Source organism: Neptuniibacter marinus (assembly GCF_965223595.1).
GTDB classification, from domain to species: domain Bacteria; phylum Pseudomonadota; class Gammaproteobacteria; order Pseudomonadales; family Balneatricaceae; genus Neptuniibacter; species Neptuniibacter marinus.
Window position 1 is genome coordinate 807,402 of sequence record NZ_OZ245004.1, and the last position, 230,686, is coordinate 1,038,087.

209 protein-coding genes and 1 other RNA gene (1 of these 210 running past the window's edge) are annotated in these 230,686 nt (G+C 42.7%); 136 read left to right on the forward strand and 74 right to left on the reverse strand.

Features of this window, described 5'->3' with window-relative positions:
- On the forward strand, positions 1–319 hold the 3' portion of the coding sequence (gene rplI / locus ACOQOE_RS03735; RefSeq protein ID WP_067865342.1) for a 50S ribosomal protein L9. Its footprint begins 128 nt before the window's first position; only the last 319 of its 447 coding nucleotides appear in the window; its start codon lies off the left edge, out of view; the stop codon is at positions 317–319.
- Positions 320–410: 91 nt separating this feature from the next.
- Entirely contained in the window at positions 411–1,805 is a 1,395-nt protein-coding gene (gene dnaB / locus ACOQOE_RS03740) for a replicative DNA helicase (RefSeq protein WP_156473675.1), read from the forward strand.
- Positions 1,806–1,882: 77 nt separating this feature from the next.
- Here dnaB and ACOQOE_RS03745 read toward each other — a convergent pair whose 3' ends face one another.
- Both ACOQOE_RS03745 and bioA read right to left on the reverse strand, forming a co-directional pair.
- Positions 1,883–2,314 (reverse strand): acyl-CoA thioesterase, encoded by a 432-nt coding sequence (locus ACOQOE_RS03745; RefSeq protein WP_067865349.1) that lies wholly within the window; start codon positions 2,312–2,314, stop codon positions 1,883–1,885.
- A gap of 5 nt (positions 2,315–2,319) precedes the next feature.
- Positions 2,320–3,606 carry an adenosylmethionine--8-amino-7-oxononanoate transaminase gene (gene bioA / locus ACOQOE_RS03750; protein WP_420554919.1) on the reverse strand — a complete coding sequence of 429 codons (1,287 nt, stop codon included), beginning with the start codon at positions 3,604–3,606 and terminating at the stop codon, positions 2,320–2,322.
- 305 nt (positions 3,607–3,911) lie between these two features.
- Between bioA and ACOQOE_RS03755 the strand changes: the two genes are divergently transcribed.
- From ACOQOE_RS03755 to ACOQOE_RS03770, 4 genes are all read left to right on the forward strand, one after another.
- Positions 3,912–4,310 (forward strand): hypothetical protein, encoded by a 399-nt coding sequence (locus ACOQOE_RS03755; protein ID WP_420554920.1) that lies wholly within the window; start codon positions 3,912–3,914, stop codon positions 4,308–4,310.
- A gap of 77 nt (positions 4,311–4,387) precedes the next feature.
- A complete protein-coding gene (locus tag ACOQOE_RS03760) occupies positions 4,388–5,239 on the forward strand; it encodes a DUF692 domain-containing protein (protein WP_420554921.1) in 852 nt (283 codons plus the stop codon).
- Entirely contained in the window at positions 5,220–6,017 is a 798-nt protein-coding gene (locus ACOQOE_RS03765; RefSeq protein WP_067865359.1) for a DNA-binding domain-containing protein, read from the forward strand. The genes ACOQOE_RS03760 and ACOQOE_RS03765 overlap by 20 nt, the downstream gene beginning before the upstream one ends.
- Positions 6,018–6,055: 38 nt before the next feature.
- The gene (locus ACOQOE_RS03770) at positions 6,056–6,673 is read left to right on the forward strand and encodes a DoxX family protein (RefSeq protein WP_197468027.1); all 618 of its coding nucleotides are present in this window, start codon (positions 6,056–6,058) and stop codon (positions 6,671–6,673) included.
- A gap of 55 nt (positions 6,674–6,728) precedes the next feature.
- Here ACOQOE_RS03770 and ACOQOE_RS03775 read toward each other — a convergent pair whose 3' ends face one another.
- The 5 genes from ACOQOE_RS03775 to ACOQOE_RS03795 form a co-directional block, all read right to left on the reverse strand.
- A complete protein-coding gene (locus ACOQOE_RS03775) occupies positions 6,729–6,899 on the reverse strand; it encodes a hypothetical protein (protein ID WP_156473710.1) in 171 nt (56 codons plus the stop codon).
- Between the two features lie 127 nt (positions 6,900–7,026).
- Positions 7,027–7,395 (reverse strand): hypothetical protein, encoded by a 369-nt coding sequence (locus tag ACOQOE_RS03780; RefSeq protein WP_067867672.1) that lies wholly within the window; start codon positions 7,393–7,395, stop codon positions 7,027–7,029.
- Positions 7,396–7,455: 60 nt separating this feature from the next.
- Positions 7,456–8,175, reverse strand: a complete 720-nt coding sequence (gene tsaA / locus ACOQOE_RS03785) for a tRNA (N6-threonylcarbamoyladenosine(37)-N6)-methyltransferase TrmO (RefSeq protein ID WP_420554922.1) — start codon at positions 8,173–8,175, stop codon at positions 7,456–7,458.
- Positions 8,176–8,190: 15 nt separating this feature from the next.
- Positions 8,191–9,816, reverse strand: a complete 1,626-nt coding sequence (locus ACOQOE_RS03790; RefSeq protein ID WP_420554923.1) for a Na/Pi cotransporter family protein — start codon at positions 9,814–9,816, stop codon at positions 8,191–8,193.
- Positions 9,817–9,908: 92 nt separating this feature from the next.
- Complete coding sequence (locus tag ACOQOE_RS03795) at positions 9,909–10,598, reverse strand: ComF family protein (protein WP_075107966.1); 690 nt, start codon at positions 10,596–10,598, stop codon at positions 9,909–9,911.
- 113 nt (positions 10,599–10,711) lie between these two features.
- On the opposite strand from ACOQOE_RS03795, the gene bioB reads away from it, so the two are divergent.
- The 7 genes from bioB (at position 10,712) to ACOQOE_RS03830 (ending at position 16,577) form a co-directional block, all read left to right on the forward strand.
- Complete coding sequence (gene bioB / locus ACOQOE_RS03800; protein ID WP_067867681.1) at positions 10,712–11,755, forward strand: biotin synthase BioB; 1,044 nt, start codon at positions 10,712–10,714, stop codon at positions 11,753–11,755.
- A gap of 81 nt (positions 11,756–11,836) precedes the next feature.
- A complete protein-coding gene (bioF, locus tag ACOQOE_RS03805; RefSeq protein ID WP_420554924.1) occupies positions 11,837–12,991 on the forward strand; it encodes an 8-amino-7-oxononanoate synthase in 1,155 nt (384 codons plus the stop codon).
- A complete protein-coding gene (bioH, locus tag ACOQOE_RS03810) occupies positions 12,991–13,758 on the forward strand; it encodes a pimeloyl-ACP methyl ester esterase BioH (RefSeq protein ID WP_420554925.1) in 768 nt (255 codons plus the stop codon). Before bioF ends, bioH begins: the two co-directional genes overlap by 1 nt.
- A gap of 5 nt (positions 13,759–13,763) precedes the next feature.
- Complete coding sequence (gene bioC / locus ACOQOE_RS03815; protein WP_067867826.1) at positions 13,764–14,573, forward strand: malonyl-ACP O-methyltransferase BioC; 810 nt, start codon at positions 13,764–13,766, stop codon at positions 14,571–14,573.
- On the forward strand, positions 14,574–15,263 hold the full coding sequence (bioD, locus tag ACOQOE_RS03820) for a dethiobiotin synthase (RefSeq protein WP_067867691.1): 690 nt from the start codon (positions 14,574–14,576) through the stop codon (positions 15,261–15,263).
- Positions 15,264–15,344: 81 nt separating this feature from the next.
- Entirely contained in the window at positions 15,345–15,596 is a 252-nt protein-coding gene (locus tag ACOQOE_RS03825) for a hypothetical protein (RefSeq protein WP_067867694.1), read from the forward strand.
- Positions 15,597–15,674: 78 nt separating this feature from the next.
- Entirely contained in the window at positions 15,675–16,577 is a 903-nt protein-coding gene (locus tag ACOQOE_RS03830; RefSeq protein WP_067867697.1) for a putative metalloprotease CJM1_0395 family protein, read from the forward strand.
- Positions 16,578–16,686: 109 nt separating this feature from the next.
- On the opposite strand, the gene ACOQOE_RS03835 is transcribed toward ACOQOE_RS03830, so the two are convergent.
- The 4 genes from ACOQOE_RS03835 to xseA form a co-directional block, all read right to left on the reverse strand.
- On the reverse strand, positions 16,687–17,457 hold the full coding sequence (locus tag ACOQOE_RS03835) for an alpha/beta fold hydrolase (protein WP_067867700.1): 771 nt from the start codon (positions 17,455–17,457) through the stop codon (positions 16,687–16,689).
- 56 nt (positions 17,458–17,513) lie between these two features.
- The gene (locus ACOQOE_RS03840) at positions 17,514–18,140 is read right to left on the reverse strand and encodes an FKBP-type peptidyl-prolyl cis-trans isomerase (protein WP_420554926.1); all 627 of its coding nucleotides are present in this window, start codon (positions 18,138–18,140) and stop codon (positions 17,514–17,516) included.
- Positions 18,141–18,209: 69 nt separating this feature from the next.
- Positions 18,210–19,043: a peptidoglycan DD-metalloendopeptidase family protein gene (locus ACOQOE_RS03845; protein ID WP_420554927.1), complete on the reverse strand. Its 834-nt coding sequence runs from the start codon at positions 19,041–19,043 to the stop codon at positions 18,210–18,212.
- 5 nt (positions 19,044–19,048) lie between these two features.
- Positions 19,049–20,407 carry an exodeoxyribonuclease VII large subunit gene (gene xseA / locus ACOQOE_RS03850; RefSeq protein WP_067867707.1) on the reverse strand — a complete coding sequence of 453 codons (1,359 nt, stop codon included), beginning with the start codon at positions 20,405–20,407 and terminating at the stop codon, positions 19,049–19,051.
- 228 nt (positions 20,408–20,635) lie between these two features.
- On the opposite strand from xseA, the gene guaB reads away from it, so the two are divergent.
- From guaB to ACOQOE_RS03875, 5 genes are all read left to right on the forward strand, one after another.
- Positions 20,636–22,105 (forward strand): IMP dehydrogenase, encoded by a 1,470-nt coding sequence (guaB, locus tag ACOQOE_RS03855; protein ID WP_067867710.1) that lies wholly within the window; start codon positions 20,636–20,638, stop codon positions 22,103–22,105.
- Positions 22,106–22,199: 94 nt separating this feature from the next.
- Positions 22,200–23,780: a glutamine-hydrolyzing GMP synthase gene (guaA, locus tag ACOQOE_RS03860; protein ID WP_067867832.1), complete on the forward strand. Its 1,581-nt coding sequence runs from the start codon at positions 22,200–22,202 to the stop codon at positions 23,778–23,780.
- A 1,022-nt stretch (positions 23,781–24,802) separates the two neighbouring features.
- Positions 24,803–25,786 (forward strand): TAXI family TRAP transporter solute-binding subunit, encoded by a 984-nt coding sequence (locus ACOQOE_RS03865; RefSeq protein WP_067867715.1) that lies wholly within the window; start codon positions 24,803–24,805, stop codon positions 25,784–25,786.
- 159 nt (positions 25,787–25,945) lie between these two features.
- Positions 25,946–28,573, forward strand: coding sequence for a TRAP transporter permease (locus ACOQOE_RS03870; protein WP_067867719.1), 2,628 nt, complete (start codon positions 25,946–25,948; stop codon positions 28,571–28,573).
- 71 nt (positions 28,574–28,644) lie between these two features.
- On the forward strand, positions 28,645–29,073 hold the full coding sequence (locus ACOQOE_RS03875) for a universal stress protein (RefSeq protein WP_067867722.1): 429 nt from the start codon (positions 28,645–28,647) through the stop codon (positions 29,071–29,073).
- 374 nt (positions 29,074–29,447) lie between these two features.
- On the opposite strand, the gene ACOQOE_RS03880 is transcribed toward ACOQOE_RS03875, so the two are convergent.
- Together ACOQOE_RS03880 and ACOQOE_RS03885 are read right to left on the reverse strand one after the other, a co-directional pair.
- Positions 29,448–30,326: an MBL fold metallo-hydrolase gene (locus ACOQOE_RS03880; RefSeq protein WP_420554928.1), complete on the reverse strand. Its 879-nt coding sequence runs from the start codon at positions 30,324–30,326 to the stop codon at positions 29,448–29,450.
- A 76-nt stretch (positions 30,327–30,402) separates the two neighbouring features.
- Entirely contained in the window at positions 30,403–30,762 is a 360-nt protein-coding gene (locus tag ACOQOE_RS03885; RefSeq protein WP_420554929.1) for a hypothetical protein, read from the reverse strand.
- Positions 30,763–31,160: 398 nt separating this feature from the next.
- On the opposite strand from ACOQOE_RS03885, the gene tadA reads away from it, so the two are divergent.
- Positions 31,161–31,661, forward strand: a complete 501-nt coding sequence (gene tadA / locus ACOQOE_RS03890) for a tRNA adenosine(34) deaminase TadA (protein ID WP_067867728.1) — start codon at positions 31,161–31,163, stop codon at positions 31,659–31,661.
- A 2-nt stretch (positions 31,662–31,663) separates the two neighbouring features.
- Here the strand turns inward: tadA and mltF are convergent, their stop codons facing one another.
- Positions 31,664–33,142: a membrane-bound lytic murein transglycosylase MltF gene (gene mltF, locus ACOQOE_RS03895; RefSeq protein ID WP_067867731.1), complete on the reverse strand. Its 1,479-nt coding sequence runs from the start codon at positions 33,140–33,142 to the stop codon at positions 31,664–31,666.
- Between the two features lie 108 nt (positions 33,143–33,250).
- Between mltF and purL the strand changes: the two genes are divergently transcribed.
- Positions 33,251–37,153: a phosphoribosylformylglycinamidine synthase gene (purL, locus tag ACOQOE_RS03900; RefSeq protein WP_420554930.1), complete on the forward strand. Its 3,903-nt coding sequence runs from the start codon at positions 33,251–33,253 to the stop codon at positions 37,151–37,153.
- A 78-nt stretch (positions 37,154–37,231) separates the two neighbouring features.
- Here the strand turns inward: purL and ACOQOE_RS03905 are convergent, their stop codons facing one another.
- The 4 genes from ACOQOE_RS03905 to ACOQOE_RS03920 all read right to left on the reverse strand — a co-directional run bounded on the left by ACOQOE_RS03905 (position 37,232) and on the right by ACOQOE_RS03920 (position 39,462).
- Positions 37,232–37,666 (reverse strand): DsrE family protein, encoded by a 435-nt coding sequence (locus ACOQOE_RS03905; protein WP_067867737.1) that lies wholly within the window; start codon positions 37,664–37,666, stop codon positions 37,232–37,234.
- An 83-nt stretch (positions 37,667–37,749) separates the two neighbouring features.
- On the reverse strand, positions 37,750–38,355 hold the full coding sequence (locus ACOQOE_RS03910) for an OmpA family protein (RefSeq protein ID WP_067867740.1): 606 nt from the start codon (positions 38,353–38,355) through the stop codon (positions 37,750–37,752).
- Between the two features lie 242 nt (positions 38,356–38,597).
- Positions 38,598–38,897, reverse strand: coding sequence for a YciI family protein (locus ACOQOE_RS03915; RefSeq protein ID WP_067867744.1), 300 nt, complete (start codon positions 38,895–38,897; stop codon positions 38,598–38,600).
- A gap of 10 nt (positions 38,898–38,907) precedes the next feature.
- Positions 38,908–39,462: a septation protein A gene (locus tag ACOQOE_RS03920; RefSeq protein ID WP_420554931.1), complete on the reverse strand. Its 555-nt coding sequence runs from the start codon at positions 39,460–39,462 to the stop codon at positions 38,908–38,910.
- 71 nt (positions 39,463–39,533) lie between these two features.
- Between ACOQOE_RS03920 and ACOQOE_RS03925 the strand changes: the two genes are divergently transcribed.
- From ACOQOE_RS03925 to ACOQOE_RS03950, 6 genes are all read left to right on the forward strand, one after another.
- Complete coding sequence (locus ACOQOE_RS03925) at positions 39,534–40,370, forward strand: PHP domain-containing protein (protein ID WP_420554932.1); 837 nt, start codon at positions 39,534–39,536, stop codon at positions 40,368–40,370.
- 82 nt (positions 40,371–40,452) lie between these two features.
- A complete protein-coding gene (locus ACOQOE_RS03930; RefSeq protein WP_420554933.1) occupies positions 40,453–41,073 on the forward strand; it encodes an L-threonylcarbamoyladenylate synthase in 621 nt (206 codons plus the stop codon).
- 83 nt (positions 41,074–41,156) lie between these two features.
- Complete coding sequence (locus tag ACOQOE_RS03935) at positions 41,157–41,549, forward strand: H-NS family nucleoid-associated regulatory protein (protein WP_067867760.1); 393 nt, start codon at positions 41,157–41,159, stop codon at positions 41,547–41,549.
- A 163-nt stretch (positions 41,550–41,712) separates the two neighbouring features.
- Positions 41,713–42,543: a 23S rRNA pseudouridine(2605) synthase RluB gene (rluB, locus tag ACOQOE_RS03940; protein ID WP_420554934.1), complete on the forward strand. Its 831-nt coding sequence runs from the start codon at positions 41,713–41,715 to the stop codon at positions 42,541–42,543.
- 86 nt (positions 42,544–42,629) lie between these two features.
- On the forward strand, positions 42,630–43,139 hold the full coding sequence (locus ACOQOE_RS03945; RefSeq protein ID WP_420554209.1) for a helix-turn-helix domain-containing protein: 510 nt from the start codon (positions 42,630–42,632) through the stop codon (positions 43,137–43,139).
- Positions 43,139–43,981: an IS3 family transposase gene (locus tag ACOQOE_RS03950; protein ID WP_420555454.1), complete on the forward strand. Its 843-nt coding sequence runs from the start codon at positions 43,139–43,141 to the stop codon at positions 43,979–43,981. The genes ACOQOE_RS03945 and ACOQOE_RS03950 overlap by 1 nt, the downstream gene beginning before the upstream one ends.
- 62 nt (positions 43,982–44,043) lie before the next feature.
- On the opposite strand, the gene ACOQOE_RS03955 is transcribed toward ACOQOE_RS03950, so the two are convergent.
- From ACOQOE_RS03955 to ubiG, 3 genes are read right to left on the reverse strand one after another with little or no spacing between them, the layout of a single operon-like run.
- Positions 44,044–44,784, reverse strand: coding sequence for a YciK family oxidoreductase (locus ACOQOE_RS03955; protein WP_067867766.1), 741 nt, complete (start codon positions 44,782–44,784; stop codon positions 44,044–44,046).
- Positions 44,785–44,800: 16 nt separating this feature from the next.
- A complete protein-coding gene (locus ACOQOE_RS03960; protein WP_067867768.1) occupies positions 44,801–45,484 on the reverse strand; it encodes an HAD-IA family hydrolase in 684 nt (227 codons plus the stop codon).
- A gap of 15 nt (positions 45,485–45,499) precedes the next feature.
- Positions 45,500–46,225 (reverse strand): bifunctional 2-polyprenyl-6-hydroxyphenol methylase/3-demethylubiquinol 3-O-methyltransferase UbiG, encoded by a 726-nt coding sequence (ubiG, locus tag ACOQOE_RS03965; RefSeq protein ID WP_420554935.1) that lies wholly within the window; start codon positions 46,223–46,225, stop codon positions 45,500–45,502.
- Between the two features lie 205 nt (positions 46,226–46,430).
- On the opposite strand from ubiG, the gene gyrA reads away from it, so the two are divergent.
- From gyrA to ACOQOE_RS04025, 12 genes are all read left to right on the forward strand, one after another.
- Positions 46,431–49,058 (forward strand): DNA gyrase subunit A, encoded by a 2,628-nt coding sequence (gene gyrA, locus ACOQOE_RS03970; protein WP_067867774.1) that lies wholly within the window; start codon positions 46,431–46,433, stop codon positions 49,056–49,058.
- 103 nt (positions 49,059–49,161) lie between these two features.
- Positions 49,162–50,244, forward strand: a complete 1,083-nt coding sequence (gene serC, locus ACOQOE_RS03975) for a 3-phosphoserine/phosphohydroxythreonine transaminase (RefSeq protein ID WP_420554936.1) — start codon at positions 49,162–49,164, stop codon at positions 50,242–50,244.
- 26 nt (positions 50,245–50,270) lie between these two features.
- Positions 50,271–51,362 carry a prephenate dehydratase gene (gene pheA, locus ACOQOE_RS03980; protein WP_067867780.1) on the forward strand — a complete coding sequence of 364 codons (1,092 nt, stop codon included), beginning with the start codon at positions 50,271–50,273 and terminating at the stop codon, positions 51,360–51,362.
- A gap of 44 nt (positions 51,363–51,406) precedes the next feature.
- Positions 51,407–52,510: a histidinol-phosphate transaminase gene (gene hisC / locus ACOQOE_RS03985; protein WP_067867783.1), complete on the forward strand. Its 1,104-nt coding sequence runs from the start codon at positions 51,407–51,409 to the stop codon at positions 52,508–52,510.
- On the forward strand, positions 52,507–54,723 hold the full coding sequence (locus ACOQOE_RS03990) for a bifunctional prephenate dehydrogenase/3-phosphoshikimate 1-carboxyvinyltransferase (RefSeq protein WP_420554937.1): 2,217 nt from the start codon (positions 52,507–52,509) through the stop codon (positions 54,721–54,723). The genes hisC and ACOQOE_RS03990 overlap by 4 nt, the downstream gene beginning before the upstream one ends.
- On the forward strand, positions 54,723–55,409 hold the full coding sequence (cmk, locus tag ACOQOE_RS03995) for a (d)CMP kinase (protein ID WP_067867789.1): 687 nt from the start codon (positions 54,723–54,725) through the stop codon (positions 55,407–55,409). Before ACOQOE_RS03990 ends, cmk begins: the two co-directional genes overlap by 1 nt.
- Before the next feature lie 25 nt (positions 55,410–55,434).
- Positions 55,435–57,129, forward strand: coding sequence for a 30S ribosomal protein S1 (gene rpsA, locus ACOQOE_RS04000; protein ID WP_067867835.1), 1,695 nt, complete (start codon positions 55,435–55,437; stop codon positions 57,127–57,129).
- Between the two features lie 41 nt (positions 57,130–57,170).
- The gene (locus ACOQOE_RS04005) at positions 57,171–57,461 is read left to right on the forward strand and encodes an integration host factor subunit beta (protein ID WP_067867838.1); all 291 of its coding nucleotides are present in this window, start codon (positions 57,171–57,173) and stop codon (positions 57,459–57,461) included.
- A gap of 19 nt (positions 57,462–57,480) precedes the next feature.
- On the forward strand, positions 57,481–57,786 hold the full coding sequence (locus tag ACOQOE_RS04010) for a LapA family protein (protein WP_067867792.1): 306 nt from the start codon (positions 57,481–57,483) through the stop codon (positions 57,784–57,786).
- On the forward strand, positions 57,776–58,978 hold the full coding sequence (lapB, locus tag ACOQOE_RS04015) for a lipopolysaccharide assembly protein LapB (protein WP_420554938.1): 1,203 nt from the start codon (positions 57,776–57,778) through the stop codon (positions 58,976–58,978). Before ACOQOE_RS04010 ends, lapB begins: the two co-directional genes overlap by 11 nt.
- An 18-nt stretch (positions 58,979–58,996) precedes the next feature.
- Positions 58,997–59,707, forward strand: a complete 711-nt coding sequence (gene pyrF, locus ACOQOE_RS04020) for an orotidine-5'-phosphate decarboxylase (protein WP_420554939.1) — start codon at positions 58,997–58,999, stop codon at positions 59,705–59,707.
- 73 nt (positions 59,708–59,780) lie between these two features.
- Positions 59,781–60,095: a ComEA family DNA-binding protein gene (locus ACOQOE_RS04025; protein ID WP_420554940.1), complete on the forward strand. Its 315-nt coding sequence runs from the start codon at positions 59,781–59,783 to the stop codon at positions 60,093–60,095.
- A 69-nt stretch (positions 60,096–60,164) separates the two neighbouring features.
- Here ACOQOE_RS04025 and ACOQOE_RS04030 read toward each other — a convergent pair whose 3' ends face one another.
- The 7 genes from ACOQOE_RS04030 to ACOQOE_RS04060 all read right to left on the reverse strand — a co-directional run bounded on the left by ACOQOE_RS04030 (position 60,165) and on the right by ACOQOE_RS04060 (position 68,723).
- Positions 60,165–61,070, reverse strand: coding sequence for an ROK family protein (locus tag ACOQOE_RS04030; protein WP_420554941.1), 906 nt, complete (start codon positions 61,068–61,070; stop codon positions 60,165–60,167).
- A 38-nt stretch (positions 61,071–61,108) separates the two neighbouring features.
- Positions 61,109–61,999 (reverse strand): AEC family transporter, encoded by an 891-nt coding sequence (locus ACOQOE_RS04035; RefSeq protein WP_420554942.1) that lies wholly within the window; start codon positions 61,997–61,999, stop codon positions 61,109–61,111.
- Between the two features lie 54 nt (positions 62,000–62,053).
- Positions 62,054–62,542 carry a universal stress protein gene (locus tag ACOQOE_RS04040; protein WP_067867802.1) on the reverse strand — a complete coding sequence of 163 codons (489 nt, stop codon included), beginning with the start codon at positions 62,540–62,542 and terminating at the stop codon, positions 62,054–62,056.
- A 26-nt stretch (positions 62,543–62,568) separates the two neighbouring features.
- Positions 62,569–65,442 carry an FAD-binding and (Fe-S)-binding domain-containing protein gene (locus ACOQOE_RS04045; protein WP_420554943.1) on the reverse strand — a complete coding sequence of 958 codons (2,874 nt, stop codon included), beginning with the start codon at positions 65,440–65,442 and terminating at the stop codon, positions 62,569–62,571.
- Positions 65,443–65,536: 94 nt separating this feature from the next.
- Entirely contained in the window at positions 65,537–66,919 is a 1,383-nt protein-coding gene (locus ACOQOE_RS04050) for a TRAP transporter large permease (protein ID WP_420554944.1), read from the reverse strand.
- Positions 66,919–67,446, reverse strand: coding sequence for a TRAP transporter small permease subunit (locus tag ACOQOE_RS04055; protein WP_067867810.1), 528 nt, complete (start codon positions 67,444–67,446; stop codon positions 66,919–66,921). Before ACOQOE_RS04055 ends, ACOQOE_RS04050 begins: the two co-directional genes overlap by 1 nt.
- 206 nt (positions 67,447–67,652) lie before the next feature.
- A complete protein-coding gene (locus ACOQOE_RS04060) occupies positions 67,653–68,723 on the reverse strand; it encodes a TRAP transporter substrate-binding protein (protein ID WP_067867813.1) in 1,071 nt (356 codons plus the stop codon).
- A 356-nt stretch (positions 68,724–69,079) separates the two neighbouring features.
- Here ACOQOE_RS04060 and pdhR point away from each other — a divergent pair, with 356 nt between their 5' ends.
- The 4 genes from pdhR to ACOQOE_RS04080 all read left to right on the forward strand — a co-directional run bounded on the left by pdhR (position 69,080) and on the right by ACOQOE_RS04080 (position 75,625).
- On the forward strand, positions 69,080–69,847 hold the full coding sequence (gene pdhR, locus ACOQOE_RS04065) for a pyruvate dehydrogenase complex transcriptional repressor PdhR (RefSeq protein WP_067867816.1): 768 nt from the start codon (positions 69,080–69,082) through the stop codon (positions 69,845–69,847).
- Positions 69,848–70,098: 251 nt separating this feature from the next.
- Entirely contained in the window at positions 70,099–72,756 is a 2,658-nt protein-coding gene (gene aceE, locus ACOQOE_RS04070) for a pyruvate dehydrogenase (acetyl-transferring), homodimeric type (RefSeq protein ID WP_231867982.1), read from the forward strand.
- Positions 72,757–72,799: 43 nt separating this feature from the next.
- The gene (gene aceF, locus ACOQOE_RS04075) at positions 72,800–74,752 is read left to right on the forward strand and encodes a dihydrolipoyllysine-residue acetyltransferase (protein WP_420554945.1); all 1,953 of its coding nucleotides are present in this window, start codon (positions 72,800–72,802) and stop codon (positions 74,750–74,752) included.
- A 441-nt stretch (positions 74,753–75,193) separates the two neighbouring features.
- On the forward strand, positions 75,194–75,625 hold the full coding sequence (locus ACOQOE_RS04080) for an REP-associated tyrosine transposase (RefSeq protein WP_420554946.1): 432 nt from the start codon (positions 75,194–75,196) through the stop codon (positions 75,623–75,625).
- Between the two features lie 215 nt (positions 75,626–75,840).
- On the opposite strand, the gene ACOQOE_RS04085 is transcribed toward ACOQOE_RS04080, so the two are convergent.
- Positions 75,841–76,068, reverse strand: a complete 228-nt coding sequence (locus ACOQOE_RS04085) for a hypothetical protein (protein ID WP_156473726.1) — start codon at positions 76,066–76,068, stop codon at positions 75,841–75,843.
- Between the two features lie 46 nt (positions 76,069–76,114).
- On the opposite strand from ACOQOE_RS04085, the gene ACOQOE_RS04090 reads away from it, so the two are divergent.
- Positions 76,115–77,455: a UDP-glucose dehydrogenase family protein gene (locus ACOQOE_RS04090; protein ID WP_067869382.1), complete on the forward strand. Its 1,341-nt coding sequence runs from the start codon at positions 76,115–76,117 to the stop codon at positions 77,453–77,455.
- A gap of 108 nt (positions 77,456–77,563) precedes the next feature.
- On the opposite strand, the gene ACOQOE_RS04095 is transcribed toward ACOQOE_RS04090, so the two are convergent.
- The 3 genes from ACOQOE_RS04095 to ACOQOE_RS04105 form a co-directional block, all read right to left on the reverse strand.
- Positions 77,564–77,968 (reverse strand): 3-phosphoshikimate 1-carboxyvinyltransferase, encoded by a 405-nt coding sequence (locus tag ACOQOE_RS04095; protein ID WP_067869384.1) that lies wholly within the window; start codon positions 77,966–77,968, stop codon positions 77,564–77,566.
- Between the two features lie 193 nt (positions 77,969–78,161).
- Positions 78,162–79,481 (reverse strand): O-antigen ligase family protein, encoded by a 1,320-nt coding sequence (locus tag ACOQOE_RS04100; RefSeq protein WP_420554947.1) that lies wholly within the window; start codon positions 79,479–79,481, stop codon positions 78,162–78,164.
- 136 nt (positions 79,482–79,617) lie between these two features.
- Entirely contained in the window at positions 79,618–80,109 is a 492-nt protein-coding gene (locus tag ACOQOE_RS04105; protein WP_156473727.1) for a hypothetical protein, read from the reverse strand.
- 300 nt (positions 80,110–80,409) lie between these two features.
- Between ACOQOE_RS04105 and ACOQOE_RS04110 the strand changes: the two genes are divergently transcribed.
- The 14 genes from ACOQOE_RS04110 (at position 80,410) to ACOQOE_RS04175 (ending at position 95,665) form a co-directional block, all read left to right on the forward strand.
- Positions 80,410–81,852, forward strand: a complete 1,443-nt coding sequence (locus ACOQOE_RS04110; protein WP_067869393.1) for an undecaprenyl-phosphate glucose phosphotransferase — start codon at positions 80,410–80,412, stop codon at positions 81,850–81,852.
- Position 81,853: 1 nt separating this feature from the next.
- The gene (locus ACOQOE_RS04115; RefSeq protein WP_067869396.1) at positions 81,854–82,813 is read left to right on the forward strand and encodes an NAD-dependent epimerase/dehydratase family protein; all 960 of its coding nucleotides are present in this window, start codon (positions 81,854–81,856) and stop codon (positions 82,811–82,813) included.
- 14 nt (positions 82,814–82,827) lie between these two features.
- A complete protein-coding gene (locus tag ACOQOE_RS04120) occupies positions 82,828–84,717 on the forward strand; it encodes an acyltransferase family protein (protein ID WP_420554948.1) in 1,890 nt (629 codons plus the stop codon).
- Positions 84,718–84,726: 9 nt separating this feature from the next.
- Positions 84,727–85,983, forward strand: a complete 1,257-nt coding sequence (locus ACOQOE_RS04125) for an O-antigen ligase family protein (RefSeq protein WP_420554949.1) — start codon at positions 84,727–84,729, stop codon at positions 85,981–85,983.
- A gap of 6 nt (positions 85,984–85,989) precedes the next feature.
- The gene (locus ACOQOE_RS04130) at positions 85,990–87,165 is read left to right on the forward strand and encodes a glycosyl transferase family 1 (protein ID WP_420554950.1); all 1,176 of its coding nucleotides are present in this window, start codon (positions 85,990–85,992) and stop codon (positions 87,163–87,165) included.
- A gap of 11 nt (positions 87,166–87,176) precedes the next feature.
- Complete coding sequence (locus tag ACOQOE_RS04135) at positions 87,177–88,664, forward strand: oligosaccharide flippase family protein (protein WP_420554951.1); 1,488 nt, start codon at positions 87,177–87,179, stop codon at positions 88,662–88,664.
- 32 nt (positions 88,665–88,696) lie between these two features.
- Positions 88,697–89,632, forward strand: a complete 936-nt coding sequence (locus ACOQOE_RS04140; RefSeq protein ID WP_420554952.1) for a sulfotransferase — start codon at positions 88,697–88,699, stop codon at positions 89,630–89,632.
- Positions 89,633–89,662: 30 nt separating this feature from the next.
- Positions 89,663–90,664 (forward strand): glycosyltransferase family 2 protein, encoded by a 1,002-nt coding sequence (locus ACOQOE_RS04145; protein ID WP_420554953.1) that lies wholly within the window; start codon positions 89,663–89,665, stop codon positions 90,662–90,664.
- The gene (locus ACOQOE_RS04150; protein ID WP_420554954.1) at positions 90,664–91,614 is read left to right on the forward strand and encodes a glycosyltransferase; all 951 of its coding nucleotides are present in this window, start codon (positions 90,664–90,666) and stop codon (positions 91,612–91,614) included. The genes ACOQOE_RS04145 and ACOQOE_RS04150 overlap by 1 nt, the downstream gene beginning before the upstream one ends.
- Entirely contained in the window at positions 91,607–92,659 is a 1,053-nt protein-coding gene (locus ACOQOE_RS04155) for a glycosyltransferase family 2 protein (RefSeq protein ID WP_420554955.1), read from the forward strand. Before ACOQOE_RS04150 ends, ACOQOE_RS04155 begins: the two co-directional genes overlap by 8 nt.
- A gap of 1 nt (position 92,660) precedes the next feature.
- Positions 92,661–93,395, forward strand: coding sequence for a hypothetical protein (locus tag ACOQOE_RS04160; protein WP_420554956.1), 735 nt, complete (start codon positions 92,661–92,663; stop codon positions 93,393–93,395).
- Positions 93,380–94,192, forward strand: a complete 813-nt coding sequence (locus ACOQOE_RS04165) for a glycoside hydrolase family 16 protein (protein ID WP_420554957.1) — start codon at positions 93,380–93,382, stop codon at positions 94,190–94,192. Before ACOQOE_RS04160 ends, ACOQOE_RS04165 begins: the two co-directional genes overlap by 16 nt.
- Positions 94,193–94,203: 11 nt before the next feature.
- Positions 94,204–95,166, forward strand: coding sequence for a DUF6625 family protein (locus ACOQOE_RS04170; RefSeq protein WP_420554958.1), 963 nt, complete (start codon positions 94,204–94,206; stop codon positions 95,164–95,166).
- A gap of 175 nt (positions 95,167–95,341) precedes the next feature.
- Positions 95,342–95,665 carry an acyltransferase family protein gene (locus ACOQOE_RS04175; RefSeq protein ID WP_420554959.1) on the forward strand — a complete coding sequence of 108 codons (324 nt, stop codon included), beginning with the start codon at positions 95,342–95,344 and terminating at the stop codon, positions 95,663–95,665.
- A 53-nt stretch (positions 95,666–95,718) separates the two neighbouring features.
- Here the strand turns inward: ACOQOE_RS04175 and ACOQOE_RS04180 are convergent, their stop codons facing one another.
- Both ACOQOE_RS04180 and ACOQOE_RS04185 read right to left on the reverse strand, forming a co-directional pair.
- Complete coding sequence (locus tag ACOQOE_RS04180; RefSeq protein ID WP_420555455.1) at positions 95,719–96,585, reverse strand: IS3 family transposase; 867 nt, start codon at positions 96,583–96,585, stop codon at positions 95,719–95,721.
- Entirely contained in the window at positions 96,561–97,070 is a 510-nt protein-coding gene (locus ACOQOE_RS04185) for a helix-turn-helix domain-containing protein (RefSeq protein ID WP_420554209.1), read from the reverse strand. The genes ACOQOE_RS04180 and ACOQOE_RS04185 overlap by 25 nt, the downstream gene beginning before the upstream one ends.
- A 58-nt stretch (positions 97,071–97,128) precedes the next feature.
- Between ACOQOE_RS04185 and ACOQOE_RS04190 the strand changes: the two genes are divergently transcribed.
- Entirely contained in the window at positions 97,129–97,674 is a 546-nt protein-coding gene (locus ACOQOE_RS04190) for a hypothetical protein (RefSeq protein WP_420554960.1), read from the forward strand.
- Here the strand turns inward: ACOQOE_RS04190 and ACOQOE_RS04195 are convergent.
- From ACOQOE_RS04195 to ACOQOE_RS04215, 5 genes are all read right to left on the reverse strand, one after another.
- Positions 97,658–98,941 carry an HlyD family type I secretion periplasmic adaptor subunit gene (locus ACOQOE_RS04195; RefSeq protein WP_067869433.1) on the reverse strand — a complete coding sequence of 428 codons (1,284 nt, stop codon included), beginning with the start codon at positions 98,939–98,941 and terminating at the stop codon, positions 97,658–97,660. The genes ACOQOE_RS04190 and ACOQOE_RS04195 overlap by 17 nt on opposite strands.
- A complete protein-coding gene (locus tag ACOQOE_RS04200) occupies positions 98,938–100,641 on the reverse strand; it encodes an ATP-binding cassette domain-containing protein (protein ID WP_420554961.1) in 1,704 nt (567 codons plus the stop codon). The genes ACOQOE_RS04195 and ACOQOE_RS04200 overlap by 4 nt, the downstream gene beginning before the upstream one ends.
- A gap of 117 nt (positions 100,642–100,758) precedes the next feature.
- A complete protein-coding gene (locus ACOQOE_RS04205) occupies positions 100,759–101,586 on the reverse strand; it encodes a calcium-binding protein (RefSeq protein WP_420554962.1) in 828 nt (275 codons plus the stop codon).
- Positions 101,587–102,215: 629 nt separating this feature from the next.
- On the reverse strand, positions 102,216–103,013 hold the full coding sequence (gene cysQ / locus ACOQOE_RS04210; RefSeq protein ID WP_420554963.1) for a 3'(2'),5'-bisphosphate nucleotidase CysQ: 798 nt from the start codon (positions 103,011–103,013) through the stop codon (positions 102,216–102,218).
- A 12-nt stretch (positions 103,014–103,025) separates the two neighbouring features.
- Positions 103,026–104,792 (reverse strand): SLC13 family permease, encoded by a 1,767-nt coding sequence (locus tag ACOQOE_RS04215; RefSeq protein ID WP_420554964.1) that lies wholly within the window; start codon positions 104,790–104,792, stop codon positions 103,026–103,028.
- A 951-nt stretch (positions 104,793–105,743) separates the two neighbouring features.
- Here ACOQOE_RS04215 and cysD point away from each other — a divergent pair.
- From cysD to ACOQOE_RS04245, 6 genes are all read left to right on the forward strand, one after another.
- Complete coding sequence (gene cysD, locus ACOQOE_RS04220; RefSeq protein ID WP_067869462.1) at positions 105,744–106,643, forward strand: sulfate adenylyltransferase subunit CysD; 900 nt, start codon at positions 105,744–105,746, stop codon at positions 106,641–106,643.
- Positions 106,643–108,547 (forward strand): sulfate adenylyltransferase subunit CysN, encoded by a 1,905-nt coding sequence (gene cysN, locus ACOQOE_RS04225; protein WP_420554965.1) that lies wholly within the window; start codon positions 106,643–106,645, stop codon positions 108,545–108,547. The genes cysD and cysN overlap by 1 nt, the downstream gene beginning before the upstream one ends.
- A gap of 148 nt (positions 108,548–108,695) precedes the next feature.
- Complete coding sequence (galE, locus tag ACOQOE_RS04230) at positions 108,696–109,706, forward strand: UDP-glucose 4-epimerase GalE (RefSeq protein WP_420554966.1); 1,011 nt, start codon at positions 108,696–108,698, stop codon at positions 109,704–109,706.
- A gap of 193 nt (positions 109,707–109,899) precedes the next feature.
- Positions 109,900–111,300 (forward strand): mannose-1-phosphate guanylyltransferase/mannose-6-phosphate isomerase, encoded by a 1,401-nt coding sequence (locus ACOQOE_RS04235; RefSeq protein WP_420554967.1) that lies wholly within the window; start codon positions 109,900–109,902, stop codon positions 111,298–111,300.
- 335 nt (positions 111,301–111,635) lie between these two features.
- Positions 111,636–112,994: an MBL fold metallo-hydrolase RNA specificity domain-containing protein gene (locus ACOQOE_RS04240; RefSeq protein ID WP_420554968.1), complete on the forward strand. Its 1,359-nt coding sequence runs from the start codon at positions 111,636–111,638 to the stop codon at positions 112,992–112,994.
- Positions 112,995–113,408: 414 nt separating this feature from the next.
- Positions 113,409–114,029, forward strand: coding sequence for an SH3 domain-containing protein (locus tag ACOQOE_RS04245; protein ID WP_420554969.1), 621 nt, complete (start codon positions 113,409–113,411; stop codon positions 114,027–114,029).
- A gap of 51 nt (positions 114,030–114,080) precedes the next feature.
- Here ACOQOE_RS04245 and ACOQOE_RS04250 read toward each other — a convergent pair whose 3' ends face one another.
- The 4 genes from ACOQOE_RS04250 to galU form a co-directional block, all read right to left on the reverse strand.
- A complete protein-coding gene (locus ACOQOE_RS04250) occupies positions 114,081–114,461 on the reverse strand; it encodes a hypothetical protein (RefSeq protein ID WP_067869676.1) in 381 nt (126 codons plus the stop codon).
- Between the two features lie 89 nt (positions 114,462–114,550).
- Positions 114,551–115,819, reverse strand: a complete 1,269-nt coding sequence (locus ACOQOE_RS04255; protein WP_067869673.1) for a nucleotide sugar dehydrogenase — start codon at positions 115,817–115,819, stop codon at positions 114,551–114,553.
- Position 115,820: 1 nt separating this feature from the next.
- Positions 115,821–117,455, reverse strand: coding sequence for a glucose-6-phosphate isomerase (gene pgi, locus ACOQOE_RS04260; RefSeq protein ID WP_067869670.1), 1,635 nt, complete (start codon positions 117,453–117,455; stop codon positions 115,821–115,823).
- A 175-nt stretch (positions 117,456–117,630) separates the two neighbouring features.
- Positions 117,631–118,521 carry a UTP--glucose-1-phosphate uridylyltransferase GalU gene (gene galU / locus ACOQOE_RS04265; RefSeq protein ID WP_420554970.1) on the reverse strand — a complete coding sequence of 297 codons (891 nt, stop codon included), beginning with the start codon at positions 118,519–118,521 and terminating at the stop codon, positions 117,631–117,633.
- A gap of 208 nt (positions 118,522–118,729) precedes the next feature.
- Between galU and ACOQOE_RS04270 the strand changes: the two genes are divergently transcribed.
- From ACOQOE_RS04270 to ACOQOE_RS04345, 16 genes are all read left to right on the forward strand, one after another.
- Positions 118,730–119,926 carry an outer membrane beta-barrel protein gene (locus ACOQOE_RS04270; RefSeq protein WP_067869665.1) on the forward strand — a complete coding sequence of 399 codons (1,197 nt, stop codon included), beginning with the start codon at positions 118,730–118,732 and terminating at the stop codon, positions 119,924–119,926.
- Between the two features lie 75 nt (positions 119,927–120,001).
- Positions 120,002–120,559, forward strand: a complete 558-nt coding sequence (locus ACOQOE_RS04275; protein ID WP_067869661.1) for a polysaccharide biosynthesis/export family protein — start codon at positions 120,002–120,004, stop codon at positions 120,557–120,559.
- Positions 120,560–120,586: 27 nt separating this feature from the next.
- Positions 120,587–122,806, forward strand: coding sequence for a GumC family protein (locus ACOQOE_RS04280; RefSeq protein WP_067869658.1), 2,220 nt, complete (start codon positions 120,587–120,589; stop codon positions 122,804–122,806).
- Entirely contained in the window at positions 122,803–123,522 is a 720-nt protein-coding gene (locus ACOQOE_RS04285; RefSeq protein WP_420554971.1) for a tyrosine-protein phosphatase, read from the forward strand. The genes ACOQOE_RS04280 and ACOQOE_RS04285 overlap by 4 nt, the downstream gene beginning before the upstream one ends.
- Positions 123,523–124,251 carry a hypothetical protein gene (locus tag ACOQOE_RS04290; RefSeq protein WP_067869653.1) on the forward strand — a complete coding sequence of 243 codons (729 nt, stop codon included), beginning with the start codon at positions 123,523–123,525 and terminating at the stop codon, positions 124,249–124,251.
- 56 nt (positions 124,252–124,307) lie between these two features.
- Complete coding sequence (locus ACOQOE_RS04295) at positions 124,308–124,883, forward strand: TMEM165/GDT1 family protein (protein WP_067869650.1); 576 nt, start codon at positions 124,308–124,310, stop codon at positions 124,881–124,883.
- 11 nt (positions 124,884–124,894) lie between these two features.
- A complete protein-coding gene (locus ACOQOE_RS04300; protein WP_067869646.1) occupies positions 124,895–125,248 on the forward strand; it encodes a CidA/LrgA family protein in 354 nt (117 codons plus the stop codon).
- Positions 125,248–125,955, forward strand: coding sequence for an LrgB family protein (locus ACOQOE_RS04305; protein ID WP_420554972.1), 708 nt, complete (start codon positions 125,248–125,250; stop codon positions 125,953–125,955). The genes ACOQOE_RS04300 and ACOQOE_RS04305 overlap by 1 nt, the downstream gene beginning before the upstream one ends.
- Positions 125,956–126,102: 147 nt before the next feature.
- A complete protein-coding gene (zapE, locus tag ACOQOE_RS04310) occupies positions 126,103–127,218 on the forward strand; it encodes a cell division protein ZapE (protein WP_067869685.1) in 1,116 nt (371 codons plus the stop codon).
- 403 nt (positions 127,219–127,621) lie between these two features.
- Positions 127,622–128,050, forward strand: a complete 429-nt coding sequence (rplM, locus tag ACOQOE_RS04315; protein WP_067869641.1) for a 50S ribosomal protein L13 — start codon at positions 127,622–127,624, stop codon at positions 128,048–128,050.
- Between the two features lie 14 nt (positions 128,051–128,064).
- Complete coding sequence (gene rpsI / locus ACOQOE_RS04320; protein ID WP_067869639.1) at positions 128,065–128,457, forward strand: 30S ribosomal protein S9; 393 nt, start codon at positions 128,065–128,067, stop codon at positions 128,455–128,457.
- Between the two features lie 268 nt (positions 128,458–128,725).
- A complete protein-coding gene (petA, locus tag ACOQOE_RS04325) occupies positions 128,726–129,319 on the forward strand; it encodes a ubiquinol-cytochrome c reductase iron-sulfur subunit (RefSeq protein WP_067869636.1) in 594 nt (197 codons plus the stop codon).
- Positions 129,319–130,566: a cytochrome b gene (locus ACOQOE_RS04330; RefSeq protein ID WP_067869632.1), complete on the forward strand. Its 1,248-nt coding sequence runs from the start codon at positions 129,319–129,321 to the stop codon at positions 130,564–130,566. The genes petA and ACOQOE_RS04330 overlap by 1 nt, the downstream gene beginning before the upstream one ends.
- Positions 130,566–131,339: a cytochrome c1 gene (locus tag ACOQOE_RS04335; RefSeq protein ID WP_067869629.1), complete on the forward strand. Its 774-nt coding sequence runs from the start codon at positions 130,566–130,568 to the stop codon at positions 131,337–131,339. Before ACOQOE_RS04330 ends, ACOQOE_RS04335 begins: the two co-directional genes overlap by 1 nt.
- Before the next feature lie 82 nt (positions 131,340–131,421).
- Positions 131,422–132,060, forward strand: coding sequence for a glutathione S-transferase N-terminal domain-containing protein (locus ACOQOE_RS04340; protein ID WP_067869626.1), 639 nt, complete (start codon positions 131,422–131,424; stop codon positions 132,058–132,060).
- Positions 132,061–132,139: 79 nt separating this feature from the next.
- Entirely contained in the window at positions 132,140–132,562 is a 423-nt protein-coding gene (locus ACOQOE_RS04345; RefSeq protein ID WP_067869623.1) for a ClpXP protease specificity-enhancing factor, read from the forward strand.
- Between the two features lie 50 nt (positions 132,563–132,612).
- Here the strand turns inward: ACOQOE_RS04345 and ACOQOE_RS04350 are convergent, their stop codons facing one another.
- From ACOQOE_RS04350 to ACOQOE_RS04365, 4 genes are read right to left on the reverse strand one after another with little or no spacing between them, the layout of a single operon-like run.
- Positions 132,613–133,197: a BON domain-containing protein gene (locus tag ACOQOE_RS04350; RefSeq protein ID WP_067869620.1), complete on the reverse strand. Its 585-nt coding sequence runs from the start codon at positions 133,195–133,197 to the stop codon at positions 132,613–132,615.
- Positions 133,197–133,790 (reverse strand): SIS domain-containing protein, encoded by a 594-nt coding sequence (locus ACOQOE_RS04355; protein WP_067869618.1) that lies wholly within the window; start codon positions 133,788–133,790, stop codon positions 133,197–133,199. The genes ACOQOE_RS04350 and ACOQOE_RS04355 overlap by 1 nt, the downstream gene beginning before the upstream one ends.
- 18 nt (positions 133,791–133,808) lie before the next feature.
- Positions 133,809–134,168 (reverse strand): YraN family protein, encoded by a 360-nt coding sequence (locus ACOQOE_RS04360; RefSeq protein WP_420554973.1) that lies wholly within the window; start codon positions 134,166–134,168, stop codon positions 133,809–133,811.
- An 8-nt stretch (positions 134,169–134,176) separates the two neighbouring features.
- On the reverse strand, positions 134,177–135,994 hold the full coding sequence (locus ACOQOE_RS04365) for a penicillin-binding protein activator (protein ID WP_420554974.1): 1,818 nt from the start codon (positions 135,992–135,994) through the stop codon (positions 134,177–134,179).
- Positions 135,995–136,030: 36 nt separating this feature from the next.
- On the opposite strand from ACOQOE_RS04365, the gene rsmI reads away from it, so the two are divergent.
- The 21 genes from rsmI (at position 136,031) to ACOQOE_RS04470 (ending at position 162,205) form a co-directional block, all read left to right on the forward strand.
- Positions 136,031–136,864: a 16S rRNA (cytidine(1402)-2'-O)-methyltransferase gene (rsmI, locus tag ACOQOE_RS04370; protein WP_420554975.1), complete on the forward strand. Its 834-nt coding sequence runs from the start codon at positions 136,031–136,033 to the stop codon at positions 136,862–136,864.
- A 41-nt stretch (positions 136,865–136,905) separates the two neighbouring features.
- Positions 136,906–137,259: RNase P RNA component class A (rnpB, locus tag ACOQOE_RS04375), an RNA gene on the forward strand.
- Between the two features lie 1,794 nt (positions 137,260–139,053).
- Positions 139,054–139,509 (forward strand): division/cell wall cluster transcriptional repressor MraZ, encoded by a 456-nt coding sequence (mraZ, locus tag ACOQOE_RS04380; protein ID WP_420554976.1) that lies wholly within the window; start codon positions 139,054–139,056, stop codon positions 139,507–139,509.
- Positions 139,510–139,534: 25 nt separating this feature from the next.
- Positions 139,535–140,473, forward strand: a complete 939-nt coding sequence (rsmH, locus tag ACOQOE_RS04385) for a 16S rRNA (cytosine(1402)-N(4))-methyltransferase RsmH (protein WP_420554977.1) — start codon at positions 139,535–139,537, stop codon at positions 140,471–140,473.
- Complete coding sequence (gene ftsL / locus ACOQOE_RS04390) at positions 140,474–140,842, forward strand: cell division protein FtsL (RefSeq protein WP_231867911.1); 369 nt, start codon at positions 140,474–140,476, stop codon at positions 140,840–140,842. It abuts the gene before it with no gap.
- On the forward strand, positions 140,832–142,556 hold the full coding sequence (locus ACOQOE_RS04395) for a peptidoglycan D,D-transpeptidase FtsI family protein (RefSeq protein ID WP_067862415.1): 1,725 nt from the start codon (positions 140,832–140,834) through the stop codon (positions 142,554–142,556). The genes ftsL and ACOQOE_RS04395 overlap by 11 nt, the downstream gene beginning before the upstream one ends.
- A 12-nt stretch (positions 142,557–142,568) precedes the next feature.
- The gene (locus ACOQOE_RS04400; protein WP_420554978.1) at positions 142,569–144,035 is read left to right on the forward strand and encodes a UDP-N-acetylmuramoyl-L-alanyl-D-glutamate--2,6-diaminopimelate ligase; all 1,467 of its coding nucleotides are present in this window, start codon (positions 142,569–142,571) and stop codon (positions 144,033–144,035) included.
- A complete protein-coding gene (locus tag ACOQOE_RS04405) occupies positions 144,032–145,399 on the forward strand; it encodes a UDP-N-acetylmuramoyl-tripeptide--D-alanyl-D-alanine ligase (protein ID WP_420554979.1) in 1,368 nt (455 codons plus the stop codon). The genes ACOQOE_RS04400 and ACOQOE_RS04405 overlap by 4 nt, the downstream gene beginning before the upstream one ends.
- A gap of 6 nt (positions 145,400–145,405) precedes the next feature.
- Positions 145,406–146,488, forward strand: coding sequence for a phospho-N-acetylmuramoyl-pentapeptide-transferase (gene mraY / locus ACOQOE_RS04410; RefSeq protein ID WP_067862409.1), 1,083 nt, complete (start codon positions 145,406–145,408; stop codon positions 146,486–146,488).
- A gap of 15 nt (positions 146,489–146,503) precedes the next feature.
- The gene (gene murD, locus ACOQOE_RS04415; RefSeq protein ID WP_067862407.1) at positions 146,504–147,856 is read left to right on the forward strand and encodes a UDP-N-acetylmuramoyl-L-alanine--D-glutamate ligase; all 1,353 of its coding nucleotides are present in this window, start codon (positions 146,504–146,506) and stop codon (positions 147,854–147,856) included.
- Positions 147,856–149,112: a putative lipid II flippase FtsW gene (gene ftsW, locus ACOQOE_RS04420; RefSeq protein WP_082792320.1), complete on the forward strand. Its 1,257-nt coding sequence runs from the start codon at positions 147,856–147,858 to the stop codon at positions 149,110–149,112. The genes murD and ftsW overlap by 1 nt, the downstream gene beginning before the upstream one ends.
- Positions 149,109–150,203, forward strand: coding sequence for an undecaprenyldiphospho-muramoylpentapeptide beta-N-acetylglucosaminyltransferase (gene murG / locus ACOQOE_RS04425; protein ID WP_420554980.1), 1,095 nt, complete (start codon positions 149,109–149,111; stop codon positions 150,201–150,203). The genes ftsW and murG overlap by 4 nt, the downstream gene beginning before the upstream one ends.
- Positions 150,200–151,639: a UDP-N-acetylmuramate--L-alanine ligase gene (gene murC, locus ACOQOE_RS04430; RefSeq protein ID WP_067862403.1), complete on the forward strand. Its 1,440-nt coding sequence runs from the start codon at positions 150,200–150,202 to the stop codon at positions 151,637–151,639. Before murG ends, murC begins: the two co-directional genes overlap by 4 nt.
- A gap of 5 nt (positions 151,640–151,644) precedes the next feature.
- Complete coding sequence (locus ACOQOE_RS04435; protein WP_067862400.1) at positions 151,645–152,592, forward strand: D-alanine--D-alanine ligase; 948 nt, start codon at positions 151,645–151,647, stop codon at positions 152,590–152,592.
- A 1-nt stretch (position 152,593) separates the two neighbouring features.
- Positions 152,594–153,445, forward strand: coding sequence for a cell division protein FtsQ/DivIB (locus ACOQOE_RS04440; protein ID WP_420554981.1), 852 nt, complete (start codon positions 152,594–152,596; stop codon positions 153,443–153,445).
- 5 nt (positions 153,446–153,450) lie between these two features.
- On the forward strand, positions 153,451–154,698 hold the full coding sequence (gene ftsA / locus ACOQOE_RS04445) for a cell division protein FtsA (protein WP_067862396.1): 1,248 nt from the start codon (positions 153,451–153,453) through the stop codon (positions 154,696–154,698).
- A gap of 94 nt (positions 154,699–154,792) precedes the next feature.
- A complete protein-coding gene (gene ftsZ, locus ACOQOE_RS04450) occupies positions 154,793–155,965 on the forward strand; it encodes a cell division protein FtsZ (protein WP_420554982.1) in 1,173 nt (390 codons plus the stop codon).
- A gap of 100 nt (positions 155,966–156,065) precedes the next feature.
- Entirely contained in the window at positions 156,066–156,980 is a 915-nt protein-coding gene (lpxC, locus tag ACOQOE_RS04455; RefSeq protein WP_067862461.1) for a UDP-3-O-acyl-N-acetylglucosamine deacetylase, read from the forward strand.
- Between the two features lie 185 nt (positions 156,981–157,165).
- Positions 157,166–159,907, forward strand: a complete 2,742-nt coding sequence (secA, locus tag ACOQOE_RS04460; protein ID WP_420554983.1) for a preprotein translocase subunit SecA — start codon at positions 157,166–157,168, stop codon at positions 159,905–159,907.
- A gap of 72 nt (positions 159,908–159,979) precedes the next feature.
- Complete coding sequence (argJ, locus tag ACOQOE_RS04465) at positions 159,980–161,200, forward strand: bifunctional glutamate N-acetyltransferase/amino-acid acetyltransferase ArgJ (protein WP_420554984.1); 1,221 nt, start codon at positions 159,980–159,982, stop codon at positions 161,198–161,200.
- Between the two features lie 51 nt (positions 161,201–161,251).
- Positions 161,252–162,205, forward strand: a complete 954-nt coding sequence (locus ACOQOE_RS04470) for a Nudix family hydrolase (RefSeq protein WP_420554985.1) — start codon at positions 161,252–161,254, stop codon at positions 162,203–162,205.
- Here the strand turns inward: ACOQOE_RS04470 and yacG are convergent.
- The 5 genes from yacG to pilB all read right to left on the reverse strand — a co-directional run bounded on the left by yacG (position 162,174) and on the right by pilB (position 166,899).
- Complete coding sequence (gene yacG, locus ACOQOE_RS04475) at positions 162,174–162,410, reverse strand: DNA gyrase inhibitor YacG (RefSeq protein WP_420554986.1); 237 nt, start codon at positions 162,408–162,410, stop codon at positions 162,174–162,176. The genes ACOQOE_RS04470 and yacG overlap by 32 nt on opposite strands.
- Complete coding sequence (gene coaE / locus ACOQOE_RS04480) at positions 162,403–163,014, reverse strand: dephospho-CoA kinase (protein WP_420554987.1); 612 nt, start codon at positions 163,012–163,014, stop codon at positions 162,403–162,405. The genes yacG and coaE overlap by 8 nt, the downstream gene beginning before the upstream one ends.
- Positions 163,015–163,860 carry a prepilin peptidase gene (locus ACOQOE_RS04485; protein WP_420554988.1) on the reverse strand — a complete coding sequence of 282 codons (846 nt, stop codon included), beginning with the start codon at positions 163,858–163,860 and terminating at the stop codon, positions 163,015–163,017.
- A gap of 66 nt (positions 163,861–163,926) precedes the next feature.
- Complete coding sequence (locus ACOQOE_RS04490; RefSeq protein WP_067862381.1) at positions 163,927–165,147, reverse strand: type II secretion system F family protein; 1,221 nt, start codon at positions 165,145–165,147, stop codon at positions 163,927–163,929.
- An 18-nt stretch (positions 165,148–165,165) separates the two neighbouring features.
- A complete protein-coding gene (gene pilB, locus ACOQOE_RS04495) occupies positions 165,166–166,899 on the reverse strand; it encodes a type IV-A pilus assembly ATPase PilB (RefSeq protein ID WP_420554989.1) in 1,734 nt (577 codons plus the stop codon).
- Positions 166,900–167,072: 173 nt separating this feature from the next.
- Between pilB and ACOQOE_RS04500 the strand changes: the two genes are divergently transcribed.
- Together ACOQOE_RS04500 and ACOQOE_RS04505 are read left to right on the forward strand one after the other, a co-directional pair.
- Positions 167,073–167,498: a pilin gene (locus tag ACOQOE_RS04500; RefSeq protein WP_420554990.1), complete on the forward strand. Its 426-nt coding sequence runs from the start codon at positions 167,073–167,075 to the stop codon at positions 167,496–167,498.
- 91 nt (positions 167,499–167,589) lie between these two features.
- Entirely contained in the window at positions 167,590–167,931 is a 342-nt protein-coding gene (locus ACOQOE_RS04505) for a hypothetical protein (protein ID WP_420554991.1), read from the forward strand.
- 125 nt (positions 167,932–168,056) lie between these two features.
- On the opposite strand, the gene nadC is transcribed toward ACOQOE_RS04505, so the two are convergent.
- Positions 168,057–168,902 carry a carboxylating nicotinate-nucleotide diphosphorylase gene (nadC, locus tag ACOQOE_RS04510; protein ID WP_420554992.1) on the reverse strand — a complete coding sequence of 282 codons (846 nt, stop codon included), beginning with the start codon at positions 168,900–168,902 and terminating at the stop codon, positions 168,057–168,059.
- Positions 168,903–169,016: 114 nt separating this feature from the next.
- Here nadC and ampD point away from each other — a divergent pair, with 114 nt between their 5' ends.
- Complete coding sequence (gene ampD / locus ACOQOE_RS04515; RefSeq protein WP_420555460.1) at positions 169,017–169,586, forward strand: 1,6-anhydro-N-acetylmuramyl-L-alanine amidase AmpD; 570 nt, start codon at positions 169,017–169,019, stop codon at positions 169,584–169,586.
- Here the strand turns inward: ampD and ACOQOE_RS04520 are convergent.
- The gene (locus ACOQOE_RS04520; protein WP_067862372.1) at positions 169,572–170,282 is read right to left on the reverse strand and encodes a 16S rRNA (uracil(1498)-N(3))-methyltransferase; all 711 of its coding nucleotides are present in this window, start codon (positions 170,280–170,282) and stop codon (positions 169,572–169,574) included. The two genes, ampD and ACOQOE_RS04520, sit on opposite strands and share 15 nt — an antisense overlap.
- Before the next feature lie 201 nt (positions 170,283–170,483).
- Between ACOQOE_RS04520 and ACOQOE_RS04525 the strand changes: the two genes are divergently transcribed.
- The 5 genes from ACOQOE_RS04525 (at position 170,484) to phbB (ending at position 176,829) form a co-directional block, all read left to right on the forward strand.
- Entirely contained in the window at positions 170,484–171,521 is a 1,038-nt protein-coding gene (locus ACOQOE_RS04525) for a Fe(3+) ABC transporter substrate-binding protein (RefSeq protein WP_231867910.1), read from the forward strand.
- Between the two features lie 110 nt (positions 171,522–171,631).
- Positions 171,632–173,278, forward strand: coding sequence for an ABC transporter permease (locus tag ACOQOE_RS04530; RefSeq protein WP_420554993.1), 1,647 nt, complete (start codon positions 171,632–171,634; stop codon positions 173,276–173,278).
- A gap of 5 nt (positions 173,279–173,283) precedes the next feature.
- Positions 173,284–174,402, forward strand: coding sequence for an ABC transporter ATP-binding protein (locus tag ACOQOE_RS04535; protein ID WP_420554994.1), 1,119 nt, complete (start codon positions 173,284–173,286; stop codon positions 174,400–174,402).
- A 131-nt stretch (positions 174,403–174,533) separates the two neighbouring features.
- Entirely contained in the window at positions 174,534–175,868 is a 1,335-nt protein-coding gene (locus tag ACOQOE_RS04540) for an MATE family efflux transporter (RefSeq protein ID WP_067862368.1), read from the forward strand.
- A gap of 211 nt (positions 175,869–176,079) precedes the next feature.
- Positions 176,080–176,829 (forward strand): acetoacetyl-CoA reductase, encoded by a 750-nt coding sequence (gene phbB, locus ACOQOE_RS04545; RefSeq protein WP_067862365.1) that lies wholly within the window; start codon positions 176,080–176,082, stop codon positions 176,827–176,829.
- Between the two features lie 81 nt (positions 176,830–176,910).
- Here phbB and ACOQOE_RS04550 read toward each other — a convergent pair whose 3' ends face one another.
- Together ACOQOE_RS04550 and ACOQOE_RS04555 are read right to left on the reverse strand one after the other, a co-directional pair.
- The gene (locus tag ACOQOE_RS04550; RefSeq protein WP_420554995.1) at positions 176,911–179,778 is read right to left on the reverse strand and encodes a DUF349 domain-containing protein; all 2,868 of its coding nucleotides are present in this window, start codon (positions 179,776–179,778) and stop codon (positions 176,911–176,913) included.
- A gap of 363 nt (positions 179,779–180,141) precedes the next feature.
- Positions 180,142–180,567 (reverse strand): YchJ family protein, encoded by a 426-nt coding sequence (locus ACOQOE_RS04555; protein WP_067862362.1) that lies wholly within the window; start codon positions 180,565–180,567, stop codon positions 180,142–180,144.
- Between the two features lie 126 nt (positions 180,568–180,693).
- Here ACOQOE_RS04555 and sbcB point away from each other — a divergent pair, with 126 nt between their 5' ends.
- Positions 180,694–182,160, forward strand: a complete 1,467-nt coding sequence (gene sbcB / locus ACOQOE_RS04560) for an exodeoxyribonuclease I (protein WP_067862359.1) — start codon at positions 180,694–180,696, stop codon at positions 182,158–182,160.
- Positions 182,147–182,635, forward strand: coding sequence for a hypothetical protein (locus ACOQOE_RS04565; RefSeq protein WP_067862357.1), 489 nt, complete (start codon positions 182,147–182,149; stop codon positions 182,633–182,635). The genes sbcB and ACOQOE_RS04565 overlap by 14 nt, the downstream gene beginning before the upstream one ends.
- 46 nt (positions 182,636–182,681) lie before the next feature.
- Here the strand turns inward: ACOQOE_RS04565 and ACOQOE_RS04570 are convergent, their stop codons facing one another.
- Entirely contained in the window at positions 182,682–185,531 is a 2,850-nt protein-coding gene (locus ACOQOE_RS04570) for an insulinase family protein (protein WP_420554996.1), read from the reverse strand.
- Between the two features lie 190 nt (positions 185,532–185,721).
- On the opposite strand from ACOQOE_RS04570, the gene ACOQOE_RS04575 reads away from it, so the two are divergent.
- The 4 genes from ACOQOE_RS04575 to ACOQOE_RS04590 all read left to right on the forward strand — a co-directional run bounded on the left by ACOQOE_RS04575 (position 185,722) and on the right by ACOQOE_RS04590 (position 189,648).
- Positions 185,722–186,105, forward strand: coding sequence for a DUF6394 family protein (locus ACOQOE_RS04575; protein ID WP_067862353.1), 384 nt, complete (start codon positions 185,722–185,724; stop codon positions 186,103–186,105).
- A 37-nt stretch (positions 186,106–186,142) separates the two neighbouring features.
- Positions 186,143–187,837: a potassium channel family protein gene (locus ACOQOE_RS04580; protein WP_067862351.1), complete on the forward strand. Its 1,695-nt coding sequence runs from the start codon at positions 186,143–186,145 to the stop codon at positions 187,835–187,837.
- Positions 187,838–187,906: 69 nt separating this feature from the next.
- On the forward strand, positions 187,907–188,752 hold the full coding sequence (locus tag ACOQOE_RS04585) for a DMT family transporter (RefSeq protein ID WP_420554997.1): 846 nt from the start codon (positions 187,907–187,909) through the stop codon (positions 188,750–188,752).
- Positions 188,753–188,760: 8 nt separating this feature from the next.
- On the forward strand, positions 188,761–189,648 hold the full coding sequence (locus ACOQOE_RS04590) for a Tim44 domain-containing protein (protein WP_420554998.1): 888 nt from the start codon (positions 188,761–188,763) through the stop codon (positions 189,646–189,648).
- 68 nt (positions 189,649–189,716) lie between these two features.
- On the opposite strand, the gene yaaA is transcribed toward ACOQOE_RS04590, so the two are convergent.
- Both yaaA and ACOQOE_RS04600 read right to left on the reverse strand, forming a co-directional pair.
- On the reverse strand, positions 189,717–190,493 hold the full coding sequence (gene yaaA / locus ACOQOE_RS04595; RefSeq protein WP_067862345.1) for a peroxide stress protein YaaA: 777 nt from the start codon (positions 190,491–190,493) through the stop codon (positions 189,717–189,719).
- Between the two features lie 148 nt (positions 190,494–190,641).
- Positions 190,642–190,944: a hypothetical protein gene (locus ACOQOE_RS04600; RefSeq protein ID WP_420554999.1), complete on the reverse strand. Its 303-nt coding sequence runs from the start codon at positions 190,942–190,944 to the stop codon at positions 190,642–190,644.
- A gap of 214 nt (positions 190,945–191,158) precedes the next feature.
- Between ACOQOE_RS04600 and ACOQOE_RS04605 the strand changes: the two genes are divergently transcribed.
- Both ACOQOE_RS04605 and ACOQOE_RS04610 read left to right on the forward strand, forming a co-directional pair.
- The gene (locus ACOQOE_RS04605) at positions 191,159–192,436 is read left to right on the forward strand and encodes a tryptophan--tRNA ligase (protein ID WP_067862341.1); all 1,278 of its coding nucleotides are present in this window, start codon (positions 191,159–191,161) and stop codon (positions 192,434–192,436) included.
- A gap of 23 nt (positions 192,437–192,459) precedes the next feature.
- Positions 192,460–193,296 (forward strand): sulfurtransferase, encoded by an 837-nt coding sequence (locus ACOQOE_RS04610; RefSeq protein WP_420555000.1) that lies wholly within the window; start codon positions 192,460–192,462, stop codon positions 193,294–193,296.
- Positions 193,297–193,309: 13 nt separating this feature from the next.
- Here ACOQOE_RS04610 and ACOQOE_RS04615 read toward each other — a convergent pair whose 3' ends face one another.
- Positions 193,310–194,224: a LysR family transcriptional regulator gene (locus tag ACOQOE_RS04615; RefSeq protein WP_420555001.1), complete on the reverse strand. Its 915-nt coding sequence runs from the start codon at positions 194,222–194,224 to the stop codon at positions 193,310–193,312.
- A 437-nt stretch (positions 194,225–194,661) separates the two neighbouring features.
- Between ACOQOE_RS04615 and ACOQOE_RS04620 the strand changes: the two genes are divergently transcribed.
- From ACOQOE_RS04620 to ACOQOE_RS04655, 8 genes are all read left to right on the forward strand, one after another.
- Positions 194,662–195,312: a MotA/TolQ/ExbB proton channel family protein gene (locus ACOQOE_RS04620; RefSeq protein WP_197467991.1), complete on the forward strand. Its 651-nt coding sequence runs from the start codon at positions 194,662–194,664 to the stop codon at positions 195,310–195,312.
- The gene (locus ACOQOE_RS04625) at positions 195,299–195,697 is read left to right on the forward strand and encodes an ExbD/TolR family protein (protein ID WP_420555002.1); all 399 of its coding nucleotides are present in this window, start codon (positions 195,299–195,301) and stop codon (positions 195,695–195,697) included. The genes ACOQOE_RS04620 and ACOQOE_RS04625 overlap by 14 nt, the downstream gene beginning before the upstream one ends.
- On the forward strand, positions 195,694–196,122 hold the full coding sequence (locus ACOQOE_RS04630; protein WP_067862335.1) for an ExbD/TolR family protein: 429 nt from the start codon (positions 195,694–195,696) through the stop codon (positions 196,120–196,122). The genes ACOQOE_RS04625 and ACOQOE_RS04630 overlap by 4 nt, the downstream gene beginning before the upstream one ends.
- A complete protein-coding gene (locus tag ACOQOE_RS04635) occupies positions 196,119–196,997 on the forward strand; it encodes an energy transducer TonB (RefSeq protein WP_067862333.1) in 879 nt (292 codons plus the stop codon). The genes ACOQOE_RS04630 and ACOQOE_RS04635 overlap by 4 nt, the downstream gene beginning before the upstream one ends.
- Before the next feature lie 9 nt (positions 196,998–197,006).
- Complete coding sequence (locus tag ACOQOE_RS04640; protein WP_420555003.1) at positions 197,007–199,349, forward strand: TonB-dependent receptor; 2,343 nt, start codon at positions 197,007–197,009, stop codon at positions 199,347–199,349.
- A gap of 75 nt (positions 199,350–199,424) precedes the next feature.
- On the forward strand, positions 199,425–200,570 hold the full coding sequence (locus ACOQOE_RS04645; protein ID WP_067862331.1) for an alpha-hydroxy acid oxidase: 1,146 nt from the start codon (positions 199,425–199,427) through the stop codon (positions 200,568–200,570).
- The gene (locus ACOQOE_RS04650; protein WP_067862329.1) at positions 200,564–201,250 is read left to right on the forward strand and encodes a Fe2+-dependent dioxygenase; all 687 of its coding nucleotides are present in this window, start codon (positions 200,564–200,566) and stop codon (positions 201,248–201,250) included. Before ACOQOE_RS04645 ends, ACOQOE_RS04650 begins: the two co-directional genes overlap by 7 nt.
- Positions 201,251–201,280: 30 nt before the next feature.
- Positions 201,281–202,297, forward strand: a complete 1,017-nt coding sequence (locus ACOQOE_RS04655) for an extracellular solute-binding protein (RefSeq protein ID WP_067862326.1) — start codon at positions 201,281–201,283, stop codon at positions 202,295–202,297.
- A gap of 812 nt (positions 202,298–203,109) precedes the next feature.
- Here the strand turns inward: ACOQOE_RS04655 and ACOQOE_RS04660 are convergent.
- The gene (locus ACOQOE_RS04660) at positions 203,110–204,078 is read right to left on the reverse strand and encodes a transposase (protein ID WP_420555004.1); all 969 of its coding nucleotides are present in this window, start codon (positions 204,076–204,078) and stop codon (positions 203,110–203,112) included.
- Between the two features lie 199 nt (positions 204,079–204,277).
- Positions 204,278–205,123 (reverse strand): DUF547 domain-containing protein, encoded by an 846-nt coding sequence (locus tag ACOQOE_RS04665; RefSeq protein WP_067862324.1) that lies wholly within the window; start codon positions 205,121–205,123, stop codon positions 204,278–204,280.
- A 199-nt stretch (positions 205,124–205,322) separates the two neighbouring features.
- On the opposite strand from ACOQOE_RS04665, the gene ACOQOE_RS04670 reads away from it, so the two are divergent.
- Both ACOQOE_RS04670 and ACOQOE_RS04675 read left to right on the forward strand, forming a co-directional pair.
- Complete coding sequence (locus ACOQOE_RS04670; RefSeq protein ID WP_067862322.1) at positions 205,323–206,249, forward strand: Dyp-type peroxidase; 927 nt, start codon at positions 205,323–205,325, stop codon at positions 206,247–206,249.
- A gap of 131 nt (positions 206,250–206,380) precedes the next feature.
- Positions 206,381–206,578 carry a hypothetical protein gene (locus tag ACOQOE_RS04675; RefSeq protein WP_067862320.1) on the forward strand — a complete coding sequence of 66 codons (198 nt, stop codon included), beginning with the start codon at positions 206,381–206,383 and terminating at the stop codon, positions 206,576–206,578.
- Positions 206,579–206,690: 112 nt separating this feature from the next.
- Here ACOQOE_RS04675 and cysK read toward each other — a convergent pair whose 3' ends face one another.
- Positions 206,691–207,659, reverse strand: coding sequence for a cysteine synthase A (gene cysK / locus ACOQOE_RS04680; RefSeq protein WP_420555005.1), 969 nt, complete (start codon positions 207,657–207,659; stop codon positions 206,691–206,693).
- Between the two features lie 205 nt (positions 207,660–207,864).
- On the opposite strand from cysK, the gene ACOQOE_RS04685 reads away from it, so the two are divergent.
- On the forward strand, positions 207,865–208,335 hold the full coding sequence (locus ACOQOE_RS04685; RefSeq protein ID WP_420555006.1) for a tetratricopeptide repeat protein: 471 nt from the start codon (positions 207,865–207,867) through the stop codon (positions 208,333–208,335).
- Between the two features lie 15 nt (positions 208,336–208,350).
- On the opposite strand, the gene ACOQOE_RS04690 is transcribed toward ACOQOE_RS04685, so the two are convergent.
- From ACOQOE_RS04690 to ACOQOE_RS04710, 5 genes are all read right to left on the reverse strand, one after another.
- Complete coding sequence (locus tag ACOQOE_RS04690; protein WP_420555007.1) at positions 208,351–208,938, reverse strand: tRNA-uridine aminocarboxypropyltransferase; 588 nt, start codon at positions 208,936–208,938, stop codon at positions 208,351–208,353.
- A 3-nt stretch (positions 208,939–208,941) separates the two neighbouring features.
- On the reverse strand, positions 208,942–210,357 hold the full coding sequence (locus ACOQOE_RS04695) for a DUF4139 domain-containing protein (protein WP_420555008.1): 1,416 nt from the start codon (positions 210,355–210,357) through the stop codon (positions 208,942–208,944).
- Between the two features lie 89 nt (positions 210,358–210,446).
- The gene (locus ACOQOE_RS04700) at positions 210,447–212,468 is read right to left on the reverse strand and encodes an SUMF1/EgtB/PvdO family nonheme iron enzyme (RefSeq protein ID WP_420555009.1); all 2,022 of its coding nucleotides are present in this window, start codon (positions 212,466–212,468) and stop codon (positions 210,447–210,449) included.
- 200 nt (positions 212,469–212,668) lie between these two features.
- Positions 212,669–213,517: a 3-deoxy-8-phosphooctulonate synthase gene (kdsA, locus tag ACOQOE_RS04705; RefSeq protein ID WP_420555010.1), complete on the reverse strand. Its 849-nt coding sequence runs from the start codon at positions 213,515–213,517 to the stop codon at positions 212,669–212,671.
- Positions 213,518–213,592: 75 nt separating this feature from the next.
- Positions 213,593–214,018, reverse strand: coding sequence for a hypothetical protein (locus ACOQOE_RS04710; protein WP_067862306.1), 426 nt, complete (start codon positions 214,016–214,018; stop codon positions 213,593–213,595).
- 230 nt (positions 214,019–214,248) lie between these two features.
- Between ACOQOE_RS04710 and ACOQOE_RS04715 the strand changes: the two genes are divergently transcribed.
- Entirely contained in the window at positions 214,249–214,764 is a 516-nt protein-coding gene (locus ACOQOE_RS04715; RefSeq protein WP_067862304.1) for a HugZ family protein, read from the forward strand.
- Between the two features lie 52 nt (positions 214,765–214,816).
- Here the strand turns inward: ACOQOE_RS04715 and ACOQOE_RS04720 are convergent, their stop codons facing one another.
- Complete coding sequence (locus ACOQOE_RS04720; RefSeq protein WP_067862302.1) at positions 214,817–215,026, reverse strand: DUF2788 domain-containing protein; 210 nt, start codon at positions 215,024–215,026, stop codon at positions 214,817–214,819.
- A 591-nt stretch (positions 215,027–215,617) separates the two neighbouring features.
- Between ACOQOE_RS04720 and nrdA the strand changes: the two genes are divergently transcribed.
- From nrdA to ACOQOE_RS04755, 7 genes are all read left to right on the forward strand, one after another.
- The gene (nrdA, locus tag ACOQOE_RS04725; protein ID WP_067862300.1) at positions 215,618–217,882 is read left to right on the forward strand and encodes a class 1a ribonucleoside-diphosphate reductase subunit alpha; all 2,265 of its coding nucleotides are present in this window, start codon (positions 215,618–215,620) and stop codon (positions 217,880–217,882) included.
- A gap of 73 nt (positions 217,883–217,955) precedes the next feature.
- Positions 217,956–219,107, forward strand: a complete 1,152-nt coding sequence (gene nrdB / locus ACOQOE_RS04730; RefSeq protein ID WP_231867914.1) for a class Ia ribonucleoside-diphosphate reductase subunit beta — start codon at positions 217,956–217,958, stop codon at positions 219,105–219,107.
- 11 nt (positions 219,108–219,118) lie between these two features.
- Positions 219,119–219,385, forward strand: a complete 267-nt coding sequence (gene yfaE, locus ACOQOE_RS04735; RefSeq protein ID WP_067862296.1) for a class I ribonucleotide reductase maintenance protein YfaE — start codon at positions 219,119–219,121, stop codon at positions 219,383–219,385.
- A gap of 981 nt (positions 219,386–220,366) precedes the next feature.
- On the forward strand, positions 220,367–221,593 hold the full coding sequence (locus ACOQOE_RS04740) for a hypothetical protein (RefSeq protein WP_420555011.1): 1,227 nt from the start codon (positions 220,367–220,369) through the stop codon (positions 221,591–221,593).
- A 243-nt stretch (positions 221,594–221,836) separates the two neighbouring features.
- Complete coding sequence (locus ACOQOE_RS04745; protein WP_420555012.1) at positions 221,837–222,805, forward strand: alpha/beta hydrolase; 969 nt, start codon at positions 221,837–221,839, stop codon at positions 222,803–222,805.
- 338 nt (positions 222,806–223,143) lie between these two features.
- Positions 223,144–224,436 carry a DEAD/DEAH box helicase gene (locus ACOQOE_RS04750; protein WP_067862290.1) on the forward strand — a complete coding sequence of 431 codons (1,293 nt, stop codon included), beginning with the start codon at positions 223,144–223,146 and terminating at the stop codon, positions 224,434–224,436.
- Between the two features lie 250 nt (positions 224,437–224,686).
- On the forward strand, positions 224,687–224,869 hold the full coding sequence (locus ACOQOE_RS04755) for a PCP reductase family protein (protein WP_067862288.1): 183 nt from the start codon (positions 224,687–224,689) through the stop codon (positions 224,867–224,869).
- 154 nt (positions 224,870–225,023) lie between these two features.
- Here ACOQOE_RS04755 and cysG read toward each other — a convergent pair whose 3' ends face one another.
- The 5 genes from cysG to ACOQOE_RS04780 all read right to left on the reverse strand — a co-directional run bounded on the left by cysG (position 225,024) and on the right by ACOQOE_RS04780 (position 230,553).
- A complete protein-coding gene (cysG, locus tag ACOQOE_RS04760) occupies positions 225,024–226,448 on the reverse strand; it encodes a siroheme synthase CysG (RefSeq protein ID WP_067862286.1) in 1,425 nt (474 codons plus the stop codon).
- A gap of 366 nt (positions 226,449–226,814) precedes the next feature.
- Positions 226,815–227,537 carry a phosphoadenylyl-sulfate reductase gene (locus ACOQOE_RS04765; RefSeq protein WP_420555013.1) on the reverse strand — a complete coding sequence of 241 codons (723 nt, stop codon included), beginning with the start codon at positions 227,535–227,537 and terminating at the stop codon, positions 226,815–226,817.
- A 38-nt stretch (positions 227,538–227,575) separates the two neighbouring features.
- Positions 227,576–228,064 carry a DUF934 domain-containing protein gene (locus ACOQOE_RS04770; RefSeq protein WP_420555014.1) on the reverse strand — a complete coding sequence of 163 codons (489 nt, stop codon included), beginning with the start codon at positions 228,062–228,064 and terminating at the stop codon, positions 227,576–227,578.
- Entirely contained in the window at positions 228,048–229,706 is a 1,659-nt protein-coding gene (locus ACOQOE_RS04775; RefSeq protein WP_420555015.1) for a nitrite/sulfite reductase, read from the reverse strand. The genes ACOQOE_RS04770 and ACOQOE_RS04775 overlap by 17 nt, the downstream gene beginning before the upstream one ends.
- A 61-nt stretch (positions 229,707–229,767) precedes the next feature.
- A complete protein-coding gene (locus ACOQOE_RS04780) occupies positions 229,768–230,553 on the reverse strand; it encodes a sulfite exporter TauE/SafE family protein (RefSeq protein WP_067862278.1) in 786 nt (261 codons plus the stop codon).
- Positions 230,554–230,686 lie beyond the last annotated feature (133 nt).

Here is a 230,686-nt window from a genome sequence, read left to right on the forward strand (position 1 = left end):
TGTTGCTAAATTTGAAGAGCGTCGTGCTGAATTAGAAGCCGCAGCTGCAGAAAAATTAGCGGCTGCTACAGCGCGTGCTGAAGTATTGAATGCACTGCAAGTCACAATCGCTTCTAAGTGTGGTGATGAAGGCAAGTTGTTCGGTTCTATCGGTACACGTGATATTGCTGATGCTATTATCGCTGCAGGCGCAGAAGTAGATAAAAGCGAAGTTCGTCTACCTGAAGGTGCTTTACGCGCTATCGGCGAATACGAAATCGCTATTCAGCTTCACGCTGAAGTAACAGCTATTGTTAACTTGGCTGTTGTTGGCGAGTAATCGTCTTTAGCTAAGTACAACTGTACTGTAATATAAAGCACTGCATGGTTAACCCTGCAGTGCTTTTTTGTTTTTAGGCCGTTGTTAAATTATGGAAATGAGTCAACTTACAGACGAAGATCTAGCAAAGATTAAAGTCCCCCCCCATTCAATGGAAGCAGAGCAATCTGTTTTGGGCGGCCTTATGCTGGATAATAACGCATGGGATACGGTTTCAGAGGTAGTGCTGGAGGATAATTTTTATCGTCAGGAACACCGCCAGATCTATCGTACGATGCAAAAGCTGGTGAACGATGGTAATCCTATCGATGTTGTTACCCTGTCTGAAGAATTAGATCGCACTGCTGAGCTGGAAAGCGCCGGTGGTTTGGATTATCTAATAGAGCTGGCTAAAAACACACCGAGTGCTTCCAATATACGGGCTTATTCTGAGATCGTTCGGGACCGTGCATTATTACGCCAGATGATCTCGGCCGCTAATGATATTGCTGATCAAGCTTTTCATCCTGAGGGACGGAGTTCAGAAGAAATTCTTAATGAAGCGGAGCAAAAGATTTTCCGCATTGCCGAGAACAGGCCTAATCAAGGAGGTCCTGAGAATGTAAATACGCTTCTTAAGAAAGCTGTTGATCGTATAGATACACTGTTTAACAGCGATGGTGACCTTACTGGGGTGACGACTGGCTTTGATGATCTTGATGCGAAAACTGCGGGTCTACAGCCATCGGATTTAGTTATTGTAGCGGCTCGTCCTTCAATGGGTAAGACTACATTTGCCATGAACTTGGTTGAAAACGCTTTGATGGCTTCGAATAAGCCGGTATTAGTGTTTAGCCTTGAGATGCCTGCGGATCAGTTGGTTACTCGTATGTTGTCATCGCTTGGTCGTATAGATCAGACCCGTGTTCGTACAGGTACCTTAGAGGAAGAGGATTGGCCTAAGTTAACAACAGCGGTCAATATGATGCGTGATAAGCCTCTGTTTATTGATGATCAGGCCGGTATTAGTCCCAACGAGATGCGAACCCGTGCACGCCGTATTGTGCGTGAGCATGGTGAGCTTTCACTGATCATGATCGATTATCTGCAATTAATGCAGATGAAAACAAAGAATATTGAGAGCCGAACACAGGAAATATCTGAAATATCTCGCTCATTAAAAGCCTTAGCAAAAGAATTAGAGTGCCCTGTTGTAGCTCTTTCTCAGCTAAACCGCTCACTTGAGCAGCGGCCCAATAAGCGTCCTGTAAACTCGGACTTACGTGAGTCAGGTGCGATAGAGCAGGATGCGGATGTCATTATGTTTATCTATCGTGATGAGGTTTATAACGAGGATTCAGAGCATAAAGGCATTGCTGAAATTATTATCGGTAAGCAACGTAATGGTCCGATTGGCACATCAAGACTAGCCTTTATTGGTAAATATACGAAGTTTGAAAATCTGGCGCCTGATGTTTATGCGCAGTATGCCGGTATGGACGACTAACATCGCCGTAATAGGTCAGTGTGTTTGATTAAGAGCAGGCCGCTAAATCAGCGGCCTTTTTACTGGATGCTTTGTTCTTAGGTGTCTTTGATAACCTTGTTCATAAACTCTTCAGGCACTGCCGCAACTTTGCGGGTTTCATAATTAAAAAAGACGACTCCTGTCTTTGCGTGAGCTAACTCTACGGCTGTCTTTTTATTTGATATTAAGTAGTAGATATCGCAGCCATATGCATTTAGATCAGCAAGAGCTATATCAATCTGCAAATGGTCGCCATGAAAGCCTTCTGCTTTATAGACAATTGCCGAATCAGTCATGATCAGGCCAAGACCTTCAATATCAAGTTCTCCATAATGGTAGTGATTTAGAAAACGAATTCTCGCTTCATGGATAATTGATAACATTGCGTCATTACTAAGGTGGCCGCCATAATTTATATCACTGATACGAATAGGCAGTTCAGTAGAAAAGATATAATTCTCAGGCATATCTAGTTTGATTCTTGCCATTGTTCTTACCCTATGTAATTAGCGATGGCATCGACCATGCCGGTTGTTAGTTGGTTTAGATCGTCATCCTGCATAATATAAGGGGGCATCACATAAACCAATTTTCCAAATGGACGAATCCATAGCCCACGTTCTATAAATAGTTTTTGAATCTTAACGGTGTTGACCGCTTCTTTCATCTCAATAACACCTATAGCCCCTAAACATCTCACTTCGGCAACACCTTCCAAGGTACTTGCTTCGCTTAAACCTAGTTTTAGGGATTGTTCTATACGTGCTACATCTTGTTTCCAGTCGTTACGTTGTAAGAGCTCTAAGCTTTTGTTAGCCACGGCGCAGGCTAGAGGGTTACCCATAAATGTTGGGCCATGCATAAAGCAGCCGGCGCCACCTGCTGAAATCGTCTCGCCTATATGTTGAGTTGTGAGGGTGGCTGCTAAGGTCATGTAGCCACCGGTTAGCGCTTTGCCTACACAAAGAATGTCAGGCTGTATTTCTGCATGTTCACAAGCAAATAGTTTACCGCTTCGTCCAAACCCTGTAGCAATTTCATCGGCAATGAGTAGGACATTATGTTCATTACAAAGTGTACGGGCTTCTTTAAGATATTGAGGTGAATAAAAACGCATTCCGCCAGCGCCTTGAACTATTGGCTCTAAAATAAGGGCGGCAATATTGTGATGATGCTCATTTAATAACTCTTTTAACGGAGTAATATCATTACTGTCCCATTCGCTATCGAATGTTGTTTTAGGGGCGGGAGCAAAAAAATGCTTAGGTAGTAATCCAGTAAATATTTCATGCATACCTGTAACAGGGTCGCAAACGGACATGGCGCCGAATGTATCCCCGTGATAACCCTGCTTAATAGTAACTAGCTTGTTTTTTTCGGGAAGCCCTTGTGCATGGAAGTATTGGATAGCCATTTTTATAGCGACTTCAACGGCAACAGAGCCTGAGTCGGCTAGAAATACTTTATCTAAGTTAGTTGGGGTCATAGATACTAACTTTTCACAAAGCGTTATTGCTGGTTCATGAGTTAGTCCGCCAAACATAACATGAGACATTTTATCTATTTGTTCATGTGCGGCCTGATTGAGTTCAGGATGACCGTAACCATGTATTACTGACCACCAAGAGGCCATACCATCAATTAGCTCGCGCCCATCAGCTAGCTTTATTCTTACGCCAGATGTTGATTCTACTGGGTACATAGGTGGAGGGTTGATCATCGATGAATAGGGGTGCCATATATGTTGTTGGTCGAAGGTGATCTGTTCAGGGCTAATCATCGTAAAGGTCCTAGAGAACGGGAAATAATAAAATAAATAGTGTATAGATAAGCTATTTTTAATGTTGGGTTCTGTTCCTACTAAATTCAGTAAACTAAAGTTTAGGGAGCTAAACGTAGTAATTGTGTTCTATTTAAACACGTACTTACTAGGGTAATAAATTTTTGAATTTATTTATATTATTTGAAACTTTATTAGTGATGCTAAGTCATAAAGTGCAAGAGCAAATGAGCTTGTGAATAAATAAGTCTGAATAAGTTCTTAAATTATTATATAAAATTATTATTAATTGGGGTAAATAAAAAATGACGAATAATACTTCTGTAAAACCTATGGTAGCGGCTGTCGGCGCAGTTTTTCTTACAGGCATGGCAACTGTATCTGTAGCAACTGCTGCAGAGAATCCTTTTGCTGCAAAAGAATTATCTTCAGGTTATAGCCAGCAAGTTGCTATGAATGAAGGCAAATGTGGTGAAGGTAAATGTGGCGGCGATAAAGCTAAAAAAGCTGAAGGCAAGTGTGGCGAAGGTAAATGCGGCGGCGATAAAGCTAAAAAAGCTGAAGGCAAGTGTGGCGAAGGTAAATGCGGCGGCGATAAAGCTAAAAAAGCTGAAGGCAAATGTGGTGAAGGTAAATGTGGCGGTGATAAAGCTAAAAAAGCTGAAGGTAAGTGTGGCGAAGGTAAATGTGGTGGTTCTAAATAATTACGGTTAAGCTTTTATTTTAGCGTCTGGAGGCCCTGCAATGCGGGGCCTTTTGATTTAAGTTTTGAGGTGAGTCTATGGGCAGAGTAAATTATCCAGTACAAGGTGCGGGCTTTGGTTTTCGACGTTGTATGTCGGAAACATTAAAAGAGGTTGAACCTAGTGCGTTTGATTTTCTTGAAATTGCTCCAGAAAATTGGATGGGGCTAGGTGGACGATTTGGTAAAGCGTTTCGTCAATACACTGAGCAACATGCTTTTATGGCTCATGGTTTATCTTTATCTATCGGCGGTCCAGCGCCTTTGGATATGGACTTCTTATTTAATTTAAAACATTTTTTAATAGATCATAACATTCGTGGTTATTCTGAGCATTTAAGTTATTGCTCTGATGATGGTCACCTATACGATCTAATGCCTATACCCTTCACTGAAGAGGCGGTTAAATATGTCGCTGGGCGAATCCGCCAAGTACAAGATGTTCTAGAGCAGAAAATCGCTATGGAGAATGTCTCATATTATGCTGCACCTGGATCAGAGATGACGGAGCAAGCGTTTCTTTTAGCTGTATTAGAAGAGGCAGATTGCGATCTGTTATTGGATGTGAATAACATCTATGTGAACAGTATTAATCACGGTTACGATGCAGTTGATTTTCTCAAGGCGATGCCATCTGAGCGGATTATGTATGTACATATCGCAGGGCATTATACCGAAGCAGAAGATCTCCTCGTTGATACTCATGGCGCACCAGTAATTGACCCTGTCTGGTCGTTGTTGCAATTGGCTTATGAACAGTTTGGTGTACTGCCTACACTCTTGGAAAGGGATTTTAATATTCCTGAACTACCTGAGTTGCTCCAGGAAGTTGAACAAGTTCGTTTCTATCAACACCAGTGGAAAATGAGCCATGCACAAATCCTCGCCTGATTTACCTAGTTTTCAGAAACTGCAGTATCAATTTTCTGCGCATATTAGAAATCCAAAAGATAACCTAGCACCTCAAGATATTGAAGATCGCAGAATGGCGATCTACAGAGATCTTTTTTTTAATAATGTTGAAGGTTTCCTTTCGGGCAACTTCCCCGTTTTAAAGTTGATTAGCTCTGAGCAATATTGGCTAAATTTAGCGCGTGACTTTTTTGATAAACACCGTTGTCATACGCCTTACTTTTTGGAGATTGGGAAGGAGTTTATCGAGTATGTGGCGAATGAACGCGAGCAGAGTCTAGATGATCCAGTTTTTCTTCAAGAGTTGATCCATTATGAATGGGTTGAGTTAGCTTTAGATGCTTCAACAGTAGAGTTGCCGTTGGCTGATGTAAATGCAAATGGGGATTTATTGCTGCAACATCCGGTGCAATCCCCTTTAGCTTGGCTGCTTTCCTATCAGTTCCCTGTACATTGTATTCGCATCGACTTTCAACCCGAAACACCGTCTGATACACACACCTTTCTTATTGCTTACCGTAATCGTGAAGATGAAGTGAACTTTATGGAGGTGAACTCAGTTACCGCTAGGTTGCTTTATTTGTTATCTGAAGATGATCTTCTATCGGGTCAAGATGCATTAATGCAGATAGCTAAAGAGATGCAGCACCCTAATCCTGAAGCGGTAGTCGAAGGTGGATTGGAAACTATGGAGCATTTACGTGCCAAAGGAATCATATTAGGTACAACTATAAAATCTAATACTGCCGTAGATTAAGACGCTTCGGCATTATACGTATAATAAAGGATGTAATTATGGCTAATGCTGTCATTAATGTAGCGAACCGTTTGCAAGACCTATTAAATAGTACCAAATGTGCTGATGGCCTAGCGCCTCTCTTATTACGTTTGTACCTAGCGCCAATTTTTATGCAGGCTGGATGGAATAAACTCTCTCATTTTGAAGATACCGCTGCATGGTTTGGTAATCCAGATTGGGGTCTTGGATTGCCTATGCCAGAGGTGATGGCAGCTTTAGCTGCAGGCACAGAATTCTTTGGTGGTGCCCTGTTAATTGTTGGTTTAGCCGTACGTTGGATCAGTATTCCATTAATGGTGACAATGCTGGTGGCTGCCTTTGCGGTGCATTGGGATAATGGCTGGTTGGCTATTGCTGATGGCGGAAGCTGGCTTGCTAATGAGCGTGTTATGGAGGCCCAAGAACGCTTAGCTGCGGCAAAAGGTATATTACAAGAGAGTGGTAATTATGAATGGTTAACCGGACGGGGTTCTGTCGTTATTTTAAATAACGGAATTGAGTTTTCCATAACCTATCTGATTATGTTGTTTAGTTTATTCTTTACCGGTGCGGGGCGATTTTTTAGTGTCGATTATTGGCTTGCTAAGTGTTTTAGAGACGATATAAAAAGCTAAAGAATTATTAATAAAAAAGGCCGTATACTGCCTTTTTTATTATAAGCTGATGAGGTTAACGTTGTTGAGAGTGAGATAATAAACCGATAAAAGCATCAGCATACCAGTGAGATGCACTGATGAGGTCATTCACTGATTCTGATTCGAAAACCCGCTCAAGATAGTATTCATACAGTGCGCTGGATTCTTCGAAAAAAGTTTCTACATGGCCAATATCGTAATTCATAGTCACCTCAATTGTTAATTAGCTTAGCTCCTTAAATCATTCCGTGGTAAGAAGGTATGGGGTAAAGTGATCCCCTATTTTACTTTTCTCTTATACTTTAGTCAAAATTGATCTAGATCAATGTTTGTTAAAGACTTTTTTCTAGTAAGTGCTTTTTTTGTTCTTCACTAAGGGAGTCTATAGGCTGGTCGGTAAGTGATTCCAACATTTCATTCAATAATGGCGCGCATTGATCGCCTGAGTTGAGCGCATTGTCGATGAGCTCCCCAATTGTCATCTCAGGTTCGTGACCAAGTGCTTGCTGGTCATCCATACACTGTAGATAGTTTTTGATGTAAGCACTGCTTATCTCACCTTTCTCATCAACGATACTCGGAAGCTGGAAGAGCCATTCCTGAAGTTGCTCCGTGAGTTCTTTTCCTTCCTCATTCGCTGTCGCATACTGGCATGTGGTAAGTAGTAAACCTGTTATAAATAGCTGGTATAGATATTTCATCGTCACTCCTTTAAAGCATAAGTATATCTTAGTATGGGGGAGCTGAAGCAGGTCTGAATATTAGGCTTGCCGTGTAACTTCAATTAGATCAACGTAGATATGCTCATCGGTGATTCTGAAACGGACATTAAGGTCATGTAGTTTTACACCATAGGATTTGTCAGGGTCATTTTTTTTATAGGCAGGGCGGGGATCACAGCGGAGTAACTCTGTTATTTGCTTCTTGATAGGTTGAGCTAGACGTCTCTCCTCTGTTGTGAGAGTAGAGAGTGCGCTTTCGGAGAAGAAAATGGTCTGTTGTAAAAGCTGTATATTTTCGGCAAACGGAAAACTTGCTTCAGGTAAGCTATCCGAATAGGGGAGGTAAGGTTTTATATCAAGAATAGGTGTTCCATCGAGGAGATCGGCTCCACTAATGAACAGTGTGATGCAACCCTCTGTAATTTTAATATTAATTAATTTTACCGGAGATAATCCGATTGGATTAGGTCGAAAAGGTGAGCGGCTAGAAAAAACGCCTATACGTTTATTGCCGCCTAACCTAGGTGGGCGAACGGTGGGTTTCCAGCCTTTCTCTAGGCATTCGCTAAAAACGAATAAGAGCCAAATATGGCTACAGTTTTCTAGTCCTTTAACTATTTCTTGAGTACTAAATTCCGGAAGAAGAGTAATGCTTGATGTTACTGTTTCTGCAAGTCCGGGTTGCCTTGGGATCCCAAACTTCTCTTTATAAGGACTATTTACAACGGCAATGGGTTGGAATGTATAAGTATCTTGCATCGATGGTTATGTCTTTTATGGGTTAATAACTGAGTCACGGGATTGCATAGGCGTTAAGCTACTCCAAAATCTGGCTGCTTTCTCAACCTGTTCTGATAATCTGTGAATATGACTTAAAGCGTCGAGAAGTAAGATACTCTCTTGAGGATCTAATTTTCCTGCGATATTACTTTCTAGGATATGAGATTTAATATTCTGATACTTGTTTTCTAATTGTTTAATCAGCGTACGACTTTCCATGCCTGACATGTAGACATTATCTTTTATTTCGCAACTATCAATTAACTCAATGGTACTCTGCTGATAATCATGTATTAACTCTCGGATAGATCTATTAGAGCCTTGTTCGAGAACGTCATAGTATTTCGGCATGAGTGCAGATAGTCGAGCAATCTCACTATAATATCGTGTAAGGCGCATCGCGGATGGCAATATTTCGCTGATCTCTTGAGTTAAATTTCTCTGTGCTATTTTTTGGTTATATTCGCCGATCTTATCATTGAGCTGTTGAGCGCTGTTCATCAGTGCAGCCAGCTTAGATGTTTCTGATGTTTCCGCACTAATAGCGGCTTTTGCCATTTTTGCTGTTAGTGCGCTTACTCGGCTTAATTCACTTTTCATTGCCTCCACGGCTAAAGCGGGAGAGGATAAAATTGTTTTATCAAGGAATCTAGGTTGACCAAAGCTTTCTTCTTGTGAGCAAAAACGTTTATTGAGAAAACGTTCTAAATGGTCGGTCAGTGGCCATAAAGCAGCGACACCTATGAGGTTAAATAGGGTATGAAAGCCTGCTAACAGGATGACTAGGTTAAGGTTATTTAAATCACTATTAATAATGCCGGCTAGGAGTACTAATAAGATAACGCCAATAAACCCCGTTATAAGATTAAAAATAACATGTGCGGCGGCAATTCTTTTTGCGTTAGAGGTCGCGCCAATCACTGATAGCATCGCTGTTGAAGTTGTACCTAAGTTTGCGCCAATGACGAGGGCGCCGGCTGAGGCTATAGGAATAGATCCCGCGGCGGTTAAAGAGAGAGTTATCGCCATGGCTGCGGAAGATGATTGCATAAGCAACGTTAAAAAGAAGCCTGCTAATACGCACATTATTAGGCCTGTTGCTGAATTGCTCATCTGATCAAGAGGTAGATAACTATCTAAACCATCAAAAGCATTTTTAAGATAATCGAGGCCAATAAAGAACAGGCCGAAACCTGCTATAGCCATACCGAAATGACTGCTTTTACGTTCTCCACCGGTTAATTTTAAAAACATACCTATAGCGACCATAGGCAGAGCAAAAGCACTGATATTAACTTTGAAACCGATCAGAGCGATCAGCCAACCCGTTATAGTTGTGCCAATATTACAGCCATAGATTAGCGTAATGGATTGTCTTAACTTTAGAAGCCCTGCATTTACAAAACCAATTGTGGCTACTGTAACTGCACTTGATGACTGCACTATAGCGGTGATAAGAATGCCGGAAGCTAACCCCCTAAGAGGGGACTCGGTTGCTGCTTGTAGGGCTTTTTTCAGACCTTGGCCGGCGGCTTGCTGCATTCCAGTAGTCATTAAATGCATACCGAGAAGGAACAAGCCAATTCCTCCAGCTAAATCACCTAACAGTCCGAGCATCATAAGTAGCAACACCTCAAGTGAATAAGCTTAATTGTTGTTCTAAAGAAGAAAATAATCAATGGAGCATGGCCGTTGTTTATTGATCTGCTGAGTTATTTAGGTGTTCGTGCTATCACGAGCACATCAATGCGCTCTGTGCCGGCTTTTATTAATGTTTGTGCTGCGGCTTCTAATGTAGCCCCAGTGGTCATTACATCATCGATCAACATTACATATTTATAATGGTTATCTTTAGCTTGAAAAACATTACGTTGGTTTTTTAATCGTTCACTTCTTTTTAGCTCCATCTGCCGGCGGGTTGATTTTTTCTTCTTTAGTAGCTGTGTATCAACTTTAATCTTTAGTTTTTTCCCCAATTCAGCTGCTAAAAGCTCGGCTTGGTTAAAGCCCCGTTTATAAAGGCTGACTTTATGCATAGGGATAGGAATTAGGGCTTCGACAGTTGTAGGTAATGAGTAATGTTCCAATAAGAGTTGTGCTAAATGGCCTATGTATTGTGTTTTGTTGGTATATTTTATTTTTCCTATGAAGTGGTCGATGGGAAATTGATAAAGGAAAAGAGCATTTACTTGAGTAAATGATGGTTTTTTCTTAAGGCATTGGCCACAGATTGCATTTTCTGGGGCGTTGGTGAGAGGAAGTGCACAGATACTACATTGAGCGTTGAGCCAAGGAAGATCTTTTTTGCATGATCCGCAGATTCCGGATCGACTATTACAGGGCTTTAAACATAGAATGCATAGATCAAATAATGACCTGTAGTTAACTTTAGTTAATTTCATAGGTTGACAGTTCCTTCTGTCAGGATAGAATTACGCTATTAAGCAGGCAATAGCCTGTCGAGCGTTGAAGCATCTTGCTTCATGATCGTTATTTTCCGGGGGATACTTCTAAGATGCAACAGTTAGGTGCAATTCGTCATAATTGGACAGAGGCAGAGGTAAAATCACTGTTTGAGCTGCCTTTTAATGATTTGATGTTTAAAGCGCATACCGTACATCGGGAGAACTTTGATCCGAATGAAGTGCAGGTGAGCACGCTTCTTTCAATAAAAACAGGCGCTTGTCCTGAAGATTGTAAATATTGCCCTCAGAGCGGTCATTACAATACCGGGCTTGAGAAAGAGCGCTTGATGCAAGTTGAACAAGTGATTGAAAAAGCGAAAAAAGCGAAAGAGACAGGCTCGACACGTTTCTGTATGGGAGCGGCCTGGAAGCACCCTGCAGATAAAGATATGCCTTATGTGATTGAGATGGTTAAAAAGGTTAAAGAACTTGGTTTGGAAACCTGTATGACCTTAGGCATGTTGGACGAAGGTAAAGCAGAGCAGCTTGCTGATGCGGGTTTGGATTACTACAACCACAACCTTGACACCTCTCCAGAATTTTACGACAAGATTATTACCACACGTACCTACCAAGATCGCTTAGATACACTGCAAAATGTGCGTGATTCAGGCATGAAGATCTGTAGTGGTGGTATTCTAGGTATGGGTGAAACAGCAAAGGATCGCTATGGTCTGTTGATGCAGCTGGCTAATATGCCGGTACAGCCAGAAAGTGTGCCTATTAATATGCTGGTAAAGGTCGCTGGTACGCCCTTAGAGAACGTAGATGATCTTGATCACCTTGATTTCATCCGCACCATCGCTGTTGCTCGTATTATGATGCCAGCGTCTCATGTGCGATTGTCTGCAGGGCGTGAACAGATGAGTGATGAAACTCAAGCGATGACCTTCTTCGCTGGGGCTAATTCCATCTTCTATGGTGAGTGTTTGTTGACGACGCCAAACCCTGAAACCCATCGCGATCTTCAGCTATTCCGTAAATTGGGTATTAACCCTGAACAGCGTATTTCTGATGCGGATGATACACAGGAAGCTGCTATTCTGAATGATTTGCAGAAGCAGAACGATAGTCAGCACTTCTACGAAGCCTAAACCCGTTATAGAGATCAAATTAAGAGCAGAGCCTTCTGCTCTTAATTCACTTTTCAGATCTATGCCTACTAGAGATCGACTATGTCTTTCGATGATTTATCTGCTGAGCTTGAGTTAAGAAAGCAACAATCCCTTTATCGCAGCCGCCGTACGCTACAAACAGCTCAGCAACCTGTAGTGCAAGTGGATGGGCGTGAGTTTTTAGCTTTCTGCTCTAATGATTACCTAGGGTTAGCGAATCATCCTGAAGTGATCAAAAGTTTTCAGCAGGCGGCTAATAAATACGGCGTAGGTGGTGGTGCCTCCCATCTAGTGAATGGTCATAGCCAAGCGCATCATGATCTGGAAGAAGCGTTGGCTGAATTTACAGGTCGCCCAAAAGTGTTGCTGTTTTCAACGGGTTATATGGCCAATATTGGTGCGGTCAATGCGTTGCTTGATAAACGTGATGCTGTTTTGCAGGATAGATTAAATCACGCCTCTTTACTGGATGCTGGTTTATTAAGTGGAGCCCGCTTTCAGCGTTATCTACACAATGATGCGAATAGCCTCGATAGTAAATTAGCTAAAACTGAGGCGCGGCGTAAATTAGTAGTAACGGATGGTGTCTTTAGCATGGATGGCGATGTTGCTGATCTGCCAGCTATCTCCTCTGTTTGTAAAAAACACCAAGCTTGGTTGATGGTGGATGATGCCCATGGTTTTGGCTGTTTAGGTCAGCAGGGAGGTGGCTGTGCTGAATACTTTTCGATGGCTGAAGATAGTTTGCAGTTATTAGTGGGGACTTTAGGTAAAGGGTTTGGTACCGCAGGTGCTTTTGTTGCTGGCTCTGAAGAACTGATTGAAACCCTTGTGCAGCATGCTCGAACTTATATTTATACAACCAGTATGCCGCCCGCAGTGGCTGCCGCTACGCTGACCAGTTTGCGATTACTTAAGCAGGAGACTTGGCGTCGGGAAAAACTAACGGCGTTGATCAAACAGTTTAGAGCGGGCTGCTCAGAACTAGGGTTAACACTGATTGATTCTCCAACACCGATTCAGCCAATCATGATAGGTGAGTCGGCTAAGGCGATGCAGATAAGCAAAGCCTTAGAAGAAGATGGAATCTTTATTGGTGCTATTCGTCCGCCAACAGTGCCTCAAGGTAGTGCTCGTTTACGCGTAACGCTAAGTGCTGCACATACGGAAGAACAGGTAAATCGCTTACTACATGCCTTAGAGAAGGTAAGCTAATGAGCCTTTATGTCGAGCGTTATGAAAATAACGGTAAACCTGAGTTGGTCTTGTTGCATGGCTGGGGTATGGATAGCAAAGTCTGGGGTGCTTTTGCGGAGCAGCTTTCTAGCTCTTTCTCCCTAACGTTAATTGATCTGCCAGGGTTGGGGCGTTCAACCGCTTTTCCTGAGCCTTATACAGCTGATGCCGTTGTTGAGCTATTGGGTGAACATGCGCCAAAGGCTGCTGCGTGGTTAGGTTGGTCTATGGGTGGGCAATTGGCTATTGAATTTGCCGCTAGGTATTCCGAGCGAGTTACGTGCTTAATTACGGTAGCTTCATCCCCTTGTTTTGTGCAGCGTAGTGATTGGTCTTGTGCAATGGATGAAGAAACTCATGGTCAGTTTGAACAAGCGCTAGAGGTCAATGTAAGTAAAACGCTTCAGCGCTTTATTATGTTGCAAACTCAGGGGGCTGAGGCAGGGCGCGATACCTTGAAAAGCTTAAAGCTTATTCTTAAGAATCTAGACCATACAGGAGCAAGAGAAAGTCTTCAGCTATTAAGGGATGATGTGCGAGATCAACTGTCGAACCTATCTATGCCGATCATGCAGTTATTTGGTGAAAAAGATCTTCTGGTTCCATCCGAAGCTGCGCAGGCGTGTGAGCGGTTATCAAAGGGCCTAATTAAAGTATATGAAGGTGCAGGTCATCTGCCTTTTTATTCGCATCAAGCTGAAGTCGCTGCTGATGTTACTCAATTTGTGCAGGAGTCGATAGCTTAGTGGATATGCTGATCGACAAACAAAAAGTAGCTAATTCCTTTAGCCGTGCGGCCATGACTTACGATAGTGTTGCTGAACTGCAGCGTGATGTAGGGCATGCGCTGATGGCACATCTCCCTCAAACATTAGGAACCGCGTCCGTACAACGTGTTATGGATCTTGGTTGTGGGACGGGATTTTTCTCACCAAAGCTAAAGCAGGCATATCCTGAAGCAGAGCTATTGAATGTAGATTTAGCATTTGGAATGTTGCGCTATGCCCGTGAAGAAAGAGCGATTCCTGATGCTAACTGGATATGTGCTGATGCGGAACATCTTCCTTTTGCTAATAATAGTATGAGCCTTGTTTTTTCAAGCTTAGCGATTCAATGGTGTGCGGATTTCTCAGCATTAATGACAGAGATTGAGCGGGTGTTAGCGCCTGGCGGGCAGTTTGTATTTGCAACTTTAGGGCCTTCCACACTTTGTGAATTACGTCGTGCATGGGGCGAAGCAGATTCTTATACTCATGTTAATCAATTTCTTTCTTCAGATGAACATCTTGTTGTAGTGCCTGAAAACCTCAAGGTTAAGGTTTTTGATGAGGAGTTGCGCGTATTACGTTATCCGCAATTGAAAGGCTTAACCGATGAACTAAAAAGATTGGGTGCGCATAACATGAATGCGGGCCAGCAGGTTGGTTTAACCGGTAGAGAACGGGTGAGACGTTTTAAAGCGGCTTATGAAGCGCAACGTTTAGCAGATGGTTCTATCCCAGCAACCTATCAAGTTTACTATGCGGTGTTTGAAAAAACTTTAGTGGAGCAATATTCATAAATGGCTAAGCAAACCTATTTTGTTGCAGGTACAGATACAGATGTTGGGAAAACAGTAGCTGCGGCAGGATTGTTAGCAGCGGCTAATAATCAAGGGTTAGCCACTATAGGGTTGAAGCCTATAGCGGCCGGTTGTGAGCGTACAGAGGAAGGGCTTAGGAATAGTGATGCGTTGTTATTACAAAATACGGCATCTATTAACTTGCCTTATGAACAAGTGAATCCTTTCTCTTTTGAGCCGCCTATTGCCCCGCATATAGCTGCGATTGAAGAAAATAGAATGTTAAGCGCCGACAGAATCGCTGCGCTGTGCCGTGGTGCGTTAATGCAGCCGGCGGATTTTGCTATTGTTGAAGGAGCTGGTGGTTGGCGGGTTCCGCTAAGCGACCGAGAAACAATGGCCAATATACCTAAACAGCTCAAGATTCCTGTGATTATGGTGGTGGGTATTAAGCTGGGCTGCATCAATCATGCTCTATTAACTGCTGAGAGTATTGCGAGAGATGGTCTACGATTGGCAGGATGGATTGCCAATGCCGTCAGTCCTGAAATGTCATGTTATAAAGAGAATGTTGCCACTATAGCGACGATGTTGCGTGCTCCTTTAATTGCAGAAATTCCTTTTTTAGAGAACCCTTCTCCAGAGAATGTGGCTCAATATATTGAGATTGATAAATTACAGACTCTATAATTTGATCAAAAAGTGACCATTGGCTTTCTATGATCTATAATGTTTCTTGATATGTAGATTTGAACAAGCGGAGGTGTCAGCATGAATGTAACTAATGCGATGCAATCTGGTTTTATAGGACTTAATCGCGGTTTAGATAATGCCCCAAGGGCCGCGAGTGATGTAACCGGCTCAGGTAAACCTGATGAGGTGGAACAGGCATCAGGTCGAAAACAGGACGAAGCGGTTGTTGAGTCGGCTGGGGGCGCGTCTGTAGAGGCTGCTGCCACTAAAGTCGTGGGCGAGGTTGAAGAGTTAGGTCAACCGGGATCAATAATTAATATACGTGTGTAATGAAGTGATTCATGGAAGGAATCAGAACTAATGTGAAGTGTTCTATGCTTTGCTTAATCGAGGATAAGGGGGCTGCTTATGCAAATTATCAGTTCTAGTAATTCTCAGGCATTGAATGCCCCATCCACATCTATTGAGCTTCGCTTCCAAGAAGCTCAAAGAGTTCTGTCGTCAGTGGCGAACCTATCTGCTCAGGAGGAGTTATCCTCTAGTCGTTCTGAACTTAACCGTGATCGAGTTACTTTATCCGCTGAAGCGAGTGCTTTATCTCGTCTTGCCGGCTCTACAGAATTGGATTCCGGTGATGGGGAATTGGTTGGTCTAGAGTCAAGCGCTGTTACTCATGCTGCGGGTAGTTCCCAAGATCAAAAAGAGATAGAAGAGCAAGAGTTAGAAATTAGCCGTGAACTTGCTGAACGTGATCGTGAAGTGAAGGCTCATGAACAGACCCATGCTTCGATTGGTGGGGCCTATGCTTCAGCGCCGAGTTACACTTATGAGCGAGGCCCTGACGGTAGGATGTATGCGGTTGAGGGTGAGGTGAAAATTGATACATCCCCAATCCCTAATGATCCAGAAGCGACCTTAGAAAAAGCTGAAGTGATTCAGCGAGCAGCGTTGAGTGTTTCCGAGCCTTCATCTGCTGATCGTGCTGCAGCGGCTGATGCGCGAGCTATGGCTGTAGAGGCCCGGATGGAAATACTTCAGCAGGAGCGAGAGGATGAAGTGGCAAAAACAGAACAAACATCAGATGCTAACGAGGATAATAGCGAAGATACTAAGTCTGCAGGTGATGTTCTTCGCGAGTTAAGGGATGAAAGTGCCGCACGTTCGGAAAGCTCTGCAGAAGCGTTGAGTGACTACAATGACCGAATCAATGAGATTAATAAGCAGCTAGCAGAGATTAACAAAAAGTTAGTGGATGCGGGTGTGTTCCAGAAGTTATTCCCCGAAGGCTCTCTGCTTGATAACCAAGTTTAATGAGATCTGCCTATCTGTTGCTTGTATCTATTAGCATTTCAGAATTTATTCTTTAGAAATTGCCCCGCCCTTTTTGGCGATGTTAGTCGTTAGTTTGTATGCAAGTTGCTCATGTGTCTGGTCTAGTTAAATAATTTAGAGCAAGCTTTGAAAATTCAGCAGGTTTTTCTGCGTGAGGGTTATGTCCAGATCCCATAACTACTTTGTAGTTTGCGTGAGGAAAGAGCTTTAGTAACGCATCTCTATGGGCTGGCAGCATATAGTCTGATAATTCCCCTTTGATAAATAACACTTCAGACTCAAATGGTTTTCCATCAGGTGCTGCGCAGATATTACTGTATTGATCATGCAGTGCATCCAGATTCATTAACCATGCAAATTTATTATCTTCTGTGCGATACAGGTTTTTAAGTAAAAATGCGCGTGTGCCAGGATCATCCACATGTTGTGCTAACTGTTTGTTTGCATCACTTCTTGATGCCAAGTTAGCCAAGTCAATGGCATACAAACCTTCAAATACGTTTGAATGATGGGGAGGGTATTGTATCGGTGATATATCAACAATAATGAGTTTATCAATAAGCTTTGGATAGTTTAGAGCCAGTTGCATAGCTGTTTTTCCACCCATAGAGTGGCCAATGACACTGACTGTGCTGAGCCCGAGATGATCAATTAGCTCTACAATATCTTCAGCCATTAGAGCATAGCTCATCTCATCTGAATGAGGGGAGCTCCCATGATTACGAAGATCGACAGAGATAACCTGAAAGTGCTGTGATAAACGTTTGATCTGACCGCCCCAGTTATCCATCGTGCCGAGTAAGCCATGAAGAATAATTAAGGGAGCACCTTCGCCGTACAACTTATAATTTAAAATCATTATTTAATCTCACTCATTAAAAAAGCGGCCGAAGCCGCCTTTTATGATAATGGAAATTACAGAATTTCTAATAGTTCCACATCAAATACAAGAGCAGAATAAGGTGGGATTCCACCTGGAGAGCCCTGTTCGCCGTAGGCAAGGTTATAAGGGATGTATAATTTCCACTTAGCACCTTTGTTCATTAGCTGAAGTGCTTCAGTCCAGCCAGCGATAACGCAGCCAACAGGGAATTCTGCAGGCTGACCACGATCGTAAGAGCTATCGAAGACTTTGCCATCGATGAATGTGCCGTGGTAGTGCGTGCGTACTTTAGATTCACGAGTAGGTTTTTCACTACCTTCTTCGCCGGCCTCAAGAATTTCATATTGAAGGCCTGATTCAAGAACAACTACACCATCGCGTTTGGCATTGTCTGTTAGGAAGGCTTCGCCTACTGCAGAAGCTGCTTTTGCTTGTTCTTCTTGCTGAGCGCGCATACGTTCATTAAGTACGTTAAATGCTTCTTGGATTTCGCTGACTTCAACTCGCATACCTTCGCCATGAACAGCATCAGCAATACCTGCTGAAATGGCAGCAATGTCCATGCCTTCAAAGGGTTGCTGTGCTAATTGATCGCCCATTTGGCGACCAATGCCGTAACTTGCTTTTTGTTCTAGTGTTTCTAGTTGTACATCAGACATGAATTAAGTCCTACTAGGTTCTAAAAAAAACGAGCCTTCAGGCTCGTCCTAAAAATGTGTATTAAAAAATTATGGTGCTAAAAATAATGTGGGGTCGACCCGTGTATTATTCAAGCTTACGCTCCAATGAAGATGAGGTCCGGTTACACGTCCTGTCTTTCCAATCTCACCTAGCTTGTCGCCAGTGGATACTTTATCGCCAATTTCCACATCAATTTTACTCATATGGCAGTACATAGTGGTTAAGCCTAAACCATGATCAATAATTACAGTATTACCATTAAAGAAATAACTGCCAGTATCTACCACTGTACCGGCACTAGGGGCTGTTATTGGATCCCCTTGAGGTGCTGCGATATCTAAACCGCTATGGGGGTTTCTGGGTTGTTTGTTAAAAAAACGCTTCAAACCGAATGGGCTGCTATAAGGGCCTTTGGCCGGAAGGGCAAATTGAGTAATGGGACTGGAAGGCTCGCTCCAGTTTTTAAATGCAGCAACCATTTTTGCTTTTTCTGTGCGCCAGCGCTTAATATCTTCTGGGTTAGGCTCAACGTGACGTTTGTTTTTTACCGTTAAGTATTGCGCTTTGTATTCTTTATCTTCTATTTGAAAATAGAATGACGTTGCATTCGCTCTGAGGTGCTGCTTTTGATCATGTTTAGCGCTCAGAGGTATGCCTGCTATAGCGAGCCAATCACTCTTTTGTTCATATTTTGTACCTTGGCTAGGGATAACCATAACGCGATTTCCTTTATACCAAGCGGAAGGTGCATTGGTACTCTCAAGGCCAGTAAGGGGGATAATAGCTACACCCCCAGGGACTCGGCTTTCTTGTGGAAGTGATTGTGCATAAGTCGCAAGGCTTATAAAGCAAAGGCTAATAAATAGTATTATTTTTTGCATGATCATTATTCCGTAATTACTTCATCTACGCGGCAGCGTAAACGTCCTTTATAGAGTTGGCTTTCAATAACATCGCCTTTTTGGGTGGTGGATGCATCCTGTATGACGGTGCCATGTTCATCTTTAACAATAGCGTAACCTCGCTCTAATGTAGCGAGAGGACTGACTGTATTCAGCTGTGAAGATAGGGAGCCTAGCTTAAAGCTCTTTTGTTGCAAAAGCGTGTGGACCGATTGGGTTAGGCGCTGCTGTAATGAATGGATCTGCTCCTCTTTTAGAGGCAGTAGTTTAGTTGGTGATAGGGCTTTTACTCTAGATAAAAGCTGCTGTTGTTGATGTTTTGCATTAATGATTTTAGCGTTAATCCCGTTGAGTAATTTTGCTTCTAAATGATCTAAGCGTTGTGCTTGCTCGTTTAGTTTCTGTCCTGGGTGGCGTAAACGTGTTTTTGAGTGCTGAATACTGAGGGCGGTTGTTTTGAGCTTTTGCTCAATATGACGAATTAAACGCTGCTCTAATAACGCTAATCTTTGTTTAAGTTGATGTTGATCAGGGCTCAGCATCTCAGCCGCTGCAGAAGGAGTGGGAGCCCGTGTATCAGCTATGAAATCTGTAATAACCACATCAACTTCATGGCCGACTGCGCTAATGATCGGTATGTCACAGTCAAATACGGTTCTTGCAACGTCTTCTGTATTAAATGCCCATAAATCTTCGAGTGAACCACCGCCACGGCCAAGGATTAAAACATCACAGGTTTGGTGGACTTCAGCTAGAATGATCGCTTTGCAAATCTGCGCCGGTGCTTCATCCCCTTGAACTGAGGTCGGGTAAATCGTTATTGGGAGTCCGGGAAAACGACGTTTTAAAACGGTCAAAATATCGTGAACAGCAGCCCCAGTGTTTGAAGTGATAATACCTATGTGGGATGGATGTGCTGGGATAGGCTTCTTATGTTTGCTATCAAATAACCCTTCAGCTTGTAACTTAAGCTTTAATTCTTCAAACGCTGCTTGTAAAGAGCCACTACCACTCGATTCCATAAAATCGCAGATCAGCTGATAGTCCCCTCTGCCTTCATATAAGCTGACTTTAGCTCTTACAACGACCTTATCACCTTGCTTCGGCGCGGGTTTGATCAGTTGGTTGCGATTTTTAAACATAGCGCAGCGGACTTGAGCTTTGTCATCCTTGAGTGTGAAATACCAGTGCCCCGAACTAGGGCGGACGAAATTCGATATCTCTCCCTCAACTTGGATCGTAAGGAATGAGCGCTCGAGTAAAGTGCGTGCTTGCCTATTGAGTTCTGAAACACTAATGGCATGTATACGACGCGTATTTGTTGGGTTTGTTTCAGTAAACATGAGCCTATAGTAAACGAAGTTGAAGGCAGGATGCAGTAGCTAATAATAAGTTGTTTGGAAATAGATTGTTTTTTATGGCATTAATTGGTGCGAAAAAAATAATTCGATCTATAGTTGTGCTCATTAGCCCTGTTTTTAGCGATAGAGTGCAACTTTTAGATTGAGACAAAAGGCTAATTTCTGTATAATTTTGCGTCTAAATTTATTCACTACACAGGCTGGCAAATAATGTTGCGAATCGCTGAGGAAGCTCTCACTTTTGACGATGTCTTGCTGGTTCCGGGCTACTCTGAAGTACTGCCTAAGGATGTTTCACTGAAAACTCGCCTCACAAAGGAAATTACACTTAATATTCCTTTGGTATCTGCGGCAATGGACACAGTGACTGAATCAGGTCTTGCTATCGCTATGGCGCAGGAAGGTGGTATCGGAATCATCCATAAGAACCTGACGATTGAGCAACAGGCTGCAGAAGTGCTGCGTGTTAAAAAGTACGAGGCAGGGGTTGTAAGTGACCCTGTTACTTGTCGTTCTGATATGACGGTAGGTGATCTACGTCAGTTATCTGCATCTGTAGGCTTCTCGGGTTTTCCTGTTGTTGATGACGGTAATCTAGTCGGTATCGTAACTGATCGTGATTTCCGTTTTGAGCATAAACTTGATGCTTTAGTTGCGACGATCATGACACCTAAAGATCGTTTAGTAACGGTTGAAGAGGGTGTTGATCCAGATAACGTAAGAAATCTGCTTCGGAAACACCGTATTGAAAAAATATTGGTTGTAGATAAAAGCTTTAAACTTTGCGGCATGATGACCGTCAAAGATATGAATAAAGCCCAGTCACATCCTAATGCTGCTAAAGATGCTAAAGGCCGCTTAATCGTTGGCGCTGCGGTAGGTACAGGTCCAGAAACCCCTGATCGTGTAGCTGCGTTAGTGGCTGCGGGTGTTGATGTGATTATTGTCGATACAGCTCATGGTCACTCAAAAGGTGTTATCGACCGTGTAGCTTGGGTGAAGAAAACATTCCCTCAGGTTCAGGTTATTGGCGGTAATATTGCCACTGCAGCAGCAGCGATCGCGCTTGCTGATGCGGGTGCGGATGGTGTTAAAGTGGGTATAGGCCCAGGCTCTATCTGTACGACACGTATTGTGGCAGGTGTGGGTGTTCCGCAAATAAGTGCAGTTGCTAATGTGGCTGAAGCTATGGCTGAGCGCGGTGTACCTGTTGTTGCAGATGGTGGCGTACGTTTCTCTGGCGATCTTGCTAAAGCGGTTGTTGCTGGTGCATCAGCTATTATGGTTGGATCTATGCTTGCGGGTACGGATGAGGCGCCAGGTGAAGTAGAGTTGTTCCAAGGGCGTGCGTTTAAATCATACCGTGGTATGGGATCGCTAGGTGCTATGGGTCAGTCTACAGGTTCATCTGATCGTTATTTCCAAGATGCATCTAAAGGTGTTGAGAAGCTTGTTCCTGAAGGCATTGAAGGTCGTGTGCCTTGTAAAGGGCCAATGGGTGGTGTTGTGCACCAGCTAGTTGGTGGTTTACGTGCCTCTATGGGTTATACCGGCAGTGCGGATATCGAGACAATGCGTACAGAACCACAATTTGTTCGTATTACAAACGCAGGTATGAACGAAAGTCATGTTCATGATGTAAGCATTACCAAAGAAGCACCTAACTACCGCGTTAGTTAATTTAATAAACTCTAGAAAATGGGCGGAGTTCATGACTTTGCCCATTTTTTTTTTGCAGACATATAAACTCTGTAAAGCATTGAGATCAAATGTTATGACCAAAGATATTCACGCTCAACGGATTTTGATTCTAGATTTTGGATCGCAGTACACACAGTTAATTGCACGACGTGTTCGTGAAATTGGCGTTTATTGTGAGATTCGTGCATGGGACATGACTGAAGAAGAGATTCGAGAGTTTGCACCAAAAGGTGTGATCTTAGCGGGTGGACCTGAATCAGTTACTGAAGGTGATTCGCCTCGTGCGCCGGACATTATTTTTGATCTTGATGTGCCTGTCTTAGGTATCTGCTACGGTATGCAGACCATGGCTGAGCAGCTAGGCGGTCAAGTTTCAGCTTCAGATAAGCGTGAGTTTGGTTATGCTCAGGTTCGTCTGGAAGATAGCCCTAGCCGATTATTAGAAGGGATCGAAGACCATTTAGCCAACAATGGGTCATTGTTGCTAGATGTATGGATGAGTCATGGCGATAAAGTCACGGAGTTACCCGAAGGCTTCTCTGTTATCGCTGCAACAGAATCAGCGCCTATTGCTGCTATGTGTAACCCGACTAAACACTTTTATGGTGTGCAGTTCCACCCTGAAGTAACCCACACAAAACAAGGCGGGCGTATTCTTGAGCGCTTTGTTGTCGATATCTGTGGTACTGAAGCGCTTTGGACATCAGCTAATATCATTGCTGACCAGATTGAAAAAGTACGCGCTCAAGTTGGCAGTAACAAAGTGCTACTTGGTTTATCGGGTGGTGTTGATTCCTCTGTTGTTGCTGCTTTGTTGCATAAAGCGATCGGCGATCAGCTTACTTGTGTCTTTGTTGATAACGGTCTATTGCGTAAGCAAGAAGGCGATCAAGTTATGGACATGTTTGCCAAGAATATGGGCGTTAAGGTCATTCGTGTTGATGCGGAAGATTTGTTCCTTGGCCGCTTGAAAGACGAAAATGATCCAGAAGCTAAACGTAAAATTATCGGTAATACCTTCATCGAAGTCTTTGATGAAGAAGCTACCAAGCTGACTGAGGTTAACTTCCTTGCGCAGGGTACGATCTACCCTGATGTTATCGAATCGGCTGCTGCGAAAACAGGTAAGGCTCATGTGATTAAATCACACCATAACGTTGGAGGCTTGCCTGACGATATGAAGATGGACCTTGTTGAGCCACTGCGTGAACTGTTTAAAGATGAAGTTCGTAAATTAGGCCTAGAATTAGGTTTGCCATACGATATGGTTTACCGTCATCCATTCCCTGGGCCTGGTTTAGGTGTGCGTATCCTAGGTGAAGTGAAGAAAGAGTACGCTGATATTCTACGTGAAGCGGATGCAATCTTCCTTGAAGAGTTACATAAAGCCGATTGGTATCATAAAACCAGTCAAGCTTTCGCTGTGTTCCTACCGGTTAAATCGGTTGGCGTGGTTGGTGATGGCCGTCGTTATGAGTATGTTATCGCGCTGCGCGCGGTTGAAACCATTGATTTTATGACTGCCCGTTGGGCGCACCTGCCTTATGAGCTGCTGGAAACTGTATCGGGTCGTATCATCAATGAAATCGCGCACGTGTCTCGTGTAACTTATGATGTAAGCTCTAAACCGCCTGCTACGATTGAGTGGGAATAATTTCCTAAGATAGAAGTTAAGCACTACACAACAATTAAGTCCGCGTAACAGCGGACTTTTTTTTAAGTCTTTTCTGCGCATGTGGGGCTTATAGCATAAGCTAGCCATCTAAACTTTATAGCAACCTATAGCTTGAAGTCACTCAGAGGAATTCTGGTACTGAAGGCAATCAGTTTTGTGCCGTGCCTAATCAGCTATTTGACAAAAAACATGCCACTGCACTTACGCGTGCTTCTATGGTGTGAGCGTTCGGTTACGGCAATCTAGGGCTGGTACGAGATCATTCTTTAGTTTCCATACGTAATCGATACGAGTAGTCCAAATTTAACTGGTGCCCCTAAGCTGTTACAACAATAACATTCGCCGATTAGCCTCAGGGTGATCCCGAGGAGACGATGATCGTTATTGGTCTCTTCCGCCGCTAATTTGAAAGACTTAAATACAATGGTTCAATTTATATCTCAGCACCCGTTGGTAGCTCAAAGATTAAAACAGATTGATTTAAGATCGCTGACTATATTTTTTGATCATGATTGCGAAGCCTATTTTGAGCGGCAACAATCGAGTTTTTTGACAGGAAATATGCCAAGCCCTCAGCCAAGAATAAAGTTCAAAAGCAGTAACTGTTCACATTATTGAAAATAATGGTGAATAATAGCTATTATAATCGCGCAAAAAATAGAGTTAACTAATATTAGCTTGATAGTCTCGGAAATAACCTTTCTATTTTTACAAAAGCCAAAATGCCTTGCTAGTTGTGTGTGTTGTTTCCTATCAAGTATCGTTAATTTCGTGCACTCGTCGCACCGAGTGCTATATTAATAGTAATAGGTTAATTTTATGTGTATCTGCGGTTCGCGGGTTATATTGAGATCGTCGTCGATAATCCGTGGATACGGTATTTGTGCTTAATGTTGGGATCAATGACATAAAAATAACGACAAGGTTTTTATCTTGTCTTACATAAGGTAGAAAACAGTCGGTTACACCGACCTTGAATATAACTATAAAGGATGCAAATGATGAAGTTGAAGAAGTTATTTACTAACACTGTGGTTGCTGCTGGTATAGCGATTGGGGTTCAAGGTGGCGCAGCTGTTGCTGCTCCTCAAGCATCTTATGTGACTATTGGTACTGGTGGTCAGACCGGCGTCTATTATGTAGTAGGTCAGTCCATTTGTCGTTTGGTTAACCGTGGTAACAAAGATCATGGTATTAAGTGTACCGCGCCATCTACAGGTGGTTCGATTGCGAACCTGAATGCCATTCGTGCGGGTAACCAAGATATGGGTGTGGCCCAGTCTGACTGGCAATACCACGCTTACAATGGCTCTAGTAAGTTTTCTGAACAGGGTGCTAACAAAGAGCTTCGCGCGGTATTCTCTGTACATCCAGAACCATTTACTGTGATTGCTCGTGCCGATGCTGGTATTAAGAGTTTTGACGATTTAAAAGGTAAACGGGTCAATATAGGTAACCCCGGTTCTGGCCAACGTGGCACTGTGGAAGTGGTCATGAAACGTAAAGGTTGGACCATGGATGACTTCAAGCTTGCTTCAGAATTGAAGGCGTCTGAGCAATCTCAAGCGTTGTGTGATAACAAAGTCGATGCGATTATCTACGCTGTTGGCCATCCTAACGGTTCAATTAAAGAAGCAACGACTTCATGTGATGCAGTATTGGTACCGGTTACAGGTCCTGAAATCACGAAGTTGATCGATGATAACGCTTTTTACGCTGAGGCGATTATCCCTGGAGGTATGTATAACGGTAATGATGCCGATACCACGACCTTTGGCGTAGGTGCGACCTTCGTTTCTTCAACCAAGGCTGATCCGGAAGTGATCTATCAAGTGGTTAAGTCTGTGTTTGATAACTTTGACCGGTTCAAGCGTTTACACCCTGCCTTTGCCAATCTTGATCCCGCTAAAATGATCAAAAATGGTCTGTCTGCTCCACTACATGAAGGCGCTGTACGTTATTACAAAGAACGTGGCTGGATGTAAGTAATACACCCCTGACCGGCGGCTCCGCCGTCTATTTCGACTATCCTAGGATGTTCCTGGGATAGTCTTTTCTCAGTTCTGGCGTGACCTTTGGGCTTTGCTGGAGCGCACTAATATTTACCGGCGGTAAACGCTGGGGGTGTTGGATCGGAGAGTATTATGACTGAACTGAATTCAAAAGAACCGACTAAACTCAGCGAAGCCGAGCTCCAAGATTTAGTGGCGTCGACGGATAGTGGTGCCCGAGATCCAGAAGGCATTCAACGCTTTTTACTGTTGGCTGCTGCACTGTTTTGGTCGCTATTTCAATTGTGGATCGCCTCGCCGTTACCATTTTACGATTGGCCGTTGGTCGGCAGTTTTGGTGTTTTCAATGATACTGAAGCGCGTTCGATTCATCTTGCGTTTGCCGTATTTCTTGCTTTTATGGCCTACCCCGCCTTAGGTGGCTCTCCCCGTGAGCGGGTGCCTTTACCGGATATGGTAATGGCGATAACGGGTGCTTTTTGCGCGGGCTATCTGTTTATCTTCTATGTCCAAATATCGGATCGTCCGGGCTTGCCGACGACACTGGATATTGTCGTGGCCATTGCCGGCGTGATTCTCTTGCTGGAAGCCACTCGACGTGCACTTGGACCACCACTCGTCGTCGTCGCATCCCTATTTTTGTTTTATACCTTTGCCGGCCCCTATATGCCGGAAATCATCGCCCATAAAGGCGCGAGTTTGAAGGAAGTCGTTAATCACCAGTGGATCACCACCGAAGGTGTGTTTGGTATTGCACTGGGCGTGTCGACCAGTTTCGTTTTTCTATTTGTTTTATTTGGTGCTTTGTTGGACAAGGCCGGTGCCGGTAACTATTTCATCAAGGTCGCCTTTTCCCTGCTAGGGCATCTACGTGGTGGCCCTGCCAAAGCCGCGGTTGTGGCTTCAGGTATGACGGGGCTGATTTCAGGTTCCTCCATTGCTAATGTGGTTACCACGGGTACGTTTACTATTCCAATGATGCGCCGCGTGGGTTTCAGCGCGGAGAAAGCAGGTGCGGTCGAAGTGGCCTCATCGGTTAATGGTCAGATTATGCCGCCAGTGATGGGCGCTGCTGCGTTTTTGATGGTTGAGTATGTGGGCATCTCTTATGTGGAGGTGATCAAGCATGCTTTTCTACCCGCATTGATCTCTTATATCGCACTGGTGTACATCGTTCACCTTGAAGCGCTTAAACAGAATATGTACGGCCTGCCTCGGCGCAGCGCTGCGAAGCCTTGGATGGCGCGTTTGATGGGGGTGTTAATTGGATTCTTTGCTACTGCTGTAGTGTCATTAGTGGTCTACTACGGTATTGGCTGGATCAAACCACTGTTTGGTGAATATGCGAGTCTGGTAATCGGTGTATTGTTATTGATTGTCTATGTGTTGCTGGTGCGTTTCTCGTCTGGTTACCCAGATCTCGAGCTAGATGATCCAAATTCTGATGTGGTGGAGCTGCCAGAAGTTGGGCCGACCGTTAAATCGGGTTTGCACTTTATTCTGCCTGTTATTGTGCTGGTTTGGTGTTTGATGGTAGAGCGTTTGTCTCCTGGATTGTCAGCGTTTTGGGCGACTATGTTAATGATCTTTATCCTGTTGACGCAAAAATCCCTTTTTGCGTTCTTCCGTAATGAGGGTGGGCTTGGCCGACAGTTTAGGAAAGGCTTTAATCAGCTGGTCGACGGTTTAATCGTTGGTGCACGTAACATGATCGGTATCGGCATCGCGACGGCCACGGCCGGTATTATCGTAGGTGTGGTATCGCAGACAGGTGTGGGTTCTGTATTAGCGGATCTAGTTGAAGTATTGTCGATGGGTAACCTGCTGTTGATGCTCGCCTTGACGGCCGTACTTAGTTTGATTTTGGGCATGGGCTTGCCGACCACGGCCAACTATATTGTGGTGTCATCTTTATTGGCACCCGTAATAGTGACTTTAGGTCAAGAGTCAGGCTTGATTGTGCCGCTGATTGCTGTGCATCTATTCGTGTTTTACTTCGGCATCATGGCCGATGTAACACCTCCGGTAGGACTTGCTTCTTTTGCCGCGGCGGCGGTATCCGGTGGTGATCCGATCCGTACGGGGTTTGTCGCATTCTTCTATAGTTTGCGAACCGCTATTTTACCGTTCCTGTTTATATTCAACACTGACCTATTATTGATCGACGTGAGCTGGTGGCAGGGCATTATTGTCTTCGTGGTTTCGACTGCGGCGATCTTGCTGTTTACTGCTGCAACTCAAGGACATTTTTTGGTGCGTAATCGGTTACATGAAACGGCGTTATTGATTCTTATAGCCTTCTCTCTATTTCGTCCAGGTTTTTGGATGGACATGGTGGCTCCACCGTTCCAGACGGTAGCCGCTAGCGAATTAATGAGTGATAGCTTGGATCTGCCTAATGGCGCTGAACTGAGGCTGCATTTGATCGGTGAAGATGATGTTGGTAATCCACGGGATTTTGTCGCGCTGTTTGAACTTGCTGAGGGGGCGAATACTCAGGAACGCTTGGTGAATGCGGGTCTAGAACTGGCGGATATTGATGGCAAGGTGGTAGTGGATATGGTCGGCTTCGGTAGTCATGCAGAGAAAGCGGGCTTGATGTTTGATCAGCAGATAGGGCAGGTGGAAGTACCGAAGGGACAGCCACCCAAGGAGCTTATGTTTATCCCTGCTTTGTTATTGCTGATACCTGTCGTGCTATTTCAGCGCCGTCGTCGCCGGGTTAGCGGTGGTCAGGCTTCGACTCTAGCAAATACTTAATCCAGATTCGAGGTGCCTTCTAGTAAGGACCTCGGTTTAGATGGCCATACTTTTTGGTAAAGGAAGGACTCATGTTTAAGCAAATTATTGTTCCGGTGGATATCGAAGAACCGTCTTTTTCTGATCAGGCGATCGAACTGGCATTACGTGAACTCGATAGCGAGGGATGTATCCACCTGATGACTGTGATTCCTGGGTTTAACTCGCCACTGGTGGCATCTTATTTCAAAAAGTCGGCCATCGAGAAAGCCCATGAAGCCGTGGAAAAACAGCTACAAGCACTAGCGCAGGAAAAGTTACCACCAGAGGTGGATCGAACACTTTCAGTGCATCAGGGTAATCCGGCCGAACGTATTATCAAGCATGTTAAACGTTGTAATGCCGACCTTATTATTATGACGGCGCATCATCGCAGTAAGGTCGATCATGTGTTACTGGGATCAAATTCCGCACGGGTTGTTGAACGTGCAGGTTGCTCGGTATTGGTGCTACGTTCTTAACGCTAAGTTATTGCTCAGGTTTTTTGCTTAGTCAGCAATAAGTGGTCACTCATGTTATGAATGTAAGGGTGAGTAGTAGCTAGTTTAGTTGTGTAAAATAACGGCGCTTACCTATTAATGTGACAAGTATTTCACTCTGCTCAAAGTATCATCCACGATAGCGGATGTTGGCACAGGGATAAATGTGTTTTGGCGTGAATATGTTAGTCAAACCATACCTAATAGCGAGTAAAGAGCGAATCACTGATTTCTAATTTAATTTCGTGGTCGTGATTGTATTAAAAAAGCGGATGTATCAGGTTTTTTATGAGAAGTTTGCCGCTGTGATGAATAAAGGGGATCTGCGCATGTCTATTGAGCAGATCCCTTTTTAATCACTTAATATCAGGTCTCCAGCCCATACCTGATTCTTCCATTAAACGTTCGTGAACGCCTTCTATATTTAGCGGTAGCCATTGATCAAACTGTTTTAAGTCGCTGTAATTTTCTAATTGTACGCTTTTTTTTATCTCATCTAGACTTTTACCTTCATGAATACCGTTGATGACGGCGTCATAAAGATCTTGCAGATAATTAAGGTAGCGTTGAACGTCAAATTTATTACCAATGTCGGCATGTCCGCCAACAAAAGTATCAAAATCAAGATCCAGTACTTGTTGAGTAGAGTTAATCATACCTTGAATATCGTAACTCCAAAGTTTCTGCCAAGGCATTCGGCCTATGACAATCCAATCGACAATAAACAGTAGCTTTTCAGGTTGGAAGAGCATACTAATGGAGCCGCGGCCATCGTTAGGTCCATGATATCTCAGCTCAATTGTATGGCCTCCTAAAGAGATCAACATATCATCTTTAAAAGTCACATTAGGGATAACCGTATCAGCTTTTGTTATTTTAATATCCTGTGCGGCTAACTCATGAGCAATAAAAACAGTGTCAGGATCATCAAAAACTTTTGCACCGTAGATATGGTCACTGTGGTTGTGACTGTAAATAACATATTTGATAGGTACGTTAAAAAGCCTTTTTATCTCGGCTTTTAGCCAGGTAGCGGCTTTTGGATTCAGGGGGTCTGTCAGGACTATTCCTTCGTTTGTTACTAGAAATACAGAGCGGTGCCTATCGTCGATAAAACGATAAATATCACCTTGTATGTGTTCGATTTCATACTCATCAGCTACTGCCGTTGAGCTGATGAAGGACAAGCTCAATATTAATAGAAAGGTGATTAATGGGTTTTGTGTTTTCATCATAAAACCTATTTCAAGTCTATGTTAACTAGCGTATTGCCATGGAATGTTAATTATCCCTATGGCAATACATTGAGTATTAATTTTGCGAGGTAGCTGTTGTTTTTGTTTTTTGAGGGATTGTGCACAATGTGTCCCACTCTCTTAACCAATATAGGGCTAGGCAAGCCGCAAGCATGGGCCAAGCGGTAAAAAATAGTAGGTGATCAAAAGGTGCCATATATTGTTTGCAAGGGGAGAAGGTTGAAAAAGCGTGAATGATTAAGACGATAGCGTAGGTCCAACGGCGCCAAAGGCCAACAACAAATGCCAAAATAAGTAATAGTTCTAATGAGCCAACGCTATAAGAAAGGTTATGGGTGAGCCAATCGATACCGTAAAAGTTGTTAAGTACTTTACTGGCGTGGGCTGGATTAACGAACTTGTCGAGTGTCCACATTAGTAACACTACAAAGATGTCTAAGCGTAACAGCAGCAATGAACGTGATAAGGGTTTTTACAGGGAGTCGGGTATAGGGGGCGGGGAGGTATTGAGAGTTTGCCTATATAAAATAATGTATCTGTTACTCGTTTAATCCATATAGCTATATGGGGCGATCAAGCGGTTAGTGCTAAATTTCTCTAGTTAGGCATAGACTACGAAGCCTTAGATAAAGTTCCATTGCTGCTTAATTTACTAGCTAGGCGAGCTGATAAATAAAAAAGAGGTTTGTGAGAGATGCTGACTTGGTTGATGTTAGCTGAGTCAGTCGGTTTGTTTCTATAATGAAAAGATAGCCTTAACTTGTTTACAATAAGTTAGGTTTTTACGTAGATAAAGTTGAGGTGGTCATAGGAATGAGTGGGCGTGCAGAGCAAGATCAGTTATGGATGCATGAGGCACTAGCATTAGCAGATCATGCTGAAAATGCAGGAGAAGTTCCGGTGGGGGCAGTAGTCGTCTTAAATGGTGAGGTTATAGGAGAGGGTTGGAATCACCCGATTAGTGGCCACGATCCTACGGCTCATGCTGAAATTATGGCATTACGAGATGCGGCTTCCCGTATTGGTAACTACCGATTAGTGGGGGCAGAGCTCTATGTGACAATTGAACCTTGTACTATGTGTGCGGGTGCTATTGTGCATGCACGGATAAGTCGTGTGATATATGGGGCAAGTGAAGATAAAGCGGGTGTTGTTGATAGTAACTGCCAGTTGTTTCAGCAACCTTGGATTAATCATAATGTAGAGGTGACATCTGGTGTATTAGCGGATACGTGCCGTCAAAAAATCAGTGCCTTTTTTCAGCGCCGCCGCGAAGAGAAAAAAGCTGAAAAATTAAGTAGAAACACGGGTTAGCGCTATAGTGAAGGTAAAATATCTTCCACGACAGTCGCTTCATCCCAGCTTGGATGGTTTGGATCCATATCCGCTTCTTCGCTTTGACGTTTAGCTTGACGAACTTGGATTTCCCAACGTAAGAGCTTCATATATTTTCTTATATTACTGACGTAATGAACCGGCTCATAACCACGTGCATAACCATAACGCACAGTGTTAAAGTATTTTTCTTTTGTTAAGAGCGGTAGGTGTTGTTTCACATCGTCCCACTTGTCGGGATCTAGACCTGCGCGACTAGTTAAAATACGTGCGTCTTCCAAATGTCCATAACCAACATTATAGCCTGCTAGAGCAAACCAAGTATGGTCCGGCTGTTTGATTCTTTCGGGGATTTTATCCATCACGCTGACGAGATAGTGAGCACCACCAATAATGCTTTGTTGAGGGTCGGTGCGATCGGTCACATCGACTTCAGCAGCCGCATCATGAGTTAACATCATGATTCCTTTAACGCCTGTAGGGGATACCGCATCTGGATTCCAGTGGGACTCTTGATAGGCAATAGCGGCGAGTAGCTGCCAATCAATATCAGTTTCTTGCTCAGCCATATAGAAATATTGTTCAATTTTGGGGAAACGTTCTTCCATATCCTCTTTAAAGGAAGCTGTATCGTAGAAATTTAGAGGATTGAAACGATTAAAATATTTCTTTTTGAGCTTTTTGATTAATTCCTGTGTGGAATCAAGGGCCATAAAGCGATTAACTGAGCTTTTAAGACTTTGATCATTGTGAGGATTGAGTATCCACGCAAGATCTTGCGGTTCATTCAGATCAAACGCTTTGTTAAGTCCGGGAAAAAATGATTTCTGAGCATCAAATGTGATGCTGTCTACAACAGTATAGTCAATCTCTTTATTGTGTAACTTCTCAAGTAACTCAACGGCTGAGTGTTCACTGCTCTCTTTCCATTTGAGTGTAGGGTGTGTTGTTTGTAATCGTGCCAGAAGTTCTGCGTGACTGCTATTTTCCAGCACTAAGATTGTTTTCTCTCTAGTAACTAAGTCATTTAAGTCTTTGGGTGCCTTGATCCCTTTTGTTGTGCGGTAGACCACCGCAGCCGTAGTGGTGAGGAAGGGTGTTGAAAACTCGAATGCTTTTTCTCTATCATCGGTGATGGTCAGCATTGCGCCAGCAATATGCCCATTCCGAGCTTTCATGGTTGAAAAAATAGCGCTAAAACTCTCAGGTAAAATGAGTTCTAATTTTATACCTAGATGCTCTGCATAAGCTTTTGCTAAGTCATATTCGAAACCTGCGGGTTCCCCTTTTTCAATGAAATAAGTGCTAGGGGAGTTTCGGGTTACTAGTTTTAGACTACCCGATTCTATGATGGCACCCAGTTGTGTTTTGCTATTCCAGCTTAACAGTATTGGAATACAGAACATTATAAGAATCATTAGTGCCTGTGCGACATCTTTTTTACGACTAATATCAAACATACGGTTGCTTTTCTGGTATCCAGTGCACTGTTTCTGTAAAATTCAAAGCCTATTTTTCTCCTGTAACTACTGCCTAATATTGGCAGCTATCACGAGGCTCTATTAGAGATGCTGGCACTGCGCGGAGCACCTGCTCTTTCTGCTTTTCGTCATGAAAAGTTACTATCTGGTATTCAGTCAAAGGTTCCTGCCGTTACGGGCTTGTATGCTGAATTTATGCATTTTTTCGATCAGTCACAAGCTTTATCGGAAAATCAGCAGCAAGTACTTGAGCGTATTTTACGTTATGGACCTAAAGCGGAGGCTCAAGATCCTTCCGGTAAACTGTTTCTGGTAGTGCCCCGTCCAGGCACAATATCGCCTTGGTCATCTAAAGCTACTGACATTGCGCATAACTGTGGTTTAACCTCAGTTAAGCGTTTAGAGCGTGGTATTGCTTATTATGTTAGTACATCTTCAGACCTTTCGGACACTGATTTTGATTTAGTAAAATCAGAACTATTTGACCGAATGGTTGAAGCGGTTTTATCTAGTATAGATGATGCGGCCTCGTTATTTATAGAAGAGGCACCTAAGCCTTTAACGGTTGTCGATATTTTGTCGGGTGGTCGTGACGCTTTAGTTACAGCAAACGCTGAACTTGGCTTGGCATTGGCAGATGATGAAATTGATTATTTAGTTGATAGCTTTATAGAGCTCAAACGTAATCCAACCGATGTGGAGCTAATGATGTTTGCGCAAGCAAACTCAGAGCATTGCCGTCATAAAATTTTCAATGCCTCTTGGGATATCGATGGCGAAGCTCAAGATAAATCGTTGTTTGCGATGATTCGTAACACCAATGAGCTAGGTGGTGATAATGTATTGTCAGCTTATAAAGACAATGCGGCTGTTATGGCAGGTAGTAAAGCTGGGCGTTTTTTCCCAACGCCCGAAGGTAAGGAATACGCATATAATCAGGAAGATATTCAGATCCTGATGAAAGTCGAAACCCATAATCACCCCACAGCAATTGCACCTCACTCAGGCGCTGCAACAGGTTCTGGCGGTGAGATTCGTGATGAAGGTGCGACAGGTAAAGGCTCTAAACCTAAAGCAGGTTTGACAGGGTTTACAGTTTCCGATCTTAATATCCCAGGTTTTGAACAGCCTTGGGAATCAAAATACGGCAAACCTGACCGTATCGTTACGCCACTCGATATTATGCTAGAAGGTCCTATAGGTGGAGCGGCATTTAATAACGAATTTGGTCGTCCAGCCTTAACCGGTTATTTCCGTACATTTGAGCAGAAAGTAAATGGTGCAGCGGGTGAAGAAGTCCGTGGTTACCATAAACCGATTATGATTGCCGGTGGCTTAGGTAATATTCGTGATAGCCATGTTGAAAAAGGCGAGATTCCTGTCGGCGCCAAGCTTATCTGCTTAGGTGGCCCAGCTATGCAAATTGGTTTAGGTGGCGGTGCGGCATCATCTATGTCTTCTGGAACTTCTTCTGCTGATTTAGATTTTGCATCGGTTCAACGAGATAACCCAGAATTAGAGCGCCGTTGTCAGGAAGTGATAGATCAATGCTGGCAGCAGGGTGATGAAAACCCGATCGCATTTATTCATGATGTGGGAGCCGGAGGTTTATCAAATGCATTTCCTGAACTGGTAAAAGACGGCAATCGTGGCGGTAAGTTTGGATTACGTAATATTAATAATGATGAACCAGGCATGTCGCCATTGGCAATCTGGTGTAACGAAGCGCAAGAGCGTTATGTAATGGCCGTTGCGCCAACAGATTTAGCTCGTTTTGAGGCGATCTGTCAGCGTGAGCGCTGCCCGTATGCCATTGTAGGTGAAGCGACAGAAGAGATGCACCTAACCTTAGGTGATACTCATTTTGAGAATAACCCAGTAGATCTGCCGATGAATGTTCTTTTTGGTAAGCCGCCAAAAATGCACCGTTCGGTTGAGCGTGTTGAGTATCAGGTGCCTGATTTTGATGCCAGCGCGATTGATCTTAAAGAGGCTGCAGAACGGGTGATGAAACTACCTTCAGTCGCTTCTAAGTCATTCCTAATCACCATAGGAGATCGTTCGATTACGGGTCAAGTTGCTCGTGATCAAATGGTAGGCCCATGGCAGGTCCCTGTTGCTGATTGTGCAGTGACTACAGCATCGTTTGATACTTATGCGGGCGAAGCTATGGCAATGGGTGAGCGTACACCGCTTGCGCTAGTAGATTCTCCTGCGTCAGGCCGTATGTCGATTGGTGAAACGGTTACTAATATGGCCGCGGCTAGAATTGGTGAGCTTAAAGATATTAAGTTATCTGCAAACTGGATGTGTGCTGCGGGCCATCCTGGTGAAGATGAAAAGCTTTACGATACGGTGAAAGCGGTAGGTATGGAGTTATGCCCAGCCTTGGGGATGACTATTCCTGTTGGTAAAGACTCTATGTCTATGCGTACAGTATGGAATGATGAGGGCGAAGATAAATCAGTGACAGCGCCTATGTCATTAGTGATAACTGGTTTTGCGCCTGTGCTTGATGTGCGCAAAACGTTGACTCCTCAATTACGTACTGATAAAGGTGAGACAGACCTTATTTTGCTCGATTTGGGCGAAGGTCAAAACCGTATTGGTTTGTCTGCCTTAGCTCAAGTTTATAATGAAGTGGGTCAAAAGGTTCCTGATGTAGAGCAGCCTGAACTGCTAGTTGCATTTTTTGCAGCGATTCAAGAGTTGAGTGAACAAGGCTTACTACTGGCTTACCATGATCGCTCTGATGGTGGTTTATTTGCCACAGTGGCAGAGATGGCGTTTGCAGGTCGAACAGGTCTCGATATTAACCTTGATATGTTAGCTGCTGAGAAGAGTGAGCTGGCAGCCGCGCTATTCTCTGAAGAGTTGGGTGCAGTTGTTCAGGTTAAACGCGATGATCTTGATGTTGTATTGACTGAATTGAATGCGGCGGGTCTAGGTGATGTTACTCAAGTGATCGGTTCTCTTAATTTGGATGATGAATTGCGCTTCCATTTCGATGAGGAAGAGATTTATTCTGAACGTCGTATCCAGTTACAGCACTGGTGGGCAGAGACCTCTTACAAGATCCAGTCATTACGTGATAACTCGGAATGTGCGCAACAAGAGTTTGACAGCATTAATGATAAAGAAAACCCAGGTTTGCATACCTCATTAACATTTGATCAAAATGAAGATGTAGCCGCACCCTTTATTAATACAGGCACTCGTCCACAGATGGCTATTATCCGTGAGCAAGGAGTGAATGGTCAGATAGAGATGGCTGCTGCATTTGATAAAGCAGGTTTTGCTGCGATAGATGTGCATATGAGCGATATTTTGTCGGGTCGCGTTGCATTGGATCAGTTTAAGGGTTTAGTGGCTTGTGGCGGCTTCTCTTATGGTGATGTGCTAGGCGCTGGTGAAGGTTGGGCGAAATCGATTTTGTTCAATGAGCGAGCCCGTGAACAGTTCCAGACGTTCTTTGCCAGAGAAGATACCTTCTCGTTAGGTATCTGTAATGGTTGTCAGATGCTTTCTAACTTACATGAATTGATTCCAGGTTCTGATTTGTGGCCGCATTTTGTGCGTAATGTGTCGGAACAGTTTGAAGCACGTGTTGCTATGGTTGAAGTTCAAGAATCGGATTCTATCTTCCTACAGGGAATGGCTGGTTCTCGTATGCCGATCGCGATCGCTCATGGGGAAGGACGTGCTGAGTTTAAAGATGCTAATCATTTAGCTGGCTTGCAGAGCTCGAATGCTGTTGCGCTACGTTATGTGGATAACTATGGTCAGCAAACAGAAGCTTATCCAGCGAATCCAAATGGTTCTCCAGCAGGTATTACTGGTGTGACGACGACTGATGGTCGTGTAACTATTATGATGCCACATCCGGAGCGTGTGTTCCGTACAGTCACAAATAGTTGGGCGCCTGATGAATGGGCTGAAGATGGTGCGTGGATGCGTATGTTCCGAAATGCACGAGTGTGGGTCGGGTAGGTCTTAACGGTATTATTAAAAAGGTGGCGATGTGCCACCTTTTTTTGTGGCTGTAATCAATTGGAAATAATTTGTTCGCTAAGGACGAACGTAAAAATAGCCCTGTTGCTGCAAATGTACGATTTCAGGTAAGCCTGCTTGCACAACATCTTCAGCTTCAACTTCATACAGATCTTCTCGGGTAACATTGAAACCGTCTAGGCTGTTGCGACAAATAATGAACTGAACATCACTTAAACGTAAAGAATCTAGAGCTATCTGTTTTGCGTCATCCTGGCTGGCTTCAATAAAATATTTAATGGCTGGGCCATGAATAACTGCTTTAACGGTGATGTGCTCTTCGCCTAGCTGGTTTATATGATTGGCGATATTAGAAAAGGTCGCAGAGATACGTTTCGGATCATCGTAATTTATATGATAAACGACTTTTTGATCGGCATACTCTTCAGCAGAAAAGGAATAGCAGCTGATAAGTAAAAAGAAGAAAGGAATAGCGTTTGTTAGTATTTTCATGATCAGCCTTATATTTATTGTTATAAAAAAGGCACCTTTTTAAAAGGTGCCTCTTTAGCAACAAAGTACGCTGACTTTACCGCTTATTTTGTACCAGAAATCTCAACTTCTACACGACGGTTAGCGCGTAGGCAGTCTACAACGTTAGTGCCACGTAGGCCTTCACATGATTTAGCTGGAGCATTTTCGCCCATGTAACCAGTGCTGATAGCAGAAGCGCTTACGCCGCCTGCTTGTAGTGCTTCAGAAACTGCGTTTACACGCTTCTGAGAAAGCGCATCGTTATATGCACTTGCACCGATACGGTCAGCATGACCAACAAGTTTCACGCTAGTTACTTCTTTAAGAGAGTTAACATAGCTAGAAATATCGCTTACGTCGCCAGGGTTAGAGCTATCAAAGTCAAAATACACAATGTGTTTCTCAACAGTGCTCATTAACTTAGGTGCTGGAGCTGGAGCTGGAGCAGGAGCCGGAGCTTCTGCTATTGGGGCTTTGTAGCCTTCACAACCTTCGATTGCATCAGACTCTTCCCAGAAACCGTGGCGCCAGCATCCGCCAGTACCTGTTTTCCATACTGTAGATGTTTTTGATTCATCCCAGTAGCCTGCGTTCTCTGGGTGAGCTTGAGCACCTGTTGCTAGGCCCATAGCGAGTACTAAGCCAGAAGCGATTGCGAATTTTTTCATTTTAGCTGTCCTTGAAATACGATTTGGATTCTGTAGTTAGGAATAATAAGAAATAATCTAGTTATTACAACTCTTCCTACCTTAACCTAGGATAAATAGCAGAAAAATAGTCATATTTTTGGACTAATTGCTTACTTATACACTCATAAGGCAACACTTAACTAAGTCTACTTTTTCTACTTGTAGATAAACTCTTAGTCTTTAGTTCATAGTTGTAACTAAGATTATAGCGCTCTTATGTACTAGGGTAGTACTTTTTTATACGGCTTAACAGTAACTTTTTTGTAAACACCTGCTGTAATGTAAGGATCTTCGTCCGCCCATTGTTGTGCGTCAGCTAATGATGGAAACTCAGCAACGACTAAACTGCCTGTAAAACCCGCAGAACCGGGGTCTTCGCTATCGATCGCTGGATGAGGGCCCGCAATAAGTAATCGGCCCTCTTCGTTTAAATCTTTTAGTCGTAGTATATGCTCAGGACGTGCCGCAAGACGGTCTTCTAAGCTATTTTCTTTGTCTTCTGAAATAATGGCGTAATACACAAGTACTTCCTTAGTTATTTGAATCGTTGCTTTCTGTATTATCAATATGGCGTGAAAGGTAGACACCTTGAGCAATGATAAAAATCACAGTGAGACCTAGCATGCCAAATAGTTTAAAATTGACCCAAGTCTCCTCGCTGAAAGAGTAGGCGACAAAAAGGTTGAGTGCACCCATTGCTAGGAAAAAAACAACCCAAGCAATATTGAGTGTGCGCCAAGCAAAATGTGGTAAGGATAGGTTGCTTCCCATTAGGCGCTCTATAATCGTTTTGCTTCCGATAAATTGGCTACCAAGGAATGTTAAGCCAAACAACCAATTTACGACGGTTGGTTTCCATTGAATAAAAGTTTTATCTTGAAAAATAACAGTGGCACCACCAAGGATCACGACCAAGGCTAACGTTACCAACTGCATTTTTTCAATCTTATGTGTGCGAATCCATGTATATAGCATCTGTAAAAGCGTTGCCGGAATCAGGATCGCTGTTGCTAAAATTATGTCATTAGTTGTTTTATATACGATAAAAAAGATGATGATTGGTAAAAAATCTAATAAAAGCTTCATAGCAGCCTTGATCTAGTTAGTTAAAGTTGGATTATAAGGTTGCTGGAGCTTTATATAAACAGTGAATAAATATGGAATTGCCTAAATACGATTTACATTGCCATACAACCGCGTCTGATGGGGCTCTTGAGCCGCTGGTTTTATTGGAGCGTGCTAAGCAGAAGCAGATACAGATTTTAGCGATTACTGATCATGATACGCTGGCGGGGATTCGTCAGTTTACTGATCAAGATCTGGAAGGTATTCAATTGATTCCAGGTGTTGAGTTTACGTGTGCTTGGAATCAAAGAGTTTTGCATATTGTCGGTTTAGGGTTGAATGTCGACTCTGAAGAGCTTCATGTTTATCTGTCCAATCTTGCTGAGCTTAGATTAGTACGGGCAAAAAAGGTGGCAGATCAACTAATCTCAATGGGTCTTCCCGATCTTTATCAGGCGGCTAAAGAGAAAGGTGGCGATGGTGTTATTGGTCGTCCGCATTTTGCTCAAGTCATGTTTGAACAAGGTCTAGTGAGTTCTGAACAGCAAGCGTTTAAAAAATATTTGGGTGTAGGTAAAAAAGGCGATGTTAAAATGGAGTGGCCTTCGCTTACGGAAGCTTTAGCCGTTATTAAAAATGCGGGAGGTGTTTCAATCTTAGCTCACCCAACTAAATATAAAATGACATTTACAAAACTGCGTGGTGCGATTAATGATTTCACTGATGCGGGGGGGGATGGAATTGAGGTCTCATATCCGGGTATGACACCAGATCATCATTTTCAGTTACTTCGAATCGCTAAAGAAAAAAATATGATGATTTCTGCCGGCAGTGATTTTCACTCTCCTAATCATACTTGGACCGATTTAGGGAAATACCCACCCTTAAAAAGTGACGAGAATCATGTATTGAATTATTTGTTAAATTAACTAGGCTCGCTAGGTGCGTAAGTTTATATAGATAAGTTATAATATAAAAAATATTATTATTGAATGATTAGCTAGGTAAATTGTGAGTCAGTTTTTTCAAATCCATCCTGAAAATCCTCAATCGCGTTTGATAAATCAGGCCGTTGAGATTATCAAAAAAGGTGGGGTTGTTATTTACCCTACAGATTGTGCTTATGCTTTAGGTTGTCATCTTGGTGATAAAAAAGCATTAGAGCGTATTAAAAGAATACGTCAGTTGGATGATAAACATAATTTCACATTGGTATGTCGTGATTTAAGTGAAATTAGTACCTATGCAAAAGTAGAAAATACTAATTATCGATTATTAAAATCTCATACGCCGGGTGCTTTTACTTTTATTCTAAAAGCAACGTCGGAAGTACCAAGACGTCTTCTACATCCAAAAAGAAGAACTATTGGTATTCGAGTACCGGATAATCCTATTACTTTGGCGCTGACTGAAGCTTTAGGTGAGCCTATTATGAGTACATCGTTAATTATGCCAGGCGATGAAATGCCGCTAATGGATCCTTATGAAATGCGCCAGCTGCTTCAAAATCAGGTGGATCTTATTATAGACGGTGGCTATTGTGGTTTAGAGGCGACAAGTGTTGTTAATTTAGTTGAAGATGTTCCGGAGGTTATTCGACGAGGGGCAGGTGATACGATTAACTTCTCATAAATAAAATATTACTCTTAATACTTGATTAATTATTATCTATAAAGATAATTACTCTGTGTTATTTAATTCGATGAGTAGTAGAGATGTCTGATTTTTTAAAAATATTAACGCGTAAAAATTCTCTTCGTAAGCAGTGTCAGGAATTAAGTGTTGCTGAACTAGAAAAAGTAATTTCAGATTTAACTGTTATTGCTGATGATCGTCGTGAAGAAGAAGCAGCGATTCAGGCAGCTGAGCAGGAAAAACTTGAGAAGATTGAAGCAATTCGCCAAAGCATGTTAGATGCGGGTGTGGATATGAATGATCTTATGGGTATGATTGGTGATGTTGCGGCACCGAAAAAGAAGGTTCAACCAAAATATCGTGTTGTAGATGATGCAGGTGTTGAACATGAATGGTCTGGGCGAGGTCGTACACCATTGGCTTTTCAGGCTTATTTTGAAAAAGGATTTACTAAAGACGATTGCTTAATTTAATTATCTTGCGGTGGTCTTTATAATTAAGAGCCCTTTCCTCTGCTGAAAGGGCTTTTTTGTTAGTTATTCTTTCTGTTTTTTATTATAAATAATTACTTTTATTTTAAAATGCATATTTGTAATGCTGTTTGTAAGTATTTAAATAAATTCTTAGGTGCGTCATATGTCAGATGAAAAAATACATAAAGTTTTGGCGCGCTCCGGTATAGGCTCACGTCGTGAGATGGAGCGTTGGATTAAAGACGGGCGAATATCCGTTAATAATCAAGTTGCTACTTTGGGAGATCGCATTGCTGAAGGTGATGTGGTGTCTGTAGATGGAACAATTGTTAACCTTATTTTTGATAAGCAGGCTGAGCGCAGGGTGTTGGTATATAACAAGCCTGTGGGTGAGATCTGCACGCGACATGATCCTGAAGATCGTCCGACAGTGTTTGATCACCTACCGCCTCTTAAGGAGGGGCGTTGGATCGCTATTGGTCGTTTAGATATCAATACATCCGGTCTTCTGTTATTTACGACAGATGGTGAATTAGCGAATGCGCTAATGCATCCCTCAGCTCAAATTGATCGTGAATATGCTGTACGTGTTTTGGGAAGTGTTGATGATGCTCTTTTAAAGCGCTTAACTGATGGTGTTTTGCTGGAAGATGGAATGGCGCGTTTTACTGATGTGCAGTTCTTTGATGGTGAAGGGGCTAACAAGTGGTACCACTGCGTGGTTATGGAAGGTAAGAACCGCGAAGTACGTCGCCTTTGGGAGTCGCAAGAGGTTCAAGTTAGTCGCTTGAAGCGTGTGCGTTTTGGGCCGATCTTTCTGCCGAGTGATGTTAGAGCTGGAACGTGGAAAATGATGGAAGATAAAGAGGTTAAGTCTTTATCTCAGATGTTAGAGTTGAAACCAAGACGTGGCGCTAAGATGTCCGTGGTGGAAAAACAGAAATTTGACCGACGTTATAAGAAGCAGCGTGCAAGAAGACAAGAAGGCGATTAACTTTAATTAGCTTATTCTTATACTATAAAAAAAGCAGCCTAATGAAGTGACCCCCAATAGTTGGACAACCAACTCTGGGGGTTTTTATGGCAAAGTACAGCAGAGCATTTAAAATTGCTGCAGCTAAACAATACCTTAACGGTACATCTTCCCTATCATTGGGAGCTGAACTAAACGTTCCCGCTTCTCTGATTCGTTACTGGACTCAGGTTTACCGGTTTCATGGTGAGACCGCTTTTCAACCTCCCATCTCCCCTTATTGCGCACAAGATAAACTTCGCATGCTTAATAAAATGTGGGCAGAACAATGGTCTTTAGGTTATACAAGCGCATACTACAATCTCGTATCCCCTGGTACTCTCTATGTTTGGCAGCGCCGCTATAGGTCTTCAGGCATAAAGGGATTAGAACCCAGTAAACGCGGAAAAACGTTTATGACACAACAGTCGTCACCCCCTCAGTCCTCAAAAATTAGTGAGATGACGCCCGAGGAAATGCAAAAAGAGCTTGAATACCTTAGAGCGGAGAACGCTGTTCTAAAAAAGTTAGATGCCTTGTACCTGAAAAAACAATCTCAAACCAAGAGAAAGCGTTAATCGTTCAGGAACTCAAGGCGACATTTAAGCTGACGCTTCTTTTGAAAGCGTGTGAGTTATCACGCAGTGTCTTTTACTATCAGTGTCAGGCGCTGCAGAAGCCTGATAATTACGCTCGAGAGAAAGTAGTGATTCGTCAAATTTTTGATGAACACAAGGGACGTTATGGCTACCGACGGATTCTATTGGCATTACGGGCTTTCGATATATGGTTAAATCATAAGACGGTACTGCGTCTGATGACGGCGCTGAAATTAAAGTCGATCGTTCGTCCTAAGCGCTATCAGTCCTATAAAGGCGATATAGGAAAAGGAGCACCACATGTACTGCAGCGTAATTTTGATGCGCAGAAGCCTAATGAGAAATGGGTAACGGATGTCACAGAATTTAATGTTAAAGGCCAAAAGATTTATCTGTCTCCAATCATTGATCTGTTTAATCGGGAAGTAGTGACGTATAGGACAGCAAAGTCTGCACGTTTACCGTTAGTTACAGATATGCTTGAGGAGGCCGTTGAGGGGCTTAAAGAGTGTGAGTGTCCGATATTTCACAGCGATCAGGGTTGGCAGTATCGAAATCCACTGACTCAGAAAATTCTTTCTGAGAGAGGTCTTACACAGAGTATGTCAAGAAAAGGGAACTGTTTGGATAATGCGGCCGCCGAAAGCTTTTTCGCCGTACTCAAAACAGAGATGTATCATCAACAAGAGTTTAAGAATGCAGACGACCTGATAAATCAGATCGACGAGTACATCGAGTATTACAATACAAAACGTATTAAAGTAAAACTAAAAGGCCTGACTCCGGTTGAATACCGCAAGCAGGCCTTATTAACAGCCTAATAAAAAAGTGTCCAACTTTATGGGGTCACTTCACTAAGCTGCTTTTTTTATAGCTACTGTAATCATTGAGCATCCAGCGACTGGCCATTTACTTCAATGCTGTCTGCACCCATTAGGTATAAATATAAAGGCATAATCTCTTCGGGTGATTTAACGGTGGAAGGGTTTTCTGCAGGGTAGGCATCTGCGCGCATTTGAGTGCGTGTTGCTCCAGGATTAATGCAGTTTGTCCTGATTTTACTTACCGCTTCTAATTCATCGGCTAATGTTTGCATTAAGCCCTCTGTGGCAAACTTTGATATACCATAGGCGCCCCAGTAAGCTTTGGCTTTTCTGCCAACGCTAGATGATGTGAAGACAATGGATGCATTATCTGATTGCTCTAGGAGAGGCATCAATATTTGCGTCATCATAAAGGGTGCATTTAGATTGACTTGCATAACTTGTTGCCAGATCACGGGGTCGTAGCTTTCGATAGGCGTACGTACACCTAATAAGCTTGCATTGTGGAGTATGCCATCAAGGCGGCCAAACTCCTGTACTAGCGTGTTGGTAAGTTCAATGTAGTCATGTTCTTGTGCACTTTCTAGATTGAGGGGTACTAAAGCGGGTTGAGGGTGTCCTGCGGCTTCGATCTCATCATACACCTGCTCAAGCTTTTCCAGTGTGCGACCCAGTAAAATCACTGTTGCGCCATGCGCTGCAAATGTTTTTGCTGCAACACGGCCGATGCCTGCACCGGCGCCTGTTACCAAAATAATACGGTCTTGTAGGAGGTTATCCGGTGCTTGGTACTCAAACATAGTTTTGATCCTAATATTAGCTGTCTAAATCAATATAGATTGATTGTAGCAGGGGCTTGAGTTTAGTTGCACAGGAAATGTAGTGATCAGCTTGCCATTTATAAGGATCTTCGTCCGCATTAAGGTAGCCATAAGTGGCACCAATCGTTGTCATCCCTGCACGATTTCCCGCTTCAATATCGCGTATATGATCGCCAACGTAAATACTGCTCTCTGCGGGACAGTTGATTTCACTGCAGGCGAGGAATAGCGCTTCTGGGTCAGGTTTCTTGTTTTTTACATGATCGGGGCAGATTACAGTGCTTGCCCGTTTTGATAACCCAAGTCCCTGCATAAGGGGGGTGGTATAGAGCTCAGGTTTGTTGGTGACAATGCCCCAAGGTATGTTTTTTTCCTCTAGCCATGTCAGACATTCATCAAGGCCGTCGAATAACTGGCTATCTGTATCTAAGTGGTTTAGATAAATTTCCAGCATTCGTTGGTGTAGATGATCAAATACGTGGTCATCTGTATCTAAATTAAATGCCGCCCCAACCATCGCTCGTGCGCCGTTAGAGACGTAATGCCTTATATAGTCATAGCTGACGGGATCTTTGTTCTCTTCGCGTAGGAGTTGATTGATTACCCAATGAAAGTCCGGGGCTGTATCAATTAAAGTGCCATCAAGATCGAATAGAACGGATGCCGGTCGTGTGCTCATATATGTAGAAGGCTCTTAGGCTGGCTTAGTGGTTGCAATCATATAGTTTACATCCACATCGGTTGGATGAAGGCTGTATGTTTTTGTTAGAGGGTTGTAGGTCATGCCGCACATCTCTGTGCTTTGCAGGCCGCTTTCCCTAATCCATGAGCCTAGTTCTGATGGGCGAATAAACTTCTTGAAGTCATGGGTTCCATCAGGCACTAGTTTTAATAGTTTTTCTGCCCCTAGAATCGCAAATAGATAACTTTTTGGATTGCGATTAAGTGTGGAGAAGAAAAGTGTACCACCGGGTTTGCAGAGTTTTGCGCAGGCGTTAACGATGGAGGAAGGGTCTGGTACATGTTCGAGCATCTCCATGCAGGTCACAACGTCAAAAGATTCGGGCTGTTCTTCAGCGAGATCTTCAACAGTTATCTGCTTGTAGCTAACATCTACGCCACTCTCTAAACCATGTAACTTAGCGATTTTTAGGGGGGCGGCTCCCATATCTATGCCTGTGACATGGGCACCTCGTTGTGCCATTGATTCGGATAGTATGCCGCCGCCGCAGCCCACATCTAATACTTTCTTCTCAGCAATTCGGGCTATACGGTCGATAAAACCAACCCGTAATGGGTTAATATCATGTAGCGGTTTGAATTCGCTGTTACGGTCCCACCATTTGTTTGCCAGTTCTTCGAACTTGGCAATCTCTTCAGGATCAATGTTTTGCTGAGACGTATTATTTGACTGAGTCATGGCATTCTTTCGTTCGTGAATTTTCCCTTATTCTAGCACTCCTCAAGGCTTCAGAAATAGTCAAAGCAATAAATGCTTAGGTTCTAATATTTAATTATATAACCTCTTATTTTTTCAGGATTCATTTGTGGAAAATATGATATACTCCTGCGGTTAAAAATATCCGCGGAAACCTTCCGTTGCGAGAGTGATTCAAGGATAGGGAATGGGCGATCAAGTCAAAGAAATTCTGCCAGTTAACATCGAAGATGAACTGAAGCAGTCATACCTAGATTACGCAATGAGCGTAATTGTAGGCCGTGCGTTACCAGACGCAAGAGACGGTCTTAAACCAGTGCACCGTCGTGTTCTATTTGCTATGAACGAACTCGGCAATGACTGGAATAAGGCATATAAAAAGTCAGCGCGTGTGGTCGGCGATGTAATCGGTAAATATCACCCCCATGGCGATAGTGCGGTTTACGATACTATCGTACGTATGGCGCAGAGCTTTTCTATGCGCTATCCCCTTGTGGATGGACAAGGTAACTTCGGTTCTATTGATGGCGATTCCGCTGCGGCGATGCGTTATACCGAAATCCGCATGGATAAAATAGCTCATGAGCTATTAGCTGACCTTGAAAAAGAAACCGTCGACTTTGTTGATAACTATGACGGTACCGAAAAAATTCCAGTCGTTGTGCCTACGCGTATCCCGAACCTGCTTGTTAATGGCTCATCGGGTATTGCTGTTGGTATGGCGACTAATATTCCACCGCATAACTTGTCGGAGGTTGTTCGTGGTTGTATCGCATTAATAGAAAATGGCGATTTAACAACCGATGAACTAATGGAATATATTCCTGGTCCCGATTTTCCTACGGGTGGCATCATTAATGGTCGTGCGGGCATTTTACAAGCTTATCGCACGGGGCGTGGACGCATATATGTCCGTGCTAAGTATCATGTTGAAGAAGATGAAAAGAACGGTAAGCCGTCTCTTATTATCACCGAGATCCCTTATCAGCTAAACAAAGCGCGTTTGATCGAAAAAATAGCTGAGTTAGTAAAAGAGAAGAGGATCGAAGGGATTACTGAGCTGCGTGACGAGTCTGATAAAGATGGTATGCGTATTGTTATTGAATTACGACGTAGTGAAGTACCTGAAGTCGTTATTAATAACTTGTTTGCTCAGACTCAAATGGAGTCGGTGTTTGGTATCAATATGGTGGCCTTGGTTGATGGTCAACCGCGTATATTGGATCTTAAAACAGCGCTTGAATGCTTTGTGCGTCATCGCCGTGAGGTGGTTACACGTCGTACGGTTTACCTACTAAGAAAAGCCCGTGAACGCGGTCATTTGTTAGAAGGTTTGGCCGTTGCATTGGCGAATATCGATCCGGTTATTGAATTGATCAAGAAGTCACCTACACCGGCAGAAGCTAAAGAGGCGTTAATTTCAGCGGCTTGGGCGCCGGGTGATGTTATTCAGATGCTTGAGCGCGCAGGCGAAGATGCTTGCCGCCCAGATGACTTGGAAGAGCAGTATGGCTTGCGTGATGGGCATTATCATTTGTCACCAGCTCAAGCACAGGCAATCCTAGAGCTACGTCTACACCGTTTGACCGGTTTAGAGCATGACAAGCTGATTGCTGAATATAAAGAATTACTCGATAAGATCGCTGAATTGCTGCTTATCTTAGGCTCCCATGAGCGTTTGATGGAAGTGATTCGCGAAGAGCTTGAAGCCGTACTTGAAGAATATGGCGATGAGCGTCGTACTGAGATTACCGCTTCACGTAAAGATCTAACTATTGCTGATCTAATCACTGAAGAAGATATGGTTGTGACTATATCCCATGGTGGTTATGCGAAAACTCAGCCATTGACTGATTACCAGTCACAGCGCCGTGGTGGTAAAGGTAAATCAGCTGCAGCTATTAAAGATGAAGATTTTATCGAACATCTATTGATAGCAAACACTCATGACACCATTCTTTGCTTTACCGACCGTGGCAAAGTGTATTGGTTGCGTGTTTTTGAGATTCCAGTTGCTAGTCGTACCGCTCGTGGCCGCCCAATTGTGAATATATTGCCATTGGATGAAGGTGAACGTGTAAGTACGATCTTGCCGGTAGGCGCTTATGACGAAGATAAATTTATCTTTATGGCGACAGCCTCCGGCACGGTTAAGAAAACAGCACTGACTAATTTCGCACGTCCTCGTTCAAGCGGTCTAATCGCTTTAGATCTGTTAGATGACGATCATCTAATCGGTGCAGCGATCACTGACGGTTCCAATGACATCATGTTAATGACAAGTGCGGGCAAGAGTATGCGCTTTAATGAAGATGATGTTCGTCCTATGGGCCGTACGGCGCGTGGTGTACGTGGTGTAAGAATGGGCGATGGCGTTGAAGTTATCTCGTTAATTATTCCACAGGAAGGTGGCAAGATACTGACGGCTTCAGAAAACGGCTTTGGTAAGAAGACAGCGATAGATGACTTCCCAGTGAAAGGTCGTGGTGGTCAAGGCGTGATTGCGCAGCAGTGTTCTGATCGTAACGGTCAGTTGGCAGGTGCAGTTCAAGTCTTTGCTGGTGACGATGTGATGTTGATCAGTGATCGCGGTACTTTGGTACGTACCGGTGGTGATGGAATATCTGAGCTAGGACGAAACACTCAAGGGGTTACATTGATCCGTGTAAATACGGATGAGCGACTTGTGAGTGTTGCACGTATAGAAGAACCGAATGAGGAAGAGCTCAGCGAAGGGGAGGTTTCTGACGAATCGCCAGATAGCCCAGCTGATCTACAGCCGGATGCGGAAAATCACTCAGATGATAGTGAGTAATTTATCCAATCAAGTGCGGCTTTAAGTCGCACTTTTTATATAGCACCCTTTTTGTTGCGCCTATTAATAGCAGCAAGAAATATTGGTATAAGAGAAACGATCGATGACGCGCAAGTTTAATTTCAGTGCAGGACCTGCAGGTTTACCCGAAGAAGTGCTAGCACAAGCACAGCAAGAGTTGTTGGATTGGCACGGCAAGGGACTCTCTATTATGGAGATGAGTCACCGCAGCGACGAGTTTGTATCGGTGGCGGAACAAGCGGAGCAAGATCTGCGTGATCTTATGGGTATTAGTTCTGCATACAAAGTGTTATTTCTGCAAGGTGGCGCGACGTCACAATTCTCAATGATTCCGATGAATTTATTGAGAGGCAAAAGCAGCGCCGATTATATCAATACCGGTATCTGGTCGAAAAAAGCGATTAAAGAAGCGGCGCGTTACTGTGATGTTTCTATCGCAGCTAGCAGTGAAGGAAACGGTAATGTTGCCGTTCCTACCCAAGCAGAGCTTAATCTTAATCCTGAAGCGGCTTACCTTCACTACACGCCAAATGAAACTATTGGTGGGTTGGAGTATGACTATATTCCGGAATCTGGCGATGTTCCCCTTGTTGCTGACCTATCTTCAACAATCTTATCCCGTCAATTAGATGTAGATAAGTTTGGTTTGATCTATGCCGGTGCACAGAAAAATATCGGCCCTGCTGGTTTGACGGTTGTTATTGTTCGAGAAGATCTTCTCGGTGAGGTAGTTGCGGGTACGCCTACCATGTTCGATTACAAAGTACATGCGGATGCTGATTCCATGTGCAATACACCGCCAACCTTTGGTTGGTACCTTGCCGGTTTGGTCTTTAAATGGCTTAAAGAGCAAGGTGGTGTTGCTGCGATTGAAAAAGCAAACCAGCGTAAGCAAGCTAAATTATATGCGGCTATTGATGGAAGCGATTTTTATGCTAACCCGATGGCTGTCGCTAACCGCTCATGGATGAATGTACCTTTTACGTTAGCGGATGATAGCTTAGATGCACTGTTTTTAGCACAAGCAGAAGAAGCGGGTTTATTAAACCTTAAAGGTCATCGTTCTGTGGGTGGTATGCGTGCAAGTATTTATAACGCAGTACCTGAAGCCGCCGTCGACGCGCTTATTAGCTTTATGCAACAGTTTGAAAAACAACACGCCTAAGATCATCACAGAATAAGTAGAAGAGTATGAGCGAACAGGAAAAAGAGCTACGCATCCTTCGTGACCAAATTGACAGCATTGATGGGCAACTCCATGAGTTACTTAACAATCGTGCTCGTTGTGCGCAACGTGTTGCGGAAGTTAAGCAAAAATATCAGGGGGATGTGAGTCCTGTTTTCTATCGTCCTGAACGTGAAGCCCAAGTGTTGCGCGCGGTGATGGAGCGTAATGAAGGCCCTTTGGCTGATAAAGAGGTTGCGCGGCTATTTCGTGAAATTATGTCGGTATGTCTTGCATTGGAAGAACCGATGCGGGTCGCATTTCTCGGACCTGAAGGTACATTTACGCAGCTTGCGGCCATGAAACACTTTGGCCATTCTGCACGTAACCTTCCCATGCAGTCACTGAAAGATGTTTTCCGCGAAGTTCAGTCAGGTGCTGCTCATTATGGTGTTGTACCGATTGAAAACTCAACGGAAGGTGTTGTTAGCCATACTTTAGATCTGTTTAAGCAGTTTGATCTTAAAATTTGTGGTGAAGTTGAAGTGCCCGTTCATCTTCATCTGTTGCTAAATCGCGGCGACAGTCTTGATGGAATCAAAAAGATTTACTCCCATCAGCAATCTTTAGCCCAGAGCCGGTGTTGGCTAGATGTACGCTACCCAGATATTGAAAAAATTGCGGTGAGCTCTAATGCCGAAGCAGCGCGTTTAGCTGCTAACGAAGGTAAGGGAGCCGCCGCTATTGCCGGAGACATGGCCGCAGATCTTTATGATTTAGAGTCCGCGGTTAAAAATATTGAAGATCAAATAGATAACTCTACACGCTTCCTGATTATCGGCGATCAATATGTTGGTCCTAGCGGCGATGACAAAACATCGATACTGATCTCGGTGCCTGATACGCCGGGGGCGTTATATCAGCTGCTGGAGCCTTTTCACCGTTATGGTGTGAGTTTGACGCGCGTAGAAACGCGCTCGGCCTCTAAAAACTCTTTGTTTTATATAGACTTTATCGGCCATAGTGCAGATCCCGTTGTACAGAATGCTTTGCAAGCTCTAATAGAAACCAGCATCGAACTTAAAGTACTAGGGTCTTATCCCAGTGCAGTGCTTTAGCGAGTTATGATGAGTCAATATATGATGTTTTTGGTCGATATATTATGAGTTGCGATTTTATCTCCTTGGCCTGCCCAAGTGTGCAGGATCTTGTACCTTATCAACCAGGCAAACCAGCTGAAGAACTCGAACGTGAACTGGGTTTGATTGATGTAATTAAGCTGGCAAGTAATGAAAATCCGATGGGGCCGTCACCGCGTGTAATTGATGCGATTAAGCAACACCTGCCAGATATTTCTCTCTACCCTGATGGCGGGGGTTATAGATTAAAAAAAGCACTTTCAGAAAAATTTTCTGTCCCAGTAGAAAAGCTGACTTTAGGTAATGGTTCCAATGACGTTATAGACCTAATTGGCCGTGCTTACCTCAATGTAGGCGATGAAGTTATTTATTCTGAATTTAGTTTTGTTGCTTATTCTATTGTAGCGCAAGCCGTTGGAGCGACTGCGGTTATAACGCCAGCTAAAGATTGGGGTCATGATCTAGACGCTATGCTGGCAGCTATTAGTGATCGAACGCGGATGATTTTTATTGCGAATCCTAATAACCCTACAGGGACATGGGTGACGCGCGCACAGTTGAACGCATTTTTAGATCAAGTGCCAGAGCATGTTTTAGTTGTACTGGATGAAGCTTATACAGAATATGTTGATCAAGCTGAATTCCCTAATGGATTATTGCTAATTGATGCTTATCCAAATTTAATTGTAACGCGCACCTTCTCTAAAGCTTATGGTTTAGCGGGATTACGAGTGGGCTTTGCGGTTTCTAATGGCTCAGTTGCTAATGTTTTAAGTCGAGTTCGCCAACCTTTTAATGTAAATAGTTTGGCGCTGGTGGCTGCCGAAGCTGCTTTAATGGATGATGCTTATATCGAACAAGGTGTGGCCCTAAATAAACAGGGAATGGCATTGTATGAAAAAGAATTAACAGCCTTGGGGCTTAGTTATATTCCTTCTGTAGGTAACTTTATCACCGTGGATTTTACGGTTGATGCTCAGCCTATCTATCAGGCTATGTTAGCGGAGGGCGTCATCGTTAGACCGATTGCCAGTTATACAATGCCTCAGCATCTACGTATCAGTATAGGTTTGCAGGAAGAAAATGAGCGCTGTTTAAATGTGCTAAATCGAGTAATGAACCCTTGAGTATAAGTATTAATAAAACCTTAGTTATCGGTTTAGGTTTGATCGGTGGATCTTTAGCAAAAGTGCTGAGAGCAAACCGTCAATGTGGCCAAGTCATTGGTTACGACCGTGACGATGCTGAAGTAAAAATAGGCATAGAGACCGGCGTAATTGATGTAGCAGCGGAAAGTTTAGCTGATGCTGCATCACAAGCTGATTTAATTATATTGGCCGTCCCTGTTAAAGCGATGGAAAAAGTGCTGGTGGATATAGCACCTTTTATTGCAGAAGATACATTAATAACGGATGTAGGTAGCACTAAAGGTAATGTGGTTGCTGCTGCAAACCGAGTGTTTACTAAAATGCCTGTAGGCTTTGTGCCTGGACATCCGATCGCAGGATCTGAGAAAAGCGGCGTGAAAGCAGCCGATGAAACACTTTTTATCAATCACAAAGTTATTCTTACACCTTTAGCAGAATCTTCATCTAAGGCTGTTACCCTGCTGACTCAAATGTGGGAATCCACAGGAGCTGAGGTGTTGGTGATGGATGTTGATAAACATGATGAAGTGTTAGCGGCAACAAGTCACCTTCCGCATATGCTAGCGTTTTCATTAGTGGATACGTTAGCGCAAGAACAAGATAACAATACAGATATATTTCGTTACGCTGCAGGCGGTTTTCGCGATTTTACCCGTATAGCGGGTAGCGACCCAACCATGTGGCACGATATCTGTTTGGCAAATAAACATGCTTTGCTTGCTCAGTTAGACCGGTATACGGTGGGTTTAGCAAAGTTGAGGGCTGCAATAGAGTGCGGTGACAGCGAATCAATGCTGGGCACCTTTACTCGAGCAAGAGCAGCGAGAGAACATTTTTCTAAAATCCTTTCGGGTACAGCATATTCACAGCATATGAGTAATCTACAAGTAACCTTTCGCGCCCAGCCTGGCGGTAGCGTAAATGGAAAAATTAGAGTTCCAGGTGACAAGTCCATCTCCCATCGATCTATTATGTTGGGTTCTTTAGCTGATGGTGTAACGAAAGTCAGTGGTTTCTTAGAGGGTGAGGATAGTCTTGCGACCCTTCAAGCTTTCCGCGACATGGGGGTTGTTATTGAAGGCCCTGATGAAGGTAAGGTAACCATCTACGGGGTGGGGATTAATGGTTTGCAGGCACCTCCAGGGCCGTTGTATGTGGGTAACTCCGGCACCTCTATGCGATTGTTATCCGGCCTTTTAGCTGCGCAAGCATTTGATACGGAACTGAGTGGTGATGAATCATTGACTAAACGCCCCATGGGACGTGTGGCCGATCCTTTGCGTTTAATGGGAGCAGAGATTGAGACGGCAGAAAATGGCCGTCCACCGCTTAAAATTAAAGGCGGTAAAGCACTCAAAGGTATTCATTATGATATGCCAATGGCGAGTGCTCAGGTTAAGTCTTGTCTGTTGTTGGCCGGTATTTATGCTGAAGGTGAAACTTCAATTACTGAGCCTGCGCCTACGCGCGATCATACTGAGCGTATGTTGACTGGTTTCGGTTATTCCGTCGAGCAGGGCGGTTCAACGGTTAAAGTTAAACCCGGCGGGCATTTACAGGCAACTCATATTGACGTGCCTGCAGACATCTCTTCAGCAACCTTCTTCTTAGTTGCTGCGGCGATCTGTCCGGATTCGGATCTGACGATAGCGCATGTAGGTATCAATCCAACCCGTATCGGTATCATCAATATATTGCGTTTGATGGGTGCGGATTTAACGTTATTGAACGAGCGAGAAGTGGGCGGAGAGCCTGTCGCTGATATTAGGGTACGTTATGCTCCTCTTAAGGGGATTCATGTGCCTGAAGATCAAGTGCCACTGGCAATTGATGAGTTTCCAGCGATTTTTATTGCTGCGGCTTGTGCGGAAGGTACAACGACAGTGACCGGTGCGGAAGAGCTTAGAGTGAAAGAGAGCGATCGTATTCAGGCTATGGTTGATGGTTTGAAAACCTTAGGTGCTGATATTGAAGGCACGCCTGATGGCGCCATTATCAAGGGTAGCAGCTTAGCTGGTGGTGTGGTTGAAAGCCATGACGATCATCGTATAGCTATGGCTTTTACTGTGGCCTCACTTAGAGCAACGGGTGAAATAAGGATTAATGATTGCGCCAATGTGGCGACTTCATTCCCAGGGTTTGTGGAGTTAGCGCAATCTGTGGGAATTAAGGTTGAAAAGGAGGAGGGGTGATGTCTCATCGACAAGTCCCTGTCATTACCGTTGATGGTCCAAGCGGATCAGGTAAAGGAACTATCTGCCAGCTATTGGCGCGAGAATTAGGTTGGGAGCTGCTGGATAGTGGTGCTCTTTATCGTTTGGTTGGTTTAGCTGCTCGTCATCATGGCGTTGAAGTTAATAATGAAGAAGCGTTAGTTGTATTAGCTGCGCATCTGGATGTTCAATTTATCGCACGAGATGATAATAGTGTACAGATTGTTTTAGAGGGTGAAGAGGTTACGGATGCGATTCGTACTGAAGTGGTAGGTAAAGACGCTTCTATAATCGCAGCGATTCCCGCAGTACGTGATGCTTTATTGGAGCGGCAACGTGCTTTTGCTGAATTACCAGGCTTGATTGCTGATGGTCGAGATATGGGGACGGTTGTTTTCCCTGATGCAGCTTTGAAAATATATCTGGATGCCAGTGCCGAAGAGCGCGCGTCTCGCCGGTACAATCAGTTGATAAACAAAGGGCTCGATGCTAGTCTTCAAGCTATATTAGAGGATATTCAAGCACGAGATGATCGTGATATGAATCGTGCTGTTGCTCCTCTTAAGCCTGCGGCAGACGCTGTAATTCTGGATACGACGACAATGTCGATCGAGGAAGTTCTGGCCGCTGTAATGGATGATGCGAGGCATAAAGGGCTTCGCTAACGATCGAATGCGGGATGAAATGGATATGAGCGAGAGCTTTGCTGAGCTATTTGAAGAGAGTCTTCAAGAGTTAGAAATGGCGCCTGGGGCTATAGTCACAGGTACAGTAATTGCTATTGAGGATGACTTTGTCATTGTCAACGCAGGGCTCAAATCTGAAGGTGTCATCCCGCGTAATCAATTTTTGGATGACAGTGGTAAACTGAGTGTTGAGATAGGCTCTGAAGTTAAAGTCGCCTTAGAGTCGATGGAAGATGGGTTTGGTGCAACTCAGCTTTCTCGAGAGAAAGCGAAACGTGCTGAAATCTGGCTTGAGCTTGAAAAGTCTTTCGAAAATGATGAGATCGTCCATGGTCGTATTACAGGCAAAGTTAGAGGTGGTTTCACTGTAGATGTCAACACGATTCATGCTTTTCTGCCCGGTTCGTTAGTAGATGTTCGTCCGTTAAGAGATACAAGTCATCTAGAATCCCAAGAGCTCGAATTTAAACTCGTTAAGCTTGATGTGAAACGAAACAATATTGTTGTTTCTCGTCGAGCAGTTCTTGAAGCGGCTTACAATATTGAGCGTGAAAAGTTACTTGCAAACATGGAAGAAGGGCAAGTCATTAAAGGTATTGTTAAAAACATTACTGATTATGGCGCTTTTATTGATTTAGGCGGAATCGACGGCCTATTACATATTACCGATATCGCTTGGAAGCGTGTTAGACATCCAAGTGAAACATTGACGGTTGGCCAAGAACTCGATGTTAAAGTCCTTCGCTTTGATAAAGAGAAAAGTCGTGTATCTCTTGGTTTAAAGCAGCTGACAGACGATCCGTGGACACAATTGATTTCCAATTATACGGTTGGAGCTCAAGTAAAAGCGCGCGTTACCAATCTGACCGATTACGGTTGTTTTGCTGAAATTGAAAATGGTATCGAAGGACTTATTCATGTTTCAGAGATGGATTGGACAAATAAAAATGTTCATCCATCAAAAATGGTTCAGGTTGGAGACGAAGTCGATGTGATGTTATTAGACATCGATAAAGAGAAGCGCCGTATATCACTGGGCATGAAGCAGTGTAAGAAAAGCCCTTGGTTAGCCTTCTCTGAAACCTATGCTAAAGGTGATCGCCTTAGCGGAAAAATTCGTTCTATTACCGATTTTGGTATATTTATCGGTCTTGATGGTGGTATTGATGGTCTTGTCCATCTTTCTGACATTACATGGGATGAAAACGATAAAGATGCAGTTAAGAGGTACAAGAAAGGGGATGAGGTTGAAGCCGTGGTTCTTTCGGTCGATTCTGAAAGAGAGCGGATTGCCTTGGGGATTAAGCAGTTAGATTCAGATCCTTTTAGAGATTTTACTGCAGATAAAGCAAAAGGCGCCGTTATTAAGGGCAAGGTTTCAGAAATAACAGATAAAGCCTTAGTGGTTACTTTAGCTGATGGAATCAACGCCGCAGTAAAAATTGCTGAAGTTTCCAGAGACAGAATTGAAAACCTCAATGATCACTACAAAGTGGGTGATGAGGTTGAAGCATTAATTACTAATATCGATAGTCGAAACCGTGTTATAGCGCTTTCGATTAAACAGTTAGAAATAAAGCAAGAAAAGAAAGCGCTAGATAACGTTAGTCAGCAAACTGAAACTCGGATATCTGGTCCGACTACAATTGGTGACTTGATCAAAGCACAGATGAATAAAGTCGACTCAGACCCAGAGTGAATTCCGGTTTACGAGAAGATCAAAGGATCGAGGAATATGATATGACTAAATCTGAACTGATAGAAATCCTTGTGGATCGCCATGATCAATTGTCAGTAAAAGATATTGAGCTGTCTGTAAAAACAATGCTTGATCATATGACAGAATCTTTGTCTCAGGGTGATCGCATTGAAATAAGAGGCTTTGGAAGTTTTTCACTGCATTATCGTGCACCAAGAACAGGGCGTAACCCTAAAACGGGTGAATCTGTATCACTGGACGCAAAGTATGTCCCGCACTTTAAGCCAGGTAAGGAGCTTAGAGAGCAAGTAAATGATTCAATTCAAAAATAGTTACTGAGGTTGTTTGACCGTGCGTTTTTTAAAAACCATAGTTTTTGTGTTGCTCTGTTTGGCTGTTCTGCTTATTGGGATTATGTTTACTATCCACAATACGGAAAAAGTTGTAATTGATTTGGTCTTTTTCCAACTGCCAGAAGCCAGCTTGTCGCTGTGGTTAATTGCTACATTTTTGATGGGTGGTTTTATAGGCATAATGTTAAGCGTAATGACTGTTTGGATGTTAAAAACCCGATTAGGTTCCGCTCGCCGTAAAATTGCAACGACTCAGAAAGAGCTAGATCAGCTGAGAGTTTCTAACCTAAAAGATGTCGTTTAATTTAGATACTCTAATTGGCAACTACCTTTTTATAATCCCGTTAGTTGTTGCCATCGCTATTGGCTGGTTTCTTGGTAGAAGAGAGCGCAGAAGTAAAGTCTCATGTCCGCAAACTAGCCTAAGTAGCGAATATTTTACTGGGCTGGATTACCTACTGAATGAAAAAGTGGATGAAGCTATTGAGAGCTTCATCCGTGCTCTTGAAATCAATTCAGATACAATTCCTGCGCATCTCTCCCTCGCTAAGTTATTTCGTCGTAAAGGTGATGTGGATCGTGCTATTCAGATCCATCAGAAGCTACTAGCGCGTCCAGATTTAACGCGATCAGATTTTATGCGTATTCAGATGGCGCTAGCGCGTGATTATTATGCGGTAGGGTTGTTAGATAGGGCAGAAAACTTATTGGAAGAGATCATAAAATCGGGCTCGTCTAAAAGTATTCAACATAATGCCCTACGTTTAGTGATAAAGCTCTATGAGAAAGAGGGCGAATGGGAGCAAGCGCTGAAAGCGGCGCAAAAGCTTGATCCAGAAGAAAGGCGAAGTATTTCCACTGAGTTAGCTCACTATTGCTGTGAATTAGCAGAGCAGGCTATTACAGAGAGAAAACAGGCTTTATCGATCAGTTACTTAAAACGGGCAGAACAGTTTGAAACGGGTAATGTTCGGGTCTGTTTTATGCAAGCTCGTGTAGCAATGGCTGCAGGCCAATGGAAAGTAGCTATCAAGCAACTGAAATCAATCTCCAAGCTAGATAAACTTTTTGTTTCTGAGGCTATTCCGCTTTTAAGTGAATGTTACAGCCACGTAAATGGACAGCGTGAATATACAGAATACTTACGCACCTGTTTAGCTCAAGCTCCTTCAACTACTGTGATTATTGCCTTGGCGGAGCAGATACGTGCTGATCGGGGTATCTATGCTGCAGGTAGCTTTATTACTGAAGAATTAAAACGCCGCCCCTCTATAAAAGGGTTTAATAGTTTAATCGATCTTCATATAGAATACGGTTCTGAAAGTGCAAGGGATAGTCTAACTGTTCTGCGCGGTTTAACCGGTCAACTGGAACTCTCCAAGCCTGTGTACCGATGTAACAGTTGTGGTTTTTCAGGACGTTCACTGCTGTGGCAGTGTCCATCTTGTAAGAGTTGGGGGACAACCAAGCCGATTCAAGGGCTTGAAGGCGAATAACAAATTTAGAGAATACATATGTCAGTAGATAAAAAACGAGTGATCGTTGCGTTAGATTATCCAAATCAACAGCAAGCCTTAGCTATGGCAAAACAGCTTGATCCTCAGCGCTGTCGAGTCAAAGTAGGTAAAGAGCTGTTTACGCGTTGCGGCCCTGCTATTGTTGAAGCACTTCAGACGCAAGGCTTTGAAGTCTTTTTAGATCTTAAGTTTCATGATATTCCAAATACCACAGCCAAAGCGCTTAGAGCGGCGGCAGAGTTAGGTGTTTGGATGGTTAATGTACATGCTTCTGGTGGTCGCAAGATGATGGAAGCTGCCAGAAATGAGCTTGAGCAGGTTAATGGCAGCAATACGCTGTTGATCGCAGTAACTGTTTTGACCAGTATGGAACGTACTGATCTGCAGGAAATCGGGCTAGATATTGATCCGTTAGAGCAGGTAAAACGGTTGGCGTCTTTGACGGAAAAAAGTGGTTTGCATGGCGTGGTTTGTTCTGCTCAAGAAGTACAGCCATTACGCCAAATTATAAGCTCAGATTTTAAATTAGTGACACCAGGGATTAGGCCTGCGGATGCGGAGATAGGCGATCAAAAGCGCATCATGACGCCTTCAAACGCTATTCAAGCGGGAAGTGACTATCTAGTCATAGGACGGCCTATCACTAAGGCTGAATCCCCTATAGAGTCTTTGGCGCGTATAGATGCAGAATTAACACCGTTGATTTAAGCCGTTAAGCAAGCTATAAATAAGGTCTGACTAAGGATAGTCAGACTAATATCGAACTAAAAAGGATTTTACAATGAAATACACTACTCTGAAGAACTCAGTTTTGGGCTCTATTCGTACGCTATTTATAGCCGCCATCTGTACCCTCTCTTTTTCAGTTTTTGCTGCCCCCGTTGATATTAATACAGCTTCGGCAGAGCAAATATCTGAGTCGCTGGTAGGTGTGGGTCCAGCAAAAGCTCAAGCGATTATTGCTTACCGTACAGCTAATGGACCATTTCTGACAGCGGATCAATTGAGCGAAGTGAAAGGGATTGGACCGGCGACAGTAGAGAAAAATCGCGCTTCGATTCTAGTCTCTAAGCCTGAAAATAAGGCGAAGAAATAGCTTTTGTGCCTGCGAATAAGTTCAGTGTGGTGATACATAAAAAGACCATAGTGCATTTGTTCGCAGGCGTTATAGCCAAGCAGCGCCACGTACACCGCTAGAGTCGCCATATTTAGCTTTCACTATGGGGGTTAACGCTTTAGTTGGGATTGTACTAGCCGAGAATATATATTTTATTAATCGGTCAGGGACTTGTTCATAGATCTCATCGATATTCGAAAGCCCACCACCAAGTACGATCACCTCAGGATCAAGAATATTTATAATGGAAGCTAAGGCTTTACTTAGCTGCTCTAAATATAGATTACAGTAGTTTTGGCTCTCTATATCCCCATGCCTTGCTTGTTCCCATATTTGGGTAGTACTGAGTTTTGAATTAGCTGGGAAATGAGATGAAAACCCAGGTCCAGATAGAAAGGTTTCAATACAATCTTGTTTACCGCAGTAACAAATGCGCTCTGGATAATCAGAGTTGTCTAGCCACGGAAGAGGGTTGTGCCCCCACTCGCCACATATCCTATTGGGGCCACTGAGAAGATTCTTATTGATAACAATACCTGCACCTACTCCAGTGCCTAAGATAATACCAAAAACACTTTTGTAGCCTGCGGCACCTCCATCAATAGCTTCAGAAAGTGCAAAGCAATCGGCATCGTTGGCGATATGAATTGGGCGATTTAGTCGTTCTTCTAAATCAGTATCTAATCTTTTATCAATAAGACAGGTTGAGTTGGCGTTTTTGATTAGCCCCGTTGTAGGTGAGAGAGTGCCAGGTATACCAATACCTATATGCTCAGCTCTTTTTTTACAGGCCTGCTCTGCAGTGTTAACTAACATAGTGATGCTATTTAAGGTCGCGTGGTAATCACCTTGAGGTGTTTGAGTGCGCTGGCGGAATAAGGTTTCCCCCTGTTCGCTAATAGCGATGGCCTCTATTTTCGTCCCGCCTAGATCAATCCCAATTTTTATACTCATAACACGTTTTTTATCGGATGCTGTTCATCAGATAGATCTTATAGCACAAAGGCCAGCGTTAATGGTAGAAAGAGCAAACTGCCGATATTGCCTATGAGTACAATGGATGCGACCTGTTCAGGCTCCTGATTGTAGCGTTCGGCGATCATGTAGTTGAGTACCGCCGGAGGGAGCGCGCCAAATACAACTAAATAAGCAAACTGCTCACTGTTAAGTTGCATAAAATATTGGCAGGCTAAGGCTAATAAAATGCCGCTGGCGGGACATAAAATGGCGCTATAAGTCCCTATTCTCCAGTTTTTTAGGTCGACGCTTGTCATGCGAACACCTAATGCAAATAGCATCAGTGGGATCGCAATCTGACCTAACATTTCGATAAACGTTGCAGCCGCTTGAGGAACAGGTAAATCAAAACCACTCCAGACTAAGCCAAGAATCGTGGCTGCAATCATTGGCATCTTTAGCAAGCTGATTAAGCGAGTTTTGTGATCTAAGATGTAGATGCCCACCGTAAAATGCAGCAGGTTTTCCACTAGGAAAAGGACTACAGCGGCGGAGAGAGCATCTTCCCCAAACGCAAGTACCATCAGTGGTATACCTAAATTGCCACTATTACTAAACATATTTGGCGGGATAAAGGTTTTGGGGTGAACCCCTAATAACTTACAGAAAGGGAATAGCAAAATACCGGAGCCAATGACAATGATAGCCGCACAGATAGCGAGATCTTGGAATTGGACTAAATCAAAGGATTCTGCAGAGAGTACAGAGAAAATTAGCGCTGGTACAAATACATCGATATTGACCTGATTAGCTGTGGTCATATCAATTTTATAGCGTCGAGCATAGTAAAACCCCACAGTGACAATCGCCACTAGTGGGAAAACGGTTAGAAATATCCGCTCAAGTAAAAGACTTTGTGTATCCACTGTACTGCTTCCTTCTTAAATATCACTAAGCCTTTTACAGAGCTTTGATGTGCCTTATTCGAAATTTTTACCCGTCGGTACAACCATTACAGGTACTTTGGCGTTACGAATAACTTGCTGGCTGGTATTGCTGTGATGGCCAAAGCGGTTTTCAGCCCCTAAGATAATCATGTCAGCATTGACGGCCGTAGCTGCTTTGACAATTGCATCAGCTTGATTGCCTTCTGCAACTTTGTGCTCAACATCTAATACGACCGGTTCTTCTAAACTCTGTAACTCGTCAATAAAGAACTTTTCTACACGGGCTTTCATGGTTTCATGTATTGCTTCGATTCCTTCATCATGCATTTTCTTGATAACGTCTTCAGTTACATAATGTTGAATCAGAGCGTGGCCCATTTCACCCATAGGTTCAACGACGTGTAGCATAATGATCTTTGCATTGTTGAGATTTGCTTGTTTAACCGCCTGGCGAAAAATTGGACGAGTATGTTTGCCTAAAGAGGTCGCGTAAAGAATCGTATCAATTTGTGGGAGTGCCATCTTCTATATCCTCTATTAAAAGCAGATTATAACGGTTGAACCGAGATCTGTGAGTTTTCGGGATTACTATTATCGTTTACCTGTTTTGGTTGGCTGCAACGATCAAGTAAATAAACAATAGATTTGTAATCAATTCCACTGTGATGGGTTAAGCCAATTTCACAGGTACGGCTAGTTGAATAGCCAGTCGAACATGTTTTTACTTGGTCTTTTAACGTCCGTAAGGACGAGGCGTTTAATTCTGGTGTACTAAAGCCCTTATCACCAGCAAAGCCACAACAAGTGATCTGATCAGGAATCACTACATTGCTTGAGCACTTATTGATAATACGTTTAATCTTGTCAGCTTGTCCCATACGTGTAGCACTACAGGTGATATGCAAAGCAATCTGTTCAGCTGTTGGAGTGACGACTAAGCGATCCAATACAAACTGATCGATAAAGTCGATGCTATCATAGAGCTTAATTTTAGCATCCATATTTTCTTGTAAACGAAGGCTGCAAGGACTTGTGTCAGAATACACAGGAATTCTACCTTGATCAGTACATTCCAATAAAAAGCGTTCGGTCTCATTAGCTTTGTAATCTGCTGCTTCGAACATGCCTTTTGATTGGAAGGGCATACCACAGCATAGATTATCAAGACCTTTAGGGATAATGACTTGGAATCCTGCTTTCCTTAAAAGTTGAAGCGTTTTATCTGCTAGCGGGGTTTGATCTTCTTCACCGCGGGATGGCGCCATAGTACGACTTGCACAGCTCGGTAAATAGACAACCTCAGGACCTGTTTCATTAGCTTTTGGTTGGTATGCCTTCACTTTAGGTGCCGCTTTTGGCATGGAAGGTGTCCACTGCTGAACAAGGCCGCCTGTTATTTTACGTGCGCCACCTGTAACTGCACTCATGGCCTTAGTGCCTATTACTCCGTGCGTTATATCTGCGATTTTAAAAGTAGCACGTGTAGCTGTTGTTAACCCGCCATAGTGTTTAGCTAACCATTGGGCAAGTTGGGTATGATTCTCGTTTTTACGGCTGCGAATAGAGCGGGTAAGATCGCCTGTATTGATGCCAACAGGGCAAGTTGTTGAGCATAAACCGCAAGCTGCACAGGTATCAGTTCCTTGATACTGATACTCTTTTCTTAAAGTTGCCAGCCGTTCAGGATCATCCCCGCTTTTCTCTAAACGAGCAATCTCGCGCCACAGTACTATACGTTGACGTGGTGTTAACGTTAATGCGCGGGATGGGCAGGTAGGCTCACAAAAACCACACTCTATACACTTATCCACAAGTTCATCGGCAGCGGGTAAAGATTTCAAATTCTCTAAATGAACATGATTGTTTTTATTAAGAATAACGCCAGGGTTTAAGATGCTACGAGGATCGAAGAGTTCTTTTAACTCCCACATAAGTCGGTAAGCATCTGCACCCCATTCCATCTCTACATAAGGGGCCATATTACGGCCTGTACCATGCTCAGCTTTAAGTGACCCGTTGTATTTATGTACAACAAGTTTGCATACTTCGTCCATTAACCCGTCATAGCGATCGATCTCATCTTGGGTATCAAAGGACTGGGTAAACACGAAATGTAAATTACCTTCTAAGGCATGACCAAAGATCAGTGCTTCACTATAGTTCCACTTAATAAACAGTTGGTGTAGATCATGAACCGCATCAGCAAGTTGCTCAACGGGGAAGGCTACATCCTCAATAATAACGGTTGTGCCGGTAAGTCTAACGGCGCCCACCGCTGGGAATAAGCCTTTACGTATTGCCCAAAACTGCGCATTAACTGCAGGGTCTGTTGAAAACTCAATAGGCTTAGTTGTTTCCAAGCTAGAGATTGATTCACTGATTTCAGTTACTTGCTGCTGAAGTGTGTCAGCATCTGCTGCGCGGGTTTCAACTAAAAGGGCCGCTGCGTCATTAGGAAGCTCTTTGATAAAAGGTGGCATTCCTGCTTTATTTTCTATAGATCGAAGGCCGGCACGATCCATCAGCTCTACAGCTGAAACGGGTGTTTTCTTGAGTATAGCTACAGCTTCGCAAGTCGTACGTACGGTATTGAAGAAGATGAGCGCAGTGGCTTTATTTTCATGCTCATCCACTGTGTTGTAAGTGATGTTTGAGATAAAGCCCAATGTCCCCTCTGAACCTATCATCAGGTGTTGCAATATATCAATGGGATCTTCGTAATCAACTAATGAATTTAAGGCATAACCTGTCGTATTTTTTAAACGATACTTATGCTCAATACGCTCGCGTAACTCATCATTGGTACGTGTTTGTTGGGCTAAACAATCCAGAGAATCTAGTAGCACATGATGTGAACGGCGAAAACTTTTGATACTTTCTTGGTCAGCAGTATCGAGAACAGAACCATCGGCCAGAACTAAACGCATACTGTTTAGAGTGCGATAGCTATTTTGGGCGGTGCCGCAGCACATACCGCTGGCATTGTTCGCCGCGATACCACCTATTTTAGCGGTGTTGATTGAAGCAGGATCAGGACCGATCTTTTTATTGAGAGGCGCCAAGTATTTATTGGCATTGCCACCAATAACACCCGGTTGAAGTTTGATGGTGCAGCCATCATCGCTGATCTCATAGTTATCCCAGCCATCGCCTAGTTGAACCAGTACGGAATCAGTAATCGCTTGGCCGGATAGACTTGTTCCTGCTGCGCGGAAGGTGACAGGGATGGTGTGCCGATCAGCTAGCTTTACTATTTTAATGATCTCTTCTTCATCACTAGCACGCACGACAATCTGCGGAATTAAACGATAGAAACTAGCATCCGTGCCATAGGCTAGGGTGCGAAGAGGGTCTGTAATCAGGCGCGTATCGGGGATAAACTTCCGAAGTGCATTATAGAAATCCTGATGGCCCTGTTGCATTGTTCATACCTCACTTACTTATGAAGAAAAAAGAGTCTTATTTAAAAAAAGGGGCTCGCTATATCGTTTAAATATAGAGCCCCAGCGCTACTCGTTAGTTATAGGCGATGGTCGGTAACCACAGCACCAGTTGAGGCCAGAAAACCAACACTAATAGGGCAACTAACTGAATGCAGATAAACGGGATCACCCCTTTATAAATATCAGTAATTTTTATATTCGGAGGGCAAACGCCTTTTAAATAGAAGAGGGCGAACCCAACGGGAGGGGTTAAGAACGATGTTTGCAAGGCCATGGCGACGAGCATGACAAACCAAACTAGTTCTGGGTTATCTATGCCCGGTGCTGATATATCGAGCCCGAGAGCTGAGATTACAGGGGCTAATAAGGGCAAGATGATAAGAGTGATCTCAATCCAGTCCAAGAAGAAGCCAAGTAAAAAGATAACACCAAGAATAAAGAAGATAATCCCATAAGGACCAAAAGGCAGGCCGGTTAGGAAGGATTCGATCATCTCGTCGCCGCCTAACTCACGAAGTACAAGAGCGAAACAAGTTGCACCGATAAAAATGGCAAAGATATATGCCGTTGTATTCATTGTGCCGCCAATTACCTCTTTAAGCACAGGAATACTAAAGCGTCTGTTATATATAGCGAGTAACGTAGCGCCAAATGCACCCACACCGGAGGCTTCTGTCGGGGTTGCAATACCCGCAAAGATGGAGCCGAGTACTACGACAATTAAAGCGACTGTAGGCAATACATCTTTTAATACATTGAAAATAATTGCGGGGGTAACGGGTTTAGCATCATCCGGTACAGGCAGGTCTTCAGGTCTTAACTTGCCGCGAATTAAAATGTAGAGGATATAGAACATACCTAGCATAAGGCCGGGAAACACCGCACCCATAAATAGGTCGCCGACCGACAAACCTAATTGATCGGCCATAATTACCAGCATGATACTTGGTGGAATCAAAATACCTAAAGTACCAGCTGAGGCAATTGTGCCTAAAGCGAGAGGCATGTTATAGCCTTGCTTTATCATAGCGGGTAATGACATTACAGCGAGAAGTACGACTGAGGCTCCAATAATACCGGTAGAGGCGGCTAGAATAATACCAATTGCTGTCACGGTAATAGCTAAACCACCATGTACACGTCCAAATAGCTCCTGCATAGACTTCATCAGGCGTTCGGCGATACCTGATTTATCCAGCATTATCCCCATAAATATAAACATGGGGAGTGCGACCAATATCCAGTTTTCCATAATGGTCCATAAGCGATTCACCACCAGTCCAAGGGTGGTGTAATCTAGACCGGTCATAGTATCTAGATTGTTATCTGCAAATTGGCCTAAAAAAGCGAAAGCAATACCTATACCGCCTAAAACCCAGGCAACAGGTATGCCTGTGAAGAGTAGAGCGATGAAAGATAGGAACATCGCGATAACGAGAATCTCATTCGCATCCATCAGTCGTCACCTTTAATTAATAAAGTAATATCTCGAATAAAACGCGAGATAACGGCTAGCCCAAGTAGTCCAAAGCTTAGTGGGATGACGCTTTTTATTAACCAGCGCCATGGTAAGCCAGAAGAAGCTTCTGAGGATTCATTAACACGCCATGCTTCGGCAACAAAATCTAGACTATGTAGAAAAATGACAATAATGAACGGCAGCACAAGCGTAACAATGCTCACTACTTCGATAATGCGTTTTGTGCGAACACGTAAGCGTGCATAAAACAGGTCTACGCGAATATGGGAATTTGTTGTTTGGGCATAAGATAATCCAAACATTACGCCAATAGAATAGAGATGCCATTGCAGCTCTTCTAAAGCGATTAAGCCGCTAGAAAAACCTTTGCGTAAAGTAACTTGGAGTATGATGACCAATACTAGAAGGACATAAGTCCAAGCAATAGTTTGACCTATTCGCTGAATGAATTTATCAATTGCATCAGCGAGTGGTACTCGGGGCAGTGTATCGTTTTCAGTCACTGAAACGTACCTTTTTTGTTCATCATCAAGTCTATGTCGTATCGTGCACATACAACAGAATTGATTTATTTATAGTTATAAAAATATTCTATGGATAGATTAAAGCGCCACACTAGATAGGTTCTTTTCTCTCCAAAGAATAAACAGGGTAGCTTTCGCTACCCTGCTTTCTTCAGAAGCAAGGTTGCTTCCAATGTAATGCCATATTACTTAGTTGCACGAGGCAGGAATGCATTCGCTTCCCAAAGGTCATAACCTTTACGGAATGTACTCAGGTCATCCCAAACTTTTTTGAAGAATGGATCTTCAGCCGATTTTTCAGCAGCGACTTCATCCCATGTGGTTTTGAAGGTGCTTAGCATAGTTTCATTCCAGTAACGGATATGAACGCCATTTTCTTTCGCTTTTTCCATTACAGGGAACTGCATCGCTTCACCTTCAGCGATAGAGTTAGTGATTGAAGCTTTACACGTTGTATCCAGCAGCGCCTGTTGGCCTTTGCTCATGCCGTTCCAAGTGTCTTTGTTAATTAACAGCTCGAAAATAGTGGCTTGTTGGTGCCAGCCAGGGAAGTAGTTGTACTTAACAATTTTGTGGAAGCCTAAACGCTGATCAATAGCCGGTTGAGAGAACTCAGATGCATCGATTGCACCTTTCTCTAATGCGCCAAAGATCTCACCGCCAGGCAGCTGCACTGTACCTACCCCTAATTTCTCCATAACGGACGCGCCTAGGCCGAAGAAACGCATATTCAGACCTTTAAGGTCTTCTGGTTTCTCAATAGGTTTCGCAAACCAGCCTGATGTTTCAGGAGAGATAATTGCACATGGCATTACTTTTACGTTATAGCCTGCAGTGTCATACATCTCTTGGTACAAGGTCATGCCGTTACCGTAGTACAACCATGCCATATATTCGCCAGCTTCAGGACCGAAAGGAACTGCGGAGAAAAGTGCTGCGGCTGGAATTTTACCCTGCCAATAACCTGCTGTTGCGTAACCGGAGTTCACTTTACCTGAAGATACCGCATCTAGAATCTCTTTTGGGCTAACTAGTTTGCTTGGTTCGTAGATCTTCATTCTCATGTTGCCATCGCTTACAAGCTTTAGCTGATTAGCAACCCAAACAATAGGTGTTCCTAAAGCGGGTAGGTGAGAGCCGAAAGCGATAGGAGTTTTAAGAAGTAGTTTATCAGCGGCCTGTACAGGGGCTGATACGCTTGCCACAGCAGCTGTAAGCACGGCAGCGGAGATTAAAGATTTGGCGAACTTTTTCATGTTACATCCTCTAGAGATTTATTTTTTATAGTTAGAGTGTTGTTGCTGGCAGTGATGATTTCCGTAGATGGGAATGTATGCTGCACTGCACTAATCTCAATTGGTATTACCAATTTACCATAAGGGACTTCCTACTGTATTTTTTTTGAGCAGCAGCTGTCAATCTATTTTTTAGTTTTAGCGACTATAGTCTAGATTCATTAAACAATAATAATTCTGTGTATTGCTTGAAATCTGGCGTACGTTTGAACTACTTTTGAGTGGATTTAAAAATAAAAAACAACAGGGCTTGTTTTGCGCCATTGGAATAATTTAGTATTGATATTGGTCATACCAATATTATTTGAGTGGAAAATATGAGTTACAGTCGGGTTAAACAGCCTAAAATTTCTGATGTCATAATGGGGCAAATGGAGACTATGATTCTGGAAGGGATTCTGAAGCCTGGACAGAAATTACCTCCTGAAAGAGAGTTAGCAAAACAGTTTGAAGTATCACGTCCTTCTCTGCGGGAAGCGGTGCAAAAATTAGCAGCTAAGGGACTTTTGATCAGTCGTCAGGGGGGAGGGACCTATGTGTCTGAAGATTTAGGTGGATCTTTTTCCGATCCTCTACTAGAACTATTTAGGACCCATCCTGAAGCTCAGTATGATCTTTTAGAGTTTCGTCATGCATTGGAAGGGGTTGCTGCTTATTACGCTGCTCTGAGAAGCACGCCTGCAGATAAAGAGGCTATTTTGAAAGCCTACGCTGATTTGCAGCATTATCACGACAGCAAAGAGATTCAAAAAGAGGTGTACGCAGATGTTGATTTTCACTTGGTTATAGCGGCCTCGACACACAATATGGTTTTGCTGCATATGATGCGAGCGCTATTTAGTCTGCTTCGTGAGCATATTTGGGATAATTTAAAGAATATTTATCCGCACTCAGAATATCGAGAAAAGATACATGATCAGCATAAAGTTCTTATGGACGCTATTTTGGATGGTGATCCAGAGAAAGCACGCCAAGCGGCTCATCATCATTTAGCCTATGTTGAAGATGCATTACTTGAGGGTGAGCGTGAAAATACACGTTTAGAGAGAGCGTTGCGGCGAGCGAATATTAGCACAGGCTTATAGTTGTACTAAAATTACAAAGTCTTTTGGCTTAGGTTGTCTTTTTTACTACTTAAGCAGTAAGAGTTCTCGATAACTAGATTCTCTATTAATATTTATGTAGTATTACTACAAGATAATTACTATAAGGCTTGTCCTGTGGTCTTTTTGTGCTTTCAAAGGTAAGCGAGGCAGCAGGCAAAAAGCTATAACAACAAAAGGGATCACTTAGATCCCTTATGTACGTTGCGTTAACTTAGAGTGGAGAGGTCAAAGTGCAAGACATTATTGATGACGTTGATCCAATTGAAACACAAGAATGGTTGGATGCGCTTGAATCTGTTGCCAAGAATGATGGTGATGATCGCGCAAAATATATTTTAAGAAAGCTAGGTGAAAAAGCGAATGACATAGGTGTTGATTCCTCCTGTGTGTTGACAACGCCTTACCGCAATACAATTTCGGTGAAAGATGAGGCACGTATGCCTGGCGATCTATTTATGGAACGCCGCATCCGCTCATTTATCCGTTGGAACGCAATGGCAATGGTTATGCGTGCTAACGATAATGATGATGGCCTAGGTGGTCATATCTCCTCTTTCTCCTCCTCTGCAACACTTTACGATATCGGTTTTAACTATTTTTTCCGTGGAAATGAAGGTCAGGAATCTGACATGGTCTTTTTCCAAGGGCATATCTCTCCCGGTATCTACTCACGTGCTTACTTAGAAGGGCGTCTATCTGAAGAGCAGATGGATAACTACCGTCGTGAAGTTGATGGTCATGGTCTTTCTTCTTACCCTCATCCATGGTTAATGCCTGATTTTTGGCAGTTCCCAACGGTATCTATGGGTCTAGGTCCAATTCAAGCAATCTATCAAGCACATGTTATGCGCTACCTATCGGCACGTGATCTAATTGATCGCGGCGATCGCAAAGTATGGGCGTTCTTGGGTGATGGCGAGTGTGACGAGCCAGAATCTCTTGGTGCTATCTCTCTTGCGGGTCGTGAAGGGTTAGAAAATCTTATTTTTGTTGTGAACTGTAACTTGCAGCGCCTTGATGGGCCTGTACGTGGTAACGGTAAGATTGTTCAAGAGCTTGAAGGTATCTTCCACGGCGCAGGCTGGAATGTTATTAAGTGTCTTTGGGGTCGTCATTGGGACGCTCTTTTTGAGAAAGATACAAAAGGCTTACTGCAGAAACGCTTTGATGAAGTATGCGACGGTGAGTTGCAAAACTACAAAGCGAACGGCGGTGCTTACACTCGTGAGCACTTCTTTGGTAAATATCCAGAGCTTCTTGAATTAGTCGCAGATCTATCTGATGACGACATCATGAACCTGAACCGTGGTGGTCATGACCCTTATAAAGTATTTGCTGCTTATAATGAAGCGGTCAATCACAAAGGTCAGCCAACGGTTATTCTGGCGCAGACTGTAAAAGGTTACGGCACAGGTAAATCAGGCCAAGCGAAAAACGATACTCACTCCTTGAAGAAAGTGGCTATCGATGACCTAAAAGATTTCCGTGATCGTTTTAACATTCCGTTGACAGATGAGCAGTTGAAGGACGTTCCTTACTATCGTCCAGCCCCTGATTCACCTGAAATGAAATACATGTTCGAACGCCGTGAAAGCTTAGGTGGTTTCTACCCAGTACGTCGTACTGAATTTGAAAAACTAGAAACACCACCATTAACAGACTTTGAAGGTCAGTTAAAAGACAGCGGTAAACGTACAGCTTCCACCCAAATGGTACTTAACCGTGTAATGAGTACACTGGTTAAAGACAAAAAAATGGGTGAACGTGTTGTACCTATTGTGCCTGATGAAGCACGTACATTTGGTATGGAAGGCATGTTCCGTCAGTTGGGTATCTATACATCTGCTGGGCAACGTTATGTGCCACATGACTCTGATCAGATCATGTTTTATAAAGAATCTAAAACAGGTCAGATCTTAGAAGAAGGTATCAATGAGGCGGGTGCTATGTCTGCGTGGATGGCTGCGGCTACCTCTTACGCAAACAATAACTGCACAATGGTTCCATTCTATATCTACTACTCAATGTTTGGTTTCCAGCGTGTTATGGACTTGGCATGGGCAGCGGGCGATATGCAGGCACGTGGCTTCTTGATCGGTGCTACTTCAGGCCGTACAACGCTAAACGGTGAAGGTCTACAGCATCAGGATGGTCACAGCCACCTAATGGCACAGATGATTCCAAACTGTAAATCTTACGATCCTACATACGGCTATGAACTGGCTGTTATTGTTCAGGACGGTATGCGTCGGATGTACCAGGAGCAGGAAAACCGCTTCTACTACATCACAACTATGAACGAAAACTACCACCACCCGGCCATGCCGCACGGTGCCGAAGAAGGCATTATTAAAGGTATGTACCTTCTTAAAGAGGGTAAAGACGCAGACAAACGCGTTCAGCTAATGGGTTGTGGCACGATCTTACGTGAAGTTGAAGCGGCGGCCGATATTCTGCGTGATGATTACGGTATCGAATCGGATATTTGGAGCACGACCTCTATCAATGAGTTGCGCCGCGAAGCAATGTCCGTTGCGCGTTGGAATATGCTAAATCCAGAATCTGAGCCTCAAAAAGCTTATGTGACTGAATGTATTGAAAGCCGAGGTGAAGGTCCGGTTATCGCATCGACTGACTATATGCGTAGTTATGCAGATCAGCTACGTGAATACATTCCACGTAACTTTAAAGTACTAGGGACTGATGGTTTTGGTCGTTCAGATACGCGTACTAAACTGCGTGAATTCTTTGAAGTTAACCGCTATTACGTTGTTGTTGCAGCGCTAAAAGCACTTCAAGAAGAGGGCAAGGTTGAAGGCGCTGAAGTCGCTAAAGCCATGCAGAAGTTCAACATTAACCCGGCTAAACCGGCACCGTGGACTGTTTAAGTCTACGTTGAACTTCTAACGGCTTAGAACTGGAGGATTTATCGTGAGTATTATCACAATTACAGTTCCTGACTTATCAGGCTCAACTGATGTTGATGTAGTCGAAGTGCTAGTTAGCGCTGGTGACACTATTAGCGAAGGCGACAGCTTGATTGTTCTGGAAACAGACAAAGCGTCAATGGAAGTACCCTCTACCCATAGTGGTACCGTGGTTTCCGTAAAAATTAATGTTGATGATCAGGTTAATGAAGGTGATGTCCTTCTTGATCTGGATACAGGTGTATCTGCGGAAGCAGCGCCTGTTGAAGTTGCTGAAGCGCCAGCGCCTGTTGAGTCAGCTCCGGCACCTGTCAGTCAGCCTGTGGCTGCAACAGCGAGTGTGGTTGAAGGGATCTTAATCCCTGACCTGTCAGGTGCAACAGATGTAGATGTTGTCGAAGTCTTAGTTAAAGATGGAGACAGTGTTGAAGAAGGCGATAGCCTGCTCGTACTAGAAACCGATAAAGCATCGATGGAAGTACCCGCACCTAAAGCTGGTGTGGTTGTTTCTATGAAGATCAAAGAAGGCGATACGGTCAACGAAGGTGATGTGCTGGCGGATCTTAGTGTAGGCGGCCAGCCTCAGGCTGAGGCGCCTCAGGCAGAAACGTCTCAGGCCGCAGTTGCGCCTGCTCCGCAAGCAGCCCCTGCTCCTGTAGCAGGTGGCAAAGAGAATGTACTGGTTCCTGATCTATCCGGCGCTACTGATGTAGATGTTGTTGAAGTCCTTGTTAAGGATGGTGACACCGTCGCAGAAGGTGACAGCCTTATCGTATTAGAAACCGATAAAGCATCAATGGAAGTACCTGCACCTAAAGGCGGTGTTGTTATCTCCATGAAGATCAAAGATGGCGATACGGTTAATGAAGGCGATTTGCTACTTGAATTAGAAGTTGCAGGTTCTGCTGCTCCGGCACCCGCCGCTGCACCAGCACCAACGGCTTCTGCGCCAGCGGCCTCTGCTCCAGCAAAAGCGGCTCCGGCTCCAGCTCCAGCATCGACGACTAATCTAAATACCGCTGAACTAGAGAAGAAAAACAAATCTGTACATGCAGGTCCATCGGTGCGTGCAATCGCCCGTGAATTTGGTGTAGAGCTGTCTTTAGTTTCAGGTACAGGACGTCGCGGTCGTGTCTTAAAAGAAGATGTCCAAGCTTATGTTAAGAGCGCGCTGAAACAGTTAGCTGAAAAACCGAAAGGTGGTGCAGTTACAGGTGGTTCAGGTATTCCTGCAATCCCTGAAATTGATTTCAGTAAGTTTGGTGAAGTTGAAGTAGAGAAGCTTAGCAAAATAGCTAAGATCACTCGCGACAACATGAGCCGCTGCTGGTTGAATATCCCGCATGTTACACAGTTCGACAAAGCGGATATCACTGACCTAGAAGCGTTCCGTAAAGAGATGAAGGATGAAGCGGCTAAATCAGGTGTGCGTTTAACGCCACTGCCGTTCATGCTAAAAGCGATCGCTATGGCGCTTAAAGCCCATCCTAAGTTCAACGCATCACTACATGCTGACGGCGAACATATTGTTTATAAAAAATATGTAAACATCGGGATGGCAGTGGATACACCAAATGGTTTGATGGTTCCAGTGATTAAAGATGCAGATAAGAAGAGCATCTACGAACTATCAACTGAAGCGATTGAGCTAGCAGGTAAAGCTAAAGATCGTAAGCTAAAACCCGCAGAGATGCAGGGTGCATGCTTCACTATCTCAAGCTTAGGTGGCATTGGTGGTACAGGCTTTACACCAATTGTTAACGCGCCTGAAGTAGCGATATTGGGTGTTTCTAAAGCGGATATCGAACCCCGTTGGAACGGTAAAGAGTTTGAACCACGTAAGATGCTGCCATTGTGCTTATCTTACGATCACCGTGCAATCAACGGCGGCGATGCAGGTAAATTCCTTACTTACCTAAACAGCTTACTTAGCGACATTCGTCGACTGGTTTTATAATCAGCGACTAAATCAATTTACCAATCCCTTGGCTCAACGCCTCTTCGGAGGCGCTTTTTTTCAAGGGGGTAGATACCGAACGGCGATTCTGTGCAGGAAGTCGCCGTTTTTTTATGCTTATAAAGCATCAAATCCTTCGGCCAATATGCTTCCTTGTTGGAGCTCACCTTTATGCCCGGAACGGGTGCCAGAGCGAAGAGTTACGCTAGAAACTACAACCCTTCGGCCAGGGGCTGGCCTCCTACAGATGCACTTGTAGGCGCTCACCTTTATGCCCGGAACGGGTGCTAGCGCGAAGCATCGTGCCACAACCACATCTTGTAGGCGCTCACCAGAACGAAGAATTACGCTTCACCCTTAAAATATTCTATACTCCAAAAAATAAGGGTTTACCTTGTCTTCACAATTACAAACAACGCATAACGTCACAAGGATGTGGACATGCAAAAAGCCAATGCTCAATCATTGCGGGTCGGGCGCTATTCGCAACCAAATCAGATCTACCACCTCACATTAACTTGCGCTAATCGGCGTCCAGTTTTCTCTGACCCCTATCTCGCAAAGCACGCGGTACACTCCATTAAACGTTTAACACAAGAGGCAACCACCATCGCCTTCGTCATAATGCCAGACCATATTCATTGGCTAATGCAATTAAACGACCGGAAAAAGTTGTCTGACACCGTGCGCCTTTTAAAAGTTTTTATAACCCATAAGGCAGGTAAAATTTGGCAAAAAGGCTTTTATGATCATGCGCTGCGAAAGGAAGAAGATATAAAAAATATCGCTAGATATATCATTCTCAATCCCGTGAGGGCCGGTATCGTAAAGACCATAAGAGAATATCCATGGTGGGATTGCATCTACTTGTAGGCGCGCCGGGAATGGGTGCCAAAGCGAAGAATTACGCGCCATACCCAACCAAAACCACAAATCCCGTGTAGGAGCTCACCCTGTGAGCGAAGAATTACGCGGGGAACCAAATCAAATCCCAAACCCCTTCGGCCAGAGGCTGGCCTCCTACATGGCCTTTGGGCCAATGAATTACTCGACATACCCAGCCAAAACCACAAATCCCGTGTAGGAGCTCACCCTGTGAGCGAAGAACTACGCGCGAAACTCAATTCAAACCACAACTTGTTCGGCCAGACACCCGTTCCGGGCATAAAGGTTGGCCTCCTACCTGGGCCCCGAGCGAATGCATTACGCTTCCTGCCCCATAAAACACCAGACGCTTCAATCAGAGGTTTATCTCCATAGGAGCGCTTATCGCTGTCATATAAGCGCAATGATTTTGAAATAATTATTTCACTCATTCTAGGTATACATATGGGGTAATTGATGAAGATGGAAGAGTGATAGATGAAGGTTACGGTTTTTGGGGTAGGTTATGTTGGTTTGGTTCAGGCTGCGGTTTTGGCTGATTTTGGTCATGATGTGGTATGTGTCGATGTTGATCAACATAAAATAGATAATCTAAAAAATGGAATCATTCCAATTTACGAGCCGGGTTTAACAGCCATTGTCGAAAGGAATTATGCTGAAGGTCGTTTGTGCTTTACAACAGATGCGGTGGAAGGGATTAATCATGCTGAGATTCAATTTATTGCTGTAGGAACTCCGCCAGATGAAGATGGAGCCGCGGATCTCCAATATGTTTTATCGGTTGCCGAAACTATAGCAGCACATATGACTTCGAAAAAAATTATTGTTGATAAGTCCACTGTGCCTGTTGGAACGGCAGATAAGGTATCTGCTCAAGTAGCCGAGGTCTTGGCTGCACGTGGAGAGGTGATAGAGCATCATGTTGTATCAAATCCAGAATTTCTGAAAGAAGGAGCTGCGGTTAATGATTGCATGCGTCCTGATCGTATAATTATTGGTACTGCAAGTGAGCATGTAAAAACTGAGATGAGAGAGCTATACGCTCCCTGTAACCGTAACCATGACCGCATACTTTTTATGGATGTTCGTAGCGCAGAGTTAACCAAATATGCGGCTAATTGTATGCTAGCAACCAAAATTAGTTTCATGAACGAGATATCCCGCCTTGCTGAATACCTTGGTGCTGATATAGAAAATGTGCGTCGAGGAATTGGATCGGATGAGCGAATTGGCTATCACTTTATCTATGCTGGGTGTGGATATGGAGGTTCATGTTTCCCGAAAGATGTACAGGCGTTAGTGCATACTGCTGATAGTATTAATTACGATGCTCAGCTTCTAAAATCAGTCGAAGCGGTAAACTATCGTCAGAAAGAGGTCTTGTTTGATCGAATTGATCGTTATTTTGCGGGCGATTTGTCAGGTAAAACAATAGCGCTTTGGGGGTTGTCTTTTAAGCCTAAGACCGATGATATGCGGGAAGCTACCAGCCGCGTTCTTATGAAATCGCTGTGGGATAAAGGGGCAAAAGTTCGTGCGTATGATCCTGAAGCGATGGAGGAAGCTCAGCGAATTTATGGATGCAGAGAAGATCTAGAATTAGTGGGAACTAAAGAAAGTGCACTACAAGGCGCAGATGTTCTTGTTATTTGTACTGAATGGAAAGCTTTTTGGGCTCCAGATTTTGAGTTAATTAAAGAAACTTTGCGTCAGCCAGTTATTTTTGATGGACGAAACCTTTACGACCCGCAGCAAGTGGAACGTTATGGACTAGCCTATTACGGTATTGGTCGAGGGCGGAGTGTTCTTGCGAAGTAAGATTTTTTCGATTTTTGTGGAGATTAAACTTTTGTGCCTTATAGAACATCAGAGCGAAAAATAACGCCCTGGCCAGTACTTTCCTAACAGGTGCTGGTCTTCTGTATTTTACAAAAAGGTGTCTTTAAACCAACTCCATACGCCGAATGAAAAACCTGGAATAAGATCTATTCCTGCCGCGGACTTTACTAAATAAAGCACCAGTAAGCCTAATATGGTTGAAAAAATTAAGAATAAAAATATAAAAAAGGTTTTTATAATTAAAGAAACTCGCCTTTCACTACGGCTGAGCGAACGTTGGTTACGGCCCATTAAAAACACAAAATAATAGCGCCATGACCAAAGATTGACGGTGCCGCGTAGATCTATTGGATGTTTTCCCCATTTGCGCGCACCAAAAGCAACTTTCAGAGCAGCAATCTGTTCATCGGTGAAGCTATTTTGCATTTCGCTAGGGAGGCGTTGCATTAAGCCATTTTCAAACCAATCTTTCTTTTTTGGTTCTGTATCCATAATACATCGTCCTGAAAAGTCCAAATAAACCACAACCCCTTTCGGCCAAAGGTTGGCCTCCTACATGCACGTCCTGTGTAGGAGCTCACCTGTAGGAGCCCGGCCTTTATGCCCGGAACGGGTGCCCCGGGCGAATGAAATACGCACCAAACCCAATTCAAACCACAAACCCTTTCGGCCAAAGGTTGGCCTCCTACATTTTTCGTTTGTTCTTTTTAAATACGGATATCCATGTAAAAGCTAATATCACCATAAAGGTTAAAGCGTTGGCAGGCATCTGGAGATTGAAATCAACGGTAGCGTGAATCAGCATAGCAATAATCGACATAGATGAGCCAAAAGCAATACCTCTGAGCAGCTTGTCCCGTCGTTTATATTGCGCATAGAGCCCAGCACCTAAGCTAATTAATAGTACCAAACCTAAGGGAAGCGTACCTAATAAACCAAACTCGGAGCTAAACTCTAGGTAATCATTATGTGTATTTACATAAAATCCCCGTCCAACGTCTTCGGTTCTATGTTCGGGAAAAGCTGTATAGAATGTTCCAGCTCCTGTGCCTGTTAATAGTTGGGGTTGCATGAGATCAATCGTGGCTTTAGCGACTTCATCGCGTGACTCTTTTTCTATACTTGTATTTTGAAGTCTATCGGCAACTTCTTGTACACCAAAGAAAGTGCCTACAACAAAAATGTCTAAAATAAGTAAGCTACTTAGTAAAATTACCATGCTTCGAGTAGCTTTGCGGCGCAGAATTAAACCTAGTACTCCCATAATCATTAAACTAGCAAAAAATGATGTGTTCCCCATTCGGGAGTGAGTCATTACTAACCCAGAAACAATTATTAATAAAGCGACCCTTAAAATTATTTTTTTACTTAATAATGCGGTGAGCCAGCGACGGCTACGTTCTCGCCAGTTATATGATCCTTCATCTTTTAATGTAGATATCATCAAGCCGATGCCCAGAGATACGCACATGACTAAGTAACCGGCTTGGCTATTACGGTTAATAAAAGTACCCGTGGAAACCCCTTGATAACTCTCTTTAGGAATAAGAAACGAAAATTCAAAGCCAGTAAAGGTCATTAAACTGCCATAAACGGCTTGAAAGAGTGCTGATCCCACTAATATATAGCCGGTGAGCAAAATCCTAGAACGGCTTCGAACAAACTGTAAGGTCAAACAAAACATCGCCACTAGGCACCAACCCAAAACAGCATCATGCAAGCTGTCTGTGGGTGATATAGAGAGATTAAGAGCAGGAACTGCTTGCAAACTTATCCACATAACTCCCATAGAAAGGAGGCCAATAATAGGGAGTGATTTTTTTAACGGTGTCGATGGGATTGAGTAGCCCTTTAACTGCTGATAAAGGGTGGAAATAGACAATAACAGCACTAAGTCGCACAACAGGGATAGGGACCACAGTCGGTTACTGGCTAAAGGTAAAGGTGCCCAGATTAAAATACCTAAAAAGAAATAAAACAACGTGCGATCAGATGATCTATCCATAAATCAAAAGCCAACATATAAATTTCTGAGAATAAGAGGCGCGTTTACCCAATAGGTATTGCAGTAAAAAATGCTAAGTTTTTTGTAATTCTCAATAAAAAAGCGCCCAGAAGGCGCTTCTTTGTCGAATGAATACTTAGGTTGGGCTTGGGTTTCCGCCGCCGCCACTACCCGCATTATTTCCAAATGGGGGAGGTGATACAGTTGTACCTGTTTGGCCTGGAATAGCGTTCGGGCCTGTAGCTGTTGGTCCGCCAGCAGCTGTTGCAGCTGCAACATCTGTAGGATCTGCGCCCGCTAAAATGGCAGCCTGAGTAACAGCTTCAGGATTGGCACCGGCTTTAATAGCAGCTTCGACAACTGTTATAGCATCTAAGCCGCTTTCTATCCCAGCCGTGACAAAGCTATCTAATAGCTCTACATCGATCGCAGCGACATCAAACATCAGTGCTTCTATATCTATTACTGTGCAGTTGCCAGCGTCTGGAGTAATGCAGTGGCTCAGAGCGTTCGATAAGACATCTACTGTAGATAAATTTGAAGATAAATCCTCAGATATATTTGCATGCGCGTTGGTAAAAGCGAACATCCCAGCGCATGTTAATGCTAATAGTGTGCGGCGCATCATAACACTCCGTGTTTGTTTGACGAATATAGTCTGATTATATCACTGGGCTTTCATATAGACAAACTATGAATGCGATCTATTACACGCACTAAATATGCGTCTTTTTCCAGGGGGCCGAGCTTCAAATATATTTGAAAAACAGTTAATTAAAACGAATAATTCAAAAAAATATCATAATCTAAGACTAAAATATCATTTTATTTTGCATTGCAGCAAAATTGCGTTGCTGAATGGATAGGGAATACATAGAATAGTAAATTGCTGTGGGTGTGGGGAATGGTAGATGATAAGGAATTTTAGATGACCGTTAGTAATTTAGATACGGGTACACAGACCGCTATTCGTCGGCAAAAGCGGTTGTTAAAAAATCATGAGTCACTTACTTCGTTATTTCAGTTGGCTGCAGATGTATTTGTTGCAGCTACGCTTTTATTTCTGCTTACCTGGATTAAATTAGAAAGTTTCCCACCTGCATATCGAGTCTTAACGGTAATAGCCGCATTTAGTTTATGGTTTATTTATAGCTCTAGAGGCGTATACCGTCAGTCATCAAGTTGTCTGCGAGGCTGTATTCGGTTATCTGGAGCATGGGGCATATTAATGCTTCTATTATTATTAATTGGTTTTGTTACAAAAACCTCTGAGATTTTTTCTCGTGAGATTCTTTTAATATGGGCTGTGTCCGTTTTAATATTTCAAAATATCTCCTTCTGCATCGTTAGCTATTTATCAAAAAAGTATAAAGAAAGCTTTGGGCATCACCTCCCTGTAATTATTGTTGGTACAGGTTCGGTTGCCCAGCATCTAGTAAGTAGCCTTAATAAAAATCGCTGGTTGCCTGATAAAGTTATAGGGTGCGTTAGAAGCTTAGACAATGATGACACCGTGTCAGTTGCTAATGTGGATGTACTCGGTGGCTTGGAAAGTATAAGAGAGCTGATCAAAAAACATGATATTCGTCGGATTTATATAGCCCTGCCGATGAGAGCTTCGGAGCAAATCGAAGGCGTAAATATCGATCTACTCGATGAGAATGTCGATGTTATTTGGGCTCCCGATATTTTTGCACTTAATCTTTTAAATCATTCTGTTAGAGAAGTAGCCGGTGTGCCGTTGATCTCTCTGAATGAAAGTCCTCTAACATCGTCAAAAGCATCAATGGTTCTGAAAGATGTCATGGACCGTACAATTGCAGCTGTTGCGCTGTGCATGCTGGCTCCACTAATGCTATGGGTTGCTTACAAAGTTAAGCGTTCTTCCCCAGGGCCTGTGTTTTTCAAACAGGATCGTCATGGTTGGGATGGGAAAGTCATAAAGGTTTGGAAGTTTCGTAGTATGAAACTGCATGATGAGGCTCATGGCGAAGTTCAGCAAGCCACCAAAGAAGACCCCCGTATCACCGATATTGGCCGTCTAATTCGTCGTACTTCTATAGATGAGCTTCCACAGCTTATAAATGTATTACAGGGCAGTATGTCGCTTGTCGGGCCAAGGCCACATGCCGTAGCTCATAATAATTACTACTCAGACAAAATTAACGCTTACCTTGCACGGCATCGAATTAAGCCTGGTATGACTGGGCTCGCTCAGATTAATGGGTACCGAGGTGAGACAGAAACTATCGATAAAATGGAAAAACGTGTTGAGTATGATTTGTCGTACATTAATAACTGGTCACTATTTTTAGATGTAAAAATATTGATTAAAACTCCTATCTCTCTATTTTCTAAAGAAATTTATTAAAATGAAAAATATTAATAGCGTTATTGTCTTTGGTGGATCTGGTTTTATAGGTACCCATCTAATTAGGGAATTGGTCCGACATAACATTAATGTTTTGTCTATAGATCTTAAGGAACCTAGAGAAAGGTTGGAAAATGTTGAGTATCGAATAGGTGATGTTCGGAACCTTAAAGAGCTTAATGTGACTGCCAGTTATGATGTTATATATAACTTTGCGGCTATTCATACAACTCCGGGCCATGAAGATATTGAATATTTTGATACTAATGTATTTGGTGCACTTGAAGTCACGAATTTAGCTAGACGCCTTAATTGTCAGGAGATCGTTTTCACAAGTTCGATCTCGCCTTATGGCCCTGGCGAAGATGAAAAGTCAGAAGGGACAGTTCCTGCGCCAACTTCCGCTTATGGTTATTCTAAGCTGCAAGCTGAAGAGGTTCATCGTCAATGGTATCAAGAAAACCCCCAACGTAAGCTAACAATTGTCAGGCCTGCTGTTGTATTTGGTCCAGGGGAAGGGGGTAACTTTACTCGGTTAGCAACGATGTTGCGGAAAGGCTTTTTTGTATATCCAGGCCGTAAGGACACTATTAAAGGAGCTATTTACGTAAAAGAGCTGCTTAATGCGATAGAGTTTGCCCGTAATCATGATAGCCATTATGTATTATTTAATGGTTGTTTTTCAGAAAAATACACAATTGAAAATATAGTGAATGTTTTTATTGAGGATCACTTTCCACAAGCTAAAGTGTTTATGGTGCCAAGATGGTGCTTAATGTCTATAGCAAAACTATGTCGCATTTTTAACTTCTTAAATATAGGTATTGATCCTCAGCGTGTGTTGAAATTAGTACAATCTACGAATATCAAGCCCGCATGGCTTGAAGAGAATAGATACCAATATAAATATGACTTAAAAAAAGCACTTGCTGATTGGGCTTCTGAGTCAGATTTTAGATAAAGATTAGGGTTTATATGAGTAACGGAATATCATATCGCCCTGATATAGACGGGCTAAGGGCAGTCTCTGTACTTGCAGTTATCTTTTATCACTTAGGTTTCGGCTTTGTCGCCGGAGGCTATCTTGGTGTAGATGTCTTTTTTGTTATATCTGGCTACGTTATAACTCTAAGCGTCATGAGTATGCTGGAAAAGGGTCAGTTTTCGATTTTAGAGTTTTATAACAGAAGGATTAAAAGGATTTTTCCTGCGTTAGCCTTTATGTTGTTACTAACGTGGGTCGGTGCTTATTTTATATTGCTGCCAGACTCTTTTGTTGATTACTCAAAAAGTTTAGCTTCAGCCTCAGCTTTTGCCTCTAATATCTACTTCTGGCAATCAATAAATTACTTTAATGCCGCTTCGGATATGAAGCCTCTTCTGCATACATGGTCATTATCAGTAGAAGAACAGTATTATATTTTTATGCCTGTATTTCTGTTGATTATGTATCGTTTTTTTAGCAGTAAATTCTTGCCTGTTCTAGCTGTTCTTATCACGCTGAGTTTTGTGCTGAGTTGTATATCCTTAACAAAAGCGCCTACAGCAAATTTTTATCTACTGCCAACAAGAGCTTGGGAGCTTTTGCTAGGTGCATTTGTGGCTTTTATACCTCAAAAACAGTTTTTAAAATCCTTTGTGCTTAAGTTGCTTGGCATAATAGGTGCGATGCTAATTGTTGTGCCTATCCTATTTTATAACCATAATTTAGCATTTCCGGCTTATGGTGCATTAGCGCCTTGTGTAGGAGCTGCGCTAATTATCTGGGTAGGCAGTCAGCATAATTTAGGGATTACAAGAGGGGTTAATCATCTTCTCGGTGCCAAACCGTTGGTGTTTATTGGTTTAATATCCTTTTCGCTGTACTTGATGCATTGGCCATTGATTGTGTTTTTTAAATACTATCGGCTTGATGTTCTGACGACGACTGATATAGCAATTATTTTAGTATCTACATTCATATTATCGCTTTTCTCTTGGCAGTTTATCGAAAAACCATTTCGTTATAGTAAAAAGATCACACGTACAGGGGTGATTAGTGGAGGTGTTCTTTGCTTTGTCTTTGTTGGGGCTATTGGTCTCTTTGGGGTTTATAGCAAAGGGTTTGAACAAAGGTTTCCAGATTATACTGTCGAAACAAAATTTACTGAGAAGTCATCCCGTGTAGGTAACTGCTTTTTCCTTAATGCTAAAAACTATACAAAATGGAATGCTGATAACTGTAAAGTGGCAGAGGAAAGTGGAGATAATAAGAATAAAGTTTTACTTTGGGGAGACTCATTTGCCAATCATTACGTTCCAGGCTTTATTGAGCATAAAGATGCATTGATGTTCGATCTGTATCAGTACACATCTGCGGGTTGTCCGCCCATACTCTCTTTCACTTCTATGGCTTTACCCCAATGTGATGAATTCAATAAGAATGCTATTGAGGTTATTAAAAAGCTCGATATCAATTTTGTGATTATTTCTGCGAAATGGACTGACTATAAAAGCAGAGGATTATCTGGAATATTAAGTACGATCAAAGTATTGGATGAGCTTAATGTTTCTTACCTAGTTATTGGGCAATCCCCCCAATATGTTATTGATGTTAATGCATTGAGCTATTTTAAACATCGTGGTGAGGCCGAAGGGCGTTGGCCTATAGCTTTTGATCGAATAATCAATGATGAGCTAAGTTCCTATATTCCTGAAAAACGTTTTATTGATCCACTGAATCAGCTTTGTATTGAAGGTAAATGCTTATATAAAAATAATGGCCGGCTTATGCATTCGGATTATGGGCATTTTTCTCAGTATGGTTCAGCCTTTATTATTCAGTCACTGATTGAACGATTGAATTCAATTGTTCCTAATAATTAAGGTGCTGATATGATAGATAAAGCAACGTTAAGGCAAAAAAAACAGACTGATAAAGTTGACTATATTTTTGTCTTTACCCTCTTTGTTTTTTTGACTGGGGCTGGTCTATTCGGTTTTTTTTCTACCTTGATGTTTCTTATTGTAGGTGGGTTTTATGTGGTTTTAAATTTCAAATATGCATTGGCTGCTTATAAAAATAACTGGTTTATTTTTATGTTTGGTTTAGTAGGTGTATTATCGGTTTTTTGGGCAGAGTATCCTCTAGCCGCTTTGCGAACAGCTATCCAGTACTTACTTACCGTGGGTATATTTATTGTCATTATCTACTGTGTACATATTGATGTGCTCTTTAAGGCCATTAGTATGGCGATGCTTGCGGTGATGGTGTTTAATAATTTCTCATCACAAACTGTAGAGATAGCGTTTACAGGAGAGATAGTAAAAGTAGGTTACTTTGGCAGTAAAAATAATATGGCTATGGTCGCTAGTTTTGCTTTTTTGTCCGGTTTAGGAGCTTTTTTTTGTGATAGGTCTTCATTGTTATCTCGTTTTTTAGCTGTTGTGTGTATAGTGTTAGCTTTAGCTACATTTTTACAGTCCCGCTCATTAGGGAGTACTATATCATTAGTTTTTGTTCTGATTTTTTCTTGCTGTTTGTTCTTCTATTCACAGACACGACTATTAAATTTTACTAAATTAAATATAAATTTAATTGTTACTTTTTTTCTTGTTTTTTTTGTTTTTTTTGTGGTGGTTTTATTTGACTATTCTGTATATGAGTCTTTTATGTATAGTCTCGGTAAAGATCCTACAATAACAGGGCGTACTGATATATGGGCAATTGGATTTGAATCAATAGCGGCTCATCCTATTTTAGGTGTAGGACAATCTTCATATTGGAACTTGAATAACATTGGTGCGCTGGATATATGGGAACTGGCTCATAAAGAGGAGGGCGCACCCTTTGGTTTTCATAATCAGTATATACATACTTATGTAGAGCTTGGTTTATTTGGTTTTTTAGCGGTATCTTTAGTTTTTATAAAATTGTTTATTGCTACAAATAGACTTATTTTAAAAGAAATGAGAGCTATCGATATCGTTGTTATGAGCTTTTTTTTAGTGATTTTCTTAAAGTCATTTTTCGAGACAGTGGGATTTGCCCCTTTTTCATTGTCTACTTTTTTCTTATGTTTATCTTGGGTGCATATGAGGCGAGCCTCTTTCTATGATAAACCTGCTAGCATTAAATTACGGTTAAATTAGGTTGATATGAAAGTTTTGTATTTTGTACATGATTTATATGATGCAGCAGTTAAGAAGCGAGTATTAATGCTTCAAGCTGGCGGTGCCGATGTTGTGCTGGTTGGGTTTTATCGTAGCTCGGTCGCGCCTACTCATATAGGTTCAGCTAAAGTAATACCTCTTGCAAGAACTTACGATGCTTCATTTTTACACCGCTTAAAAAGTGTCTTTTATGCTCTTTTTTTCTCATCTCACTATATGCCTTACACCTATGATGCTGATGTTATTATTTGTCGTAATTTAGAAATGTTGATGTTAGGTAGAAAGGTTAAAAGAAAGCTAAAGGCTATCCCTTTAGTTTATGAATCATTAGATATTCATCGCCTGTTATTAGGTACAGGAAGGCTCAACAATATTTTACGTTTAGTTGAGCGCTGGGCAGTGAAAAAAAGTAGTTTACTGATCACAAGCTCGCCTGGATTTATTAAGAATTATTTCAAAAAAATTAATAAGGTTAATAAGCCTATTTTGTTATTGGAGAATAAATTCTTTGATACAGAAATGAGTGTAGCTACAACAAAGCCCACGAAAAAACGTCAACCAGATCAAGATTCATATGTGATTGGTTGGTTTGGTGCGATTCGATGCTGCAAGTCACTGGCTCTGTTAAGTGCAATTACCCATAAGCTCGAAGGTAAAGTACGGGTTGTGATAAGGGGCAGGCCTGCTTATACGGAGTTCGAGGACTTTTTAGGCTCAATCGAGCGTGAACCTTATATAGAATTTCAAGGTGAATACGAATTCCCTACTGATTTAGCTGAAATCTATAGTGAAGTGGACTTTTGCTGGGCTATAGACTTTTTTGAGGAGGGCGGAAATTCTGAGTGGTTACTGCCCAATCGTATCTATGAGGGAGGCACGTTCAATTCGGTCCCTATTTTTATTAAAGATACTGAAATTGCCAATAAGTTAGAGAGGCTCAATATAGGTGTTGGCTGTCACAGAAATAACCTTAACTTAGGGTTAGATCTCTTTTTTAATACGCTCGATCATAGTCAATATGAGAGTCTAGCCAAAAAATCCCAGCAAGTTCCCACCGGATGCTGGAGGGTAGATAAGCCTCAATGTGAAAAGCTTGTTCGTTTTCTTGGGGAGTTAGGTATAGATGATAGCAATCTATTGGACGGTGTTTATGAGTTATAGGCTTGTCCATTGTGGATAAAAAACAGGTAGCAAAAGGTGTGGCATGGGGAGGGGTAGGTTCTCTTGCTTCACTTGGTTTGAAGTTTCTTACGATTCCTGTTCTCGCACGTCTTTTATCACCTGAAGATTTTGGTGTTGTTGCTATTGCATTAGCGATTATGGGATTTATTGTTATGGCCATAGGGAAGGGAGGAATGGGAGCAGCGATTATCTATTATGAAAACCGTGATCCCGGGAAATATATTCATACCGCTTTCTGGTCCAATTTTTTTGTAGGTGTAGTTTTAGCTATCGCCTGTTATTACAGTGCTGATATGTTATCTATTTTTTTTGGAGTGCCAGCGGCAAAGCCTTTTATTGAAGCCGTCAGTTTTTTAATTCCTCTCTTGTTAGTAGAGCAGGTGGGGCGCTCTTTATTATTGCTGAAAATGCAGTATAAGAAATTAGCAGGCGTTATGTTCTTTGCATCAATGCTAGGCGGTATAGTCGCTTTAATAATGGCCTTTTTAGGGAAAGGGGCTTGGAGTTTAATTTGGCAGCAAGTGCTCTATAGTGCTTTTTTGATGGGCGGATGTCTCTATTTAGCAAACTACACTCCAAAGCTTGAGTTTAAAAAGGAGCGATTTGTTGAAATTATGCCCTATGCCCTGAGAAATACTGCTTCTGATATTTTAGTGTGGCTTTCCACTCAAGGCGTTACTCTATTTATAGGTCGTTTTTTTGGCGCTTCGACGGTGGGTGGTTATCAGGTAAATAATCGACTATCTAAACTGCCACGAGAGATAGTGGGTAATGCCTTAGATCAAGCTGTTTTTTCAGGCATAGCCAGTGCGCAGAATGGCTTAGATAAAAATAGACCGTTAAAGGATAAGTTAGAACATGTTTGGGACGATCTGATCTTAGTTACTAAGCTTAATGTTTTTTTTCTGGGTGGCTGTTACCTTTTTTTAGCTATATATGCAGAGTCCGTTGTTCTTTTAGTGTTGGGCGAAGCTTTTATAGAGTTTTGGCCTCTTTTCAGAGCCCTGTCTTTAGTGTGTTTATTTGGCGCTACGCTGAGTGTTTTATATCCTTTTTTAAAAGGTGTAGGCGAAGATAAGTTAGTTCTTCATCTGTCTTGCCTTCGTACTGTTTTAACTGCAACTTTTTTATCTCTATCAATTATTTTGAGTCAAGATGTTATTTATATTGCTTACGCTTTAGTGCTAGTCCAGATTATTATGCTAGTAGTTGTTTTAGTGGGTGTGTTTAATAAAACTGACTATTCCTTCAGGTTGATTGTTAATCAGTTTAAAGGGATTGTTTTTGTCTTTTTATGTGTTTTGTTACTTAGTTGGCCGGTTAACTTTATTGTAGAAATGCAGTTCGATTCTATTGTTTTAAAGGGGGTGGTTTCAGGTTGTGTTTTATTAATAGTTACAGCGCTGTTGACTCCCTTGTTAGCGCGCAAGGACTGGTTGCAGGCTAGACATTGGTTAGAACTTAAATTGAGGAAATAACTGTTCTCAGTTGTTTCTTTATGGAGAGATAAATGGACTTAAGTAGTAAAAATCTAAAATGTAAATTATGGTTTATTCTCGATCTTATATTGCAGTCTCGAGTCTCTAAATCGCCCATTATTCTGTCAGGGTTCTGGAGGAGTGGAACAACTTGGATACAACAAGTTATTGCTGAATCGATTTGTGCAAAAACTCAGTTTGAGCCGTTTGAGCCGAATGCATTATTACCTTTGCATGGCGGGGCGAGTTTTAATCCAACTCAAGGTGCGTATATTCCTTTAACTGGGGATGTTTTTTCTGAAAAAGACTACTGTTTCCTTGATTTAACCTTTAAAGGGGTTAGTCCTAAGCGTTCCGGCTTCAATTACCTTGCAAGAACTTCATTTAAAGAGTGTTTTGCTGATCGAGTGGTTGTGAAGTTTGTGAGAGCACAGTTTATATTGCCAGTGTTAATGCAGCGTTATAGTCCTCAAGGCGTTATTCATATTAGTCGTCACCCTATGGCTGTTATACAGAGTTTAATGAATGCTAAATGGGAGTGGGATTTTGCTGATATTGATTTATTGGACCTGTATTGGCGAGAAAATGAATTATCAGAATGTCCATTGTGGGAAGAATTAAAAATTTATAACAATGCATCAAAAGAAGAAAAAATTGCGGCGCTTTGGGCGCTTTCAGAAAGAGAAGTGCGGCACTATAAAAATATTATTTTTGTTAAATATGAGAAATTATTAAAAGAGCCGGAATTAGAGTTTACTAACTTATTAAACACATTAGGGCTGAAGCCTCAAAAGAGGGTTGATTATTCAAAAGATAGTCCAGTGACTGCATTGAATAGAGTGGGGGCTAGTTTAGATGATCGCCTTAACTCATGGCGTACAAATATGCCACGTGATTCTCAAATAAAGGTTAGAGCTGTACTACGAAGTCTTTGGCCTGAAGTGGATAAGGAATGGGAACTAGGTTGAAAAAGTCCTTATTGTACATGGAGTGTGATTTTGTCTGATTATATTATTGTTGTACCTTGTTTGAACGAGCAGCCTTATATCGCTAATTTATTAGATTATCTAATAGATGATTTAAAGCTTACGTCCACGACACATCAACCTCTAATCATTGTGGCAGATGGGGGAAGTACTGACGGGACTAAAGAGATAATTCAGACCTATGCTAATCAGTACAGTTGTATAAAGTACTTATATAATGAGCGCCGTTTACAATGTAGTGCGGTCAATCGGGCAGTTGAAGAATATGGAGATGATGTTAAATACCTTATTCGGTTAGATGTTCATGCAGACTATCCATCCAACTATGTCTCGCTTTTGCTCAAGGAAGCTGAAGAGTTGGGGGCTGACTCGGTTGTCGTCTCTATGGATACTCAAGCTCAAGGGGGAATGCAATCGGCTATTGCTGCGGCGCAAAGTTCTGTATTGGGGAATGGAGGTTCAGGTCACCGTAATAGCCTTACAGAAGGGCAATGGATCGATCATGGACATCATGCACTTATTTGCCTTGATGGGTTTAAGCAGGTTAATGGCTACGATGAAAGTTTTAGTCACAATGAGGATGCGGAGTTTGATTATCGATTTGGACAAGCTGGATTTAAGATCTGGCTAACCGCCAAAACTAATCTAGTTTATTGCCCACGAGAAACATTAGGCGCACTCTTTCGCCAGTATAAAGGTTATGGTCGAGGTCGGGCGAAAAATATTATTAAACATGGTGTTATCCCAAAAATTCGCCAATTAATACCTATGTCTATTTTCCCTCTGTTTTTGTTCTCTTTATTTGCGCTTGTTTGGTGGCCACTAATGCTTCCATTCCTTATATGGTTTATGGCCTGTTTCTTTGTAGGTGTGATTATTGGTTATAAAACTATGAGGGGGCAGGGTTTTTATCGTTATCTAGTTGGAATAGCGGCTATTGTTATGCACTTTGCTTGGTCGTTAGGTTTTTGCTCTTTTGTTGCTAGAAAGTGTGTCAAGAGAGGTGATAAGTAATGGGGAATGATATTAAAACTATCGATATTGCTATGTGCACCTTTCGTCGAGAATCAGTGGTTGATACTTTGAACTCTTTGCAGCAACTTGAGTTAAATGATCAGTGGAAGGTTAAAATTATTGTTGCGGATAATGATATCGAGCCAAGCGCCAAAGAACGGGTTTTATCAATCAACGCAAATCATATACCCATTGCATATATTCACGCACCTAAACAAAATATTTCTATTGCCCGAAATGCCTGCTTAGATAACGCAACGGCTGATTGGGTAGCATTTATTGATGACGATGAAATAGCTGATAAATATTGGTTAACCAACTTAATATCTAAGGCTGAGGAGACGGGAGCTGATGTTGTTCTCGGGCGAGTTGATGCAAGCTTTATATACCCTCCGTATCCTAACTGGGTTATGAGTGGCGGGTTTTATCATACTAGACCTGTTATTAAGGACGGTGAAATCGTTACTGGCTATACCTGTAATGTCTTATTAAATAATAGAAATGTGCATATAGCTTCAAATCGCTTTGAGCTTTCATTAGGCAAAACAGGCGGTGAAGATACAGAATTTTTCCACCGCCTGCATGATTTAGGTGTGCAGATCGTTTATGCGGAAGAGGCGTTAGTTATTGAACCGGTTCTTCCTCAAAGAGCAAACCTTACTTGGTTAAGAAATAGACGTTTTCGTGCAGGTCAAACTCATGCTGCATTAGTATTAAAAAATGGACCTACTTATTCGAAAAGAGCATCCTTAATGGTCGTAGCTCTTATGAAAGCTTCTTATTGTATTTTATCTGCCTGCGCTAGCTTTTTTAAGCCAGATAAGTGGAGAGCTAATTTCCTACGAGGAGTTTTGCATCTAGGGGTTTGCTACAGGGCGCTTGGAGGGCAAGAAATTGTGCTTTATGGTAGTTCCGAACAATTAGAAAAGGGTGATAGCCATAATGGATAGCAGTCAACCTAAAATTAGCATAGTTATCACATGCTATAACTATGAGAAGTATATAGAGACTTCTATAGAGAGCGTGTTAAATCAAGATTATGCTAATAAAGAGCTTATTGTTGTTGATGATGTTTCTTCTGATTCATCAAGAGAAATTATTAATGAATATAAGGATTGTCTCAGCCCTATTTTTCATAAAGAAAATAAAGGGCAGGGGTGTGCTTTTAATAGTGGTTATGCAGCAAGTACGGGCGAACTGGTTATTTTTTTAGATGCTGATGACTACCTATTGCCTGGGGCCTTAGATATGGCTGCAGCGAATATGAGTAGTGATTGTTCTATCTATATGTACCATATGGATTTAGTGGATGCTGAAGGGAGAGCTTATGATGTCTTTCCTAAATATGAAGCACCGTTTGATACTGTTTTTGCTAAGTCTAAATTACTACGGTCCGGCTGGTATCAATCCACCGTTACTTCGGGTTTAGTTTTCTCTCGTTTTTTCTTGGATCAAGTTATGCCTATGAATGGTGAAGCTTTTAGAGAAGGAAGTGATGGTTATCTTGTAACACTCGCTCCTCTGTATGGCTCTGTTAGAGGCTTTGATGAAAAACTATCGGCGTATCGCCAGCACGGTGAAAATCATTCTGGCTTTAACCAACGATTGCTTAAAAGAGCTGAATGGTGTTTAGAGCATGATCGGCAGCGTTATATTGCTTTATCTATCCATGCGGGGCGCACAGGGAACTCTGTATCAATAGAGCAACTTGGAAATAATGATTTACTACATTTGGAGCAGTGTATGTGTAAATATATTTTTTCAAATGAACAGACCTCTAAATTAGAGGATCGGAGATTTATTGCTGATAATGCAATAAAGGCCCTGAAGTATTCTAATTTATCAGTGATAAATATTTTCTTTATAAAGTTTTGGTGGTTGCTTCTGAAAATCCTTCCAAATAAATATGTAAAAGTCGTCTTTGCATGGAGGATGTTACCATCATCACGTCCTTTATGGCTTAAGAAAATAGCGAAATTTATTAGAAGGGTGTGAAATGATTAACCTTAAAAAACTGTCTGCATTAGTACAGAGCCCCAAGGTTTTGTTGAAAAAATATGAAAGTATTATATTGCTAAGCCACATGAGGGCAAGATCTTCAGTGTTGTCCCATGTTTTAGGAAACAATAATGAAATTGCAGGGTACTATGAACAACATTTAGATCATAAAGATAAATTTTTTAATATTAAAGTAAAAGCTAACCTTCTTTTAGAAGGGAATTTTCCGCCTGAAAATACTTACATTTACGATAAAGTTTTACATGATAGGTTCGATCCCCGTAGTTTTAAAGAATATAAAGTTATTGTTCTGATACGTGATCCTAGAGCAACATTAAAAAGTATTTTGTCTATGGGGAGTATTAATAATAGTATTTGGCAGGATGATCCATATAGAGCTTTTGCTTATTATTGTCAGCGACTTCAGAGTATTACTGATATTGTTGGAAAAAATAATTTTGATATTTTCTTTATTGAATCTGATGATTTAGTTGATAAAACAGATGATATCCTTGATGGAATAAGTGCTTTTTTAGAATTGGATTATCCATTATCGAGCCATTACAAATCGTTTGGTAAAACTGGGGGTGTTTATGGTGACCCATCGGATAATATTAAGTTAGGTTCTATAGTTAAGACTGAAATTAATACGGCCGAAGTTGTTCCTGATGAGCTTGTGGAGATAGCTAAATATTATTATGAAAGGTGCAAAAATGCATGTTTGAAAAGTTAGTTCAGTTTTATTTTTTTTTGTTTTTTCTATTATTGAGTGAAGTTTCTCTGGCGGAAAAAATTGTCTGGCATGATGAGTTTGATTATGAGGGGCTGCCTGATTCGAGTAAGTGGAATTACGAAACCGGTTATGTGAGAAATAAAGAATTACAATATTATAAAGCAGCCTCGTTGGATAACAGTTTTGTATCTAGTGGTGTGTTGACGTTACGTGCTATCCGTCATGATGACACCCGTAGCATGTGGAATAAATTTTGGGGTGAAGAATTTATTCCCATAACTTCAGCGAGCTTAACAACAAAAGGCCTCTCCTCTTGGACATATGGCCGAATGGAGATCAGAGCTAAATTGCCTCTAGGGCGTGGAGTATGGCCTGCTTTTTGGACTTTAGGTGAGAATGTAAGCTCTATTGGCTGGCCTAAATGCGGTGAAATTGATGTGATGGAATTTGTCGGTTCTACCCCAAGGCAGATTCATGGGGGCGTACATTTTTATGACTATAAGCTAGGAAAAAAAAGTCAACTAGTTCCCTTAAAAGAGGAAAAGCTTTTTACAAACTCACCTGACGAGTTTCATATATATGGAATTGAGTGGGATGAGAAAGAGATCCGCTTTTTCTTTGATGGGCAGCAATGGAAGACATTTAATATTTCTCTCGCGGGGGGTATTTATAACCCATTTGCTAAACCCCATTTTATAATTATTAATTTGGCGATGGGTGGTGCTTGGGCTGGAGTTCCTGACGATGATATCTATCCAGTAGATTACATAATCGACTACGTCCGTATATATCAATAAAAGGTTTAATAATGACTAATGTTGCATTGATAATCCCATATTATGGTAGTTTTCCAAATTATTTTCCTTTTTATGTAGATAGCTTGGCTAAGAATCCTGATATCCATGTTTATATGTTTACTGATTGTTTTTATGATGGTTTTATTCCTGATAATTTGCATATTATTGAAAGCAGTTTTGAACACTTTAAACTCTTAGTTAAAAGCAAACTTGATATTGATGTAAAAATAAATAGAGGCTATAAACTTTGTGATTTTAAGCCTGCATATGGGGTTATATTTGAAGATTATATAGCTGATTATGATTATTGGGCGATGGGTGATATTGATATTATTTACGGGAATGTTTTAGGTAATTTGCCTAAAGATTGGAAAGATTATGATGTCTTTTCCATGGTGCCTGAGTGGATTTCAGGGTCATTCTGTATCTTTAAAAATACAGAAAAAATCAATTATTTGTTCTCGTTGAGTCGAAGCTGGAAAGATATATTTGTTTCAGATAAGAATTTTGCTTTTGATGAATGCCACTATTTTTATAATGAATTACGTCAAGGAAATGATTTACATGATATTGATGATAAAGAATCCTTTACTTTTATTGTTAAGCGAGAGGCGAAAAAAGGGTTGGTGAATGTCTGGTTTGAGAATCGTTTGATTAAAGAAAAGATATTTGGTGATAAAGATTTTTTGTTTATTGATAATGGTCACTTGTTCAAATCAAATGGAGAAGAGGTTGTTTACTATCATTTGGTTTCAGAAAAGATAACTGATAAGTTTATTATTCCTAAATGGGATGTAATTCCAAATAAATACTTTATCACTCATCATGGTTTGTTTTTACCTGAGGAGTTTTGGTATAAAAGAATAAGTTCTTTCAGAATTTTTATATTATTTCGTTCATTGATTTTAGATGTTAAACAATTTTGTAAACGATTTTTTAATAAGTGTAAGTCTTGTTGGGTTAGAAAGCTGTGAATGTGTTTTTGTTTTATTATAAGGCTTTTTTAGAAGGGTTTGATTTGAATCAGAGTATAAATAGTCTGTAGTTAGTAAGGGCTATAGCTGCTTTAGGTGTGGTTGTTTTTCATGCCCATATGTATTTTATTACTATTAAATTATACTCTAATGAGCCTATTTCTAGTTTTTTAATATGGTGTTTGCCGGAGTAGAGCTTTTCTTTGTTTTAAGTGGTTTTATTATGGTTTTTATCCATTGGAAAGATATGGGTAGGCGAGATAAATTTTTGATATTTTTCTTAAAAAGAATCACTAGAATTATTCCATTGTATTGGTTTTTCCTCGTCTTCTTAATGGCTATCTATTTTTCTATTCCGCAACTATCCCCTGAAAATCTCCAAAATATCGTCTATGTGCTGAAATCATTCTTTTTGATTCCAAGTGATGAAGGGTTTATTTTAGTGGTTGCTTGGACACTCACTTATGAATTTGTTTTTTATGCTTTTTTTTCTTTTTAATTATTCATAAGCTGTGGGGATGAAGTGACCCCATAAAGTTGGACACTTTTTTATTAGGCTGTTAATAAGGCCTGCTTGCGGTATTCAACCGGAGTCAGGCCTTTTAGTTTTACTTTAATACGTTTTGTATTGTAATACTCGATGTACTCGTCGATCTGATTTATCAGGTCGTCTGCATTCTTAAACTCTTGTTGATGATACATCTCTGTTTTGAGTACGGCGAAAAAGCTTTCGGCGGCCGCATTATCCAAACAGTTCCCTTTTCTTGACATACTCTGTGTAAGACCTCTCTCAGAAAGAATTTTCTGAGTCAGTGGATTTCGATACTGCCAACCCTGATCGCTGTGAAATATCGGACACTCACACTCTTTAAGCCCCTCAACGGCCTCCTCAAGCATATCTGTAACTAACGGTAAACGTGCAGACTTTGCTGTCCTATACGTCACTACTTCCCGATTAAACAGATCAATGATTGGAGACAGATAAATCTTTTGGCCTTTAACATTAAATTCTGTGACATCCGTTACCCATTTCTCATTAGGCTTCTGCGCATCAAAATTACGCTGCAGTACATGTGGTGCTCCTTTTCCTATATCGCCTTTATAGGACTGATAGCGCTTAGGACGAACGATCGACTTTAATTTCAGCGCCGTCATCAGACGCAGTACCGTCTTATGATTTAACCATATATCGAAAGCCCGTAATGCCAATAGAATCCGTCGGTAGCCATAACGTCCCTTGTGTTCATCAAAAATTTGACGAATCACTACTTTCTCTCGAGCGTAATTATCAGGCTTCTGCAGCGCCTGACACTGATAGTAAAAGACACTGCGTGATAACTCACACGCTTTCAAAAGAAGCGTCAGCTTAAATGTCGCCTTGAGTTCCTGAACGATTAACGCTTTCTCTTGGTTTGAGATTGTTTTTTCAGGTACAAGGCATCTAACTTTTTTAGAACAGCGTTCTCCGCTCTAAGGTATTCAAGCTCTTTTTGCATTTCCTCGGGCGTCATCTCACTAATTTTTGAGGACTGAGGGGGTGACGACTGTTGTGTCATAAACGTTTTTCCGCGTTTACTGGGTTCTAATCCCTTTATGCCTGAAGACCTATAGCGGCGCTGCCAAACATAGAGAGTACCAGGGGATACGAGATTGTAGTATGCGCTTGTATAACCTAAAGACCATTGTTCTGCCCACATTTTATTAAGCATGCGAAGTTTATCTTGTGCGCAATAAGGGGAGATGGGAGGTTGAAAAGCGGTCTCACCATGAAACCGGTAAACCTGAGTCCAGTAACGAATCAGAGAAGCGGGAACGTTTAGTTCAGCTCCCAATGATAGGGAAGATGTACCGTTAAGGTATTGTTTAGCTGCAGCAATTTTAAATGCTCTGCTGTACTTTGCCATAAAAACCCCCAGAGTTGGTTGTCCAACTATTGGGGGTCACTTCAGGAGTTGCGTTTTTTTGGGATGGCAGCTTGCTGTGTTTATAAATATTTTTTTGGGGTTTAGCGAGCTGTTAGTTTTATCAGCATATAACCTGCTATTTTTCTTTGGAGGGCTTTCTGCTCTTTCCTACAGGTATTTCTCCTGCTTTGTGTCGGTAGTTTTTTTGTTGGCAGGAGGAATCGGATTTAGCGTTGTCGGATACCTTGGTGTAGAGGGGTATTGGGAAGGAATTACTGATTACCGAACGCTAGCATATGGTATTTTTGCTGCTTTATTAATGTTGGGTATTGTTAGATTGGAAGATCTTGGTAAGCTGCATATACATACTATATTCAAAGTGTTGGGCGATGCTTCATTCTCAATTTATTTGTCCCACGGCTTCTCGTTGTCTATCGCCTCTTTTATTTTTTCTTATTTAGGATTGCTGGCTGTTTTACCTAAAGGCGTTATCTTCTTGTTATTAGTATCGAGCGGCGTGGTCGGCGGGCTCTTTCTTTACTATATTGTAGAAAGGCGATTGATGCATTGGTCGAAGCATTTTATTGCTAGTCGCTATCCCTAAACGCTTTATTCATAGAGCTATAAATTGGGCTTAAAAGGTAATCTAATACGGTTCGTTCACCTAGTAGTATAATGACCTCTGCTGGCATACCTGGGTAGAGTTCTATTTCGGTATTCTGGCTGATTGAGCTTTCATCGAGATCTACTTTAATAGAATAAGCAGGTGTCTGATTATCCGTGTCATTTACTCTATCGGCTGATATATTAGTAATAATTCCATGGACAGGTAAGGTTCTTCTGCGGTTATAGGCGGTGAGAGTGACCTCTACACCAAGCCCTTCCCGTACGACGTCAATATCTTCTGTTTTTAGAAGCGCTTCAACTATTAATTTATCATTAATAGGTACGATTTCCATCAGTACTTCGCCGGGAGATATAACGCCGGAGATGGTATGGACGCCAAGGCCAACAACTTTACCATTTATTGGGCTATATATAGAGGTGCGCTTTAATGTGTCGTTAGCCTCTTTTAGTTGTTCATTTAGCTCAATCGAGAGTGCTTTAACTTTATCTAGTTCTCTGTTTTTTTCGTGTATATAGGAGAGCTGTATGTTGTGGTATTCTTGTTTCGCTTCGGTTATTTCTAAGTCAAATTTACTGATTTTAGCGTTGTAATCACTGAGTCTTCTTTCAATCTCAAGCTTATCTTTCTGTAATTCCAAGTGTTGATTTTTAGAAGCAAAGCCTTTAGCTAAGAGCTTTGTGGACATAGCTAGTTGTTTATCTATTACGGCGATGGATTTTCGATCGAGTGCGCTGGTTGATATATAGGCATTTTTTGCTTCTTTGATTTGTTGTTGCTTAGTCAAGGATCTTTCTAGTTCGCCTTTAATTACTTTTTTCTGGTTATCGAACAGTAATATTTGGTTATTTTTTGCTTGTAGATAGATCTCGTCATCATTATTGTTAATTGCTTCGGAAAAATGGATAGCAGCTTGGTTATTTATTTCTGCGTTAAGTCGGTCTAGGGTGGCTATAGTGTTTACATATTGTGACTTGAGCTGAAGGTAGCGTGTATAAGGCTTAGTTTTCTTTAGCTCTATTAGCAGCTGATTCTCTTTTACTTCCTGGCCTTCCGTTACATGTATTTTTTCGATCAATCCGCCTTCGAGGTGTTGAACTTTTTTTCTATAGCCTTCTACCGTGATGATACCTGGAGCAATTGCCGCACTTTGAAGAGGGGCTGTGCAGAGCCATAGGATGGTGCCGCCAAAGCCAATGACCAGAATCGTTAAGCCAATTTTTATCCAGTGGTTATTCTGAGTCATGCTGTTCCTTGTGGAGCTTTTTCGATTTTATTTTTCTTAGCTTTGTCTTGTAGTTGTTTAGGATCGTGTTGTTGGATAATACGCCCTTTTTCCATCACGATTAGCTTGTTGGGGATATTGAGTAATTCAGAGCGATTGGTTGTGAAAACGGTAGTTAGCCCTGAATCTTTCCGTTCTTGTAATAGCAAGGCTAGTTTTTTGAGGCCATTTGGGTCGAGAAAACTGTCCACCTCATCTAAGAATAAAAGAGCTGGTTTATTGTATATAGCTCTGGCTAAAAGCAGGCGTTGGATTTCGCTTTGACTCGGTTGTAGGTCTTTGTGTATATCGGTGTCGTAACCCATTGGCCAACTTAATATAGTAGAGTGCATATCTACACATTCGCAGGCCTCGATGATGCTGCTATCTTTACTGTCTTTTTGGAACCGGGAGACATTTTCTTTTACAGTGCCTTGATAAAAATGGGCATTCGAGTCGTAGTATCCAGTATTTAATCCTAATGCTTCTGTGTCCCATTGCGAATGGGTGGCGCCGTCTATTCTAACGGTACCTAAATTAGGTGTTTTTAATCCGCATAACAGCTGTAATAGTGTTGTTTTTCCGCTACCGGAGCTTCCTATGATAGCTATGCTGGAACCTTCGGTAATATTTAAATTTATTCCCGAAAGAAATGGCTTTTGGCTATTTGGGTATAAATACATGAGACCGGTAGCGGAGATATTTCCTTTAGGTGTAGGCAGTTTGGTAGATGGCGCAAGGTGCGCTATAAGCTGTTTGCTCTCAGTATTTAGCTGTTTCCATGCTTTAATCGCTTTGAGCCAGCCACTAAAATTGAGGACTAGGCTTTCATAAGGAGCAAGGGCTCGTCCTGATATCATGCTGGCTGCGATCATAGCACCGGCTGTTAATTCGCTTTTAAGTACAAGTGATGCCCCTATTCCAATGATAGCAATTTGGGCGACCAGCTTAGTGCCTTTTGTGAACGCTGAAATATTGGTGTATTTTTCATTTTTTTCATACTGCTTCTCAGTATGTACAGAGTTTACTGTATGAAGTTTATCCGTGATTGTTTTTTCCATCCCCAATGTTGTTATAGCGGGAGCTTGATTTAAAATATTTAAATCGGGGGCTGGTGGTTGCGTTGTGTCTTTGCTTTTGTGGTAGTGAATAGCGCCAATTATAATTAGGCTGGATATAGCACAGAGGCTAATGATGCCATAAATGGGGTGTAATAATGTCAGTATGATTACAAATAAGGGTGTCCAAGGTATATCTAATGCGGTAATTAAATTGGAACTTAGTGCGCTTTTAATATTTGTGACCAATTGAATCAGATGGCTATCTCTAGTAGAGACCTCTTTGCTGAGGGAGATGCTGTTATAAATTATAGATTTTGATATTTTGTCTTGCCATAAATTGGCGCTATTTGAGATAAGTCTTGCTCTAGCCCAGTCAAGGGTTAGATATAGAAAGATCATCCAAAAAATAAGTACTGTTAATAGTACAAGTGTGTCTAAACTTTGAGATGAAAGAACTCTATCAAAAACTTGCAATGAGTATATGGGAACCGCTAAGAGGAATAGATTAATAAATAGTGAAAAGATAAACGCCCAGATCACTGATTTTTTTAATTGTGCGTTGGCAGAGGAGATTAGATCAGAAAGGTTTAAGTTGCTTTTTTCTTGTGCATCTTTTTTCATTATAAGATTCTTAACCTTCTTCATTATAGGGAATTTTATAATTTATAGGTGCATAAAAGAATATAAAGCCCTTAGGGTTTGAGCCCTAAGGGTTTATTTATTGATAGTTTATAAAAATTAAACTACATCAATATCAGTGCTTAGATCTTCGCCATCACGGCTATCAAAGATCTCATCTAGACCAAGATCTGTGATGATCTCTACAGAATCACCATTAGCTTTAGTGAATGTGTAAGCATAAAGGTCAACCGCTTGAGTAATGCCTAGCATTTCTAGGTATTCAGCTTCTGCTGTTGCATCTAAATCAACAGTAGTGGTGGTAAGTTCACCATTGTCACGCCATTGGCCATAACCTTCAAGAGTAATAGAATCAATACCTACTGCAATAAAAGTATTATCTGTATCAGGTGTGGTTCCATCGCCATCATCTTGTGATTGCGCAAGAATATTGCCTAGGCTAAGTGTTGCATTAACCTCATCTCCACGGCCTTGGCCATCGCCTACAATTGCTTCTATACCGCGAATGCTTCCGTCTGTGAAGTCGACATCTACAACACCATCAGTATCGGTGAATGTCAGAGTATCAAAGCCCTGACCACCGCTTATAAGTACGTCGTCTTCATCAGCGATTAACGTGTCATTGCCTCGTCCACCGGCAAGAGTATCAGCGCCCAAACCACCAGTAACAACGTCATCACCAAAGCCGCCTCTTACTATGTCATCGCCAGTTCGGCCGTTTAAAATATCGTCACCAGCGCCGCCAAGAACGGTATCGTTACCGCCGCCACCTTCGATGTTATCTTCACCACTGCCGCCGTGGAGTGTGTCGTCACCATTGCCGCCATGAATATAGTCATCGCCAGCTAGGCTGATTACAGTATCGTCTACTGACGTGCCTGTAAAACTATCATCACCAAAAGTTAACGTTGTTTGCAGTGTAGTCATGATTTCATCCTAAAATTATTTAATAAGTTATAGCTAAGCTTTAACTGATTACTACAAGTTTGCTGTTTAATACTTTGAAAATTAAGTATTAAGTTGACATCCTTTTATTCGGTCTCATCGCTTAACTTCAGTCAGGCCTATTATATAGATAAAATTTTATCTATCTATCTTTTTGTGTGATTTTTATTCAATTAAATTGAGTTATTTTTTGTTTTTATTTAAACAATCGTTTGTTTTTATTTTTTATTTTTTGAATAAATATTTGTTTAGCTAAGGTTAAGGTTTGTTTTTAAATGGTTTTTTTTCTTGGGATGTTTTTTCTTATTTCGCAAAATATTTCCTTTTATTTTTTGAGGTTTTTATTTGGATGAACCTTTATTTAAAGTTCATGTTTTTAGTTGTGTACGTGATTTGTTTATATGAAATGTATAAGGGGTTGGTTTGGAGAATATGCTTATAGGTGAGTTGTATGTGGGGGCTAGCCTTTATGTCCAGAACGGGTGCTTGGTCGAAAGCGTTAAGGTTTGAATTAGGTTTGGTGCGTAATTCTTCGCTCTGGCACCCGTTCCGAGCATAAAGTTGAGCTCCTACAGGTGTGTGTAGGAGGTCTGCCTTTGTTTGGTGGTCGCTTAGGCCCAGAATTTACTGACTGCTGGGCAGACAATGAAGTGTGGGTTTAGCAGTGTGTCTTTACGGCTGTTGTAGATAAGTGGCTTCATGTCTTCTGCACTAAGAACTTGGCCTCCAGCAGCTAGAACCACCGCATGAGCGGCTGCTGTATCCCATTCGCTAGTTAAACCAAGGCGTGGATATAGGTCAGCTTTGCCTTCGGCCACTAAGCATAGTTTAAGTGAGCTACCCATTGCGATGATATCCGCTTCGGGTAGCTTTTCCATAAACTGTTTAAACTCTTCAGATTGGTGTGAACGGCTGCCCACAACTTTCCAGCCGGTGTTAACGGTTGGAACTTTAGCAACACTGATAGCTGTTGGTTGTTGGTCGCCTTCTTGTTTGAATGCACCTTCGCCTTTTGCTCCCCAGTAAAGTACATCTATGGCAGGGGCGTAAACGACACCGAAGACTGGTTCACCATTTTCTATAAGGGCGACATTGATGGTAAATTCGCCATTTTTCTTGATGAACTCTTTAGTGCCATCTAAAGGGTCGATAAGCCAATAAGTTGTCCAGCTGAAGCGATCCTGTTTCTCTTCCTCATTGGATTCTTCAGATAAGACGGGGGTATTAGGTGTTAGGGCGTTTAGGCCTTTAACAAGGAGGGTGTGAGCGGCTAGGTCTGCTTCAGTTAATGGGCTGCTATCGGATTTATCGTATATAGCAAAATCTTTATCATAAATGTCCATTACCGCTTGGCCCGCTTTGCGGGATAGTTCGTTGATCGGTTTGGAATAAGTCTCTAGGTTGTTCATAGCTCTTCCTTGTTAAAAATGCCAAATAAGAGGGATTAAGCTGATCGAGCAGGCGGCAGTGATCAGGCTCATGGGTAGCCCAATCTTCATATAGTCTCGACTGTGGTACCCGCCTGGGCCCATCACCATTAAATTAGTTTGGTAGCCTAAAGGTGTTATAAAACTGGCGGATGCGGCAAACATCACGGCAATGACAAAAGGCAGGTAATTAACGTCCATTTTATCTGCTACCGCGATGGCTATAGGGAACATTAAAATTGCAGCTGCATTATTAGTGATCATTTCTGTAAATGCGACAGTTAGTAAATAGACGATACCTAGCATAACCCAAGGGGACCAGTCGGAGCTTAAGAATAGCTGGTTGGCTATAGCTTCTGCCGCGCCGGTTTTTGTCATAGCGGTTCCTAGTGAAAAGGATGCTGCGATCACGGTTATTACGGTGAGATCTACATTACGTCGGGCTTTAGCAACCGAGATACAGCGTGTCGCCAGCATTGCGCCTGCCGCTAACAGTGCTGATTCCAGTATGGTTAATAAGCTGGTAGCGCTGAGCATGATCATTAAAAATAAGATAGCCAGTGCTGTAGGTGCTTTATCGAATGCGGGTGGTGTTGAATCATTAATTGCGCTGACTAGTAAGAAGTCGCGTCGAGATCGATACTGACCGACAAAATCTTGGCTGGTTTCGAGCAGAAGAGTGTCACCCACTTGTAAACGGATATCACCAATTTTACCTACAATACGTTGTCCGTTTCGAGAGACTGAGATGATCGCTGCTTGGAAGCGTGTTCTGAAGCGGGAGTTCTTTATTGATTGATCAAGTCCTGTAAATTCCGGGCCAATTACGGCTTCGACTAAGCAGCGTTCATGGTGAGTGATTTGTAGTTTTTCTATATCTTTGCTGGCGGGGGTTAAGCCGCGGATCAGTCTGATCTCCCGTGCGCATTCTGGTGAGCCAACAAAGATAAGTCTGTCGTTAGCAACCAGTTCCCTGTCGGGTGATGCTGCTGTGATCATGCGTGATTGGCGATGGATCTCAATTAAATAGCCGTGGCTCAGGTTACGTAGGCCTGCTTCTTCTATTGTTTTGCCGACTAAAGGACCATTCTCATCAACAATGACATCAACGCTGTACTCGCGTGCTAAATCAAGCTGCTCTACCGCCCCTTGGCGATTAGGCAGCAGTTTGTCACCAAAGAAATAGAGAAACATACCGCCAATAATAACTAAAGGTAGACCTAGCCAAATCAAAGAGAACATGCTCAGTGACAGGCCTTGTGTAGATTGTAGTAGACCGTCGACTACAAGGTTGGTGCTGGTGCCTATTAAGGTGCAGGTGCCGCCGAGAATTGCTGCATAACTTAGGGGTAGTAGTAATTTAGAGGCCGGAATTTTTGTCCGTTTAGACCACTCTTGAATGGAGGGGATAAACATCGCAACAACAGCGGTGTTGTTCATGAAAGCGCTTAAAAAAGATGAAGGCAGAAATACTTTTAAGGTTGCTTGTTGTGTTGTCTTTGGGTTGCCGAGCAAGTGGCCTGCTATCCACTGAATCGCTCCAGTTTCTTTTAGTCCGGCGGAAACAACGTAGAGTGTCGCAATTGTCATTACACCCGGATTAGCAAAGCCATATAGCCCTTCTGATGGCGTCAGAATGCCGGAAATTACTAAAAAACCCAATGCTCCCATCAATATGACATCGGAAGCAATTTTTGTCGTTAGTAGTGTTAGCAGTACAGAAACGACGGTGGCAATGGTGAGATAGGCTTCATAATCCATTATGTTACAGCTCAAATATCCTACTGCGGATGTTAAAAAATAAATTAAGACAAATATTATTTAATAGTGTCTTGATAGCGTAACCTTTAAACCGTAGTATTACAACTGATTAAATGTTGAACTATTGCCATGGCTAGTCAAAAATCTAAACAGGAAACTGCTGATCAGCTTCGAACGAAAGCGGTTGTTATGCGGCTGCATAAAAAGACGTTGGAGCAGATTCGTGAAGTGACTGGGTTAAGCCACCCCACCATCATATCGGCTTATAAAAAGTTCATGAAAGGTGGTTGGAAGGCGTTAGTTTCTAAAAGCAGTGGCCGCCCTGCAGGGGCTAAAGGGTTAAAGCTACACAGTGCGGAAGAGGCGTTTACTCGGTTACTAAGTATAGAGTCGCCCCATGAGTTTTTTGAAGATGGTGCGTTTTGGAGCCCTGAGCATGTGCAGCGCTGGTTGAAGTCTGAGTTAGGTGAAGTACTCTCTATTAAGTCGGTGCAGCGCTATTTACAAGAATTAGGCTTGATTGATTCAGAAAAGTTTGAGGTGGCACGAGAAGAGGTGCTTAGTCAGTCGAAGCTGTCTAAATTACCTACAATTTATGTTTCAGGCTTAAGAGATATATCCTTTGCAGGGCAACGGTTTTATCAGTTCTATTTGACGGATTTGAGGAATAGCTCTCGTTGGATTCATTATAAAGAAAAGCCAACAATTTTAGAGCTGCTTAAATTTCTGGATTTGGTAATTGAAACAAGTTCGAACCCCGTGGTTTTGATATCACGTTATCCGCTGGTGGAACGATATTCAGAGTTTCAAAATTGGTGTGCTTTGCATGCTAAAAAGATTGAATTTATCGCTTATGAACAGGTGGTTCATCAGGCGAAAGGTAAAGATTTACAAATTACTACTGAGCAGAAGACTTCGTCTTCAAATAGGAAGGTATCTTCGGGAGATAATATGCCATTAACACATTTACAACGTCTGGAAGCGGAAAGTATCCAGATAATGAGGGAGGTTGTCGCAGAGACTGAAAATCCTGTGATGTTGTATTCCATCGGGAAGGATAGTGCGGTAATGCTGCATATTGCAATGAAGGCATTTTACCCTTCGTTACCCCCTTTTCCTCTACTGCATGTTGATACGCGGTGGAAGTTTCAAGAGATGTACGCTTTTAGGGATAAAATGGTTGAAGACCTAGGTCTTAAACTTATTACCCATATTAACCCTGAAGGAATTGAAAAGGGTATTAACCCTTTTACTCATGGCTCTGCGATTCATACAGATATCATGAAAACGGAAGGCTTAAAGCAGGCATTGAATGAATATGGTTTTGATGCTGCTTTTGGTGGTGCCCGCCGAGATGAAGAAAAATCGCGCGCTAAAGAGCGTATTTTTTCTTTCCGTAGTGCTGATCATCGCTGGGACCCTAAAAATCAGCGCCCAGAGCTTTGGAAGCAGTATAACGCTAGGAAGCATAAGGGTGAGTCGATCCGTGTCTTTCCGATCTCTAACTGGACCGAGCTAGATATTTGGCAGTATATCCATTTGGAGGGCATTCCTATTGTGCCGCTTTATTACTCCGCAGAGCGTCCTGTCGTTGAGCGTGATGGTTCTTTGATTATGGTTGATGATGATCGTATGCCTTTGAAAGAGGGTGAGATTCCAATGATGAAGCATGTTCGTTTTAGAACCTTAGGTTGTTATCCATTGACGGGTGCTGTGGAATCTAAGGCGACAACCTTGCCTGATATTATTCAGGAAATGCTTCTGACTAAAACGTCGGAGCGACAAGGCCGTGTAATCGATCACGATTCAGCCGCATCTATGGAGAAGAAGAAGCAGGAGGGGTACTTCTAATGGCTCATGTATCTGATTTAATTGAAAGTGATATCGCTCAGTATCTTAAAGACCATGAGCATAAAAGTTTATTGCGTTTCATTACTTGCGGTAGTGTTGATGATGGCAAAAGTACGCTGATTGGACGTTTGTTGTTCGAATCAAAAATGCTCTTTGAAGATCAGTTAGCTGCTGTAGAGTCTGATTCTAAGAAGTTTGGTACTCAAGGTGAATCGATAGATTTTGCGTTGCTGGTGGATGGTTTAGCTGCTGAACGTGAGCAAGGTATTACCATTGATGTTGCTTATCGTTTCTTCTCGACTGACCGCCGTAAATTTATCGTCGCGGATACACCGGGTCATGAGCAGTACACTCGTAATATGGTGACGGGAGCGTCAACAGCAGATGTTGCTATTTTGATGGTTGATGCGCGTAAAGGTATTTTGACGCAAACCCGTCGCCATAGCTTTTTGGTCTCTTTGATCGGCATTCGCCATATTGTTGTAGCCATCAATAAGATGGATTTGGTTGATTACTCTGAAGGTGTTTTTAATAACATCGTTGAAGAGTATCAGGCATTTGCCGCTGAAGTGGGGATCGAAAAAATAACCTTTATCCCTATGTCTGCTTTTAAAGGCGACAACGTCACTGAGTGCAGTGAAAGAATGCCATGGTATCGCGGCACTACGCTGATGGGCTATCTTGAAACCGTTGAGGTAGATGATGAGCGAGTACAACGTTTGCCGTTCCGTATGGCTGTGCAGTGGGTCAATCGTCCAAACTTAGATTTTCGTGGGTTCTCTGGTCTATTGGCTGGAGGTAAGATCCATCCTGGTGATAAAGTGCGAGTTTTACCTTCAGGTAAAGAAAGCACCGTTGCGCGTATAGTTACTATGGACGGTGATTTAGATGAGGCAGTGGCTGGTCAGTCGGTTACGTTGACGCTGGCTGATGAGATTGATGTGTCCCGTGGTGATCTGTTAGTTGAATCCTCTCAGCCTGCATCGGTTGCGAAGCAGTTTGAAACGACTGTTGTATGGATGCATGAGGAATCGCTTTTGCCGGGCCGTACTTATCTCATGAAAGTGGGTACACAGACGGTTTCTGCAACAATTACTGATATTAAATATCAAGTAAATGTGAATACACTTGAGCATACAGCGGCTAAAAGTTTAGAGCTTAATGGTATTGGTATCTGCTCGTTGAGCCTTGATCGCGATATTGCTTTTGATCCTTATAAAGAGAATCAGGACACAGGTAATTTCATTTTAATCGACAGGCTAACAAATAGTACTGTGGGTGCCGGCATGATCAACTTTGCGCTACGTCGTAGCCACAATATTACTATCCAGCATGTGGATGTTAATAAAGAGGGCCGTGGTAGTGCTAAGCATCAGAAGCCGTGTATTATTTGGTTAACTGGATTGTCAGGTGCCGGTAAGTCAACTATTGCAAACCTAGTTGAACAGAAACTGTTTGCGATGGGGCGTCATACTTACCTACTAGATGGTGATAATGTTCGTCATGGTTTAAACAAGGACTTGGGCTTTACTGATGGTGATCGCGTAGAAAATATTCGCCGTATTGCTGAGGTTGGAAAACTGATGCTGGATGCGGGTCTGATTGTTATCTCTGCGTTTATCTCGCCATTCCGTTCAGAGCGCCGTATGGCACGCGAGCTAGTGGAAGAGGGTGAATTTGTCGAAGTTTTTGTCAATACGCCCTTGGATGTTGCGGAAGATAGAGACGTGAAAGGTCTTTATAAGAAAGCTAGACGGGGTGAATTGAAGAACTTTACAGGTGTTGATTCACCTTATGAAGCACCAGAAAATCCAGAGTGTGACCTGCGCACAGCCGGTTATAGTGCTGATGAGTGTGCAGAGCAAGTTGTAGAGTACCTTCAGAAAAATGGCTACTTAGGTTAAGCCGCTTCGGATGTGTTTTGCCTCTCTCTTTAATGCGCGATGCTTATTGAGAGAGGTTTTAATGCTTGGTTTAAGGAAGGGGATTTTGATAATGCATTACAGTAAGGCGATGTTGTAGCCTTATTGGGTCGATTAAAGGGACGTTTAAGTGCTTTCTAAAACGATATTAGTGACAGGTGGAGCTGGTTCTCATGCCACTGTCCAGCTTTTGTCAGTAGGTTCAAACGTTGTGGTTTTGGACAACCTTTGTAACAGTAGTGATGAAGTGTTTAATCGTATCGAAACTATCACAGGTGTGCGCCCTGAGTTTATTGAGGGTGATATTAGAGATAGATCTTGTCTAGATAGGATTTTCTCAGAGTATGCAATTAGTGCCGTTATTCACTTTGCTGGCTTGAAAGCTGTAGGTGAAAGCACTCAAATCCCATTGGATTATTATCAGAATAATGTTTGTGGCACCTTAGTTCTTTGTGAGGCAATGGCTGCCGCGGGTGTGAAACAGCTTGTTTTTAGCTCATCGGCTACGGTTTATGGTGAAGATGCGCCTATCCCTTATGTTGAAACTATGCCGAGAGGTAAGACATCCAATCCTTATGGTACGTCTAAGGCGATGGTTGAGCAGATGTTAACTGATCTGTGCAAGTCAGATGAGGAATGGTCTGTTGCTTTGCTACGTTACTTTAACCCTATAGGTGCTCATCCTTCTGGATTGATTGGTGAAGATCCTAAAGGTATTCCTAATAATCTAATGCCATTTATTAGTCAGGTTGCTGTTGGTAAGCGGAAAGAGCTTTCCATCTTTGGCAGTGACTATCCTACGAATGATGGAACCTGTGAAAGGGATTATCTGCATGTGGTGGATCTTGCTGATGGGCATTTAGCTGCCTTGAGTTGCTTGGATTCAACGGGCGTGCATATTTTTAATCTAGGTACAGGTAAAGGTTTGTCTGTATTAGATATGGTTAATTCATTTGTGGATGTGACCGGTGTTGATATTCCTTATGTTTTTGCTGATAGGCGTGAAGGTGATTTACCTGCCTTTTGGGCGGATGCCAGTAAAGTAGAAAGCGAACTGGGTTGGAAGGCTAACCGTACATTAGATCAGATGATGGAAGATACCTGGCGTTGGCAGTCCAATAATCCGGATGGATATATGTGATATTCGCTCTGGTACCGCTTCCGAGCATATAAGGGTGAGCTCCTATAGACATGTATTTAGGAGGTTGGCCTCTGCTTGGAAGGGCTTATATCTATATGATCGTTTGATCTTCGTATCTTACGTGCTGTCTTTTTATCTGTTAATGTCCCCGCAATTTACGACAAATCAAGCATAAGTGATCTAGGGATACAGCATGATTCCTGTAATTCTGTCGGGAGGTTCAGGTTCGCGTTTGTGGCCTCTTTCTCGCACTCAATATCCTAAACAGTTTTTGCCTCTCAATAGTGATTTAACCATGCTGCAAGAAACGGTTGCGCGCTTGGGTGAAGTTGAGCATGTGAGTTTAGTTTGTAATGAAGAACATCGATTTCTAGCAGCTGAACAGATGCGAGTGATAAATCAATCGTGTTCGATATTTTTAGAACCTGTAGGTAGAAATACAGCCCCAGCTATTGCGCTGGCTGCTTTAGATGCGGTGAATAAAGGAAAAGGGTCAGAATGCTTGTTAATTCTGGCGGCGGATCATGTTATTGAGAATGAGGCTGCATTTCAAGCCGCTGTCTGTCAGGCAGAGCCGCTGGCTAGTGAAGGTATGCTAGTGACTTTTGGTATAGTGCCTCAGCATCCAGAAACCGGTTATGGTTATATTCAGGCGAGTAGTGAGTATGAAACATCATCCGCTTTTAATATTAAGCAATTTGTAGAAAAGCCTGATCTAGGTACGGCTAAAAGCTATTTGGATTCAGGTGATTTTTACTGGAATAGCGGCATGTTTATGTTTAGGGCGGATCGTTATATCGAAGAATTAGGGAAATATCGCCCTGATATTTTACAAGCATGTGAAAAGGCGATCTCTACTACAGCGCAAGATATGGATTTTATTAGAGTGAATGCTGAGGCGTTTAGTTTATGTCCTGATGAATCAGTCGATTATGCTGTTATGGAGAAGACTGAATCGGCTGTTGTAATCCCCCTTGATGCAGGCTGGAGTGATGTCGGTAGTTGGTCAGCGTTGTGGGATCTTAAAGATAAAGATTCTAAGGGTAATATTAGTGAAGGTGATGTTATCGCTTTGGAGACTAAAGATTCTCTAATTATGTCTAAAGATCGTCTGGTAACTACATTGGGTGTAAGCGATCTTATTGTTATCGACACACCTGATGCGTTGTTAGTTGCGGATAAAAAACGTATTCAAAATGTAAAGAAAATTGTTACTCAACTCAAAGATGCTGGCCGTAAGGAAGCATTTCAGCATCGTGAAGTCTATCGCCCTTGGGGTAAGTATGACTCTATCGATGTGGGCACTCGATATCAGGTTAAGCGTATAACGGTTAAACCGGGGGCTAAGCTTTCATTGCAGAAGCATCATCATCGTGCAGAGCACTGGATTGTTATTCAAGGCACTGCACGTGTTATGCGAGGCGATGAGGTTTTGGTTGTGACTGAAAACCAATCGACTTATATTCCTTTAGGTGAAGTGCATTGTTTGGAAAATCCAGGGGAAGTTGATTTAGAATTAATAGAGATCCAATCGGGGTCTTATCTTGGGGAGGATGATATTGTCCGCCTTGAAGATCGCTACGGAAGGGTTTAGGCGGGGTTTATCGTGTCTTCATTCGTTCCGAGCATAAAGGTGGTACGTAGGTTGTAGGAGGCCAGCCTCTGGCCGAAGGGGTTGGGGTTTTGATCGGGTTGGGAGCGTAATTCATTCGCTCACGGGGTGAGCTCCTACAAAAGGGTTTGTGGTTTGAATTAGGTTTAGGGTGTATTTCATTCGCCCGGGCACCCGTTCCGGGCAAAAAGGCCGGTCTCCTACAGAAAGGTTTGTGTTTTGATTGGGGTTGGGAGCGTAATTCTTCGCTCTGTCACCCGTTCCGAGTATAAAGGTGAGCCCCTACAGGTTAATATTACATAGAACAAGGAGGTTTTATGGCGAAGATTATTCATCATGGTGCAGTGTCGGGTGTAACAGGCTCCTGCCATCAGCTTTTTATTGATGACGCGTATTCGGTGCTTATCGATTGCGGTATGTTTCAAGGTGCGGAAGCGTCTCAGCTTGAGCAAGGTTCTCTTGCGATTGATTTTCCTCTTAATACTGTTGAAGCGTTGGTTGTGACTCATTGTCATATTGATCATGTGGGGCGCATACCTTATTTGCTGGCCGCAGGGTTTGATAAACCTATTTATGCAACAGGGGCTACTGCTCAGTTATTGCCGTTAGTGATAGAAGATGCAATTAAGGTGGGGATTAGCCGTGATCGAAATATAATTGATAAAGTGTTGGATCGTCTTCGTATGCTATTAAAGCCGTTTCCTTATGATCAGTGGTTTAAATTAGCAGAGAACTTGGCGGCTAAGTGTCGCTTTCGTATGGCAGGGCATATTTTGGGCTCTGCCTATGTGGAGTTTGAATTAGATCATGAACGGGTCATTTTTTCTGGTGATCTTGGTGCACCGTATTCACCTCTATTGTCGGCACCTAGAGCGCCTTATAAAGCGGATTGTTTAGTCATTGAGAGTACTTATGGTGATAAAAACCATGAGGGTAGGAAAGCTAGGCGTTCTGAGTTGAAGCGGGTTTTAGAGCGATGTTTATCTGATGCGGGGACGGTGTTGATTCCTGCATTTAGTATCGGGCGTACTCAAGAGTTACTCTATGAGATTGAAGAGATTATCCATCAGTCGGGCGCTGATTGGGCGGTCTTAGATGTGATAGTGGATTCGCCGTTAGCGGCGGAGTTTACTGAGCACTATAGGTCGTTGCGGAAGCTTTGGGATAAAGAGGCGCGGCGAAAGGTACAGAATGGACGACATCCTTTGGCGTTTGAGCAGTTGATTACGATTGATAGTCACGGGGATCACCAACGCTTGGTTAATCACCTTAAACAGACGGTCAGGCCAGCTATAGTGATTGCAGCAAGTGGCATGTGTGCGGGTGGGCGTATTGTGAATTACCTTAAAGCGCTGTTGGGCGATAAGAAGACAGATGTTTTGTTTGTAGGCTATCAGGCGCAAGGCACCCCAGGGAGAGATATTCAAACGTATGGATCAAGGGGTGGCTATGTTTACCTTGATGGGGAGAGGATCGATATTCGTGCAGGGGTGCATACTATTAGTGGCTATTCGGCCCATGCGGATCAAAAGGATTTAGTTAATTTTGTAAAAAGGATGCGTCATAAGCCTTCTGAGATAAGGATTATTCATGGGGATGATGAAGCGAAGCAAGCCTTGCGGATTAAGTTAAATGAGATTGTGCCAAATGCCAAAGTGTGGATTCCCCATGGGTAGGGGGTGAGCTCTTACAAGGGCTATATGTAGGAGGCTAGCGTCTGTAGAAATTGTGTTTTTCTGGAGAGTGTAGTCTTGAAAACTACATCGGCATCCTTGCCGACTCTGCATCATCCTAATGTTTAGGTACAGAGGCCCTCGTCCTGAGGGCTAAACATCATCCTTGATGTACTCTGTGGTGCTAGAGTAATTTTATTTTCCATTTGGGTATATAAGAAAAATTCCTAATTTTTAGTCGTGTTTTCAAGTGAAATTTTTAGCTGCTAAGTGGTGAGTATTTATTTTTACTAGGAGCTGGGCGTTAGTTGTGTTTTGATAAAAAGTATTTACTATTTTCTTTTAATTGATTGCTTGTATCCGAAGTAAAAAACTTACTACCATCCTAGCTTTACTGATGCTCAATAAGGTGTTGTTGTGAATAAATTGATTTGGTCTTTTTTGTTTGTGGTTTCCTGTCATGCATCGGCGGTTGACTATTATATGGTTACTAATGATTATGTGCGTGTTCGTGATAAGCCTAATTTACAAGGGCGTAGTTTGGTTATGCTGAATAAGGGCCATCTTGTTATTAAGCTGGGAGAGGAGGGTGAGTGGAGCAAAATTTATTTCCTTGGACGTGAGGAGGTTAATGGGCGAACGGAAGGCTGGATGAGCAGTCAGTTTTTGGCACCAGAAAACAGTGTTGTAAATAGTACTTTAAAAGAGGAGTTAATCCTTGCGGATAAAGGTGCCGCGTTGAGTTGTGAAAAAGTGATAGGGAATGAGTTTATTCAAGGGTGTGATCTTCAGCTTGAGTACGCTTTAGTGAAAGGGGTTGGATTAAAAAACATTAAAGTTAATTGTAGTGCTGAGTTGGTAGCGAAAACATTGAAGGGGGATTTAATTCCTGTACCTGTAAGTCAGACGTTGGACTATGTTGTTAGCTCGCCAGATGAACGCTTTTCGATGAATATTTTAATGAAGGCGGATCTTTCTTATCAGTTAACAGAAGTTAACTTGGAGGGGCATCGTTGTCGAGTGGTTGAGTCTTTGTAGCACTTAGTTTAGCGCTCCTTTTTATGTATAAATAGGCGTTTCAATAAGGTTTTATTGCTGATTTTTTAAGGCTTTGTGGAGAGTATAGGTAAGGATTAGTGCTATAAGAACGCCAATAGCATTTGCGTAAGCATCTTCTACAGAAAAGTGTCTCAAAGGTCTCCACTCTCCTTGAAGGTATTCTAATAGACCTGCTAACAAAAACCAGCTTCCCCAATAAGCTACCGCTGGGCTGTTATGAAGTGCTAGCCGGCCTAAAAATGAGACACCGCAGAAGGCAGCAAAATGACTGACCTTGTCTGAGTTCTCGAATAAATCATCCGGTGGTGTTGTCCGAAATAGGCCATAGAGTAAGCCTGTTAATGCGCAGAGAAACATAATCCAGATGGCTGTTTTGTATTTGTTTAATAAGGTTGGGTTTGTAATTTCCACGTAGTTGTCAAAAATCCAATACTATTGAGATGTTTTTATTGAGGCTTCATAAAGGCGCGGCTGGTTGAGCCGCGTCTTCATTAAGCTGTTTACCGTCCTACGCCGTAATAGGTAAAACCAAGGCTTTGTAAGATCTCTTTGTCAAAAATATTACGCCCATCAATAATGAGAGGGTGGCGCATTTTGCTTAGCATTTCATCATATTCAGGTGACCAGTATTCGGACCACTCTGTCAGTAAGAGTAGGCCGTCGCTGTTTTGGAGAGCTTGGTAACAGCAATCGACTACTTTTAGTTGTTCGTGGTTATTAAAGTACTGGACGATATTGCTACCCGCTTCTGGATCGTGAACCTGAATTTTGCAGCCTTGGGCTAATAAAGTCTCGATCACTTTTAGGCTGGGTGCATTATCAATACTAGCGGTGCCCGGTTTAAATGACAGACCCCAGATGGTCACAGTTTTATCTTTTAAATTACATTCGTAATGGCGCCAAAGCTTACGGAAAGGCTGCTCTTTCTGTTTCTCGTTTTCTGTGAGTACTGTATCGAGTAGTTTAGAGTTGCGGTTGACTTCCATTAACTCAGAAAGGCCTTCGATATACTGTTGGAAGTGCAGTCCGCCAAAACCACAGCCTGGGTGTAAGTAGTGTGGGCCTATGCGAGGATCGCTTATCATTCCTTCGCGGATGACTTCAATATCAACATCAAGATGATCTGCTAAGTTGGCTAGTTCATTAATGTAACTTAGTCGTAATGCGAGCATCCCTGTATTGGCGAATTTAGTAAATTCGGCCTCTTTAGGAGTCATGAGCATCCATTGCTTTAGTGATTGGCTAAATGGGCGCATAAGGGCTTTTATATTGAGCAAGGCCCAGTCATTACTACAGCCGACTATAATGGTTTCAGGGTTTTTGAAATTGTTAAGAGCTGAGCCTTCAGCGAGCATATCAGGTAGATAGGCAAGCGCTTGATTATAAGGCTCATATAGCAGCTCTTGTAGTTTGTCCGTGCTGCCGACACCAAAGTGGGATTGGTTGATGATTAATAAGTTGCTTGGGTGTTTAGCGGCCAGATCTTTAGCTAATTGAGCAGCGATCTCATATTCATCAGGGTTGAGAGAGATGATATGTGTTGCTGGCGTGAGGCCGTCGGCGGCTGTTACTGATTGTAAACGTCCAGAACAAATAGCTTCATCTATACAATGTTGAAGGCCCGGTTCGTTGCTGATTTTAAAGGCGATCTCGTTTTTGTTGCCTGCTTGGTCTAACCCAGTAACTATTTTTACATGGTTTCCGCTTTCTGCTAAAGCTGCCGCAGAAGTCCATGCTGGCAGCTCATTACCCCATATCGTGATTTTCATATTACTTATTCCTCATCGAGATATGTTGTAAGAGGCCTTGTGTCGATGAATCGAAATCCTCGATTGACGCGTTTGGTGATAAAGCATCCAATAAATTTGTGGCCACTTTTTTCCCTAGCTCTACGCCCCACTGATCAAAAGGGTTTATGTCCCAAATTACTGATTGAACAAACACTTTATGCTCATACATAGCAATGATTTGTCCGAATGTGTGGGGTGTGAGCTCATCAAGTAATAACGTTGTGCAGGGTTGATTGCCTTTGTAGCGTTTGTAAGCAGGTGCATTTTCTGCGCCCTTGATAACTGTATCGCCTAAGGCAAGTATGCGTGATTGTGCTAGGCAGTTGGCAAGATTTAGTTGGTGCTGATGCATTAATTCTGAGTTGTCAGTGTCGTGATAGCGTTTGGCTGCGACAATAAAATCACACATGACTGATTCTGTGCCTTGGTGCAGTAGTTGGTAGAATGCATGTTGTGCATTTGTACCTACTTCTCCCCATAAAATTGGGCAAGTGTTGTAGTTAGTTGTCTTGCCTTTTCGAGTAACTGATTTGCCGTTACTTTCCATCTCTAGCTGCTCTAAATAGGCAGGAAGGTGATTTAGTCGTCCATCATAAGGGAGTATTGCATGGGCATTAATGTTCAAAAAGTTAATGTTCCAAATACCCACCATTGCAATAAGTACAGGGAGGTTTTGTTCTAAAGGTACCTCTCTGAAATGAGTATCCATATTATGGGCACCTGCAAGTACCTCTCTGAACCCTTCCATACCTAGTTTTAATGCAATCGGTAGCCCGATGGTGGACCACATGGAGTAACGGCCTCCTGTCCAGTCCCAAAAGGCAAGCTGGTTTGATTTAGGGATTCCCCAGCTGAGCGCTTTATCAGGGCTAGCAGATACGCCAATAAAGTGTCGAGAGACTAAAACTTCTTCGCTGGCTGTATTGCCTGCTTGTTTAAGCCATTCTTTTGCGGTGTTTGCATTTGCCAATGTATCGATTGTTGTAAATGATTTTGAGGAGATGACAAAGAGTGTTCTGGCTGGATTTAAGTGGCTAAGTAAGTCTGCAAGTTGGCTGCCATCCATAGATGATACAAAGTGAACACTTAGATTTTGGGCTTCTTCTGGCTGATACTCAGCTAGAGCTTTGCAGGCCATTAGAGGGCCTAAATCTGAACCACCAACACCTATATTAACGACAGTGTTTATGGAGTGTCCTGTAAATCCTCGCCATTGACCTGAATGGATTTTGTCAACAATGGCTTCCATTCGTTCGAGGTTTTGGTGAACTTCTTCGATTATTTCGACGCCATCAACCTCTAAGGTTGTGCCTTTAGGTGTGCGCAGGGCCGTATGTAAGGCGGGACGATCTTCTGAATCATTGATGTGATCACCCTTGAAAAGTGATTCGATCCAGTTAGGCAGGTTGCGCTCTTTTGCGAGTTCAATTAATAAATTGAGTGTCTCGCCAGTGATTCGTTGTTTTGAAAGGTCCAGAAGCAGGTTGTCTTGTGTGAAGCCAAATTGAGTAAAACGATCAGGTGATTCACTAAATAAGGCGCTGATATGCGACTGTGACATGTAGTAAGCGTGGGACTGTAGGTCCACCCAAGCTGTCGTCTCTTTTGGTGACATATAGGTTCCTTTTTTATGCTTGGTACTTATTCAAAGCTTTATCTGTAGATTATACCCTACAGGTAAAGTATTCCTGAATAATGCAGCTCACTCTGTATTTGCCAGAAGGAGTGACTATTAATCATTATCCTTTAAAAGTATTGCCTATGGTTTAACGCTGAGTTGAATTAGTACGTTAAAGTGCTAATTCTTTAATAAAGCTTTTTAAACTATCTGCTGTTTCTGCGTTTTGTAGTCCATAGGTTACATTAGCTTGTAGATAACCGGCTTTATTGCCACAGTCATAGGTTTTTCCTTGCATGTGGAAAGCCTGTAGGGTGCCTTCATTTAAGAAGTCAGCCATCGCATCAGTTAGCTGTATCTCACCGCCAGCGCCAGGTTTTGTGTCTTTCAAGATTTCCATGATTCTAGCGGGTAAGATATAGCGACCGTTAATCGTGAGATTTGATGGTGCTTCTGCCCGGGGTGGTTTTTCTACCATCTTGACGATATCAGCTGCTTCCCCTGGTAGCACAGTGACGCCTGAGCAGTCGACGACGCCGTAGCGCTCTACATGCTCCATTGGAACAGGCTCAACCATAATTTGACCATGCTGGCTTTTTTCATAGGCTTTAACCATTGTTTGGAGATCGGTTTTATCCTGTCCATAGCAATTAATAAGCATGTCGGGTAATAGTACAGCAAAGTCGGAATTACCAATAATTGGGGCTGCGCATAGTACGGCATGACCTAGTCCTAGTGCTTTATTTTGTCGCACTGCGGTAATGGAGACGCTTGGGGGGATTATATCGCGAACTGAGGCTAGAATAGCGTCTTTACCTTTTCTTTCTAGTTCCGCTTCTAATTCATAATGGCAGTCAAAGTGATCTTCAATAGATGACTTTCCAGAGCGAGTAACCAATACAATGTCAGTAATGCCAGCTGCAATAGCTTCTTCTATAACGTATTGGATAACGGGCTTATCAACAACTGGCATCATCTCTTTTGGAATTGCTTTGCTGGCAGGTAGAACTCGCGTGCCTAATCCTGCTACGGGTATTACTGCTTTAGTTACTGTAACTGTCATCTTTAAAATCCCTATGTATAAAACTCACTGTAAACAGATAGTAGCATGCTTGTGTTACAGTATTTAAGTCGTAAATAGGGATGGATCCCTAAATAATATTGCGCTTGCGTAAAGGGTATTTATAGAAAAATATTGTGGTAGAATGGATTAAATTATCCTTTGTTGGATAGGAATGGTCGCGCTAATTTGATATTAGGGATGAAAAACTATGGCTTTTATGGAAAAAAACAACCTGTTTAATGCTTCAGTGCTTGTTCCAGCATTCTTTTTTACTGCTGCTGCTAATGCGTTAGAGCCGATGTCATACACTGATGGCCCTTTGCAGGTGATTCCTCAGGTATCTGCTCGTGTAGGGTATGATGACAATATCTTTGCATCTGAATCTAATGAGAAAAGCTCTACTAAAGTGATAGTTAGCCCTTCTGTGCAGTTAAAGGCGGAGCAGGGACTTAATGAATATAGTGTTAATTACGCGATAACACAGGGTACGTACCAAGATAGTAGTGCGGATAACTACACTGATCATCAGCTCAGTGGTCGAGCATTTTTTGATTTTAATATTCGTAACCGCCTTGAGTTGCTCGCGGGTTACCTTGATACCCATGAAGACCGTGGTAGTGGATTAAACCAAGGGCTGAATGCAACAATCAACGATGTACCTATTGAATACCATGTTAATAGCATGCAAGGCGCTTATGAATTTGGCGGTAAAGACGCCAAAGGGCGTATTAGGTTAGTTGCGGGTATTCAGGACCGTGAATACGATAATTTTCGTACGCAGACAGAAGTTAAAGACCGTCAGACCGTTAATACAAGTGTAACTTTTTATTATCGAGTGATGCCGAAAACGTCTCTTTTGTTTGAGGTGCGCAATAAAGATATCGATTATGATCTTTCGACGGTTTCTCTGGATAGTAGCGAGCTAAAATATCTCTTAGGTGCCACATGGGACGCAACAGCGAAGACATCAGGTACGGTTAAATTTGGCTATGCTGAAAAAGATTTCGATAGTGCTCTTCGTGAAGATGATGATGGCGTTAGCTGGGAATTGTCTATGCGATGGTCGCCTAAAAGCTATTCTGTTTTGGATATATCCACAGATAAAAAAGCTGAAGAGACCGATGGTACGGGTAACTACATTGATATGACAAGCCTAGATCTTCAGTGGACTCATGCATGGACTGATTTATGGCGTTCTCGAGTGTATTACGGTGCGTCTAATAGTGATTATGTTTCCTCTGCTAGAGAGGACGATCTGATCTCTTACGGCCTTGGTGTTGACTATGATGTTCGCCGTTGGCTGAATTTTGGTCTTGATTATGTTTACTCTGAACGTGATTCGAATCAGGCTAATTTGGATTATGAAAGAAATACAATTTTTCTGACAGTTCAAGGCTCCTTGTAGCATGTGAATTATGTAATAAATACATATGAGGTATTTATTACATAAAGGTAATTCTTTGAGTAGTGGATACATGCAATGATTGAACGAAAACTATTGTCGATTTTAAAGATACTAAGCTTGATGTTTTGCTTACTAGGCTCTGCTGTTTCATCGGCTGAGTCTGTAACGGGCCTGTCGGATTATCCTTTAGGATCGGGTGATTTGTTGAGTATTCAGGTTTTTGGTGAAGATGAGCTGAGTGTTGAGCTTCGATTGAGTGATGCAGGTACGATTTCTTATCCATTTTTAGGTGAGCTGAAAGTTAAAGGGCTGACTACTGGCGAGCTTGGCGAAGTTATTCGAGAGCAGCTGTCAGATGGGTATCTTGTGAACCCCAATGTGAATATTACTGTTTTAGAATATCGTCAGTTTTTTATCCATGGGCAGGTAGTAAAGCCTGGCGGTTATCCTTATCAGCCAGGATTGACGCTGCAAAAGGCTGTTGCTTTAGCTGAAGGTTTTACTGAAAGAGCATCTTCAAGCAAGTTCTTTATTGTTCGAGATGGTGCGAGTCAGCGTGAAAGTGAAGCTGCTAATTTGCAAACTACGATTTATCCTGGCGATATTATTAATATCGAAGAAAGTTTCTTTTAATCTTATTATTTCAAATGGATTTGCTGCATGACGAATGATAATCAACCTTTTCAAGTGGAACGTTTGATGAGCGAAGAGGTTATAGATCTTAGGCAGTATTGGCGAACCTTGATGCGCTATAAATGGGGAATCTTCGGTTTTTCTGTAATTATTACGGTCTTGGCTGTATTACTTGTTTTTTCCATGAAGCCAGTTTACCGGGCTACGGCGACCTTGCTGATTGAAAGTCAGCAAGCAAATGTAGTATCCATTGAAGAAGTTTATGGGTTGGATAAAAGTAATAACGAGTATTTGTTAACTCAGTTTGAAATTATTAAGTCGAGGCGTTTGTCGGAAAAGGTGGTTAATAAGCTATCTTTGCAAACGCATCCCGAATTTAATCAAGAGCCTCTATTTACTTTCAATTGGCGTGAGATGTTGCCTTTTGAACTTCCTAATAAAAGTGGTGATGTTGTAGTTTCTGAAGAGGCTGCTAAGCGTGCTGCGTTGAATAAATTTATTAATGGCTTTAGTTCACGTTTGACTATCACGCCGATTCGTAAAACTCAGTTAGTGACGATTACTTTTGAGGCAAGTGACCCTCAATTAGCAGCTCAAGTGGCTAATGCTATAGGTCAGGCTTACATAGAGGGTAACTTAGAAGCGAAGTTGGAAGTTACTATGCAAGCCTCATCTTGGTTGAGCGAGCGCTTGGGTGGGCTTAAGGCTGATGTTAAGGCGGCAGAAAAGAAACTCCAAGAGTTTTTGGATGCTGAAAACTTGGTTGGTGAGAAAGGTGGAACAACGATTGCCAACAAAGAACTTGAGCTTATTTCCTCTAAGCATATTGAGGCTAAGCGCGATCGGTTAAATTTAGAGAGTCGCTATAAGCAAATCCAAGCTGCTAATGGGTCTATAAGGAAATATGAACTGATACCGGGTGTTCTACAGGATAGGACTGTTCAAGAGTTTAAACGCAAGTTATTGGATGTTGAGCTGAAACGCTCGGAGTTGGCAAAACGTTATGGAGCTAAACATCCGAGTATGCAGGCTGTGCAGTCCGAAGTGGATAATGCGCGAAACTCGCTTAATAGTCAGATTCGCAGTGTAATTAATGGGATTAAAAGTGATTATAGCGCTGCCTTGGCGAGTGAGAAATCCCTTGAGGATGCCTTAACTAAAACGCGTGTAGGTTTACAGGATTTAGGACGTAAAGAGTATAAGCGCAAAGAATTAGAAAATGAGGCTGAATCTAAACGAGCGGTCTACGATACTTTTTTGCAGCGCTTTAATGAGACAAACGCAACGGGTGATTTGAACTCGGCTAATGCTCGTGTTATTGATCCCGCTGTTATTCCTGCCCAACCAGCCAAGCCTAAAAAGAAGCTAATTGTTATCGCAGTGTTTGTCGCAAGTTTGATGTTTGGTGTCGTTTTTGCCTTCTTGCTTGAGGCATTAAATAATACTATACAGACCGCAAGAGATGTGGAAAGTAAACTGGCGGCGACCTTGTTGGGTATTTTGCCTTTATTAAAGCAAAATAAAAATAATCCTAATCCGTCTTATAGTGAGTTTTTTGAGAATAATCATTCGTCATTTGCTGAATCTGTTCGAACGATTCGCACGGGAATCGTGCTCTCTGCTTTAGATAACCCCCATAAGGTACTGGCAGTGACATCCACAATGCCAGATGAAGGTAAAACCTCGGTTGCGGTGAATATAGCTTTTGCGCTTGGTCAAATGGAGAAGGTTTTATTGATTGGGGCTGATATGCGCCGTCCAGCGTTTAATAAAGCGTTGGGGATTGATCGGCATGCTATTGGCTTGTCTAATTTTGTGGCGGGTACTGCGAAACTAGAAGAGTGTATACAGCGTTATGAAAAAGGCGGTATTGATGTGTTGCCAGCGGGTACCATCCCTCCAAATCCACTAGAGTTACTCTCCTCTAAACGCTTTGCTAAAGCACTACAGCTGCTTGAAGAAAGATATGATCGCATTGTTATTGATACAGCCCCTTCTCAATCAGTGAGTGATGCTATGGTGATTTCTCCGTTAGTAGGTGGGCTGATCTATGTTGTTAAAGCTGATTCTACGACTTATCAGCAAGCTAAAGCCGGCATTAAACGCCTTAAAGATGTACACGCGCCGTTGATTGGTGTTGTATTGAATCAGGTGAATACTAAAAAAGCATCCAAGTATGATGGGGACGACTACGGTGGCTACTATGATACTTATGGTTATACCGAGGATAGTAAGAATCTTGCATGATTGATCTACATTGCCACTTATTGCCAGGCATTGATGACGGAGCCTCTTCTATGGAAGAGGCTCTTTCGCTTGCGCGTATAGCTGCTGATGATGGGATTACTCATATGGTGGTCACGCCGCATGTCCACCCTGGACGCTATAACAATAATGTACAGTCAATTAGGCCAGTCTTTGAACGATTTCAAACTGCTCTGACTGAAAATGATATAAACCTTAGAGTGAAGGCGGCAGGAGAGGTTCGTTTATCTGTTGAGGTGCTAACGATGTTTGCTGCCGACCAATTGCCCTTTTTGGGTGAGTGGGATGGTAAAAAAGTAATGCTTCTTGAGCTTCCACACAGTCATGTGCCACCGGGAAGCGATAAGTTAGTTAAATGGTTGCTGGATCGTGGTGTATTGCCCATGATCGCGCACCCAGAGCGGAATAAAGGCCTTATGGCTGATATTACGAAATTGACTCCCTTTGTTGAACTCGGCTGTTTGTTTCAGTTAACAGCTATGTCTGTCTCAGGTGGGTTTGGTGCAGAAGCTAAACGATTGTCTGATCAGATGTTGTCAAGTGGTTGGGTGACCGTTATTGCTTCCGATGGTCATAACTGTGACCGTCGGCCGCCTGCACTTTCTGCTGGGGTTAGTGCCGCGGCTGAAATCATAGGTGATGCTGAGGCTAGACGATTAGTTTGGGGTAACCCAGCAAAAATTATAGGGGCATATTAAATGATTGATGGTTCGGTAAATCAGCCAAATGAAACATCTATCGCATCCCGTTTTATTGGTCGCCCTTTTGTTATGAAGTTGTTTTTATCCTCTCTGATTCTTGTTTGTTTGGTGGGTGTTTATAGTGTTTTTTCCTGGGCTATGGGTGACCTGTATGGTTATAAAGTACGTTATGCACTAGAGCGTTGGCAAGACACGTCAGTATTGCCACAACTGCAAGAGGTTTCTGATGTTTTGGCCGATTCCAATAGAGCGCTAAGTTGGGAGGCCCGTAATCCTGAGTATGTAGAGTTGAAGGGGCGTGTTCTCTATTATCGCGCGCTTGCTTTGGGGTTAGATGATCAGGGGCTTGTAGATATTTCTCGTGCTAAGACTCTTCATCAGCAAGCGTTAGAGTTAAGACCGCGTTGGCCATACAGTTGGGCTAATTTAGTGTTGATGAAGTCTTATTTGAAAGAGTTTGATGAGGAGTACCACCAAGCGTTGATCAATTCCCTTAAATTTGGTCCTTGGGAAAAGTCGGTTCATTTAACCTTATCCCATGCTGCTGCCCTTTCTTGGCGGGCTTTGTCTTTAGAGCAGAAGCGTTTATTTGCGAAAAATATTGAGCGAGGCATAGTCCGTAATATGCCAGAGATTCGCTCTATTTTGTCAGTGTATAATAGAAAATCCTCTATTTGTGCTTATTTGAAGCGTGATCCTATACAAAATAAGCTCTGTTCTGCTTAAGTTTTATGTTGTTTTTCTGGTAGCCTTCCTCTTTCCTTTTTTATTGGCTGTATTCCATGGATTTGATTGAAGCTTTTGTAAAAGTATTCCTGTTGGTTTTTCTGGCGGAGTTTGGGGATAAAAGTCAGCTGGTATGTATGACGTTGTCAGCTCGGTATAGAGCGACTCCAGTTTTAATCGGTAGCGTGTTGGCTTTCTCTGTTTTGAATGTCTTGGCGGCTATTTTTGGGGCTGCTTTAAGTATTTATGTGCCGCAAGAATTAATTTTTTGTGTTGTTGGTATTCTGTTTTTTATCTTTGCTATTCAATTATTTATGGATGATGAAGAGGAGGAAGAAGGCGATATAAAAATAGGTAAACATCTTGTTGGCTCCGTATTTATACTGATTTTTTTAGCTGAACTTGGTGATAAAACACAGCTGGCGATCGCGGGTTTGGCAGCGGTTGAGCAGGCTTGGGTTGTTTGGGTGGCGGGTACCGTAGCTTTAATGCTGACGACGCTGCTTGGGGTGTGGTTTGGTCGTGTGCTGCTTAAAAGGTTGCCTATAGCATTGATACATCGAGGTGCAGGAGTGTTGTTTATGTTGTTTGCAGGGATTGCATTTTTTCAGTTGTATCAGTTAATAAGATAGCGGTGGTTTATATGGTTCAAGGGTTTCTTATTTTGCTGTTTTGTCAGCTTTTGGGTGAGTGCTTAGTAACGCTTTTGAGTGTATCAATCCCAGGGTCAGTTGTAGGTATGATGCTGTTGCTTGTCGGTTTAATTGTGATTAAAAAAGTCCCTGACGGCCTTCGGAGTACAAGTGAAGGGTTGTTGAAGATATTACCTCTTTTGTTGGTGCCTGCTGGTGTTGGATTGATGAGGTATTTTGGTGTGCTATCGGCGTATTGGTATCAGCTTTTGATTATTCTGTTTGTGAGTACGTTGGTTACTATGTTTGTGGTCGCTACTTTGCTTCGACTCATGTCTAAAGAAAAGCATGAGGAAGGGCATTAATGGTGTTGTGGTCTCATTTTCAGACACTGCCGGTGCTTTGGCTGGTGGTTACCTTAGCGGTGTTTTTAGTTGCATCTTGGTTTAATGTTCGGATGGGGAAAACACCATTCCTGCATCCGGTGTTGGTATCCCTGACCATTATTATTCTTGTCCTTTTGGCTACAGAGACTGACTACGATACTTATATGTTAGGTGGGCAGTATATTCATCTATTGTTAGGCCCTGCAGTTGTGGCGCTAGCTATTCCTTTGTATGACAATTTGGCAACAGTAAAGAGGTTGTTGCTTCCGCTGTTGGTGGGTTGTGTATCTGGAGCAATTGTGGCGTCGGTTTCGGCAATAATGCTAGGTATGTGGTTTGGCTTAAATGATCAGTTATTGCTTACACTAGCCCCTAAATCAGTGACATCCCCTATCGCTATCGCAATTGCGGAAAAAGTTGGTGGTTTTCCCTCTCTTGCGGCAGGTTTGGTACTTATTACAGGGGCGATGGGATGTGTCATTGCTCCGGCTGTTTATAAGTTGCTTAAAATTGAAGATGAATCAGTGAAAGGGTTTGTTTTAGGTGTTGGTGCGCATGCCATGGGGACAGCGTTTGCTTTTGAATACGGCATGGTTGCTGGGGCTTTTGGGGGGTTGGCGATGGGGATGACGGGTGCTTTCACCGCATTTTTTTTGCCCGTTTTGATTCCAATTATTGGTTTGTAAGTGATTGTTTAGGTGATAAATCGTTTAGGTCGCTTCTCTTTTTAGTGTTTGTTGAGAGAGATGTACTCCTTATGTTGCATTTGCTAAATGATGCATTCCTCGGTAAAGTTCGCGCAAGTTAGAACCCATTCAGATTGGCAGCTAGATATGACTCCATTAGAACGATATAAACTTGACCTTAAGCGTGATGATTTCTCGTATGATCCTGCACAGGAGCTTGCCGTAGAAAACCTGCAGCGCTTGTATGATGATCTGTTGGCGACGAAAGAAACTCCTAAAGTTGGTTTGATGGGGCGTTTGAAGGGTAAGTTTTCTAAGCCTGAGGTTGAAGAGCCTATAAAGGGGCTTTATTTTTGGGGTGGTGTCGGTCGAGGTAAGACTTATCTTATGGATACGTTTTACGATAGTTTGCCGTTTGAAGAGAAAATGCGTACGCATTTTCACCGCTTTATGCAGCGAGTTCATAAAGAGCTTAAACAGTTAGATGGTACTGCGAACCCGCTGGTGGTCATTGGTAAAAAATATGCAAAAGAAGCGCGTATTATCTGTTTTGATGAGTTTTTTGTTACAGATATTACAGATGCCATGATTTTAAGTAGCTTGCTTCAGGAGCTGTTTAATAATGGTGTAGCTTTGGTTGCGACCTCTAATATAGTGCCGGATGGCTTATATAAAGACGGTTTGCAGCGTGCGCGCTTTTTGCCAGCGATTGATATGTTAAATCGCTTTACCGATGTTATTAACGTTGATGGTGGTGTGGATTACCGTCTACGTGCCTTGGAGCAGGCGGAACTTTATCACAGTCCTTTGGATGAAAAAGCTGATGAAAGTCTAAATCGAAGCTTTGAGAGTATAGTGCCTGACCTTGATGAGGTTGTTGAGGGCGAAGTCATTGAAATTAACGGCCGTGAAATGAAAGCCCGTCGTTGTTGTGAAGATGTGATTTGGTTTGATTTTCCAGATATTTGCGAGGGACCTCGCTCACAAAATGACTATATAGAGCTGGCTAAGTTATTCCATGCGGTAATGGTGGGTAATGTGCCACAGTTGGGTCGAACTAATGATGATGCGGCTCGTCGGTTTATTAATATGGTCGATGAGTTTTATGATAGCGGTGTTAAATTAATTTTGAGTGCGGAAAAGCCTATTCATGAGATCTATTCTGAGGGGCGGCTAGAGTTTGAGATTCAACGTACTCAAAGTCGCCTATTAGAGATGCAGTCTCATGAATATTTAGCACGTGCTCATAGGGCTACGGCTTAGTTTTTGATTTTACATATTTGGTTACACAGAAGCACCTTCGGGTGCTTTTTTGTGTAGGAGGCCAGCCCTCTGGCCGAAGGGTGGGTTTGAATTGGAACGTAATTCATTCGCTCTGGCACCCGTTCCGGGCATAAAGAGTGAGCCCTTACACCGTTAGTTGGAGGCTGAAGAGAGATTGTTGGGTTTTTAGGGCTGGTTCTAAGTTTATTGTAGATTTACCTTGCGATAGGCTTGGTCCATCTTTATAATGCGCGCTCCCAAGTTTAGGTGTTGCTTGAGTTTTGGGCAAAAGAGAGTTGCCTAACTGTAGGTTAGGCAACAAATAATTATAAGTCAGGTCGGTATTCTCTAACGATGTTTTGTTAGAAATACGAGGCTTGAGTAAAGTTGAAAGGCTATACAGATGAAAACATTCGTCGCTAAGCCAGCCGAAGTAAAACGCGACTGGTACGTTGTTGACGCAGAAGGTAAAACTCTGGGTCGTCTGGCTACTGAAATTGCACGTCGTTTACGTGGCAAGCATAAGCCAGTTTACACTCCGCATGCTGATACTGGTGACTACATTGTAGTTATTAACGCTGAAAAAGTAGGCGTTACTGGTAACAAGCGTAAAGATAAAATGTACTACCATCACACTGGTTTTCCAGGTGGTTTGAAAGAAGCATCTTTCGATAAAATGGTAGAAACTTTCCCTGAGCGTACTATTGAGCTTGCTGTTAAAGGCATGCTACCAAAAGGCCCATTGGGTCGCGCTATGTACACTAAGCTGAAAGTATATGCTGGTGCAGAACATCCGCATCAGGCTCAGCAGCCTAAAGAACTGAACATCTAAGGGGAAGGAAGATTATGTCTACTACACAGTATTACGGTACAGGTCGTCGTAAAACGTCTACTGCACGTGTTTTCCTACGTCCAGGTACAGGTGTTATCACTATTAATAATCGCACTATCGAAGATTACTTCGGTCGTGAAACTGCTCGTATGATCGTGCGTCAGCCTCTAGAATTGACTGGCAACACTGAATCTTTCGATGCTGTTGTTACCGTTAAAGGCGGTGGTGGTTTTGGTCAAGCTGGTGCAATTCGTCACGGTATTACTCGTGCGTTGTTAGCTTTTGATGAAACCCTACGTCCGGCACTTCGTGAAGCGGGTTATGTTACTCGTGATGCGCGTATGGTTGAACGTAAGAAAGTTGGTCTACGTAAAGCACGTAAGAAACCACAGTTCTCAAAACGTTAATTCGATTTCTCTGCGGAGTTTTTCGAATTCAGAAAAAGCGCCTCTCTCATTTTTGGGATGGGCGTTTTTTTTGCGCTGCACCAAGTCAATACTTTGGCCTAATCTAGAGCGAAAAGCAGTAATTCACCTTGTAAAAATGGGGTGTTTTCATTACTATTTGGGCCATTTTACAGATACATGTTTCCGTAGTTTTATAATTCTTAGCGGCCAGGGCGTTTCTACACCTGTAGATATGCAAAATAAGGTCGATTGAGGGGAGATAGTCTTAATGAGCAATGATGGCGTGAATAAGGGTCGGCGCCGTCTCCTGATCGGTGCTACATCCGCAGTTGGTGCGGTTGGTGCTGTAGGAGCCGCTGTCCCATTCGTAGCTTCCTGGAATCCAAGTGCTAAAGCTCGAACTGCTGGTGCGCCTGTTAAGGTGGACATAAGCAAACTTGAGTTTGGACAGCAGATGGTTGCCAAGTGGCGTGGTAAGCCTGTGTGGATCGTTCGTCGCAACGAGGAGGCATTGGCAAATTTAGCAAAGTTGGATAACTTACAGGATCCAAATTCTGAAGCTCCGCAGCAGCCTGCTTATGTGCCAACGACACCAGCGCGTGCTATCCGTGAGGATATTGCAGTGCTGGTTGGTATTTGTACGCACTTGGGTTGTTCACCGACATACCGTCCAGAAATTGCGCCTGCTGATTTAGGGGCTGATTGGGTTGGTGGTTATTACTGCCCATGTCATGGTTCTCGCTTTGACCTATCTGGTCGTGTAATGAATGGCTCCCCGGCGCCTACTAACCTTGTGATCCCACCTCATCACTATGAAAGTGATAATGTGATCATTGTTGGTGTAGATCAGGAGAACGCATAATGGCTGGTTCACGTAATAAAGGTAACCCAGGTATCATGGGTTGGATTGACGATCGTTTCCCTGCGACAGCGATGTGGGAAGATCATCTTTCAAAATACTACGCACCAAAGAATTTTAACTTTTGGTATTTCTTTGGTTCTTTGGCGCTACTGGTGCTTGTTAACCAGTTATTGACAGGCATTTGGTTGACTATGTCATATAACCCTTCTGCGGAAGGTGCATTTGCGTCCATCGAATACATCATGCGTGATGTGGAATATGGTTGGTTGCTGCGTTATATGCATTCTACAGGTGCTTCTGCATTCTTTGTGGTTGTGTATCTGCATATGCTTCGCGGCATGATGTATGGTTCTTACCGTAAGCCTCGTGAGTTGGTTTGGTTGTTTGGTATGACTATCTATCTTGCATTAATGGCTGAAGCATTCATGGGCTACCTATTGCCATGGGGTCAGATGTCATATTGGGGTGCACAGGTAATTGTATCGCTTTTCCAAGCTGTACCTTTTATAGGTCCTGATCTTGCTGAGTGGATCCGTGGTGATTACCTGATTTCAGGTATTACTCTGAACCGTTTCTTCTCATTGCATGTTGTTGCTTTACCTATCGTTCTTCTTGCCCTTGTTGTATTGCATATTATTGCGTTGCATGAAGTGGGTTCTAATAACCCAGATGGTATTGAGATTAAAGAAAAGAAAGATGAGAACGGTGTGCCATTAGATGGTATTCCATTCCACCCTTATTACTCTGTAAAAGATATTGTGGGTGTGGTTGTGTTCTTGTTTGTTTTCTGTGCGGTTGTCTTCTTCTTCCCAGAAGGTGGCGGTTACCTGATCGAAGCGCCAAACTTTGAGCCAGCTAACCCGCTGAAAACACCACCGCATATTGCGCCTGTATGGTACTTCACGCCATTTTATGCAATGTTGCGTGCTATTCCGCCTCTATTTGGATCTCAGTTCCCTGGGGTTGTGGTGATGGGTGGTGCTATAGCTATTCTGTTTGTTCTTCCATGGCTTGATCGTAGCCCGGTTAAATCTATTCGTTACAAAGGCATGCCTAGTAAGATTATGTTAGTAATCTTCTGCATTAGCTTTGTGATTTTGGGTTATCTTGGTGTTGTAGCTTCTACTCCGGGACGCACCATTGTTGCTCAGGTATGTACAGCGCTTTACTTCGCGTACTTCTTCCTGATGCCGTTCTACACCAAAATGGAAAGTACTAAACCGGTTCCAGAAAGGGTTACAGGCTAATGAAAAAGTTTCTAATCACATTAGTAATGGCGGTGCTGCCTCTTACAGCTAATGCCGCTGGTGGTTCTGGTCACCTGGACCACATGGATGTTGATCTGCATAATCAAGCGTCATTGCAGCGCGGCATGAAAACATTTGTTAACTACTGCATGGGTTGTCACTCTGCTGAATATCAGCGTTATGAGCGCGCTGCTATTGATTTGGGTATGAATCCAGAAGTGGTTGCTGAGCATCTGATCTTTGGTGATCTGAAGGTTGGCGAGCAAATGAAGATATCAATGTCTAAAGAAGACGCTGGTAAGTGGTTTGGTAATCCTCCACCGGATTTGACGCTTGAAGCGCGTTTACGTGGTGGTGATTGGTTATACACTTATCTTCGTAGTTTTTATGCAGATGATTCGCGTCCATGGGGCGTAAACAATGCAGTGTTTAAAGATGTAGGCATGCCGAATGTGTTAGGCTCTCTACAGGGTATTGTTAAGGCAAACTGTTCTTGGGATGAGATGAATGCCCATGGTTTGGCAGGTCATGGTATTGACCCTCTAACTAATACGCCTTTGAATAGTTGTGCAAGTGTTGTTGACGGTACCGGTGAGTTGTCTCCTCAAGAATTTGATAAGGTTGTTTATGATCTTGTGAATTTCATGGTGTATATGGGTGAGCCTTCTAAATTGGATTCTCATCGCATTGGTACCTACGTATTAATCTTCTTGTTCTTGTTCTTCTTCTTAGCATATGCGTTGAAGAAAGAGTTCTGGAGAGATATACACTAATAGCGTTGTGGTATAATCACATCGTTTCATGCGCGGCTCCATTTTGGGGCCGCGTGTCTGTTTCTGAAAAGGGGAATAGTTAATGGGTGTCGTGGCAAAACGTTCTTCCATGTCGTTCTACTCTAATGGTGAAAACCAGTATAGTCATCGTGTTCGTATTGTTTTGGCTGAAAAGGGTGTGGCTGTAGAGATTCATGATTGTGATGAAGATAATCTTCCAGAAGATTTAACTTCGATGAATCCTTACAATAGCTTGCCAACATTGTTGGATCGCGATTTGGTTTTGTATGAGCCAAACGTAATGATGGAATATTTAGATGAGCGTTTCCCTCATCCACCTCTGTTGCCTGTATATCCGGTAGCTCGTGCTGAAAGCCGTCTTTATATGTACCGCATTCAGCGTGATTGGTGTGATCTTGCAGATCAAATTATTGAAGCATCTTTAGCTGATGATGAAGAGACTGCAGAATCTGTTCGTAAAGAGTTGCGTGATAGTTTAGTAACAACATCACCAATTTTTGATGATAAGCCTTTCTTTATGAGCGAAGATTTTACGTTGGTTGATTGCTGCCTTGCTCCGCTATTGTGGCGCTTACCTCTATTGGGAATCGATATTCCTGAAGATCAGTGTAAGCCATTAGTGAAGTATATGGAGCGTTTGTTTGAGCGTGAATCGTTTCAGGTTAGCTTATCTGAAGCTGAGCGCGAAATGCGCGACTAGCCTTTACGCTTAGTCTATAAAAAGGGATGATGTTTCATCCCTTTTTTTATGTCTGTTTAACTGATTGTGAGTATTGAAAATGAAACCAAGTCGTCCTTATATATTGAAAGCGTTGTACGATTGGCTGCTAGATAGTGATTTGACGCCCCATCTTTTAGTTGATGCGACTCAAGAGAATGTTACTGTTCCGACGCAGTTTGTAGAAGAGGGTCAGATTGTGATGAATATTACTCCTTCTGCCGTGCGTGATTTTTATATGGATGAGGAGGCTATTTCTTTTAATGCACGATTTTCAGGGCAGCCGATGGATGTTTATATTCCAGTACGGGCTGTATTAGCTATTTATGCTCGTGAAAATGGTCAGGGTATGGGATTTGGTGGTGAGCCTGGGGTCGAGGTTTATATGCAGGATCAGGTAGCTGATAGAAAGCAGCCGGAGAGAAGTGAGGTTGAAGCTGATAAAGAGAAGCCGAAGCGTCCTAGTTTAAAAGTAGTCAAATAATTTTTGAAAAAAAGCGCCGCAAACAAATGGCTGCGGCGCATGTCTATCTCTTAACGGTTAACGTATTCGAATACTTTAACGATTTTTTCTACGCCAGGAATACTGCGTACAATGCTAATTGCGGTATCGGCTTCTTGCTGGCCGACAAGTCCCATTAGGTAAACTGTACTGCTATCGGTGACTACTTTTATACGAGAGCCTTCAATATTTTCATTTGTTAATAACTCCGCTTTGACTTTGGTTGTTAGCCAGGTATCGTTTGTTCTTGCTAGTGCAGATGAAATGCCTGAGAGTTTAATCTCATTGTGGATTTTTCTTACTTTGCGTACTTGGCTGACAATCTGCTCGGCTTCGCTGCGCGCGGCTTCACTCGGTGCTTGGCCTGTGAGAAGTACTACGCCATTGTAGCTGGTTACACTGATATTGGTGGCTTTCATCTGCTCTGAACCTTTGGCTAGATTGACCATTGAGAGCGTTTCAATCACTTCGTCATCAAGGTAAGAGCCAACGGTTCGGTGCCCCGGATCTTCTTGGATCGGTTCTTCGCGGGCAACACTTATAACGTCAGAACAACCGCTAATAATTACTGATAGGCTGAGGCCTGTAATTAGTACAAGAGTTTTGCTATTAATCATCACTCGTCACTTCCAAATAGTTGATAGTCAATTAAGTCACATAGTGCATGTAAAACTAGCAATTGTGCATGATGAACTAAAGCACTGTCATCGCTAGGTACACAGATTTCAATCTCTTCTGGGCTTAATAGTGCGGTAATGTCACCGCCATCAGCACCGTTTAATACAATAACGGTCATATCACGGTCATGTGCAGCCTGAATGGCTTGAACTAGATTGCTCGATCGTCCATGGGGAGTAACGAGTAATAGTATATCGCCAGGTTGCCCTAGAGCATGAATCTGTTTCGCTTGCGCATCCATGAAGCTGGTATCTTCGCAGATAGCACTGAGTGTCGATCCGTCAGAATTTAGGTTGATCGCGGGCAACCCAGGCCTTTCATGTCTAAAGCGGTTCATCAGCAACGTCGTGAAATGCTGCCCTAATGATGATGAAGCTCCATTTGCACAGCAGAGAATCTTATTCTCACTGACAAGGCAGTGAAGTAAAAGTTCACCAGCATGGGCTATTAACGGAGTATATTGTTCAATGGTAATCGCATTGATTTCCATTGAATTGTGAAACTGGCTGACAATGCGGTCTTCGAGTTCCATGCTGTCCTTAATTATGCCTTAAATTCTAAATGCATCTTTATACCACAGAGGGTGGGAAGGTGCTGCATCATATTCAAAAGCGATCACATCAAAACGACACTCTTTATTAGCTAGCCTTGGTTGTTGGCTTAAATAAAGTTGTGCTGCTTTGACTATCTTTGCTTGTTTGATTGGAGTAACCGAAGCGGCGGCCCCTCCATACTTTTTTGTGTTTCTGTAGCGAACTTCGATAAAAACGATGGTTTGACCATCTTGCATTATTAGATCAATCTCGCCAAATCGGCAGCTGAAATTGCGACTAAGTAGTTTTAGTTTTTGTGTATGTAAATATTTTTCAGCTAATTTTTCGGCGTCCTTGCCGGTTTTATTTCTATCCATAGAGTCTGTTACTCAATAATTGATGGGGTGCCTTCCCTATATTCTGCCCATACAAGGTTACGTTTAATGATGCCGTCGTGGCTAATGCTTAACTTGCCGGTTTCGCCTTCGATCTCTGTACCGGGAAGGGCGCTTAGCTGTTGAAGGTAGGGGAATAGGCGATAAGCATCGAGACCTAGTGCGTATAATCGTCCAAAACGGGTATTTGTATCAGCGCGCTCTTGTGCAATGAGTACTTTATTCTGCGAGGGAGGGTTGAGGCTCCAAGGAATATCTAAGAATTTAATTTTATTTAGATCTTGATCTTGTATTGGGTCGCTATTGCCGCTGTAAATATGTGATGTTGCATAAATCGGTAGATCTCCAGCGAAATGGAATGCAAGTATAGGCGTTAGCTGGCGCGCATCATTAGGTAGTGCGGTTAATATGATTGCATCTATATCCTGTCTGCGGTGCTCTTCAAATTCTATTTTTCGAGTGTAGATCGCTTGCCTGACTTTTTTATAGCGTGCGGTACTTTTATCTGTGCTAAGAAAGGAGGCAATGTTGGCGGAGAAGTCGCTCGTTTCTCCAAAAGCTTTCATGCTGACTACTTTGCCGCCGAGAGCAGTGAAATATTCTGTGAATGATGTTGCTATGCGTTCGCCCCAAACTTGGTTTGGAATGAGAATAGCAGCGGTTCTTATGCCGTCATTCCATGCGGCTTCAGCGATTTGTTGTGCTTCATCATCGGTTGAAAGGCCAAATTGGTAAAGCCCTTCTCTGCTTATATTGTCGGTATGGTTGAGTGCTAAGATCGGTGTGTTGATATGTGTATCGCTAGCCATGTCGTTGACATACTCTTTAGATAGAGGGCCAATAACTAGATCAACCTCTTCCTGTTCTAATATTGCAGAGAGCTGAATCGGCGTGTTGATTTTTTCAGAATCAAGAAACAGTAATTCAGGTGACGGGGTGTTAGGTTGCTGTTGGCGGAAGTGGGCCATCAGAATGCCTTCTTTTATTGCTGCGGCGGGTTTAGCTAATTTTCCTTCGAGCGGCAATAAAATGGCAATTTTTCTAGCGCTTAGTGTTTGTGTACTTAATCCACTCAATGAGCTGGGTGGTAAGCGTTTAGCGGGATGTCCTTCCCAGAGTGTTGACCAATTGTTGATGGCTTGATATTGAGTGTCGAGCTGTTTGTTGTTTGATAGTTCGTTAATCAGTTCTAGCCAGCCTTGTTCGTAATAGCTATTGCTACCGCTTCTTAATAAAGAGGAGCGTGTAGTGTCGTCAAGCTGTATAAGGCGATTCCAGATTTCGTCATGTATCTGTTGTTTTTCTTCATCATTGTCGAGTAGAAGGCTTAACTTTATAAGTGACTGCGCTTCTGAAAATAAAGCACTTTGTTGATTAAATGCTTGTGCTTCTAAATGTAAAAATTGAATCTCTTGCTCTTTCGGAAGGCCTGTTTGGCTAAGCGCTTTAAGTTGAGCTAAGTTGTCTAATGCTTTTTTAGGCTGGTTTTCTTCAATGGCTGCTTCGGCTTTGAGTTTTGCAATATCAAAACGCATAGTGGGAGGTAGTAGGCTGATATCAATATCATTCAGCACCTGAAATGCATTTTCTTTTTGGTTGATAGAAAGCAGTATTTTGGCGGCTTCTGCACGTAGTTCAGCAGCTTTGATCGGTTTTGCTTTCTTCGCTTTTTCGAGAAGTTCTGTTGCGCTATTTCTGCTCTGCTCCGTTGCACTGATCGGTGGTTTTGAAGGTGATTGTACCGAACAGCCCGAAATAATCGTTCCAAGGAGTATAGCTAAAAGAGGCAGGCGCCACTGAAATTTCATATACTTCACAACCCAAGTTTGAGGATGGTATCTGTAATGTTAGAACCGGCACTGTATGTTGTAGCAACACCGATTGGAAATTTGCAGGATATGACTCCTCGCGCAATTGAAGTATTGCAGCAGGTTGAGTTGATTGCTGCAGAGGACACGCGTCATAGTGCCCGTTTAATGGCGCATTGTGGAATCGATACCCGCCTTGTTTCCGTTCATGAGCATAACGAACGCCAGCGAATTGAGACGATTGTACACCAGTTGCAATCTGGTGCCAGTGTTGCGCTTATTTCTGATGCTGGAACGCCATTAATTTCTGACCCTGGGTATGTGGTTGTTAAGGGGGTAAGGGAAGCTGGATTTAGAGTGGTGCCTATACCGGGCTGCGTTGCTTTTATTGCCGCGTTGTCGGCTGCTGGTTTGCCGACGGATCGTTTTGCTTTCGAAGGTTTTTTGCCGCATAAATCGAGTGGTCGTAAGCAGCAATTGAAAGGCTTGGTGGGTGAATCGAGAACATTAATTTTTTATGAATCTCCTCATCGTATATTGGCTTCATTGAAAGATATGCAGGAGGTGTTTGGGTCTGAGCGAGTTGTGGCGGTTGCCAGGGAGCTTACAAAAACTTATGAAACCATTCATGTGGATCAACTATCGTCATTAATTGCATGGATGGAGGCCGATACAAATCAGCAGCGAGGGGAGTTTGTTGTGCTCGTGCATGGGGTTGAAACTAAAGGCGAAGTCTTGCTGGATGCTAAAGCCTTAGAGGTGCTAGATATTCTTTTGGCAGAGTTGCCTGCGAGTCAGGCGGCGTCTTTGGCGGCTAAAATTACAGGGCTAAAGAAAAAGGTGCTTTATCAAGCAACTTTAAGTCGTTAAGCATCGCTAAAGCTGAATCTCTCTGTTAGAATCCGCGCCGAGGAGTTTGCCTGGCAGTCGCTGTCCTTGTAAAAGGATGGAGGAAAGTCCGGGCTCCAAAGGGTAGAGTGCCAGATAACGTCTGGGCGGCGCGAGTCGACGGAAAGTGCAGCAGAAAATATACCGCCTAAGTATACTTCGGTATAACGGTAAGGTTGAAATGGTGCGGTAAGAGCGCACCGCGTGGGTGGCAACATTCCACGGCATGGTAAACCCCACTCGGAGCAAGACCAAATAGGGTTCCTATAGGCGTGACCCGCGCTGGAACCGGGTAGGTTGCTTGAGGTGCGTAGTGATGCGTATCCCAGATGAATGACTGTCCACGACAGAACCCGGCTTACCGGCAAACTCCTCAATTTTTTTGTAAATAGTTATATCGTTTGTTTGGAGCCTGCGGCATAGCAGTTGGATGCGCATCCCAATAAATGACTGTCCACGACGACTCTTCAGAACAGCTCAGGGCTTACCGGTAAACTCCTCAATTTTTTTGTAAATAGTTATATCGTTTGTTTGGAGCCTGCGGCATAGCAGTTGGATGCGCATCCCAATAAATGACTGTCCACGACGACTCTTCAGAACAGCTCAGGGCTTACCGGTAAACTCCTCAATTTTTTTGTAAATAGTTATATCGTTTGTTTGGAGCCTGCGGCATAGCAGTTGGATGCGCATCCCAATAAATGACTGTCCACGACGACTCTTCAGAACAGCTCAGGGCTTACCGGTAAACTCCTCAATTTTTTTGTAAATAGTTATATCGTTTGTTTGGAGCCTGCGGCATAGCAGTTGGATGCGCATCCCAATAAATGACTGTCCACGACGACTCTTCAGAACAGCTCAGGGCTTACCGGTAAACTCCTCAATTTTTTTGTAAATAGTTATATCGTTTGTTTGGAGCCTGCGGCATAGCAGTTGGATGCGCATCCCAATAAATGACTGTCCACGACGACTCTTCAGAACAGCTCAGGGCTTACCGGTAAACTCCTCAATTTTTTTGTAAATAGTTATATCGTTTGTTTGGAGCCTGCGGCATAGCAGTTGGATGCGCATCCCAATAAATGACTGTCCACGACGACTCTTCAGAACAGCTCAGGGCTTACCGGTAAACTCCTCAATTTTTTTGTAAATAGTTATATCGTTTGTTTGGAGCCTGCGGCATAGCAGTTGGATGCGCATCCCAATAAATGACTGTCCACGACGACTCTTCAGAACAGCTCAGGGCTTACCGGTAAACTCCTCAATTTTTTTGTAAATAGTTATATCGTTTGCTTGGAGTCTGCGGCATAGCCGTTGGAGGTGTGTTCCAGATAAATGACTGTCCACGACGACTCTTCAGAACAGCTCGGGGCTTACCGGCAAACTCCTCAGTTTTTTTGTAAATAGTTATATCGTTTGTTTGGAGCCTGCGGCATAGCAGTTGGATGCGCATCCCAATAAATGACTGTCCACGACGACTCTTCAGAACAGCTCAGGGCTTACCGGTAAACTCCTCAGTTTTTTTGTAAATAGTTATATCGTTTGTTTGGAGTCTGCGGCATAGCCGTTGGAGGTGTGTTCCAGATAAATGACTGTCCACGACGACTCTTCAGAACAGCTCGGGGCTTACCGGCAAACTCCTCAAATTTTTTTGTAAATAGTTATATCGTTTGTTTGGAGCCTGCGGCATAGCAGTTGGATGCGCATCCCAATAAATGACTGTCCACGACGACTCTTCAGAACAGCTCGGGGCTTACCGGTAAATTCCTCAATTTTTTTGTAAATAGTTATATCGTTTGTTTGGAGCCTGCGGCATAGCAGTTGGATGCGCATCCCAATAAATGACTGTCCACGACGACTCTTCAGAACAGCTCAGGGCTTACCGGCAAACTCCTCAGTTTTTATTTTTTCATCTTAGAAATCCTTTTCTTTCAGCTTTACTTATTGTTTTTCTCGTTAAGTTTTCTAATTCCTTGTTTTTAAAGTGTCTTTCTTAGTGCTTTTTCTGATGCTTGTTTCTCATTATTAAATTATCTAATAAACCATGTGATTAAACCCTTCTTGGAAGCTTATTCTGCCTTGCTTTAATTGGGGTTCCTTTCTATAGTGTGCTTTAGTGGGATAAAGTGGGTAAAAGTGGGTAATTCTGTAAATTAAGTGGGTTTAGAGAGCGAGAAATGTTTAGAGGCGTAAATCAAATCAATCTAGATGTTAAGGGGCGCATGGCGATCCCAGCACGGTATCGTGAGAAAATCACGACCTGCTGTGATGGGCAGCTCGTGGCAACGATTGATACTGAAGAGCGCTGTTTATTGCTTTATCCGCTACATGAATGGGAAGAGATTCAAGAGAAAATCGAGGCCCTGCCTAGCTTTAACCCCGCGGCTAGACGTATTCAACGGCTTCTGATCGGTCATGCTACTGATTTGGATATGGATGGCAATGGCCGTTTGTTGCTGCCAGCGCCGCTACGTGAATACGCTGAGTTAGATAAAAAAATTGTACTGCTTGGTCAAGGTCAGAAGTTTGAAATCTGGAATGAGTCAAGATGGTTAGCCACCCGTGAAGAGTATCTTCAGGATGTGGATGGGGGCATGGCAATGCCCGAAGAGTTACAAAACCTTTCATTATAAAAATGAACGCTAATGAGATTTATCGATGAGCCAGGAATTTAAACATATTACCGTTCTGCTACAGGAAGCTGTTGATGCTTTAGTGCAGGATTCCTCTGGTTTCTATATCGATGGAACTTTTGGTCGTGGTGGCCACTCGGCTTTAGTGCTTGAACAGTTGGCCGAGGATGGTCGGCTTTTAGGTATAGATAAAGATCCGCAAGCGATTGCTCATGCGAAAGAACGCTTTGTAGATGAACCTCGCTTTTCGATTGCTCATGGTAGTTTTGCGCAATTAGAGCAGTTTGTTACTGAGCGTGGTATGGCAGGTGAAGTTGATGGTGTGCTGCTTGATTTAGGTGTTTCATCCCCTCAGCTGGATGATGCATCAAGAGGTTTTAGTTTTATGAATGATGGTCCGCTTGATATGCGGATGGATACATCGTCAGGCGAAAGTGCCGCTGAATGGATTGCGCGAGCAGATGAAACTGAGATTGCGGATGTTATTTATACCTATGGTGAGGAGAAGTTCTCCCGTCGGATGGCTAAAGCGATTGTTGCTAAGCGTCAAGAAGAAGCCATTACCACAACGGCTCAACTGTCGAAAATTATTGCTGAAGCGAATCCTGCGTGGGAAAAAGGTAAAAACCCCGCTACCCGCGCCTTCCAAGGGATTCGTATTCATATAAACAAGGAGTTGGAGGACCTGGAAAGCTGTCTAGATCAGGCTTTAGATATGCTGAAGATAGGTGGGCGTTTGGTTGTTATTAGTTTTCACTCGCTTGAAGATCGCATTGTTAAACGTTTTATTCGCAAGCATGTAAAAGGGGATGAACATTTACCAAGAGGGATTCCCTTTACTAATGACATGCTAGAGATTCGTTTAAAAGGCGTAGGTAAAGCCGTGAAGGCTAGTGATAGTGAGACACAAGACAATGTTCGTGCGCGCAGTGCTGTTATGCGTATAGCAGAGAAGGTGGCTTAAGTGCGTGTTGATTTTTTTCAGCGGTTGTTGAAAAAAAAGCTAGCGCCTGAGGCTGATGTAGTTGAAGCCAGTGAGTTTTGTAACTTAGAAGCCTTGCTGAGGCCTTTTTTAACTGTTTTTGTTTTGGTTGTTTTGCTAGTGGCTACATGTCTTGTTGTAGTGCTGAGTGCGTTTGAGTATAGAACGCTTTTTAATTACCACCAAGAGTTGGTACAGCAGAGAGATGAGTTGCAGGTTGAGTGGGGCCAGCTTTTGTTAGAACAAAGTGCTTGGGCGGCAAATAACCGTGTTGAGCAGCAAGCAGCAAGTAAATTAGGCATGAAGGTGCCTGAAGTGAATCAAATAGAGATTATTCGCAATGAGCGATAACAACGAAGTCAGTGATAGTGCTGAGGCTACAGTAGGACGAGGATGGCGCCTGTGGTTGGTGCTGATTCTTTTGCTGCTTGTTGCGGTCGGTATTACTGCGCGTATGTTGTCGCTCTATGTTGAAGATCAAGCTTTTTTACAAACGCAGGGTGATGAGCGTACTTTACGAACGGTTCAAGTACCTGCGCATCGAGGGATTATAACGGATCGCAATGGCGAACCTTTGGCTGTCAGCGCACCTGTCGCGACGATCTGGGCTGATCCTAAGATGATGGATTTACAGCATGCAGGTATAGCTAAATTAGCGGCTTTACTTAAGAGTAATAAGAAAAAACTGATTGCTAAGTTATCTACCTATCGCACTAAGCGTTTTCTTTATTTACAGAGACAAGGGACTCCTGAACTAGCTGAGAAAGTAAGAGCGTTGCGGATTCCTGGTGTACATGTGGATAGAGAATATAAGCGTTACTATCCTGCGGCAGAAGTGACTACTCACTTAGTGGGCTTTACTAATCTAGATGGTAAAGGTCAGGAAGGGTTGGAGTTGGCCTATGAAGATTGGTTGAAAGCAGAATCAGGTAAACAACTGGTGATGAAAGATCGACTGGGTCGAACAATTAAACATGTTCGAGAAGTGAAGTCGGCCCAACATGGAAACAATATAGAGTTAAGTATTGATCTGCGCTTGCAGTACCTAGCATATCGAGAATTAAAGACAGCCGTAAAAGCGCATAACGCAGATGGCGGTTCATTGGTGATGTTGGATGTTAAGACGGGCGAGGTATTGGCTATGGTTAATCAGCCATCTTACAACCCTAATGATCCGCGCCAGCGAGTCTCAACGGCTTTGCGTAATAGGTCTTTAACCGATACGTTTGAACCGGGATCAACGGTTAAGCCTATGACGGTTGCTGCCGCGTTGATGAGTGGGCAGTACACACCGGATACTTTGGTTGATACATCACCAGGGTATTTTCGAGTTAAGCGCAAAACCATACGCGATCACCGTAATTATGGTGAGATCGATGTATCAACAATTATTACAAAGTCGAGCAATGTGGGCGTGACTAAGTTGACGCTCAGTTTGCCAGAAGGCTCCGTGCGAAACCTATTTCATAATGTAGGATTAGGTCAGGCAACAGGAATAGGCTTTCCCGGTGAAAGTTCAGGTTATTTGCCATATCTGAATCAGCGGCAAGTCGTTGAGCGAGCAACATTATCATATGGCTATGGCCTTTCTGTGACGCCTTTGCAGTTAGCGCAATCATATTTGGCTTTGGCGAATGATGGTGTGATGAGTCCGGTTAATCTTATTCGTCAGAAAGAAGCGGGTAAGCCTGTGCGCGTTATGCCGGCTAGTGTGGCGAAAGATGTACGCGTCATGATGGAAACAGTTATTAGTAATAAAGGTACAGGGCGTAGAGCTGCAGTACCTGGTTATAGGGTCGCTGGGAAAACAGGCACAGTGCATAAAGTCGGGCCCGGCGGTTACATTGATGACCAATATATGTCTACGTTTGCAGGTATTGCACCTGTTAGTAATCCGCGTTTAGTTACCGTCGTCATGATTGATAACCCAAAAGGGCAAGAGTATTACGGTGGTGAAGTTGCAGCGCCTGTTTTTTCAAGGGCCGTTGGGGGCGCGTTAAGGCTGTTGAATGTTCCGCCTGATAATTGGCCCGAAGTAAATAAGCAAATTGCGAATAGGCATTAATAAGAGACGAATATGCTGAAAATAGAGAAGACGCTAGCTGAGATAATACCGGAGTGGGTTGATGAAACCTGCGCCGATCTCGTTGTGTCTACTCTATCTCAGGACAGTCGTACAGTTAGTCCGGGAACGTTGTTTCTTGCGCGCTCAGGTTTGCAGCATCGTGGTGTGGATTTTGTTATAGGTGCTGTGGCCGCTGGCGCTGTTGCGGTATTGCTTGATGAAAGTGAAAAAGATGATTGCCCATGTGTGAATGTGCCTATTATCTGCATCCCTAATTTAGTGGCTCAACTAGGCGCTATAGCTGCTCGTTTTTATGATGAGCCTAGCAAAAAAATGACAGTCATTGGCATTACTGGGACGAACGGTAAAACCTCTTGTGCGCATTTTTTAGCTCAAGCGATGAATGTCTTGAAGGTTAAAACTGCGATCGTTGGCACGGTTGGGAATGGCTTTCCTAAGGATCTAAATAAAGCAACGCATACCACACCGGATGCTATAGGTTTGCAGAAGCTATTGGCTGAATTAAATGCATCAGGCGCTGAAGCGGTTGTAATGGAAGTCTCAAGCCATGCTTTAGAGCAGAGACGAGTCGATGCTGTTGAATTTGATTATGCAGTCTTTACTAATTTGACTCGTGATCATTTGGATTATCACGGTTCTATGGAATCTTATGGCATGGCCAAAGCTAAGTTGTTTAGCAAAGATTCTCTGAAAAAAGCGATCTTAAATATTGATGATGTGTTTGGGCGTCAATTAATGTTGGATCAGAGAATCAACTGCCAGAAAGTCTCTGTTGGTAGAGTTCACGGAGATTATCGTTTGGCAGCCTATCGGCTTGCTCTGCATGGTATTGAAGCAGAAATAAAAACAGTTAAAGGTGGTTTCGCTTTTTGTAGCAAAGTTATCGGTGATTTTAATTTAGACAACTTATTGCTTGTGGCTGCGGTATTGGTTGAGCAGGGATTTAGCTATGGGCAACTAGTCGATGCACTGTCAAAACTGGAATCTGTGCCAGGCCGAATGCAAGCGGTTGTTGCTGCTAATAAGCCGCTGGTTATTATTGATTATGCTCATACACCGGATGCTTTAGAAAAAGCTTTGCAAGCGGTTCGAGCGCATACCAATGGGACTTTATGGTGTGTCTTTGGTTGTGGTGGCGATCGAGATATTGGTAAACGCGAGTTAATGGGCAAAATTGCGGACCGTTTTGCTGATCATTTGGTAGTGACAAGTGATAACCCACGTAATGAGCAGCCTCGGAAAATTATAGAAATGATTGAAAGCGGTATTAGTCAGCATATACCAAATATTAAAGTGGATAGAGCTGAAGCTATCCAATTAGCCATTATGCAAGCGTCCCCAGAAGATGTTGTTTTAATCGCTGGCAAAGGCCATGAAGACTACCAAGAGGTTGCCGGTAAACGTCATCCGTTCAGTGATTTAGTCATGACGCGGAAGATTTTAGGGGTGGCTGCATGATTGGTGAGTGGAATTTAGGCCAGTTACAACAGCAATTTGGCGGTGACATTACTAAAGATGTCTCGTTTCAGGGAGTTAGTACAGATACACGTACTATCAAACAAGGTGATCTTTTTGTTGCATTGGAGGGCCCTAATTTTGATGGACATGAGTTTGTGGAGCAGGCTTTCGCTAAAGGTGCAGTAGCTGCTGTTGTTTCTCGATCACTTGAGCAACCTATTGCCCAATGGCTGGTTACAGATACACATAAAGCGCTAGGGCAGATAGCGCTGGCTAATCGACAGCGCTTTAATGGTCGCGTTTATGCTGTAACGGGTAGTAGCGGTAAAACTACGGTGAAAGAGATGTTACGTAGTATTTTGTCCCAAAACGCATCGGTGCTTGTGACGCAGGGTAACCTTAATAATGATATAGGGGTGCCATTAACATTATTTCGTTTAAATGATGAGCATCAAGTAGCTGTGGTTGAGCAGGGCGCAAGTGCGGGCGGTGAGATAGCTTATACAACGGCTCTATCTCTACCTGATGTGGCCATTTTAAATAATGCTATGGGCGCACATTTAGAAGGGTTTGGTTCTTTGTTAGGCGTGGTTGAGGCAAAAGCAGAGATCTTCTCGCAGCTTAATAAAACTCATGGTTACGCCATTATCAATGCCGACGATAAATATGCTCAGTTTTGGCTCGGTGGTACTGAAGGACAGAAGAAGAAAACATTCTCCTGTGAATTTGATTCCGCTGATATTTATGCATCGGATGTGAAAGCGTCTGATACCGGCTGCTTCTCATTTGTGTTGCATCGTGGTGAACAAACCGTACCGGTCCAGTTAGGTGTTATGGGACAACATAATATAGCGAATGCGCTGGCGGCGGCCGCAGCGGTAAGTACGCAAGATATACCTTTGCAGCAGATCGCGGATGGTTTGCATAGTTTTAAAGCGGTTAAAGGGCGTATGTGCCCGATGGAAGGGCGGCAAGGAGCACTCATTATTGATGATACTTATAACGCTAATCCAGGATCAGTGAATGCGGCCGTCGACTTATTGGTCAGCTTGCAGGGTGAATCTATCTTGGTTTTAGGGGATATGGCTGAGTTGGGGGCTGACGCCGTCAAACAGCATGAAAGAGTAGGCTGCCGAGCAGCGCAGAAGGGGGTTGGAAGCCTTTGGGCGACTGGCGCGCTGTCTCGGCACTCTGTTTTGGCATTTGATGCCGAATCAAAAGATTGTGGTCAGTATTTTAAAACACAACAAGAACTAATCGCTGCGCTGTCGGGCGTAGCACGTCAGGGTATTAATATCCTGATTAAGGGCTCACGTAGCGCAGCAATGGAACGGGTTGTTAACAGCCTGTCTAAAGAGGAATAAGAAGAAATGCTACCACTAATAGCAGAATATTTATCAGAGTATTACAGCGGCTTCGCTGTATTTCAGTATCTGACGTTAAGAGGGATTTTGGGAGTGTTGACCGCTCTGCTGATATCTCTTTTGGTGGGGCCTTTTGTTATTAATAAATTACGCAACAATCAGATTGGGCAGGCAATTCGTGATGATGGTCCGCAAAGCCATTTGAGTAAGGCAGGGACCCCAACCATGGGCGGTGCACTGATTCTAGTTGCTATTGCTATTAGTACGTTACTTTGGAGTGATCTTAGTAATATTTATGTATGGATTACACTAATTGTTACATTGATTTTTGGTGCTGTAGGTTGGGTGGATGATTACCGAAAAGTAGTAGAGAAAAACCCTCGTGGTTTACCTGCAAAATGGAAGTATCTCTGGCAGTCTGTAGGTGGTATAGGTGCAGCCGTGGTTTTATATTCAGTTGCGTCTATGCCGGTAGAAACTTCACTACTTATACCTTTCTTAAAAGATGTTTCGATTGAGTTAGGTATTTTCTTTATTGTATTTACCTATTTTGTCATTGTCGGTAGCTCCAATGCGGTCAATTTAACGGATGGTTTAGATGGTCTTGCAATTCTTCCTACCGTTCTAGTTGCTGGTGCATTGGGCGTTTTTGCCTACCTATCCGGTAATATTAAATTTGCTGATTACTTGCTTATTCCATATATCGAAGGTTCGGGTGAACTGATTATTTTTTGCGGCGCAATTGTTGGTGCTGGATTAGGTTTCTTATGGTTTAACACTTATCCAGCCCAAGTATTTATGGGGGATGTGGGAGCATTGTCTTTAGGTGCAGCTTTGGGTGTGATTGCTGTGATTGTTAGACAAGAGTTTATTCTCTTTATTATGGGTGGGGTCTTTGTCGCTGAAACTGTATCGGTCATTTTACAGGTGGCTTCATTTAAGTTAACAGGACGTCGCATCTTTAGGATGGCTCCTTTGCATCACCATTTTGAATTAAAAGGTTGGCCTGAGCCGCGCGTGATTGTGCGTTTTTGGATTATTACAGTTGTATTGGTGTTAATCGGTTTAGCATCGCTGAAAATTCGTTAAGAGTAAGGTTGAGTCATGGGATTAATCGCCAGTGATAATTTTAAAATTGTGATCGGTCTAGGACAGACTGGGCTGGCGTGTGCACGGTTTTTGGCGACTAAAGGGACCTCTTTTTCTGTTGTAGATAGCCGAGAGAATCCACCAGGTGCTGATGAGCTTAAGCACGAATTTCCTGATGTAGATCTTCGTTGCGGGCCTTTTGATAGTGAGTACTTAAAACGAGCGACTGAACTTATATTAAGCCCTGGCGTGACTCAGAAAGAGCCAGCAATTCAAGCTGCGGTATCGCAAGGCGTGCAGCTCAGTGGCGATATCGATCTTTTTTGTCGAGAAGTGAAAGCGCCGATTATCGCTATTACAGGCTCGAATGCGAAAAGCACAGTAACTACCTTGGTTGGTGAAATGGCTAAAGCCGCCGGTCTGGATGTAGGTGTGTGTGGCAATATTGGCACCCCTGTGTTGGAGATGTTAGGCCAGCCGGAAAAAGGCTTGTATGTACTGGAACTTTCGAGTTTTCAGTTAGAAACAACCCATGAATTACGCGCCGAGGTTGCGACAGTTCTTAATGTTACGCCAGATCATTTAGATCGCTATGACAACCAGATACAGGGCTATTATCAAGCCAAGCATCGAATATTTCGCGGTGCTAAACATGTTGTTATCAATAGGGATGATGCGTTAACAGCACCCCTCTTATCTAAAAATGTAGTCACACACTCTTATGGCTTAGATAAACCAGATATTAAAGCGTTTGGTTTACTTGAAGAGCAGGGTGAGCATTGGTTGAGCCTAGGGTTTGAAAAACTATTACCCGTTTCTGAATTGAAAATACGTGGTAGCCATAATATTGCGAATGCATTGGCTTCTATGGCAATAGGTCACGCTGCAGGGCTACCTATGGAAGCGATGGTTAAGGCATTGAAAGCATTTTCAGGTTTGAAGCATCGTTGCCAATGGGTGTCTGATAAAAACGGCATTAGTTATTTTAATGATTCTAAAGGTACGAATGTCGGTGCAACAGTCGCAGCATTGGTAGGTTTAGGTGAAACATTGTCAGGAAGTCAAAAGTTAGTCCTGATTGCTGGTGGCGTAGGTAAAGGTGCTGACTTTTCTGATTTAGCGTCACCCTTGCAACGTTTTGGGCGAGGTTTGGTGTACTTGGGTGAAGATGGCGAGCGTTTGGCTGCAGCCTGTGGAAACCTTGAAAAAGTAGCGGCAATAAGCATGACTGATGCGGTTGAAAAAGCGGCTGACCTAGCTGAATTAGGGGATATAGTGTTGCTCTCCCCAGCGTGTGCGAGCTTTGACATGTTTAGTGGCTTCCCTGCGCGTGGTGATGCGTTTGTTGATGCGGTAGCGGTACTCTGATGTTTAGTGCTTTTTGGCCATCATCAAGTCTGCCACCGCAAACGAAATTGGGGGTATTACCCTTTGATCCATGGGTGTTGGGTTGCGCTATTGCATTAGTGTTGACTGGATTTGTGATGATCAGTTCTGCCTCCTTAGATGTTGCAATGGAGAATAATGGAACGCCTTATTACTACGTTATTCGTCAGGCTTCCTTTATGTTGATCGCTTTGATTGGTGCTATAGCCGTGTGGAACTTCCCTATTAGTTTTTGGGAACGTAGTGGACACTGGTGGATGCTGGCGGCCGGTTTTTTACTTATTCTGGTGTTGATCCCAGGGATAGGTAAAGGGGTTAATGGTAGTCATCGTTGGCTGCCCTTAGGACCATTAAACTTGCAGGCTTCTGAGGTCGCGAAGTTTTGTATGGTTTTATATATGGGAGGGTATTTAGTTCGCCGTCTCCATGAAGTTAGAAGCAGTTGGAAAGGTATTGCTAAACCCACGTTACCTTTAGGTATTTTTTGTGTGCTGCTCTACTTTGAACCGGATTTTGGTGCATTGGTTGTGTTAATGGGTACGGTTATGGGCATGATCTTTTTAGGAGGGATGCGCTTTTCTCAGTTTCTAGTGGTTATTGTTAGTGTGGGGGGATTGTTAGGTGCAGTCGTTGGTTTGCAGCCCTATCGTGTCGCACGTTTACAGAGCTTTCTTGATCCGTGGCAGGATCCTTTTGGTACAGGCTACCAACTGTCTCAGGCTCAAATAGCTTTTGGTCGTGGCGAGTGGTTTGGAACAGGTTTAGGTAACAGCGTCCAGAAGTTATTTTATCTGCCTGAAGCTCATACGGACTTTGTTTTTTCTGTATTAGCTGAAGAGCTTGGTTTTGTCGGTGCAGCTGCGTTGATTGTGCTATATGCGGTATTAGTTGTGAATATTTTCCGTATCGGACGACGGGCAGAAAAAATGAAGGCTTTCTTCAAAGCATATGTTTGTTATGGATTTGGAATTATTTTTGCTGGGCAGGCATTAATTAATATCGGTGTAAATGTTGGTGCCCTACCAACTAAAGGGCTAACACTGCCTTTAGTTAGTTACGGAGGCAGTAGTTTGTTGGTGAGCTGTGCGATGTTGGCTGTGATATTAAGAGTCGATTATGAATTGAAAAAAAGCCAATTTTCTTCATCTACAACAGATGGAGATAACAAATTGAACAAAACAGGAAAAAGTTCAGGGAAGAAAACTCAGTCTAGATTTAAACCGGAGGCGCAAGTATGAAGCATAGTAAAGCGCCTGTTGCGCTAGTTATGGCAGGTGGTACGGGTGGTCATGTTTTTCCTGCGCTATCAACAACTGAAAAAATGCAGGCTCAGGGCGTTCATGTGGAGTGGTTAGGTTCTCGCCATGGTATAGAAGCTGATTTAGTCCCTGCGGCAGGCTTAAAACTGCACTCCATTGAAGTAAGAGGGTTGCGCGGTAAAGGTAAGTTAAGTCTTCTGTTAGCGCCATTTAAATTGCTTGTTGCTTTTTGGCAGGCCCTAAAAGTTGTGCGAAAAGTAAAGCCCGATGTTGTGCTTGGTATGGGCGGTTTTGCATCAGGTCCGGGGGGCGCTGCTGCATGGTTGTTAGGTATCCCTCTTATTATTCATGAGCAGAATGCTGTCGCGGGGATGACAAATAAGGCTTTATCTCGATTTTCTAAACAGGTTCTGGAGGCATTTAAAGGTGCTTTTGGTCCATCTTTGAAAACAGAGTCGGTTGGTAATCCTGTAAGGGGCGCCATACTCGACATGTTGCCTCCTTCTGAGCGAATGGATAATCGTTGTGGGAAGATCAGATTACTGGTTGTTGGTGGTAGCTTAGGTGCAAAAGCGATCAATGATCTTTTACCCGAAGTGCTATCTGAGATTCCAGAGGAACAGCGACCTGATGTTTGGCATCAGACGGGTAAACGTAATATTGAAGAGACGTTGCAACAATACAGGAAATTTAATATCTCTGGTTGTAAGGTTGAGCCGTTTATTGATGCCATGGATGAAGCTTATGCATGGGCTGATGTGGTGTTATGCCGAGCGGGTGCTTTGACTATAAGTGAGCTCAGTATTGCGGGTGTTGCATCAATTCTGGTTCCTTTTCCTCATGCTGTAGATGATCACCAGACCAAAAATGCGGCTTTTTTGGCGGATAACGATGCGGCGATTTTGATACAGCAAAGTGATTTGAGTCGAGATGTTTTGAAACGTTTACTTACAGAGCAGCTAAATCAGCGTACTAGATTGATTGAAATGGCGAATAAAGCGCGCGCTCTTGGTAAACCAGAGGCGAGTGAGCAAGTGGCAATGGTTTGTCTTGAGGCGATAAAAAAATGAAAGAGCAAAATGCTTTTACACGATTTGAAATACCTGAAATGCGTCGAATTAGCCGTATACACTTTATCGGCATTGGCGGTGTGGGTATGTGTGGCATTGCAGAGGTGTTACTTAACCAAGGCTATCAAATTTCTGGTTCGGATTTGAAAATATCTGCTACGACGAACCGTCTTAAAAAATTAGGAATGTCTATTTTTATTGGTCACGGTGCAGAGAATGTGGCTGATGTTGATGTGGTTGTTGTATCTACTGCGGTTAATGAGGAAAACCCAGAAGTTAAAGAGGCCCGAGCGCAACGTATACCCATTGTTCGCCGTGCTGAAATGCTAGCTGAGTTGATGCGTTATCGCCATGGTATTGCTGTTGCTGGCACGCATGGTAAAACGACTACAACAAGCTTACTAGCTTCTGTTTTTGCTGAAGGGAAGTTGGATCCCACATTTGTCATTGGTGGGCGTTTAAATAGCGCTGGTACCAACGCAAAAATGGGCACAAGTCGTTATCTTGTAGCAGAAGCTGATGAAAGTGATGCATCCTTTTTACATCTACAGCCGATGGTTTCTATCGTTACTAATATAGATGCAGACCATATGGAAACTTATGGTAATGATTTCTCTATATTGAAGAAGACCTTCATTGAGTTTCTACATAATTTACCTTTTTATGGTTTGGCTGTTATGTGTGTGGATGATCCTGTTGTGCGTGAGATTTTGCCGGAAATTAGTCGTCCGATAATCACTTATGGCGTGTCAGACGATGCGGACTATCGTGCAGAAAATATTTGTCAAAAGGGCATGTATACCCGATTTACGGTAAAGCGCCCAGAAGGCTTTGCTGATCTGGATGTGTCGTTAAATATGCCGGGCCATCACAATATGTTAAACGCACTGGCCACAATAGCGGTTGCTACAGACGAAGGTATTTCTGATGAAGCCATTTGTAGTGCTTTAGCCAAATTTGAAGGTGTAGGTCGTCGATTCCAAATATTGGGTGATGTTGCAGTTAAGGGCGGAAATGCGATGTTGGTGGATGATTATGGGCATCATCCGCGTGAGGTCAGTGCAGTTATAAAAGCGATTCGTGAAGGATGGCCAGACAAACGATTGGTAATGATTAATCAGCCACATCGCTATAGCCGCACACGTGACCTTTATGAAGACTTTGTTGAAGTGTTATCTGAAGTTGATGTGTTGTTATTGCTGGAAGTTTATGCCGCAGGGGAAGCGCCCGTTGCTGGCGCCGACAGTAGAAGTCTATGCCGTAGTATTCGTCAACGTGGACGTATAGATCCCGTTTTTATTAGTGATAAAGATTTAGTGGCTGATGTTTTAAAGGGTATTTTGCAGCCAGGTGATCTGCTGCTAACACAAGGGGCTGGCGATATCACGGCGTTAGCACATCAATTAAATCAGTTGTCTTTAGTTGCTGAGGATTGAGATAGATGAGTTTTGTGATCGATTCGCATTTGAGAGAGTCTTTTGGACGTGTTGCGGTAATTTATGGTGGTAACTCATCTGAGCGTGAAGTGTCTCTAAAAAGTGGTGCAGCAGTGCTTGCTGGGTTACAGCGTGCGGGTGTAGATGCGTTTGGGATCGATTTATATGGCCCATCTGCGGATTTGGAGCCATTGCGTCAGTTACAAGAGGAAGTATTTGATCGTGCTTTTCTTATTCTTCATGGTCCAGGTGGTGAAGATGGAACGCTTCAGGGCGCTTTAGAAATGTTGGGTAAACCTTATACAGGCAGCGGGGTAGCTGCATCCGCTATAGGTATGGACAAGTTACGAACCAAGCAGCTTTGGTTAGGCGCCGGTTTACCAACGCCTCCCTTTGCTGTTTGCAGCGGAGAAGAGTCTTTCGAAGATGTCATCGAGCGTTTAGGTGTTCCTATCATTGTAAAGCCTGCGCATGAGGGCTCGAGCATAGGAATGAGTAAGGTTGATAGTGTATCGGGCTTAACGGAAGCACTAAAAACGGCCGCAAAATTTGACCGTACTGTTATTGCTGAGCGGTGGATGAGCGGTGATGAATATACAGTGGCTGTTTTAGATGGTGAAGCGCTATCCCCAATATTATTAGTCACTAATCATGAGTTTTATGATTTTGATGCGAAATACGTAGCTAACGATACAGAGTATCGATTTGATCATGGTTTAAGTATCGAGAAAGAGAAAGCGCTGCGTGAGCTCGCGGAAAAAGCATTTGCTGCCGTAGGATGTGCCGGTTGGGGGCGTGTAGATGTGATGCAAGATGAACATGGTGATTTTCAGCTGCTTGAGGTTAATACGGCCCCAGGCATGACCGATCATAGCTTAGTACCTATGGCCGCTAAACAGCAGGGTGTTTCGTTCGAACAGTTAGTTGTTGAAATTTTAAAGACGGCTCATTGAGATGAAGTTTTTTGACTTTTTTAAGTCTAAAGAAAGTGTGCAGAGTGAAGATGAACCTGTTTTAGCGCCTCGTGGGGCTAGCCGTGAGGCGGTGAGCTCTAGTGTTAATAAGGACTCTAAGATAGATGTTGATTTAGATGGCTGGTGGAAACCCTTTTGGACGATCTCATCGTTGATTATTTTTATCGGTGTTGTATGGGGTGTTAGTCATAATGTGTGGAAATGGTTAGATCAACCTGTAGAGCAGATTGTTGTAATTGGTAATGCTCAGCATTTAGATCGGAAAGATTTGGCAGAAGATATTGCTGCCCGGTTAAAGCAGGGCTTGCTTAGTGCTGATATCGGGGTGATACAGGAGCTGGTTCGAGAATATCCTTGGGTGCGTGTAGCAGCTATTAAGCGTGACTGGCCAAATCAGTTGATTGTTGAAATTGAAGAAGAGGTACCTGTTGCACGTTGGGGTGAGCGGGGCTTATTAAATCATCAAGGTGATATTTTTTGGCCGGAGTTGAAAGAGGAGTATCGTTCTCTCCCACGATTAAGTGGGCCGGCCCCGGAAACAGAACGAGTTATGGCTCAATTTCATGATTTTAATCAGATGTTGAGGCAGGTTGGATTGAATGTGGTAAGCCTTAATTTAGAAGCTCGAGGTGCGTGGACATTTGAGCTTGATAATCAAATTAAGGTGATAGTGGGACGTGAAGCAATTGATGAGCGTTTGCGGCGGTTTTTGGATCTTTATCAGCTGAGGTTGTTAGAGCAAGTTGATGAGATAGAAGCAATTGATATCCGTTATACCCATGGTGTTGCGGTTAAGTGGCGAGAAAAAGCCGAAGATGAAAATGCAGGGTAATAGAAATGAATAATTCGATGGATAACAACATGATTGTTGCCTTGGATATCGGTACATCTAAGGTGTTATGCCTAGTAGGTGAGATCGGTGTTGATGGCGCCATCGAAATAATAGGTATAGGTTCTCATGCCTCAAGAGGCCTTAAAAAAGGCGTTGTTGTAAACATAGAGTCGACAGTTAGCTCAATCCAGCGTGCAGTTGAGGAAGCTGAATTGATGGCTGGGTGTAAAATTCATTCAGTAACTGTCGGGATTGCAGGTAGTCATATAAGCAGTTTGAACTCGCACGGTATTGTTGCTGTACGTGATCGAGAAGTAACTGAATATGATCTGGAACGTGTAATCGATGCTGCAAGAGCTGTAGCGATTCCCGCAGACCAGAAGATCTTACATATATTGCCTCAAGAGTATGAGATTGATAGCTCTGAGGGCATTAAAGAACCCTTAGGGATGTCAGGTGTTCGATTAGAAGCCAAAGTCCATTTGGTGACGGGATCAGTGAATGCTGCACAAAATATTGAGAAGTGCGTACGTCGTTGTGGTTTAGAGGTTGATAGCTTAGTGCTTGAGCAATTGGCATCAAGTTACTCGGTATTAACTGAGGATGAGAAAGAGCTCGGCGTTTGTATGATTGATATAGGTGGCGGTACGTCCGATATATCAATTTTTACCGGCGGGTCGATTCGACATACCACTGTTATACCTATTGCTGGGGATCAGGTTACTAACGACATCGCTATGGCGCTACGTACCCCGACTCAGCATGCGGAAGAGATTAAGATTAAATATGCCTGTGCGCTTGCGCAGCTCGCGACGGGTAGCGAAACAGTCAAAGTTCCAGGTGTTGGGGATCGCCCTGCAAGAGATCTATCCAGGCAGGCATTAGCTGAGGTTGTTGAACCGCGCTATGAAGAGTTGTTTACACTTATTCAGGCGGAATTACGCCGTAGCGGATTCGAAGATTTGGTGGCGGCGGGCATCGTATTAACCGGCGGTACATCAAAAATGGAGGGAGCTATTGAGTTGGCAGAAGAGATCTTCCATATGCCGGTACGTTTAGCGACCCCTCATGGTGTGAGGGGGATGGCAGATATTCTTAGCAGCCCGATTTATGCTACTGGGATAGGGTTATTGCAATACGCACAGCATGATCATGTGGACGGTAGTGTAGAGACGATCAATCAAGATGTAGCTACGGTTCCACGGATAGGTGTTTTGGACAAAATGAAAGCTTGGTTTAAAAGTAATTATTAAACCAACTTAACTCGATTTTAATGTTTTGGCGGCTGATGATAATCAGTGGCGAATTAGGTGATAGTGCTTGGCTTGAGCACTCAAGGAGCTAACAATGTTTGAACTGTTAGATAGCGTTCCACAAAATGCAGTAATCAAAGTGATTGGTGTTGGTGGCGGTGGCGGCAATGCTGTCAAACACATGGAAAGTGGTGATTTGGAAGGGGTTGAATTTGTATGTGCGAATACAGACGCACAAGCGCTTTCCTCAATGTCTTCTCAAACTGTTATTCAGTTAGGTAATACGCTGACAAAAGGCTTAGGGGCTGGTGCTAATCCTGAAGTGGGGCGCCAAGCGGCAATGGAGGATCGGGACCGTATTGGTGAGATGCTGAAAGGCGCGGATATGGTCTTTATTACAGCAGGAATGGGAGGGGGTACAGGTACAGGTGCGGCACCTATTGTAGCTGAAGTTGCTAAAGATATGGGCATTTTAACGGTCGCTGTTGTAACTAAGCCGTTTCCGTTTGAAGGCCGTAAGCGTATGGCTATAGCTGCCGATGGCATTAAAGAGCTGCGTGATAGTGTTGATTCGTTGATCATTATCCCTAATGAAAAACTAATGCAGGTTCTAGGGCGTAATTGTAGTTTGTTAAATGCATTTGAATCAGCAAACGATGTGCTTAGAGGTGCAGTACAAGGTATATCTGACCTCATTACCCGTCCAGGCATGATCAATGTGGATTTTGCAGATGTGCGTACTGTTATGTCTGAAATGGGCATGGCGATGATGGGAACCGGTCATGCTAGAGGTGAAAATCGTGCTGCAGAAGCGGCAGAAAAAGCGATTAAAAGTCCTCTGCTGGATAATGTTGATCTTCGTGGTGCGAGCGGCATTTTAGTAAATATCACTGCAGGAATGGATCTGAGCTTAGGCGAGTTTACTGAAGTAGGTAATCAGATTGAAGAGTATGCCTCTGAGAATGCAACTATAGTCATTGGTACGGTTATTGAGCCAGAGATGTCAGATGAGCTGAAAGTCACTGTAGTTGCTACCGGCTTAGATAAACCGCAAGAAGCTGTGCGTCCTGTGCAAGATAATATGAAAAAAGTGGACGGAAGTTTGAACTTAGAGCAGATTGACTTGCCTACCATTCTCCGTAGAAGAAAGAATGAAGCGCTGGATGGTCCTGCAGAGTTTACCGAAGACACATTGAAGCAAACGGGTACAGAAGGCGATGCTGGTTATTTAGATATACCTACATTCTTAAGAAAGCAGGCAGACTAAACTGCATAAGCGTAGAGTGGTAAAGGATTCATCTTTCTAAAAGGTGAATTTTTTGTTAGTATTGCGCGCTAGGATGGCCCTTTTATTTTTGGCAGATGGCATGATTAAGCAGAGAACGTTAAAAAACAGTATTAAAGCAACAGGTATCGGTTTACATACAGGTCAGAAAGTTTATCTGACACTTAAGCCGGCGCCCGTGAATACCGGTATAGTATTCCGTCGTGTAGATCTTGATCCAGTGGTTGAGATTTTAGCGCACGCACACAACGTTGCTGACACAACGCTGTCTACAAACTTAGCCAAAGATGGTGCACGTATTGCGACCGTTGAGCATCTGCTTTCTGCAATGGCTGGTTTAGGTATTGATAATGCGTATGTGGAGTTAAGTGCCGAAGAAGTGCCTATTATGGATGGTAGTGCTGCTCCATTTGTATTTCTTATTCAATCGGCAGGCCTCGAAGAGCAGAATGCGGCGAAAGAGTTTATTCGCATCACTAAAGAGGTTACTGTTGAATCGGACGGTAAGTCGGCCACATTTAAACCGTTTGATGGCTTCAAAGTCGGTTTTAAAATTGAGTTTGATCACCCTGCATTTGAAGGACGTAAGATGGAGTCATCGTTGGACTTCTCTAGTACCTCTTTTGTGAAAGAGGTGAGCCGTGCCCGTACCTTTGGTTTTATGAGTGATTATGAGTACCTTCGTTCACAAAACCTTGCTCTAGGCGGTAGTTTTGATAACGCAATAGTTGTTGATGATTATCGTATTCTTAATGAAGATGGTCTTCGTTATGATGATGAGTTTGTTAAACACAAAGTGCTTGATGCCGTTGGGGATTTATATCTGTTAGGAAAAAGCCTAATTGGTGAATTCTACGGTGATAAATCAGGACACTATTTGAATAATCGTTTACTACGTGAACTCTTAGCTAATGAAGAAGCGTGGGAAATTGTCACTTTCGAAAATAATGAAGAAAGTGCACCGATCTCCTACCAGAAGCCTGTTTTAGCTGTTTAAACTTCTAATTTTTTTGAAAACCGAACTCTATGTTCGGTTTTTTTTTGCATTTTTATGTAAGGTTTTTATTTATTCGCCCTTTTAGATTCAATTTCTGCCCCAAATAAAGGTAGAATGCTGAGTTAATTTTTTCCTCCTCCGAAGAGTTGAGGATCGTTTTAGACTTCATAGGTATAAGTCAAGATATGCTGACAGGATTGTTAAAGAAAGTTTTTGGTAGTAAGAATGATCGTGAACTAAAACGCATGGGTAAAATCGTTAAGGCGATTAATGCATTAGAAGTCGATCTTGAAAAACTAACAGATGAAGAACTGGCAGCCAAAACGGTTGAGTTTCGTCAGCGTCTTGAGGAAGGTTCTAGCCTTGATCAATTGTTGCCAGAAGCTTTTGCTGTTGTTCGTGAAGCGTCCAAACGTGTTATGGGTATGCGCCACTTCGATGTTCAGTTAATCGGTGGTATGGCTTTACACGATGGTAAAGTAGCAGAGATGCGCACGGGTGAAGGTAAAACACTGGTGGCAACTTTAGCTGTATATTTGAACGCATTAAGCAGTTTGGGTGTGCATGTTGTGACGGTAAACGACTATCTTGCTAGTCGTGATGCTGAATGGATGCGTCCATTATATGAAGCATTAGGTTTGACAGTCGGTGTTGCGCTTTCTGGACAGGATCCAGCTACAAAACGTGCTGCTTATGCGGCTGATATTACCTATGGAACCAATAACGAATTCGGTTTTGATTACCTTCGCGACAATATGGCATTTAGTCTTGATGAGAAGGTGCAGAGAGATTTTAACTTTGCGGTTGTGGATGAGGTTGATTCGATTCTTATTGATGAAGCTCGGACGCCGTTGATTATCTCTGGTCCTGCCGAAGATAGTTCACAGATGTATGTCACGATTAATCAATTGATTCCACAGCTTAAAAAGTTTGATGGTGAGATTGATCCGCAGGATGAGTCGCAAGATATTAGTGAGCACTTTGCGGTTGATGAGAAAAATCGTACTGTTGAATTAACAGAGGCAGGCCATGCTGCTGTTGAAGAGTTGCTTACAGAAAAAGGTCTGCTTACTGAAGGGGAAAGTCTTTATGCCCCTCATAATCTAAACTTATTGCATCATGTCTTGGCGGGTTTACGTGCCCACTACTTGTTCCAGAAAGATGTGGATTATATTGTCCAAAATAATGAAGTCGTCATTGTTGATGAGCATACCGGCCGTATTATGCAAGGTCGCCGTTGGTCTGAAGGCTTGCATCAGGCGGTAGAAGCTAAAGAGGGCGTGTCTGTACAAAATGAAAGTCAGACATTCGCATCTACAACGTTTCAGAACTATTTCCGCTTATATACAAAACTGTCAGGTATGACAGGTACAGCTGATACCGAAGCGTTTGAGCTTCGTCAGATTTATGGCCTAGATGTTGTGGTCATTCCTACTAATAAGCCTGTTTCGCGTAAAGATGAAAACGATCTTATCTACATGAGTGTAGAAGAGAAGTATGAAGCGATCGTTAAAGAGATTCGTGCTTGCCAAGAGGCTCTGCGTCCAGTCTTAGTGGGAACGGCGTCTGTAGAGTCTTCTGAGCTTATTTCTACACTGTTGAAGAAAGAGAAAATCGTTCATAACGTACTGAACGCTAAAAATCATGGTGGTGAGGCCTCGATTATTGCTCAGGCTGGTCGTCCAGGTGCTGTGACTATAGCAACCAATATGGCAGGCCGTGGTACAGACATTGTTCTAGGCGGGAAGTTAGAAGCCGAGTTAGCTGAACTTGATAACCCAACGGATGAGCAGATTGCAGAAGTGACTGCAGCTTGGGAAAAACGTCATCAGCAAGTTCTTGAAAATGGCGGCCTACATATTATTGGTACAGAGCGTCATGAATCACGTCGTATTGATAATCAGCTACGTGGTCGTGCGGGTCGTCAGGGTGACCCTGGTTCTTCACGTTTCTTCCTATCGTTGGAAGATGATCTTATGCGTATCTTTGCGTCAGATCGTGTTCGCCAGCTCATGCAGGCGCTAGGTATGGAGCGTGGGGAAGCGATTGAACATAAGATGGTGAGTAACGCTATCGAAAAAGCACAACGGAAAGTTGAGGGGCGTAACTTTGATATTCGTAAATCGCTTCTTGAATATGATGATGTTGCTAATGATCAGCGTACAGTTATTTATGATCAGCGTAATGAAATTATGGCAACGGATGATATATCTGAAACTATTGATGCTGTTCGTGAAGAGGTTGTTGCTAACAAGTTTAGTGAATTTGTTCCTCCTCAAAGTTTGGAAGAACAGTGGGATATTGCTGGTCTTGAGCGCTCGCTTGAAGCTGATTTCTCAGTAAAACTGCCGGTTCAGGAATGGCTTGATCAAGACGATAGCTTACATGAAGAAACGCTTTATCAAAAAGTTCAGGACGAGATCTTAGCGGTTTATAAACAGAAAGAGCAGCAGGTGGGTGAATCCACTATGCGTAACTTTGAAAAGCAGGTAATGCTGCAAGTTCTTGATACGCTGTGGAAAGAGCATCTGCAAACTATGGATCACCTACGACAAGGTATTCACTTACGCGGTTATGCTCAAAAGAATCCTAAACAAGAATATAAGCGCGAATCTTTCCATCTATTTCAGGAGCTATTGGATAATATTAAACGTGATGTTATTCGTATTATCTGCCATGTACAGGTACAGCAGCCTGAAGAAATTGAAGCGATGGAGCAGCTGCGCCGTGAGCAAGCTGAAAGTCAGCAGATGGATTTTACTCATGATCAAAGCTCCGCAATGGCTGATGATAGTGATGATGCTGAAGCGGTAGATGAGCAAGGTGAAACCTTTGTCAGGGATGGGCGAAAAGTAGGTCGAAATGAGCCTTGCCCTTGTGGATCTGGCAAGAAATACAAACATTGTCACGGTAAACTACCGTCATAAAATTGTTACCTAGTGTTTAGATAGTTAAGAGAGCAGCCTGTTGGCTGCTTTCTGCTCTAAGGAGATTATAAAATGGCCGTAGGTCCAGCTACATTCCCAGCTAAAATGCACAATGTAAGTGGTTTTGAATTAGGTACAGCGTCTGCGGGTATTAAAACCCCAGGACGTAAAGATGTTGTGCTAATGCGAGTTTGTGAGGGTGCCAGTGTCGTCGGTGTTTTTACTAAAAATGCTTTTTGTGCAGCGCCTGTCTCCATCTGTAAAGAACACCTAAGTAAAACAGCGGCTCGCTATCTTATAGTCAATACAGGTAATGCTAACGCAGGAACTGGAGAGGAAGGTTGGAATGATGCTGTAGCTACTTGTTCTGCGGTAGCTGAGCTCTGTGATGTAGATATAGCAGCAGTGCTACCATTTTCTACAGGTGTTATTGGTGAAAAGTTACCGGTCGAGAAACTTATTTCTGCTTTGCCTAAAGCAAAAGCCGTTTTATCAGAAAATGGCTGGCTAGATGCCGCAGAAGGTATTTTAACGACAGATACGCGCCTTAAAGGGGCTTCGCAGCAGTACACTTATAAAGGCAAAACCGTCACGTTAACTGGCATATCTAAAGGCTCTGGCATGATTAAGCCGAATATGGCAACTATGTTGGGTTATGTAGCGACTGATGCGGGTGTTGAACCTGAATTGCTGCAAAAATTATTGATAGAAGCGACAGACTGTTCATTTAACCGTATTACCGTTGATGGTGATACGTCGACCAATGATTCTTGTATGTTGGTGGCAACAGGAAAGTCTGGCGTTGTTGTCTCTGAGAGTGATCAAGAGGGGCTTTCAGCTTTTAAACAAGCATTAACTGCCGTAATGCAAGAACTCGCTCATGCGATCATTAGAGACGGTGAAGGTGCAACTAAGTTTGTGACAGTTGAGGTAGAGTCGGCTGCGAGTCAAGATGAAGCGCTACGTACGGCTTTTGATATTGCTCATTCGCCCTTAGTTAAAACAGCACTGTTTGCTTCTGATCCGAATTGGGGCCGTATTTTGGCTGTTGTAGGTCGTGCAGGTATTGAAAATTTAGATTTGAATGCACTGCAGATCTTTTTGGGTGATGTTTGCATAGTGAGCAACGGCGGTCGTGATGCGGGTTATACCGAAGAGGCGGGGCAGGCTGTAATGGATGCTGAGGAGATATTGATTAGAGTTGTACTTAATCGCGGAGATATCACCGAAAGGGTTTGGACAACGGATCTATCTCACGACTATGTCAGCATTAATGCGGATTACCGCAGCTAAGTTGCCTTATTGGTTGCTCACTATCAGTTATTAAACGAGTGTTATGAATAGATGAAGCGTAAATTGATTCATGTTGCCGCGGCGGTTATTAAAAACTCAGCAGGCGAAGTTTTAATAGCAAGACGCTCGGAAGATCAGCATCAGGGTGGCTTGTGGGAGTTTCCCGGTGGTAAAGTGGAGCAGGGTGAAAGTGCGCTGACGGCCTTATCTCGAGAGTTGAATGAGGAGATAGGTATCGAGGTAAAAGAGGCTAGACCGCTGATAAAAGTACCCTATCATTACAGTGATAAATCGGTTTTGTTGGATGTGTTTGAAGTAAGTGCGTTCGATGGGGAGGCTTGGGGAAAAGAGGGGCAACCGATACGTTGGGTCGCTAAAGGCGAGCTTGATAGTTTTGCCTTTCCAGCAGCAAATAAGCCTATTCTTAATGCATGCCTTTTACCTAAGCTTATCGCGATAACCCCTAATTTATCTAATGTAGATACAGTGGTTCACTTTGTTGAACAGGCTTTATCTAACGGCGCTGAAGGGATTATGCTGAGAAACCATGATCTCGCTGTGGATACGTTTGATATCGTATATAAACGTATTAAAAAGTTGTTAGCAGGACGGTCGATACCGCTTATCGTGAATAGCTCAATTGAGGTTGCTGAGGCTTTAAATGCTGATGCTTTGCATCTTAGTTCATTGCGGCTAACGGAGCTTAAGCAGCGAAATCAATTTAGCGGACGATGGTTAAGTGCCTCATGTCATAATCCTGAGCAGATGGCGATGGCGGTCGATAAAGGGCTAGACTTTGTTACTTTATCACCTGTATTAAAAACCCAATCCCACCCTCAAGCGGTTCCCTTAGGCTGGGAACTGTTCCAACAGATGGTCAGTGATTGCTCTATTCCTGTGTATGCCCTTGGTGGGGTAGATAGTCGCTTGCTTGATAAGGCTGTTAGTAATGGTGCTCAGGGGGTCGCAGGTATTAGTGCATGGTATCAGGACCTTGAGGAATAGGTCCATCTCGGTCTACATGCTCTTCATTTTCACCACTGCTATAGTCGCTAGCAGATTTTGATTCAGGAATTTGATACTCCTCATTTGCCCAAGCGCCTAAGTCGATCAGTTTGCAGCGTTCACTGCAAAAAGGTCTAAATGGGTTGTCAGTACTCCATGTCTGCTTTTTTTGACAAGTAGGGCATTTTACTTGGGGCTTAGTCATGATTATGAGCCTGTTTAGCAAGCGTAAGTAATTTAGAATGTAAGGCGCTAACTTTCGTTTCAAGAGTTGCTAAGTCCGCGCTATTATCAATGATCGTATCAGCTTTTGCTATCTTTTGGTCTCTAGGCATCTGTGTTTGGATGATAGATTTTACTTGTTTTACGTTGTTTTTATCGCGAGCAACCGTGCGCTCGATCTGTATTGCCTCAGGTACATCAACAACCACGATATGATCGGTGAGTTGATGCTGATCTGTTTCAAGTAGCAGGGGAGAGGCGAGTACTGCATAGTTAGATCGGGTGTTTCCCAGTTGTTGAATAATACGTGCTCGGATCACCGGGTGAAGTAGTTGCTCTAACCATCTTCGCTCTTCAGGATCACTAAAAATTTTTGCTCTCAGTGCTGCACGGTTTAGCTCACCTGAGTCTGTGAGTATTTGTGAACCAAAGTGCTGTGCGATTTTCTGAAGGGCTTCTTCTTTTGGTGCTACTACTTCTCGCGCGACTATATCGGCATCAATAACGTTAATTCCGAACTGCTCTAATTGACCAGTAACAGCGCTTTTTCCTGAGCCTATTCCGCCTGTTATACCGACTATAAACATCTATAAACCAGCAAATTGAAGGTAGAGACCGGTAATATTATCGCCCCAGATAAGGGCAACCCAACCGGCAATGGCGAGATAAGGGCCAAACGGCATAGGTGCTTGTTGTTCATGCTTTTTCGCTGCGATCATCGCGATGCCTAATATAGCACCAACCAAAGAGCTCAATAGAATAATAAGGGGTAACTGTGCCCATCCAGCCCAAGCTCCGAGAGCGGCCAGTAATTTAAAATCACCGTATCCCATACCCTCTTTGCCTGTTAATAATTTAAACGCCCAATAAACACTCCATAAACTTAAGTAGCCAGCAATAGCACCATATACAGCGCTTTCCAGAGAGGTGAATAAGCTGAAGCTATTTACGAATAAGCCTAACCACAGTAAAGGTAGTGTAATGCGGTCAGGTAATAATTGATGATCAATATCGATAAAGATTAGGCAGATTAACCCCCAGGTCAGCAGTGTCAGGCTGAGGCTGACTAGGTTTACACCATAGATATAAACAATAATAGCCCCTGCTATCGCGGTTAATAGCTCAATAACGGGGTAACGAAAAGGGATATGTAAACCGCAGGAAGCACATTTGGCTCTTAGGTATAGGTAACTAATTACAGGAATATTTTCGTACCATCTAATTTTATGCCCACATTGTGGGCAGGTGGAGGCGGGCGCTGAAAGGTTAAATGCTTCCTGTTGTTCGGTATTTTCTGCCTCATGTTCAGCTAACCATTCCCGTTCCATCATAATAGGTAGGCGGTGAATAACCACATTTAAAAAACTGCCGACGCAGAGGGATAAAATAAAAGCGCAGGCTATAGCCCACGCTGGATCGATATTAAGGATCATTAGTAATCTTCTAAATGATTCGTTTACTAGGGCGCTTTTTGTAATATTTCCATCAAAAAACGTTATCTAAACCACATTACCTAGCTGGAATATAGGTAAGTACATGGCGATAACTAGGCCACCAACTAATACCCCGAGCACAGCCATGATAAGAGGTTCTAGTAAGCTAGAAAGATTATCAACCGCGTTATCAACTAGCTCTTCGTAGAAATCTGCCACTTTCTCTAGCATCATCTCCAGTGAGCCTGCTTCCTCACCGATGGCGATCATTTGCACGGTCATATTAGGGAAAATCCCTGTCATGGTCACTGCATCTTTTAGTGATTGCCCTGTTGATACCCCATTTCTGATCTGGAGTATGGCATCTCGGTAGAGTGCGTTACCCGAGGCTCCTGCAGCAGAGTCCAGTGCATTAACTAAAGGCACACCGGCAGCAAAGGTTGTAGCTAAGGTTCTAGAAAAGCGGGCAATTGAGGCATTGTGTAAAATTTGGCCAATCACTGGGATTTTAAGCATCGCTTTATCTACTGCATCCCTAAATCTCTTTGACTTGGTTTGGGCTTTATTAAAAGCATAACCGGCGAAGCCTATAGCGATCAGTACAATCCACCACCACTCTTGAGCGACTTCGGATAGATGAATAACAAAGAGAGTAAAGGCAGGGAGGTCGGCACCAAAGCTATCAAATACTGATTCAAATTGCGGCACCACTTTTACCAGCAATATAGCGGATACGACAATACCTACGATGATAACCGCGGTGGGGTAAGTTAAGGCTTTTTTGATTTTGGCTTTTAGGCTTTCCAGTTTCTCTTTGTAGGTGGCAATACGATCGAGCATCTGCTCTAAGGCGCCGGATTGTTCGCCCGCGCTTACAAGGCTGCAGTAAAGATCGTCAAAATGCTCAGGGTATTTGGTTAAGGCAGTGGAAAAATCAAGCCCCCCATTTACATCATTTTTAATGCCGTAAATAATATCTTTAAGTTTGTCTTTCTCGACACCACCGGCGGTAATGTCTAAGCCTTGCAGTAAAGGAACACCGGATTTAAGCATAGTAGCCACTTGGCGAGTAAAAAAGGCAATGTCTACTGGTTTTATAGGTTTGCTTTTAGCACTAAAAAGCCCAGCCCCTCTCTCCTTAGCTACTTTGGAGGGTAATATACCCTGTTTACGTAGTTGAGCTTTAGCCATTGCAATATTGCTGGCATCAACTTTCCCTTTACTGGCATTGCCGCTTTTATCTTTTCCCTGCCAGGTAAATGTATGTAACTTGGCTTCTTTGGCCATAGCAAATATATCCTGTTATTAAACCTTAATGACGCGATTCATCTCTTCGAGGCTAGTCACACCTTCGGCAACTTTCTTCAGACCTGAACGTCTTAAGCTTTGGAATCCTTGAGTGTTGGCGACCTTTAGTATATCCAGAGAGTTTCCGTTTTGCATAATGACCTCAGCAATCTCTGGGGACATAGCAAGCATCTCGTAGATACCAACCCTACCTTTATAACCTCTGTTACACTTATTGCAACCCTCATGATTAGCTTCGAAGAGGGTCATATTCTTGATCTCTTCGTCGGTAAAGCCCTCTTCACGTAGGGTAACTTCAGGTAGTGTAATGGGTTGTTTACAGCTTTCGCAGAGGCGTCGGCCCAATCGTTGGGCGATAATTAAACTCACTGAAGTGGCAATATTAAAGGCGGGTACGCCCATGTTTCTTAGTCGGGTTAGGGTTTCTGGGGCGCTGTTTGTGTGTAGCGTGGAGAGCACCATATGGCCGGTTTGTGCGGCTTTAATCGCAATTTCTGCGGTTTCAAGATCTCGAATCTCACCCACCATCACTACATCAGGGTCTTGGCGGAGGAAGGCGCGTAGCGCTTCCGCAAAGGTAAGGCCTACTTTTGAGCTTACATGAACTTGGTTGATGCCTTCTAGGTTAATCTCTACAGGGTCTTCAGCCGTAGATATATTGCGCTCTTCAGTATTAAGTATATTTAGACCTGTATAAAGACTAACGGTTTTACCACTTCCGGTAGGGCCTGTGACGAGTACCATGCCTTGTGGTTTATGTAAGGTGGAAAGGTACATCTCTTTTTGGAAATCAGCGAACCCTAAAGCCTCAACCCCCATTTGAGCACTGCTCGGGTCTAATATACGTAGTACGATCTTTTCACCCCAGAGGGTGGGTAGGGTGTTAACACGAAAATCGATCGCTCTATTTTTGGATATCTTCATCTTGATGCGTCCATCTTGGGGGACGCGGCGTTCAGAAATATCCATCTGGGCCATAACTTTTAAACGAGCCGATAGACGTGATGATAAATTAGATGGAGGTTTCGCAATTTCTTGTAAAATTCCATCGATACGGCTTCGTATACGATAGGTTTTTTCGTAGGGTTCAAAGTGTATATCTGAGGCGCCGTTCTTAATGGAATCCAGCAATATTTTATTTACAAAGCGAACAATGGGGGCGTCATTGGCAGCATCTTCTGCGGATTCTTCTTGTGGCGCATTATTTAGCGAATCATCAATCTCTAAATTATCAAGGTCGCTATCTTCTAAGTCATCTAAGGCTGAATCTTGACTGTCGAGAAAGGACTCTATCGCTTTGGTAAGCTTGTCTTCTTCAACAATAATCGCTTCAGTGGTGATACCACTTTGAAACTTAAATTCGTCTAATGCCTGAATATTGGTTGGGTCAGATATAGCTACAAATAAGCGATTATCTCTTTTTTGTAGCGGGAGTGCGTGATGCTTACTGATCAGCGAGTCATTAATTAGCCCTTGGGGAAGCGTGGCCATGTCCATGGCATCCAAATCTAATAGTGGAATGCCAAACTCTTCGGATGCGGCTGCGGCGGCTCTATAGGCACTAACAAGGCGCTGTTCAATAACATAAGCGATAAAGGTTTGCTGTTTTTCTCGGCACTGAAGCGCCGCATCGGCCGCGACCTCTGCAGAGCAAACACCCTCATTAACTAACCTTTTTGCTAGTCCGCTTAATGGTTGGCTAGGCTGCAAAATATAACCCCTTACTATCATTCCATGAATTGACACATATCATACAGATAAAATAGCATTTGCATCATAGTTTGAAAATGCGCACTATAAGGTTTATAAGATAAAACTGATTTGGTAACTGGCGTGTCATAAAAAATACGCTACAATCAAAGGACTTGGTTGATCCCAAGGATTTTTTTCGCTGGAGATAAATAATGAAAACGAATAAACAAGAACAAGGTTTTACCCTAATCGAATTGATGATCGTTGTGGCGATCATCGGTATTTTGGCTGCTATCGCATTGCCGGCTTACCAAACTTATACACAGAAAGCTAAATTCACTGAGGTCGTTAACGCTACATCTTCAGTGAAAAGTGCAGTTGAAGTGTGTTTTTCACGTGAAGGTACTTTTTCTGATTGTGATAGCAGTGATAATTCTGTTAGTGCTGCATTAGCCGGTTCTGATGGCGGTCAGTATGTGGATGATGTTGAAATAGCTGATGATACCGCTGTGATTACGGCAACGGGGTCTGCTGCAGTTGCTGGTATTACCTATACTTTAACACCAGCAAGTACTGCAGGTGGTCAGATTATTTGGACTACAGGTGGTACTTGTGCAGGTGAAGGCTTGTGTGACTAATCACTTAATTGTGTAAAGTTAGCATCAAGAAAAAAGGCGCTTTATGGCGCCTTTTTTGTATCTTATATATTGATAAGTAGAAACGTTGTAAATGAAACGAACAATAATAATTATTTTGATCGCCGCTTGTGTGGGTGTGACTTGGTATATTGCAAATTCTACTGAGCCTTTATCACCGCAAACCAAAAGCGCAGTAGAAAATGCATTGCTGGAGTTGGAAGAGTTTCCTGCCCGTCCTGTTTGGTGGCAAGATGATTCAGTGTTGGCGATTGGTGTAGTTGCTGGACAAACAAATCCGCACCATGCGGCTGATAGAGTCTGTAAAGTTTTAGCTGCTAAGGGCGTTAGCTCTGTTTCTGTAGAAGTGTACGATATAGTTAAAATTCAGAAAGAGGACGAGTGGCGTAAGTTAGCATCAAGTGCATGCCGGTAACTTTTGACTTTTTTGAAAAAATTTACAGAAGAGCTAAAACTGAAGAGAAGAAAGGCTAAAGATAGGGCACTTTAGCCTTTTTATTGCCCAACGATTTTTAATGGCTACTAATAAAATTAATGTGCTTAGTGTTCAATTAATCGCATTGACAGATCAACCGCTTGGCAGTGCTTAGTTAACGCACCAATTGAGATATAATCGACACCCGTTTCAGCGATAGGGCGCAATGTCTTATCCGTAATATTGCCTGATGCTTCTAATTTGGCTTTTCCTTTTGTTAGTTCTACCGCTTTGCACATCTCATCGAGTGAAAAATTATCCAGCATTACAATATCTGCACCAGCGTCTAGGGCTTGTTTAAGCTCTGCCATAGATTCAACTTCGATCTCTACTGGCTTATCAGGTTCATTATTTTGTGCGGTCTGTATCGCTTCTTTTATGCCGCCGCAGGCCATAATGTGGTTTTCTTTGATTAGAAAAGCATCAAAAAGCCCGATGCGGTGATTAAAACATCCACCACAAGTCACTGCATATTTCTGTGCAAAGCGTAGTCCCGGCAGGGTTTTGCGTGTGTCGAGTAGTTTAACGTGGGTGCCTATCACTTTATCGGCATAAAACTTACTAATGGTTGCGGTGCCAGAGAGTGTTTGTAGAAAATTTAAAGCCGCGCGTTCTGCGGTGAGCAGGTTACGAGCGGAGCCTTTTGCGTAAAACAATACCTGATCCCGTTGTACTAGATCGCCATCATCCACTTGCCATTCTAATGTTAAGTTAGGATCAACTTGTTTAAATACTTCATTAACCCAATCGACACCGCAGACAACAGCTTCTTGGCGACTGATAATGCGAGCGGTAGCGGTTTGCTCTTCAGGAATAAGTTGGGCCGTAATATCACCGTTACCAATATCTTCATTAAGTGCATAAGTTACGGCGTCTGGAATAAGGTGCTGTATGTCGGCACGGTTCAACATAATAGGTTCCTGATGAGAATAAGGTCAAAGAGGGCTGGCCTCTGTTATTATTGGATAACGATGATTAATAGGTCGCTAATTCTAACGAATCTAAGTAATAGCGGATAGAGGATGATGGTTGTAAAAAACGAAAATGGTTGGTTGTTTGGTGTGAATCGGGTGTTGTCGCCTAATTTTAATGAAAGGCCTGAAGGCGAGAGTGTTTCACTTTTAGTTATTCACAATATTAGTTTACCGCCGGGACAGTATGGTGGCGGATATATAGAGCAGTTTTTTACCAACCAGTTGCCTATAAATGATGATCCGTTTTTCCAAGAGATTAAAGATTTACAGGTCTCTGCACATCTACTGATTGAGCGAACTGGGCGAGTTGTTCAGTTTGTACCTTTGCATAAAAGAGCGTGGCATGCGGGTGTCTCTTGTTATAAAGGTGTTGAAAATTGTAATGATTTTTCCATAGGTATTGAGCTTGAAGGTACAGATTCTGAGCTTTATACGGCAGAGCAATATACGCAATTAGTCGAGCTTACTTTAGCTATTCAAGCTAAGTTCCCAGCTATTACGGATGACAGAATTGTCGGCCATTCTGATATCGCTCCGGGTAGAAAAACAGATCCTGGGCCAGCTTTTGATTGGGATTGTTTTTTCACTCAGTTCAAAAATAGAAAATTAGACGGGGAATAGTCGGGAAAGCAGGGCGGGTACGGCATTTTCAACTCTTAAAATTCGCTCGCCAATATGGATGGCGTTAAATCCGCAGTTATTAAGTTTTTCGACCTCATAAGGGATAAACCCGCCTTCGGGGCCGATCGCTAATGTTGTTTTTATTGCTGCACTTTGAGGGCAGGGAGTGGCGTTATAAGGGTGGGCGATCAGCGCTCTTGTGCCTTGTGCCAAAGAGGGAAGCTCATCCTCGATAAATGGTTTAAAGCGTTTTCTTAAATGAACATTGGGCATCACTGTATCGCCTGCTTGTTCCAGCCCTAGTTGTAAATTTTCTATGATCTGTTTTTCTAAAATAGGGCTGCCCCAGTAGCTTTTATCAACACGATAAGAATTGATAAGGTAAAGCTCCTTAACTCCCATAGATGCTACTGTTTGTAATATACGTTTCAGCATTTTTGGTCGAGGCAGGGCTAAAAGAAGAGTTAAAGGCAGTGGATGTGGTGGTGTTTGGTCTAATGTTATTTGTAACCTGATAGCACTGTCTGATAATTCAAGTACAGTACCTTTGCCTATTAGCCCATTTAGCATGCCAATCTTTAATTGCGAGCCGATTTCGGGTTTATGGATCGTCTTAATATGTTGGAAACGCCTGTCATCGAGTTTTACTTGCCCTTCCGCAATTAAATCATCTTCTGTGAGGAGTATTAGGTTCATATATACCGTTGTGTGAGTTTGGTCGTAGGGTTGGATAGTTTATCGAGCAACATTAATAGATGCGACCATTAATCCAGATCAATGATTAGTTATTTAATCTTAATGAGAATGTTTATCGGTAGCATTATCTTTTGTGTTGTGGTAATTTAAGCTCCTCAAATTAAAGCTTCTCTATTTGTTTGTCCTTGTAAGGGGTTTACTGTGAAATTTACACGCGTTGTTTCTACAATGGCTATGGCCGCTGTTTTTGCTACAGGGTTTTTGCCTTTATCTGTATCGGCCGATGATAATCTTGTTAATGTTTACTCTGCACGTAAAGAAGCGCTTATAAAGCCTTTGTTTGATCGTTTCACTGCTGAAACAGGCATTGCTGTTAATTTAGTAACAGGTAAAGCTGACGCACTTTTAAAACGCTTAGAAGTTGAAGGTGATGCTACACCAGCCGATCTTTTTGTCACGGTTGATGCAGGGCGTTTGTATAGAGCGAAAGATGCGGGTGTTCTTCAAGTAGCGACGAGTGAAACCTTAGATAAGCTAATTCCTGCACATTTAAAAGATGTTGATGGTTATTGGTATGGTATGTCGCAACGTGCACGGACGGTGTTTTATGTTAAAGGTAAAGTAGATCCTGCTGAATTAACATCTTATGAGGACCTTGCTGATCCTAAGTGGAAAGGACGTATCTGCATTCGATCATCAAGTAATATCTATAACCAATCACTCGTTGCATCCATGATTGATGCCAATGGCGTAGATGCGACTGAAACTTGGGCTAAAGGGCTTGTAGCTAATTTTGCTAAGCCACCTGCAGGTGGTGATACGGATCAATTAAGAGCAGCAGCTTCAGGTGTTTGTGATCTGGCAATTGCTAATACTTACTATTACGCACGATTAGTTCACAGTAATAAAGAGAGTGATAACGAAGTCGCGGCTAAATTAGGCACTGCATGGTTAAATCAGGATGGTCGTGGCGCACATGTTAATGTGAGCGGTGTTGGTGTGACTAAATACGCTTCTAATGTGGAAAGTGCCATTAAACTGATGGAGTTTATGGCTTCTGATGAGTCTCAAGTTTGGTATGGTGCTGAAAACAACGAATACCCAGTTGTTGAAGGTGTTGAGGTTTCACCCGTTTTGAAAGGCTTAGGTGAATTTAAAGCGGATGACATTGAACTAAGTAAGTTGGGAACTAATAACCGCGCTGCTGTTGAGCTTATGGACCGTGCTGGTTGGAAATAGCTCTAATTACTACCATTTCATATTCTAATAAGTGTTAGAATGATGCTTTTAACGCCCGCAGATTTATATGCGGGCGTTTTCTGTTTTTCTGAACGGGATAAATGTTTGTAGTGACTCCCTTAAAATCTCCTTATCGAGTAAACTGGCTGACATCTAGTTCGTTTGTGATCGCTGTATTATTAGCCCTGCCTATCTTTGTGATTGCGGGGTTTGTTTTTAGTGGTTCTGCCGATGTTTTTACGCACTTGTATCATACGGTGCTGTTCGATTATGTCAGTAATTCCCTATTATTAATGCTTGGGGTGGGTTTTGGGGTTTTATTGCTTGGGATCCCTACCGCTTGGTTGACAAGCGTTTGTGATTTTCCGGGACGTAGGATTTTTGCTTGGGCATTATTACTTCCCTTAGCTGTACCGGCTTATATCATTGCTTATACCTATACTGGGCTTCTAGATTTTGCTGGTCCGGTTCAAATGGCCATACGAGAGCTCACAGGCCTAGGCTATGGCGAGTATTGGTTTTTTGAAATCCGATCATTGGCTGGGGCTATCTTGATGTTAGCACTAGTGCTTTATCCTTATGTTTATCTGTTAAGTCGCGCTGCTTTTTTGGAGCAATCGGCCAGTACGCTAGAGGTTAGTCGGACGCTAGGTTATAACCAATGGCAAGGTTTGTTTAAGCTAGCACTGCCTCTTGCTCGTCCAGCGATTATTGCCGGTTTAACCTTAGCATTGATGGAGACCTTAGCTGATTATGGTACCGTGCAATATTTTGGTGTAAATACATTTACGACCGGTATATTTAGAACTTTTTATGGGTTTGGTGACGCTGTTGCGGCGGCCCAGTTGGCTGTTTGTCTTTTGAGTTTTGTCGCTTTATTAGTACTGGTTGAAAAATACTCCAGACGAAAATCCCGTTATCACTCATCTGCAGAATTTAAAGCTAAAGCAAAATTAATCTATTTATCCGGCTGGAAAGCCGCAGTAGCATTTTTGATCTGCTTGTTGCCTATAGTATTTGGATTCTTGATACCTGCAGGGCAGTTGGCTTTTTGGTGCTTAACCCAAGCAGATCTTTCCGATGGCTCTTTCTTTCAATTAGCGTGGAACTCGTTTTACCTTGCTTTTTTAGCTGCCATCATTGCTGTGAGCTTTGCGTTAATTTTGGCTTATGCCTCTCGTTTGAACCCTAAAAAGGTGGTGAGGTTTTCAGTTGCTACGGCGGGATTGGGATATGCGCTACCGGGAACTATTATTGCTATCGGGGTGATAATTCCATTTGCTTGGATGGACCATCAGTTAATTGCAATGGCAAAGAAATGGTTCAGTGTTGATATTGGTTTAGTGTTATCGGGCACTTTAGTGGCGCTTTTATTTGCTTATACGGTACGTTTTTTGGCGGTATCTTTAGGTGCCGTCCAGAGTGGCCTTGATAAAATAAAGCCGAGTATTGATGGTGCTGCACGTACGCTTGGTTACACACCTATGCAGGTTTTAAAACAGATACATGTTCCCTTGATGAAGAGTTCTGTTTTGACCGCCTTACTTATCGTTTTTGTTGATGTGCTTAAAGAGTTACCAGCTACATTGATTCTGAGGCCTTTTAATTTTAATACCTTAGCTGTTAGGGCATTTGAACTGGCATCTGATGAGCGTTTGATTGATGCAGCTCCTGCATCGTTGTTGATTGTGGCGGTTGGATTGATACCTGTGATTTTATTAAGCCGTTCTATCGCAAAAGGGCGGGCGGGAAGTTGATTGAGATGAAGATAGAAAAACATCTAAATGTTGAGAACGTTACTCTTGCTTATGGTGAGGAGGATGTTGTACATAATGCGTCTTTATCACTTGAAAAAGGTGAAATTGGCTGTCTTTTAGGGCCAAGTGGCTGCGGTAAATCAACCTTGCTTCGAGCGATTGCAGGGTTTGAACCTGTGAAGTCTGGACGTGTTTTTATGCGTGGACAGGTGCTGTCTGATGCGCAAAATATATTGCCTACCGAACAGCGAAATATTGGTATGGTCTTCCAAGATATCGCGCTTTTTCCGCATTTAACTATCGAAGAAAATATTGTTTTTGGTATTAAAAAATGGTCAAAAAAAGATCAAGTTATTAGAGTTCAGGAACTTCTGAATTTGATCGGATTGCCTGATATTGCTGAACGCTACCCACACTCTCTTTCCGGAGGTCAACAACAGCGTGTTGCCTTAGCGCGGGCAATAGCACCTAAGCCTGATCTGTTGTTACTCGATGAGCCGTTTTCTGGTTTAGATGCGAATTTGCGAGAAACTCTAGTACCTGAAATTAGGGATATATTAAGAAAAGAGCAGATGAGTGCTATTTTGGTGACCCATGACCAGATGGAAGCCTTTGCGATGGCTGATAAAATTGCGGTTATGCAGCATGGCAGGATTCAACAATGCGGTTCTGCATTTAATATTTATCATGAACCTAAAAACCGTTTTGTCGCAGACTTTATAGGTTTAGGTGAATTTTTGCAGGCTTCTATTAAGGATGAATACTCAGTGGATTCGGCATTAGGCTGTTTGGTTGGTGATGAACCTTTAGGTTATGCACCAGGCACGCCGGTTGAGTTGCTTATTCGCCCTGATGATATACAACACTCTGAACAAAGCTCATTAACCGGTCGTATAGTGAGTAAATGGTTTAGAGGCTCTCATTACCTTTATCATGTAAAACTGGCCAATGGTGAGGTTTTACCTTGTATTACTGCTTGTCATCATGACCATGACGTAGGTGAGGATTTAGGTATCAGTATCGAGCTTGACCATCTTGTTGTTTTACCAATCTGTGATCCAGACACCGGGGTTTGCGATCTGCAAGAATCGGAAGTTGTTCAAACACAAGCTATTGCACGGTAGTTAATAGCTCCTCCTCCCGTTGGTTTTATAGTGACTAGGTATTTCTAGCAATATAATGTTCGATAAAAGGAGATTCAGTTATTTCGAGGGATAGAGTAGGATTGTGCGCTATTTTATTTCTTCGGTGACTTATGTCCGTTCGTATCAATCTGCTTGAAGGTGATATTCGACCAACCTTAATCAGAATGACATTCCCCATGATGCTTGGGATTGTTAGTTTGATGCTATTCAATCTTGCGGATCTTTATTTTGTCAGTCGATTAGGTACTGATGCGTTAGCTGCTTTAGGTTTTACTTTCCCTGTTTGTTTTACGGTTATCAGCTTAGCTATTGGCTTAGGGATAGGTACCTCGGCTATTTTGGCGCGCTTATTGGGCAAAGGGGAAAGTGAAGAAGCCCGCTCGCTTGCCACGGATAACTTATTGGCGATTGCTGTGATGATTGTGCTTGTTAGCTCATTACTGCAGTTGTTTATCGAACCTGTATTTTTAGCTATGGGCGCGCGCGACGCTTTAATGCCGCTTATTCAGACTTATATGAATGTGTGGTTAGTAGGGTCTGTTTTTCTGGTTATTAATATGGTCTGTAATGCCTGTATGCGCGCCACAGGTGATACTAAAACGCCTGCATTAATGATGGCTGCATCGTCGTTACTCAACTTTATACTTGATCCTCTGTTTATTTTTGGTCTGGGTTCTTTTGAAGGGTTTGGAATTCAAGGGGCGGCTATTGCTAGTGTCATCTCTTGGAGTTTAACGACTTTGGTGGCTATCTATCTGCTTTTTGCTCAAAAACGTCTATTGGTTTTTCAGCCATTTAATTTCATCCGTTGGAAGAGACACTCCTGTGCGGTTATGAAGATCGCGCTGCCAGCCTCCTTGTCTAATATGATGACGCCAATTGCACAAGCTGTCTTAACTTATATTGTGGCTCATCATGGCCCGGAAGCTGTAGCAGCCTTTGGGGTGGGTAACCGTATTGAATCTTTAGCCTTACTTGTATGCTTGGCGCTTTCTATGACGCTCCCCCCTTTTATTAGTCAAAATGTGGGCGCTGGTAAAGTGGAGCGAGTGAAATCTGCATATCGTATGGTGATTGGGTTTTCATTATTTTGGCAGTTTTTGGTATTTATTATCTTAATTTTATTGGCTGAAGAGGTTGCATCTTTGTTTAGTGATAATAATCAGGTCAAATCACTTATTATTTTATGGGTTTTTATTGTGCCATTTGGCTTTGCTTTTCAGGCAATAATCTTCCTTACCGCATCCAGTTTTAATGCATTGCACAAACCTTTTATGGCGATGAAAGTCAGCCTTGCGCGCTTGTTTATTTTTACTGTTCCGTTCGCTTGGATGGGTTCTCAACTGTTTGGTTTACAGGGGATGTTTGTGTCTCTTGTGATGGCTAACTTATGTGTAGCTGTGATTGCTTGGTTATCCATGCGGGCTTACCTCAAGTCTTATTAATGCTGCATATGCGTTAAATTTTATTTGACTAGGATGTGATGTAACTCATTGTTCACAGGCGTGGAGTAAGCTAATGTTGTTCCACCAAAGTCATATTAATATCTATGAATGGATGGCATTATGATCGAGGTAAGGACGAGATGAATTATAAAATCATAATAAAAATAGATAACACCCAAACAAGCAAATATACGATATAAGGGGATGGAGCATGAGTCAGAAGATTGCACTCGTGACAGGTGGTACTGGTGGTTTAGGTACTGCAATTTGCCGCACATTGGCAGATAACGGTTTTCGCGTAGTTGCCGGCTATAACAGCGGTGGTGATCACAGTAAAGCGAAAGCATGGCAAGACAAACAGAAAGAAGACGGTTATGACATTTTAGTGTCTTATGGTGATGTTACAAACGCTGAATCTTGTGCGCAGTGTATCGCCACGGTTGAAGAGCTAGCTGGTGGTGCTGTTGATATTCTTATCAACAACGCGGGTATTACCCGTGACGGGCAGTTCAAGAAGATGAGTTGGGAGCAGTGGGATGAAGTTATGAGTGCTAACTTAGACTCTATGTTCCATATGACCCGTTTAGTGATTAATGGCATGATTGATAAGGGCTGGGGGCGAGTTATTAATATCTCCTCTGTAAATGCTCAGAAAGGCCAATTTGGTCAGTGTAACTACTCAGCAGCTAAAGCTGGGATACATGGTTTTACTAAAGCACTTGCGCAAGAAGTAGCGCGTAAAGGCGTAACAGTGAATACGGTGTCTCCTGGTTATATTAAAACAGCGATGGTTGCTAAAATTGCCCAAGAAATTCAGGATCAGATCTGTGCGGGTATTCCGGTAGGTCGTTTTGGTACACCTGAAGAGATTGGTCGTATGTGCACTTTCTTATGTGATGAAGAATCTGGTTACATCACGGGTGCAGATATGTCAGTCAATGGTGGTTTACATATGTCTTAATTGACTATGTTTAGCATTTAAAAAAAACCGCTATGTGCGGTTTTTTTGTGTTTTATGGCCAGCATAGTATTAATGATGAGTTTAAAAGATATGCTCAAGCTTGCTTTCAAATCTATCATTAAACTCTTCAATATGTGCAGCGAATGGGATGCATAACCATTCATGTTCCAACTGTTTTATTTCTGATAGGTTAAAAGCTTGTTTTTGTTCAGCAAGGGCTTGCTGTAAACGCTCCATCTGGTACTCCATACGTAATGCTTGATCACATAACGGGGAGGGTTGTGATGAGGCTATCTCTAAGCGGATACATATCTTTCTGAGTTTTTGTTCTTGATCACTCAGTATGGATTCCAAAACATCGGGGTTCTTAGCGATTGTAAGCAATGTGGTGAAGCGTTCAGCAATCTCGTGACTCATAGGGTGCATAGGGTGCATAGGGTGCTCTGATGTTGTCTCTTGCTCCCAAGCTTGCTGGATACTTTGTAGTTGTTCTATCGCGCATTGATCTAATATGGCGTGTTCTAATTGATCACAGATTCTCGCTTTACGTTCAAGTGCTATGTAAGGTTCTGTTTCAAATGTTTGCAACTCTTCTTGTAGCTGTTGTAAAGCATCTGTAGCTGATTGAACGGTTTCTTGATTAAAGGCTGGAACTAAAGAGTTTTGGCTTTCTAGCTCGGTAATTAGGGACTGGGCTTGATCTATAGCTGCTTCTAAAGACTTTACGCTGCAACCAGAACTGATCATATCTTTCAGTTGCTGGCAGGCATCATCTAACAATGGTTGGATCGAGTTTGAAGCCGCGTTAGGTTGTTTGCCCTCGTAAAAAGCTTCAAAGATTTGGCTACAATTTTCTCGGAATTGGTTCCAAAGCTTCCGTTCCTGATTGCGTGGTGCTGGCCCAATCGTTTTCCACTGTTGCTGAAGAGATTTAACTGTGTCAGTGGCTTCGGCAAAGTTGTTTGAGTTGAGAAGACGCGTAGTTTCATCAATTAAACTTTGTTTTTTAATAATATTCCCAGCACGGAAGTTTTTGAGCGCCTCTTCGCAGCCTGATAAGATCTGATCTAAGGTTGCTTGAAGCTTTTTCCCCGGTGCGCGATCAACTGGAGAATATGTGCGCCAATCTTGTTTAGCTTGGCGGATCTGATCTTCATATAGCTTCCACTCTTCAGCACAGTCTCCTTCTGGAGGCGTTAGCTTATCTAACTTTTTGCATATAAGTTCGCGTTGTTTAAGATTGGTAATGCGAAGCTCTTTCTGTTCTGAAAAGTGTTGGTCGCAAGGCGCATAGGCGTCATCCGATGCTTTTTTAAAGCGTTTCCATAGCTGTTGCGAGTGTACTGAATCGGTTGCATCGAGTAACTTCCACTCTTTCTGTATTCTACGGACTTCGTTTGCGCGCTCTTGAACGGTGAGGTTAGATTTTGACAGAGTTTCCATCTCTTGGCATAAATTTTCTTTCTTAGGTTGAACCGCATAGGCTTGCCAATCTCGCATCTCTTGTAGTTCAGCGCTGAGTATTTTAGTTCTATGTGCCAAGTCGGCTGGTAGGTTGCCATTTAAGCGTTTATTGATCTGTTCAACTTTTTTAATATATTTGTCTGCGTTACGAATTTCACCCTGTTGAATCGATTCAGTAAGATTATCTAATAGTGTTTTGAGCTCATTATGTAATTGAGTTTGCTGATGATCTTTACGATCAATTTTGGTTTGGGCGGCAGCTAAAGCTGTTTCTAATTGGTGTAACTTGGTTGGTTTTTCATGCTGTGTTGGCCAGCTGAGTCGATTCAATAGCTGACGTGCTTGTTTTGCTTGTTTGTTAAGTGTTACAGGTTTTATATTTTCATCTGTAAGGCTAGAAAGAAACTTCTCGATCTGCTCAGAGGCCTTGTTGTAGATCGTGTAGCAAGCGATTAAATTACCAAGCTGAGATCTTATTTTATTAAAACTTTGTAGCTCTTGTTCGGAACTGAAAGATTTAAGCTCTTCCCATTGTTTGCTTATGTTGTGTAGTTGGTTTTCGACTTCAGCTAGACTGGATTCATCAAGAATATTTTCTGTGCTCTCTTTAAGTACGCAAAGCTCTGAATAAAGGTGGTGACTTTGATTTACTTTCTCTTGTTTGAGCGCTTCTTCTGCTTCCAGCTGTTTAATGCGCGCTTCTTCTGCTGCCAAAATAGCTTCACATTGCTGTTGATGAGTTTTGAATCTAGCATTTTGCTCAATACTCGTATGCTCTGACAACGTTTCGTATTCTTTGATTAGGGAGCATAATTTAGGAGTAAATAATGGGAAAAAGGCTTGATGGCTCAGTTGTTCTGTATTGTGAATAAGTTGCTCTATTGATGCTTGAATGCGTTGGGCTTCTGCCTTCTCATCTTCTATTGTTTGCAGCTTGTCTCTAGCTGCTTTGAAGACGCCTTTATCTTTGTTGCGTGAAGTTTTGCAGATTTTGTTCAGTGCTTCTTCACTGCTAATACGCTGTGTTGCTTGGATTCTATCCGCCGCACGCTGACTTTTTTCGGCAATAACTGAAAGGCTATAATCATCGTTTAACTGTTGAATTGCTTGCTCACGAATCTGTTCATTACTGCTATTTAAAGCAATATGAGTGAGGAAATTACACTCTGTAATAGTCTTTAGTGCACTGAGTTTTTCATCTAATGAACAGTCTGGGGAAGAGCCTAATATGAGCTGACTAATACGATGCAAGGATTGTTGCTGTATCGTATCAGATGTTGTTTTTTTACTGATTTTAATCAATAAGCTGAGGCTGTTTAGTTTCTCTATTGCTGCCAAGCGCACAAGCTCGTCATTATCTTCCAATGCTAACTGGGATAAGATGGTTTGTGATTGGGGATCAGTATCACGTAATTTTGCTATAGCTTTAATACGCTTGTCTGATTTGCTGTGTTGCCAACTGGGCTTAAAAAATCTTACTAACATAACGTCCTAAACATCTCTGGCAGAGGTGCATATTAAAAGATGGATATTTGATGGAGCTCCACCTGCCTTAAGGGCACATATTCTAACGTAGATTTGAAACGCTGACAGCGTTGACATTAACTGAAAAAGCCTAAGTTGCACGGTTTTCGATAAGTTTTATACTGTGATAGGGCTTAGAGCCCCAGAATACGTGGCTTTGAGGTTAAAAGCGACGTGTATGAAAATCTTTAATAATAATTAAGATAAAGGGTGATAATTCCGATCTTTTTGGGAATGGGTTTACATCGGCCTTGAAATTGTTTTAAGGCCGCTATCATACTTTGCCTAAAGGGGATCTTATCGTAAGTATTAAGTGAGTTAATACTAAGTTTTGACCTCTACTTCCCCATCCACATAAACCCAGAAACCATTTTCTTTTCTGAAATTAGATTTTTCATACAAAGTACCAGTTTGATCTTCAGTTTCAAACTGTGCTTCAAACTCGACCATTCCGATTTCGTCAGTTTTAGTGCCTTGATCAGTATCTAAAATCTTTAAACTGGTCCAGTTGGTACATTTAACTTGATCAGCTAAAATTTCTGCATCATTTGGCCCTCGGTTTTCAGGTGCCGTAGTATCAATTAAGTAATCGATAGCGCCTAATGAGAAAGCGCAATAACGAGAGCGCATAAGTGCTTCTGCCGTTGGGGCAGCTTTTTGGCCTTGAACGAGAGGCTCACAGCAATAGGCAAATGGTTTGTTGGAACCACAAGGACATGGTTTCTGCGTCGCTTCCTGATGATGTGACATGGGTGAACCCTTAACAGTGAAATGTTAATCTGCATGATAGTGAGTTAATTAATGGCATGTTAGTACTTATATAGCTTTAAATCTCGTGCTAACTATCAGATCTGTTGGTTTTTCAAGGATATTTATATGGCTAAGGCACCGTTGACATTTTTTTGGCACGATTATGAAACTTTTGGTGTAGATCCTAAACGTGATTGGCCTGTTCAGTTTGCAGGTATCCGCACAGATGAGAATCTCAATATCATTGAAGAACCCGTGATGTTTTACTGTAAGCCAAGTGAAGATCAGTTACCTCATCCCGAAGCGTGCTTAGTTACAGGCATTACTCCCCAAAAAGCGATGGAGGAGGGTGTGTGTGAGGCTGATTTTTTTTCTCAGATTATGGAGCAGTTAGGGCGGCCAGGCACTTGTGGTGTGGGCTATAACAGTATTCGTTTTGATGATGAAGTGACCCGCTACGGCTTGTATCGTAACTTTTATGATCCTTATGCTAGAGAGTGGCAAAATGGATGTTCCCGTTGGGACATTATCGATATGCTGCGATTGACTCGCTCCCTGAGACCGGAGGGGATTAATTGGCCCGTTTATGACGATGGCTCGCAGAGTCTTCGTTTAGAGGATCTGACTAAAGCAAATAATATAGATCATGGACACGCCCATGATGCTCTATCGGATGTGTATGCCACTATAGCTATGGCAAAGCTGGTACGTGAAAAACAGCCTAAGCTTTTTGATTACCTACAAAAGAATCGTTCAAAGCAGGCAATTCAAGCTCAACTGGATCCTATTAGTCATAAGCCAGTATTACACATCTCCTCACGTTATCCAGTCCAGCATGGTAACGCTGCTATTGTGGCGCCCTTAGCAACGCACCCTGTTAATAAAAATGGGGTGCTAGTTTGGGATCTTCGCTATAACCCCGAGCCTCTAATGAGCTTGCCTGTAGAGGAGATTCGTCGGCTTTTATATACCAAGCATACGGATTTGAATGAGAATGATCCTAAAATAGCGCTCAAGCAGGTGCATGTTAATAAGTGTCCAATTATTGCTCCCGCAGGGATGTTAAATAAGGAGGAAGCCGCAAAATTAGAGATCGACGGTGATACATGTCGTACTCATCTGCAAATGTTGAGAAATTTTACTGGTCTTTCCAGCAAGATTGCCGATATCTATAGTGAAAGTCCATTTGAAGCTGAAAGTGATCCCGATATGATGTTGTATAGCGGTGGATTTTTTTCACCAACGGATCGTAAATTAATGGATCAAGTGCGGATGGCAAGTCCGAGTGAACTAGCAGAGATCGATCTACCTTTTCAGGATGGCCGCTTGGAAGAGATGTTGCTGCGTTATAAAGCACGGAACTGCCCGTCGGTGTTGACTCACGAAGAACAGATGCAGTGGGAAAGCTATAGAAGAGGGAAACTGATCAAAGGCGAAAATGGTCATTTGACGATGGAACAGTTCTATAATCGTTTAAATGAACTCTATACAGAGCATAATCAGGACGAAACTAAGCAGCATATACTTGAAGAGTTGTCGGTTTATGCCGAGGCTATTTATCCGATGGAAGAGGAATTTGATGAAGCCTACTAAGTGGCTTATCCCTATTTTTTTGACGAGCATGAGTGTTTTTTCTCCATGGGGACATGCCAAGGAGGAGTTTTTCTCGACTCTAGAATATAAAGTTACGTCACCCAAGGGGGATTTTTACGGTACGGTTGATGGTGAAACCGCTTACCGTAATTGGCAGCGAGGGGCGTTTGATCGAGAGCAGATGGTTGAGATTCGCCCTAAAGAGTTACCGAGTGACCTTCCGCCTGCTGTCGTTGTGCATTTTGCTGAAAATAATGTGAATAATAGCGCTAAGGGCCAAGTTAAAGCACCGATTTTAACGGGTGAAGAAAAGGTTTTTATGCGTATAGCTAAAGATGAACAGCGGGCGCGGTGTGTTTTATTAGGGCAAAAGTGTGAGGCCTTTTTGAAGCCAGAAGATACAGATTCGGTTTACTATAGGCCGATTGAAATGCAGCAGAAAAACAGGAAAGTTATTACGTCTGAGGAAAAATAAGAGGACACTTAGTTGTAGTAGCTTAGTATCCTCTTATTCCAAGACTTTAAGCCTCCGGTACGTTTACATGTTGAGCTTTTAGTTGATTGAATAGTTCACTGGCTGTATTCGGTTTCTCTGGAGCATCTACGGTAAATTTATTACCTGTATTACTAACAATTAAACGTCGATTTTGAAGTGCGTCAAAGCACTTAATAAGATCATTTAACGTTATTTTCTTGACCGATTCAGCTAAACGCTCACGCGTATCAAAATTGGTTTCCTGCCGATCCAGTTCTCTCCAATAACGACTGGTTTGCGCCGACAGTTTATTATCTTTACGGGTGATACGAGAGATTACACTACGCTTAAATTGGGAGAGTTCTTGATCGCTAACCTTTAATAACTTCTGGTCCCATTCATCCATAAATTGATCGATATTCTTTTCTAAGGTATTCGCACTTGCGATTGGAGATTGAACAATAAAGGCTATAGCGGGTGTTTTGTTCATTTGTAATGTAGTGGCAAAAACAATATAACCTAGCTGTTTTTCTGTTCTGATCTGGCTATAGAAAGGGGAGGCCAGTATCTCAGTTAATAAAGAGATTTCTGCTCTTGTTTTAATGCTGTTTGATTCCCCTTGTAGCAGCATAGAGATCGCTGAGTCGTTGTGATTAATAGTGAGACTTTCTTTTATCGCTGGGCCTTTAGGTATCTGTGTTACTTCAACCGAGGGAACGGCCTGAGGCTTTTCTTTTAGCAGTTTTTCTTTAATCAATGCACCCATTGATATTGCTGTGGCTTTATCCAAGTTTCCGTGTGTTAAAACCTTTAGTTGCGGCGCAGCGGTTAGTTTGGTCGCAAATGCTTTCAGTGTATCTAAATTTACGTTTTTCAGTGCCGTTGTTTGGCTGTGGTTATCCCATTGCGGTAGTAGGAGCTCGTATAGACGTCCAGTGGTTTGGTTATATGGCTTATCTTTACGTGCATTAGCTAAACTATCAGCGTATTTTTTCTTGAATATTTCAAAGCGTTCGGCTTGAAAGTCAGGTTTTTGAATCGCGTTGATAACACTGTTTAATAACAGACCTAATTTGTCGTTGTAGCCTGATAATCGAACAGTGAAACCTTTCATATGCGGGTATATTGTCGTACTTAATCCTGCAAGGTGAGCATCATAAAGTGTTTCATTAAGCTGCTCTTGTAATAGCTCGGTATAAAGTTTATTCATGGTCCAGTTTTCAGGACTGGCATTGGCGATCGGTGTTTGTAATGTGAAATAGAGGTCTGCTTGTGGGATGTTAAAACTGGTTTCTGTTTTATGCCACAGGCTAAAACCTTCGCTACTATCGATCTCTTGTGGAATAGTTGCCGTTGCTTGAGTGGTTAATAATTCTAAATCTTCGGCAATAAATGGATTAGGCGCTCTGACCGTCATCGCAGGGTCGATTTTATCAACCTGTAGTTGTGCCAACATGTCTTTCGTAAAAGGAATTTCAGTATAAGGAACATGGTAATAATGTTCTATTTTACCGGTTTGTTCTTTATTAGATTTTAAACTTAATAACATGTTTTCAGGGGTCAACCGATTTAAAAATGTCTGGATCAGTTCTGGATTAAAGTCAGCAAATAGGTAATTAGCTGAGATCGCCAATTCGGTTGGAAAGCGCTGCATCTGGCTCGCTAGACTGCTGACTAGATGAATCGGCTCAGCTTGTTCTTGGAAACGAAAAGCTATTTCACTGAGTTGTTTTTCTTCTTGATAAAGGGTCGCTTGAACCCCTTTCTGTTTAAGAAGTTCGATGTATTGGAAGACCGTTTGCGTTACCGCTAGGTATTGCTCTTCCCCTTTATCCGTTAGCTGGATATTGATCATCACGCTGGATTCGGTAGGTAGATCGTACCCCTGAGAGGCGGACAGTCCCGTAGCCCAGCCTTTCTTTTTAAGGAAGGAGAGGAGGCTTCCTTGGCCCTCATAACCCATTAAACTGCTAATGTAATAGATAGGTTTGGCTTTCCAATGGCTACGTGTCTCTGGGGTTGGAAATGTCAGCGTTAGGGAATGGATATCTTTAACGGTTTGAATGTTAATTTGTAGTGGCAGCTTAGACTGATCAAACAGCGGCACATCAGTTTTGAACTCAGTCACTTGCCTATTTTTTACCGGCGAGAATTTACTGCGAACGAGTGCTTCTAACTGGTCAAGAGGTTCCTTCCCTAGCACAACTAAGGTCATTACATTTGCTGAATAATATTGATTGTAGAAGTCGATAAGTTCGTTGCGAATAGGGCGAGTTTTATCGTTATGTAATGTCTCTAAATTACCGACCGCAAAATGGTTATAGCTATTTTCTTGATTCATTACCTGCTTGGTTGCGGCATAAATACGGCGATAATCATCTTTTATTTTAGCTTTGTATTCGGAATGGACCGCATGGCGCTCACGATCGACGTATTTCTCATTAAAAAGCGGAGCGATAAAAAATTGTGCGAAGCGATCAAGAGCCGGTTCTAAACTATCAGAGGTCACGTCAAAGAAGTAATTTGTATTCTCTTGTGATGTATAAGCGTTATGACCGCCGCCATGGGAACGGATATAGTTTTGGTATTCATCTGCTTCAGGATATTTTTCAGTGCCTAAGAACAGCATATGCTCTAAAAAGTGAGCAAGACCTGCACGATCTTTTGGATTTGCGCTTGAGCCAACAGCCACGTTCATAGATGCGGCCGCTTTATCAGTTTCAGGATCGGAGATAAGTAAGACTCTGAGCTGGTTGTTTAAGGTTAGAGCGGAATATTGTTTAGGATCAATTGGGCTCTTATCAACCTCTGCATAGAGATTTGTCGACAATAGAAGACAACTTATAAGGGCGAATAAAAAAGGGGCTTGTACTCGTTTAATTGAAGCTAACAACATATAACAACGCCTTATTTTGCTTACACTAAAGAAAAAACAGTTACAGATAAAATTAAGTGACCAAGAATAGCGGCTAGGGTTCCCAGTGGAAAGTAGGTTTTTATGCAGTTGAAGTGATCTCGATGGTATTAACTACTGCCAGTGTTACAATCATCACAACTATTATCGTTCAGTTTGCAGGAAGGATGCTATGAACAAAGAGAAGGTTATTTTCGCATTTTTCATCGTATTAGCGTTAACACTTAATTTTGGCTTTTTCATAGGAGATCTGACTGATCCCGAACATCATAATGTTTTTGAGTTTTTTGCGGCGCTTGTTGTAAGTTTAATCTGTACGGTCATTAAGTTTGGTGATCGCACTCATCTTGGTGCTCTAATGCTGGCAACCTCTTTGGTTGTTGATCTACAGCTTATTGTTGCTGCGGGTATTTGGGGATATGCAGAGCATATTAGTGGTACGGGAATGGATCCGTCTACGATGTCGAGCATTATTTCGCTGAGTGGCGGTGCATTACTCGCCAATATTATTTCAGTGGTCTTGCTGGTGGTCGAAACGGCTTTATTGCGTCGTTAATGGTGTTTACCTTTAATGGTGATGTTGAGTATTCACGATGAATAATGTGATCTACCTTTTTTTGCGGCGCTTAAAAACGCCGCTGATTACGATGATCGTGGTGTACTCCATATCGATCTTAGGCTTTGTATTAGTTCCAGGCCAAGATGATCAAGGCAATGTTTACCATATGGACTTTTTCCATGCGGTGTATTTTGTCTCCTTTATGGGCTCTACGATTGGTTTTGGTGAGATCCCTTATGCGTTTACCGCCGCCCAGCGCATGTGGACGTTATTCTGTATCTACGCAACGGTTATCTCTTGGTTATACGGCATAGGTACAGCATTAGCCCTGTTACAAGAACCTATATTTGGTCGTATGCTTCGCCGCCGCTCATTTACCTCCACTGTAAAAAAGATGAATGAGCCTTTCTATTTGGTTTGTGGTTATGGTGTGACAGGGCGGGTTGTTGTTCGTCAATTGGTTAAGCGAGATGTTCGGGTTGTGGTATTGGATATTGAACCCGATCGGATTGATGAGTTAGAAATGGACGACCTTCCCATCTCAGTGCCTGCTCTTTGCGCCGATGCTTCGCTGCCTGACCTCTTAGATGCGGCAGGATTGCAGCATGATAAATGTATAGGGGTGATGGCGCTGACGAATGATGATCACGTTAATCTATCTATAGCGATTGCCAGCAAGTTATTAAGTCCTGACCGTATGGTTATTAGCCGCACCGAATCGGATATAACAACCTCTAATTTACACTCGTTTGGGACCGATTTAGTGGTCGATCCGTTCCGCACTTATGCGCAATATCTCTCTTTAGCCGCGCATGAACCGTATATGCATCTGGTCTATGACTGGATACATAACCCTTTCCATCGACCACTATCAAGTGTGTATCAACGTACGAAAGGGCGTTGGATTATCTGTGGCCATGGGCGGTTTGGGCGCGCACTCTATCGAGCGTTTGATGAGGGAGAGGTCGATCTGACGGTAGTGGATGTAGATGCAGTGAGTATCGAGGATATTCCACATCAGGTAACCGGTGTTGGCACGGAAGCGAGTACTTTGCTGGAAGCGGGAGTAATGGATGCGGTTGGTATTGTGGCGGGTACCCCTAATGATGCAGATAACCTATCGATTATCATGACCGCGCGCGAGCTGAATCCAAAGATTTTAACGGTTGTTAGGCAGAATATTCATGAAAATAGCTTGGTCTTTAAAAATAGTCGCGCTGATTTTGTGATGGAGCAGGGACGTATTATTGCTAACCGTGTTTTGGCTCATCTTAAATCGCCTTTAGTCCCTATTTTTATTGAAGAGATGCAAAACCGTTACGATGATGTATGGGCGCATACATTAATCAACCGTATGAGTAGTGTTGTTGGCCAGAATGAACTGGATTGCTGGGCTTTTGTTGTAGGCGAAGAGGAAACACCTGCTTTAATAGAGGCTTCACAGCAAGGAATTGAATTAAAGTTATCCCTGTTTTTTAAAGACCCTCACGATAGGAGGCGGAACCTACACGCGTTTCCTTTAATGCTTCGTCGTGGCGAGTTGGTCGATATGTTACCGGGTGAATTGGATATTATTCAGCCGGGGGACGAAATCTTAGTCTGTGGGCTAAATAAGGCAAACAAGCGTATGCAATGGACGGTGAATAATTATAACGTGTTGCACTACATTTTAACGGGGAACGATGCGAATAATAATTTATTATCTCGGTTTCTACTAAAATATTTTTAATGGTGTGAGGCGTTTCTTCTGGCTTATTTTCTTCTTGTTTTAACCACGCTTTTTTGGGCGGGTAACTTCGTGTTGGCCCGTGCCTTTTCGGTTGATATTTCCCCTGTCACTTTAGCGTTTATTAGGTGGTGCTGTGCGCTGCTGATTCTATTGCCTTTTGCTGTGCCTGCAATCTATCGTCATCGCGGTATTATTCTTAAGCATTGGCCTATACTTGTGTTTCTAGGTGCTTTAAGTGTTGGTAGTTTCAATACCTTAGCTTACATAGGTCTGCAATCGACAACTGCCTTAAATGGCACTTTAATGCAATCAACTATGCCGATTATGATTCTATTATTAAGTACTATATTTCTACGTGAAGCGGCATCAATGAAGCAGTGGTTAGGAGTTGGTCTCTCATTGATGGGGGTCTTGCTACTTGTCTGTCAGGGGCAGTTATCGATTTTAAAAACCTTAAACTTCAATGTAGGTGATCTTTGGATCATAACCGCGATGTTCATTTGGGGGGGATATAGTGTAGCCCTGCGCTGGAAGCCAAAAGAGATGAGTGGCTTTGCCTTTTTCTCTGTGACTCTGGTTGTTGGGATCATCTGTTTAGCACCTTTTTCGTGGTTGGAAACACAAAATCAGCCCCCGATCGAATGGAATCAAGATCTCTATTTATTAATAGCGTATTTGGCGGTGTTTCCCTCTATACTATCCTATCTGTTTTGGAACTACGGGGTAGAGAAACTTAGCGCGCAACGGGCGGGTTTATTTATTCATTTAGTCCCATTATGGGGAATGTTCCTTTCTGTTATGTTTATAGGAGAGGAGGTTCAAGTTTTTCATTTATGGGGTATGACATTAATATTTAGCGGGATCTATTTCGCTGTAATTTCCAGTAATTCATCATCAAAAAAACAACAAGCTTAGGAGTAACGATGCGGACATTTTTTATCACACTGATGGCGGTATTTTTTATTACGCTTCCACTCGCAGAAACGGCAGATGCAAAACGTTTAGGTGGAGGCTCATCTTTTGGTAAAAGTTTTTTTTCATCCAAAAAATCACAGCCAGCACCTGCTCAAAAACAACCTTCTGCAACTAATACACAGAATAAAGCAGCAGGAACAGCGCCTAAACGTAGTGGTTTTGGCGGTATGATGGCAGGGCTTTTAGCGGGTGGGATTTTTGGGGCTTTGTTGTTTGGTGGTGCTTTTGATGGCATTCAATTTATGGATCTGTTGTTGATCGCGGGTGTGATTTTTATTATTTATAAGATTATGTCTATGCGGAAACAATCGAGACCGCAGCAGTCAGCGTATACAAACGGTGCTCAACAATATGAGATAAACCCTCATACACAGCCTATGGAGCGAGAAGCTCGAGCTGAGCCTGAAGCTGAGTTCAAACCTATGCCTTCTTTTAGCTCCGGTTGGGGTGAATCAAACGAAATAAAAGTACCAAGTTGGTTTAATCAAACCGCTTTTCTTACCGGTGCTCAAGAGCATTTTGTGAATCTACAAAAAGCATGGGATGCTAATAATTGGGATGAGATTGAAACGTATACCTCGCCTGAAATGTTTGCCTTATTAAAGGCTGAGCGCGCTAAATCACCAGAGCAACAAACAACGGAAGTTGTTTCAGTAATGGCGGAAGTGGCGAACTTTATTGAAGAAAAAGATGAAGCTATTGTGAGCATCAATTTTTATGGTTGGTTGAAAGAAAACACAGATGAGGCGACTGAGTTCAATGAAACTTGGCATCTATCTCGTGATATGCGCCAACCGGATGCGGATTGGTTTATCGTAGGTATCCAGCAGAACTAATCAATAGATATTTTTAATATGAAAAAGCCAAAGCATATGCTTTGGCTTTTTTGTATATAGTTTGCACTTTATTCTTCGTGATCTCGAATAAAGGTCCAGTTATCTCCCTCTGACATGCTTTCTGCAAAGCGATAACCTTCTATATCAAAGTTTTTAAGCAATTCAGGATCTTCAATCTGGTTTTGGATGATATAGCGGGTCATTAAGCCGCGTGCTTTTTTTGCATAAAAGCTAATCATCTTATATTGACCATTCTTCCAATCTTTAAAGGCTGGTGTAATGATTCGGCCTTCAATGCTTTTCTCTTTAGCTGCTTTGTAGTACTCGTTGGAGGCTAAATTTACTAGTACAGGGGTGTCGCTGCTGGCTAAAGCTTGGTTTAAATCATCGCAGATGGTTGTGCCCCAAAACTCATAGAGATTTTTCCCGCGGCTATTGGCCAGTTTTGTACCCATTTCAAGCCGATAGGGTTGCATAAGATCTAAGGGTTTTAAAACACCGTAGAGGCCGGACAAGATGCGGAGGTGATCTTGGGCAAACTGCAGATCTTCTTCGCTAAGGGATTCGGCATCGAGTCCAGTATACACATCGCCTTTAAAAGCTAAGATAGCTTGTTTGGCGTTGTCAAAATTAAACTCGGGTTGCCATGATTCATAACGAGCTACGTTTAAGCTAGCCAGCTTGTCACTCAGTTTCATTAACTCAGCAATATCTTGGACAGAAAGTTTCTTTAAGTCGTCGATCAGCTCCTGTGAGTGCTCAACAAAACGGGGCAGTGTATGACTACGGGTGATAGGTGCAGTTTCGTAATCAAGAGTTTTTGCGGGGGATACGACAATTAGCATAGGAATCAGTCTGTATTAAATAAAAATATTATTGAGATCATAACCTTCTACGCGAGTACAAAAAAGGCCATTTTTTACAAAGTCTTTTACAACGCTGCCAATTAGATTCATTACTTAACGCCACACTGCATCCAACTCATCGATTAGCTTAGAGAGGTTCTGCTGTATCGCGATTGGAAGCAGATTTTTTATTTTGATAAATAGTATGGGCTAATACGCATAATGCCGTACCGGTACAGACCAACAGAGCAGGTATGAGTGCATTATCAAATTTGCCAACTACCTTCATTATAGCTCCAGAGAAGAGTAGCCCACCAAATAGACATAAAATGCCTGACATTACTGAGGTAGCTATGTTGTTTATAGTGTACTCAGTTTGACGGTATATATACCATCCAATGCTGGAAAGTACTGCGGCAAGGGTGATCCAAGAAGCGATTGATTCGGTCATAATTATCTCGAAAATATTATTATTGTCTGATGCTTTTTAGCACTTTACCTCAAGTGAGGTCATCACGACATTATATTGATAGTCCAATGGCTAGGGATTGGGCGAAATCAATAAAAATTTTCGGTATTATACTCAGCATTCAAATGGTTTAACGGCCATACTGCCAATAATAAGCCTATTTCAGGCAGATTCAGGTGTAAGAGACGATAATTAAATGGAAAAGAAAACGGTTCTAACGGGTATCACTACAACAGGCACACCGCATATTGGTAATTATTTAGGTGCAATAAAACCAGCTATTGATTTGAGCCGTGGTGACACCTACAACAATTTTTATTTTCTTGCGGATTACCATGCGTTAATTAAGTGTCATGATCCTGAGCGTGTTGCTCAATCTACACGTGAAATTGCCGCCACCTGGTTGGCTTTAGGTTTAGATACAGATAAGGCAACGTTTTATCGTCAAACTGATGTGCCTGAAATTACCGAGTTAACATGGATCTTAACCTGTATGTGTTCAAAAGGGCTGATGAACCGTGCTCATGCTTACAAAGCGTCTGTCGATGCGAATCGTGATGCCGGTAATCCGGATCTTGATGACGGCGTGACTATGGGGTTGTTTAGCTATCCAATATTGATGGCAGCGGATATTTTGATGTTCAATGCTGACCTTATTCCTGTAGGTAAAGATCAGATTCAGCATATAGAGATGGCACGTGATGTGGCTGGTCGTTTTAATCACACCTATCGCCCGCTCTTTACTCAGCCTGAAGCGGTTGTTGATGAGCAGACTCAGCTTATTCCTGGGCTAGATGGTCGTAAAATGTCGAAAAGCTACAACAACACAATTCCTTTATTCAGCTCTGCGGATGAGTTGTATAAATTGATCAAGCAGATCAAAACAGATACCCGTACACCGGGGGAACCGAAAGACCCTGATACCAGTACTATTTTTCAGCTGTATAGTTGCTTTGCGAATGAACAAGAACGTTTGGCGATGCGTCAGCAGTTTGAAAACGGTATTGGGTGGGGCGATGCGAAGAAAGAGTTGTTTGAGTTTTTAGATAGTAAGTTGTCTGCGCCACGTATTCTATATAACGAATTAATGAATGATCTTGGCAGTGTTGAAGAGGTTCTGCTTAAAGGAGCCGATAAAGCTCGTTCTGTAGCAACGCCAATGCTTGAGCAGGTTCGCATTGCTGCGGGTATCCGCCCATTAACTTATGTGGCAGAACAACTGTCGGAAGAAAAACAGAAAAAAGAGAAATCAGCTGAAGCGATTGCTCGTGCAGAAGAGGGGCGTCGTCGTGGCATTTTGATGCAGTTGAAACCGCTATTGGCGCGTGTTGAGTCTGCGGATGATAAAGCAACTGCTGCACAAGAGATTGTCGCTGACAAAATGGCTGAAGTAGAGAGCTTAAAGAAAAAAGCAAAACAGAAGGCACAGAATGAGCTGGACGTTTTACAGGAAGAGCTTGCAGCGTACCTTTAACTGCAGAAACAGAAAGAGGGAATATGTACACCACTATTATTAGCGGGCCAGGTTTAAAAGAGCACTTGTCTAAGGACTGGGTTGTTTTTGATTGCCGGTTTAATTTAGCGGACACTAGTGCAGGCGAAGCGGCCTACATAGCTGGACATATTCCCGGTGCTGTTTATCTTCATTTGGATAACGACCTTTCATCTAAAATCACCCCAGAAAGTGGCCGGCACCCACTTCCGGATATGGGGCAGTTAGTTTCGCGGCTAGCCAAAGCAGGAGTATCTAATAACTCTCAAGTTATTGTTTATGACGATTGTGGCGGTGCTATGGCTGCCCGTGCTTGGTGGTTGCTCGGTTGTTTAGGCCATAAAAAAGTCGCTGTTTTAGATGGTGGCTATGCTGCATGGTTAAATGCGGGTGGCGAAGAAAGTCAATTTAGGGAGCCGGGTACAGAAGGCGACCTTTCTGGACAGTTTCAACCTGAATACATTTTAACGGTTGATCAGTTGCAAACCGAGCTGTCTCAAAACTCGATCAGTTTAGTGGATGCGCGGGGCGAAGAGCGCTTCCGTGGAGAGATTGAACCTATTGATCCCGTTGCTGGCCATATTCCAGGTGCTGTTAATCGTCCCCTTACAGATAATCTTGACCAAGGTGTGTTCAAATCACCAGATCGTTTGCGGGCTGAATGGCAATCGATAATAGGTAACCTAGCACCTTCACATGTTGTTCATATGTGTGGTTCTGGTATTACTGCATGCCATAATCAACTAGCGATGACGATTGCTGGCTTACAAGGTAGCCGTATTTATGCTGGGTCATGGAGTGAGTGGATTCGTAACCCTGAACGGCCTGTGGCAACAGATTAGCTGTTCAAGTTGATTATTCGGCTTGTTCGACTAGCCCTCTTAACCAGCTGCAAGCTGGATCATGATGGCAATGGGCATGCCAATAGAGACGGTGTTCTATCTCCGGTAACTGAATCTCTTTAGGTAGATTTTGATAGGTTAAGGTTCTCCCTTTAATGAGTTGCTGTGCGATCACTTCAGGCATCGCGACAATAAGGTCACTTTGTTCGCAGAAGTTAGCAGCTACTTCAAAACTCGGCAAAACGGCGGCCACATTGCGTGACTTATCTAAGCGTTGCAGGCTCTGATCAATAAAAGTGGTTCCTCTTCCCGTTAGGGCTGTGTAACCGTGATTAGAGGCTAGATAACGATCTAATGTTAGTATTTCCTTTGCGAGAGGATTTGAACATCTCATCAAGCACACCATCGGCGAACTTTTTGATAAAAACTTCATATAAAACTGATCTAACCCTTTATCTGGGGTTAAGCCACTCATTACAAAGTGAATCTGTCCTGATGCTAATAAGTCAAAAGGGTTTTCCGATTCTCCCAGTACCTCTAAGCGTAGGTTCGGTGCTTGCTGATGTAGCTGTTTAAATAATGCAGGCATAAAGAGCTGAACCTCTAAAGGGCCAGCGTATATGCGGATTGTTTGTTGACATGAAGCGGGTTCAAACTGCTTATCTGTCAGCATTGATTCGATGTTATCAATAACACAGTTGAGATTGCTTGTAATTCTTTCAGCGCCCGCTGTCAGAATGTAACCCGACTGGGTGCGTGCCAGTAAGGGGTCATTAAATATTTCCCGTAGTTTCTTTAAATCCCTGCTAACTTTCGATTGGCTTAAATTCAGCCTTTGCGCAGCCCGCGTGACGTGCCTTTCTTCAAGTAGAGCTTGTAATACACGTAAAAGGCCCACATTCAAAGCAGCAATATTTACATTTTGCATAACCATTATTCCGATATCGCCTTTTATAAAGCTAACCAATTCACGTACTAACCCGCCGAAACAAAGCGTTAATCTTAATGTGATTGTAAATGATAATTGTTAATATTTGTACTGAAAATGGTATTTGAATGAACTCAAGCACAAATTCAAGCATAGAAAATCATGACATAGGCCCTAATGAGGGAGCTGTAGAGATTCCAGCTACAGAGGTGGTTGATGCATCGGTTCATTCTGAAATAGTCCAAAGTACAGGCGGTAAGGTTTCTTCCTTGGACGCTTCAGCTACTGAGGTGCTGAAAGAGGATGCAGCTAATGCAGATTCTTTGTTAGATATAGCCGAGGATGCATCTCCCCTTGGTCTGTCGGGAAGTGAGGCGTCTGCCACTAATACTCTGTTGCCTGATGCTGGGTTAGACAAACTGGATCCATTAATACAGATGTTAGATGTAGGTGGGCCTGTTGTCTGGATCTTGATCATTTTATCTATAGTTTCTATCACCATTACCCTGCTAAAGCTGTGGCAGTTTGCTGTGCTACGACCTGAAAAAACTGATCTAGTTAATAAAGGTTTAGAACATTGGAAGGCGGGGAATGCCGCGTTTGCCATAAGTGCACTTGAGGGTGCTCGCCCAGTGCCCAGTATTGTTCGCTCTGCTATGTGTGGTTTGAGTGAGGGTAAAGATCCACACATGTTAAAAGAGGAGCTAACACGACGTGCACAGGGGTATGTTAATCAACTGACTGCGTTACTTCGTCCATTGGAATTAATAGCGAACTTGAGCCCTCTACTCGGTTTGATGGGTACTGTATTAGGCATGATTGTAGCTTTTCAGCAGATGGAAGCTGCTGGGAGTCAAGTTGATCCAGCGGTTCTATCTGGTGGTATTTGGCAAGCGCTGTTGACAACAGCTGCAGGTTTGGCTGTTGCTATTCCTGTTGCTGCAATACATAGCTGGCTTGAGCGTAAAGCTGAGCGCTCTGCTTGGTTGTTAGATGATGCGGTAACACAAGTATTTACCTTTTATTTTAATCCCTTAGTGGCTGTGCCTAGTGATACGAGAGCGGATGCTGGTTGTGTTGCTGAATAATATCGCCCCGAGGAAGAAAACTATAAGTATTACCCCATTGATCGATGTGGTTTTTATCTTGCTACTGTTTTTTATGTTGTCATCAACCTTCAGTCAAAAGAAACAGCTCGAAATAAAACATGCCACTTCAGGTGCTTCACAGGTTGAAGCTGAAGTGGTCCGGATTGTTTTACAGCCTGAAGGGACCGTTGAGGTTGGTGGCGCTCAATATATTGTAGGCGAGCAAAACTTTATCCAATTGCTCAATACTCTGGTTGAAAATGATAGCCATGTGAGTTTATCCGCTGGGGCGAATGTCAATATTCAAAAGGTTATCGAGTTAATCGATATGAGCTATCAGGCCGGCATTACTCAGCTGAATTTAAGTGAGTCTGTCGAATTATGATTTTAACAGATACTACTAAAAGGCAGAGTCGCCGCAAACGTCAGCTTGATGACAGTATGGTTCCGGCAATTAACATCGTTTTTTTATTGCTGATCTTCTTCATGATTGCCGGCCATATAGAGGCAAGAAATGCAGATTTACAGATTCCCGCTTCAAGCAGTGAAGGTGAGCTTGTTGCAAGAGATATAGAGATTCAGATCTTGCTGAATGGCGATCATTATCTCAATGGTCAAAAGATAGAGAAGCCATTACTCGAATCTTTGCAGGCGTTAGAGTCCTCAGCGGAGCCTATAGTGATCTCAGAGGAATCTATAGTGACCTGTCATATAGATCGTAATTTGCCTTTCTCGGCATTAGATCCGGTTTTAAGCGCTGTACGTCAACTAAAAATTAAGCGTTTGCAGATAGCGACTGAACATAAATGATGATAGCTAAAAAACAGGTATTACTCTGCCTAATAGTCGCGGTATTTATCCATATAGCGTTAATAACACCTTGGATATTAGGTAAAGATAGCGAAGGTGCAATCGCTGAAGGGCAGGATGGTTTGTTGGTAAGTGTTGGTATTGCCGGCAGTTTCACTGAAACTGCAGAAGTGCGTGATGAGATCGTTGAGAGCAATTTAGTCGAAGAAAAAAACAGCGATAAGCCTGATCTAGAAAAGGAACAAGAGCAAGAAGAAGTAGTTGAACCAGAGCCGGTTGTTGAAGCGAAGCAGGAGAAAATCGTTGAGCCAGAGCCAGTTGTTGAACCTGAGCAGGAAGAAACGATTGAACCTGTACCAACGCCGAAACCAAAAACAAAAAAAACGCTCAAGCAAGAACCGGTAAAACAGCCGGAGAAGAGACCTGATATAACAAAAAAACCTCAGCCTATAAGTGAACCCACTAACGATCTTAAGGCAAAAGAGGCAGATAGCAGCGCAAAATCAACACCGATTGCAACTAAGGCAACGGGTGTTGGAACGCGTGTAGAAACGGGTGGTAATCCAGCGGCAAGGCAGAGCTATTTAAGCAAAGTTTTGGTGCGCATTGCCCGGGTTAAACGTTACCCGCGCAGTGCTCGAAAAGATGGAGTCACCGGTACGGTAGTGGTTAGTTTTGTGATTCAGAAAAATGGTCGGGTAAAAAGTTCGAGAATCGTCACAAGTTCAGGTGATTCTCGATTGGATAAGGAAGCAACAGATATGCTGTTGCGAGCAAGTCCATTCCCGAGCATTCCTTCTGAGCTAGGTGAGGGCCCACTAGATTTAACACTACCGATTGAATTCTCATTGAACCCAACACGTAAGTTATTTTAAGGACAGACAATGTATCAAGCCAATACAAAAAAGCCCTCTAGCATAGAGCGAAATATAGGAAAGAAAAGCGCCTTTACCCCAGGCACTTTAGCCTTAGCAATTTCAGGTACCTTGATGGCTAGTGTAGCTACCGCAGAGGAAACAATCTCCCTCGATAAGCTGACTGTTGAAGAATCCGTCACACCAGATACTAATCCTTACGCAGTACCAGGCTCTCCTTACTTGGCTGAACGGCTATCAGACCCTCGCCGTACGCGTGACCTTGCGGAAACGCCGCAAACAATTACTGTACTTACTGCAACAGAGCTTGCTGATACTGGGCGCACAGACCTGCGCGAGATCCTTGATGGACAGCCGGGTATTACTGTAGGCACGGGTGAAAATGGTAACGCATTTGGTGACCGTTATGTGATTCGTGGTCATGAAGCCCGCAGTGATGTTTTTGTCGACGGTATGCGTGATCCTGGCATGACAATCCGTGAAAGCTTTGCAACTGAGCAGGTTGAGATTAGTAAAGGGCCAAGTTCTAGCTTTGCTGGCCGTGGTACTACTGGTGGTGCTGTGAACTCTGCAACTAAACGTGCAAGTTCTGAATATGATTTTACTAAGCTTTCAGCAGGTATAGGTACAGATAGTCATCATCGTGTATCTTTAGATACGAACCAAGTTATTAACTATGATACGGCAATTCGAGCTAACATCCTGCATGCAGAAGAGGATGTGCCCGATCGTGCGCCAGCTGATCGTCAGCGTAAAGGTGCAGCTTTCTCGATTACTCATCAACCAAGTGATGATTTAGAAATTACTGCTGATTATTACCACTTTGAAGGTAATGATAAACCGGATTTAGGTACCTACCTTGATACCTCAGGGGATGGACAACCGGTAGCTAATATCCCTGTGTATCTTCAAAATGAAGATTTTCTGGATTCCGAGGTTGATACAGCCACACTACGTATAGGTTATGAAGTTAATCCCGATACTCGTATTGTTAACTTAACCCGTTACGGCACAACCGATAACGGTTATGTAACAACCGGTGCACGTGGTACTACGGCTTATCCTACGCTTGCCGATGCAACAAACGGCACTAATGGATATAGTTCAGCTACTTTAAGTACCCACCAAGGTTGGCAGGAAGTTGAGTATTTTGCTAACCAGTTTAACCTGTTGATGGATCGTGAGCTGGGTGGTTTAAATCATGAGCTTGTATTTGGCCTAGAGTATACCGATCAGCAAGTACTTAATGGTGTGTATGATAATACGGCCACAGGAGCGTCGAACTGTTTTTCCTCTGGTCGTAGAGGCCCAGGTGCTGCATATTGCCTAAATGATGCTAGTGGTGCTGAAGTTTCGGATGTTAACTCATTGCTCCAGCGCGATATATCTAAAGGTGATTGGGATTCCGATTGGAATATAAAAACCATATCCCTTTCCATGATGGATACAGTGGATATAACGGATAAGTGGACCCTGTTTGGTGGCCTACGTTATGACTACTATGACTATAAAACTACGGCTAATTATGATCCGGGCACAGGTCGCGAGTTGACTGATTTCATCAATGAAGATGGTTTCTGGAATGGTCATGTTGGGGCAAGTTATAAAATCAACCCTAAAGCGAATGTTTATGCGAGTTTCTCAACGGCGACTAACCTCAATGGTGGTGAATCGGACGTAGGTACAAGTTGTGGTTATGGTGGTATCTGTGCCGAAGGCGCTAACCCTGTTTTAGGTAACCCTGAAAAAACAGACAGCTGGGAACTTGGTACTAAATGGCGCTTTAATGATGATAAATTACTAGCGACAGCAGCGCTCTTCCGTATTACAAAGAGTGACGTGATGGAGTCTTCAGATGGTAATTCGTATTCAACTGTCGGTACTTTAAATACAGGTAAAAACGAAGTAGAAGGTATTGAGCTTGGCATTGCCGGTAATCTTACCGATAAACTGAGTGTTCAGGCAGGTATCGCATTGATGAATGCTAAAGTGAAAGAATCTATTATCGAAGATAATGTAGGTAAAACGTTAGCTAACTTTGCTGATAAATCTGCCTCTTTACATCTTAGATATCAAGCGACTCAAGCTTTTGCTTTCGGCGGTACAGCAACTTACGAAAGTGTTCGTTATACAGGTCAGCCAGATACGGCGGCTAACGAAGAGAGAGGTGTTCCTGAATACACTGTATTAGATGCATTTGCGTCTTATAAAGTTAATCGCGATATGCTACTTAGATTAAACGTAAACAATCTTCTTGATGAGGATTATTATTTAGCGGCTTATCGTTCAGGTGCATTCACTTACATTGGTGATAAAAGGAATGTTCAGCTAACGATGGAATATAGCTTCTAAAGTTAGTATCCCCCCTTCGGATATTTCCTTTGGCAGGGCTACAATAGTAGCCCTGTTTTTTATAAGTGATGATATATGTACGAACCCAGAAAAATTCTAGAAACGCTTAACTATATACCCCCTGAGATTTTATCTGCTCAGGATTATGAGTTACTCGCACCGGACTTTATCTCCCAAGATCGCTTTGCTTATATCTCGGGAGGCAGTGGGCATGATGTCACTTTAACCAAAAATCAACAGGCCTTTGCAAAGCTCGCTTTTATTCCGCGTGTTCTACGCGATGTTGATCAAGGCTCTACAACAACTGAGTTGCTGGGACAGCGTTTTAAACACCCCATATTATTAGCCCCTGTTGCTTATCAAACCTTAGTTCATCCTCAAGGTGAGCAAGCAGCAGCTTATGCAGCCCAAGCGACGGATAGCTGCATAGTGGCGAGCACACTATCTTCCATGACCTTGGAACAGATAGCGGAAAAAGCTGGGTCAGAACGGTGGTTTCAGCTCTATTTTCAGCCGGATTTTAAAGATACCAAGCACTTATTAAAGCGGGCTGTGGCCGCAGGTTATAGAGCTATAGTTGTGACTTTAGATGCCGCTATTCAGCAGCCCAGTATGCGAGCTCAGCGGGCTAGATTCACATTTCCTGCCGACCTTATTGCCGCCAATTTAGTTGATCAGATGGCAGCTAGTAGATCATCCTCTGCGGGAAATCAAAGTCATATTTTTCAAAGTTATATGCAAAACCTCCCTTCGCGAGAACAATTACAGTGGCTCCTTGAAAACAGCCCTGTACCTGTATTGATAAAAGGGGTTTTGCATAGTGAGGATGCCCTCGAATTAAAAGCCTTAGGCGCCGCCGGTATTATTGTATCTAACCATGGCGGTAGAACATTGGATGGTGTGCCTGCTAGCCTCTCCATGTTGCCTGCTATCCGTTCAGCGGTCGGTGATAGATTTCCATTGTTGTTAGATAGCGGTATTCGCTCTGGTGGAGATATATTTAAAGCCATTGCTTTAGGCGCTGATGCAGTGCTTATTGGGCGTTTACAGGTATATGCACTCAGTGTCGCCGGCGCTTTAGGTGTTGCGCATATGATCAAGTTGTTAAGAGAAGAGCTTGAGCTCACTATGGCGATGACTGGTTGCGCCACGATCAATGACATTAGGCTGGCCGATCTTACGACGGAATCATCAAATTTAAGCCGGAGAAATGAATGTTAATTACCATTCCAGAGTTGCTGTCTAAGGCTGAAGTAGAGCAGATCAGAACACATCTAGAGAGCGCTAATTGGCAAGCGGGCAGTCAAACTGCGGGTAGTATCGCGCGTAAGGTAAAAAAGAACCAGCAGCTAGATGATAGTAAAGAGCCGGCTATCAGCTTAGGGCATCATATTGTGCGTGCCTTATCGCAGCACCCGACCTTTATTTCGGCTGCGTTGCCGGACAAAATCTACCCGCCTAAGTTTAACCGTTATAGCGAGAATGAGACTTATGGTGCCCACGTAGATGCGGCGTTAATGCAGGTACCTGAGACCAACCAAACTCTACGAACCGACCTTTCTGCAACGATTTTTCTTGCTGAACCTGATGAGTATGAGGGAGGCGAGCTTAGCATTGAAACGCAATATGGCGCACAAACCGTAAAGCTCGCAGCGGGTGATATGGTGCTTTATCCTTCCACCAGTTTACATCAGGTCACGCCGGTCACTAAAGGTGTGCGGGTCGCTTCATTCTTCTGGATTCAAAGCTTAGTGAGCGATATCCAGCAACGGGAGACGTTGTTTAACCTAGATCAAACGGTTCAACAACTCACCGTCGAGCTCGGCCAAACCCATAGTGAAGTGGTTAATCTGAGTGGGATTTATCACAACTTGCTACGCCAATGGGCAAAACCTTCTTAACTTTTTGATTTTCTTATAGGCGATTTAATAATGCGATTTAAATATAGCTTACTTGCTACGGCCTTAGCGCTACCTCTACTTTCAACTGCTAGTCTGGCGGCAGATCTCATGGTTTATTCATCACGTAATGCCAGTTATATAAAACCTCTATTAAATGAATATGCATTAGAAACTGGCGTAGCCGTCAACTATCTTGTTAGCCCTGCAGTGGAGCTGATTTCACGTCTAGAAAATGAAGCGCAAAGTACGCAAGCAGAGATTAAAAAAGCTGATCTGATGATCGCTTCAGGAGCTGAGTATTTCTGGATGGCGTCAGAGAAAGGGTTGTTAGCGTCGGTTCAATCAAGCACTCTTTCAGAGAACGTACCTGCCCATCTTACATCACCAAAACAGGATTGGTTTGGCTTTGCCAGTAGAGCTCGTACAATTGTTTACAACCCAGCCAAAGTTAAGGCGAGTGAGCTAAGCAGTTACAGTGATTTAGCATCTCCTAAATGGAAAGCTAAACTCTGCTTGCTTACTTCTCAGTCAGCTTATACTCAAGCCTTCGTCGCGATGTTAGCTAATCATGAAGGGGAAGAAAAAACTGCTCAGATTATGCGCGGTTGGGTGGATAATTTAGCCGTGGCGCCTTTCGGCGATGATATACAGGTGCTTGATGCGATTAACCAAGGTCGTTGTGATGTAGGTATTGTGAACTCTTATTACTTTATACGGTTCAAAAGACAGGAGCCGGATACCAAACTAAAACTCTTTTGGACGGATCAAAAGGGGATGGGCACTCATGTGAATATTACGGGCGCGGCGGTCGTCGCCAATACGCCTAATCAAGCTCAAGCGATCGACTTTTTAGAGTGGTTAACCACTAAAGAGCCGCAAGCTACTTATGCCAAGTTAAGCATGGAATACCCAGCTAATCCAGATGTTTACCCTGCAAGGGAAGTGGCGAGGCTCGGAAAATTTAAGATGGATACAACCAATCTATCTAATATAGGTATGCATCTACACACAGCCCAAAAACTAGCAAAAGCAGCAGGCTACCCATAACAGGCTTTGGACAGTCTTACTGCACATCATAAAAGCCCATTCTGGGCTTTTATTTGTTTTAGCGAGAGAGTATTTAATTCCTGCTTTATCTGCAAGTGATTGCTATAGCGCTGGGCAGCGTAAGTAAACGACCTCTGCGGTACATCTCCCAGATTGTTTGTTATCAGATTTTATACGTAGGTTAATGAGAACCGTGGGGCTTCCTACTGCGCCAACAGGAACCTCATTCACATTAGCGATCATCATTTGATGTCCCTTGAGTGGTGTGCGGGATATGCTGTGGCGGCGGTAAGAGTGATCCGATCACAATGCTTAGAGGCTTGAGTATTGTTTGTGGATACAAGTTTCCAACCGAGTTGCTGCGTATAGTCAACGGTTGCTGTAACTCGGGCAATTGGTTTATCAAGTTTTTCCGCTATCGACTTTTTAAAGTTATTGTAGGCTCCGTAGCAGAGAGTTGTATGGCGATTGTTGTGTATATTTATATCTTTAGAGCACGCCGCGAGGCACTTTTTGTCGCATTTTTATTATCTACCGACCCATAGGAACCGCTGGTATCTAGAGCTAAGCACCCGCCACGAAATTGTTCTACTTGCTCTGGACTCATGCCTGCATGAGACAAGTCTAATCAGGGTCAGGCACTTTTGAAGAAAGATTTTTGGATTCATTCCATAAAAAAAGCTTTTAGGAATTTTCAGTAGCTAAGTACTGTGATTAAAGGGTTGTAGGCGATTATTTTATGTTTTGGAGACAATGGTTATCTCCAGCAAGTCAGCTGCTTTTTGTCGTCAACTTGAATAGGGGGTGAGGGTTTAGGCTGCTTGCCTTGACCGTCGTTTTCGAGCAAATCTTTTCGCGTAAACTTTTTCAAACTGAGTGATATTATCGAACCAGTTTTCATTATTGAGCTTCAGCCTTTCTAATATGGGGGGTAATGATGCCGCGATTGCTCCCCGGCCATCGTTTTTAACCATTCGTCCCGTTATATCAATTAGAGTTAAGTAATCTTTAAAGTCGAGTAAAATACCTTGTTGCTCGTTTTGTTTAGTCGTTTTGGTAAATTGAAGTAGAGCTTTGAGTGGAATTTTAAAGTCCTGTAAGGCGAGTTGTACTTTATGGTCGATAATTGCTGAATGTAAATTGAATTGAGGAGCGATGCGTTCTTTGATGCTGGTGTGTTCTGAGTCTTCAGGCGTGTTTGCCATCTCTGAGCGTATGGGATTGAGGTCAACGTAAGCCATGCAAGACAGCAGTGCTTCTTCTGTTAATAGGGCTTGGGATTTAAAGCGAGACTCCCAAAAGTGACCCGTACATTTATCCTCTAGGTTCGCTTGGCGAGCAATCGGCTCGTTTAGGCATTTCATAAACCAACTAAGGCTGGTTAACCGTGTTCGGTAGACTGCTATTATCTCGGTTACACTATTTAACTGAGTCTTGCTCAGAGTCTCGCCTGATGCCCATTGCTGGATTAGTAAAGGGCCTTTAAAGAGGCACTGCCAGCGTTTAACTACCTCGGCATCAGACCATGTATCAGCCACACTTGGATTGAGTTTTAGTACGAGGTGGTGATGGTTGGACATAATGGCATAGGCGCAGATATCGATAGTGAAGAGGGAGGATAAAATGCGTATACGGTCTTCAATCCATTGACGACGGTGCTCGTAGCTTTTACCGGTTGAGTAGTCAACGCCACATAAGTACGAGCGGCGAACACAGCGAGAAACGACATGGTAATAGGGAGTATCTTGTATAGATACGAGTTCCTTTCGTGGGCGAGTCATCGGTAAATCCTTTTATCGATGGGTAGCTAAATTGAATAGTTTCTGTTGAATCTATCTTAGGAGGCGGATTATTTATTGTCAATTTAAGAATGCCTGTCCTAAGAGGTTTATGTCCTAAGAGGTTTCGAAAAGTGCCTGTCATAAGAGGTTTCGCTGATAGATTCTACTAATGCGCTCATGGAGTTTTTTGCTTGGAGGGTTATCGAGCTTCATTTAATTGCCAATTATATTGATCATCAAAAATGCTTTGTACCTTTGATAGTTGATGCTTGAGAGGTTCTTTAGCGTATTGTTCTAGGTGTTTAATTACCTGAGTGTCATCGCCTCCAAAATCCTCTTTAAACCAGTTGTAAATACTTGATACTATCAACGTACCGTCTTTGATTTCTACGCCTCTTGGATGGTTGATAAAAGCAGTTGCTGCTTGTTCTAGCTGTTGTTCCATGTTTTCTGCTGTATAAGCTTGTGTGCTTAAATTTGGGCAGCCAAGGGATGCGCAGTTAACGGCATAATGGGTTCTAGGATCTTTCCAAATAGGGCGAAGAATTCGATGCTCTATATCGTTGAGACTTAATGATTGCTGCTCAACACTAATCAGTTCTTTCTTCCATGGCCCTCGGGTGAATAAGCCTGAGAGTTTGATATTCATAATAGATTTGACGGGGTAGTGGTCGAGTACCACATCAACGGTCAGTGCATTGTATAAGTTTATCCAGTAAGCCCGCTGTTGATTACGATTATATTGGCTAATGGGTAGGGCCGTGAGTGTGGCAATATAGCTTTTTAGGGCCTGTTTATCCGCTGCTGTTACGCTCGCATATTTGAGGGTATTAATACCCTTGACGGCGGTATTGCTGTTGCTATTTGTTTCTATATAGGTTGAAAGAAAATGATTCCATGGATTATGACTAATGACCATCTTGCTCTTCGGATCATTTTGTAACCAGTATTCCCAGAGCTCTGACTTTGGTGCGGCATAAGTGTTTATGGAAAGTGTGAAGGTTAGGGATAATAGGCATAGTAGCGCTGTTTTTATGAGTCTCATGAGGTGAACTCTTCTATTTAACTATTCATTTGTACTTAAGACTCCAGTTTGATAACAAAATTCAAAGATTTTTAATGGTTTTTTTATTGTCTGTCACGAGGCAGTAGCTGTTATTAGTGAATTAATCCATGATCTTTAATGTGACTTGGTGGTATTGGTTTTATACTTAAGCGAAGTTGTTTTGATAAAGAGGTGAGTAATGGCGTTGTATCAAAAGGGGATAGTGGCTGAGGCGAACCGTTCAGCACTTTTTTTAACGTTAAATCAAACGCGCAACGAAGGTGCTAAGCAGCGTGTTAAGCAGGTCTTAGCGGATGTTACAGCGCTTGAGGAAAAGTATAACCAGTTAGAACCTGAGGCTGAGTTGTGTTTAGTGGCGGCGATAGGCAGTAGTTATTGGTCACAAATCATCGATACTGGGGCGCCGGCGGAGTTAGCTGCGTTTCCTAGTTTTGAAAATGGTGAGAATGTTGCACCTAATACGCCAGTGGATCTGCTTTTTCATATACGCTCAGAAAGGAAAGATCTCAATTTCCAGCTAGCGCGGGAACTCTGTGCTGAGTTAGGGAATGCGGTTCAGGTAGTTGAGGAGGTCGATGGGTTTAGATATTTTGATATGCGCGACTTCACAGGTTTTGTCGATGGAACTGAAAACCCACAAGGTGATGATCGAATAGGGGTTGCCGTTGTTGGAGAGGAAGATCAAAACTTTGCGGGTGGTTCCTATATTCATCTGCAGCGCTATGTTCACAATATGGCCTATTGGAATAAGCAGCCGGTAAAAAAGCAGGAAGAGACATACGGTAGAACGAAAGAGGATAATGTGGAGTTCGCCTCTACAGATAAGGCACTTACGGCTCACACTAAAAGGACGTCCTTAAAAGACAGCGATGGAAACTCTATTGAGATTCTTCGCCATAGCATGCCCTATGGTGATACACAGGAGTGTGGGCTTCTTTTTGCGAGTTACTGCTGTACGCCGAAAAACTTTACGCTCATGTTAAAAAGTATGGTGGAAGGGGATGGTGAAGGTCATACCGATCACCTGTTAAAATATACCCGAGCGGTAACTGGGCAGGCATTCTTTGCGCCTTCACGTGTGTTTTTAGAAAATATCAACGGATAGAGTATTTAGGAGATTGTAGTTTTACTACATTCTATTTATTAATCTGTCTGTTTTTTGTTCTATTTCTTGCAATTTGTAGGATTTGTACTAGGGTGTCAGTATAAAAACTACAATGCGGGTCAGAGAATAAAATGCAGACGGATATACATGTTCGCACTATCGCTATTTTAGCGGTAGATGGCGAGAATTATGAAGTAAATGGGTGCTATCAGGGACAGCAGCGTAGAGCGAAGTGGTACAACGTATTTAAAAGTAGTGACCATGAAGTGCATGCGGATCATTTAGAGGTGTTCCCTTCCCATGCGGATATTAGAAAATTGCTTAATTAGGTAGTTGTTAGTAATTAAGCGATCGTAGGTATCTTTGAAAGGATAGTAAAAAGCCGGATCTGTTATCTCATCCGGCTTTTTTGTGTCTGTAAGTGTGCTACGTCCGTTTTATTTATTGAACCGATTCGTTATCGCTGAACATGCCTTCAAATAGAGCAGAAGATAGGTAACGTTCGCCAGAGTCCGGTAGAATAACGACTATGTTTTTATTGGCGTGTTCTGGTTGTTCTGCCACACGCATAGCTGCACAAACCGCTGCGCCGCAAGAGATGCCTGCCATAATGCCTTCTTTTTCCATTAACAGTTTAGCGGTTGCAATTGCATCTTCATTACTGACTTGTTCGACCTGATCAATTAACGCCAAATCTAAATTTTTAGGCACAAAGCCAGCGCCAATCCCTTGGATTTTGTGGGGAGAGGGTTTTACGGTTTCGCCATTAAGTGTCTGCGAAATAACGGGTGAATCAACCGGCTCTACCGCAACAGAGGTGATTGCTTTACCTTGCTGGTTTTTCATATAACGGGAGATACCGGTAATGGTTCCGCCGGTTCCTACACCAGCAACAACAACATCCACCGTACCATCGGTGTCGTTCCAGATTTCAGGACCTGTTGTTTTTTCGTGGATCTCTGGATTGGCTGGGTTCTCAAATTGTTGCAGCATGATATGAGTATCAGGGTTTTTATCTACAATCTCTTGTGCTTTATCAATAGCACCTTTCATGCCTTTTGCTGGTTCAGTTAAGACAATGTTGGCGCCGAGTGCCTTCATGATTTTACGGCGTTCAAGGCTCATGGAGGATGGCATCGTAAATATAATATCGTAACCACGGGAGGCTGCTACGAATGCCAGCGCGATACCGGTATTGCCGCTGGTGGGTTCAACCATAGTTATCCCTTGTTTAAGAACGCCGCTTTTTTCTGCAGACCAGATCATATTAGCGCCAATACGACATTTTACAGAACCTGCTGGGTTGCGGGACTCAATTTTACCGAAAATATTTAGCCCAGGAGCGAGGCGCTTAAGATGTACTAGCGGCGTATTACCAATGGTAAGGGAGTTATCTTCGTAAATTTTCATTTTGCTACCCTAGAATCCTTTTGATGGCCTATATATCTAAAATGAATATAAGCGCTGATTTTTATGTTTGATTGATAATATAAGTTTTAGCGTAGAAGCATATATTGTATCAAGTGGTTTTTAGATGAAGTTTTTCTCCATAAGATTACCGGTAGTTGATATTATGGCTTTTTAATTGCTGTGATAGTTGTAGTAGGAGAAGGTTATGCGCTTTATTTCGAGGCTGTTAACGCCGCTTGTTTTTGTGGTCGCTTATGCTCTATTTCGTTCATCTATGCAGCAAAAGTCTCTTAAAAAGCATAACTTTGTTATGAAGCTGTTTCGTTTCTGTGCTGATAACGGCCATAAGAAAGCATTGAGCGTTTATGGCCATCTTTTGCACTTTAAAGGGGATGGTATACAAAACCGGATTCAGGGTGGCATATATTTGCAACAAGCTGCGGAAAAGGGTGATGAAAAAGCGCAGTATCAGATGGGGCGTATTTTTGAGAATGGGTATGAACATTATTTTCAGCCGAATGCTGAAAAATCGCTAAGTTTCTATACTAAAGCGGCAGAGCAGGGGCACCAATTAGCGATTAAACGTTTAGTTGATACTTATGCTCAAGGAGAGCTAGAGCAGGTAGCTGATTCTCTTAAAGCTGATTATTGGCGAGCGAAGCAATCGCCGTTATAAGAGGCGGCTTTGCCATTAATGGCGCTTTGATTGTTTGTAGTGCGTGATAAATGCATCAAAGGCTTGAGTCAGTTGGGTGGCAGGACTAAGTTCATCGCACAGCTTTAGCAGTTCAATGACCGTTTCCGCTGTACATAAATGATCAGGGTCGGGATATCGTCTTAGGTCATATCTGCTGGGCGTTTTTGGATCAAAGGCTAGAAGAGGTAATTGATCTAACCAAGGGCTTTTTCGGACAATTTTTCGAACCTCCTTCCATGTGCCATCGGGCACAATAATTAGGGTTTCATGCCCAGTATTCAGTTTGATTTCCTGCTGCCGGACTTTAAGTTCTTCCCTATCGGCGGGAAAGAGTAGCCAAGCATCAGTGTTTTTATCTTCGATCTGTTGAATTAGCTCGAGTGGTGGTTCATTTCGTTTCCACAGATAAGCTTGGGTGTTTTGAATGGTATTTAAGATGATCTTACTAGTGGTCGTAGGTCTTGAGGGTTCGTTCTCGTGGAGAAGGAGTGCAAGCTTTACGCGACTTGTTGTTGGAGTGCTCTGGCTGCAACAGCACCAGTTTGAGATAAGGCCGCAGCCAGAGCAATAATGAGTTAGCAAGGTTTACCGTTTCTCCATCTTAACGTGGAAGCGAAGAACCTTTTCTCCTTTTGCAGGGACTTTTATTTTCCATTGGGCACTGCCGCCAAGTACTTTTTCGAACTCGATGTTGCTGCTTTCCATCTCCCAAACGAGAGGGAAGTTTGCCGTCATAACTAAATCCGCAGGGGTGGAGCGGCTGTTAGTAATGCGAAGTTCTTGTCCCACTTTAAAACCATTAAACACTGTGCTGAAGTGGATCTGTTTACGGTGGATCGATAGGTCAAAGGCTTTGCCTTGAGTCACTTCGACTTCATCCCCTTCCCCGGTATGGTTGATACTGCTGCCGCCCATAAACTGAAGTTGGCCTTTGCTATCAGGGCTGAAGGTTCTGATTTTTCCTGCCGGTAGCGGCATACCTAAATGAGACTTTTGATCATTCAAAAATTTGAGGGTTAAGTTAGGTTTAACGCGATGCTGGTTACGTTCCAGTGTTGGGTAAACCAAAAATTCATAATCATAACTACGGCTGACGGGCACTTTTTCTGCGGTGAGGAAGGATACCTGTTTCACTTGGCCATTTAATAGATCTACTTTGCGCGGCAAACTAAACAGATGGAAATCGCCAATGCTTTCTCCACTTAGTGATTTAGGTGCGGCGGCTCCGCGAGCCATTACCATATTAGAGAAATCTTCTTGCAGTGCGGTTGCATGGCGTGCGCCTGGATTATTTAAGTCTCCTGCCACTAAAGAGATCTGAGCGTCTTTAAAATCAGCACCAGTGTTGTTTGTTAGGCTGGCTAAACCATCAAGAGTGACTTGTGTGCCCGCTTCGTTAAGCGTCATAACGTAATCCATGTCCCAACTTAATCCGCTCGTTAGGTAGCTTATACCTGTTAGTTGGGCTTTAGATGTGCCAGACGAACGGAAACTTACGCTTGGTTTAGCGAGCAGTTGGCTTGGCAGGTTTGGAAAAATAAAACGCCAGCCGTTATTTAGAGGGATGCTTTCAAAACTGTTATTACGTTTAATCAATGCGCGGCTGCCATCGATGCTCAGCAATTTCACTGAGCTGATAATCTCTTTTCCGGATACGGGATTTAAGCGTGCAAGTTTTAGCTCTTTGCCAACAAAATGTTGCAGTAAATTCTGTTGGTTAAGCAGGTTGGTATTCAGGTTTTGCTCAAGTATTTTACCGGCATTGTCTATGCGTAAGCTTTCGACTTGTAGCTGTTTGCTTACATCTTCAAGGGTCACCGATTGTCCGGTTTTTAAAGGGGGTAATTCGCGAGTTTCACGGACTAAACCTAAATTTTGGTTGTATAAGGTTAGGTCGATAGATTCTCTCTGTTCAGAGCTTATCTGTAATGTAGTGGCTTGCGCGGATAAAACGGTGAATCCCGCGAGGCAAAGAGCAAGACTGATTTTGTTAATTTGCATATGGAATATTCCCTGAGAACGAGTCCCTAATCTATCAATGTTAGAATGAACCTAGGCTTTCTGGTTGTTGCTCTAAAGCGTTCCGTTCTTTATTCAAAGTCTAGTGCGACTCTGAAGCCCCAGCTGTTACGTTTTGAGTCTACTGGATGCCGGTAGCGGCTGGCGGGTCGAATTAAACGATCAATCTCAAACCAAGAACCCCCTCGCATAACTCGGCTTTCACAAACTTTTTCCGTATAAGCTGAGCCATTTCTAGGTGTTGTTTTGTAGCTGTTGGTATAGCAGTCGGCCACCCATTCATCAACATTTCCTGTCATGTCATGTAGACCCCAATGGTTAGCGGGGAAGCTGCCAACGGGCATAGGCTTAACGCCATCAAATTCGCTACCGCATCCGGAACAGACTGCCATGTTAGGTTTGAGTTCATCGCCCCACCAGTAAGTGCTTAGGGTTCCAGCTCGTGCCGCGTATTCCCATTCTGCTTCGGTTGGTAGGCGATAAGGATGACCTGTCTCGTGGCTAAGCCATTCGACATAGGCAGAGGCGTCCCGCCAAGTTACATTGATTACTGGCTGGTTGCCTCGGCCCCAGCCTTCATCGTCAGGTAGAGGGCGTTTAGTTGCTTTGGCGAAGGTGTCGTATTCAGCAAAAGTCACTTCAAAGCGTGATAAAGCAAAAGGTTTACGGATTTTAACAAGATGCACAGGTTTTTCGTTATCGTCTCCAATCCCAGCTTGATCACCCATACGAAATTCGCCGGAGGGTAGTAATACCATCTCAGGGCCGTAGGTTGTGTTGTCGATCTGATCTTTAAAAATCTGTTGACCCGGTGTGTCAGGTTCTGCTGCCTTTAGCATTTTCCGAGCAGATAATAATTCTTGTTCAAGTAATGAGTTGTTTTGTAATGCGTCGTTTAACTCTTGCTCGGCTCGGCTTTGTATCTCTTGTTGAGCTTGTAGAGAATCGTACATTTGCTGTAAAGCTTCTTGTTGTTTGGCAATTTGTAAAGTTTGGAAGTCTTTTTCTTTAAAGTTTATTAACTCTGAAACGGCCCAGCCCGATAGGTAACCAGCAATAAAAATACAGCAGCCGATCAGTGTGTAAATTAAAACCTTGGGAGGTGAGGTTAGTAGCTTTTTTGATCGTTTAACTGTGCTTTTTAGCTTGTCTTTTATAGATGAGGGTGAGCTATTCTCGTCGTCTGTTTCACTTTCTATTCCTGCGTTAGGCTGCTCTTTTTCTGACTCATCGTTACTATCTTCTTCAGTTTTGGGCGGGAAGATAGCTTTCATTAACTCTGTGCAGCTAGCGAAACGTTCCTCTGTATCAGTGGAAAATGCTTTTTGGAGTTCTGCCCATTGTTCATCGTCTAAATCTGTTGGTTGTTCTAACTGCTTTCGTACCCGATCTGCTTCCGACTCATTTACATCAAAGGGTGGCTTGCCGGTAAATACTTCGTAAATGATAGCGGCAAAAGAATATACATCAGTTTTACGAGTCAGTTTGCCCGGATGGAAGGCTTCGGGAGATTGATAGGCTTTGTAGCTGGGTGGGGCTGTTAGTAGATCGGCAATTGATTCTAGTGTTTCTCTTAAGGCAGATAAGGTCAGTTTAACCCCGCCTTTTCGGTTTATATAAATAGCATCAGGTGATAAACAAGCGTGTGGACTGCGTAGTTTTTGGAAGTTCATGTCAACAGCATAAGCGACCTGTCGGAGTAGACCTAGCCGTTGAGCTATTTGAAGTTGCTGCCCCGCTTTAATGAACCCGCTAAGTGTTAGGCCATCCAGTTTTTCATAAGATAGGAGTAGTAGTCCGCCTTTGTGGGGGAAAAAACCATAACATTCTGCAATATGTTTATTTTGCAGTTGTTTACTTAGGGCTGCATGTTTTTTAATCCCTTCTGCAAAACTGGTTTGTTTTAGGAGGGTGGGGTTGATAATCAAGAGGGTAACAAGCGGATTACCGGCAACATCAATATCCTTGGCCTGCCATAATTGACCAACAAGGTGTGTTGAGCTATTACCTATCAGTTGAAAACGGTGATGCTCAGGCCCCAGTATAGCGCCTTCTTGTAACGACTGATAAATTGAATCTGCAGTATCACTCATGGAACATTAAAACCTATCCTTAGTTTGTATACGCTTATCATCGATAAGAGTGTAGCAATAAGTCAGTAGCTAATAGTCTGGTACTGAGTTGGATAAGAGGTTTATTAGCTAACCAATGAATTATAAAAGAGTAAGCCCATAGTTCAATAATGGGCTTATTTCTTTGTCATATATAGGACTTATAGCAAGGTCAGGCGCTTTTATATAGAGGTATCTAAGTGGGGGAAGCTTTTTACTAGTTCATCCACTGCTTTCATTTGCGCTAAATAAGGTTCAAGTGTGCTGAGAGGAAGAGCGCAAGGGCCGTCGCATTTAGCTTGATTTGGATCTGGGTGAGCTTCTAAAAAGAGCCCTGCAATACCTTGCGATAAACCTGCACGAGAAAGTTGCGCAACCAGTGCTCGGCGGCCACCGGCGGAATCGGCGCGCCCACCAGGCATTTGCAGTGCATGGGTAGCATCAAACATGACTGGATAGCCAAACTCTTTCATTATGGAAAAACCGAGCATATCCACTACTAAGTTGTTATAGCCAAAGCTTGAACCGCGCTCGCAGAGAATTAGTTGATCATTACCGGCTTCTTCGCATTTATGCAAAATGTGTTTCATCTCTTGAGGTGCGAGGAATTGTGCTTTTTTTATGTTGATTACTGCATTGGTTTTAGCCATTGCTTCAACAAGGTCAGTCTGACGAGAGAGGAAGGCTGGTAGCTGGATAATATCGCACACTTCTGCAACAGGAGCGGCTTGATAGGGCTCATGCAGATCGGTAATTAAGGGAACGTTAAAGGTTTCCTTAATCTCTTGTAATATTTTTAGGCCTTCATCAAGGCCAGGGCCACGAAATGATGTGAGAGAGGAGCGGTTGGCTTTGTCGAAAGAGGCCTTAAAAACGTAAGGTATGTTGAGTTTTGTCGTAACTTCAACGTAGTGCTCGGCAATTTTCATTGCTAAATCACGGGATTCTAAAACATTCATACCACCAAATAGCACCATAGGTTTGTCATTGGCTATTTCAATGTTTGTGACCGTTATGGTTTTTTGCTGCATAGCTATCAATCGTCCATCATCACTGGAAAAGAAGCATTATAACCCTATCTATAATGACAACAACTGATCTAGTTGTTATGAGTCGACTGGATCTTCTACGCAGGGGAAAAGATGTGCATATTTTCCTATCCACTCCAAAGCTGCATCTTGATTGGAGATTGTGCGCCCCTCAACCTTGAGTACATGGTTGCGATAGCGTTGTATGTAGCATAGTTGTTCAAGCATGCGAATTCTATTTAGAGCATCAGAACCATTAAATGTGATGCCTAGTTCGTAGCCATTAGGTGTGTTTTCACAGCTATCAATTGTTCCACTTACTTCCAGTTGTGATGCAATGCTGGGTATTTTTATGGCGATAGCTTCACCTGAGTGGAAAGGTTTTTCTGAGTGGCAGACTAATTGGAGCTGAGATGTGCCAGATATAGTTTGATGTGACTCTTGTAAATCAAGTTCTATAGGAAACTCATCTGGATGGCGGATAAATATTTTTTGCTCGCCCATGACAAACACCTTGATCGACACTGTCTGCGTAGTTGTTGATATCAACCCTACGCGATTAATGAACCTGCGACTTCTAAAGGTTTAGACCGAAAGCAATGTAATCGTTCACAAACCTAGCAGGACTTCTTCATGTGTTCCACTTATAGTATCGACCATAATGGAGGAGTTTTAATAGTATATTCTTTTTTTATAAGAGATTTATGGTTTTAAGCTGAATTGGAGAACGGGTAATGAGCGATGTTGAGTCTGACAAATTAATGTTGCTGGAGACTAATTGTAGAAATTTACAGCAAGCAAGTAGTACCTTATTACTCTCAACTTTGGGGGAGGATTTTCCAGAAATTAGCTATGCGCCTTTTGTGCGTGATGAGGAGGGTGATTTTTATATTTTCATTAGCGAGCTAGCGGCCCATACACAAAATTTATTACGTAACCCTTTAGCTTCCGTAATGTTTATAGCGGATGAAGAAGGAAGCCGGAACTTATTTGCTCGCGAACGTCTGACGTTTAAATGTGAAGCCCATGAAGTGCTCTCGAGTGAGAGTCATTATCCATTGCTGCTCGATAAGTTAGAAAAAAAGTTTGGTAATGTCGTTGGTATGTTAAGAAGTTTGCCTGATTTTTACCTTTTTTGTCTCCGGCCTATTGAGGGGCGGTATGTGGTTGGCTTTGGTAGTGCTTATGTGGTTAAGCCGAAGACAGGTGAGCTGGAACATATATCAGAAGCTGTATTGAAAAAGTCTTAGCTGCCAGTGTTACAAGGATTCTTGGTTCTATCGCTCTATTGATAGCGATGTTTTAGAAGGAGCCGCCCTCCATCAATTCTACAATAATTGTTTTAACTAGGAAGGCTGCTAAGCCTAAACCCAGCGCAAAAAATAAGATGATGGTGCCAAACTTACCAGCTTTCGATTTTTTTGCTAAGTCGTAGATAATAAAAAAGATAAAGCCTGCAAAGACAACTAGACCTATGTTGAGTGCAATATTTTCAATTTCTGCCAAGCGCATATAGCCACCTCATTGCTTAAGCTAAAACGTGGGCCCAAATTATACAGTAAAGATAGTATGAAGGGTACTTGGGTTGACTTCAGTATCTAAATAGGATCAGTGCTATAAACCTGAATAAGTTGTGTTATCAAGGTTTAAATATGGTGGTTGCTCTGATAAATTACACTAAAAATAGTGCATAAGGATCCTGCGAAATGATGGGGGAATTACATTATTTTTTTGCTTGCTTTTGGCACGTATTTTGATGCTTCTTTTTTGATTAATTTTTTTTAAAAAAATGTCATCTAGGTGGTTATGTAATGGATTCGCTGTAAGCCCCGCTATATGGATGTTTTAGCATTTATTTAATGGTTCCTACACCCTCCAAAGTCCAAAATCAAGTGTTGCAATAAACACTGGGATCACTATATTTAGTGCCTTGAGTCATTGATGCTACTACATGTTGTGTCTGGCTGAATAAGTAGAGTAGATAAAGCTGAGAGCCGCACTATTATAGGTTCCGCTTTTTAAAGGGGTGTTCTTTTGCCCTATTATGAAGCGTAATACAGCGTACTAACTAACAATTATAAAGTCTTCAAATTGGAAGGTCGCATGCAGCAAGATCTGATGGTAACGAAAAGGGATGGACGCCAAGAACTGGTTGATCTGGAAAAGATTCATAAGGTTGTTATCTGGGCTGCGGAAGGATTAAATGCCGTATCACCTTCTGAAGTAGAATTAAAAGCACATTTGCAGTTTTTTGAAGGTATGCGTACTTTTGATATTCACGAGACACTTATTAAGTCCGCTGCGGATTTAATATCAGAAGACTCTCCCGATTATCAGTATTTAGCCGCACGTTTAGCTATTTTTCATCTGCGTAAACGTGCCTTTGGTCAGTATGAGCCTCCTCATCTTTATGCCCATGTTAAAAAGCAGGTTGAAGACGGGCGTTATGATAAGCATCTGTTAGAAGATTATTCAGAAGCAGATTGGGATGTTCTTAATGGCTACTTAAAACATAAGCGTGATATGAACTTTTCCTATTCAGCTGTTAAGCAGCTAGAAGGGAAATATCTTGTACAAAACCGAGTTACCGGTGAAGTTTACGAAAGCCCACAGATTCTTTATATGCTGGTGGCGGCTTGTCTTTTTGCCGATTATCCGGCGGAGACACGTTTGGATTATGTCAAACGTTTCTATGATGCGACGTCCTTATTTAAAATCTCACTGCCTACTCCTATTATGGCTGGTGTGCGTACGCCAACACGTCAGTTTAGTTCTTGTGTTCTGATTGAATGTGGTGACAGCTTAGACTCAATTAATGCTACGTCTGCATCTATTGTTAAATATGTTTCTCAGCGTGCAGGTATTGGTATTAATGCCGGTCGTATTCGAGCTCTAGGTAGCCCGATTCGCAACGGTGAGGCCTATCACACGGGTTGTATTCCTTTTTACAAGCATTTCCAGACAGCGGTTAAATCCTGTTCACAGGGTGGTGTTCGTGGTGGGGCTGCGACGCTGTTTTACCCCATTTGGCACTTAGAAGTGGAATCACTTCTGGTATTGAAAAATAACAGAGGCGTTGAAGAAAACCGTGTTCGCCATTTAGATTACGGTGTGCAGATTAATAAATTGATGTACACCCGCTTGATCAAAGGCGGTGATATTACACTGTTTAGTCCCCATGAAGTGCCAGGTTTGTATGAAGCATTTTTTGCTGATCAAGATGAGTTTGAACGTTTGTATGTTAAGTATGAGAACGACCCATCGATCCGCAAAGAAACCATTAAAGCGGTTGAACTGTTTGGTATTTTAGCGGCGGAACGTGCACAAACGGGCCGTATCTACATTCAGAACGTGGACCACTGTAATACACATAGTCCGTTTGATCCTGCTGTCGCGCCGGTTAAACAATCTAACCTGTGTCTTGAGATCGCATTGCCAACTAAGCCTTTGCAGCATGTAAACGATCCAGAAGGTGAGATTGCGCTTTGTACTTTGTCTGCTTTTAACTTAGGTGCTCTTAATGACCTTAGTGAACTAGAGAACCTTGCTGATCTAGTGGTACGTGCCTTAGATAACTTATTGGATTATCAAGATTACCCGATTCCTGCGGCTCATACATCGACAATGAATCGCCGCCCTCTAGGTGTAGGTGTGACTAACTTTGCTTATTATTTAGCGAAGAACGGTGTTAAGTATTCAGATGGTTCAGCTAATGGTTTAGTGCACAAAACATTTGAAGCAGTGCAGTACTTCCTACTTAAGGCTTCAAATGCATTAGCTAAAGAACGTGGCCCATGTTCAAAATTTAATGAGACCGTTTACTCTAAGGGTATTCTTCCTATTGATACCTATAAGCGTGAAGTGGATGAGTTCTGTGAAGAGCCGTTACATTACTTCTGGGAAACTTTACGCGAAGATATACGTGAGTTTGGCCTGCGTAACAGTACTCTAACGGCGTTAATGCCATGTGAAACTTCCTCCCAGATTACTAATTCGACAAATGGTATCGAACCACCGCGTGGTTACGTTTCTGTGAAGGCAAGTAAAGATGGGATCATGAAACAGGTTGTTCCTGGATATACTGAGTTACGTGAACAGTATGAACTACTTTGGGATCTTCCTAATAATACAGGCTATCTACAGTTGGTGGGGATTATGCAGAAGTTTGTCGATCAATCGATCTCTGCTAATACCAACTATGATCCTGCCCGTTTCCCAAATGATAAAGTGCCGATGAAGCAGTTATTGCAGGATTTATTGACGGCTTATAAATACGGGGTTAAGACTTTGTATTATCACAACACGCGCGACGGTGCTTCAGATCAAGCGGATGATGCTGGGTGCGAAGGTGGAGCATGCAAGCTTTAATCTGCATGCATTTCCCGATTAGATAGGTAGAGCTTGCCTGTAATCCTTATATTACAGGCGTCATAATTATAAAATTTCAGGAACGAATATATCGATGGCGTACACCACGTTCAGTCACAGTACTCATGATGCAACTAAAGAACCGATGTTTTTTGGCCGAAGCGTCAACGTTGCTCGATATGACAAGCAGAAATATCCAATTTTTGAAAAGTTAATCGAAAAGCAGCTTTCATTTTTCTGGCGTCCTGAGGAGGTAGATCTATCTACTGACCGTAAAGACTTTATAAATATGCCGGAACATGAAAAGCATATCTTTTTGAGTAACTTAAAATATCAAACCTTGCTAGATTCTGTACAAGGGCGCTCACCTAATATTGCATTTTTGCCTGTTGTATCTTTGCCCGAGCTAGAGACATGGTTTGAAACATGGGCATTTAGTGAAACGATCCACAGTCGCTCTTATACTCACATAATCCGTAATATAATCACTGAGCCATCAGAGGTGTTTGATGAGATCGTAACGAATCCCGAAATTATTCGCCGCGCTGATTCCGTTACACGTTTATATGATGAGTTTATTAACCTTTCCAGTGCCTACAGCATTCATGGAGAAGGTTTGCACACCATTAATGGTAAAGTGTTTGACACCTCATTACGCAATTTGAAGAAAAAGCTTTACCTCACGTTGGTCTCTATCAATGTACTTGAAGCGATCCGTTTCTATGTCAGTTTTGCCTGCTCTTTTGCTTTTGCAGAGCGAGCTATTATGGAAGGTAACGCTAAAATTATTAAACTGATTGCTCGTGATGAAGCACTTCATCTAACGGGGACTCAGCATATGTTGAATATTATGGCATCTGGTGCAGATGATCCTGTGTTTAAAGAGATTGCGAAGGAATGCGAGCCTGAAGTTTATGGGATTTTTAAGGAAGCTGCCCAACAAGAGAAAGATTGGGCAACATACTTATTCCGTGAAGGTTCAATGATTGGTCTAAACGCTAAAATCTTATCGGACTATGTAGAGTACATTACAAATGTTCGTATGAAAGCGCTGAATTTAGAAGAGATCTTCCCTGCTTGTCAGAACCCACTCCCTTGGATGAATGCTTGGTTAGTGAGTGACAATGTTCAGGTTGCACCGCAGGAAGCAGAAATAAGCTCATACTTAGTTGGTCAAATTGACAACGAAATGGGCGATGATGATTTTGACGGCTTTGATCTTTAAGGACATATTATATGGCTGGCCCATCAAGGATCAAAGTTAATAACCACCATACCTTTTATTATCAGTATGAAACTACGTTGTTGGATGCGCTCGAGGTTCAAGAGATACCTGCACCTTACAACTGTCGTGGCGGTTATTGTGGTTGTTGCAAAGTGCGCTTAATCGAAGGTGAAGTTGAATATGTGCAAGAAAGCTTATTAGATCTTCAGGATGATGAAATTCTAACTTGCTGCTGTATTCCTAAAACACATATAGAGCTAGAACTGCCGGAAGAGTAGAAATTAAAAAGCCTTATAAGCTGGCACTTATAAGGCTTTGCATATCCTCCAAAGGAGCCCGAAGAACTATCTTTGGAGGGCCAGTATGGTTAACTGGACTCGCAGATGAATTATCTCGTTAGTCATGCTTGGTGTCTACAAGTTCTTCTCTTTTTTAGGAGTTTAGTCATGGCTAAAACTCAAAAAGGGAAAAAGAAGGTGCATGTACCGGGTCACACTCGAACTGTAAAAGGTAAGAAGGTGAAGGTTCCTGAGCATTACCGTTCTACTCCAAACTGATAATCACTGTTAAGTGAATTTAAAACGGTGTTGCTCTCGGGTTTCACCGTTTTTCTCGTTTCTTTTGCACAGGCTAAAAAATAAACTGTCAAGTGTGCAGGTCTTACTTTCAAAAAATAGATAAATTTTTATTGATTTGTTTAACTTGTTGAAATTAAAGGTTTAATTTTTCTTGGATTAAAAATTAAACGATTGGCTAGAAACAAGGTAATTTGTGCGTTTGAGCAATCTACCCCAAAACTATGCACTAAGTTATCCACAGTATGTGTGGGTAAAAAAGTCATATAATAATTTATATATAACTTCCAAATTTATGGCTTTTTTGAAGATGAGTTGTGCGCAGTTCGGCTATTAATCTGAATTACAGCTAAGCCCCTAACTTCATATTTAATGAAGAAAACAGTTTAGAGGAAATAGCTATAAATGCTTTAGCCTATTATTTATAATGGTGCCCGCATTTAGATACGATATAACGCTTTTACAAGATCAATATGGAAGCGGTATATAAATCTGAGCTGAGAAAGCTCCGCGATTTTGATTTAAGAGGTGATTAGTGAGTATTTTTCATGCATAAATTTGCGTAATTAATTGAGTTTCTTAAGTAAAAGAGTACCCTGTACAATAAATGCTCAATACGAGCTCTGTTCGCTTTTAATCTTCGGATTTTTCAATCGATTATAACTGCCGCATAGGAATTTAAGGATGAAGTTCCCCTGTATTCAATACCGCCTATTTTTTGTCTTTTTTATGGGTTTGTTGGTTTATCCAACAGCCTCTAATGCTGAGATTATTACCCAAGGATTTACAAATCTTACGGGTACTGCAGAGCGAATGATCTCTTATCGCCATCAAGAACGGTTTTTTATTACTGATGATGGAACTCAGCATTTAATGCTTAATCTTGGTGATCGAGAGAGTGAATCTAAAGGTGCTCTTGCTTTAATGACTAAGCAGGCTGGTCAAACTGATTGGGAAGAGGCCGTTGATTTAAATTGCAGTAATAATGAGTCCACTGCTGATATGGTGTTGGAGAATAATCGACTTCATATTGTTTACAGTTGTAATAAAGAGATCTGGTATTCCCGTTTGAGCTACGACGCTTTGACGTCCACATGGTGGAATTTGAAGAAAAAAAGAATCTTTAGGAGCTTAACCCAAACGCCCAGTGCGCCTACGATTGCTATCACTTCAGATCAGAAACTACATGTTGTATTTACTCGGGCTACTTTAAATAAAGTTGTGCAGTTGGTTAGTTATTCAAGTAATAACCCTTTGTTTAGATGGACATCAAACGGTACCTTTGGCACTGAAAACAAACGCCCCGGCAAAGCTGGACGTCTTTTGAATATTGGGGAAGGTATCGCTTTAATTTATACCGATGTTTCAGATGTTAGTGGTGCTGCGCGTAGCACGTTGAACTTTACTCAGTTAGCTGAAAATGACGCTTGGAGTGATCCGGTAGTCTTGGAAGCAACTGATGCTGGTTTTCATGACCCTTACGGAAGCCACTATAGTGCCGCGGTTGACGATCAAGGAAATATCCATCTAGTTTGGCCGGTTGAGAAGCGCTTAGTGTATTACCGTTATGACCAAGGCAGCTCAACGTGGAGCGCAGATTATATTTTAGATAACCCTCATAATGCGGTATATAGCCAAGTTGCTAAACATATTGATGGCCGTATATTTCTAGTTTTCAATGTAGGTGAGCAGTTACAAGTGGTTGAAAGTGATGATTATGGTCTTACTTTTAGCCATACCGCTTTTTTAATTCATCCTACAGGTGATCCTGTTTATAATTGGGCGCAGCCACGCGTTGAAACCCCTGCTGTATTTTCTGGCGTATTAGATGTTTTACAACAGTTATCTACAGAGCCAACTGAAACTACAGAAGCGGTTGAGCGGTTGTATCTATTTTCACTAACACTGTAATTCATTGATTCACTCTTTATTCAGTTGATTAATCTGATACTGGTGGCGTTATTATGGTTTTTTGTAGTTGTAGACTCCATAAATAGAGAACTTTTAAGCCAAATTCATGTCTAACTAGTGTGGATTGGCTATGGTTTTGGGTTCTTCTTTAACATTAATTATTATTGGTATGCGCTTTATATTGGCCTATGTAGGGATGAAAATTCATTTTGGTACACAGGTTAAAAGATTAGGAGTTATTAGATGCTTTTCAAGAATATAGTAATCCAGCGATTGATCTTATTATTCAGTTTTCTCAGCTTGAGTGCTTGTGTGACTGGGCAAACATCTACAGATTATGGGGCAAGTGATATAAAAACATTTAAAAATATATCCTACGGTCCTGATCGAGCGAATAAATTTGATGTATATACACGTGATGGTTTAAGTAATGCCCCTGTTGTTTTTATGGTGCATGGTGGTGCATGGAAAATGGGCGATAAAGAATCAAAAAGCGTAATTCAGAATAAGTTAGAGCGTTGGCTTCCTGCTGGATTTATTTTTATTTCGGTGAACTATCGTTTATTACCTAGAGCTACTGATCCTGTGCAGCAGGCGGAAGATGTACGTAACGCGTTAATCTATGCTCAAAATAAAGCTAAAAGTTGGGGTGGAAATCCAGAAAAGTTCATCTTAATGGGTCATTCTGCCGGTGCTCACCTTCTTGGTTTAGTGTCATCTTCTATCAGTGCGCACAAAGCAATGGGTGGTCAGTCTTGGTTAGGCACCATTTTGTTGGATAGTGCTGTGTTAGATGTACCTACTATCATGGGTGCAAGACATTATGGCTTTTATGACGATGCCTTTGGTGCAAGTTCAGATTTTTGGGTTAAGGCATCGCCTTTACATCAGTTGAAATCAGATGCGCCACCTTTCTTAATTACTTGTTCTTCAAGCCGTAAAGGTGCGTGCACCCAAGCTAACGCTTTTGCAGCTAAAGCTAGTTCGATAGGCGTTAAAGCAACGGTTGTGAGCAAGAAGCTTTCCCATAAAGAGATGAATGAGGCATTAGGTGGTAATAATGACTATACATCTAAGGTTGAAGCTTTTATGAGTGGCTTAGATGCTAATGCGAAGGCGATGATTATGAGTGAACCGGCGATTACTGCTGAAGAAGAACCGCGCAAAGGGTTGTTGCAGCGCTGGAGAGAGAAGCGTCAGGCTGCGCAATAATCTGTTTCTTTTTCGCATAATAAAAAACCAGACATCTGATGTCTGGTTTTTTGTTTTTGCGCTGTTGGTTCAATCTTTAGTTAGATATGTGACATGCCTCGAAAATAATATTGTTCCCTTCTGCTTGAATCGGTTGAATACCAGTATCTCTTTCTAGTTTTAAATCTTTTATGTTATCAGTGAGGTCATCATAAGCAGTGTCTATACAGGCTTTTTGTAATGAGAGTGACTAATAGATAAAGGTTGAGATTTAATGCATCGTAGTTAAAACGCTGCGTTGTTGAGAAGAGATAAGGTAAAATAAGATTCAAATGATTTTCTGGATGGTTTCTACCTGAATGAGCGATGTAGCCTTTTTTTCCGATTTAGCTTTGTGTCCTGAACTGCAATCAACCTTGCAGATGCTTGGTTATAAAAAGCCAACGCCGATTCAAGCAAAGGCGATCCCACTGGTTTTACGAGGTGAAGACCTTCTTGCTGAGGCACAAACGGGTACGGGGAAGACAGCTAGTTTTGCCTTACCTATTATTGAGATGCTTAGCAAGACGGCTCCGTCACCTGAATACAGGCATGTTAGAGCTTTAGTGCTTGCGCCTACACGAGAGCTCGCTATTCAGGTTGGTGATAGCACACTGGAATACGGGCAGGCTTTAGGCATGCGAGTGATCTCTATCTATGGTGGTGTGCGGGTTGATAATCAGATTCGAAAATTAAAACGTGGGGCGGATATACTGGTCGCAACTCCAGGTCGTTTATTGGATCTTATTCAGCAAAAGGTGATTAGCTTAGCTCATTTAGAGTTCCTAGTTTTAGATGAAGCGGATCGTATGTTGGATCTAGGCTTTATCGAACCGATTCAGAAAATCATGGAGTATGCGGCAGAGCCCCGCCAAACCTTGTTGTTTTCTGCCACCGCGGACGAAAGCATCGAAGTGCTGGCTGATTTTTATCTAAATAACCCCAAAAAAGTCAAAGTAAATCCCCGTAACTCGACGGCAAGTCAGATCAAGCAGTTTGCATATGCGGTTGATAATAGTGATAAAGCCGATGTGTTGAGTTACTTAATTAAAGAGGGGAAATGGGGACAGGCTTTAGTATTTGTTCGTACTAAAAAGCGGGTCGATGAAGTAACTGATTACCTGAAAAAAGAGGGAATCGATGCAGCGGCTATACATGGGGATAAAACTCAGCGGGAAAGAATCCGCATGTTGGGTGAATTTATCTCAGGGGAGCTGCAAATTTTAGTAGCTACAGATGTGGCTGCCCGTGGTCTTGATATCGAATCTCTGCCTCATGTAGTGAACTATGATCTACCTAATGTTCCTGAGGCTTATGTACATCGTATTGGCCGTACAGGACGAGCGGGGGAGAAGGGTGAAGCTATCTCCTTAGTGTCCCCAGCTGAGCGCGAATTTTTGAAACGAATAGAAGGGTTGATTAAGCAGAAAATAAAACTACGTCCAGTTCCTTATATAGAGAATGGAGCTTTTATCGAGTCCTCTGAAAGTTTAAGGCCTCCTAAGAAAAAGCGTTCGAAGCCGCAGCGCAATAAAGACAAATACCCGCCACAAGAGAAGTATGAAAGCACCTTATCTGTCAAAGCGGTAAGACCTTCCTTGTTTAAAAAATAGCCATCAATATCGGAGTGAATTTGCTCTTATTCACTGCTCTAGCGGGGATGTGTTAGATTGTGAACATATTCCTATAGCCCCTGTTAATAGGGCTTTTAAGCGTTATCCCCCCAAGCAATGCACAGAGTTATCAACAGAAAAAATGGATAACTCTTTATTGTTTCTTAGGGTTATTCTTCCGCTTGGTTTATCTTTATGTCGGCGTATAATGCAGGGCTTCGTAATATAGTTCTATAGAGTGGTGTAAAGAATGGCAGAAAAACTAGAGTGGGAACCGGCAGCCAAGGAGCGAGTTGATGCAGCGCCTTTTTTTGTACGAAAACTAATTCGCCACAAGGTTGAAAAAGCAGCACGTAATAATGGTTTAACTAAGGTAACGGTTGAGCTACTTGATCAAGTTAAACAAAAGCAGATGGATTCACAGAGTAAATAATCACCCCTAGTCCGATTTCTATTTTGCCCTAAATAGGGTGGCTAAGGGGTTCTATGGGCTTCTATCTGGTGGCTATGGCAATTTATTAAATAGATAGCCCCTATTAAGCAGCGTAGTGCATCCTTTAAGGCTGATCACTACGCGTTAGTGCTTATTACTCCTCTGCCTTTACAGGCGTGAGATTTTGCGCCAGTACCTCTTCTCCAAACCAGCTAAGGTTCTCATGAAGGGAAACAACTTCTCCTACAATAATTAATGCGGGAGCGGGTAATTGGGCTTTCTCTTGTAGCTCAGGTAATGTGTCTAACGTGCCTGTTAAAACCTTCTGATCTGCCAATGTCCCACGGGAAACAATTGCTGCTGGTGTATCTCCAGGCTTGCCATGTTCGATAAGTTTTTTGCTTAGAATCGGTAAGGTATGAAGACCCATATAGAAGACAACAGTTTGATTAGGATGAACCAGTTCGTGGAAGTTTAGATCGGTAGTGCGGTTTTTGAGCTGACCCGTAACAAACTTGACCGATTGCGCATAATTTCTATGGGTTAACGGAATGCCTGCGAAGGTGGAGCACGCGCTTGCTGCGGTTATACCGGGTACAACTTGGAAAGGGATGTTATTGGCTTTAAGGGTTTCTAGCTCTTCACCGCCGCGGCCAAAGATAAAGGGGTCTCCTCCCTTTAAGCGTACAACTCGTTTCCCTTGTTGTGCATGGTTTACCAATAGATCGTTGATACCTTCCTGAGGCAGGGCATGGTTATCACGTTTTTTACCAACAAAGATAAGATCAGCATCGCGTCGGCAGAGATCTAATACGGCCTCAGAGACAAGAGCATCGTAAAGCACTACATCGGCTTGCTGCATTAAACGTAAAGCTTTAAAGGTGAGCAGCTCAGGATCACCTGGACCTCCACCTACAAGATAAACTTCGCCGACTTGATGGTCAGGGTCATCATGTGCGATTTTATTTTCTATGAGCTCTATAGCTTCAGCATCGCGACCAGCAAATACCTTTTCAGCGATTTGTCCTTGTAGAACATTTTCCCAAAAGACGCGGCGATGATTAACAGTACTGAACTTTGCTTTTACACGATCCCGGAAATGATTGGCAATGCTTGCTAGTTTGCCGTAGGACTTAGGAATCCATGTTTCTAAGCGCGCTCTTAACAGTCTTGCAAGTACAGGAGCGCTACCCCCAGATGATATACCTATCACTACTGGAGAACGGTCAACGATCGCTGGGAATACAAATGTACATAGTTTTGGGCTGTCTACGACATTGACGGGTAGGTTGCGATCAATCGCATCAAAATGTACGCGCTCATTTAGTGTTTGATCATCGGTTGCGGCGATTACAAGAATTTTATCTTTAAGTAGATCTGCGTGGTATTCGCCTATAATGGATAGCCCTGAGGACTCATCCAATAGTTGTTGGAGCTCATCGCATACATGGTGGGCTATGACCGTTACACTCGCACCTGATCGACAAAGCAGGCGGGCTTTGCGTAAAGCTACATTGCCACCGCCGACGAGTAGTACATTTTGATCAGTGAGTTTGAAAAAAAGAGGTAAATAATCCACAAATGTTACTCCAGCATTAAAGCAGATTCTCAGTCTCTATAGTTTAACAGTAGATGCCAAATTAGGGGTTATCAAACTGAGAGATTAAAGGGAGAATACGAAAATATATAGTATAGGGAAGATGCTGCATGGGGTCTTTATATAATCTAATAAGATATTTGTTATTTTTACTGCTGTATTCATAGGAGCAGATGGGTTTATTAGATTTAAGCTGTTATTAGCGAACTGTAAGACATAAATCTGCAACCTATCTAATGGTAGAGCAACGTCTTTAAATTTAAAGGCGCTGCAACTTTGTGAGTTGTAAGATAGGTGCAGAATTGTGGTCTCCTGTCCAAGTCAAACTCCGTTTGACCTAGAGCCGGTTTAATTCTTAAAATTTAAGGGCGTGGCCGGATGTAAACCACATTCGCGATTTTCAGGGTTTTCCCACCACCAGCGACCCGAACGAACATCTTCACCCATAGATATGGCACGGGTGCAAGGTGCGCAACCAATACTCGGATAATGTTTATCGTGTAGTTCGTTGTAAGGAACGTTGTTGGCTTTTATATAGGCCCAAACTTCTTTTTCTGACCAATCAGCTAGAGGGTTGAGTTTGTGCATATTATTGCCTTCATCCCACTCTTCAAATTGAATCTCGTCACGGGTTACAGATTGCTCGCGGCGTAAACCTGTAATCCATGCTTTTTTGTCTGCTAAAGCGCGTTTTAGCGGCTTGATTTTACGAACAAAGCAGCAGCCTTTACGCAGAGTTTGTGATTCATAAAAAGCATTGACTCCGTTTTCAGCAACAAAGCCTTCCACATCCGCAGATTCTGGGTAATACACATCAACTTTTAGGTTGGGGTAGTGGTCTTGAACATCCGTCAAAAGTTTAAGCGTTTCTTCAGGTAGGCGGCCTGTATCTAACACGAAGTTTCTGATGTTAGGGCAGTTTTTACTGATTAAATCAGCGATAACAACATCTTCGGCGCCAAGACTGTTAGCAAAGACAATTGAACCATCATAGTCGCTGAAGCCTTTGTTGAGTAAGGCCGCTGCTGCAATGACTTTGCTTTGTAATTCGGAACTAATTTGTTCACTCATGATAGGGACCCTCACCGTCACTATTATTCGGCCAATGCTTATTGGTGATATACCGCACGAATATTATCGGTAGCGCTCTGGTAAAAATTACTGATCTCACCAAATGCATCTAGCATCTCAGGTTTAAATTGATCATCAGCAACTTGTATAGCGGTAAAACCGCAGCGTTCCATATAAGCAAGTCGATCTCTGCCAATATCACCGGTCGCACGAATTTCACCTTTATAGCCCGCGCGAACGAGTATGCGAGCAATGCTAAAACCTCGGCCATCGCGGAAAATAGGAAAGTCGATAGCAATCATAGGAAATTGATCAAGGTTTTCCTGACGCTCGGTTAGGTCGTCATCGCCATTTACTTGAAGTGCGATTTGTCCATTATGCTCGGCGAGTCGCGCTTTATGTTCTAAATACAAAGCATAAGGTACGATAATATCGCCTGAGCTTAGTGTTGCTTCTGGTGCGAAACTTTCTTCATTTAGTAAAGACCAGTTATCTGCAACTACTTCACGATTAATTAGCAGGGGCATATACGTACTCCTTAAATGGTGCCATTCCAATACGTTGGAATGTGTCGATAAAGCGTTCATTCTCAAAACGATTTTCAACGTAAACTTCAATTACTTTTTGGAGAGTATCTGCGACTTCGTCTGAGGCAACAGATTTACCCATTACTTTACCTAAGGCAGCATTGGAGCCATCGTCACCACCTAAGGTGATTTGATACCAATCTTCACCTTTTTTATCTACACCTAGAATGCCGATGTGGCCAACGTGGTGATGAGAACAGGCATTGATACAACCGGACATGTTAAGCTTCAGATCACCTAGATCGTGGACATAATCCATATCTTCAAATTTACGGTTGATCTGGTCTGCAATACCGAGTGTTTTAGCGTTAGCTAAGGCGCAGAAGTCACCCCCTGGGCAAACGGTCATATCGGTTAATGTGCCAATATTAGGTCGTGCAAGGTTGGCGTCTGTCAGTATTTGCCAAACTGCATATAACTCACTGTTTTTAACATCAGCCAAAACTAAGTTTTGGTTGTGTGTCGCACGAATTTCACCAAAGCTATATTTATCTGCTAAATCAGCAATAAGGTCTAACTGTTGGTCAGTGACATCGCCGGCTGGTTTTAGATAAGGTTTTAGCGATATATAAGTAATGCGGTAGCCCGTTACTTTATGGTTAACCGTATTACGTTCATACCAAGTCCGAAACGCATCATCCTCAACAAGCTTTTGCTCAAGTGTCGTATCGTCCTTAGCTGTTTGATCATACTCAAACGGAGTAAAGAACGTTTTTACCCGATCAATCTCTGTACTAGGTAGTTTTAAATCTGTATCACGTATCTGTTCCCATTCGGCGTCAACTAGCTCACGGAACTGATCAATCCCCATGCTCTGAACTAATATTTTGATACGGGCTTTATATTTGTTATCACGGCGACCGTTTAGGTTGTACACACGCACGATCGCTTCTAAGTATGACAGCAAATCTTCTTTCGCAAGGAACGGACGAATCTGTTTACCGATGACCGGTGTACGGCCTAAACCACCACCAACAAGGACTTCAAATCCTACTTCACCAGCTTCGTTTTTGACGATGTGTAAGCCGATGTCGTGTACTTGTGTCGCTGCTCGGTCAGTAGGGCTTGCTGATACCGCAATTTTGAATTTACGTGGTAGATAAGCAAACTCTGGATGTAGAGAAGACCACTGACGAATAATCTCACAGTAAGGGCGAGGGTCTTCAATCTCATCTGCAATTACGCCAGCAAATTGGTCTGTTGTTGTGTTACGGATACAGTTACCGGATGTTTGGATAGCGTGCATCTGTACGCTAGCTAATTCGGCTAGAATATCAGGCACTTCCTCTAATTTAGGCCAATTGAACTGAATATTGGTCCGTGTTGTGAAATGCGCATAACCTTTATCGTAAGTGCGGGCAATATGTGCCAGTTTACGTAGTTGGGTTGAGTTATACATGCCGTATGGGCCTGCAACACGCAACATAGGTGCGTGGCGTTGCACGTACAGCCCATTCATTAGGCGAAGTGCTAAGAAGTCATCTTCTGATAGCTCTCCGGCCAAATAACGGCGGGTCTGATCTCTATATTGCTCAACGCGTTCATTAACCAATTGTTGGTCAACTTCGTTATACTGATACATAACTAACTATTTCCCTTGTTTAGCTGATTTATGAGCTAAACACCTCACTTTTAGGGTTTATTTAACCTGCAATTACGAAACGCAGGCCGATGGCGAACAAAACTGATCCCATAATAGGTTGTATAACCGTTGGAGATAGGCGAGTGCCAATATGGCTGCCTAAAAATACTCCCGGTAAAGAACCTAGTAATAGGTAAACCAGTAGGCTTAGATCTACACTGCCCATCTGGTAGTGACCTGCGCCCGCGATTGCTGTTAGTACAACTGCGTGAACGAGATCTGTACCCACAATGTTTTGCATGCTCATTCGTGGGTATAAAACGATTAATAATGCGGTGCCTAATGCGCCAGCGCCTACAGACGATAGCGTTACTAAGCAGCCTAAAATAAGCCCCATTATTATTGTGAAAAAAGGGCGCCATTTTTTGGCATGTTTGGCCGCGGCGCTATGTTGCCACTTTATGGCTTGATTGCGAATCTTATTTCTTAAAAAAACGGCAATAGAGGTTAAGACAAGAGAGATTCCTAATGTCAGGTTCATTAGATGTTCTATCTTTTCTAGTCCGCCTAGCCCTTCTAAGTAATTTAATGTGAATAGACTTCCTGGAATACTTCCCGCAAGTAAAAATAAGACAACTTTCCATGCAATTAGTTTCTTGCGGGCATAAGTTATTGCGCCACCAAATTTAGTTACGGCTGCGTAAAGTAAATCAGTGCTGACAGCTATAATTGGTGGAATGCCAAATACTACGATAAGTATAGGCGTCATTAGTGCGCCCCCACCAATACCGGTGAGTCCCACAATAAAGCCAACAACTAATCCAGCAAAGCTGTATGCAAGTTCCATGAGTATACCTATCCACAAATAACTGGCGGCATAATATAGTTGTTTTGTTATAACTCAAAATACTAATTAGAAATCTTGTTATATTAAAAAGGAATAAATGGTGTGATGTGTAGATTGGTAGCATAAATAGGTT

Excerpts from the sequence above, each read along its gene's own strand:
- dnaB (WP_156473675.1), top strand. The coding sequence starts at position 411 with ATGGAAATGAGTCAACTTACAGACGAAGATCTAGCAAAGATTAAAGTC.
- ACOQOE_RS03745 (WP_067865349.1), bottom strand. The coding sequence starts at position 2,314 with ATGGCAAGAATCAAACTAGATATGCCTGAGAATTATATCTTTTCTACT.
- bioA (WP_420554919.1), bottom strand. The coding sequence starts at position 3,606 with ATGATTAGCCCTGAACAGATCACCTTCGACCAACAACATATATGGCAC.
- ACOQOE_RS03755 (WP_420554920.1), top strand. The coding sequence starts at position 3,912 with ATGACGAATAATACTTCTGTAAAACCTATGGTAGCGGCTGTCGGCGCA.
- ACOQOE_RS03760 (WP_420554921.1), top strand. The coding sequence starts at position 4,388 with ATGGGCAGAGTAAATTATCCAGTACAAGGTGCGGGCTTTGGTTTTCGA.
- ACOQOE_RS03765 (WP_067865359.1), top strand. The coding sequence starts at position 5,220 with ATGCACAAATCCTCGCCTGATTTACCTAGTTTTCAGAAACTGCAGTAT.
- ACOQOE_RS03770 (WP_197468027.1), top strand. The coding sequence starts at position 6,056 with ATGGCTAATGCTGTCATTAATGTAGCGAACCGTTTGCAAGACCTATTA.
- ACOQOE_RS03775 (WP_156473710.1), bottom strand. The coding sequence starts at position 6,899 with ATGAATTACGATATTGGCCATGTAGAAACTTTTTTCGAAGAATCCAGC.
- ACOQOE_RS03780 (WP_067867672.1), bottom strand. The coding sequence starts at position 7,395 with ATGAAATATCTATACCAGCTATTTATAACAGGTTTACTACTTACCACA.
- tsaA (WP_420554922.1), bottom strand. The coding sequence starts at position 8,175 with ATGCAAGATACTTATACATTCCAACCCATTGCCGTTGTAAATAGTCCT.
- ACOQOE_RS03790 (WP_420554923.1), bottom strand. The coding sequence starts at position 9,816 with ATGATGCTCGGACTGTTAGGTGATTTAGCTGGAGGAATTGGCTTGTTC.
- ACOQOE_RS03795 (WP_075107966.1), bottom strand. The coding sequence starts at position 10,598 with ATGAAATTAACTAAAGTTAACTACAGGTCATTATTTGATCTATGCATT.
- bioB (WP_067867681.1), top strand. The coding sequence starts at position 10,712 with ATGCAACAGTTAGGTGCAATTCGTCATAATTGGACAGAGGCAGAGGTA.
- bioF (WP_420554924.1), top strand. The coding sequence starts at position 11,837 with ATGTCTTTCGATGATTTATCTGCTGAGCTTGAGTTAAGAAAGCAACAA.
- bioH (WP_420554925.1), top strand. The coding sequence starts at position 12,991 with ATGAGCCTTTATGTCGAGCGTTATGAAAATAACGGTAAACCTGAGTTG.
- bioC (WP_067867826.1), top strand. The coding sequence starts at position 13,764 with ATGCTGATCGACAAACAAAAAGTAGCTAATTCCTTTAGCCGTGCGGCC.
- bioD (WP_067867691.1), top strand. The coding sequence starts at position 14,574 with ATGGCTAAGCAAACCTATTTTGTTGCAGGTACAGATACAGATGTTGGG.
- ACOQOE_RS03825 (WP_067867694.1), top strand. The coding sequence starts at position 15,345 with ATGAATGTAACTAATGCGATGCAATCTGGTTTTATAGGACTTAATCGC.
- ACOQOE_RS03830 (WP_067867697.1), top strand. The coding sequence starts at position 15,675 with ATGCAAATTATCAGTTCTAGTAATTCTCAGGCATTGAATGCCCCATCC.
- ACOQOE_RS03835 (WP_067867700.1), bottom strand. The coding sequence starts at position 17,457 with ATGATTTTAAATTATAAGTTGTACGGCGAAGGTGCTCCCTTAATTATT.
- ACOQOE_RS03840 (WP_420554926.1), bottom strand. The coding sequence starts at position 18,140 with ATGTCTGATGTACAACTAGAAACACTAGAACAAAAAGCAAGTTACGGC.
- ACOQOE_RS03845 (WP_420554927.1), bottom strand. The coding sequence starts at position 19,043 with ATGCAAAAAATAATACTATTTATTAGCCTTTGCTTTATAAGCCTTGCG.
- xseA (WP_067867707.1), bottom strand. The coding sequence starts at position 20,407 with ATGTTTACTGAAACAAACCCAACAAATACGCGTCGTATACATGCCATT.
- guaB (WP_067867710.1), top strand. The coding sequence starts at position 20,636 with ATGTTGCGAATCGCTGAGGAAGCTCTCACTTTTGACGATGTCTTGCTG.
- guaA (WP_067867832.1), top strand. The coding sequence starts at position 22,200 with ATGACCAAAGATATTCACGCTCAACGGATTTTGATTCTAGATTTTGGA.
- ACOQOE_RS03865 (WP_067867715.1), top strand. The coding sequence starts at position 24,803 with ATGAAGTTGAAGAAGTTATTTACTAACACTGTGGTTGCTGCTGGTATA.
- ACOQOE_RS03870 (WP_067867719.1), top strand. The coding sequence starts at position 25,946 with ATGACTGAACTGAATTCAAAAGAACCGACTAAACTCAGCGAAGCCGAG.
- ACOQOE_RS03875 (WP_067867722.1), top strand. The coding sequence starts at position 28,645 with ATGTTTAAGCAAATTATTGTTCCGGTGGATATCGAAGAACCGTCTTTT.
- ACOQOE_RS03880 (WP_420554928.1), bottom strand. The coding sequence starts at position 30,326 with ATGATGAAAACACAAAACCCATTAATCACCTTTCTATTAATATTGAGC.
- ACOQOE_RS03885 (WP_420554929.1), bottom strand. The coding sequence starts at position 30,762 with ATGTGGACACTCGACAAGTTCGTTAATCCAGCCCACGCCAGTAAAGTA.
- tadA (WP_067867728.1), top strand. The coding sequence starts at position 31,161 with ATGAGTGGGCGTGCAGAGCAAGATCAGTTATGGATGCATGAGGCACTA.
- mltF (WP_067867731.1), bottom strand. The coding sequence starts at position 33,142 with ATGTTTGATATTAGTCGTAAAAAAGATGTCGCACAGGCACTAATGATT.
- purL (WP_420554930.1), top strand. The coding sequence starts at position 33,251 with ATGCTGGCACTGCGCGGAGCACCTGCTCTTTCTGCTTTTCGTCATGAA.
- ACOQOE_RS03905 (WP_067867737.1), bottom strand. The coding sequence starts at position 37,666 with ATGAAAATACTAACAAACGCTATTCCTTTCTTCTTTTTACTTATCAGC.
- ACOQOE_RS03910 (WP_067867740.1), bottom strand. The coding sequence starts at position 38,355 with ATGAAAAAATTCGCAATCGCTTCTGGCTTAGTACTCGCTATGGGCCTA.
- ACOQOE_RS03920 (WP_420554931.1), bottom strand. The coding sequence starts at position 39,462 with ATGAAGCTTTTATTAGATTTTTTACCAATCATCATCTTTTTTATCGTA.
- ACOQOE_RS03925 (WP_420554932.1), top strand. The coding sequence starts at position 39,534 with ATGGAATTGCCTAAATACGATTTACATTGCCATACAACCGCGTCTGAT.
- ACOQOE_RS03935 (WP_067867760.1), top strand. The coding sequence starts at position 41,157 with ATGTCTGATTTTTTAAAAATATTAACGCGTAAAAATTCTCTTCGTAAG.
- rluB (WP_420554934.1), top strand. The coding sequence starts at position 41,713 with ATGTCAGATGAAAAAATACATAAAGTTTTGGCGCGCTCCGGTATAGGC.
- ACOQOE_RS03945 (WP_420554209.1), top strand. The coding sequence starts at position 42,630 with ATGGCAAAGTACAGCAGAGCATTTAAAATTGCTGCAGCTAAACAATAC.
- ACOQOE_RS03955 (WP_067867766.1), bottom strand. The coding sequence starts at position 44,784 with ATGTTTGAGTACCAAGCACCGGATAACCTCCTACAAGACCGTATTATT.
- ACOQOE_RS03960 (WP_067867768.1), bottom strand. The coding sequence starts at position 45,484 with ATGAGCACACGACCGGCATCCGTTCTATTCGATCTTGATGGCACTTTA.
- ubiG (WP_420554935.1), bottom strand. The coding sequence starts at position 46,225 with ATGACTCAGTCAAATAATACGTCTCAGCAAAACATTGATCCTGAAGAG.
- gyrA (WP_067867774.1), top strand. The coding sequence starts at position 46,431 with ATGGGCGATCAAGTCAAAGAAATTCTGCCAGTTAACATCGAAGATGAA.
- serC (WP_420554936.1), top strand. The coding sequence starts at position 49,162 with ATGACGCGCAAGTTTAATTTCAGTGCAGGACCTGCAGGTTTACCCGAA.
- pheA (WP_067867780.1), top strand. The coding sequence starts at position 50,271 with ATGAGCGAACAGGAAAAAGAGCTACGCATCCTTCGTGACCAAATTGAC.
- hisC (WP_067867783.1), top strand. The coding sequence starts at position 51,407 with ATGAGTTGCGATTTTATCTCCTTGGCCTGCCCAAGTGTGCAGGATCTT.
- cmk (WP_067867789.1), top strand. The coding sequence starts at position 54,723 with ATGTCTCATCGACAAGTCCCTGTCATTACCGTTGATGGTCCAAGCGGA.
- rpsA (WP_067867835.1), top strand. The coding sequence starts at position 55,435 with ATGAGCGAGAGCTTTGCTGAGCTATTTGAAGAGAGTCTTCAAGAGTTA.
- ACOQOE_RS04005 (WP_067867838.1), top strand. The coding sequence starts at position 57,171 with ATGACTAAATCTGAACTGATAGAAATCCTTGTGGATCGCCATGATCAA.
- lapB (WP_420554938.1), top strand. The coding sequence starts at position 57,776 with ATGTCGTTTAATTTAGATACTCTAATTGGCAACTACCTTTTTATAATC.
- pyrF (WP_420554939.1), top strand. The coding sequence starts at position 58,997 with ATGTCAGTAGATAAAAAACGAGTGATCGTTGCGTTAGATTATCCAAAT.
- ACOQOE_RS04025 (WP_420554940.1), top strand. The coding sequence starts at position 59,781 with ATGAAATACACTACTCTGAAGAACTCAGTTTTGGGCTCTATTCGTACG.
- ACOQOE_RS04030 (WP_420554941.1), bottom strand. The coding sequence starts at position 61,070 with ATGAGTATAAAAATTGGGATTGATCTAGGCGGGACGAAAATAGAGGCC.
- ACOQOE_RS04040 (WP_067867802.1), bottom strand. The coding sequence starts at position 62,542 with ATGGCACTCCCACAAATTGATACGATTCTTTACGCGACCTCTTTAGGC.
- ACOQOE_RS04045 (WP_420554943.1), bottom strand. The coding sequence starts at position 65,442 with ATGCAACAGGGCCATCAGGATTTCTATAATGCACTTCGGAAGTTTATC.
- ACOQOE_RS04050 (WP_420554944.1), bottom strand. The coding sequence starts at position 66,919 with ATGGATGCGAATGAGATTCTCGTTATCGCGATGTTCCTATCTTTCATC.
- ACOQOE_RS04060 (WP_067867813.1), bottom strand. The coding sequence starts at position 68,723 with ATGAAAAAGTTCGCCAAATCTTTAATCTCCGCTGCCGTGCTTACAGCT.
- pdhR (WP_067867816.1), top strand. The coding sequence starts at position 69,080 with ATGAGTTACAGTCGGGTTAAACAGCCTAAAATTTCTGATGTCATAATG.
- ACOQOE_RS04080 (WP_420554946.1), top strand. The coding sequence starts at position 75,194 with ATGCAAAAAGCCAATGCTCAATCATTGCGGGTCGGGCGCTATTCGCAA.
- ACOQOE_RS04085 (WP_156473726.1), bottom strand. The coding sequence starts at position 76,068 with ATGAGTGAAATAATTATTTCAAAATCATTGCGCTTATATGACAGCGAT.
- ACOQOE_RS04090 (WP_067869382.1), top strand. The coding sequence starts at position 76,115 with ATGAAGGTTACGGTTTTTGGGGTAGGTTATGTTGGTTTGGTTCAGGCT.
- ACOQOE_RS04095 (WP_067869384.1), bottom strand. The coding sequence starts at position 77,968 with ATGGATACAGAACCAAAAAAGAAAGATTGGTTTGAAAATGGCTTAATG.
- ACOQOE_RS04100 (WP_420554947.1), bottom strand. The coding sequence starts at position 79,481 with ATGGATAGATCATCTGATCGCACGTTGTTTTATTTCTTTTTAGGTATT.
- ACOQOE_RS04105 (WP_156473727.1), bottom strand. The coding sequence starts at position 80,109 with ATGATGCGCCGCACACTATTAGCATTAACATGCGCTGGGATGTTCGCT.
- ACOQOE_RS04110 (WP_067869393.1), top strand. The coding sequence starts at position 80,410 with ATGACCGTTAGTAATTTAGATACGGGTACACAGACCGCTATTCGTCGG.
- ACOQOE_RS04115 (WP_067869396.1), top strand. The coding sequence starts at position 81,854 with ATGAAAAATATTAATAGCGTTATTGTCTTTGGTGGATCTGGTTTTATA.
- ACOQOE_RS04120 (WP_420554948.1), top strand. The coding sequence starts at position 82,828 with ATGAGTAACGGAATATCATATCGCCCTGATATAGACGGGCTAAGGGCA.
- ACOQOE_RS04125 (WP_420554949.1), top strand. The coding sequence starts at position 84,727 with ATGATAGATAAAGCAACGTTAAGGCAAAAAAAACAGACTGATAAAGTT.
- ACOQOE_RS04130 (WP_420554950.1), top strand. The coding sequence starts at position 85,990 with ATGAAAGTTTTGTATTTTGTACATGATTTATATGATGCAGCAGTTAAG.
- ACOQOE_RS04140 (WP_420554952.1), top strand. The coding sequence starts at position 88,697 with ATGGACTTAAGTAGTAAAAATCTAAAATGTAAATTATGGTTTATTCTC.
- ACOQOE_RS04150 (WP_420554954.1), top strand. The coding sequence starts at position 90,664 with ATGGGGAATGATATTAAAACTATCGATATTGCTATGTGCACCTTTCGT.
- ACOQOE_RS04155 (WP_420554955.1), top strand. The coding sequence starts at position 91,607 with ATGGATAGCAGTCAACCTAAAATTAGCATAGTTATCACATGCTATAAC.
- ACOQOE_RS04160 (WP_420554956.1), top strand. The coding sequence starts at position 92,661 with ATGATTAACCTTAAAAAACTGTCTGCATTAGTACAGAGCCCCAAGGTT.
- ACOQOE_RS04165 (WP_420554957.1), top strand. The coding sequence starts at position 93,380 with ATGTTTGAAAAGTTAGTTCAGTTTTATTTTTTTTTGTTTTTTCTATTA.
- ACOQOE_RS04170 (WP_420554958.1), top strand. The coding sequence starts at position 94,204 with ATGACTAATGTTGCATTGATAATCCCATATTATGGTAGTTTTCCAAAT.
- ACOQOE_RS04175 (WP_420554959.1), top strand. The coding sequence starts at position 95,342 with ATGGTGTTTGCCGGAGTAGAGCTTTTCTTTGTTTTAAGTGGTTTTATT.
- ACOQOE_RS04185 (WP_420554209.1), bottom strand. The coding sequence starts at position 97,070 with ATGGCAAAGTACAGCAGAGCATTTAAAATTGCTGCAGCTAAACAATAC.
- ACOQOE_RS04195 (WP_067869433.1), bottom strand. The coding sequence starts at position 98,941 with ATGACTCAGAATAACCACTGGATAAAAATTGGCTTAACGATTCTGGTC.
- ACOQOE_RS04200 (WP_420554961.1), bottom strand. The coding sequence starts at position 100,641 with ATGAAAAAAGATGCACAAGAAAAAAGCAACTTAAACCTTTCTGATCTA.
- ACOQOE_RS04205 (WP_420554962.1), bottom strand. The coding sequence starts at position 101,586 with ATGACTACACTGCAAACAACGTTAACTTTTGGTGATGATAGTTTTACA.
- cysQ (WP_420554963.1), bottom strand. The coding sequence starts at position 103,013 with ATGAACAACCTAGAGACTTATTCCAAACCGATCAACGAACTATCCCGC.
- ACOQOE_RS04215 (WP_420554964.1), bottom strand. The coding sequence starts at position 104,792 with ATGGATTATGAAGCCTATCTCACCATTGCCACCGTCGTTTCTGTACTG.
- cysD (WP_067869462.1), top strand. The coding sequence starts at position 105,744 with ATGCCATTAACACATTTACAACGTCTGGAAGCGGAAAGTATCCAGATA.
- cysN (WP_420554965.1), top strand. The coding sequence starts at position 106,643 with ATGGCTCATGTATCTGATTTAATTGAAAGTGATATCGCTCAGTATCTT.
- ACOQOE_RS04235 (WP_420554967.1), top strand. The coding sequence starts at position 109,900 with ATGATTCCTGTAATTCTGTCGGGAGGTTCAGGTTCGCGTTTGTGGCCT.
- ACOQOE_RS04240 (WP_420554968.1), top strand. The coding sequence starts at position 111,636 with ATGGCGAAGATTATTCATCATGGTGCAGTGTCGGGTGTAACAGGCTCC.
- ACOQOE_RS04255 (WP_067869673.1), bottom strand. The coding sequence starts at position 115,819 with ATGAAAATCACGATATGGGGTAATGAGCTGCCAGCATGGACTTCTGCG.
- pgi (WP_067869670.1), bottom strand. The coding sequence starts at position 117,455 with ATGTCACCAAAAGAGACGACAGCTTGGGTGGACCTACAGTCCCACGCT.
- galU (WP_420554970.1), bottom strand. The coding sequence starts at position 118,521 with ATGACAGTTACAGTAACTAAAGCAGTAATACCCGTAGCAGGATTAGGC.
- ACOQOE_RS04270 (WP_067869665.1), top strand. The coding sequence starts at position 118,730 with ATGGCTTTTATGGAAAAAAACAACCTGTTTAATGCTTCAGTGCTTGTT.
- ACOQOE_RS04275 (WP_067869661.1), top strand. The coding sequence starts at position 120,002 with ATGATTGAACGAAAACTATTGTCGATTTTAAAGATACTAAGCTTGATG.
- ACOQOE_RS04280 (WP_067869658.1), top strand. The coding sequence starts at position 120,587 with ATGACGAATGATAATCAACCTTTTCAAGTGGAACGTTTGATGAGCGAA.
- ACOQOE_RS04285 (WP_420554971.1), top strand. The coding sequence starts at position 122,803 with ATGATTGATCTACATTGCCACTTATTGCCAGGCATTGATGACGGAGCC.
- ACOQOE_RS04290 (WP_067869653.1), top strand. The coding sequence starts at position 123,523 with ATGATTGATGGTTCGGTAAATCAGCCAAATGAAACATCTATCGCATCC.
- ACOQOE_RS04295 (WP_067869650.1), top strand. The coding sequence starts at position 124,308 with ATGGATTTGATTGAAGCTTTTGTAAAAGTATTCCTGTTGGTTTTTCTG.
- ACOQOE_RS04300 (WP_067869646.1), top strand. The coding sequence starts at position 124,895 with ATGGTTCAAGGGTTTCTTATTTTGCTGTTTTGTCAGCTTTTGGGTGAG.
- ACOQOE_RS04305 (WP_420554972.1), top strand. The coding sequence starts at position 125,248 with ATGGTGTTGTGGTCTCATTTTCAGACACTGCCGGTGCTTTGGCTGGTG.
- zapE (WP_067869685.1), top strand. The coding sequence starts at position 126,103 with ATGACTCCATTAGAACGATATAAACTTGACCTTAAGCGTGATGATTTC.
- rplM (WP_067869641.1), top strand. The coding sequence starts at position 127,622 with ATGAAAACATTCGTCGCTAAGCCAGCCGAAGTAAAACGCGACTGGTAC.
- rpsI (WP_067869639.1), top strand. The coding sequence starts at position 128,065 with ATGTCTACTACACAGTATTACGGTACAGGTCGTCGTAAAACGTCTACT.
- petA (WP_067869636.1), top strand. The coding sequence starts at position 128,726 with ATGAGCAATGATGGCGTGAATAAGGGTCGGCGCCGTCTCCTGATCGGT.
- ACOQOE_RS04330 (WP_067869632.1), top strand. The coding sequence starts at position 129,319 with ATGGCTGGTTCACGTAATAAAGGTAACCCAGGTATCATGGGTTGGATT.
- ACOQOE_RS04335 (WP_067869629.1), top strand. The coding sequence starts at position 130,566 with ATGAAAAAGTTTCTAATCACATTAGTAATGGCGGTGCTGCCTCTTACA.
- ACOQOE_RS04340 (WP_067869626.1), top strand. The coding sequence starts at position 131,422 with ATGGGTGTCGTGGCAAAACGTTCTTCCATGTCGTTCTACTCTAATGGT.
- ACOQOE_RS04345 (WP_067869623.1), top strand. The coding sequence starts at position 132,140 with ATGAAACCAAGTCGTCCTTATATATTGAAAGCGTTGTACGATTGGCTG.
- ACOQOE_RS04350 (WP_067869620.1), bottom strand. The coding sequence starts at position 133,197 with ATGATTAATAGCAAAACTCTTGTACTAATTACAGGCCTCAGCCTATCA.
- ACOQOE_RS04355 (WP_067869618.1), bottom strand. The coding sequence starts at position 133,790 with ATGGAACTCGAAGACCGCATTGTCAGCCAGTTTCACAATTCAATGGAA.
- ACOQOE_RS04360 (WP_420554973.1), bottom strand. The coding sequence starts at position 134,168 with ATGGATAGAAATAAAACCGGCAAGGACGCCGAAAAATTAGCTGAAAAA.
- ACOQOE_RS04365 (WP_420554974.1), bottom strand. The coding sequence starts at position 135,994 with ATGAAATTTCAGTGGCGCCTGCCTCTTTTAGCTATACTCCTTGGAACG.
- rsmI (WP_420554975.1), top strand. The coding sequence starts at position 136,031 with ATGTTAGAACCGGCACTGTATGTTGTAGCAACACCGATTGGAAATTTG.
- mraZ (WP_420554976.1), top strand. The coding sequence starts at position 139,054 with ATGTTTAGAGGCGTAAATCAAATCAATCTAGATGTTAAGGGGCGCATG.
- rsmH (WP_420554977.1), top strand. The coding sequence starts at position 139,535 with ATGAGCCAGGAATTTAAACATATTACCGTTCTGCTACAGGAAGCTGTT.
- ACOQOE_RS04395 (WP_067862415.1), top strand. The coding sequence starts at position 140,832 with ATGAGCGATAACAACGAAGTCAGTGATAGTGCTGAGGCTACAGTAGGA.
- ACOQOE_RS04400 (WP_420554978.1), top strand. The coding sequence starts at position 142,569 with ATGCTGAAAATAGAGAAGACGCTAGCTGAGATAATACCGGAGTGGGTT.
- ACOQOE_RS04405 (WP_420554979.1), top strand. The coding sequence starts at position 144,032 with ATGATTGGTGAGTGGAATTTAGGCCAGTTACAACAGCAATTTGGCGGT.
- mraY (WP_067862409.1), top strand. The coding sequence starts at position 145,406 with ATGCTACCACTAATAGCAGAATATTTATCAGAGTATTACAGCGGCTTC.
- murD (WP_067862407.1), top strand. The coding sequence starts at position 146,504 with ATGGGATTAATCGCCAGTGATAATTTTAAAATTGTGATCGGTCTAGGA.
- ftsW (WP_082792320.1), top strand. The coding sequence starts at position 147,856 with ATGTTTAGTGCTTTTTGGCCATCATCAAGTCTGCCACCGCAAACGAAA.
- murG (WP_420554980.1), top strand. The coding sequence starts at position 149,109 with ATGAAGCATAGTAAAGCGCCTGTTGCGCTAGTTATGGCAGGTGGTACG.
- murC (WP_067862403.1), top strand. The coding sequence starts at position 150,200 with ATGAAAGAGCAAAATGCTTTTACACGATTTGAAATACCTGAAATGCGT.
- ACOQOE_RS04435 (WP_067862400.1), top strand. The coding sequence starts at position 151,645 with ATGAGTTTTGTGATCGATTCGCATTTGAGAGAGTCTTTTGGACGTGTT.
- ACOQOE_RS04440 (WP_420554981.1), top strand. The coding sequence starts at position 152,594 with ATGAAGTTTTTTGACTTTTTTAAGTCTAAAGAAAGTGTGCAGAGTGAA.
- ftsA (WP_067862396.1), top strand. The coding sequence starts at position 153,451 with ATGAATAATTCGATGGATAACAACATGATTGTTGCCTTGGATATCGGT.
- ftsZ (WP_420554982.1), top strand. The coding sequence starts at position 154,793 with ATGTTTGAACTGTTAGATAGCGTTCCACAAAATGCAGTAATCAAAGTG.
- lpxC (WP_067862461.1), top strand. The coding sequence starts at position 156,066 with ATGATTAAGCAGAGAACGTTAAAAAACAGTATTAAAGCAACAGGTATC.
- secA (WP_420554983.1), top strand. The coding sequence starts at position 157,166 with ATGCTGACAGGATTGTTAAAGAAAGTTTTTGGTAGTAAGAATGATCGT.
- argJ (WP_420554984.1), top strand. The coding sequence starts at position 159,980 with ATGGCCGTAGGTCCAGCTACATTCCCAGCTAAAATGCACAATGTAAGT.
- ACOQOE_RS04470 (WP_420554985.1), top strand. The coding sequence starts at position 161,252 with ATGAAGCGTAAATTGATTCATGTTGCCGCGGCGGTTATTAAAAACTCA.
- yacG (WP_420554986.1), bottom strand. The coding sequence starts at position 162,410 with ATGACTAAGCCCCAAGTAAAATGCCCTACTTGTCAAAAAAAGCAGACA.
- coaE (WP_420554987.1), bottom strand. The coding sequence starts at position 163,014 with ATGTTTATAGTCGGTATAACAGGCGGAATAGGCTCAGGAAAAAGCGCT.
- ACOQOE_RS04485 (WP_420554988.1), bottom strand. The coding sequence starts at position 163,860 with ATGATCCTTAATATCGATCCAGCGTGGGCTATAGCCTGCGCTTTTATT.
- ACOQOE_RS04490 (WP_067862381.1), bottom strand. The coding sequence starts at position 165,147 with ATGGCCAAAGAAGCCAAGTTACATACATTTACCTGGCAGGGAAAAGAT.
- pilB (WP_420554989.1), bottom strand. The coding sequence starts at position 166,899 with ATGATAGTAAGGGGTTATATTTTGCAGCCTAGCCAACCATTAAGCGGA.
- ACOQOE_RS04500 (WP_420554990.1), top strand. The coding sequence starts at position 167,073 with ATGAAAACGAATAAACAAGAACAAGGTTTTACCCTAATCGAATTGATG.
- ACOQOE_RS04505 (WP_420554991.1), top strand. The coding sequence starts at position 167,590 with ATGAAACGAACAATAATAATTATTTTGATCGCCGCTTGTGTGGGTGTG.
- nadC (WP_420554992.1), bottom strand. The coding sequence starts at position 168,902 with ATGTTGAACCGTGCCGACATACAGCACCTTATTCCAGACGCCGTAACT.
- ampD (WP_420555460.1), top strand. The coding sequence starts at position 169,017 with ATGGTTGTAAAAAACGAAAATGGTTGGTTGTTTGGTGTGAATCGGGTG.
- ACOQOE_RS04520 (WP_067862372.1), bottom strand. The coding sequence starts at position 170,282 with ATGAACCTAATACTCCTCACAGAAGATGATTTAATTGCGGAAGGGCAA.
- ACOQOE_RS04535 (WP_420554994.1), top strand. The coding sequence starts at position 173,284 with ATGAAGATAGAAAAACATCTAAATGTTGAGAACGTTACTCTTGCTTAT.
- ACOQOE_RS04540 (WP_067862368.1), top strand. The coding sequence starts at position 174,534 with ATGTCCGTTCGTATCAATCTGCTTGAAGGTGATATTCGACCAACCTTA.
- phbB (WP_067862365.1), top strand. The coding sequence starts at position 176,080 with ATGAGTCAGAAGATTGCACTCGTGACAGGTGGTACTGGTGGTTTAGGT.
- ACOQOE_RS04550 (WP_420554995.1), bottom strand. The coding sequence starts at position 179,778 with ATGTTAGTAAGATTTTTTAAGCCCAGTTGGCAACACAGCAAATCAGAC.
- ACOQOE_RS04555 (WP_067862362.1), bottom strand. The coding sequence starts at position 180,567 with ATGTCACATCATCAGGAAGCGACGCAGAAACCATGTCCTTGTGGTTCC.
- sbcB (WP_067862359.1), top strand. The coding sequence starts at position 180,694 with ATGGCTAAGGCACCGTTGACATTTTTTTGGCACGATTATGAAACTTTT.
- ACOQOE_RS04565 (WP_067862357.1), top strand. The coding sequence starts at position 182,147 with ATGAAGCCTACTAAGTGGCTTATCCCTATTTTTTTGACGAGCATGAGT.
- ACOQOE_RS04570 (WP_420554996.1), bottom strand. The coding sequence starts at position 185,531 with ATGTTGTTAGCTTCAATTAAACGAGTACAAGCCCCTTTTTTATTCGCC.
- ACOQOE_RS04575 (WP_067862353.1), top strand. The coding sequence starts at position 185,722 with ATGAACAAAGAGAAGGTTATTTTCGCATTTTTCATCGTATTAGCGTTA.
- ACOQOE_RS04580 (WP_067862351.1), top strand. The coding sequence starts at position 186,143 with ATGAATAATGTGATCTACCTTTTTTTGCGGCGCTTAAAAACGCCGCTG.
- ACOQOE_RS04590 (WP_420554998.1), top strand. The coding sequence starts at position 188,761 with ATGCGGACATTTTTTATCACACTGATGGCGGTATTTTTTATTACGCTT.
- yaaA (WP_067862345.1), bottom strand. The coding sequence starts at position 190,493 with ATGCTAATTGTCGTATCCCCCGCAAAAACTCTTGATTACGAAACTGCA.
- ACOQOE_RS04600 (WP_420554999.1), bottom strand. The coding sequence starts at position 190,944 with ATGACCGAATCAATCGCTTCTTGGATCACCCTTGCCGCAGTACTTTCC.
- ACOQOE_RS04605 (WP_067862341.1), top strand. The coding sequence starts at position 191,159 with ATGGAAAAGAAAACGGTTCTAACGGGTATCACTACAACAGGCACACCG.
- ACOQOE_RS04610 (WP_420555000.1), top strand. The coding sequence starts at position 192,460 with ATGTACACCACTATTATTAGCGGGCCAGGTTTAAAAGAGCACTTGTCT.
- ACOQOE_RS04615 (WP_420555001.1), bottom strand. The coding sequence starts at position 194,224 with ATGCAAAATGTAAATATTGCTGCTTTGAATGTGGGCCTTTTACGTGTA.
- ACOQOE_RS04620 (WP_197467991.1), top strand. The coding sequence starts at position 194,662 with ATGTTAGATGTAGGTGGGCCTGTTGTCTGGATCTTGATCATTTTATCT.
- ACOQOE_RS04630 (WP_067862335.1), top strand. The coding sequence starts at position 195,694 with ATGATTTTAACAGATACTACTAAAAGGCAGAGTCGCCGCAAACGTCAG.
- ACOQOE_RS04635 (WP_067862333.1), top strand. The coding sequence starts at position 196,119 with ATGATGATAGCTAAAAAACAGGTATTACTCTGCCTAATAGTCGCGGTA.
- ACOQOE_RS04640 (WP_420555003.1), top strand. The coding sequence starts at position 197,007 with ATGTATCAAGCCAATACAAAAAAGCCCTCTAGCATAGAGCGAAATATA.
- ACOQOE_RS04645 (WP_067862331.1), top strand. The coding sequence starts at position 199,425 with ATGTACGAACCCAGAAAAATTCTAGAAACGCTTAACTATATACCCCCT.
- ACOQOE_RS04650 (WP_067862329.1), top strand. The coding sequence starts at position 200,564 with ATGTTAATTACCATTCCAGAGTTGCTGTCTAAGGCTGAAGTAGAGCAG.
- ACOQOE_RS04655 (WP_067862326.1), top strand. The coding sequence starts at position 201,281 with ATGCGATTTAAATATAGCTTACTTGCTACGGCCTTAGCGCTACCTCTA.
- ACOQOE_RS04660 (WP_420555004.1), bottom strand. The coding sequence starts at position 204,078 with ATGACTCGCCCACGAAAGGAACTCGTATCTATACAAGATACTCCCTAT.
- ACOQOE_RS04665 (WP_067862324.1), bottom strand. The coding sequence starts at position 205,123 with ATGAGACTCATAAAAACAGCGCTACTATGCCTATTATCCCTAACCTTC.
- ACOQOE_RS04670 (WP_067862322.1), top strand. The coding sequence starts at position 205,323 with ATGGCGTTGTATCAAAAGGGGATAGTGGCTGAGGCGAACCGTTCAGCA.
- ACOQOE_RS04675 (WP_067862320.1), top strand. The coding sequence starts at position 206,381 with ATGCAGACGGATATACATGTTCGCACTATCGCTATTTTAGCGGTAGAT.
- cysK (WP_420555005.1), bottom strand. The coding sequence starts at position 207,659 with ATGAAAATTTACGAAGATAACTCCCTTACCATTGGTAATACGCCGCTA.
- ACOQOE_RS04685 (WP_420555006.1), top strand. The coding sequence starts at position 207,865 with ATGCGCTTTATTTCGAGGCTGTTAACGCCGCTTGTTTTTGTGGTCGCT.
- ACOQOE_RS04695 (WP_420555008.1), bottom strand. The coding sequence starts at position 210,357 with ATGCAAATTAACAAAATCAGTCTTGCTCTTTGCCTCGCGGGATTCACC.
- ACOQOE_RS04700 (WP_420555009.1), bottom strand. The coding sequence starts at position 212,468 with ATGAGTGATACTGCAGATTCAATTTATCAGTCGTTACAAGAAGGCGCT.
- kdsA (WP_420555010.1), bottom strand. The coding sequence starts at position 213,517 with ATGCAGCAAAAAACCATAACGGTCACAAACATTGAAATAGCCAATGAC.
- ACOQOE_RS04710 (WP_067862306.1), bottom strand. The coding sequence starts at position 214,018 with ATGGGCGAGCAAAAAATATTTATCCGCCATCCAGATGAGTTTCCTATA.
- ACOQOE_RS04715 (WP_067862304.1), top strand. The coding sequence starts at position 214,249 with ATGAGCGATGTTGAGTCTGACAAATTAATGTTGCTGGAGACTAATTGT.
- ACOQOE_RS04720 (WP_067862302.1), bottom strand. The coding sequence starts at position 215,026 with ATGCGCTTGGCAGAAATTGAAAATATTGCACTCAACATAGGTCTAGTT.
- nrdA (WP_067862300.1), top strand. The coding sequence starts at position 215,618 with ATGCAGCAAGATCTGATGGTAACGAAAAGGGATGGACGCCAAGAACTG.
- yfaE (WP_067862296.1), top strand. The coding sequence starts at position 219,119 with ATGGCTGGCCCATCAAGGATCAAAGTTAATAACCACCATACCTTTTAT.
- ACOQOE_RS04740 (WP_420555011.1), top strand. The coding sequence starts at position 220,367 with ATGAAGTTCCCCTGTATTCAATACCGCCTATTTTTTGTCTTTTTTATG.
- ACOQOE_RS04745 (WP_420555012.1), top strand. The coding sequence starts at position 221,837 with ATGCTTTTCAAGAATATAGTAATCCAGCGATTGATCTTATTATTCAGT.
- ACOQOE_RS04750 (WP_067862290.1), top strand. The coding sequence starts at position 223,144 with ATGAGCGATGTAGCCTTTTTTTCCGATTTAGCTTTGTGTCCTGAACTG.
- ACOQOE_RS04755 (WP_067862288.1), top strand. The coding sequence starts at position 224,687 with ATGGCAGAAAAACTAGAGTGGGAACCGGCAGCCAAGGAGCGAGTTGAT.
- ACOQOE_RS04765 (WP_420555013.1), bottom strand. The coding sequence starts at position 227,537 with ATGAGTGAACAAATTAGTTCCGAATTACAAAGCAAAGTCATTGCAGCA.
- ACOQOE_RS04770 (WP_420555014.1), bottom strand. The coding sequence starts at position 228,064 with ATGCCCCTGCTAATTAATCGTGAAGTAGTTGCAGATAACTGGTCTTTA.
- ACOQOE_RS04775 (WP_420555015.1), bottom strand. The coding sequence starts at position 229,706 with ATGTATCAGTATAACGAAGTTGACCAACAATTGGTTAATGAACGCGTT.
- ACOQOE_RS04780 (WP_067862278.1), bottom strand. The coding sequence starts at position 230,553 with ATGGAACTTGCATACAGCTTTGCTGGATTAGTTGTTGGCTTTATTGTG.